This is a genomic window from Novosphingobium sp. ERN07 (assembly GCF_012641335.1).
In the GTDB taxonomy this organism is placed as follows: domain Bacteria; phylum Pseudomonadota; class Alphaproteobacteria; order Sphingomonadales; family Sphingomonadaceae; genus Novosphingobium.
Map to the genome: position 1 here is coordinate 1 of NZ_JABAID010000003.1, position 230,096 is coordinate 230,096.

The 230,096-nt window shown below is 62.9% G+C and carries 203 protein-coding genes and 4 pseudogenes (1 of these 207 running past the window's edge); 109 read left to right on the top strand and 98 right to left on the bottom strand.

All coding sequences use genetic code 11. The annotated features are described in order from the left end of the window. Window positions 1-114: 114 nt before the first annotated feature. From HGI47_RS05500 to HGI47_RS05510, 3 genes are all read left to right on the top strand, one after another. Entirely contained in the window at window positions 115-1,440 is a 1,326-nt protein-coding gene (locus HGI47_RS05500) for a hypothetical protein (protein WP_168851834.1), read from the top strand. Window positions 1,441-1,753: 313 nt separating this feature from the next. Continuing rightward, a complete protein-coding gene (locus HGI47_RS05505) occupies window positions 1,754-2,032 on the top strand; it encodes a type II toxin-antitoxin system ParD family antitoxin (protein WP_168851835.1) in 279 nt (92 codons plus the stop codon). Next, the gene (locus HGI47_RS05510; protein WP_168851836.1) at window positions 2,025-2,318 is read left to right on the top strand and encodes a type II toxin-antitoxin system RelE/ParE family toxin; all 294 of its coding nucleotides are present in this window, start codon (window positions 2,025-2,027) and stop codon (window positions 2,316-2,318) included. The genes HGI47_RS05505 and HGI47_RS05510 overlap by 8 nt, the downstream gene beginning before the upstream one ends. 62 nt (window positions 2,319-2,380) lie before the next feature. On the opposite strand, the gene HGI47_RS05515 is transcribed toward HGI47_RS05510, so the two are convergent. The 11 genes from HGI47_RS05515 to HGI47_RS05565 all read right to left on the bottom strand — a co-directional run bounded on the left by HGI47_RS05515 (window position 2,381) and on the right by HGI47_RS05565 (window position 13,118). After that, window positions 2,381-3,094, bottom strand: coding sequence for an SDR family NAD(P)-dependent oxidoreductase (locus HGI47_RS05515; RefSeq protein WP_370521641.1), 714 nt, complete (start codon window positions 3,092-3,094; stop codon window positions 2,381-2,383). Then, a complete protein-coding gene (locus HGI47_RS05520; protein ID WP_206066026.1) occupies window positions 3,087-3,494 on the bottom strand; it encodes a hypothetical protein in 408 nt (135 codons plus the stop codon). The genes HGI47_RS05515 and HGI47_RS05520 overlap by 8 nt, the downstream gene beginning before the upstream one ends. 200 nt (window positions 3,495-3,694) lie before the next feature. Next, window positions 3,695-4,846, bottom strand: a complete 1,152-nt coding sequence (locus tag HGI47_RS05525) for a class I SAM-dependent methyltransferase (protein ID WP_168851838.1) — start codon at window positions 4,844-4,846, stop codon at window positions 3,695-3,697. Next, window positions 4,843-5,169 carry a hypothetical protein gene (locus tag HGI47_RS05530; RefSeq protein WP_168851839.1) on the bottom strand — a complete coding sequence of 109 codons (327 nt, stop codon included), beginning with the start codon at window positions 5,167-5,169 and terminating at the stop codon, window positions 4,843-4,845. Before HGI47_RS05530 ends, HGI47_RS05525 begins: the two co-directional genes overlap by 4 nt. Next, window positions 5,169-5,639, bottom strand: coding sequence for a (2Fe-2S)-binding protein (locus tag HGI47_RS05535; protein ID WP_168851840.1), 471 nt, complete (start codon window positions 5,637-5,639; stop codon window positions 5,169-5,171). The genes HGI47_RS05530 and HGI47_RS05535 overlap by 1 nt, the downstream gene beginning before the upstream one ends. A 10-nt stretch (window positions 5,640-5,649) precedes the next feature. After that, entirely contained in the window at window positions 5,650-7,851 is a 2,202-nt protein-coding gene (locus HGI47_RS05540; protein ID WP_168851841.1) for a molybdopterin cofactor-binding domain-containing protein, read from the bottom strand. Then, complete coding sequence (locus HGI47_RS05545; RefSeq protein WP_168851842.1) at window positions 7,848-8,822, bottom strand: formylglycine-generating enzyme family protein; 975 nt, start codon at window positions 8,820-8,822, stop codon at window positions 7,848-7,850. The genes HGI47_RS05540 and HGI47_RS05545 overlap by 4 nt, the downstream gene beginning before the upstream one ends. After that, a complete protein-coding gene (locus tag HGI47_RS05550; protein ID WP_168851843.1) occupies window positions 8,819-9,112 on the bottom strand; it encodes a DUF1330 domain-containing protein in 294 nt (97 codons plus the stop codon). Before HGI47_RS05550 ends, HGI47_RS05545 begins: the two co-directional genes overlap by 4 nt. A 264-nt stretch (window positions 9,113-9,376) precedes the next feature. Then, window positions 9,377-10,123, bottom strand: coding sequence for an arylmalonate decarboxylase (locus tag HGI47_RS05555; protein WP_168851844.1), 747 nt, complete (start codon window positions 10,121-10,123; stop codon window positions 9,377-9,379). Window positions 10,124-10,230: 107 nt separating this feature from the next. Then, on the bottom strand, window positions 10,231-11,439 hold the full coding sequence (locus tag HGI47_RS05560) for an NAD(P)/FAD-dependent oxidoreductase (RefSeq protein ID WP_168851845.1): 1,209 nt from the start codon (window positions 11,437-11,439) through the stop codon (window positions 10,231-10,233). 173 nt (window positions 11,440-11,612) lie between these two features. Further along, complete coding sequence (locus tag HGI47_RS05565; protein ID WP_168851846.1) at window positions 11,613-13,118, bottom strand: aldehyde dehydrogenase family protein; 1,506 nt, start codon at window positions 13,116-13,118, stop codon at window positions 11,613-11,615. A 259-nt stretch (window positions 13,119-13,377) separates the two neighbouring features. Between HGI47_RS05565 and HGI47_RS05570 the strand changes: the two genes are divergently transcribed. From HGI47_RS05570 to HGI47_RS05590, 5 genes are all read left to right on the top strand, one after another. Beyond that, on the top strand, window positions 13,378-15,426 hold the full coding sequence (locus tag HGI47_RS05570; RefSeq protein WP_168851847.1) for a hydantoinase/oxoprolinase family protein: 2,049 nt from the start codon (window positions 13,378-13,380) through the stop codon (window positions 15,424-15,426). Between the two features lie 14 nt (window positions 15,427-15,440). Beyond that, on the top strand, window positions 15,441-17,300 hold the full coding sequence (locus tag HGI47_RS05575) for a hydantoinase B/oxoprolinase family protein (protein ID WP_168851848.1): 1,860 nt from the start codon (window positions 15,441-15,443) through the stop codon (window positions 17,298-17,300). 124 nt (window positions 17,301-17,424) lie between these two features. Further along, window positions 17,425-18,288 (top strand): isocitrate lyase/PEP mutase family protein, encoded by an 864-nt coding sequence (locus tag HGI47_RS05580; RefSeq protein WP_168851849.1) that lies wholly within the window; start codon window positions 17,425-17,427, stop codon window positions 18,286-18,288. Next, window positions 18,285-19,406, top strand: coding sequence for a zinc-binding dehydrogenase (locus HGI47_RS05585; RefSeq protein ID WP_168851850.1), 1,122 nt, complete (start codon window positions 18,285-18,287; stop codon window positions 19,404-19,406). Before HGI47_RS05580 ends, HGI47_RS05585 begins: the two co-directional genes overlap by 4 nt. Window positions 19,407-19,524: 118 nt before the next feature. Further along, complete coding sequence (locus HGI47_RS05590) at window positions 19,525-20,316, top strand: IclR family transcriptional regulator (protein ID WP_168851851.1); 792 nt, start codon at window positions 19,525-19,527, stop codon at window positions 20,314-20,316. 16 nt (window positions 20,317-20,332) lie between these two features. On the opposite strand, the gene HGI47_RS05595 is transcribed toward HGI47_RS05590, so the two are convergent. Genes HGI47_RS05595 through HGI47_RS05615 form a run of 5 tightly spaced genes read right to left on the bottom strand, consistent with a single transcriptional unit; the run spans window position 20,333 to window position 25,828 of the window. Then, a complete protein-coding gene (locus HGI47_RS05595; RefSeq protein WP_168851852.1) occupies window positions 20,333-20,674 on the bottom strand; it encodes a hypothetical protein in 342 nt (113 codons plus the stop codon). A gap of 49 nt (window positions 20,675-20,723) precedes the next feature. Beyond that, on the bottom strand, window positions 20,724-22,232 hold the full coding sequence (locus HGI47_RS05600; RefSeq protein WP_168851853.1) for an aldehyde dehydrogenase: 1,509 nt from the start codon (window positions 22,230-22,232) through the stop codon (window positions 20,724-20,726). Further along, entirely contained in the window at window positions 22,229-23,380 is a 1,152-nt protein-coding gene (locus tag HGI47_RS05605; RefSeq protein ID WP_168851854.1) for an FAD-dependent monooxygenase, read from the bottom strand. The genes HGI47_RS05600 and HGI47_RS05605 overlap by 4 nt, the downstream gene beginning before the upstream one ends. Continuing rightward, complete coding sequence (locus HGI47_RS05610) at window positions 23,377-24,303, bottom strand: polysaccharide deacetylase family protein (protein ID WP_168851855.1); 927 nt, start codon at window positions 24,301-24,303, stop codon at window positions 23,377-23,379. The genes HGI47_RS05605 and HGI47_RS05610 overlap by 4 nt, the downstream gene beginning before the upstream one ends. Window positions 24,304-24,343: 40 nt before the next feature. After that, complete coding sequence (locus tag HGI47_RS05615) at window positions 24,344-25,828, bottom strand: NAD(P)/FAD-dependent oxidoreductase (protein WP_168851856.1); 1,485 nt, start codon at window positions 25,826-25,828, stop codon at window positions 24,344-24,346. 197 nt (window positions 25,829-26,025) lie between these two features. On the opposite strand from HGI47_RS05615, the gene HGI47_RS05620 reads away from it, so the two are divergent. From HGI47_RS05620 to HGI47_RS05650, 7 genes are all read left to right on the top strand, one after another. Further along, window positions 26,026-27,039 (top strand): alpha/beta fold hydrolase, encoded by a 1,014-nt coding sequence (locus tag HGI47_RS05620; protein WP_240950011.1) that lies wholly within the window; start codon window positions 26,026-26,028, stop codon window positions 27,037-27,039. A 74-nt stretch (window positions 27,040-27,113) separates the two neighbouring features. After that, a complete protein-coding gene (gene leuC, locus HGI47_RS05625; RefSeq protein WP_168851857.1) occupies window positions 27,114-28,520 on the top strand; it encodes a 3-isopropylmalate dehydratase large subunit in 1,407 nt (468 codons plus the stop codon). Further along, window positions 28,520-29,146 carry a 3-isopropylmalate dehydratase small subunit gene (leuD, locus tag HGI47_RS05630; RefSeq protein ID WP_168851858.1) on the top strand — a complete coding sequence of 209 codons (627 nt, stop codon included), beginning with the start codon at window positions 28,520-28,522 and terminating at the stop codon, window positions 29,144-29,146. The genes leuC and leuD overlap by 1 nt, the downstream gene beginning before the upstream one ends. Then, the gene (locus HGI47_RS05635) at window positions 29,146-29,781 is read left to right on the top strand and encodes an isochorismatase family protein (protein WP_168851859.1); all 636 of its coding nucleotides are present in this window, start codon (window positions 29,146-29,148) and stop codon (window positions 29,779-29,781) included. Before leuD ends, HGI47_RS05635 begins: the two co-directional genes overlap by 1 nt. Window positions 29,782-29,787: 6 nt before the next feature. After that, window positions 29,788-30,549, top strand: coding sequence for an SDR family NAD(P)-dependent oxidoreductase (locus HGI47_RS05640; RefSeq protein ID WP_168851860.1), 762 nt, complete (start codon window positions 29,788-29,790; stop codon window positions 30,547-30,549). Between the two features lie 133 nt (window positions 30,550-30,682). After that, window positions 30,683-31,612, top strand: coding sequence for a DUF1838 family protein (locus tag HGI47_RS05645; RefSeq protein WP_168851861.1), 930 nt, complete (start codon window positions 30,683-30,685; stop codon window positions 31,610-31,612). A 128-nt stretch (window positions 31,613-31,740) separates the two neighbouring features. After that, on the top strand, window positions 31,741-34,233 hold the full coding sequence (locus HGI47_RS05650) for a TonB-dependent receptor (RefSeq protein ID WP_168851862.1): 2,493 nt from the start codon (window positions 31,741-31,743) through the stop codon (window positions 34,231-34,233). Window positions 34,234-34,329: 96 nt separating this feature from the next. Here HGI47_RS05650 and HGI47_RS05655 read toward each other — a convergent pair whose 3' ends face one another. The 3 genes from HGI47_RS05655 to HGI47_RS05665 are packed head-to-tail and all read right to left on the bottom strand — an operon-like array spanning window position 34,330 to window position 37,581. Beyond that, window positions 34,330-35,187 (bottom strand): formylglycine-generating enzyme family protein, encoded by an 858-nt coding sequence (locus tag HGI47_RS05655; protein ID WP_168851863.1) that lies wholly within the window; start codon window positions 35,185-35,187, stop codon window positions 34,330-34,332. Continuing rightward, complete coding sequence (locus HGI47_RS05660) at window positions 35,184-36,209, bottom strand: Gfo/Idh/MocA family protein (protein WP_168851864.1); 1,026 nt, start codon at window positions 36,207-36,209, stop codon at window positions 35,184-35,186. Before HGI47_RS05660 ends, HGI47_RS05655 begins: the two co-directional genes overlap by 4 nt. Further along, on the bottom strand, window positions 36,202-37,581 hold the full coding sequence (locus tag HGI47_RS05665) for an MFS transporter (protein WP_168851865.1): 1,380 nt from the start codon (window positions 37,579-37,581) through the stop codon (window positions 36,202-36,204). The genes HGI47_RS05660 and HGI47_RS05665 overlap by 8 nt, the downstream gene beginning before the upstream one ends. A 320-nt stretch (window positions 37,582-37,901) precedes the next feature. On the opposite strand from HGI47_RS05665, the gene HGI47_RS05670 reads away from it, so the two are divergent. After that, window positions 37,902-40,490 (top strand): TonB-dependent receptor, encoded by a 2,589-nt coding sequence (locus tag HGI47_RS05670; protein ID WP_168851866.1) that lies wholly within the window; start codon window positions 37,902-37,904, stop codon window positions 40,488-40,490. A 138-nt stretch (window positions 40,491-40,628) separates the two neighbouring features. Here HGI47_RS05670 and HGI47_RS05675 read toward each other — a convergent pair whose 3' ends face one another. Then, window positions 40,629-41,486, bottom strand: a complete 858-nt coding sequence (locus HGI47_RS05675) for a DUF1838 family protein (protein WP_168851867.1) — start codon at window positions 41,484-41,486, stop codon at window positions 40,629-40,631. A gap of 115 nt (window positions 41,487-41,601) precedes the next feature. Then, a complete protein-coding gene (locus HGI47_RS05680) occupies window positions 41,602-42,603 on the bottom strand; it encodes a DUF1838 family protein (protein ID WP_168851868.1) in 1,002 nt (333 codons plus the stop codon). A 207-nt stretch (window positions 42,604-42,810) separates the two neighbouring features. Between HGI47_RS05680 and HGI47_RS05685 the strand changes: the two genes are divergently transcribed. Further along, window positions 42,811-44,352: an FAD-binding oxidoreductase gene (locus tag HGI47_RS05685; protein ID WP_168851869.1), complete on the top strand. Its 1,542-nt coding sequence runs from the start codon at window positions 42,811-42,813 to the stop codon at window positions 44,350-44,352. On the opposite strand, the gene HGI47_RS05690 is transcribed toward HGI47_RS05685, so the two are convergent. From HGI47_RS05690 to HGI47_RS05725, 8 genes are read right to left on the bottom strand one after another with little or no spacing between them, the layout of a single operon-like run. Further along, window positions 44,347-45,066, bottom strand: coding sequence for an RES family NAD+ phosphorylase (locus HGI47_RS05690; protein WP_168851870.1), 720 nt, complete (start codon window positions 45,064-45,066; stop codon window positions 44,347-44,349). The two genes, HGI47_RS05685 and HGI47_RS05690, sit on opposite strands and share 6 nt — an antisense overlap. Continuing rightward, a complete protein-coding gene (locus HGI47_RS05695) occupies window positions 45,038-45,415 on the bottom strand; it encodes an antitoxin Xre/MbcA/ParS toxin-binding domain-containing protein (RefSeq protein ID WP_240950012.1) in 378 nt (125 codons plus the stop codon). The genes HGI47_RS05690 and HGI47_RS05695 overlap by 29 nt, the downstream gene beginning before the upstream one ends. A gap of 57 nt (window positions 45,416-45,472) precedes the next feature. Continuing rightward, window positions 45,473-46,648 (bottom strand): MFS transporter, encoded by a 1,176-nt coding sequence (locus HGI47_RS05700; protein WP_168851871.1) that lies wholly within the window; start codon window positions 46,646-46,648, stop codon window positions 45,473-45,475. Beyond that, a complete protein-coding gene (locus tag HGI47_RS05705) occupies window positions 46,645-47,541 on the bottom strand; it encodes an alpha/beta hydrolase (RefSeq protein WP_168851872.1) in 897 nt (298 codons plus the stop codon). Before HGI47_RS05705 ends, HGI47_RS05700 begins: the two co-directional genes overlap by 4 nt. Then, window positions 47,538-48,569, bottom strand: coding sequence for a DUF3089 domain-containing protein (locus HGI47_RS05710; RefSeq protein ID WP_168851873.1), 1,032 nt, complete (start codon window positions 48,567-48,569; stop codon window positions 47,538-47,540). The genes HGI47_RS05705 and HGI47_RS05710 overlap by 4 nt, the downstream gene beginning before the upstream one ends. Next, the gene (locus tag HGI47_RS05715; protein ID WP_168851874.1) at window positions 48,566-49,525 is read right to left on the bottom strand and encodes a VOC family protein; all 960 of its coding nucleotides are present in this window, start codon (window positions 49,523-49,525) and stop codon (window positions 48,566-48,568) included. The genes HGI47_RS05710 and HGI47_RS05715 overlap by 4 nt, the downstream gene beginning before the upstream one ends. Further along, the gene (locus HGI47_RS05720; RefSeq protein WP_168851875.1) at window positions 49,522-51,021 is read right to left on the bottom strand and encodes an FAD-dependent oxidoreductase; all 1,500 of its coding nucleotides are present in this window, start codon (window positions 51,019-51,021) and stop codon (window positions 49,522-49,524) included. The genes HGI47_RS05715 and HGI47_RS05720 overlap by 4 nt, the downstream gene beginning before the upstream one ends. Next, on the bottom strand, window positions 51,018-51,992 hold the full coding sequence (locus HGI47_RS05725; protein ID WP_168851876.1) for an alpha/beta hydrolase: 975 nt from the start codon (window positions 51,990-51,992) through the stop codon (window positions 51,018-51,020). Before HGI47_RS05725 ends, HGI47_RS05720 begins: the two co-directional genes overlap by 4 nt. Window positions 51,993-52,188: 196 nt before the next feature. On the opposite strand from HGI47_RS05725, the gene HGI47_RS05730 reads away from it, so the two are divergent. Continuing rightward, window positions 52,189-53,427 carry a serine hydrolase gene (locus HGI47_RS05730; protein WP_168851877.1) on the top strand — a complete coding sequence of 413 codons (1,239 nt, stop codon included), beginning with the start codon at window positions 52,189-52,191 and terminating at the stop codon, window positions 53,425-53,427. 3 nt (window positions 53,428-53,430) lie between these two features. Here HGI47_RS05730 and HGI47_RS05735 read toward each other — a convergent pair whose 3' ends face one another. From HGI47_RS05735 to HGI47_RS05770, 8 genes are all read right to left on the bottom strand, one after another. Further along, on the bottom strand, window positions 53,431-54,042 hold the full coding sequence (locus HGI47_RS05735) for a cytochrome b (protein WP_168851878.1): 612 nt from the start codon (window positions 54,040-54,042) through the stop codon (window positions 53,431-53,433). Further along, window positions 54,039-55,100 carry an LLM class flavin-dependent oxidoreductase gene (locus HGI47_RS05740; protein ID WP_168851879.1) on the bottom strand — a complete coding sequence of 354 codons (1,062 nt, stop codon included), beginning with the start codon at window positions 55,098-55,100 and terminating at the stop codon, window positions 54,039-54,041. Before HGI47_RS05740 ends, HGI47_RS05735 begins: the two co-directional genes overlap by 4 nt. Next, entirely contained in the window at window positions 55,087-56,493 is a 1,407-nt protein-coding gene (locus tag HGI47_RS05745) for an MFS transporter (protein WP_370521642.1), read from the bottom strand. Before HGI47_RS05745 ends, HGI47_RS05740 begins: the two co-directional genes overlap by 14 nt. A gap of 120 nt (window positions 56,494-56,613) precedes the next feature. Further along, complete coding sequence (locus HGI47_RS05750; RefSeq protein WP_168851881.1) at window positions 56,614-57,828, bottom strand: NAD(P)/FAD-dependent oxidoreductase; 1,215 nt, start codon at window positions 57,826-57,828, stop codon at window positions 56,614-56,616. 85 nt (window positions 57,829-57,913) lie between these two features. Beyond that, window positions 57,914-58,921 (bottom strand): alpha/beta fold hydrolase, encoded by a 1,008-nt coding sequence (locus tag HGI47_RS05755; RefSeq protein WP_168851882.1) that lies wholly within the window; start codon window positions 58,919-58,921, stop codon window positions 57,914-57,916. Then, the gene (locus tag HGI47_RS05760; RefSeq protein ID WP_168851883.1) at window positions 58,918-60,144 is read right to left on the bottom strand and encodes an LLM class flavin-dependent oxidoreductase; all 1,227 of its coding nucleotides are present in this window, start codon (window positions 60,142-60,144) and stop codon (window positions 58,918-58,920) included. The genes HGI47_RS05755 and HGI47_RS05760 overlap by 4 nt, the downstream gene beginning before the upstream one ends. Further along, window positions 60,141-61,010 carry an LLM class flavin-dependent oxidoreductase gene (locus HGI47_RS05765; protein WP_168851884.1) on the bottom strand — a complete coding sequence of 290 codons (870 nt, stop codon included), beginning with the start codon at window positions 61,008-61,010 and terminating at the stop codon, window positions 60,141-60,143. Before HGI47_RS05765 ends, HGI47_RS05760 begins: the two co-directional genes overlap by 4 nt. Beyond that, window positions 61,007-62,320 (bottom strand): Xaa-Pro peptidase family protein, encoded by a 1,314-nt coding sequence (locus HGI47_RS05770; RefSeq protein WP_240950013.1) that lies wholly within the window; start codon window positions 62,318-62,320, stop codon window positions 61,007-61,009. The genes HGI47_RS05765 and HGI47_RS05770 overlap by 4 nt, the downstream gene beginning before the upstream one ends. A gap of 107 nt (window positions 62,321-62,427) precedes the next feature. Here HGI47_RS05770 and HGI47_RS05775 point away from each other — a divergent pair, with 107 nt between their 5' ends. The 8 genes from HGI47_RS05775 to HGI47_RS05810 are packed head-to-tail and all read left to right on the top strand — an operon-like array spanning window position 62,428 to window position 70,325. Further along, a complete protein-coding gene (locus tag HGI47_RS05775) occupies window positions 62,428-63,291 on the top strand; it encodes an alpha/beta fold hydrolase (RefSeq protein WP_168851885.1) in 864 nt (287 codons plus the stop codon). Beyond that, window positions 63,288-64,670 (top strand): MFS transporter, encoded by a 1,383-nt coding sequence (locus HGI47_RS05780; protein ID WP_168851886.1) that lies wholly within the window; start codon window positions 63,288-63,290, stop codon window positions 64,668-64,670. Before HGI47_RS05775 ends, HGI47_RS05780 begins: the two co-directional genes overlap by 4 nt. 52 nt (window positions 64,671-64,722) lie before the next feature. Further along, window positions 64,723-65,589, top strand: coding sequence for an alpha/beta fold hydrolase (locus HGI47_RS05785; protein ID WP_240950014.1), 867 nt, complete (start codon window positions 64,723-64,725; stop codon window positions 65,587-65,589). Next, window positions 65,546-66,574: a phosphotransferase enzyme family protein gene (locus HGI47_RS05790; protein WP_168851887.1), complete on the top strand. Its 1,029-nt coding sequence runs from the start codon at window positions 65,546-65,548 to the stop codon at window positions 66,572-66,574. Before HGI47_RS05785 ends, HGI47_RS05790 begins: the two co-directional genes overlap by 44 nt. A 2-nt stretch (window positions 66,575-66,576) precedes the next feature. Then, window positions 66,577-67,953, top strand: coding sequence for an MFS transporter (locus HGI47_RS05795; protein ID WP_168851888.1), 1,377 nt, complete (start codon window positions 66,577-66,579; stop codon window positions 67,951-67,953). A 37-nt stretch (window positions 67,954-67,990) separates the two neighbouring features. After that, a complete protein-coding gene (locus HGI47_RS05800) occupies window positions 67,991-68,983 on the top strand; it encodes an alpha/beta fold hydrolase (RefSeq protein WP_168851889.1) in 993 nt (330 codons plus the stop codon). Then, window positions 68,935-69,366, top strand: a complete 432-nt coding sequence (locus HGI47_RS05805; protein ID WP_168851890.1) for a hypothetical protein — start codon at window positions 68,935-68,937, stop codon at window positions 69,364-69,366. Before HGI47_RS05800 ends, HGI47_RS05805 begins: the two co-directional genes overlap by 49 nt. Then, window positions 69,363-70,325: an alpha/beta fold hydrolase gene (locus HGI47_RS05810; protein ID WP_168851891.1), complete on the top strand. Its 963-nt coding sequence runs from the start codon at window positions 69,363-69,365 to the stop codon at window positions 70,323-70,325. Before HGI47_RS05805 ends, HGI47_RS05810 begins: the two co-directional genes overlap by 4 nt. 61 nt (window positions 70,326-70,386) lie before the next feature. Here HGI47_RS05810 and HGI47_RS05815 read toward each other — a convergent pair whose 3' ends face one another. Further along, window positions 70,387-71,454, bottom strand: a complete 1,068-nt coding sequence (locus HGI47_RS05815; protein ID WP_168851892.1) for an LLM class flavin-dependent oxidoreductase — start codon at window positions 71,452-71,454, stop codon at window positions 70,387-70,389. Between the two features lie 297 nt (window positions 71,455-71,751). Further along, entirely contained in the window at window positions 71,752-72,780 is a 1,029-nt protein-coding gene (locus HGI47_RS05820) for a DUF1838 family protein (protein ID WP_168851893.1), read from the bottom strand. Between the two features lie 238 nt (window positions 72,781-73,018). Between HGI47_RS05820 and HGI47_RS05825 the strand changes: the two genes are divergently transcribed. Both HGI47_RS05825 and HGI47_RS05830 read left to right on the top strand, forming a co-directional pair. Beyond that, on the top strand, window positions 73,019-74,248 hold the full coding sequence (locus tag HGI47_RS05825) for a class I SAM-dependent methyltransferase (RefSeq protein ID WP_168851894.1): 1,230 nt from the start codon (window positions 73,019-73,021) through the stop codon (window positions 74,246-74,248). A gap of 26 nt (window positions 74,249-74,274) precedes the next feature. Then, entirely contained in the window at window positions 74,275-74,637 is a 363-nt protein-coding gene (locus tag HGI47_RS05830; RefSeq protein WP_168851895.1) for a hypothetical protein, read from the top strand. A 520-nt stretch (window positions 74,638-75,157) separates the two neighbouring features. On the opposite strand, the gene HGI47_RS05835 is transcribed toward HGI47_RS05830, so the two are convergent. Continuing rightward, window positions 75,158-76,552 (bottom strand): MFS transporter, encoded by a 1,395-nt coding sequence (locus HGI47_RS05835; protein ID WP_240950015.1) that lies wholly within the window; start codon window positions 76,550-76,552, stop codon window positions 75,158-75,160. Between the two features lie 281 nt (window positions 76,553-76,833). On the opposite strand from HGI47_RS05835, the gene HGI47_RS05840 reads away from it, so the two are divergent. From HGI47_RS05840 to HGI47_RS05870, 7 genes are read left to right on the top strand one after another with little or no spacing between them, the layout of a single operon-like run. Beyond that, complete coding sequence (locus HGI47_RS05840; RefSeq protein WP_168851896.1) at window positions 76,834-77,229, top strand: Zn-ribbon domain-containing OB-fold protein; 396 nt, start codon at window positions 76,834-76,836, stop codon at window positions 77,227-77,229. After that, window positions 77,226-78,377 carry a thiolase family protein gene (locus tag HGI47_RS05845; RefSeq protein ID WP_168851897.1) on the top strand — a complete coding sequence of 384 codons (1,152 nt, stop codon included), beginning with the start codon at window positions 77,226-77,228 and terminating at the stop codon, window positions 78,375-78,377. Before HGI47_RS05840 ends, HGI47_RS05845 begins: the two co-directional genes overlap by 4 nt. A 9-nt stretch (window positions 78,378-78,386) precedes the next feature. Further along, a complete protein-coding gene (locus HGI47_RS05850) occupies window positions 78,387-79,601 on the top strand; it encodes an acyl-CoA dehydrogenase family protein (protein WP_168851898.1) in 1,215 nt (404 codons plus the stop codon). 12 nt (window positions 79,602-79,613) lie between these two features. Then, window positions 79,614-80,588 (top strand): thiamine pyrophosphate-dependent dehydrogenase E1 component subunit alpha, encoded by a 975-nt coding sequence (locus HGI47_RS05855; RefSeq protein ID WP_168851899.1) that lies wholly within the window; start codon window positions 79,614-79,616, stop codon window positions 80,586-80,588. 17 nt (window positions 80,589-80,605) lie between these two features. Further along, the gene (locus HGI47_RS05860; RefSeq protein ID WP_168851900.1) at window positions 80,606-81,619 is read left to right on the top strand and encodes an alpha-ketoacid dehydrogenase subunit beta; all 1,014 of its coding nucleotides are present in this window, start codon (window positions 80,606-80,608) and stop codon (window positions 81,617-81,619) included. A gap of 11 nt (window positions 81,620-81,630) precedes the next feature. Further along, window positions 81,631-83,070 carry a dihydrolipoamide acetyltransferase family protein gene (locus HGI47_RS05865; protein ID WP_168851901.1) on the top strand — a complete coding sequence of 480 codons (1,440 nt, stop codon included), beginning with the start codon at window positions 81,631-81,633 and terminating at the stop codon, window positions 83,068-83,070. Beyond that, window positions 83,067-83,597: a VOC family protein gene (locus HGI47_RS05870; RefSeq protein ID WP_168851902.1), complete on the top strand. Its 531-nt coding sequence runs from the start codon at window positions 83,067-83,069 to the stop codon at window positions 83,595-83,597. The genes HGI47_RS05865 and HGI47_RS05870 overlap by 4 nt, the downstream gene beginning before the upstream one ends. Window positions 83,598-83,618: 21 nt before the next feature. Here HGI47_RS05870 and galE read toward each other — a convergent pair whose 3' ends face one another. Next, on the bottom strand, window positions 83,619-84,632 hold the full coding sequence (gene galE, locus HGI47_RS05875) for a UDP-glucose 4-epimerase GalE (RefSeq protein WP_168851903.1): 1,014 nt from the start codon (window positions 84,630-84,632) through the stop codon (window positions 83,619-83,621). A gap of 165 nt (window positions 84,633-84,797) precedes the next feature. Between galE and HGI47_RS05880 the strand changes: the two genes are divergently transcribed. Continuing rightward, window positions 84,798-85,766, top strand: coding sequence for a hypothetical protein (locus tag HGI47_RS05880; protein ID WP_168851904.1), 969 nt, complete (start codon window positions 84,798-84,800; stop codon window positions 85,764-85,766). A gap of 699 nt (window positions 85,767-86,465) precedes the next feature. Here the strand turns inward: HGI47_RS05880 and HGI47_RS05885 are convergent. The 3 genes from HGI47_RS05885 to HGI47_RS05895 form a co-directional block, all read right to left on the bottom strand. Then, window positions 86,466-87,764 (bottom strand): replication initiator protein A, encoded by a 1,299-nt coding sequence (locus HGI47_RS05885; protein ID WP_168852139.1) that lies wholly within the window; start codon window positions 87,762-87,764, stop codon window positions 86,466-86,468. Between the two features lie 265 nt (window positions 87,765-88,029). Continuing rightward, a complete protein-coding gene (locus HGI47_RS05890) occupies window positions 88,030-89,118 on the bottom strand; it encodes a ParB/RepB/Spo0J family partition protein (RefSeq protein ID WP_168851905.1) in 1,089 nt (362 codons plus the stop codon). 65 nt (window positions 89,119-89,183) lie between these two features. Next, on the bottom strand, window positions 89,184-90,386 hold the full coding sequence (locus HGI47_RS05895; protein ID WP_168851906.1) for an AAA family ATPase: 1,203 nt from the start codon (window positions 90,384-90,386) through the stop codon (window positions 89,184-89,186). A 227-nt stretch (window positions 90,387-90,613) separates the two neighbouring features. Here HGI47_RS05895 and HGI47_RS05900 point away from each other — a divergent pair, with 227 nt between their 5' ends. Next, window positions 90,614-90,892 carry a type II toxin-antitoxin system Phd/YefM family antitoxin gene (locus HGI47_RS05900; RefSeq protein WP_168851907.1) on the top strand — a complete coding sequence of 93 codons (279 nt, stop codon included), beginning with the start codon at window positions 90,614-90,616 and terminating at the stop codon, window positions 90,890-90,892. After that, entirely contained in the window at window positions 90,855-91,226 is a 372-nt protein-coding gene (locus HGI47_RS05905; protein ID WP_240950016.1) for a type II toxin-antitoxin system RelE/ParE family toxin, read from the top strand. The genes HGI47_RS05900 and HGI47_RS05905 overlap by 38 nt, the downstream gene beginning before the upstream one ends. A gap of 4 nt (window positions 91,227-91,230) precedes the next feature. Here the strand turns inward: HGI47_RS05905 and HGI47_RS05910 are convergent, their stop codons facing one another. The 3 genes from HGI47_RS05910 to HGI47_RS05920 all read right to left on the bottom strand — a co-directional run bounded on the left by HGI47_RS05910 (window position 91,231) and on the right by HGI47_RS05920 (window position 96,413). Then, a complete protein-coding gene (locus HGI47_RS05910; RefSeq protein WP_168851908.1) occupies window positions 91,231-92,889 on the bottom strand; it encodes an alkaline phosphatase in 1,659 nt (552 codons plus the stop codon). Window positions 92,890-92,923: 34 nt separating this feature from the next. Continuing rightward, on the bottom strand, window positions 92,924-95,236 hold the full coding sequence (locus HGI47_RS05915) for a TonB-dependent receptor (protein WP_168851909.1): 2,313 nt from the start codon (window positions 95,234-95,236) through the stop codon (window positions 92,924-92,926). 103 nt (window positions 95,237-95,339) lie between these two features. After that, window positions 95,340-96,413, bottom strand: coding sequence for a LacI family DNA-binding transcriptional regulator (locus tag HGI47_RS05920; RefSeq protein WP_168851910.1), 1,074 nt, complete (start codon window positions 96,411-96,413; stop codon window positions 95,340-95,342). A gap of 136 nt (window positions 96,414-96,549) precedes the next feature. Here HGI47_RS05920 and HGI47_RS05925 point away from each other — a divergent pair, with 136 nt between their 5' ends. Beyond that, window positions 96,550-97,998, top strand: coding sequence for a sugar porter family MFS transporter (locus tag HGI47_RS05925; protein WP_168851911.1), 1,449 nt, complete (start codon window positions 96,550-96,552; stop codon window positions 97,996-97,998). A gap of 19 nt (window positions 97,999-98,017) precedes the next feature. On the opposite strand, the gene HGI47_RS05930 is transcribed toward HGI47_RS05925, so the two are convergent. From HGI47_RS05930 to xylB, 3 genes are all read right to left on the bottom strand, one after another. Then, the gene (locus HGI47_RS05930; protein WP_168851912.1) at window positions 98,018-99,091 is read right to left on the bottom strand and encodes an AI-2E family transporter; all 1,074 of its coding nucleotides are present in this window, start codon (window positions 99,089-99,091) and stop codon (window positions 98,018-98,020) included. Window positions 99,092-99,253: 162 nt separating this feature from the next. Next, a complete protein-coding gene (gene xylA / locus HGI47_RS05935; RefSeq protein ID WP_168851913.1) occupies window positions 99,254-100,561 on the bottom strand; it encodes a xylose isomerase in 1,308 nt (435 codons plus the stop codon). A 1-nt stretch (window position 100,562) separates the two neighbouring features. Then, window positions 100,563-102,017: a xylulokinase gene (gene xylB, locus HGI47_RS05940; protein WP_168851914.1), complete on the bottom strand. Its 1,455-nt coding sequence runs from the start codon at window positions 102,015-102,017 to the stop codon at window positions 100,563-100,565. A 211-nt stretch (window positions 102,018-102,228) separates the two neighbouring features. Between xylB and HGI47_RS05945 the strand changes: the two genes are divergently transcribed. After that, entirely contained in the window at window positions 102,229-104,202 is a 1,974-nt protein-coding gene (locus tag HGI47_RS05945) for a bifunctional diguanylate cyclase/phosphodiesterase (RefSeq protein WP_168851915.1), read from the top strand. A 3-nt stretch (window positions 104,203-104,205) separates the two neighbouring features. Here the strand turns inward: HGI47_RS05945 and HGI47_RS05950 are convergent, their stop codons facing one another. Next, window positions 104,206-105,120, bottom strand: a complete 915-nt coding sequence (locus HGI47_RS05950) for an SDR family NAD(P)-dependent oxidoreductase (protein ID WP_168851916.1) — start codon at window positions 105,118-105,120, stop codon at window positions 104,206-104,208. Between the two features lie 128 nt (window positions 105,121-105,248). Between HGI47_RS05950 and HGI47_RS05955 the strand changes: the two genes are divergently transcribed. Then, window positions 105,249-106,049 (top strand): class III extradiol ring-cleavage dioxygenase, encoded by an 801-nt coding sequence (locus tag HGI47_RS05955; protein ID WP_206066028.1) that lies wholly within the window; start codon window positions 105,249-105,251, stop codon window positions 106,047-106,049. Between the two features lie 2 nt (window positions 106,050-106,051). Here HGI47_RS05955 and chrA read toward each other — a convergent pair whose 3' ends face one another. Both chrA and HGI47_RS05965 read right to left on the bottom strand, forming a co-directional pair. Then, the gene (chrA, locus tag HGI47_RS05960) at window positions 106,052-107,368 is read right to left on the bottom strand and encodes a chromate efflux transporter (RefSeq protein ID WP_168851917.1); all 1,317 of its coding nucleotides are present in this window, start codon (window positions 107,366-107,368) and stop codon (window positions 106,052-106,054) included. A gap of 416 nt (window positions 107,369-107,784) precedes the next feature. Then, a complete protein-coding gene (locus HGI47_RS05965; protein WP_240950018.1) occupies window positions 107,785-108,342 on the bottom strand; it encodes a phytanoyl-CoA dioxygenase family protein in 558 nt (185 codons plus the stop codon). Between HGI47_RS05965 and HGI47_RS05970 the strand changes: the two genes are divergently transcribed. The 3 genes from HGI47_RS05970 (at window position 108,295) to HGI47_RS05980 (ending at window position 110,883) form a co-directional block, all read left to right on the top strand. Then, complete coding sequence (locus HGI47_RS05970; RefSeq protein ID WP_240950019.1) at window positions 108,295-109,653, top strand: efflux transporter outer membrane subunit; 1,359 nt, start codon at window positions 108,295-108,297, stop codon at window positions 109,651-109,653. The two genes, HGI47_RS05965 and HGI47_RS05970, sit on opposite strands and share 48 nt — an antisense overlap. A gap of 17 nt (window positions 109,654-109,670) precedes the next feature. Beyond that, window positions 109,671-110,204, top strand: coding sequence for a GNAT family N-acetyltransferase (locus HGI47_RS05975; RefSeq protein ID WP_168851920.1), 534 nt, complete (start codon window positions 109,671-109,673; stop codon window positions 110,202-110,204). A 130-nt stretch (window positions 110,205-110,334) separates the two neighbouring features. Continuing rightward, window positions 110,335-110,883: a nuclear transport factor 2 family protein gene (locus HGI47_RS05980; protein ID WP_168851921.1), complete on the top strand. Its 549-nt coding sequence runs from the start codon at window positions 110,335-110,337 to the stop codon at window positions 110,881-110,883. 55 nt (window positions 110,884-110,938) lie between these two features. Here the strand turns inward: HGI47_RS05980 and HGI47_RS05985 are convergent, their stop codons facing one another. From HGI47_RS05985 to HGI47_RS05995, 3 genes are read right to left on the bottom strand one after another with little or no spacing between them, the layout of a single operon-like run. Beyond that, window positions 110,939-111,835, bottom strand: a complete 897-nt coding sequence (locus HGI47_RS05985) for a dioxygenase (protein WP_168851922.1) — start codon at window positions 111,833-111,835, stop codon at window positions 110,939-110,941. Window positions 111,836-111,862: 27 nt separating this feature from the next. Beyond that, window positions 111,863-112,153, bottom strand: coding sequence for a muconolactone Delta-isomerase (catC, locus tag HGI47_RS05990; RefSeq protein ID WP_144903651.1), 291 nt, complete (start codon window positions 112,151-112,153; stop codon window positions 111,863-111,865). Between the two features lie 3 nt (window positions 112,154-112,156). Then, window positions 112,157-113,320 carry a muconate cycloisomerase family protein gene (locus HGI47_RS05995; protein ID WP_168851923.1) on the bottom strand — a complete coding sequence of 388 codons (1,164 nt, stop codon included), beginning with the start codon at window positions 113,318-113,320 and terminating at the stop codon, window positions 112,157-112,159. 74 nt (window positions 113,321-113,394) lie between these two features. Between HGI47_RS05995 and HGI47_RS06000 the strand changes: the two genes are divergently transcribed. Then, window positions 113,395-114,306 (top strand): LysR family transcriptional regulator, encoded by a 912-nt coding sequence (locus tag HGI47_RS06000; RefSeq protein ID WP_168851924.1) that lies wholly within the window; start codon window positions 113,395-113,397, stop codon window positions 114,304-114,306. Here HGI47_RS06000 and pcaD read toward each other — a convergent pair. The 9 genes from pcaD to HGI47_RS06045 all read right to left on the bottom strand — a co-directional run bounded on the left by pcaD (window position 114,275) and on the right by HGI47_RS06045 (window position 121,115). Beyond that, window positions 114,275-115,063: a 3-oxoadipate enol-lactonase gene (gene pcaD / locus HGI47_RS06005; protein ID WP_168851925.1), complete on the bottom strand. Its 789-nt coding sequence runs from the start codon at window positions 115,061-115,063 to the stop codon at window positions 114,275-114,277. The genes HGI47_RS06000 and pcaD overlap by 32 nt on opposite strands. Further along, complete coding sequence (gene pcaF, locus HGI47_RS06010) at window positions 115,063-116,265, bottom strand: 3-oxoadipyl-CoA thiolase (RefSeq protein WP_168851926.1); 1,203 nt, start codon at window positions 116,263-116,265, stop codon at window positions 115,063-115,065. Before pcaF ends, pcaD begins: the two co-directional genes overlap by 1 nt. Further along, window positions 116,265-116,903 (bottom strand): 3-oxoacid CoA-transferase subunit B, encoded by a 639-nt coding sequence (locus HGI47_RS06015; RefSeq protein ID WP_168851927.1) that lies wholly within the window; start codon window positions 116,901-116,903, stop codon window positions 116,265-116,267. Before HGI47_RS06015 ends, pcaF begins: the two co-directional genes overlap by 1 nt. Beyond that, the gene (locus HGI47_RS06020; protein WP_168851928.1) at window positions 116,900-117,616 is read right to left on the bottom strand and encodes a CoA transferase subunit A; all 717 of its coding nucleotides are present in this window, start codon (window positions 117,614-117,616) and stop codon (window positions 116,900-116,902) included. Before HGI47_RS06020 ends, HGI47_RS06015 begins: the two co-directional genes overlap by 4 nt. A gap of 112 nt (window positions 117,617-117,728) precedes the next feature. Then, window positions 117,729-118,202: a cytochrome c gene (locus tag HGI47_RS06025; RefSeq protein WP_240950020.1), complete on the bottom strand. Its 474-nt coding sequence runs from the start codon at window positions 118,200-118,202 to the stop codon at window positions 117,729-117,731. 8 nt (window positions 118,203-118,210) lie between these two features. Beyond that, window positions 118,211-118,732, bottom strand: coding sequence for a methylamine dehydrogenase light chain (locus HGI47_RS06030; protein WP_144903628.1), 522 nt, complete (start codon window positions 118,730-118,732; stop codon window positions 118,211-118,213). 36 nt (window positions 118,733-118,768) lie between these two features. Then, window positions 118,769-119,377, bottom strand: coding sequence for a methylamine dehydrogenase accessory protein MauD (gene mauD / locus HGI47_RS06035; protein WP_144903626.1), 609 nt, complete (start codon window positions 119,375-119,377; stop codon window positions 118,769-118,771). After that, window positions 119,374-119,916, bottom strand: a complete 543-nt coding sequence (locus HGI47_RS06040) for a MauE/DoxX family redox-associated membrane protein (RefSeq protein WP_168851929.1) — start codon at window positions 119,914-119,916, stop codon at window positions 119,374-119,376. Before HGI47_RS06040 ends, mauD begins: the two co-directional genes overlap by 4 nt. After that, on the bottom strand, window positions 119,913-121,115 hold the full coding sequence (locus HGI47_RS06045; protein ID WP_168851930.1) for an amine dehydrogenase large subunit: 1,203 nt from the start codon (window positions 121,113-121,115) through the stop codon (window positions 119,913-119,915). Before HGI47_RS06045 ends, HGI47_RS06040 begins: the two co-directional genes overlap by 4 nt. 390 nt (window positions 121,116-121,505) lie before the next feature. On the opposite strand from HGI47_RS06045, the gene HGI47_RS06050 reads away from it, so the two are divergent. From HGI47_RS06050 to HGI47_RS06060, 3 genes are read left to right on the top strand one after another with little or no spacing between them, the layout of a single operon-like run. Further along, window positions 121,506-122,690 carry an amidase gene (locus tag HGI47_RS06050; protein ID WP_168851931.1) on the top strand — a complete coding sequence of 395 codons (1,185 nt, stop codon included), beginning with the start codon at window positions 121,506-121,508 and terminating at the stop codon, window positions 122,688-122,690. Window position 122,691: 1 nt separating this feature from the next. Further along, on the top strand, window positions 122,692-123,972 hold the full coding sequence (locus HGI47_RS06055) for an aromatic ring-hydroxylating dioxygenase subunit alpha (RefSeq protein WP_168851932.1): 1,281 nt from the start codon (window positions 122,692-122,694) through the stop codon (window positions 123,970-123,972). After that, window positions 123,969-124,466 (top strand): aromatic-ring-hydroxylating dioxygenase subunit beta, encoded by a 498-nt coding sequence (locus HGI47_RS06060; protein WP_168851933.1) that lies wholly within the window; start codon window positions 123,969-123,971, stop codon window positions 124,464-124,466. Before HGI47_RS06055 ends, HGI47_RS06060 begins: the two co-directional genes overlap by 4 nt. 55 nt (window positions 124,467-124,521) lie before the next feature. On the opposite strand, the gene HGI47_RS23040 is transcribed toward HGI47_RS06060, so the two are convergent. Next, window positions 124,522-125,508, bottom strand: a complete 987-nt coding sequence (locus HGI47_RS23040; RefSeq protein WP_168851934.1) for an AraC family transcriptional regulator — start codon at window positions 125,506-125,508, stop codon at window positions 124,522-124,524. Window positions 125,509-125,759: 251 nt separating this feature from the next. On the opposite strand from HGI47_RS23040, the gene HGI47_RS06070 reads away from it, so the two are divergent. From HGI47_RS06070 to HGI47_RS06090, 5 genes are all read left to right on the top strand, one after another. Further along, window positions 125,760-127,268, top strand: a complete 1,509-nt coding sequence (locus HGI47_RS06070) for an aldehyde dehydrogenase (protein WP_168851935.1) — start codon at window positions 125,760-125,762, stop codon at window positions 127,266-127,268. Between the two features lie 86 nt (window positions 127,269-127,354). Beyond that, the gene (locus HGI47_RS06075; protein WP_168851936.1) at window positions 127,355-128,524 is read left to right on the top strand and encodes an acyl-CoA dehydrogenase family protein; all 1,170 of its coding nucleotides are present in this window, start codon (window positions 127,355-127,357) and stop codon (window positions 128,522-128,524) included. Between the two features lie 19 nt (window positions 128,525-128,543). After that, window positions 128,544-128,909, top strand: a complete 366-nt coding sequence (locus tag HGI47_RS06080; RefSeq protein ID WP_168851937.1) for a hypothetical protein — start codon at window positions 128,544-128,546, stop codon at window positions 128,907-128,909. 3 nt (window positions 128,910-128,912) lie between these two features. Beyond that, window positions 128,913-129,656, top strand: a complete 744-nt coding sequence (locus tag HGI47_RS06085) for an SDR family NAD(P)-dependent oxidoreductase (protein WP_168851938.1) — start codon at window positions 128,913-128,915, stop codon at window positions 129,654-129,656. Further along, window positions 129,628-130,143 (top strand): flavin reductase family protein, encoded by a 516-nt coding sequence (locus HGI47_RS06090; protein WP_206066029.1) that lies wholly within the window; start codon window positions 129,628-129,630, stop codon window positions 130,141-130,143. The genes HGI47_RS06085 and HGI47_RS06090 overlap by 29 nt, the downstream gene beginning before the upstream one ends. A gap of 75 nt (window positions 130,144-130,218) precedes the next feature. Here the strand turns inward: HGI47_RS06090 and HGI47_RS06095 are convergent, their stop codons facing one another. Then, the gene (locus tag HGI47_RS06095) at window positions 130,219-131,922 is read right to left on the bottom strand and encodes an amidohydrolase (protein WP_168851939.1); all 1,704 of its coding nucleotides are present in this window, start codon (window positions 131,920-131,922) and stop codon (window positions 130,219-130,221) included. Between the two features lie 67 nt (window positions 131,923-131,989). After that, on the bottom strand, window positions 131,990-134,131 hold the full coding sequence (locus HGI47_RS06100) for a TonB-dependent receptor (RefSeq protein ID WP_206066030.1): 2,142 nt from the start codon (window positions 134,129-134,131) through the stop codon (window positions 131,990-131,992). A 237-nt stretch (window positions 134,132-134,368) separates the two neighbouring features. On the opposite strand from HGI47_RS06100, the gene HGI47_RS06105 reads away from it, so the two are divergent. The 9 genes from HGI47_RS06105 (at window position 134,369) to HGI47_RS06145 (ending at window position 145,938) form a co-directional block, all read left to right on the top strand. Continuing rightward, window positions 134,369-135,502: a hypothetical protein gene (locus HGI47_RS06105; RefSeq protein WP_168851941.1), complete on the top strand. Its 1,134-nt coding sequence runs from the start codon at window positions 134,369-134,371 to the stop codon at window positions 135,500-135,502. A 176-nt stretch (window positions 135,503-135,678) separates the two neighbouring features. Continuing rightward, a complete protein-coding gene (locus tag HGI47_RS06110) occupies window positions 135,679-136,914 on the top strand; it encodes an acyl-CoA dehydrogenase family protein (RefSeq protein ID WP_168851942.1) in 1,236 nt (411 codons plus the stop codon). Window position 136,915: 1 nt separating this feature from the next. Then, window positions 136,916-138,370, top strand: coding sequence for an amidase family protein (locus HGI47_RS06115; RefSeq protein WP_168851943.1), 1,455 nt, complete (start codon window positions 136,916-136,918; stop codon window positions 138,368-138,370). A gap of 42 nt (window positions 138,371-138,412) precedes the next feature. Next, entirely contained in the window at window positions 138,413-139,651 is a 1,239-nt protein-coding gene (locus HGI47_RS06120) for an acyl-CoA dehydrogenase family protein (RefSeq protein WP_168851944.1), read from the top strand. Further along, complete coding sequence (locus HGI47_RS06125) at window positions 139,641-140,615, top strand: phosphotransferase (RefSeq protein ID WP_168851945.1); 975 nt, start codon at window positions 139,641-139,643, stop codon at window positions 140,613-140,615. Before HGI47_RS06120 ends, HGI47_RS06125 begins: the two co-directional genes overlap by 11 nt. Window positions 140,616-140,808: 193 nt before the next feature. Continuing rightward, window positions 140,809-143,313, top strand: coding sequence for a TonB-dependent receptor (locus tag HGI47_RS06130; protein ID WP_240950022.1), 2,505 nt, complete (start codon window positions 140,809-140,811; stop codon window positions 143,311-143,313). Window positions 143,314-143,336: 23 nt separating this feature from the next. Beyond that, window positions 143,337-144,581 (top strand): aspartate aminotransferase family protein, encoded by a 1,245-nt coding sequence (locus HGI47_RS06135; RefSeq protein ID WP_168851946.1) that lies wholly within the window; start codon window positions 143,337-143,339, stop codon window positions 144,579-144,581. Window positions 144,582-144,589: 8 nt separating this feature from the next. Then, window positions 144,590-145,186 (top strand): FMN-dependent NADH-azoreductase, encoded by a 597-nt coding sequence (locus HGI47_RS06140; RefSeq protein ID WP_168851947.1) that lies wholly within the window; start codon window positions 144,590-144,592, stop codon window positions 145,184-145,186. 146 nt (window positions 145,187-145,332) lie between these two features. Then, window positions 145,333-145,938, top strand: coding sequence for a TetR/AcrR family transcriptional regulator C-terminal domain-containing protein (locus tag HGI47_RS06145; RefSeq protein ID WP_168851948.1), 606 nt, complete (start codon window positions 145,333-145,335; stop codon window positions 145,936-145,938). 160 nt (window positions 145,939-146,098) lie between these two features. Here the strand turns inward: HGI47_RS06145 and HGI47_RS06150 are convergent, their stop codons facing one another. Next, window positions 146,099-148,525: a TonB-dependent receptor gene (locus HGI47_RS06150; protein ID WP_206066031.1), complete on the bottom strand. Its 2,427-nt coding sequence runs from the start codon at window positions 148,523-148,525 to the stop codon at window positions 146,099-146,101. A 364-nt stretch (window positions 148,526-148,889) separates the two neighbouring features. On the opposite strand from HGI47_RS06150, the gene HGI47_RS06155 reads away from it, so the two are divergent. Further along, entirely contained in the window at window positions 148,890-150,113 is a 1,224-nt protein-coding gene (locus tag HGI47_RS06155; protein ID WP_240950023.1) for an acyl-CoA dehydrogenase family protein, read from the top strand. 3 nt (window positions 150,114-150,116) lie between these two features. Here the strand turns inward: HGI47_RS06155 and HGI47_RS06160 are convergent, their stop codons facing one another. Beyond that, on the bottom strand, window positions 150,117-151,061 hold the full coding sequence (locus tag HGI47_RS06160) for a LysR family transcriptional regulator (RefSeq protein WP_240950024.1): 945 nt from the start codon (window positions 151,059-151,061) through the stop codon (window positions 150,117-150,119). A gap of 232 nt (window positions 151,062-151,293) precedes the next feature. Between HGI47_RS06160 and HGI47_RS06165 the strand changes: the two genes are divergently transcribed. Further along, on the top strand, window positions 151,294-152,673 hold the full coding sequence (locus tag HGI47_RS06165) for an aminotransferase (protein WP_206066032.1): 1,380 nt from the start codon (window positions 151,294-151,296) through the stop codon (window positions 152,671-152,673). Window positions 152,674-152,709: 36 nt separating this feature from the next. Then, on the top strand, window positions 152,710-153,891 hold the full coding sequence (locus tag HGI47_RS06170; RefSeq protein ID WP_168851949.1) for an MFS transporter: 1,182 nt from the start codon (window positions 152,710-152,712) through the stop codon (window positions 153,889-153,891). A gap of 79 nt (window positions 153,892-153,970) precedes the next feature. Here the strand turns inward: HGI47_RS06170 and HGI47_RS06175 are convergent, their stop codons facing one another. Next, a complete protein-coding gene (locus tag HGI47_RS06175; protein WP_168851950.1) occupies window positions 153,971-154,774 on the bottom strand; it encodes an SDR family NAD(P)-dependent oxidoreductase in 804 nt (267 codons plus the stop codon). A gap of 20 nt (window positions 154,775-154,794) precedes the next feature. Beyond that, window positions 154,795-155,457, bottom strand: a complete 663-nt coding sequence (locus HGI47_RS06180; protein WP_168851951.1) for a 2-keto-4-pentenoate hydratase — start codon at window positions 155,455-155,457, stop codon at window positions 154,795-154,797. Between the two features lie 338 nt (window positions 155,458-155,795). On the opposite strand from HGI47_RS06180, the gene HGI47_RS06185 reads away from it, so the two are divergent. From HGI47_RS06185 to HGI47_RS06240, 12 genes are all read left to right on the top strand, one after another. Then, a complete protein-coding gene (locus tag HGI47_RS06185) occupies window positions 155,796-157,319 on the top strand; it encodes an aldehyde dehydrogenase family protein (protein WP_168851952.1) in 1,524 nt (507 codons plus the stop codon). A 38-nt stretch (window positions 157,320-157,357) separates the two neighbouring features. Next, on the top strand, window positions 157,358-158,392 hold the full coding sequence (locus tag HGI47_RS06190; protein ID WP_144903559.1) for a glycosyl hydrolase: 1,035 nt from the start codon (window positions 157,358-157,360) through the stop codon (window positions 158,390-158,392). Next, window positions 158,379-158,843: a VOC family protein gene (locus HGI47_RS06195; protein WP_144903556.1), complete on the top strand. Its 465-nt coding sequence runs from the start codon at window positions 158,379-158,381 to the stop codon at window positions 158,841-158,843. Before HGI47_RS06190 ends, HGI47_RS06195 begins: the two co-directional genes overlap by 14 nt. A 65-nt stretch (window positions 158,844-158,908) precedes the next feature. Beyond that, window positions 158,909-159,514, top strand: coding sequence for an amino acid synthesis family protein (locus HGI47_RS06200; RefSeq protein ID WP_168851953.1), 606 nt, complete (start codon window positions 158,909-158,911; stop codon window positions 159,512-159,514). 10 nt (window positions 159,515-159,524) lie between these two features. Then, a complete protein-coding gene (locus tag HGI47_RS06205; RefSeq protein ID WP_168851954.1) occupies window positions 159,525-160,445 on the top strand; it encodes an alpha/beta fold hydrolase in 921 nt (306 codons plus the stop codon). Then, on the top strand, window positions 160,442-162,004 hold the full coding sequence (locus HGI47_RS06210; protein ID WP_168851955.1) for an acetolactate synthase large subunit: 1,563 nt from the start codon (window positions 160,442-160,444) through the stop codon (window positions 162,002-162,004). The genes HGI47_RS06205 and HGI47_RS06210 overlap by 4 nt, the downstream gene beginning before the upstream one ends. Further along, the gene (locus tag HGI47_RS06215) at window positions 162,001-162,777 is read left to right on the top strand and encodes an SDR family oxidoreductase (RefSeq protein ID WP_168851956.1); all 777 of its coding nucleotides are present in this window, start codon (window positions 162,001-162,003) and stop codon (window positions 162,775-162,777) included. The genes HGI47_RS06210 and HGI47_RS06215 overlap by 4 nt, the downstream gene beginning before the upstream one ends. A gap of 14 nt (window positions 162,778-162,791) precedes the next feature. Next, window positions 162,792-163,361, top strand: a complete 570-nt coding sequence (locus tag HGI47_RS06220) for a cytochrome b (protein WP_206066033.1) — start codon at window positions 162,792-162,794, stop codon at window positions 163,359-163,361. A gap of 31 nt (window positions 163,362-163,392) precedes the next feature. Beyond that, window positions 163,393-164,826 (top strand): NAD-dependent succinate-semialdehyde dehydrogenase, encoded by a 1,434-nt coding sequence (locus HGI47_RS06225; RefSeq protein ID WP_168851957.1) that lies wholly within the window; start codon window positions 163,393-163,395, stop codon window positions 164,824-164,826. 28 nt (window positions 164,827-164,854) lie between these two features. Continuing rightward, complete coding sequence (locus HGI47_RS06230) at window positions 164,855-165,286, top strand: carboxymuconolactone decarboxylase family protein (RefSeq protein ID WP_168851958.1); 432 nt, start codon at window positions 164,855-164,857, stop codon at window positions 165,284-165,286. Window positions 165,287-165,593: 307 nt separating this feature from the next. After that, a complete protein-coding gene (locus HGI47_RS06235) occupies window positions 165,594-166,874 on the top strand; it encodes a PepSY-associated TM helix domain-containing protein (RefSeq protein ID WP_168851959.1) in 1,281 nt (426 codons plus the stop codon). A gap of 21 nt (window positions 166,875-166,895) precedes the next feature. Beyond that, the gene (locus HGI47_RS06240; RefSeq protein ID WP_168851960.1) at window positions 166,896-169,178 is read left to right on the top strand and encodes a TonB-dependent receptor; all 2,283 of its coding nucleotides are present in this window, start codon (window positions 166,896-166,898) and stop codon (window positions 169,176-169,178) included. A 105-nt stretch (window positions 169,179-169,283) separates the two neighbouring features. On the opposite strand, the gene HGI47_RS06245 is transcribed toward HGI47_RS06240, so the two are convergent. From HGI47_RS06245 to HGI47_RS06255, 3 genes are all read right to left on the bottom strand, one after another. Continuing rightward, a complete protein-coding gene (locus tag HGI47_RS06245; protein ID WP_206066034.1) occupies window positions 169,284-169,898 on the bottom strand; it encodes a hypothetical protein in 615 nt (204 codons plus the stop codon). Then, window positions 169,895-170,503 carry a HupE/UreJ family protein gene (locus HGI47_RS06250; protein ID WP_370521644.1) on the bottom strand — a complete coding sequence of 203 codons (609 nt, stop codon included), beginning with the start codon at window positions 170,501-170,503 and terminating at the stop codon, window positions 169,895-169,897. Before HGI47_RS06250 ends, HGI47_RS06245 begins: the two co-directional genes overlap by 4 nt. Before the next feature lie 104 nt (window positions 170,504-170,607). After that, window positions 170,608-171,102 carry a hypothetical protein gene (locus HGI47_RS06255; RefSeq protein WP_168851961.1) on the bottom strand — a complete coding sequence of 165 codons (495 nt, stop codon included), beginning with the start codon at window positions 171,100-171,102 and terminating at the stop codon, window positions 170,608-170,610. A gap of 361 nt (window positions 171,103-171,463) precedes the next feature. Between HGI47_RS06255 and HGI47_RS06260 the strand changes: the two genes are divergently transcribed. From HGI47_RS06260 to HGI47_RS06270, 3 genes are all read left to right on the top strand, one after another. Then, window positions 171,464-173,476 carry a TonB-dependent receptor gene (locus HGI47_RS06260; protein WP_168851962.1) on the top strand — a complete coding sequence of 671 codons (2,013 nt, stop codon included), beginning with the start codon at window positions 171,464-171,466 and terminating at the stop codon, window positions 173,474-173,476. A gap of 149 nt (window positions 173,477-173,625) precedes the next feature. Further along, a complete protein-coding gene (locus HGI47_RS06265) occupies window positions 173,626-174,099 on the top strand; it encodes a DUF6644 family protein (protein ID WP_168851963.1) in 474 nt (157 codons plus the stop codon). Window positions 174,100-174,153: 54 nt separating this feature from the next. Beyond that, window positions 174,154-174,657, top strand: a complete 504-nt coding sequence (locus tag HGI47_RS06270; protein WP_168851964.1) for a DUF6644 family protein — start codon at window positions 174,154-174,156, stop codon at window positions 174,655-174,657. 3 nt (window positions 174,658-174,660) lie between these two features. Here the strand turns inward: HGI47_RS06270 and HGI47_RS06275 are convergent, their stop codons facing one another. Further along, window positions 174,661-175,737, bottom strand: coding sequence for an AraC family transcriptional regulator (locus HGI47_RS06275; protein WP_168851965.1), 1,077 nt, complete (start codon window positions 175,735-175,737; stop codon window positions 174,661-174,663). 229 nt (window positions 175,738-175,966) lie between these two features. Between HGI47_RS06275 and HGI47_RS06280 the strand changes: the two genes are divergently transcribed. Genes HGI47_RS06280 through HGI47_RS06295 form a run of 4 tightly spaced genes read left to right on the top strand, consistent with a single transcriptional unit; the run spans window position 175,967 to window position 179,780 of the window. Next, the gene (locus HGI47_RS06280) at window positions 175,967-177,136 is read left to right on the top strand and encodes a tyramine oxidase subunit B (protein ID WP_240950025.1); all 1,170 of its coding nucleotides are present in this window, start codon (window positions 175,967-175,969) and stop codon (window positions 177,134-177,136) included. 36 nt (window positions 177,137-177,172) lie between these two features. Next, window positions 177,173-177,595, top strand: a complete 423-nt coding sequence (locus tag HGI47_RS06285; protein ID WP_144903492.1) for a Rid family hydrolase — start codon at window positions 177,173-177,175, stop codon at window positions 177,593-177,595. Window positions 177,596-177,597: 2 nt separating this feature from the next. Continuing rightward, window positions 177,598-178,896, top strand: a complete 1,299-nt coding sequence (locus tag HGI47_RS06290; RefSeq protein WP_168851966.1) for an FAD-binding oxidoreductase — start codon at window positions 177,598-177,600, stop codon at window positions 178,894-178,896. Continuing rightward, window positions 178,896-179,780: a DMT family transporter gene (locus HGI47_RS06295; RefSeq protein WP_168851967.1), complete on the top strand. Its 885-nt coding sequence runs from the start codon at window positions 178,896-178,898 to the stop codon at window positions 179,778-179,780. Before HGI47_RS06290 ends, HGI47_RS06295 begins: the two co-directional genes overlap by 1 nt. A 4-nt stretch (window positions 179,781-179,784) precedes the next feature. Here the strand turns inward: HGI47_RS06295 and HGI47_RS06300 are convergent, their stop codons facing one another. The 13 genes from HGI47_RS06300 to HGI47_RS06360 all read right to left on the bottom strand — a co-directional run bounded on the left by HGI47_RS06300 (window position 179,785) and on the right by HGI47_RS06360 (window position 195,156). After that, the gene (locus tag HGI47_RS06300; protein WP_168851968.1) at window positions 179,785-181,293 is read right to left on the bottom strand and encodes an aldehyde dehydrogenase; all 1,509 of its coding nucleotides are present in this window, start codon (window positions 181,291-181,293) and stop codon (window positions 179,785-179,787) included. Between the two features lie 29 nt (window positions 181,294-181,322). Next, a complete protein-coding gene (locus HGI47_RS06305; protein ID WP_168851969.1) occupies window positions 181,323-182,786 on the bottom strand; it encodes an APC family permease in 1,464 nt (487 codons plus the stop codon). Between the two features lie 121 nt (window positions 182,787-182,907). Then, window positions 182,908-183,696 (bottom strand): cyclase family protein, encoded by a 789-nt coding sequence (locus HGI47_RS06310; RefSeq protein ID WP_168851970.1) that lies wholly within the window; start codon window positions 183,694-183,696, stop codon window positions 182,908-182,910. After that, window positions 183,693-184,901 (bottom strand): SDR family NAD(P)-dependent oxidoreductase, encoded by a 1,209-nt coding sequence (locus HGI47_RS06315; RefSeq protein WP_168851971.1) that lies wholly within the window; start codon window positions 184,899-184,901, stop codon window positions 183,693-183,695. The genes HGI47_RS06310 and HGI47_RS06315 overlap by 4 nt, the downstream gene beginning before the upstream one ends. Then, window positions 184,898-186,070: a thiolase family protein gene (locus tag HGI47_RS06320; RefSeq protein WP_168851972.1), complete on the bottom strand. Its 1,173-nt coding sequence runs from the start codon at window positions 186,068-186,070 to the stop codon at window positions 184,898-184,900. Before HGI47_RS06320 ends, HGI47_RS06315 begins: the two co-directional genes overlap by 4 nt. Beyond that, window positions 186,067-187,701, bottom strand: a complete 1,635-nt coding sequence (locus tag HGI47_RS06325; protein WP_370521645.1) for an AMP-binding protein — start codon at window positions 187,699-187,701, stop codon at window positions 186,067-186,069. Before HGI47_RS06325 ends, HGI47_RS06320 begins: the two co-directional genes overlap by 4 nt. 92 nt (window positions 187,702-187,793) lie before the next feature. Next, the gene (locus tag HGI47_RS06330; RefSeq protein WP_168851973.1) at window positions 187,794-188,249 is read right to left on the bottom strand and encodes a MarR family winged helix-turn-helix transcriptional regulator; all 456 of its coding nucleotides are present in this window, start codon (window positions 188,247-188,249) and stop codon (window positions 187,794-187,796) included. Beyond that, the gene (locus tag HGI47_RS06335; RefSeq protein ID WP_168851974.1) at window positions 188,239-188,700 is read right to left on the bottom strand and encodes a MarR family winged helix-turn-helix transcriptional regulator; all 462 of its coding nucleotides are present in this window, start codon (window positions 188,698-188,700) and stop codon (window positions 188,239-188,241) included. The genes HGI47_RS06330 and HGI47_RS06335 overlap by 11 nt, the downstream gene beginning before the upstream one ends. Before the next feature lie 83 nt (window positions 188,701-188,783). After that, window positions 188,784-190,349, bottom strand: a complete 1,566-nt coding sequence (locus tag HGI47_RS06340; RefSeq protein ID WP_206066035.1) for an indolepyruvate oxidoreductase subunit beta family protein — start codon at window positions 190,347-190,349, stop codon at window positions 188,784-188,786. Then, a complete protein-coding gene (locus HGI47_RS06345) occupies window positions 190,346-192,502 on the bottom strand; it encodes an indolepyruvate ferredoxin oxidoreductase subunit alpha (RefSeq protein ID WP_168851975.1) in 2,157 nt (718 codons plus the stop codon). The genes HGI47_RS06340 and HGI47_RS06345 overlap by 4 nt, the downstream gene beginning before the upstream one ends. Window positions 192,503-192,562: 60 nt before the next feature. After that, window positions 192,563-193,795 (bottom strand): hypothetical protein, encoded by a 1,233-nt coding sequence (locus tag HGI47_RS06350; protein WP_240950026.1) that lies wholly within the window; start codon window positions 193,793-193,795, stop codon window positions 192,563-192,565. Between the two features lie 70 nt (window positions 193,796-193,865). Beyond that, the gene (locus HGI47_RS06355; RefSeq protein ID WP_206066037.1) at window positions 193,866-194,666 is read right to left on the bottom strand and encodes a hypothetical protein; all 801 of its coding nucleotides are present in this window, start codon (window positions 194,664-194,666) and stop codon (window positions 193,866-193,868) included. Window positions 194,667-194,769: 103 nt separating this feature from the next. Then, entirely contained in the window at window positions 194,770-195,156 is a 387-nt protein-coding gene (locus tag HGI47_RS06360; RefSeq protein WP_144903465.1) for a DUF6152 family protein, read from the bottom strand. A gap of 288 nt (window positions 195,157-195,444) precedes the next feature. Here HGI47_RS06360 and HGI47_RS06365 point away from each other — a divergent pair, with 288 nt between their 5' ends. Together HGI47_RS06365 and HGI47_RS06370 are read left to right on the top strand one after the other, a co-directional pair. After that, window positions 195,445-196,809: a hypothetical protein gene (locus tag HGI47_RS06365; RefSeq protein ID WP_168851976.1), complete on the top strand. Its 1,365-nt coding sequence runs from the start codon at window positions 195,445-195,447 to the stop codon at window positions 196,807-196,809. 76 nt (window positions 196,810-196,885) lie between these two features. Next, window positions 196,886-198,268: a serine hydrolase gene (locus HGI47_RS06370; protein WP_168851977.1), complete on the top strand. Its 1,383-nt coding sequence runs from the start codon at window positions 196,886-196,888 to the stop codon at window positions 198,266-198,268. On the opposite strand, the gene HGI47_RS06375 is transcribed toward HGI47_RS06370, so the two are convergent. Both HGI47_RS06375 and HGI47_RS06380 read right to left on the bottom strand, forming a co-directional pair. Further along, entirely contained in the window at window positions 198,243-198,881 is a 639-nt protein-coding gene (locus tag HGI47_RS06375) for a flavin reductase family protein (RefSeq protein WP_168851978.1), read from the bottom strand. The genes HGI47_RS06370 and HGI47_RS06375 overlap by 26 nt on opposite strands. A 5-nt stretch (window positions 198,882-198,886) precedes the next feature. Further along, entirely contained in the window at window positions 198,887-199,825 is a 939-nt protein-coding gene (locus HGI47_RS06380) for a carbon-nitrogen hydrolase family protein (RefSeq protein WP_168851979.1), read from the bottom strand. Between the two features lie 134 nt (window positions 199,826-199,959). On the opposite strand from HGI47_RS06380, the gene HGI47_RS06385 reads away from it, so the two are divergent. After that, window positions 199,960-201,087 carry a cupin domain-containing protein gene (locus HGI47_RS06385; RefSeq protein WP_168851980.1) on the top strand — a complete coding sequence of 376 codons (1,128 nt, stop codon included), beginning with the start codon at window positions 199,960-199,962 and terminating at the stop codon, window positions 201,085-201,087. 20 nt (window positions 201,088-201,107) lie between these two features. After that, window positions 201,108-202,019: a fumarylacetoacetate hydrolase family protein gene (locus tag HGI47_RS06390; RefSeq protein ID WP_168851981.1), complete on the top strand. Its 912-nt coding sequence runs from the start codon at window positions 201,108-201,110 to the stop codon at window positions 202,017-202,019. Between the two features lie 108 nt (window positions 202,020-202,127). Here the strand turns inward: HGI47_RS06390 and HGI47_RS06395 are convergent, their stop codons facing one another. The 4 genes from HGI47_RS06395 to HGI47_RS06410 form a co-directional block, all read right to left on the bottom strand. Further along, window positions 202,128-202,550: a thioesterase family protein gene (locus HGI47_RS06395; protein ID WP_168851982.1), complete on the bottom strand. Its 423-nt coding sequence runs from the start codon at window positions 202,548-202,550 to the stop codon at window positions 202,128-202,130. Further along, entirely contained in the window at window positions 202,547-203,020 is a 474-nt protein-coding gene (locus HGI47_RS06400; RefSeq protein ID WP_168851983.1) for a MarR family winged helix-turn-helix transcriptional regulator, read from the bottom strand. Before HGI47_RS06400 ends, HGI47_RS06395 begins: the two co-directional genes overlap by 4 nt. 30 nt (window positions 203,021-203,050) lie before the next feature. Further along, window positions 203,051-205,348 (bottom strand): bifunctional salicylyl-CoA 5-hydroxylase/oxidoreductase, encoded by a 2,298-nt coding sequence (locus HGI47_RS06405; RefSeq protein WP_168851984.1) that lies wholly within the window; start codon window positions 205,346-205,348, stop codon window positions 203,051-203,053. An 87-nt stretch (window positions 205,349-205,435) separates the two neighbouring features. Then, window positions 205,436-206,689, bottom strand: coding sequence for a hypothetical protein (locus HGI47_RS06410; protein ID WP_168851985.1), 1,254 nt, complete (start codon window positions 206,687-206,689; stop codon window positions 205,436-205,438). A gap of 255 nt (window positions 206,690-206,944) precedes the next feature. Between HGI47_RS06410 and HGI47_RS06415 the strand changes: the two genes are divergently transcribed. Next, complete coding sequence (locus HGI47_RS06415; protein ID WP_168851986.1) at window positions 206,945-209,371, top strand: TonB-dependent receptor; 2,427 nt, start codon at window positions 206,945-206,947, stop codon at window positions 209,369-209,371. A 152-nt stretch (window positions 209,372-209,523) separates the two neighbouring features. Continuing rightward, window positions 209,524-210,786, top strand: a complete 1,263-nt coding sequence (locus tag HGI47_RS06420) for a PQQ-dependent sugar dehydrogenase (RefSeq protein WP_168851987.1) — start codon at window positions 209,524-209,526, stop codon at window positions 210,784-210,786. A gap of 42 nt (window positions 210,787-210,828) precedes the next feature. On the opposite strand, the gene HGI47_RS06425 is transcribed toward HGI47_RS06420, so the two are convergent. Further along, window positions 210,829-211,398: an SgcJ/EcaC family oxidoreductase gene (locus HGI47_RS06425; protein ID WP_168851988.1), complete on the bottom strand. Its 570-nt coding sequence runs from the start codon at window positions 211,396-211,398 to the stop codon at window positions 210,829-210,831. A 335-nt stretch (window positions 211,399-211,733) separates the two neighbouring features. On the opposite strand from HGI47_RS06425, the pseudogene HGI47_RS06430 reads away from it, so the two are divergent. From HGI47_RS06430 to ybaL, 8 genes and pseudogenes are all read left to right on the top strand, one after another. Further along, window positions 211,734-212,802 (top strand): annotated as a pseudogene (locus HGI47_RS06430) (transposase); the annotation flags it as partial. 387 nt (window positions 212,803-213,189) lie between these two features. Next, window positions 213,190-213,321: pseudogene (locus HGI47_RS06435) on the top strand (transposase); the annotation flags it as partial. Window positions 213,322-213,893: 572 nt separating this feature from the next. After that, window positions 213,894-214,469, top strand: a complete 576-nt coding sequence (locus tag HGI47_RS06440) for a hypothetical protein (RefSeq protein ID WP_240950027.1) — start codon at window positions 213,894-213,896, stop codon at window positions 214,467-214,469. A 36-nt stretch (window positions 214,470-214,505) separates the two neighbouring features. Beyond that, window positions 214,506-216,269, top strand: a complete 1,764-nt coding sequence (locus HGI47_RS06445) for an SLC13 family permease (protein ID WP_168851989.1) — start codon at window positions 214,506-214,508, stop codon at window positions 216,267-216,269. Window positions 216,270-216,425: 156 nt separating this feature from the next. Beyond that, a complete protein-coding gene (locus tag HGI47_RS06450; protein ID WP_168851990.1) occupies window positions 216,426-217,046 on the top strand; it encodes a twin-arginine translocation pathway signal protein in 621 nt (206 codons plus the stop codon). An 87-nt stretch (window positions 217,047-217,133) separates the two neighbouring features. Then, the gene (locus HGI47_RS06455; RefSeq protein ID WP_168851991.1) at window positions 217,134-217,496 is read left to right on the top strand and encodes a hypothetical protein; all 363 of its coding nucleotides are present in this window, start codon (window positions 217,134-217,136) and stop codon (window positions 217,494-217,496) included. A 55-nt stretch (window positions 217,497-217,551) separates the two neighbouring features. After that, window positions 217,552-217,854 (top strand): hypothetical protein, encoded by a 303-nt coding sequence (locus HGI47_RS06460; RefSeq protein WP_168851992.1) that lies wholly within the window; start codon window positions 217,552-217,554, stop codon window positions 217,852-217,854. 76 nt (window positions 217,855-217,930) lie between these two features. Further along, window positions 217,931-219,583 carry a YbaL family putative K(+) efflux transporter gene (gene ybaL / locus HGI47_RS06465; RefSeq protein ID WP_168851993.1) on the top strand — a complete coding sequence of 551 codons (1,653 nt, stop codon included), beginning with the start codon at window positions 217,931-217,933 and terminating at the stop codon, window positions 219,581-219,583. Here the strand turns inward: ybaL and HGI47_RS06470 are convergent. Continuing rightward, window positions 219,580-220,749 (bottom strand): aminotransferase, encoded by a 1,170-nt coding sequence (locus HGI47_RS06470; RefSeq protein WP_168851994.1) that lies wholly within the window; start codon window positions 220,747-220,749, stop codon window positions 219,580-219,582. The two genes, ybaL and HGI47_RS06470, sit on opposite strands and share 4 nt — an antisense overlap. A 37-nt stretch (window positions 220,750-220,786) precedes the next feature. On the opposite strand from HGI47_RS06470, the gene HGI47_RS06475 reads away from it, so the two are divergent. The 8 genes from HGI47_RS06475 (at window position 220,787) to HGI47_RS06510 (ending at window position 227,391) form a co-directional block, all read left to right on the top strand. Then, entirely contained in the window at window positions 220,787-221,773 is a 987-nt protein-coding gene (locus HGI47_RS06475) for a rhodanese-related sulfurtransferase (protein WP_240950028.1), read from the top strand. A gap of 188 nt (window positions 221,774-221,961) precedes the next feature. Then, window positions 221,962-222,480 (top strand): flavin reductase family protein, encoded by a 519-nt coding sequence (locus tag HGI47_RS06480; protein WP_168851995.1) that lies wholly within the window; start codon window positions 221,962-221,964, stop codon window positions 222,478-222,480. A 13-nt stretch (window positions 222,481-222,493) separates the two neighbouring features. Then, window positions 222,494-223,123, top strand: a complete 630-nt coding sequence (locus HGI47_RS06485) for a nuclear transport factor 2 family protein (RefSeq protein WP_168851996.1) — start codon at window positions 222,494-222,496, stop codon at window positions 223,121-223,123. 4 nt (window positions 223,124-223,127) lie between these two features. Beyond that, window positions 223,128-224,201: an alkene reductase gene (locus HGI47_RS06490; RefSeq protein ID WP_168851997.1), complete on the top strand. Its 1,074-nt coding sequence runs from the start codon at window positions 223,128-223,130 to the stop codon at window positions 224,199-224,201. A gap of 139 nt (window positions 224,202-224,340) precedes the next feature. After that, window positions 224,341-225,138, top strand: a complete 798-nt coding sequence (locus tag HGI47_RS06495) for an SDR family NAD(P)-dependent oxidoreductase (protein ID WP_240950029.1) — start codon at window positions 224,341-224,343, stop codon at window positions 225,136-225,138. A gap of 7 nt (window positions 225,139-225,145) precedes the next feature. After that, window positions 225,146-226,318 (top strand): acyl-CoA dehydrogenase family protein, encoded by a 1,173-nt coding sequence (locus tag HGI47_RS06500; protein ID WP_168852158.1) that lies wholly within the window; start codon window positions 225,146-225,148, stop codon window positions 226,316-226,318. Window positions 226,319-226,384: 66 nt separating this feature from the next. Beyond that, on the top strand, window positions 226,385-226,876 hold the full coding sequence (locus tag HGI47_RS06505; protein WP_168851998.1) for an Lrp/AsnC family transcriptional regulator: 492 nt from the start codon (window positions 226,385-226,387) through the stop codon (window positions 226,874-226,876). Window positions 226,877-226,890: 14 nt separating this feature from the next. Beyond that, window positions 226,891-227,391 (top strand): Lrp/AsnC family transcriptional regulator, encoded by a 501-nt coding sequence (locus HGI47_RS06510; protein ID WP_168851999.1) that lies wholly within the window; start codon window positions 226,891-226,893, stop codon window positions 227,389-227,391. Here the strand turns inward: HGI47_RS06510 and HGI47_RS06515 are convergent. Then, a pseudogene (locus tag HGI47_RS06515) lies at window positions 227,388-228,068 on the bottom strand (GntR family transcriptional regulator). The gene HGI47_RS06510 and the pseudogene HGI47_RS06515 overlap by 4 nt on opposite strands. Window positions 228,069-228,310: 242 nt before the next feature. Here HGI47_RS06515 and HGI47_RS06520 point away from each other — a divergent pair. From HGI47_RS06520 to HGI47_RS22585, 3 genes and pseudogenes are all read left to right on the top strand, one after another. Beyond that, window positions 228,311-228,643, top strand: a pseudogene (locus HGI47_RS06520) (TonB-dependent receptor domain-containing protein); the annotation flags it as partial. A gap of 414 nt (window positions 228,644-229,057) precedes the next feature. Further along, window positions 229,058-229,567, top strand: coding sequence for a hypothetical protein (locus HGI47_RS06525; protein ID WP_168852000.1), 510 nt, complete (start codon window positions 229,058-229,060; stop codon window positions 229,565-229,567). Window positions 229,568-229,695: 128 nt separating this feature from the next. Next, window positions 229,696-230,096: the 5' end (the start) of a CoA transferase gene (locus HGI47_RS22585; protein WP_168852001.1), read on the top strand. The gene runs 568 nt beyond the window's last position; the window shows 401 of its 969 coding nt (coding positions 1-401); it begins with the start codon at window positions 229,696-229,698; its stop codon lies beyond the right edge, outside the window.

The following is a 230,096-nucleotide window of genomic DNA, read 5'->3' on the forward strand; positions in this document are numbered from 1 at the left end:
GATCGCTACCCGCTACGATCAGCTTGCCAATAGCTTCCTCGGCATGGTCCATATCGCCACAGCCAGATACTGGCTCAAATTTGTCCACGCCGCCTAGTCGCTAGCGTTTTGAAGATGAAGAAGCTTAAGCGCAGCGGGGCGAGGATTCCTCTTTGGAGAGTTCTATGCTTGCTTTGCGCCGTGCTGTTGGGAGAAATTTTCGCAAAAGAACCTGTTAAGGCCGATAGTTGGGCTCTTCCATCCGTTTCCACCTACACATCGCCTGATGGCCATACGCGCGTCATCGTTACGCCTCGCGACTTGGACGACCAGCTTGCATACTTCCGGGACAAGGCGGAAGGAATTGAACCAGCCGGACAGAGAGAATCAGGATCCCGCGCGGCTAGTGCTAAGCTGGAACGAAAGATCAGCGGGCGCTGGGTTGAGATTTGGAATGCGGAACTTGCGAATGAAATCGCGCCGGTTGAAGGGATTGTTCGAAACGACGGAGCTTACTTCGTTACTTTCGATGACTGGCATGGAACTGGCTATGGCCCAAACGCTACGGTGATTTATGGCGCGAAGGGAGAGCGCGTAGCTCAGATATCACTTTCCACCATTGTTCCGAAGGATTACATTGAGGCCTTACCACATTCCGTCAGCTCGATCCGTTGGCGCGGCGAGGGGCGCTTTTCCAAAGACGGGAATTTCGCGGTGATTCCCGTGATTATTCCTTCAGCAGATCAATCTGCCACCGCCGTTCAGACAGTCGATTTCGCAGTCCGCCTCACTGATGGCACAGTATCACCGATAGATCCTCGAGCTTGGAAAAGAGCGGTTGAAGTCGCCAGTTCAGCGCGCGCTGACCAGCTTGCCGAGGCTCGCGCTGCCAAGGATGCATTTCTTGCCCCACTGGTTGGGCCGAGTGCTAATACCGAAAGGGCTTGGCACAATTATCTGCGGGAGGCAGTCGCGCGCATTTACGGTGATGGCGACACGCCATCTACGACCGTGCTACGATCCCCAAAACAGCTCGATTACGCGATTTCAGAAGATTGGGTTCGCGAAGTATTGACCGAGCCATTGGGGAACCAAGTCGCATTGGCGACACTTTCGGAGCCAAATCTGGTCAAGGTGTTGGCGAAAATCGTGCCGACTCTGGCAAATAACTCTCTATCAAGAACGACGGTCTTTGTGGCGGTTACTGATGACTATTGGCCAGATGTAGTCTCTGTAATGCGTCCTACAGGCGCAAATCTAGTTCAGCTTGATCCCAAAACCCCTCTGAAACAGCGAGAAGAGCGAATAAGACGCCGCTACGGCTCGGAAGCAGCAAGCCTTGGTCAACTTGAACAATCGGTCTTTCGCAGTGCCAAATCGTGGACTTCCATCGCAGTCTTTGTAGGCATCTGTTGCGGGTTGCTTTGGAGTGTCCGGCGTCGGGTCAGGCCACCTTCCTAATTTGGGGTCCGCAAACCCACCCTATTACTGCCATCGCCGCACTCTCAGCAAAACCCCGAAACCAGCCATTAATTCAGGTGGAATACGGGACAGACACGACACGCCTCTGTACGGCCATCTCCTCAAACAAAAACGCAACTCTTTCGTCGCCCCGGACTTTTTCTGGGTGCGAATCCACATCCGTGTCGAGCACGGGGCGACGGGCGGTTTGTTGGAGGAGTGGCAACATGCTGCCGTAACAGGCACACCCCGTTGAACAGCTTAGCGTTGTGAGATAATATGAAAAAGTCATACCGATGCGAAAGGCGAAACGATGGGTGCTTATGAACGGATGACCGTCGTGGTTCCCGATCAGATGGCCGCGAAAATCCATGCCGCAGTCGAGGCCGGGGAATACGCCTCGGCCAGCGAAGTCGTGCGCGATGCGATGCGGCTGTGGAGCGAACGGCGCGAGTTCCGCGAGGGCGAGCTGCTTGCGCTGCGTGAGGCGTGGGATCGTGGCAAGGCCAGCGGCGTCGCCGGTCCGCTCGATATGGAATCCATCATCATGCGCGCAAAGGGCAAAAAGGCGGCTGCATCCGGCAATGGCTAAAATCATCGTCTCGCAGCAGGCAGACGATGATTTTGAACGAATCTGGCTCAACATCGCGCTCGACAACGACGATGCGGCCGACCGCCTGTTGCGCGCCATCAACGTCAAGATCGAGCGTCTCCGTATTTTCCCGGAAATCGGGCGCGCGCGGGACGATCTCAGGCCGGCCGCACGCGGACTCGTCCACGGATCGTACTTGATCCTCTACGAATATGACGCGGCGCATGACGTGGTGACGATCATTACTGTCGTCGAGGGGATGCGCGATCTGGATCGCCTGTTCTGACGCTTACCGGGCGATGTCCGATTGGATGAAGCGGCTTGGGCAAGAGCAGCGTCCCCAAAACCCTACCAAGCCGTCGCGCCGCCATCCACCGCGATATCGGCCCCGGTAACATAGCGCGCCTCGTCGCTCGCCAGCCACGTCGCGCACCATGCGATGTCCTGCGGTTCGCCCAGTCGCTTGACCATGTTCTTGGCCAGCACCCGGTCTTGCAGATCGGGAACTTCGGCAAGGTGCCGCGCGGTGGCTTCGGTGCGGATGAAGCCCGGCGATATGGTGTTGGCGCGGATGCCGTGGGGTGCGCCTTCCATCGCCAGTTGGCGCGTCATTGCCAGAACGCCGCCTTTCCCGGCGCAATGCGCCAGCGCGGCTGACCCTTCGAGCGCGTGGCGCGCGTTGGCGCTGGCGAAGTTGATCACGCTGGCGCATCCACTCTGCTTCAGGCCGGGCCATGCCGCGCGGGTGGGCAGGAACACGGTGTCGAGTTCTCCCGCCAGCGTATGCCGCCACTGCGCCAGCGTCATCGCTTCGATCCATGCGAACACGGCAAGGGCGGCGGCGTTTACCAGCACATCGATCCGCCCATGTTCCGCGATGATTTGGGCAAAGGCGGCCTCGGTCGCCGCTTCATCGGTCAGGTCGGCGGCCAGATCCGCGCCGGAAAGGTCGATGCCGATCACGTGCGCGCCTTCGGCCCGGAACATCTGCGCGCAGCCCTTGCCGATACCTGCCGCCGCGCCGGTGACGACCGCGACTTTTCCGGCCAGCCGATCAGCCACGCGCCGCAACCCGCCCAGCAACCCTCTGCGCGACCAGCGCCACGATAAAGCCCGCCGCTGCCATCCAGCTCAGCATTTCAAAGCTTTTCATCAGTCCGCCCATCCGCAGCGAGAAGAACGTCACCGCCAGCGGGCTGAGCCATTGGCCCAGCGCAAAGGCCGATTGCCAGAAGCCCGTGCCCCGCCCGCGCACTTCGAAGGGCAGGATGCTCATCGACCAGACCAGCAATGTCGGCAGCAGCATCCCCGCACCAAGCTGGTTTACGAAGCACCCGGCGAGGAACCCCGCAACCGTTCCCGTGCGCCCCATCAGCATGAAGCCGATGGCCAGCAGGCCGAACTCGATCAGCAGCAGCGCTATGCCGGTCATCACGCCGGGTTGATCGATCCTGCTACCCATGTCGCGCCACTTTCCCAGCCTGTGTCGCGCCCGGTGACGGGCGTCTTTCAGAACAGGGTTAGACGCGCTGGCGGGCGTCCTGTACAATCGATAGCTGCGCGGGAAACCTATTCGTCAAATCGAATTGAGGCGGGCGGACAAGTGCATTTCCGAAGTGCACTTAGATGCACCTAGCTGCACCTAAGCGCCGCTGAACCGCATCAGACCACGCCCGAAGCGACAAACCATGACCGGAAAACGCCTTCACTTTCAGGCCCGAAGCGGAACGGCCCGCTGCGCGCTGCAGGGCTGGTCGCCTGATAGCCGATTTCCACATCCTTGAACCCGGATGCTTCGAACAGCGCGCGATAATCCGCCGTCAGCGCGCCGCGCCAGTTGGGTTCGTTGTTGAACTGCGCTTCCAGTTCGCCCGAAAGTTCCACCCAAGGATCGGAATTGTCGTGCAGCAATGGAACTTCCAGATGCACCGCCAGTCCGCCGGGGCGGAGCAGGCGGCGGCTTTCCTCGACGATGGCCATCGTGGCCGCTTGCGAGGTTTCGTGGAACATCACGCAGGAGAAAACGAGATCGAAGCTGGCGTCTTCGAAATCGGTCTTCTCGGCGCTTTGCTGAGAAAAATGTACTGCTGCGCCAAGGTGTTCGGCCCGTGCGTGGGCATAGCGCAGCATCGATGCGCCAACGTCGATCCCGTGGACCTCTGCATCGGGAAAGCACTGCGCAGCGGGCACGGTGCTGGTGCCGATACCGCAGCCCATGTCGAGAATGCGCTTCGGCGAAAAATCGGGGAAGCGGGTGAGGACGTGGGCCATCGCGGTCTGCCCGCGCAGATCGTTCAGCATCCCGCCGTTGCGGCCCAGCATATAGACCGCCCCGCCCCGATCCATCACCGCGCCTTGCAGCAAGGAGCCGTCATCGTGGGCATTGCCGCCCGGCATCAGGTGGATATCGCCCTGCGCGACGTAGGCGGGTTCGACGAAGCTGGGGTCGGTGCGGACCGAGCCTTTGGGATTTTCGATCCGGGCCAGCGCTTCCAGATCATCGGCCTGTCGTTCCACGCTACGGGCAACGCCGTGCCAAAGCTGGCGCTGGCTTTCACGCTTGAGCGCGAGCCATGAGCCGAAGCTTTCGTGGGTGGCCATCCGCGTGCGCAGCGCGGCGGTGCTGTTGGTTTCGGCCCCTTCAAGCGCCTTTGCCTCTTGCGCGGCGATCTGGCCCTGCACGGGTTCGATCTGCTGCATCACGTAAAGCTTCAGGTCGCGGACGAAAAGCTGTTCGGCCAGTTCATCGTGGCTGGGCACGGCGATCAGAGGATGGGCGAGCGCGGCGCGGTCTTCGGACAGTTGCACGGTCATGCGGCGTCTCCGGCAGAAGTGGTTGCGGCAAGTTCGGCCAGCGCGGCTTCGCGCATGGGGCGGAACACCTTGTCTATCGTGGCGCGGCGCGTGGCTTCGCGGGCGGCTTCGGCTGCGGCATCGGGTTCATAGCCATCGACAGCGCCTGGGGTGAGCGCGCCGGATGCTTCGAGCAGGCGTTCTGCCGCATCGAGCCGCGCGCGCAGGATGGTGACTTCGGAGGTGAGGCCGACGATCATCGCGAGAAGCTGTTCGTCCATAGGCCGCGCGCCATCAATGGCGTCGAGCCGGTTGGGTGTGCGGGGCAGCGGTTGGCGAGACATTATGAGGCTTTCCTGTTGGCGGCAGCGGCTTGGCGGACGGCTGCGACTATACGCGGATATGTGCCGCAGCGGCAGATATTGGTGATCTGTTCGCGGATCGTGGCTTCCGAAGGATCGGGATCGCGCGCCAGCAGCGCGGAAACGGCCATGATCATACCGGGCTGGCAATAGCCGCACTGTGGCACTTGCGCCTCGATCCATGCCTGCTGGACCGGGTGCAGGGCTTGCGCCTCTGCGGGGGAAAGCGCTTCGATGGTGGTGACTTTCCCCGCCCCGACATCCGACAGCGGCAACTGGCAACTGCGCACCGCTTCGCCATCCACATGCACGGTGCAGGCTCCGCACGCGCCCACGCCGCAGCCGAACTTGGTGCCGGTAAGGCCAAGCTCTTCGCGCAGCGCCCAAAGCAGCGGCGTATCGGGATCGGCAGGACAATCGCGCTGCTGGCCGTTGACGGTGATGACTGGCATGGCCGTTCCTTTAGATATCCAGCGTGCGCGCAATGGGCAGGGCGCGGATGCGTGGCCCCCCGGCATCGGCAATGGCGTTGCACAGCGCGGGCGCGAAGACGGGGGTGGAGGCTTCGCCCACCGGGCCGGGGCGCGTGCCGCCGGGGATCAGTGCCACGTCGATGGGCGGCACATCGGCCAGCAACGGCATCCGGTAATCACCGAAGTTCTCTGCCGTGGGGCGGCCATCGGCAAAGTGAACCTCGCCCCACAGCGCGGCTTGCAGGCCGAAAACGATGCCGCCCGAAATCTGCCCTTCGGTGCTGACCGGATCGATCGCCAGCCCGCAATCGAACGCGCTGGCGATGCGATCGATCTTGAGCGCTTTGCCCTTCACCGTAACTTCGCAGGCGATGGCGCAGAAGCTGTTTTCGGCATAGCTGAAGGCGATGCCGCGCCCCTTCCCCTTGCCGGTACCGGGTTTGCGGGCCTTCCATCCGATCATCGCGGCGGCCTTTTCCAGCACGGCGCGGATACGGGGCTGGCTTTCCAGCATGGCAAGACGGAAAGCGAGCTGATCCTGCCCAGCGGCAAAGGCCAGTTCATCGATGAAGGATTCTGCAAAGAAGGCATTCTGCGACATGGTGACCGAACGCCAGAAGCCGACCGGGACGGTCAGGTCGGTCTTGTGATATTCAATCAGCTTTTGCGGGACGGCATAAGCGCCATAGACAAGCTGCGCAGCCGCGTTGGCATCGGCCATGCCTTCGAAACCGGGGAACGGAGCCTTGTTGTGATAGGCGGAGATGGATTCACCCGCGATCCGGCTATGGATCGCAGTGGGACGGCCATCCTTATCGAGCGCGGCGACCGAGCGGACCGCAAAGGCGGGGCGGAACTGGTCCATCGCGAAATCCTGTTCGCGGGTCCACACTGTCTTGACCAAGCGCCCCGGCGCAGCCTGCGCCGCCTGAATGGCGATGGCCACAAAATCGGTGCCCCATTTGCGGCCAAAACCACCGCCAAGGAACGTGACTTCGACGCGCACCTTTTCCAGCGGCAGACCGGTGAGTTTTGCACCCAGTTCGCGGCTGAGCGACGGGTCTTGCAGCGGTCCACGGATCAGCAGGCCGGTGCCGTCCACCCGTGCGGCGCAACAGATGGGTTCCATCGTGGCGTGGGCCAGATGCGGGACTTCGTATGTCGCCTCAACCTTGCGCGGGGCCGTGGCGAGCGCTTCGAGCACTTTGGGCTTGGCCGCGCGATCAAGCTTCGGGGGAAAGACGCCAAGTTCGAGATTGGGAAACGGCGCAGGCTCCACCGTATCGAACGCAGCCTGCATCCCGGCGCGCAAGGTTTCGTCCGATAGGCCTGCGATGGGGCTGGCGGTGACATCAAGCGTGACGGTTTGCGCGGCCTTGTGCGCGCACCAGAAGCGGTCTGCCAGAATGGCAACGCCGCCTTTGACCGACGCAGTGGCGACAACACCGGGGAGTTTGCGCGCTTCGTGCAGCCCTGTGGCGGTGAACGTGGCTTCGGGGTGTGGAGCAAGGACGAGCGCGGCAATCAACATATCGGGTTCGGCAACGTCGATACCGAACGTGGCCGTGCCGGTGACTTTGGCGTGCAAATCCTTGCGCGGGGTCTTGCCGCCGATCACAGTGAACTTCGCCGGGTCTTTCAGCGATGGATTGGCCGGGACGGGCAGCCTGGCTGCGTCTGCCGCAACATCGGCAAAGGACAGCGGCTTTGGCCCGCCAGTGATCTGGCCTGCATTGACCGACAGGCTTTCAACCGCCACGCCAAGCCGCGTGGCGGCGACCTGCACCAGCATGGCGCGCGCGCCTGCGCCGAGTTTGCGCAAGGTGGTGTAATAGCCGGTCACGCTCATCGAATTGGCGGTAAGCTGGCGGCGTGCGGCGGGATTGGAAAAGGCAGGGTCTGCCCACGGCAACAGCACGGTCAACTTCGTGAAATCACAGTCCAGTTCTTCGGCCACGATGCGGGCCAGCGCCTCCTGCGTGCCCTGCCCCATTTCCGAGGATGGCACGACCAGCGTGATCGCGCCATCGGCGGCGATGGACAGCATCGGGCCGAAGCTGGCGGGATTATCGCCGGTCGCGGCCAACAGCGCCGAAGGGCCGCCCAGCAGCAGCCCGCCTGCGCTGATGCCGAGCGCAGCCAGAACGCCGCGACGGCTGAGGTTGACGAGCGAGGCCGTGCTTTCGGTCATTTGAGATCCCGCGCCACACGGAAGCCGAAGATCCACGTTACAAGGTCTTCGGGATCGCGACCGCGCCATGATGTGCGATTGCGGAACGGGGCGCTCATCCAGCTACCGCCGCGCACGGCGCGCCGAGGGCATTCGCCGCTGACTTCATAAGCCGTGCCATCGGTGGGGACGGCGGCGGGATAGGGCGCGAAATAGCAGTCCTGCGTCCATTCCCAGACATTGCCGGTCATATCGTAAAGCCCGAACGGATTGGGCTTGTAGCGCCCTACGGGCGCGACTTCGGCATGGCCATCACTGCACTGCGCATGAGGGACGGTCACCGCGCCTTCTGCAGTGGAGAACACCGGCACCGCGCCGCCTTTTGCGCCATCCTGATCATAGATATTGGCGTGCGTGCAGGCATCGTCGATGGAATTGCCCCAGTAGTATTCGCCGGGTTTTCCGGCACGCGCAGCATATTCCCATTCGGATTCGGTGGGCAGGCGATAGGCTTGGCCGGTCTTCTTCGAAAGCCACGTGGTGTACGCCTTGGCATCGCGCCATGATACGCAAACTACGGGGACATCCGCTGCGCCCTCACCCGCGCCGGTGCCGGGGTGCAGATAATCGGCGGCGGGGACGACTTCGACTTTGCCGCCCACCAACGAACGGCATCCCTTGGACGGGACATGGCCGGTTTCGGCAATGAAGCGCGAATACTGCGCGTTGGTCACTTCATAGACGCCCAGCGCAAAGGGGCGCTGGATGGTGACCTGATGCACCGGACCTTCGGGCCGGCCTTCCTCACCCGCATCGGCCCCCATCGTGAATGTGCCGGGCGCAAGCGCGATCATATCGGGGCAATCTTTGCCGCAATCGTTGAAGCGCGTGCCTACTGAGATGGGCTTGGCGGGGATGGGCTTGGGCGGTTCGGCAAGGGCTGGCGTGGCGGGAACTGCGAACGCCAGAGCGGCGAGAGCAAGCCGTTTCATGCGCCGACGAGCGTGACGTTGATGTCGGCCAGACCTTCGCGCAGGGCTTTGGCTTCGGTGTATTCCGGCGAGTTATAGAACCCCAGCGCCGCTTCCCGGCTCGGCCATTCCGAAACGACGACCGATGCGCCCTCGGCCCCTTCGCCTTCGAGGACGGTCGCGCCGGGTGCGCGGATGACATAGCGCCCGCCGTGCTGTTCAAGGATCTGCGCCGCCTTTTGTGAATAGCCGCAGGCCATGAAGGCGTCGCGGTCCTTGAGCGTTGCGGTCACGACAAGCCATGCGGCCATTGGGATTCTCCTGTTCGGGTTGCTTGGCCGCAGTCCACACCGAGGGCGGTGTGCCGAACAGGTCTGTGGTGGGGTTATCCGATGGGCGGATTGCCTGCCCGGATGGAGGCCGGGCAGGCGGTAAGGTGTTGCCGATCATGGCTTTTGCAGGTCGGGCAGGTTGGAACGCCCACCCCGCTGCGGCTAATTTCGCCTGCGCTCAATAAGTCTCGCTCCCCTCCCGCAAGCGGGAGGAGTTGGGGGTGGGTTTGCTGCCGGTGACGATCAGAACTCCGCCAGCAGGCGGCCCAGACCCTCGATCTTATCATCGATGCCAACTGCGCGCAGGGCGTGCCAATAGGTAGCCGTGTTGATGGCGATGACCGGTTTGGCCAGTTTCGCTTCGTATTCCGCCGCCAGATCGACCATCGACAGATTGGTGCCGACCTGCACGATCGCGTCCACATCATCGCCATCGAGTTCGGCAATGACTTCGCGCAGGCGATCTGGCGTGACCTTGGCGATGTCGGTCCAGCGCTTGCACTGCAATGGCACGTCGCGCTTTACGGTGAAGCCTGATTCTTCAAGAAAATTTCGCACTTCGGCGTTGGCGACCGGGTAGTATGGCGAGACGAAGCTGACGGTCTTGACGTTGCCGTATGCTTTCAATGCGGCGGCAACCGATTCCGCGCCGGTGGATGCGCCGACGCCTGCGCATTCTTCGACCTGCGCCTTCCATTTGCGGCTGCCTTCGACGCCGCCGTAGAAGGTGATGGCCGACATGCCGAGCACGAGGTAATCGGGCTTGCACGTCATTACCGAGCGCACGGCATCGAGCGTGTTTTCGGCAATCGCGGTGGTGCCCGCGATGAAATCCTCGTTCGACAGAGCGAGCGGGTCTTCGACATAGATGCGCGAGAAATGGTTGGTCACGCCAGTGGGGCGCATCCGTTCCATATCGGGCTGGACCACGGTGTTGGTGGACGGGGCAATGACACCCAGCAGCTTGCGCCAACCGAGAACGTCAACCATTGGTATTCTCCTGTTGCAAGAGAGGTTTATCTCCTTGCGGGTTGAACAGATTTCTCCCCGGCCTGTCTTGCTGACAGGCGCTTTTCTGGCTGTTCAGGTATTGCGCGTCAGGTAATCGCGGCGGCGTCCTCAAGGCTTTGATACATCGCCTGGCGCAGCATGTAGGCGCGGCGGCGGGTATCGTCCTGCTTGATTTCCAGCATGGCATCACGGCGGCGCTGGTGCGCGTCGTCCTGCCCGCCCTTGATGAGCGCCATGTTTTCCTTGGTCTGCGTCTGGGTGAAGCTGTGCGTCACCGTGCGGCGCTGACGATCATAGAGCGCAAGGCCTTCGTCGCTATTGGTCTGTCCCTTCAGGATCGGCAGGAGCTTTTCGAAGAGGTTGAAGGCATCGTGAATGCCGGAGTTCATGCCGAAGCCGCCGAGCGGATTGTTGAGGTGCGAGGCATCGCCTGCCAGCAACACGCGGCCTTCGCGGAACGATTTGGCGACGCGCTGATGCACGCGATAGAGCGTGCGGTGCTGCGTCACCACATCGGCGCCATTGCCGATGAGCCGGTCGAAGATGCCGTTCTTGGTGGCATCGGAACGCAGCACATCATCGCTTTGCGTGCCATCGGTGGGCACGAGGATGCGCCAGAGCGAAGGCACGCGGAGCAGCACCAGCCATTCCTGCGGATCGGACACATAGTTCACCAGCGCAAGGTTGGGCAGGTGATCGGCCAGTTCCAGTTCGGTCGACAGGCAAAGGAAGCGTTCGGGATAGGTGAAGCCATCAAACTCCACGCCCAGCCACTTGCGCACGATCGAATTGGCCCCGTCGGCACCGATCAGGTAATCGGCGCGTAGGCGTTCGATACCGGTCATGGTTTCGATGGCAATGTCCACGCCCGCGCCATCGTCGTTGAAGGTCAACAGGCGGCTGGAGAAGCGCACCTTGGCGTTGGGATATTGGGCCAGACCTTCAGCCAGCGCGCGCGACAGGTGGTACTGTTCGCACTGGATGCGGAAGGGATAACGGGTGACGTCAGCGATCTCGGCAAGGTCGAAATCGATCACTTCGCCTGATTGCCGGTCGCGCCAGTGATAGACCGGAGCCTTCAGGCCCTTTTCCAGAAGCATCGGGGTGATGCCGATCTGATCGAGCATTTCCAGCGTCGGCGGATGGAAGGTGGAGGCGCGCAGATCCTGCGCGCAGTCCTCGCCCGATTCGATCACAACCACGTCGACGCCCGCCTGGGCCAGAAGCGTCGCCAGAACCGTACCAACCGGCCCTGCCCCCGCGATCGCTACCTGACACCGTTCAACTGCTGTCATTCGAGCAGACTCCCAATGAAAATTCAGGAGTCGGTATGGACGGGCGATTTGAGGCGGGTGGCGATCAAGGCGGAACTATCCGACTTGCGGTGATTAGGCGGCGTTGACTGCACCAGCGCACGAAAAAGGGGAGCGTTTCCGCTCCCCTCTTGCTTCAATCAATTGCAGGGCAATCACACCACGGCGCAGACCGTCTTCCATTCGAGGTAATTGTCCAGCGCCTGCTTTCCGCTGTCGCGCCCCCAGCCCGATTGCTTTACGCCGCCGATGGCGAGCGAGGCGTCGTACATGGCATGGCAGTTGATCCAGACGGTGCCCGCCTTGATTGCGCTCGACATGCGGTGGGCGTTGCTGAAACCTTCGGTCCAGACGCTGGCGGCGAGGCCGTATTCGCTGTCGTTGGCGGCGGCGATGACTTCTTCGGCATCATCGAACGCCTGTGCGACGAGGACCGGGCCGAACACTTCTTCGCGCACGATTTCCATATCGGGCTTTACGTCAACCACCACAGTGGGCTGGATGAACGCGCCCGATGCGCCAAAGCGTTCGCCACCCGTCAGCATCGTTGCGCCATCGGCCTTGGCGCGGTTGAGGAAGCCTTCGACCCGTTCGGCGTGGCGGGCCGAGACGACCGGCCCCATCTGCGTATCGGGGCTAAGGCCGTGCCCCACTTTCAGGCCCTTGGCATAGGCGGCAACGCCTTCGACCACCTGATCGTGGATCGAGCGGTGAACGTAGAGCCGCGATCCGGCGATGCAGACCTGCCCGCCGTTGAAAAAGATGGCATTGGCCACGCCCGGAATCGCCAGCGACAAATCGGCATCGGGCATGACGATGGAGGGCGATTTTCCGCCGAGTTCGAGCGTCACGCGCTTGAAGTTGGTCTTTGCCGCATCCAGCACTGCGCGGCCCGTGGCAGTGGAGCCGGTGAAGGCGATCTTGTCCACGCCGGGATGGTTGGCTAGTGCAGCGCCGGTTTGCGCGCCAAGGCCGGTGATCAGGTTGATCACGCCATTGGGCACGCCCGCTTCAATCATCAGTTCGACAAGGCGCATCGCCGTGAGCGAGGTGTCTTCGGCAGGTTTCAGGACCACGGTGCAGCCCGCAGCCAGCGCCGGGGCCAGCTTCATCGCGGTGAGCACCAGCGGCGAGTTCCACGGCACAATGGCCGCGACAACGCCCACCGCTTCGCGCACGGTCCAGGTGCGCATCTGCTTGCCCTGCGGCTGATAGTTGATCGAGCTTTCGAGCGTGCTGCCCTCTATCGCCATCGCCTGGCCTGCAAAGAAGCGGAACTGGGCGGCAGCGCCGGGAATCTCGGCCCAACGCCCGACGAACAGCGGCTTGCCCTGATCGAGCGTTTCGAGTTCGGCCAGTTCATCGATATGGGCTTCGATCAGGTCCGCGATCTTCCACAGGATGCGCGCACGCTCTGCCGGAACGGTGGCGGCCCAGCCCTTTTGCGCGGCGCGGGCTGCGGCAACAGCGGCATCGACCTGCGTTGTATCGGCGGCGGGAATCTGGCCGATCTCAAGCCCGCTGCCCGGATCGATTGTGGCAAAGGTCTGCCCTGCTGCTGCTGCCAGCCATTGTCCGTCAACAAGCAGCCCGGTTCCGGTTGCCCGGCGGGACAGAAAGGCCTTTGTCTGCGGGCTGAGGTTATCAAGTTCGAATGACACAGCGGTACTCCCTTTGATGGCCTTAGTGACCCAAAACCGGGCGATGGGCCATCGGCAGGGGTGCAAAATTCGCAGGGCGGATAACTTCCACAGTCATGCGCACCGAATTGGGCTATGCAAGCTACCTCAAGGCAATTGCAGCTTGCCATATTGTTATACGAATATATCAATTGGCCAACCGCAATCGTTTCGCCTCCTAAGGGCGAAGCTGATTGCGGAATCGAATCTACGCCTTGTGCGCAACGCCATTGGGGAACTCATGACCTACCGATTGGGAGTCGACGTCGGCGGCACCTTCACCGACCTTCTGCTGTTCAACCAGGAAACCGGCGCGTTCTGGCGCAACAAGACGCCATCGACGCCGCACGACAGTTCGGAAGGCATCCTGAACGGCGTGACCGCGATCTGCGAAAAGGCCGGAATCAGCCCTGCCGATGTGGAATTCTTCCTGCACGGAACCACCGTGGCCACCAACGCCGTGCTGGAAGGCAAGGGCGCGCGCGTGGGCCTGATCACGTCCGACGGTTACCGCCAGGTCATGCAGATCGCCCGCAGCTTTGTGCCGGGCGGGCTTGCCGGGTGGATCGTGTGGCCCAAGCCGGTGCCGCTGGCCGCGCTGGAAGACACCATCGAGGTCAAGGGCCGCATGGACGCGCAAGGCAACGAGATTGCCCCGCTGGACGAAGCGCAAGTACGCGAAGCGCTCACCGCGCTGAAGGACAGCGGCGTTGAAGCGCTGACCATCAGCCTGATGAACGCCTACCTTAACGGCGCGCACGAAAAGCGCATTGGCGAGCTGGCAGCGGAAATCATGCCCGGCGTGCCGATGTCGCTGAGCCACGAGGTCCTGCCCGAAATGCAGGAATACGAACGCACGCTGACGACCGTTGCCAACGCCGCTGTGCGCCCGGTGATGCGCAAATATATCCACAACCTGCGCGATAGCCTGCGCGGTGCCGGCATGGCCGGTTCGCTTTCGCTGCTGCGGTCTGACGGCGGGTTGATGTCTTCCGAAAAGTCGGAAGAGCATCCGGTTTCGCTGCTCATGTCCGGCCCGGCGGGCGGCGTGACCGGCGCGATCTGGGTGGGCCGCAATGCGGGCATCAAGAACATCCTGACGCTCGACGTTGGCGGCACCAGCACCGACGTTGCCCTGATCGAAAACCTTGAAGCGCGCCGCCAGCGCACGACCGAAGTGGGCCACCTTTCGGTGCGCGCATCGGCGCTCGACGTGAAGACAGTGGGCGCGGGCGGCGGTTCCATCGCCTATGTGCCCGAATTGACCGGAGCCTTGCGCGTGGGGCCACAGTCGGCAGGCGCGGTTCCCGGCCCTGTGGCCTACAGCAAGGGCGGCACGCTGCCGACCGTGACCGACGCCAACGTCGTGCTGGGCTATCTGCCCGAAAACCTGCTGGGCGGCACGTTCAAGCTGGATCGCGAAGGCGCGAAGAAGGCTGTGCAGACCATTGCCGATGCGCTCGGCATCGGTGTGATGGAAGCGGCGCGCGGCATCATCGATATCGTGAACGAGAACATGTTCGGCGCGCTGCGCATGATCTCGGTCCAGCAGGGCTATGACCCGCGTGACTTTGCGGTGATGGGCTTTGGAGGTGCTGGTCCGCTTCATGTGAACGCCGTGGCCAAGCTGATGGGTTCGTGGCCCGCGGTATCGCCGGTTTCTCCGGGCGTGCTCTGCGCGCTGGGCGATGCAACAACGCGGATGCGCACCGAAACCGCGCGTTCGTTCAGCCGCCGCGTCGACGAGACCGACGAAGCCGAAGTGCTGGCGCTGCTCGATGAAATGGCTGCGCAGACCCGTTCGGAACTGACCGCCGAAGGCATCAGTGATGCCGATGTGACCAGCCAGTTCGAACTCGACATCCGTTACGAAGGGCAAGCCTTCGAAGTGCCGCTGTCCATCGACGCAGACGTGCTGCGCCGCGATGGGTTGAAGGGCGTGACCGACCGGTTCGATGCCGAACATAAGCGCCTGTTCACGTTCAACATGGATTCGGCGCACGAACTGGTGAATCTGCGCGCCGTGGCGATGGGGCCTGCGCTCGATCTGCCAGCCCCCGCGCTGGAGGTGGGCAATGGCGATCCGATTGCCGCCAAGGTTCGCGACCATGAACTGTGGGCCGATGGCGCGATGGTGCCTGCGGTGATCTATGACCGTTCGAAGCTGCGCGCCGGAGACATTATCCCCGGCCCGGCTATCGTGGTGGAAATGGATTCGACCACGCTGATCGAAGCCGGCTGCACCGGCACTGTCGACCATGTCGGCAACATCCTGATCAATCTCGCCTGAAGGAGCGCCGCACAATGCCCGCACAGATCATCCAGGCCAATGAAACGCCTTTCAACACCGTCTCCGTCGATCCGGTAACGCTCGACATCATCGAGAACGCGCTGCGCAATGCGCGCATCGAAATGGACGCCACGCTTGTCCGCACCGCGATGTCGCCCGGCATTCGCGAACAGGGGGACGCCTTCCCGCTGATCGCCGATCACACCGGCAAGATGATCGTCGGCCAGTTCGGTTCGTACATCGGTCCGTTCCTTGACGGCTACGAAGGCACCGTGGAAGACGGCGATCTGATTTTCCTGTCCGATCCCTATTCGGTGCAGGGTGCCATCAGCCACTCGAACGACTGGCTGGTGCTGCTGCCGGTGTTCAAGGATGGCCGCCTGATCGCCTATACATCGATGTTCGGCCACCAGTCCGACATTGGCGGCATGGTGCCGGGATCGATGCCGATCCACGCCACCAGCATCTTTCAGGAAGGCGTGCGCATTCCGCCGGTGAAGATCTGGAAGAAGGGCGAATACAACGAAGACCTGATCAAGCTGGTGATGCACCAGACCCGCACGCCGGACTGGTGCAAGGCCGACCTTAACGCGCTGATCGCATCATGCCGCGTGGCTGCGCGCCGCGTCTATGAAATGGCGGTGCGCTTTGGCGACGATGTGTTCACATCGGCCACCACCATGCTGCTCGAGCGCAATCACCGCGCGATGAAGCAGTTGATCCAGACTTCGATCAGCGAAGACAAGGTCAGCTTTGAAGACTACATCTGCGATGATGGCATGGGTTATGGCCCGTACAAGATCAAATGCACGATGTGGCGCGAAGATGGGCGCGTAGTGCTGGATTTTGCGGGCACTGATCCGCAGAGTCAGGCATCGATCAACATGCTGCTGAACGAGAACATGATGCGCATGTTCTTTGGCATTTACATGATCATGATCTTCGATCCGCAGATCCTGTTCAACGACGGCTATTACGATCTGATCGATGTGCGCATCCCCGAAGGATCGCTGCTGAAGCCCAAGTTCCCCGCCGCACTTTCCGGCCGCACCCACGTGCTGGGCCGTCTGTTCGATATTCTGGGCGGGCTGCTGGGCCAGAAGACGCCGGAGTTCCTGAACGCTGCGGGCTTCTCGTCCAGCCCCCACCTGTTCTATGCGGGCACGGACAAGAACGGAAAGTGGTTCCAGCTTTTCCAGATCGGATTTGGCGGCATTCCGGGCCGTCCGCTGGGCGATGGGCCTGACGGGCACTCGCTGTTCCCCGGCTTTACCAACGTGCCGAACGAGTTCCTTGAACGCTACTTCCCGCTGGTCATCGAACGCTATGAAACCGTGGCCGACAGCGGCGGTGCAGGTCTGCACCGTGGCGGCAACGGGATCGACATGGTCTACAAGTTCCTTGAACCCGGCACCATCGCCATCCACGATGACCGCTGGTTCGTGCCGCCTTGGGGCGTGAACGGTGGTGAACCCGGCGCCCGCGCGCGCAAGGTGCTGATCAAGTCCGATGGCACCGAGATCGTCGTCGGCAACAAGATCGAGGACTATCCGGTGGAGCCGGGCGACCGCCTGCACTTCATCACCTGGGGCGGCGGCGGCTGGGGTGATCCGCTGGAGCGCGACCCGGAATTGCTGGCCAAGGAACTGGCACAGGGTCTGGTCACCGAGAAGGGCGCGCTGCGCTATGGCGTGGTGCTGAAGGACGGCGCGGTGGATGCTGCGGCTACGGACGCTCTGCGGACAAAGATGCGTGCTGAGCGTGGTCACGTGGGCGTGTTCAACTTCGGTCCCGATCTGGAAACGCTGCGCGCCAATTGCCTTGCCGAAACCGGCCTGCCTGCGCCCAAGGCTCCGCGCTGGGCGAACGCATAAGCGCCAACGCTGCAAGCCCATCGCCAACCCCCTCCCGCTTGCGGGAGGGGAGCGAGACTTACGGAGCCGAAGGCGGAGTTAGTCGCAGCGGGGTGGGCATACACAACGTATAAGGACCAAACCAGTGGCCAATCCCATCCTCCGCGAGAAGCTGAACGCGGGCAAATTCTTCGTCATTCCCGGCATTCAGGACATGATCACCGCCGTGATCGCCAACAAGGTCGGGTTCGATATCGTCTATGGCACCGGATACTGGCTGACGGCGAGCGCCTATGGCCTGCCTGATGCCGGCATCGCGACTTACACCGAAATGCGCGACCGGATGGCCACGCTGGTGCGCACCAGCAACGCCGCCGTGATTGCCGATGGCGATACCGGCTATGGCGGGCTGCTCAACGTGCATCACACGGTCAAGGGCTATGAAGCGGCGGGCGTGACCGCGATCCAGATCGAGGATCAGGAATTCCCCAAGAAGTGCGGCCACACCCCGTTCAAGCGCCTGATCTCCACGGAAGACATGGTTGAGAAGATTCAGGTTGCGGTCGATTCACGCGAAAGCGATGATTTCGTGGTGATCGCCCGCACCGATGCGCGCGAAAGCGAAGGGCTTGACGGCGTGCTGCGCCGGATGGAAGCCTATTCAAAGGCGGGCGCCGACGTGCTGTTCCCCGAAGCGCTGCACAGCGAAGAAGAAATGCGCAAAGCCTGTTCGGTGCTGGACAAGCCGTGCATGGCCAACATGTCGAACCACGGGAAGACGCCGGTTCCGCCCGCCGAGGTGCTGTCCGAAATCGGCTATGGCTATGCGATCTACCCCTCGCTCACCAGCCTTGCCGCCTGCGCCGCAATGGAAAAGGTGCTGCGCGATCTGAAGGACAACGGAATTGGCCAGCCCGATGGCCTGTTCGATTTCAGCGAGTTCTGTTCGCTGATCGGGTTCGAAGATGTGTGGGCGTTTGAAAAGAAGTGGGGCAAGGTGCCTGCATGACCACACGCAGAATTGCCGCCGCTGTCCTTGCGCAAAGCGGCAACAACCCCGCGCCCTATGCGGAAAACAAGCCGCTTGAGGTGAAGACGCTCGAACTTGCCGATCCCAAACCGGGTGAAGTGCTGGTGCGGATCGATGCGGCGGGGCTTTGCCATTCGGACCTTTCGGTGATCAACGGTGACCGTCCACGCCCGATGCCGATGGCGCTGGGGCATGAGGCCGCCGCCACCGTGCTCGCGCTGGGGGATCAGGGCGATGGCTCGCTGGCCGTGGGTGACCGGGTAGTGCTGGTGTTCCTGCCATCGTGCGGACACTGCGTGGCCTGCGCCTCCGGCCAAGGCTATCTCTGCGCGAACGGTGCCGCTGCCAATGGCAAGGGCGAGTTGATGCAGGGCGGATCGCGGCTTTCCTGTGATGGCACTGCTGTTCACCATCACTTGGGCGTTTCGGCCTTTGCCACGCAGGCCGTGGTTGATCGCCGTTCCGTAGTGAAGATCGACAAGGACATTCCGCCCGAAACCGCCGCGCTGTTTGGCTGCGCGGTGCTGACAGGCGTGGGCGCAGTGATGAACACGGCGCAAGTGCGCCCCGGCGAATCCGTGCTGATCTATGGCCTTGGCGGCGTTGGCCTTGCCGCGCTGCTCGGTGCGCTCGCGGCAGGCGCACAGCCGGTAGTGGCGGTCGATCCCTCACCGGAGAAACGAGCGCTGGCGCTGGAACTGGGCGCTGCCGCTGCGGTCGCGCCCGGAGAGGACGAAGCGCTGTTCGGCACCGATGTGGTGATCGAAACCGTGGGGAAGGCCGCCGTTCTGGCGCAGGCCTACAAGGCGGCGAAGCGTGGTGGGCGGATCGTTACGGTCGGCCTGCCAAACCCTGCCGAAATGCTTGAAATCAATGCTCTTTCCTTGGTGGCAGAGGGCAAGACGCTGATGGGCAGCTATATGGGATCGTCCATCCCTTCGCGCGATATCCCGCGCTATATCGCGCTGTGGCGTGCAGGGCGGATGCCGGTGGAAAAGCTGCTCACCTCAGTCAGCCCTCTGGAAGAGATCAACGAACTGATGGACAAGCTGGCGCAGGGTAAAGCCGTGCGCCAGGTGATCGTGCCCGCGTGGTGAATGTTCCGTTTTTGAGACCTTTTTATCCGACAGGCGGATAATCGCTTGAACAATTCGGTCATATGACATTCTCTTGGCAGTCTGCGTGAAAGCACAGATGCCAAGGGGAGTCGTTGACATGGAAAAAGGTGTTCCGATCCGCTCGATCACGCGGTCTATCGCGGCGTTGAAAGCGATCAACCGCCACGGTTCGCTGTCGATGATGGAAATCGCCAAGTCGGCCGAAGTCCCCTACCCCACGGCCTGCCGCATCGTGCAGACGCTGCTTTACGAAGGCCTGATCGAACAGGAACCTTCGCGCAAACGCTATCGCGCCACCGCGCTGGTGCAAACGCTCGCGACCGGGTTCCAGCATGACGACGAACTGGTCCGCGTGGCCCGCCCGCATATCGTGGCGCTGACCGCGCGCGTGGGCTGGCCGGTATCCATCGCCATCCGCGTGGGCCGCGAAATGATGCTGCGTGACAGCACGCACGCCAACTCGTCGCTGACCTTCGAGCACTATTATCCCGGCTTCACCCTGCCCATTCTCGACAGCGCATCTGGCAAGGTGTCGATGGCCTTTGCCGACGATGAAGAACGCGAAATGATCCTGCGCTTTATGCGCGTTTCGCAGGATATCGACCTCAATTACCTCGCCACCGCCGAAGTTAGCCTTGATGTGGAACGCATCCGTGCCGAGGGCTATGCTATGCAGGGCCGCAACCACTTCAACCTGACGCCGGGCAAAACGTCGTCCATCGCCGTGCCGATCTTCAAGAACGGCCACTTCGAAGCGGCAATGACGATGGTGTTCTTCGTGGCCGCGATGAAACTTTCAGCCGCGCTCGAAATGTATCTCGAAGACCTGAAAGCCACCGCCGCCGCCATCAGCCACGATCTTTCGAACGCGCCGATGGGGAATGCGTAGGGCCGTCAGGTGATGATCACCGCTGCTTCTTGGCGATCGTAGCGGTGAAATCGGGGTCTTTGTTGGCCACCCAATCGACGAATTTGCGCACCGCCGGATTGTCGAGCAGCTTCTCAACATCCATGCCGATGCGCTGGAGTTCGGAATTGGTGAAGTTCACCGTCAACGTCTGCTGGCAGATGGCGTGCATCGGCACGGTATCGCGCCCGCCCCGGCTTTTGGGGATCGGGTGATGCCACACGATGGTGCTGCCGGTGGGCCGCCCGCATAGCCAGCACGGCACAGGCGGCGGGGCGACCTCTTCCTCGTCGGTGCCGAAGTCGTCATAGCGACCGTGTTTGGAATGCTTGCGGGCCATGTCTTGCGCCTTACAGCAACGTGGCCCGCACGCAATCAGAGACGTTTGATTACAGCCGGGCCGTTACCGCCTTGGTTTCCAGATAGGAGTCCAGCCCTTCCTGTCCGAATTCGCGGCCCCAGCCCGATTGTCCATAGCCGCCGAAGGGAATGTTGGTGCCCACCGCGCCGTGGCAGTTGATCGAAACGTGGCCAGCGCGGATGCGTTTGACGAGGCGGTGCGCGGTGGAAAGATCGCGCGTCCACACGCTACCCGACAGGCCATAGGGCGTATCGTTGGCAAGGGCGGCGATGGCGTCCAGATCGTCCGTCTCGATCTTCTGCACCGCCATGACCGGACCGAAAATTTCCTCGCGCATCAGCGGCATGGAGTTGTCGCAGCCGGTGAAGATCGTGGGCTGGATAAAGTTGCCGGGGCGGTCCAGCTTTTGCCCGCCCGCCACCAGCGTCAGTCCTTGGGCCTTCGCGCCATGGATATAGCCCATGACCTTGGCCGCATGGGCATCCGAAATCATCGGGCCTTGCATGGTAGCAGGATTCAGCCCGTGGCCCAACGTCATCTGCCCGGCAAAAGCGGCAAGGCCTTCCATCAGTTCGTCGTGAATGCTGGCGTGCGCAAAGATGCGCGTGCCGGCCATGCAGTTCTGCCCCTGCAGGAAGAACGTGGCCATCGCCACGCCGGGAACGGCCAGTGCCAGATCCGCATCGGGCATGACCACGACCGGGCTTTTGCCGCCCAGTTCAAGGCTGACTTTCTTGAGATTGCCCAGCGCCGCCATCACGATCTTGCGGCCCGTGGCGGTGGAGCCGGTGAACGAGATCTTGTCCACGCCGGGATGTTCGGCCAGTGCCTGCCCCGCCTGCGCGCCAAGGCCGTTGACGATGTTGACCACGCCCGCCGGAATGCCCGATTCAAGGATCATCCGCCCCAGCGCGAGCGCAGACAGCGGCGTTTCTTCCGAAGGTTTCATCACTACGGTGCAGCCTGCGGCGAGCGCCGGGGCAAGTTTGAGGATCGCGGTGGACAGCGGCACGTTCCACGGCACGATCTGGCCTGCAACGCCCACCGGTTCGCGCAGCGTATAAGTCAGCGCTTCGGTTTCTGCGGCGATATGGCGCGGTGGGGCGATGGTGGTGCCTTCGATCCGCATGACCGCGCCCGCATAGTAGTCGATCATTTCGACGCAATTGGCGGTGGTGAGGCCTGCGATGAAGCGCGGCATCCCGTTGTCGATCACATCGAGTTCGGTCAGCAGCGTGGCGTTGGCGTCCATCACGCGCGCCAGTTTGTGCAGCAGCGCGGTGCGTTCTGCTACAGTCATGCGGCCCCACGGCCCTTCGAACGCTGCGCGCGCGGCCTGAACCGCGCGGTCGATCTCTGCCGCGCCGCCGGTCTGGAATTTCGCCAAGACAAGGCCGGTGGCCGGATCGCGCGTTTCCAGTTCGCCCGAACCTTCGACCCATTCACCACCGATCAGCAAGCGGTGTGTTTGCCTGAGGAAACCTTCCGTCTCTGGCGCTATCTGGTTACCGTCAAACGGAATTGCCTGTGCGCTCATACGGCGACAGTCCTCGGATCGTAGGTGAACAGCCCAAGCGATTCCTCGTCCTTCATCTGGCCAAGACCGAACAGATCGGTGTCCTGCCCCTGCATCCGATCAGCGTTGGCGTTCGATTCCTGCTGGATGAACGTGGCGCGTTCGTGCCGCGCCTTTTCATAGCGGGCCAGCCCCTCGGCTGCCGAATCCGAAGCTGCCAGCGCACGCGCCAGCGCCACGGCGTCTTCGATCCCGCAAGCCGCGCCGTGGCCAAGGAACGGCGTCATCGCGTGGGCCGCATCGCCCAGCAGGGTGACGTTGCCGTCCAGAACCCACGTATCCATCGGTTTGCGCGCGTTGATCGCCCACTTGAACATGGGCTGGCTGCTTGCGGCCTTGAGCAGGCGCTGCGCATCGTCGCACCACGCACCGTAGATCTGCTGCAGCTCTTCGGGGTCAGCAGGCGTGGTCCAACCCTCTTCGTTCCAGCCTTCCTGCCGCGCGAAGAACACGAAGTTCATCACCTTCGACCCGCGCACGTTGTAGCGGTTCATCATCGCGCCGGGGCCGATGATGATGCCGGGGAAGTCTGACAAGTCCTGAATTTCTGGCGTAACCGGCACGAGGCAGCGCCACGCGACATGGCCCGTGAAGTGCGGAGCATCATCGCCAAAGCGCTGGCGGATAACACTTTTCACGCCATCGGCACCCACGAGAACGTCGGCGGAAAACTGGCGGCCATCGGCCAGCGTAACCGTTGTGCCTTCGCTGGAGACGACTTGCGCCCCGGCGATCATCTCAACGCCTGCGCGCTCTGCCGCGCGGGTCATCACACCATGCAGATCGGCGCGGTGGACAGTGATGTAGGGCGCGCCATACTTTTCGCGCTGGGTCGACCGGTCCATCGCCACCAGTGTGCGCCCATCCTGCCAGTGCTGGATGCGCTGGCGGGTGGGTTCGACCGCAACGGCTGCCGCTTCTTCGCAGATGCCGATGAAATCGAGGCCCTTCATCGCGTTGGGCGTCAGCGTCAGCCCCGCGCCGATTTCACCAAACTGGGGCGCGGATTCGAGCAGGGTGACCTTGAAGCCCTGTTGCGCCAGCGCGGCAGAGGCGGTCATCCCTGCCACGCCGCCGCCCACGATCAGGATGGTTTCGGGCTTGCTCACTGTGCGCCACCTTCAAGCTGGCCGGGAATGTGGCTTTCGTGGTTGGCGAGATACCACTCGGCGATCTCCTCGCGCGTGGCCCACCACACGCCCGGAAGCGACTTTGCATGTTCGATGAATTCGCGCAGCGCCCGCACGCGATGGGCGCGGCCCGAAACGTGGGGGTGCAGACCAAGGTTCATGATGCGGCCCGTCTTTGCACCTTCTGCGTAAAGAACGTCGAGTTCCTCGATCAGGGCATCGCGATATTCGTTGGTCGTGTAGTTCTTGCGGGTGATGAAGGTGAAGTCATTGATTTCGTTGCTGTAGGGCACCGAAACGATCGGCCCGTGCGGCGTGCGCAGCAGATAGGGCTGATCGTCGTTCATGATATCGCAGTAGAAGGTGCAGCCATATTCCGCGAGGATATCGGCGGTCTGCATCGTGCCGCGAAGCGAGGACGAGAGCCAGCCCTTGGACTTCCTGCCCGTGAACTTCTCGAACTGTTCAAGGCTGCGCAGGATGATGTCGCGCTCTTTCGCAGGTTCATGCGCGAAGCTCGAAAGCAGTTCGCCCTGTTCCCAGTTGTGCGTCAGCAGTTCCCAGCCGCGTTCGAGCACGGCATCGGTCATCGCCTTGCGCCGTTCGAACGTGACCGCGTTGGTGGTGCAGCTTGCCTTTACGCCCAGTTCGTCAAACAGATCGATCAGCCGCCACAGGCCCACGCGCTGGCCATATTCGCGCCAGGTGAAGTTGGGGAAATCGGGCGTGTTGCCGGGCAGCACATCGGGCAGGATGGCGGGGCCGCCGGCGTAATAGGGTTTGTCGGTGTCCTTGGTCAGATCCCACGTTTCAAGGTTGAACGTGAGGATCAGCGCCACGCGCGCTCCGTTCGGCCAGATCAGCGGCTTGCGGTGCGGCAGGGGGATGTAATCGTATTCCATTGACACTCTCGCTTTGAAATTCGCCGAGGCGGATATTTGATCAGGCGTCCAGCACTTCCAGCGCTGCGCGTTCGGCCGATTCCATCGCACCTTCAAGCCCGCGCGCGTTGGTGGCGGTATGTTCGCCGCAGAAGTGGATCGCGCCTGCGGGTTTGGCCATATCGTTGACGAGCCGCACCTGTCCCGGCGCGAGGAACGACACGTCGCCCCCGTTGAACCGTTCCTGCGCCCAAGAAAAGAACGAGTGCGCGCGGATCTTGCCCTTGGCGGCGGGGCGCAAAGCCTCGATCCGCGAAACGACCATCGCCTTGACCGTTTCCGGCGCCATCGCATCCCAATACTGCGCCAGATTGCCGCGCGCCTGTGCCAGCAGGCCGGTGATCTGCGCCGGATCATCGCCAAAGCGCTGGATCATCACGTTGCCGAGCAGGCCATCGGTCCACATCGCGGGCGAAAGGCCGTCCTGCTCCCAGAACGGGGTTTCGGCGGTGACGAAGACCATCGAGATCGACTGATAACCAAGCTGCGCCACCGCTTCGGCCTGAAGCCCGGAGAGGCCCGGTTCGATCGCGACATGGCGCAAGGCAGAGAACGGCAGGCTGCAGATCACCTTGCGCGCGGTGTGGGTGGTGCCATCGGCGCAATGAACGGTCACGCCGCTGCCGTTCTGCACGATCCCGCGCACTTCGGTGCCCAGCAGGATATCGCCCTTGATCTGCTTGGCCAGCGCCATCGGCAGCAGCAGGTTTCCGCCCTTTACCGCCAGCGATTCCGGCCCTGCAGCGGCCATCGTCTTCACGAAACCGTCGTTGTACTCCATCATCAGCGCCGACAGCCCATAGGCGTTGGTGCCGTAATAGGGCGCGATATCGTTGCACAAATGGATCGCCGCGTCGGATAGGCCCAGTTCGCGCAGCCGCGCGTGGAGCGAGATGTCGAGCGGCGCGGACGCGGGTGCGTTCCAGTCCGTCCAGTCGGCAAGGCGGTTGTTCTGCGCCACCAGCGCGCCCACCACTTCGCCCGGCATCAGGTTGCGATACTTTTCGGGGAACGGATTGCCGGGGAACCGCGCCCATTGCTCGCGCGTCAAGGGTTGGTTGCCAATATAGAGCAGCGGCGGCGGCCCCATGCGCCAGCGCGCGCCCACTTCCTGCAATTGCACGCCAGCACGATTGGCAGCGTCGATCCCGCGACCATAGGCCGCCGCCATCGAATTAAAGCCCATTTCGGGATAGCCGGGCTGATCGAGCAGAGTCATGATCCGCCCGCCCACGCGGTCCCGCGCTTCGAGAATGCGGACCTTCTGGCCTTGCTCTTCCAGCAGATGCGCAGCGTGAAGGCCGGATATCCCTGCACCGAGGATGATAACGTCAAGCTGGGTCGAGGTCGCAGCGGGCGCAGCCTTAGGAGCCTTCTTCTTGCGCGCGGCTGCATTGGCAGGAACGACACCGGCCAAACCTGCCACCGCGCCGATACCGGCAGCACCGATGATGCCACCTGTGAAGCTGCGCCTGTCCATGCCCATGAAGCCGTTCCGCCTTTTGATATGCCCTGTGCGTCAGCCTCTTTGATGACCGCCGATCATCGTGCAACCTATCCATTCAACCGCGCTCGCCACCAGTCGGATATTTGCGCGCGGGAATCGGAAAATCCAAGACGGGCAGATAGTCTTCAGCCAACAAGGATTTGCCACGATACGAAAGGCTGGCCAAGGCGATGCGGATGAATTCCTTTCTGAAAATGCGCCGCGCCGCGCTGGCAGCCTGTATGATGGTCGCCACGACGGCGGTGCCCCAGACGGCCACAGCGCAAGAACAGGCCGCGCCGTCTGCCGCGCCGGCCCACCCCTATCTTACCGTGGCCCAACTGCGGAAGCTCTATGAGGACAAGCAGAGCCGCTATGTGACCATCGGCGAACTGAAAATCCATTATAAGGACGAAGGCCCGCGCAATGCGCCGGTGCTGCTGATGGTCCACGGATCGGAAAGTTCGCTGCGCACGTGGGACGTGATCACGCAAAAGCTGAAAGGCCGCTATCGCGTGGTCCGGCTCGACCTGCCCAGCTATGGCCTGTCCGATGGGCCGACTGACGAAGCGCTGAAAGTGCTAGTGCCGACCGACATTCCCATCGGCTTGCTCGATCACCTGAAGGTGAAGAAGGTGACCTATGTCGGCGTTTCCAGCGGCGGCACGATGGGCATGTATCTGGCGGCGCGGCGGCCCGATATGGTCGAGCGGCTGATCCTTTCGAACACGCCGTCCGACCCGGTGGACACCAGCCATCTGAAGCTCTCGCAAGGGTTGGTCGATGCAATGGCGCGAGCCAAGGAAACGGGCTTTCGAGATCAGGATTTCTGGGTGCAGTTCCTGAACTTCTTTGCAGGCGATGCAAAGCGCATGTCGGCCAAGACCCATCGTGAATACTGGGACTTCTACCGCCGCGTGCCCGAAAAGAACCTGATAGGCCTGATCGCGCGCATTGGCGATGGCAAGCAAGCCACCATCGAAATGGCCAAAGTGCGCAAACCCGTTCTGCTGCTGTGGGGGACGGCAGATCCGCTTCTGCCGGAATCGGCGCTGAATGCCATCACGCGCTATCTTGCCAATGCGCAGATATCCAAAGTGGCGATGCCCGATGTCGGGCACTATCCGCCGCTGGAAGTGCCTGAACGCTTTGCGCAAATGATCGCAGCCTATATCGAAGGGGCCACGCCCATCCTGCCCGCCGAACAATAGGTCGACTGCTCGCCTTTCGGAGAAATGCGCGCGGGCCGGTTTTGCACCGCCCCCGCCAAGTCTAGGCCGCGCCCATGACAAACGCCCGCACGCTTTACGACAAACTCTGGGACAGCCACGCCGTTGCCGAATTGCCCGGTGGCGCGACGCTGCTCTATATCGACCGCCAGATCCTGCACGAGGTGAGCAGCCCGCAGGCTTTCGTCGCCATGCGCGATGCGGGCCGCCAGTTGCGCCGCCCGGAAACGCACATCGCCGTGGCCGACCATGCCGTGCCCACCCGCGTGCGCGGCGGAGAGATTGCCGATCCGCAGGCGCGTGCCCAAGTGGCTGAACTCGAAGCCAACGTGGCCGAATTTGCCGTGCCCTATGCCGATCTGGAAGGTGCCGAACAGGGCATCGTCCACGTCATCGGCCCTGAAACCGGCTTTACTCTGCCGGGCACAACCATCGTCTGCGGCGATAGCCACACCACCACCCACGGCGCATTCGGCGCGCTGGCCTTTGGCATCGGCGCGAGCGAGCAGGGCACGGTCATGGCAGCGCAGGTGCTGCCGCAGACCCGCGCCAGGACGATGAAAGTGGAACTGGTCGGCGCGCTGCCCCCCGGCGTGGATGCGAAGGACATTGCCCTCGCCCTGATCGCCCGCATCGGCGCGCACGGCGCGGTGGGGCACGCGGTGGAATATACAGGCGCGGCAGTGCAGGCCATGTCGATGGCGCAGCGCATGACGCTGTGCAACATGACCATCGAAGCAGGCAGCCGCATCGGCCTTGTCGCGCCCGACGAGACGACATTTGCGTTCCTGAAAGGTCGAAGGCTGGCCCCCAGAGGCGCGCTGTGGGACGCCGCGGTGGCATACTGGCGTGGCCTTGCCAGCGACGACGATGCAGTGTTCGACAAGGTGGTGACCATCGATCTTGTCGCAATCGAACCGCAGGTAAGCTGGGGCACCAGCCCCAACCAGACGCTGCCCATCGGTGGCACCGTGCCCGATCCCGCCACGATTGCCGACCCGACAGAGCGGCGTGAAACCGAGAAGGCCATTGCCTATATGGGCCTTGCGCCGGGGCAGGCCTTGCTGGACGTGGCAATCGATCACGTCTTCATCGGATCGTGCACCAATGGCCGGATCGAGGATCTGCGCGCCGCCGCCGCTATCGCACGGGGCCGCAAGGTCGCCGCTGGCGTAAAAGCCATCGTCGTGCCCGGCAGCGCGGCCACGCGCAAGCAGGCCGAAGCCGAAGGGCTGGACCGCGTGTTCACAGAAGCCGGGTTCGAATGGCGCTTTGCCGGATGTTCGATGTGCGTGGCGATGAACGATGATCGCCTTGCCCCCGGCCAGCGCTGCGCCAGCACATCGAACCGCAATTTCGAAGGACGACAGGGACCGGGCGGACGCACGCACCTTGTAAGCCCGGCGATGGCCGCTGCCGCCGCCGTTTCCGGCCACCTTGCCGATGTAAGGACATTTGCCTGATGCCCGCCCAGCCCTTCACCACCGTATCGGGCCGCGCCGCTGCCATGCGCGAGGATAATATCGATACCGATATCATCTTCCCCGCACGCTTCCTGCTGATCACGGCCCGCGCGGGCCTTGGCGAATATGCCTTTCATGACCGCCGCTTTGCCGCCGATGGCAGCGAGATTGCCGGATATGTGCTGAACGATAAGCGCTTTGCCGATGCGCCGGTGATCGTGGCAGGCGCCAACTTCGGTTCGGGATCGAGCCGCGAACAGGCCGTCTGGGCGCTGCTCGGCCTTGGCACACGCGCGGTGATTTCGGCCAGCTTTGGCGAGATTTTCCAGTCCAACTGTATGCGCAACGGCATTGTGCCCATCGTCCTGCCCGAAGCGCAGGTTGCCGCATTGATGGACCTTGCCGAGCAGGGCGCAGCCTTCACCGTGGATCTTGAAGCGCAGGAATTGCGGGTGGAGGGTTTGCCGCCCATCGCCTTCGCGATACCAGCGGAACGCCGCCTTGCCCTTTTGAACGGGTGGGACGAGACGGACCAGATCGTCAACCAGTACAGCACGGATATCGATGCGTTCGAAGTCCGCCAGCGCCAGACCCAACCGTGGCTCTATGCCGAGGAACCCGCGTGATGAGCACCGAAGAAGACCTGCTGGCCAACTACAAGAAGGCCTATGACAACCGCGTCGGCTTTGGTTCACGCCCCGCGCTGCTGCTGATCGATTTCTGTCAGGCTTATTTCGAACCGGGCAATGCGCTCTATTCGGAAGTAGACGACGCCATTGCATCCGCCCTGCGCGTGCGCGCTGCGGCGCGCGCGGCGGGCGTGCCGGTGGTGCTGACCAACGTGGTCTATCACCCCACGGGCTTTGACGGCGGGCGCTTCTTCGAAAAAGCCATGCCGCTGAAGAACTTCGTGAAAGGCAGCCCGATGGGCGCATGGGGTCCGGGGCTGGTGCCGTTTGACGACGAACTGGTCGTGTCCAAGCAATATCCCAGCGCGTTCTTCGGCACCTCGCTCGCTTCCACGCTGACCGCAGCGGGGATCGACAGCGTGATCCTGACGGGCCTCACCACATCGGGCTGCGTGCGCGCAAGCTGCGTCGATGCGATGAGCCACGGCTTCCGCACCGCCGTGGTTTCAGACGCCTGTGGTGATCGCCACGCCGGGCCGCATGAGGCGAACCTGTTCGACATGAACGCCAAGTACGCCGATGTGGTGACCGAGGCAGAAACCATCGCGTTCCTCGAAACGCTGAAGGCCTGAACCGCGATGCGGCTTGCAGGGCGCGTTGCGGTTATTACCGGTGCAGGCCTTGGGATCGGCAAGGCCACGGCCCTGCGCTTTGCCGACGAGGGGGCAAGGCTGGTTTTGGCAGAGCGGGATGCGGAACGCCTTGAGGATGTGGCGCAAGCCTGCCGTGCCCTTGGCGCAGATACTCTACCCTTCGCGTGCGACGTAACCGACGAAGCCGATGTGGCCCATTTGGCAGATGCAGCGCTGAATTTCGGCCCGGTTTCAATCCTCGTCAACAATGTCGGCGGCGGGCGCAGCGGGCGAATCACCGATCTTTCAGTAGCGGACTGGGATCACACGATGGCGCTGTCGCTGCGCTCGATGTTCCTGTGCACGCGAGCATTCGTGCCCGCGATGCAAGCTGCCAGGCAAGGCCGCATTGTCTGTCTTTCTTCCGGCGCGCGTAATGGCACCGTGTGGAACGCCTTTCATGTCGGCTCCAGCGCCTATTCTACCGCCAAGGCCGGCGTCACAGGCTTCGTGCGCGCACTGGCTATCGAGCTGGCAGATCACGGCATCACCATTAATGCCGTCGCCCCCGGACCGATCGACACCGAACTTGCCGGACCATTCTTACGGAAGATGCACGACGATGGGCTGGAATATTCTCCCATCCGCATGACCCCGCTGCACCGGCTGGGCACCCCACGCGAAGTGGCGGACGCAGTGCTGTTTCTGGCCTCGGATGAAGCCAGCTACATCACCGGCACCACGCTGGACGTCACCGGCGGACGCTGACTTCCGATTATTGCCAGCAGTTCAATCCGATAGGCGAACAGTGCCGCGCTGCGACCTTCGTTGTCATTAATTTGCAGCCATCATTGCAGGGTAAGCACAAAACTGCGGCGATGCCGTTCAGGGAGTTCATTTGATGACGGCTGACCTTACGCGCCGCTCTGTGATGTCGGTGTTGCCCCTCGCTGCCGGGCTTGCCGCGACACCTGTTCTTGCCGCAACCGGAAAATCATCTGCCGCGAAATCTCCGGCGATTTCCGATGCCGAAGCAATGGAGCGCCTGCGCGATCCTGCCACCCGCGCTCGCGTCCGCGCGCGCGTTGCCGGGTCGTGCGAAGCGGAAACCGTCAACATCTTCTACCGCCTAAACATCTATGGCTTCACAGGCGAAGGCAACCTCGTGCCGTTCTACACACTGAACCACCTCAGCGTGAACGAATGGACCCCGATGTCCGGCAACCGCTATCAGGCCAGGACGTTCGAATGCGGCGTCTACTGCGCCTTTGATACCGATGACGTGCTCGAAGAATGGAAGAACCCGCTGACCGGCGAAGTGCGCAAGCCGTTCCAGTTCCTTGGCGGTCCCTTCACCGTCACGCATGGCCCCGATGGCATGGTGGCAATGGGTGCTGAACTGACCCCCAAGCCCATGCGCATGGAGGCCTTCGGCGGCACGCTTTTTGTGGGCGCGATGGCCGATATGGCGCGGCCCAACCCGGTCGATCCGCAGAAATATCCCAAGTTCTCGTCCGGTCCGATAGCCTATTGGGATACTGTTTCGACGATTGGCGCGCCTGTTTCGCAGGCCTTTGACGACAGCATCAGTTCTGCCGATGCCTTCCATCATTTCCAGAACCTTGGTTCGTGGCATCCGTGGATGGCAATGGGTTCGCGTCCGGGCCGCACGCATGGCCGCGCTGCCGGCGTGAAGGTGCGCTCGCTCGATCAGATTCCTGCCAAGGCCTTGAAAGGGCTTCAGGATTATACGCCCGAGATCTTCGACCGCAAGGCTTGGACAAAGCCGCGCTTCGACATTCTTGAATACATGGCCGGAAACCCGGCCTGACGCCCCGGGGAGGATCAACCAGAACAATACGCAGGAAAACCGGCGAGATCGCGCAACGCGACGCGCCGCAGCAGGGACGAACAAGGGTTTGGCCAAGGCCGCCCGCTCCATTCTATCGAGGGTTTATAATGAGCACGAAGACTTTCACGAAGCGGTCTGCCGCTTCGCTTACCGTCATGGCATTTGTCGCCAGCCTGGGTGTGGCCGCTCCCGCCTTTGCGCAGGAAGCACCGCAGGCCGCTGAAGAAAACGAACCCGGCACGATTGTCGTGACGGCGCGCAAGCGTGAGGAAAATCTCCTCAAGGTTCCCGTGACGGTAACCGCGCTGACTTCGGAAACGCTGGAAAAGCGTGGCGTCGTCTCGATGCAGGATCTCGCTGCTTCCACGCCGGCTCTCAACATCAACAACAACTCGTCGGGCCATGCTGACCGCTCGTTCCAGCAGATCGTGCTGCGCGGGTTCACCCCGTCGACCACGCTGGCAACAACGACTTCGCTGTTCATCGATGGCGTCGCGGTTTCCTCGCCGTCTGCATTCACGGCAATCTCCGCGCCGGAACGCATCGAAATTCTCAAGGGTCCACAAAGCGCCTACTTTGGCCGCAACACCTTCGCCGGGGCGATCAACGTCGTCAACAAGACGCCATCGGGCGATTGGGGCGGCACGGTGACGGGTATGGTCGGCACGCGCGACAACTATCGTCTGCGTGGTGAAGTCGAAGGTTCGATCATCGGCGAGGCCCTTACCTTCCGTCTCACCGGCGAGCGCTTCTCGAAGAGCGGCTCGTGGACGAATGCGGCAGACGGCAGCACGCTGGGCGATCAGTCGACCAACAGCGCATCGCTGCTGCTCGTCGCCAAGCCGACTGAAAAGCTGACCATGAAGGTGTTCGGCCTGCTTTCGCAGGACAAGGACGGACCTTCGGCGCAAACCCGTCTTCTTGCCTACGACATCAAGGATGCTTCCGGTAACGTCATCTACAAGAGCCAGTCCAACTGCACCCTCACCGGCAACAGCGTTGGCGTCAGCGGCTTTGGCACGGCGATCAGCAATCCGTTCATCTGCGGAACGCTGCCAGGCCTGATCAATCCCGTGTCGATGAACACGATCAACGACAGCATCACCACCAACTTCCTGTCGATCCCCCAGCGCCGCATTGTGCCTTCCAAGGATGGTGTTGATGGATATGGCCTGCGGCGTGACTATCAGCACCTTCACACTGCCATCGATTACGAATTGACCGACATGCTCAGCGCGTCCGTCCTTGCGGGTTACAACCACGAGGAATGGACCACGATGATCGACCTCGATGGCAACGACACGAGCAAGATTGCTTCGGCCAGCAATCCCCGCGGATTCTTCGACTTCCCGTTCCTGATTGAACGCCGGACGCAGGACTACTCGGTGGAAGGCCGCCTTTCGCTCGACACCGGCCCGCTGCGTGCCGTGGTTGGCGTCAGCTATCTCAACGCATACATCATTCAGGGGCAGGGTGGCGGCACCGGCGCACTGACGCAATCCGTTCTCACGCCAGGCGGCAAGAACATCAGCAAGACTATCGGTGCATTCTACGGCCTGACGTATGACTTCACCGACACGGTGTCGCTCAGCCTCGAAGGCCGCTATCAGGTCGATACGCTCGAAGCCCACGCTTCGACCCTCGGCCAGACCGTAGCGAGCAGCGCTTATGTTCCGGCAGGCACCTATGCACCGGATCAACTTGTCGCAAAGAAGACGTTCAAGAACTTCCTCCCGCGCGTGATCGCGAACTGGCAGGCCACCCCCGATACGATGGTCTATGCCTCGTTCTCGAAGGGTGTGAACCCTTCGCAGTTCAACAGCAGCATCATCGCGCAAAGTGCCCGCGTTCAGCAGGCCGCGGTTGACGCCGGAATCACGCTTACGGTCGATCCTGAAAAGATCACCAACTACGAACTGGGCCTCAAGGGCCGCGCGCTCAACGGCAACCTGCGCTATACCGTCGCCGGGTACTTTGCCCAGTGGCGCAACCAGATCAACGCGATCCTGTTGACCATTCCTGACGCCGGCAGCGCCACGGGAACGAGCTTCGTCAACGGCTTCTCGAACTCGGGTACCGTGGATATCAAGGGCCTCGAAGTCGAAACCAGTCTGAAGGTCAGTGATCTCATCACGATCGACGCCGCTGGTGCGTTTACCGACACCAACATCAAGGACTTCCGCAGCACGCAGGTCAGCAAGTTGACGGGCATCTTCGACTACTCCGGCAAGGAAATGCCGAACACGTCGAAATGGTCCGCCAACGTCGGCGTGCAGTTCGGCGGCGATATTGCCTCGATCGACGACGGTCAGTGGTTCCTGCGTGGTGACTGGAACTTCAAGTCCGGTATGTGGTCGAATCAGGCAAACACCACGCGCACCGCGGACCTGCACCTGTTCAACCTGCGCACGGGAATCAGCAAGGGCAACGCCAGCCTGGAATTCTTCGTGAACAACGTGTTCAACAACAAGACCTACACCAGCATCGCCGACAACTATGTCATCGACCAGACGCTCTCGCGCCTCGGCAATTTCTCAGCGATCCTCGTCGGTCTGCCCGAACTGCGCACAGCGGGTATGCAGATCAAGGTATCGTTCTGATCTGAAGACCATTATCTGAAAAGGAAGGGGCCGGGCGCTGTTGCAGCGTCCGGCCCCTTCTTTTGTCCTACCGATCACGCTCTTCGTGTCGGCCGTCTAATCCTGCGGCAAATCCCGCGCCACGCGAAAGCCGAGATGATCGTTGCGCGCACCCGGCGGATCACCGATCCGCTGGGCCACGCGCACACTCCAGCCCGAAAGGCTCCACCCGCCGCCGCGCACGTTGCGCAATGTGCATGGGCCGCTCAACCATGCCGAGCCATCGGTCGGCGCCCCCACATAATCGTCGTGATGACAGTCCTGCACCCACTGCGCAACGTTGGCAGTCATGTCGTGCAAGCCAAAGCGGTTGGGTGCATAGGAGCCGACCGGCGTTGTGCGATCATGGTTGTTGCCATAATTGGCCTTCGTCGGATCAATCGCGTTGCCAAAGGGATACCATGTATCGGTCCCGGCCCGCCCAGCATATTCCCATTCGGATTCGGACAACAGACGATAGGCCTGACCGGTCCTGCGCGATAGCCACGCGACATAGCCTTGCACATCGGCGAAGTTCACGTTGATCACCGGCCTGCGCCCGCGCCCCCATCCCGCATCGGCGGGGCGATATCCGTTGCAGCCACCGTCTGCCACGCAGGCGTCCCATTCGTCGAACGTCACGGCATAACGCCCCACGGCATAGCGATAGCCGATGGTTACGCGGTGGCGCGGCTCTTCCATCTTGTCGAACATCGCCAGCACGCCCAGCGCCTTGCGCTCTTCCGCTGTCGATCCCATCACGAACGTGCCGGGCGGGATCACCACCATCTCCGGGCAATCGCGACAATCGCTGAAAGCCGCGCCTGCGACAACAGGCGGAAAACGCGGCGCAGGCGCGGTGACCTTGGGCGGAACATAGCCATTGGGCGGCGGCGTTTCCGCGGCCAGGGCCGCAACAAGAAGCAGCACCGTCATGCCGCAAACACTGGATCAATGGCATCGGCACTGGTCGCCCGCGCCGCCGCCTTCACGCGATCAATCAGGTCGATCAGCCGCGCGGCGTCGTGGCCGGTGGGGCAACGATGCGGCTTTCCGCGCACTGCAGCGGCAAATTCGCGCCATTGCTGCGCAAAGAAGTGCCCGAGCTTGCGCCCGCCCATCGCGCGCGGGTTCACCAGCACGCCTTCGGGCGGAGCGACCAGCACCTCGCCATTCCACTTCAGCACTTCGCCATCCTCGATTTCGGCCACGCCGCTGGCAAAGTGCAGCACCTTGCGATCGAACACGCTGCGCTGGTTGTAGGAGATATGCACGCTCGCCATCCGCCTTCCCGGATAGCCCAGCAGGATCATCGCCTCGTCCTCGCCCTGCCAGCCCGATTGCCAGCGCGCCGCTTCGGCCTGAACGCGCAGCGGATCGTCCGCGCCCATCACCAGTTGCACAAAGTCCAGCGAATGCGGCGCAAAGAGCGAAAGGATCAGCCCTTCCTCTGCCGTGCGCTCTGCCCACCACGGTGCCTGTGGCCCGTCCCAGAACACGCAGGACGAAACCTCCACCGCGCGCAATGGCCCCCACTGCGGCATCATGTCTACCAGCGTGGCAACGGCTGCGTTATGCCGATAAGTATGGCCTGCCGCCAGCACCAAGCCGCGTTGCCCCGCCTCATCTGCCAGCGCCCGCGCCTCGGCCCCGGTTTCGGCCAAAGGCTTTTCCACCAGCACATGCTTGCCCGCCGCCAGCGCCGCTGCCGCCTGCGCTGCATGAAGCCCGTTCGGGCTGGCAATCAGGATGGCATCCACCTGCGGCAAGGCCAGAGCAGCGCCAAGATCGTCAAACGCCAGCGCACCGAACGGCACCGCCGCCCGCTGCGCTGCCGCAAGATCGCTGTCCACCGTCGCAACCAGGCGGATGTCATCCTCCAGCCCCTGCAATGCAGCCAGATGCGCGCCCGATATGCGCCCGCACCCCACGAGCAGCAAACCCAATGGATCAGCCATGTGCCAATGCTCCTTCAAGCGGTTGCGGCTTTTCATGGACAAAGCGCCAGATGATCAGCGCGGCCACCAGCTTGGTCAGCCCCGGCACGACCGAGTAAGCCATGATCGTTCCCATCACCGCGTCCGCCGATTGCGCCACCCCGGCGCGCGCGGCCACGGCATCGAACCCCCATGCGGAAAGCAGCGCGCCCACCACCAGCGTGCCGCCGAGCGCGATTCCCGCCTTTTCGATCATCGACCATATTGCCGAATAGGTGCCTGCGCGGTTCTCGCCATGTTCGTCGCGCGCATGCGCGATGCAATCGGACAGCAGCGACAGCACGATCGTGCCCCACCCCGCATTGCAGGCCGCCATGATGGCCGCCAAAACCCACGCGACTTCGATCGGAACGTGCGCCATCTGGCCCCAAGCCAGCGTCACCAACCCATGCCCGCTGGCCGCGATCACATATGTCCGCTTCTTGCCGATGCGCTTGGATACCATGACCCACAATGGCGATCCCGCCATCACCGCCACCGCCATGATGGCCGACATCACGCCAATGTCGTGCAGTGGTTCGGGCCGGGCCATCGCGAACTTCACGAAGAACGGGAACCCCGCATAGGAAATGCCGGCCCCCACCGTCATGATCACGGCGGAAAGGCACAACACGGCGAACCGTCGATCCGCGAAGGCGCGCGGCAAGTCCTTCAGCGCAAAAGTTTTTCCCGATGCAATCGGCTCTGCAATACGCGCCGCAAACCGCCACGCCACCAGCAGGCAGGTCATCGAAATCATCCCCAGCGCGATCATCGTGATCAGATGCCCCTGCCGATCCATGCCCAGTGCATTGACCAGCATCGGTGCGAACGAAGATGACAGCAGCACGCCAAGACCGGTAAACCCGTGCTTCCACCCCATCAGTTCGGTACGCTCCACCGGGTCGGAAGACATTTCGGCAAACTGCGCCAGATAGGGCACCGAAAATGTCGAATAAACCGCCATATAGGCGCTGAACGTCACGAAGACCCACGCCACCTGAAATGCCGTCGCGGCTTCCGGCACGGCGAACGGGCCGATCATGGCAAAGGGCGCAGCAAGGCCTCCCACCAGCAGCCAGCGCCGACGCGGAAACCGCGCGGCCATCCGGTCCGACGCCAGCCCGATCCACAGATCGAAAATCACGCCGAACACCACTTTCGGCACAAAGATGGCTGCGCCTGCGATGGCAGGCGCAATGCCCATCACGTTGGTCAGATAAAACAGCAGAAGCAGTGACGGTGCATCGCGAAAGAGTTGCCCTGCCACTTGGCCCAAGCCAAATCCGGCCTTGGTCGACACCGCCAGCCCACTGCGCGAGCGGTGATCAAGTGCTTGATTCGCATAAGACATTCAGAACACCTCAGGAAAGGCAGGCGAGATCGATTTCGGGATGCAGCACAGATGCGCCTTGCCGTCAGGAAGGTCGCAAAGACATGCGCGGTTAAGCGTATCCGAAGACGGAATCTCCGATTGGCGGATACTTATTGCGCGATCCGTTGTTTCCCCACGCCATCGGATGAACTCTTCTGATCCGAAGGCAGAACCGCACAACAGGCGGATATTGGCTGACGGATTCGGTCATATACTGCTTCACCAGAGGGAACAACCGGAATTTTCCGGGCTAAATTCTTGCGGCCATTGAAATTCATGGCTCGTATAGGGGGGAAATCATGAAGCATTACTTCAAGTCGACTTCGATGACTGTGATTGCAACTATGTTGGCAGGCGCAGCCGTAATGCCGCAGACGGCCTTTGCCGCGGACGAACCGCAGGCAGCGGAAAGTGACACCAACTTCGGTGAAATCACCGTGACGGCCCGCAAGCGCGAGGAATCGCTGCTGAAGACGCCTATCGCGATCTCTGCTTTGACCAGCCAAGACATCGAAAAGCGCGGCATCAGCAGCGTTAACGACGTCGTGCTCAACACCCCAGGCATCAACGTTTCGAACACCAACTCCGGTCGTAACGATCGCTCCTTCCAGCAGATTTCGCTGCGCGGCATGACCCCGTCGACCACCACCTCGACGCTGACCGCTAGCTTCATTGACGGCGTGCCAGTCGCATCGGCAACCGCGCTCAACGCCGTGATCGATCCCGCCCGCATCGAAGTGCTCAAGGGCCCGCAGAATGCGTATTTCGGCCGCAACGCATTTGCGGGCGCCATCAACGTGGTGACCAAGACGCCCGGAGATACCTTTGCCGGTTCGTTCACCGCAATGGGCGGCACCCGTTCCAACTTCGAAGTCAGCGGTGCCCTTGATGTGCCGGTGATTGCCGATGTGCTCAGCTTCCGCCTGACCGGAAAGGCTTTCTCGAAGGACGGCTCCTACATCAACGCCGCCAATCCCGGCCAGACGCTGGGCGATCAGGAAACCCGTACCGGTACGCTGCAAATCTCGCTCAAGCCTTCTTCGTCGCTGACGATCAATGCGATGGGCATGTATTCCGAAGACGAGGACGGCCCATCGGCCCAAGGGATGCTGTCGGCCTACGAAATCCGTGCGAACAACGGTTCGGTGAACATTCCTTTCCTTAGCAAGAATACCAATGGCACGGTGATCGTGCCCAGCTTGTCGAACTGCAATATCTCCGGCTACACCTCCGGCATTCTTGCCACCGAAGCGAAGGTTTCGCGCCCGTTCATTTGCGGTGCCGCGCCGTCGCTTCCGGCAGGTTTCAGCCCGGCGCAGAACACCGTCGAAGACGCGCTGCTCTCACGCATCCTGTCCAATGGCACCAGCCGCGTCGCTTCGCCTGGCAAATCGGTCAAGGGCTATGGCCTTGTCCGCCAGTACTACCACCTTCACCTGAACGTGGATTATGAGCTGGGCGACACCGGCGTCACGCTGACCTCTCTCACCGGCTACAACAACGAATACTATTCGCAGTTGGCAGACCTCGATAACTACGACAGCTCGTTGCTGCGCAACGCCGGTGCCACCACCGCAAATGGCCTTCGCACCTTCTGGACCTTCCCGTTCCTGGTCGAACGCCACAACAAGGACTTTTCGCAGGAACTGCGCGCCACTTACGACAAGGGCGGTGCATTCAAGGCGATGTTGGGTGCCAGCTACCTCAAGACCGAAGTTGAAAGCGATCTCGTCAGCGTGGCGAACGAAGAGCAGTTCGGCGTCGCCCGCGCTGCCAGCTCGATCTCGCCTCCAGGCAAGGCCGAAACGGTGGGCGTGTTCGGCAGCTTCAGCTACAAGATCACCGAAGCGCTGACCATCAACGCCGAAGCGCGTTACCAGCGTGACAAGATCTTCGCATTCGTCGGTGGACGCCCGCTGACCATCAGCTCGGCCATTGCCACCCAGTATGGTCTCACGGCCGGAACCTATGCGCCAGAATCCAGCTTCTACAACCGGACGTACGAAAACTTCCTCCCGCGCGTGATCGTCAACTACGATGTGAACCCCGATCTGATGGTCTATGCCTCGTTCTCGCAAGCCGCGAACGTCAGCATCGGGTCGTTCAACACCGCTTTCCTGTCCGGTACGGCACGGGAAATCGCTGCTGCAGAGGCCATTGGCCTTCAGGTCGTGACCGAGCCCGAAAAGCTGAACAACTACGAAGTGGGCGTAAAGGGCAAGCTGCTCAACGGACGGCTGCTGTTTTCGGCATCGGCCTATATGGCGGACTGGAAGAACCAGTATAACAACCGCTCCAGCATCTTCATCGATCCGGCCACCAGCGTTGCAGCCATCGTCAGCGGCGTGGCGAACTCAGGCAAAACCCGGCTCAAGGGCTTTGAACTCGATCTCAATGCCGAACCGGTCGATGGCCTGGTGCTGAACGCTTCGGGCTCGATCAACGACAGCGACATCAAGTCGTTTGCCGATCCCTCGATCTCGAAGCTGACCGGCATCATCGGTGATGGCTTCAAGGGCAATCAGTTGCCATTGACGTCGAAGTATTCCGCCAACTTCGGCGCGCAGTACACCGGCAATCTGGCCGAAGACATGACCTGGTTCATGCGCGGCGATCTGTCCTACAAGTCGAAGCAGTTTGTCGATCCGGGCAATCTCACCTGGATCAAGGGCCGCGCGCAGGTCAACGCCCGCATCGGCTTTACGCGTGAAGGCTTCACGCTCGAAGGCTTCGTCACCAATCTGTTCAACGACAAGAACTATACCGCCGTTGCGCAGAACAACATTCTCGACCCCAGCTTCGCGCTGGCAGGTTCGGCGTTCGGCTATCTCAACGTGGCGCTTCCCGAACTGCGCACCTTCGGCATCAAGGCCGGCTATCGCTTCTGATCCACCCGGCCATCCGGCCGATTATACGGGGGCGGCGCTCACCAGCGCCGCCCCTTTTTTTGCAGCCTGTAAAGGCGCAAAAAAGAAGGCGCCGAAGGCGCCTTCTTTATAACAACGGCTCGGAAAGCCCGGCTGATGTCAGCCCTTGGCGTCCCACAGCGGCTGGAGGATCTCCGCAGGATTGGCCAGCACTTCGGGTCGCCGCGCCTTCGTCGCCTCGATCCAGGCTGGCGGCATGGAGGCCATCGTCGCGTTCTGCCGGCCGATGCCAGTGGCGGTGAGATGGCCTGGCCGATCACCCATCTCCATCCACGGCCGCCATGAACAGACGTTGGTAAAGCTCACCTCGCTGGTCACGCGCGTTGCGCCCGGCTTTTCCAGATCCGCGCGCTTGGCGTGGAACGTGTTGCTTTCGGAATAGCGGAACGGGCGGGGTGCCCCCGGAAAGCGCGCTGCGGTGCGGGACCGTTCGGTCACCCACACATCATCGCCGCGCACGTCGAACGGCAGAATGTCATGCTCCATTTCCAGCCCCGGCACCTCGCGGCCCAGATGGAACGATAGATCCTTTCCGAACCGGATTTTGGAAGGCGGCAATCCGCCCACCGGCACCTTGCAGTCCTTGCCGGTATAGGGATTATGCCACGTATCCAGCGCCTTGCCCGTTACGGGATCGGTGAACCAGGCCAGCTCGTAATTCACCGCCTCGAACCCGTCAGTCACCTGCCGATAACGCGAAAAGACGGCGGACACGACCGCGAACAGCGGGTCCATGCGATCCTCGACCACGCCATAATACCGCGCCGAAACCCAGCTCGCGATCAAGCCTTCATCCAGCGCGCCGCGCATCAGGATGAAAGTGCGCAGGCGGCCTTCCGGGCTGGTTACATCAAGCGGACCTTTTCCCTTGCGCGCAGCGCCCAGTGCAGGCGCCCCTATTGCAAGCGCGGCTCCTGCGACGGAAAGTCCAGCAAGGGCGCTTCGACGGTCTATCATATGGCATTCCGATCTTCGGCCAGAGTTCGTCGGCCAAGGTGTTATCGTGCCACGACGACGACCATCAGACCGCCGCATCTATCCGCAGCACGGACAGTTTGCAGGTGGAATCCGTTCAGGGCTTTTTGTAGCCAACCACTTCCGGCGGCACGTCACGCGCATACTTGCCGAACGTATCGACTACCCCGGCATCCGGCCCATCGGCCGGCTCGGTCAGCAGGTCGGGCCGGTCCTTCACCACGCGGTCCAGCACCACGCGCGGAATGTCATCGTGCGTGCCGGTGATCTTGTAGCTGTGCATCCGGCCCATCAGCACGCCATCCACGCCCGATTGCCCCATCTTCATCCACGGCCACCACGGCCCCTGCCGCATGAAACCGCCGTGATACCGGGCGGATTCCACCGAACGATCATCGATTTCGGCGCGCGGCGTATAAAGCACGAAGTGTTCCGATGGATTGACCATGCGCCCCGAAGACGCCTTCGGCCAGCCTTCGGGCGTCACCGGGTTCACATATTCGTGGGCATAGTCCCAGCCCAACAGGTACTGATCGCCCACAACCTGCCACGGCAGACGGAACGGTTCGGCATCGCTGCCGCCGCTGGCATCGTTGTTCACCGTCTTGCTGCCGTTCACCTCATAGACCTTGCGCGTCAGGCCCAGCGTGCCGCGGAACTTGTCGTTGAGGAACGGCCACGTCTCCACCCGCTCGCCAGTCCACGGATTGTCCCACGTATCCATGATCTTGCCACTGGCGATATCGACGAAATAGCCGCATTCCTTGCCCATCACCTTCACGCTGCCATCGGGTTGAATCGCATTGCGAATGTTGGCAAAGCCATAGAACCCGAACAGCGGCGTCGCCCGCTTCTTGCCCACCACGGCATATTGCACGCCCTGATAGGCGCTGATCACCGGCTTTGCTCCGATGGTGCCCCACATCTTGGCGAACCCGTAGAGATTCTCGCGCGGGTCCATCACGTCGAGAGGTCGCACCGCTGTGCCAGAGGCGGGCTGTGCACCCAACGCGGGCGTTGCGGCGAGCGCCATGCCGGCCCCCATTCCACCCAGAAGGCCGCGCCGCGTAACTGTGCCGGTCATGGTGTCGATCAACATCGGATTTGTGCCTCTCGTGCCGCGTTGCGTGCGCCTAGGTGCATCTAGGTGCAGTTCGGAAACGTGAGCGGAGAATGCTTCAACCGTCACGCACAACATGCTGCAAGGCACCGATGTCCGCTGGCCGGATACAACGCCGCGCCGGTTTCGTAAGGCGTTGCGTCGTGGCAAGAGAAGCCGAACGCATTCATTCAGGGCACACACGAAATGACCGATCTTCTCGACAATCTGCGGCAGGCGCTGGGCACGGCAGCGGTCGAGACTGGCGTGGATCGGCTGAGCTATTTCGCCAATGATGTTTATCGCACAGGTGGCTTGCCCTTGGCCGCCATACGCCCCGCCACGGTAGAGGCGCTGCAACACGCGGTGCGGATTTGCGCAGACGCGGGCGTGGCGATGGTGCCGCGCGGCGGCGGTGCGTCCTATACCGATGGCTATATCCGGCCTGAGGGCGGGCATGTGCTGATCGATGCCGGCGCGCTCGATGAAATCGTGATCGACGAAACCAACGCCGTCGTCACCGTTGGCGCGGGCGTGACATGGGCGGACCTTAAAACCGCGCTGGAAGCCAAAGGCCTGCGCACACCGTTCTGGGGGCCGTTTTCCGGCCTTGCCGCCACGGTGGGCGGATCGATGAGCCAGAACACGCTCAGCCACGGCAGCACCGCCCACGGCATTTCCGCGCAGTCCGTGATCGGCTTCGACGTGGTGCTGGCCAGCGGCGAACTCCTGACCACCAACGCCTGCGACGCCATGCGCTTTTACGGCCCGGATATGACCGGACTGTTCACCGGCGATTGCGGCGTCTTCGGCATCAAGGCGCGCATCCGCCTGCCGCTGTTGCCGGTTCTGAAGCACGCCGAGACCGTATCCTTCGCGTTCGACAGCTTCGCCGATTACCACGCCGGTGTGCGGCTGGCGCAGATCGCCAAGCTGGATGACAGCCACTTCGGCCTCGATCTGGCTTTGTCGCAAGGACAGATCGCGCGGCAGGAAGGGCTTGCCAACCGGCTGAAGATCGCGCTGCAGGTGATGCAGAAAGCGCCCGACAAGCTGAAAGGCCTTGCCACGCTGGTGCGCATGGGGCTGGCGGGCGAAAATCCGATGCGCGCAGGCGCCTATATGTGCCACTTCATTGTCGAAGGTTTCGACGCCGAAGATGCGCGCCACAAGGCAAAGCAACTGCGCCGCGTGGTAAGCGCACACGGGCGCGAAATCGCCAATACGGTGCCCACCTTCGTGCGGTCGGTCCCCTTCGCGCCGCTGTTCAACATCCTTGGCCCCGGCGGTGAACGCTGGGTGCCGATCCACGGCGTATTCGCGCATGACAAGGCTGTGGCCTTCAACGCTGCGTTCCACGCGCTGCTGGCAGAGCGTAAGGCCGACATGGACCGGCTGGGCGTGTGGACCGGCACGATGTTTTCACCCGTCGGGCCATCGGGCTTCCTCTATGAAATCGCGCTCTACTGGCCCGATGCGCGCACCAGCTATCACCTGACCACGCTTGATGCTGCCTATATCGCCGGATTGAAGGACTTTCCGGCCAACGCCGAAGCCAAGGCCTATGCCGACGAGGTGAAGGAAGCGATCGTTGCACTGTTGCAACAATTCGGCGCGGGCCACTTCCAAATCGGCCGCGCCTATCCCTATCAGTCGCGCCTTTCCGCACCGGCCAAGAGCCTGCTGGGCGCGATCAAGCGCGAACTGGACCCCAAGGGCCTGATGAACCCCGGCGTGCTTGGCCTATAAGCCGAACTGCGTTGCGGTGAAGGCAAACCGTTCCGTCGCCGGGAACGCCGCCAGCGCCATCAACCGCCCATCCTCCACGCGCAAATGCCAAGTGCGGCGGATGCGCGGTTCAGGGCTGGCAAAGGCTGTGGGCGAAAGCACCACCAGATTGCACCCCTGCCCCGGATCGCGGGCCGATGGCGTGCGGATCAGCGCAACGCCCGCCTCGCGCGCGCTGGCGGCCAGGTCCTGACACGTCGTATAATCCACTGGATCGGTCCAGTGCGCGTGATCGCTGGCAAAGGGCGCTTGCGTCAGGTCCAGCGCAGCACCCGTGGCGAGCTGGACGGTGAAGCTGGTGTGTTCACTGGTGGTCGTCGGCGGCACGAAGCCGGGTGAGCGGCTGAAAAAGCGCAACTGCCAATAGGCCGTTTCGGCAATCGCGGTCGCCTCCGCCTCTGCCGCATAGAAGATGCCCGGACGTTCATTGGCGCGGCGAAAGCGGCTGGCGCTGGCATGGCCATAGCGAAACGGTGAGGCGAGGAGATAATGCAGCCCCCGCGTTTCAGGGGGCAGCAGCGGCTTTACCGCATCGGCAAGCAGTTCGAGCTGCGCCTGTTCCTCGGCCGTCTGCGCCAGACGATTGGTGGAGATGCGATGCTGCGCCTCTACCACGCGCCAGCCTTCACCCCGCCAGTCCCGCCGTTCAGACGCGAGCGCGGTGGGCGTCCACATAATCGCACAAAGTGATGAGGCCGCGCATCGTATCGATCATGTCGATCGGGCGGGCATCGAAATCGACATTGCGCGTTTCCAGCCAGCGGCGCGCGGCGGCATCATCGCTGCCCAGCAGGGCATCGAGGCTGCGGAACAGGCGCAGCAGAAATTGCCCCGCCTCAAACGCCTTTGACGCAGGATCGAGCGTGCTCCGCCCCGATCTGAGGCGCGAAACGGTGGCAGGCGAAAGCCCCAGCACCGCACCCAGTTTGGCATTGCTGAAATCCCAGAAGGCCGCGATCCGCGCAAGGGCAGAGGTCAGCACATCGGCATCGCTGCGGCGGGTCTGGGCCAAGCTGGCCATCATGCGCGGCTCCTTTCAAATGAACGATATAGCACAAAATCGCTCAAATGCAAGAAGGCGTCAGGCGCGATATCGCCCCAGCGTGGCTATCAACAGAACCACGCCTGCCAGCACCACCGCCGATGACACCAGCGCAAGATCATATCCGCCCAAGGCATCGTAAACCTTGCCGAAGGCCATCGGCCCCAGCCCTGCACCGAGGCAAAACACGCCCAGCACGCCGCCATACGTCGCGCCGTAATTGGCCAGCGCAGCGTATCGGCCCGTGAAATAGGCGAGCATGTCAACCTCGGCACCGGCAGCAAGGCCGAGCATCAGCGCGGCAGGCACCACCGGGCCGCCGCTCCACAGCAGCAGCGCAGCAACGACGGGCGAGAGCAGGAACAGCGCTGCGACATAAGGCGCGTGAAACCGGTCGAACAGGTAGCCCACGACAATGCGGGCCACTAGCACCGCCACGCCCACACCCGCCGCAACTTGCGCGGCGGCAGGCGCGGGCATTCCGCGATCCACAAGCATCGGCACAAGATGCACGATCAGCCCGGCCACAATCAGGCCGAGCAGGAAGGCGATGACCAAGAGGATCAGCGTCTGGCGATTGACCTCGAACCGGCCTTTTGCCTTCGCCCCCGCAGCGGGGCGGTCTGCCGTGCCGACCAAGAGGCTGGCGGGAATGCCAATCGCCAGCGTGGCCGCCGCCATGATGATGACGGCGCTGCGCCAGCCGCTTTGCGCAAAGACCGGGCCGAGCAGCGCGGGCGCAAGGATGGCCGCCGTGCCTGTGCCCATCAGCATCAGGCCCAGCGCAAGCCCGCGCGCCGCATCGAAGCGCAGCGAAACGATCCGCGCCCAGATCGCCGGTGTGGTGCCTGCTCCTGCCAGCGACACCAGCAGCCATAGGGCGTCCCACATGACAACCGACGAACCTGTGCGCGACAAGGCAAACAGAGCCACCGGCGTGGCGATGAAGCTGAGGAGCGCAATGGGCCGTGCGCCCCAGCGGTCTGCCAGCCACCCGACCAGCGGCGCAGACAGGAAGATGCCGAACTGCTGGAACGTGGCCGCCCCCGAAACTTCGGCGCGGCTCCAGCCAAATTCGGCCTGCAAGGGCTGCACGAACAACCCCAGCGAATAGAAGCCGATGCCCATCGTGCCCACGCCGATGGCCAGCGCGGCGGCCAGAACGACAAGCCAGCCGGAGCGAAGTTCGGCGCGGGCCTGTGGGCTGGCGATCACTTGTGCAGCAACCGCACCGGAAGCGCGTCGCTAACCAGCCGGTCCAGCCGGGCGCGCGCCGCGCCATCACGGCGGCAATGCGCATCGATGAACAAGCCGGAAATCCGCGCCGCATCGGCCAGGCGATCCAACTGCTTCGGCCCCGGCAGATCGTAGCGGCAGATCGCCCCGCCGAAATAGTGGTCCACCCCTTCGAGCACGAGGCCATACCGGTTGTTGCCTGCAGCGGCGGCGTCATAAGGTACCAGATGCCCGCGCCAGCCTTCGACGTCGGTGGTCGTGATGCCGGGCACGATGTCCTTGGTGCCGGTCTGGATCAGCGCGGGCACGGCCAGTTTGCCATAGCCTTCTGCCGTGCAGAGCACCGGGATCGGCGCGGGCGGGCTGAAAGCCACGACCGCGCGGGCATTGGCATCGGCCAGCGGCCCGCTGATGCCCTCAGGCGCAACCGCCGCAGCGCCGCCCAGCGTCAGCGCCACAAGCCCGCCATAGGAATGCCCCGCCGCTATCCACGGGCGCTGGCCAACATGGGCGGAAAGCGCGCGCATATCCTCGATCCGCGCTTTCCAGCTCGCAAGGCCGGGGAAATCCTTGTTGCGCGGATGTTCGGTAGAATCGACATGCAGCGGCGCAAGGATGTGAAATCCTGCGGCCAGCCAAGGGCCGAACAGCGCCTCATAAAAGCGCGGTGACGACGCTGCACCGTGGCTGAACAGCACCAGCGCTTTCGCCTTGCCGCGCGGCTTCCATTCGCTGATCCTGATCTCGCGCCCATCGGGACCGGGCAGGGTGAACTGGCGTTCTGCCACCGGCCTCGCCCCCATTGCGCCAAGCCGTGACGTGGCAAGGGATGCGGAACCGGCGATCAGCAGATTGCGGCGGGTAAGGTTCATCGAGACGCCCTGTTCTTCTGGAGCCACGCCTTTGCGCGTTGCACTGCATTTGCTGAAATGTCAGCCCAGAACAGGCCGACATCGTGATAGTGCATCGATCCGCCCGGCAGCGGCTTTAGCCCAAGGCCCGGCGCTGGCCATGCGGTAAGCAACCCATCCCGGCATTCCGCAGCCACAGCGCCCGCGCGCAAAGCCTGCATCGGGCCAAAGCCGGGATCGCCGCTAACCGCGCCTTTCGCCTCAGCCGAAAGCGAGAGCGGGCGGGCCTTTGCAAACGTCACCGGGTTAACGCAGAGCGGCTGTCCGCCCGCCTTGCCGCCGTTCTGATCGGCAAAGGCCTTGGCATAGGCGGCCAGCGTCGGCCCGGTATCGCTGCCTGCCAGCACCGCATTCCATTGCACGAAGCATCCGGTCTGCGCGGGGCTGTTGCAGAAGGGGATGCCGCCAAGGCGCGGTGTCAGATCGCCTTCCATCAGATTGATGCCGATGACGTAGGCCGCAACCATCCTGCGCTGGAGCTTCGTGCCCCTGATCCGCTTTTCCAGCAGCGACGCGGTGTGCGCGCCGCCCTGGCTGTGCCCGGCGATGATGAACGGGCGGCCCTTGTTTTGATGCGCCAGATACCAGTCGAACGCGCGTTCCACATCGGCATAGGCAAGCGCGAACGCCTTGTCGCGGTTGGCCGGGTCCATCAGCGATTTGGTCGTCGCGGCGCGATAGCGGGGGGCGAATATCCGGCAACAGGCGCTGAAGGCGCTCGCCTGCCGCTGCACCGCGCTTTCCTCGGTCCACTTCAGCACCGCCGGATCGAGCGGATCGTGATTGAAATCGGTCTGCGAGCGGGTGGTCGTAGGGTGAATCCAGAAGACATCGACCGGAAGCTGCGCTTTGGCAGCCACCACCCCCTGCGGCAGGCCTTCAACCACGCTCCAATATTGGAGCTGGGCATAATCGGGCACGGCAGGTTCTGCCACAGCGGGCGTGGCCAGCGCCGCCAGCGCGGCTGCAAGAAGGGTGCGCAGCTTCACGCCTGCTCCTCGAAAAACACCAGTCGGGCGGCCCACGGCGTCATGATCCAGCCTGCTTTCACCGTGCGCCCATCAGCCCAGAGGACGGGCCGCGCAGCACCGATTTGTGCCCCGTGCGCTTCGGCCCGCGACAGCACGCCTGCCAGATCGCTGACCGGGAAGCACAGCGATGCGAGGCCTCGCCAGTCCGGCTTGTCGGCCCGGAAATCGAGCGGTTCGCACGGGTAATGGATCAGCTCGACCGAACCTTCCATCCGCCCATGCTCTTGCACGATCACCACGACCACATCCTTTTCGCGCGCGATGTCGAGCGGGAGGCCCATGACGTTGCGCCCATCCTTGTGCGTCAATGGCACATCGACGAGGATCTTCCAGCCCAGCACTTCGGTAAAGAAGCGCCGCCCGGCGTCCATATCGTCAACCACGATTACCGAGTTGAACGGATTGCTGGCCGGGCCGTGAATATGTTCCCACCCGGTCAGCGGTGGGGCGATGCGCTCTGCCATTGCGAAGCACAGCCCATCGGCATCTTGCACGGCGCCTTCGAACACTTCGACATCGCCCATCACGAACCGCGCAACCGGTGCGTGGGCGATGAAGCCGTTGCGGCAGAACGCCGCCATCAGATCGTCGATCGGGCCAAGCGAGCGGAGCGAAGTGTCAAAGAAGCCACCCACGTCCCACGGACGCGCGCCCATCCGGCGAACCCGCGGCACCGGGCCGGGGGCCTGCAACAGGCGCATCCGCCCACGCCCGGCCTGTGGCTGGATCACCGTAATCTCGCGCCAGCCATCGGCAGGCTCAATATCGTGCAGGGCAAGGAAGCTGGCATCGGGCAGCCCCCGCGATTCCTCCTCATAACCCAGCGCATCTTTCAGCCGCGCGGCGGTGGCCTCAGCGTCGGCCACGATGGTGATGACATCTTCGAACCCGTTGTCGAGCGCTGCCCTGCTCATGCCGTGCGCTCCAGAATTTCGATGGCCACGCGCTCACCGCTTTCCATTGCCGATTCCATGCCATAATCGTTGCGGCGGGTATGCTCGCCTGCAAAATGCATGACCTGCCAGGGCTTTGTCATATCGCGCGCAAAGGCATTGACCTGCCCCGGCGCAAGGCTGAACCCGCAGCCGCGCTGCAAAGGATCGCGCAGCCAGTCTTTCCACGTCGCCACGCGCACCGCACCCTTCGATGCGGGGCGCAGGCGGGCGAGTTCCGCCAGCAGCATCGCTTCGGCCTCTGCCCGGTCAAGCGCCGAAATGGCCTGCGCCGTCCGCCCGACCAGCACGAACATGCCGCGATGCGCGCCTTCGCCAGTGTGATTGTCTATAGCCCAGAACATGCCCATCGGCCCATCGGTGGTGATCGAGGGCGGCAGGCCATCGTCCTTCCAGAAGGGCCGTTCGACGGTGACGTACATCCGCGCGGTGTTGGCATAGGGCATGGTTGTGATTGCCTGCCGCATGACCGGATTGGCGGTGCCGGTAATCTCCACCTCGCGCAGCATCGAAAACGGGATGGCCGAAATCAGGAAACGCCCGTTGAACACGCTGCCATCGCTGCATGTCACGGTGCCGCCCTTGTCGCTGAGTGCGATGGTCATGGCGCGCTTGCCAAGGCGAATACGATCCCCCAGCTTCGCCGCCATCGCCTTGGGCAGGGCGCTGGTCCCACCGACGATGTTGTTGATCGCAGACAGGCCGTTCACTGAGCTGTGATCGTTCGCTTCGCCAAACGGATGATCGCGCTTCGGCCCCTGTTCGGTTTGCGATGCCGCTTCGACCATGCGCCGTTCAAAGCGGCCGCGCACTTCTTCCTGCCACATGCGCAGGACCGATGTTTCATCAATGCCGATGCCGGGCGCGGAATAAGCGGCCAGTTCGATGGCCTGCGCGCTATGCCCCTTGCGCTTCAGCAGTTCGCGCAAGGAAATGTCATATTCGGCAAAGCGCGGGTCGAGCCAGTCGTCCAGTTCCTGCAAAGGATTATACTTCGCGGCAAGCTGCTGCCCCATCAGGCTGGGCGCGATCTTGCGTTCGTCGCCGACGCACAGGTTGAGCGGATTTGCATCCCACGCCTTGTTGTCGATCCACTGGCCGGAAAAGTGCGTGCCGAACGCCAGCAGATCGCGGTCTTCGCTGATCAGCTTCAGCCCATAGCGCTGGCAGGCATCGATGACGCGGGCATAGCCACGGCCAACCTGGCTTGCGCCCACATCAATCATGCCTTCACTGGTCTGCACCGTCTGCACGCGCCCGCCGACACGGTTGTTGGCGTCGAGCACGATCACTTTCAGACCCTGCTCGGTCAGCAATTCGGCGCTGTGCAGGCCGGAAAGCCCGGCACCGATGATGACCACATCGGCACTTTCAGCGGCCAATGCCATGCGCGGAAGGCCCAGCGCGGTAATCGCAGCGACACCGGTTCCGACAAATTGGCGACGGTTCAAAGTCATTTGGAATTGATCTCCGTGGCGATCCAGCGGCCAAATTGTTCTAGCCAGAGATCAGATGTGGTGCCGCGCTGCGCCGCGCCGAACCCGTGGCTGCCGCGTTCGTAAAGGTGCATTTCGGGGCGATACCCTGCGCCAAACAGCTTGTCATAAAAGGCACGGAAGCCTTGCCCCACGGCCAGATCATCCTGCGCCATTGCCAGAAACATCGGCGGCAGGCGGCCCGGCGCGGGCTTTGGCTTGGGTTGAAGCCACGGCTCCTTGGGCGTACCTTCGGGAAACGGCAGGTTGGCTGGCGGAATCACCGGCTCTGGATTGCCGAAGGGCATGCCATAGATCAGCCCCGCAAAGTCCGGGCGATCTGCCGCATTGGCTGCAAACATCGTCATGCCCGCAACGTGTCCGCCAGCCGAAAAGCCGACGATTCCCACGCGATGCGGATCGACACCCCACTTTGCCGCATTGGCACGAACGATACGCAAAGCCTCTGTGCCGTCTTCCGTGCCGGGAATGCCGCCGCTGCCGCTGGCCATGCTTTGCACGCGCGTGCGCATGGCTTCGTTGGTTTCACCGGGAAACGATTGAATCAGCCGATATTTGAGGACGAAGGCCGCAATTCCACGCTCCGCCAGCCAGCGGGCAACGCGCGTGCCTTCATGATGGATCGCCAACAAACGGAAGCCGCCGCCCGGCGCAACGATGACCGCGGTGCCGGTCGCCTTGGCCGGATCAGGCAGAAACGGTTGCAGCGTGGGGACGGTGACATTCCACACCTGCTCACCATTTTCGCGCAGCTCCTCCTTTACGGGAACAGAGGCAAGGCCGGGCCAACCCTTCATCGAAGGCACACCCTTGGGCCACACTGGCAGCGGTGCCTGCTCGGTAACCGTGCTGTTCAAACCATCAGCGCCCTGGGCGCAGACAGGCGCAGCGCAGGCGAGGGCGAAAGCCAGTACGGCGGTACGATATCGCATTGAAGAGGTGGCTCCCGTCCGGGGTTGCCCGAACACAGTGCCAAGGCCGCATATTGCCGCGACTGTCGTGGGCCGCTCTATCCGCCCTGCGGTGATTGATGGGCAAAATGGGGGCGGGCGGCATAGTTCATCGCACAACCACATTTATACCAATGCCTTATAGTGTCAGGCTGGCAATCAGGAAGGGTGTAACTCGATGAATGCAACACGAAAGGCCGGCCTTCTGGTCGCCGCGCTTATGGCTGCAACCGTCCCCACTGCTGCAATCGCTCAAACAGCCCCTGCCCCAGAAACGCCAGACGCCGAAGCGACCTATCGCGCGCGTCTGGCCGTGTTCCTGAAAGATCCCGGCAACCTGCCATATGAACCGACCGAACCGCTGATCGGCGCGAAGAACTGGAAGCCACTGCCCAAGACCTCGATCACCAAAAGCGGCCTCTCGGCACAATCGCTGGAAAAGGCGCGCGCCTATGCCGCGATGATGAACAGCAGCGCCTTCATGGTCTGGCGCGATGGCAAGGTGGTGTCCGAATGGTACGCCCCCGGCGTTACCGAAAAGACGCCGATCACATCCAAATCGCTGTCCAAACCACTGACCGCGATTGCCGTGGGCCGCGCGCTTGCGCTCGGCAAGATCAGCTCCATCGACCAGTCGATTGCCGATTTCATCCCGCGCGCAAAAGGCACCGAAAAGGAAAAGATCACGATCCGCTACCTGCTCGACATGCGATCGGGAATGCTGGATCAGGGGTTCAGCACAGACCCCGATCATCCCTATAACCGCGTGCTGCTGCATCCCGATTTCGGTGAGAAGATCATTGATATCTACCCGATGCCGCACCCGGTGGGGAAACACTATTCCTATGGCAACGCGCCGAGCGACCTGATCGCGATGGTGATCGAAGGCGCGACGGGAATGCGCTATGGCGAATTCGTCACGCGCGAAGTGCTGCTGCCGCTGGGCGCGCAGGGCGGCACGATGTGGGTGGGCAAGCCCGGCGGCCTTGCCCATTCGGGCTGCTGCGCCACGATGCCTGCCGATACCTATCTGCGCTTTGCCGTGCTGCTGATCGACGATGGTATGTGGAAGGGCAAGCGTCTGCTGCCCAAGGGCTATGTCGCCGAAATGCGCAAGGGCACGGCAGAGAACCCCAACTTCGGTCTTGGCATCTGGATCGGTGAACCTTACCGCCAGCGCCGCCCGTTCGGCGCACCGGGAATGCTCGGTCCGCATGTGCTGCACAGCGAACCGTTCCTTGATCCAGACCTGTTCATGTTCGATGGCAATTCGAACCAGCAGGTGGCGATCAGCCCGCGCAACCGCCTGATCGTGCTGCGCGTCGGCGCAACGCCGCCGGCACCAAAGGACGGAAGCCCCGAATGGGACAATGCCTTTCTGCCCAATACGCTGATCCGGGGGTTGGGCGGGAAATAAAGGTTAATCCCGCCCCAGCATCCGCTTCAGCACGCCGTCGCGGTCGATGACGTGATGTTTCAAGGCACCGCCGATGTGCAGCACAAGCAGCACTCCTCCTGCCCAGACCATATAGACGTGCGCCTTGGCAAAAAGGCCGTAGCCTACGATGCCCGGCGCGTCCCACGGGCGCGGGGTGACGATATGCGGAATCAGCCCGCCCGGTCCGAAGCCATCATGCCCGAAAAACCACATCTGCGGTGCGGAATAGCCTGCGCCTGCGCCCAGCGCGGAAAGCGCAGCCCACCCTGTCAGCGGTAGCAACAGCAACAGTCCATAGAGCAGCGCCTGCACGCCCCGCGCCGCAAGCGCGCCACTGCGCGACGTCTGCGCTGGAAGTGCTGGTGCCGGGTGGCGCCATCGCCACCAGAGCCGCACGATGACCGAAGCCAGCAGAAGAAGACCCAGCGTGTGATGAACCTGGCTGGCGCGCAGATGCAATCCGGCCAGCGGCCCCCCGCGCACGCCATCGAGATAGGTCCAAGCCATTGCAAAGCCTGCCGGCACTTCGACCAGCACCGCCAGCGCCGTGCCCCAATGCAGCCACCGCGCCGTGCGTGTCCAACCTTCGATCATGCCGCCAGCCTCCGCAATTCCGGCCCGATCTCCGTGCCGATGCAATGCGTATCGGCCAGCCAGTCGAACCCGGTGATCAGGAAATTGTCGATCCCCACCGCGCGATAGCGCAGCAGGGCCTGCACCAGCGTGTCGGGCGATCCGACCAGACACATGACCTGCAAGCGCCCCTGCGTTGCCCGTGTCAGCCCGGTCCACAGACATGGATCGGCTGCGGCATCATCGGCCTGTGCGGCCTTTGCCGTAACCTCTTCGGCAGCCTTGCCCAGATCGCGGCCCAGCGCGCCATGCGCCGCCTGCCGCGCCACGATGCCGCGTAGCAGATCGTCCGCGCGCGCCCATGCCGCTTCATCGCTGTCTGCCACGACCAGCCGCATCGACATGGACGTGCGCGGGTTGCGCCCATGCTTTGCCGCCTCTGCACGCACTGTATCGACCTGCTGCGCGATCTGGCTTACGCTGCCGGGGCCGAAGGCATAGACATCGGCCAGTTCCGCGCCGAATTGCAGCGCCAGCGGCGATGTGCCCGCCCAGAACACCGGCACGCCGCTTGCCAAGGGGCGCACTTCAGACCCTGCGTTTTCAAAGCGATACCAATCGCCTTCATGGTCGCACGGCATTTCGCCCGCCCAGACCCGGCGCATGATCCGCACATATTCGTTGCTGCGGCGATAGCGTTCGTCCTTGGTCAGGTAATCGCCATCGCACCGCGTTTCGATATCCGAAAACGCCGTGATCACGTGGACCCCGGCCCGCCCGCCGGAGAACTGATCCAGCGTAGCAAAAGCGCGCGCGGCCATCGTCGGCGCGATAAAGCCGGGGCGGTGCGCCACCATCAGCTTCAGCCGCGTGGTTGCCGCCGCGACCCATGTTGCCGTTACCAGACTGTCAGCCGATTTGGCGTTCTGCCCCACCAGCACCCGGTCATAGCCCGCCGCTTCATAGGCGCGGGCAATCTCTGCCACAAAGGTCGGGTCATATGGCCCCGGCACCTCGCTCGCCTCGCTGGTGCGATACGGCGAAACAAGGCCGACGATCTCGATATCATGCCGTTGCATCGGTCGCCCCTGCCATGTTTTCTGCAGCCTCAACCGTCGCGGCATCGAGCCGGTAGAACGCCATAGCCGCCATAGCCGCCATCATCGACACGGCGGGAATCACCGATACGCACAACAGCACCGCCAGCCTTGCGTTTGGCCCCTGCTCCGCCGCCATGCCGCTGGCCGAAGGGACATAGCCCATTGCCGAAAGGAACACGCCCATCGCCGCCAAGGCGGCGGCAGACGAAAGCTTGTCGAACAGTGTGGTGAACCCGGCAAACGCGCCCTCGCGCCGCTCGCCACTGGTCACGTAGTCGTAGCGCACCGCATCGGACAGCAGCGAATAAGCGCACAGGATCATCCCCGCACCCGCCAGCCCGCTGATGGCACCGCGCACCGAAATCAGCAGCATGGATTCGCCCTGCACGGCCAGCAGCCAGCTTGCCTGCACCAGCGCATAGAGCGCCAGCGCGCCGATATAGCAGGTCTTCTTGCCCAGTCGGTTCGAAAGCCACACCCACCCGGTCATGCTGACCAGCATCGCCACCGTGGCGAGCATGAAGTAGGTGCCCAGCACATTGTCCTTCTGACCCAAGCCAATACGCGTAAAGAACGCCAGCGCCGCGGACCCGATGGCCGTGCCGAACAGCAGGAACACATGGGCGATGGCCAGAATGCGGAACGGCACGTTCTTCCACGCCAGCAGCACCTGCCGCCACAGCGCCACCATCGGATTCACCCGCGCGGCGGCTGCGCGTTCCGGCGGCGCGGTGCGCGGGGCGTTGGTCAGGAGCCGCACCGCCATCACCGTCGCCACAAACACCACCGCGCTTACGATCAGCGCGATCAGCAGATGCCCTTCGCGCGTCGGCCCGGTCTGGCTCAGCACCCACGTCGGCAGCGTGGACCCCAGCATCGTGCCGATGGCATTGCCATAGGACCGCCAGCCCATCAGCCGCGTGCGCTCGCGCGGGTCGGCAGAGCTTTCCACCAGCATGGCAAAGCCCGGAATCGTCAGCAGCGTGTATCCGGTGGCGTGGATCATCAGCGCGATGGTGACGAACAGTTGCGCCAGCAGGATCGATCCGAATGACGGCGCGCCGAACAGCAGCGCCAGCCCCAGCGGCATGGCGATCCCGCCTGCGAACAGGAAAGGCAACCGCCGCCCCCAGCGCGTCTTTGCCCGGTCGCTCCACGCGCCCACGGCGGGATCGGCAAACCCGTCATAGATTTTCACGAAGGCGAATATCGCGCCCGCCGCGCCTGCCGATATGGCCAGACTGTCGGTCATGAACCGCAGGCCCAGCACGGTGACAAGGTTCTGCCCCGCCGCATGGGCCAGCGGAATCAGCGCCGACCCCAGACGGATGGCCCACACGCTGGCCTGCGCCTTGTTCCCTGTATCCGACACGGCGTTCTCCCGGCGGCGCAAGGCCCCACGCCGATGCACCATCAATACCGAAGGTGCCCTAGCTGCCCGGCAGCGCCCGCCCGTTGTCGCCACTCTCCGCCACGCGGAGAGGGAGGGGCGTCAACGGATCAGCGCTGCTTCTTTCAGGCTCTGGAACATCGCCTGCCGCAGCAGATAGGCGCGGCGCTTTTCGTCGTTGTCGCGGATTTCGGTCAGTTCCTTGCGCCGTGCCGAATGGGCATCGTCGCGCGTGCCGCCGATCAGCGCCATGTTCGCCTTGGTCTGCGTCTGGGTGAAGCTGTGCGTCACTTCCCGGCGCTGGCGATCATAGAGCGCAAGGTTGGTGTCCAGATCGGCCTTGCCGTGGATCACCGGCAGCAGCTTTTCAAACAGGTTGAACGCATCGTGGATGCCCGAATTCATGCCGAAGCCGCCCAGCGGGTTGTTGAGGTGCGAAGCATCGCCAACCAGCGCAACGCGCCCCTGACGGAACGATTTGGCCACGCGCTGATGCACGCGGTACAGCGTGCGGTGGTGGGTTTTCACGTCCACGCCTTCGCCCAAAAGGCGCTGGAAAATGCCGTTCTTGTTGGCTTCGGACAGCAGATCAGCTTCGTCCACCGAACCGTTCACCGGCACCAGCACGCGCCATACCGAAGGCACGCGCAGCAGCACCAGCCATTCTTCCGGGTCGGAAACATAGTTCACCAGCGCCAGATTGGGCAGATAGTCCGCCAGTTCCACATCGGTGGAAAGCGTCAGGAACCGTTCGGGATAAGTGAACCCGTCAAATTCCGTGCCCAGCCATTTGCGCACGATGGAATTGGCCCCATCGGCCCCGATCAGGAAATCGGCGCGAATGCGTTCGATCCCGGTCATCGTCTCGACCGAAAGGTTTACGCCCGCATCGTCCTGCTCGAACGTCAGCAACCGGCTGTTGAAGCGCAGATCGGCGTTGGGATAGGTCTCCAGCCGTTCGGCTAGCGCGCGCGAAAGGTGGTATTGTTCGCACTGGATACGGAACGGGTATCGCGTCACGTCCGAAAGTTCGGCCATGTCAAAAGCAATGGCCTCGCCCGATTGCCGGTCGCGCCAATGATAGATGGGTGCCTTCAGCCCCTTGTCCAGCAGCATCTTGGTGATGCCGATTTCATCCAGCATTTCCAGCGTCGGCGGATGGAACGTGGATGCGCGCAGATCCTGTGCGCAATCGGCCCCGGCTTCCAGCAGGATCACCGAAACGCCCGCTTTGGCCAGCAAGGTGGCAATAGTGGTGCCAACCGGCCCCGCGCCTGCCACCACCACCTGGCAACGATCAACTCCTGTCTTGGTCAAGACGAAACTCCAATCAGATTGCCATTCTGCCTATGGATGGCGCGGGCAAGTCGCTGCGCCAGGGCGCACATTATCCGACAACCGGTCACTCTTTCTCGCCAGTCGGAACGCTTGCGGCCGGCGCGGTTGCCGTCCGGTCCAGCCAGGCACGCAGATCGCGCGTGAACTTTTCCGGCTTCTCCCACATCGGGAAGTGCCCAAGATCCGGGTATTCGATCAGATCGACCTTGGTGTTGGTGAACCGCTTGACCGATGCTTTCGCGCTTTGCGAAATTACATCGTCGTACGAGCACCACTGCAACAACACCGGCACGCGCACGCTTTCCGCCACGGCCCCGACATCGCTGGTCTTGAAGGCCTTGGCGTTGGCCTGAATATATTGTGCCTGCCGTTGCAGCGCGCCGGGCAGGTTGTTCATGTCGTAAATCTGGTCGACCATGCGGTCAGTCGGCTCAAAATCCGGCGGCGTGGTGTCTTCCAGCACCAGCCGCCAGAATTCGCGGTGCCGCCAATCGGGCAGGATCGCCTTGTGCGTCGCCAGCATCCAGCGCAGCCGCCAGTCCACTTCGCGCGTCTGGCTGGGGCGTTCCAGCGGCAGCATGGAAAATGCCATAGCCGTCACATGCCCCGGATAGGCGCGGTTGTATTCCAGCCCCACGTTCGCCCCGTTGGACGTTGCCACCAGCGCGAACTTGTCGTGCCCCAGCGCCTTCATCAGCCCGTCCATCAACTGCGCCGAACGCGGCGTGGAATAGACACCGCTGGGATCAGGCCCGGTCAGGCCATAGGGCGACCAGTCGAACCGCACGACGCGGTACTTGTCGGCCAGCAGCGGGGCCACACCATCCCATTCGTGCAGGTTCACGATGGACCCGTGCAGCAGGACGACCACCGGCCCATCCTTCGGCCCTTCCTCGCGCACGTGCATCCGCACGCCGTCCACGGTCACGAACCGCGAAGGCGCATCGGCCCAGCGCTTTTCCAGCTCCGCCCGGTCGGTTTCGCCCGCGCCCGCGCGCAGGGCGAGAACCGTGCCGCCCAGCCCCAGCGCCAGCGCACCGACAAGGCCCAGCGCAATGTGCCGCTTCTTCATGCCTCCACTTTCAGGCGGGCAGGCAAGCCCAGCGTTTCGCGCAAGGTGGTGCCGGGATATTCGGTGCGAAGCCGCCCGCGCTTTTGCAGCACCGGCACGACCTGCTCAGCAAAATCTTCAAGCCCGCCGGGCATATAGCTCGGCTGCAGCGTGAAGCCATCACACGCGCCGCTGTCGCGCCATTCGATCATCATTTCAGCCATCTGTTCGCCGGTGCCGATGAACACGTTGTGCCCGCGCGGGTGGCGCATGAAATTGGCGGCGAAATCGCCCAGCGGCGTGCCCTTTTCGGCAGCAGGCCTTACCGATTTGGCCACATCGGCAGGCGGCAGCAACGTCTTGGCAAGGATATCATCCACCGGGATCGCGGCATCGGGATCATAGGCCGTCAGATCGCAGCACAGCGATTCCGAAAGGTATTCGATCGCCAGCGGCACATCGCCCATGTCGAGGATCGCGGCATGGTTCGTCCGCGCTTCCTCTTCGGTGCCGCCCAACACGCACGAAAGCCCCGGCATCACCCGCACACCATCGGGATTGCCGCCCACGCCCGCGATGCGGTGGCGCATGTCGTTGCGGAAATCGATCCCGGCTTCGATATTCGCGGCGGGGCAGAAAATGGCCTCTGCCGTGCGGGCGGCAAAATCACGGCCTTCGGGCGATTGGCCCGCCTGCACCAGCACGGGCCGCCCCTGCGGCAGTGCCGGTCCGGCGCGGTCCATCGCGGCCCACAGCTCACACGCCTTGGCCACGACGTCCACGGCGTTGCGATAGCGCTGATCCTTGGGCGGCAGTTCGGCTTCGCCAAAGTTCGGCGCGGTATCGGGGTGCGCGGTGGTCACGATGTTCCACCCGGCACGACCGCCGCTGATCCTGTCCATCGCGGCAAAGCGTTCGGCCAGCATTTCGGGCGTGTTGTAAGTGGTGGAAACCGTGGCGACGAGGCCGACCCGTTCGGTCACCGCCGCCATCGCCATCAGCAGGCTGACCGGGTCGAGCGTTGGCATCGCCAGCCGTCCCGGCGTGCGCCCGCCCGCGCCGCGCGATTGCAACTGATCGCCAAACACGATGGCGTCAAAGCACGCATCCTCGGCCATCTTCGCCACGCGGGCATAGTATTCCATCGAAAACACGCCCTCTGGCCGCGCGCGCGGGTGCCGCCAGCCGGTGGGGAAAAAGCCGATGCCCTGAAGGAAGGCCCAGAGGTGGATCTGCTTGCTCATGCGACATACTCCGGCACGAACGCGCCCTTGGCCTGCGTCGATGCGGTTTGGGGAAGCGCAAGGCCAAGCCGTTCGCGCAGGGTTCCGGTGATGGCAGGGACGGTGCCGGGACGGTCGGCCAGCAGCGCGCCGATTGCTGCGATTGCTGCAGGCAATGCTGCAGCCGATTCCGTCAGCATAAAATGCACGCCGTCGATTTCGCCAGTGTCGAACGACGCCGCCAGCGCTGCTGAATCCACCTCCGCGCCGGGCGCGATCTTCAGCAAACGCCGCGCCGATTCCGCCGCAGCATCAGGCGCATCGACCAGCACCACATCGGCATCGTCGATCCCGATGGGTGCGGCTTCATCCAGCACCAGCACGGGCTGGCCCTGCAGTGGGCGCATCGCGTTGACCGGGCCTGCCGTATCGAAAAACGGCCCGCGATAGTTCGGGCGCACGACCTGATCGGGGTTCAGGTAGACGCCGCTCTCTTTGTCGATCACCAGCGTATCGGCGCCCCAGCCATCCCACAGCGCGCGGGCGGCGCGCACCATGTCAGCCGCTGCACCCGGTTCGGCATCTTCTGCGATCACCGACCAGCCGGTGCGGCCATCGGCCAGAAAGTCCACCGCAGAAAGCGCGCGCGCCACATGGAAAGGATGCGCGTTCGATGCGGGCACCGTCGCCACGATGGCCGTCCGCGATGTCAGCGGCGCGGCCCATGCGGCCAGCACTTGCGCATCGAACGGGCGCGCGCCAGCACGGCCCAGCATCAGCAGATCAAGGCCAGCCGCTTCTGCCGCTGCGATGACGGGCCGCGCCAGTTCGGGCACGGCAAGATCGGCGTCTGTGACACAGGCCGAAACGATAAAGGATCGGGTCATACGATTATCACCGGTTCATGTAAGGGATGGATCGGCTCAGCGCCGGATTGCGTAATCAGAACAAGGTCTTCGCAGTGCGCCGAACCGCCGATGCCGGTGTCCAGCGTCGGGCAGTCGACCGAAAGGATCATGCCCGGCTCCAGCACGAAATCGGGCTTGCGCCAGAACCCGCCGTGGACCTCGCCCGGCTCGTCGGTATGGGCCAGACCCACGCTGTGCGGGCCGAAGCCGATGACCGCCTGATATCCGGCGGCGCGCACCGCTGCGCTGCCCAGCGCCACGATTTCGGAAAAGCGCAGGCCGGGCCGCAGCTTTTCGCGCACGGCGGCCCATGCAAAAGCGCTCGCCTCTGCCGCCGCCCGCGCGGGCTTCGTCGGTTCGCCCACGAACACAGTCCGCGCAAAATCGCCGTGGTAGCCAAGGAAACTGCTGACCCCATCGAGCATCAGCGTCTGGCCATCGGCCACTTTGATGCGCGAAAGATCGGACGAGACGCGATCAACATTCAGAAAAACCGAAGTATTTCCGCGCGCTGCACATTCCTGCCGGTAGAGCACCTGCAATTCGTGATGCGTCGCGCCCGCCCGGATCGCATGGCCCACCGCGTTCAGCGCATCGACGTTGGCACGCGCCGCGCGCGCCATCAGCGCCTGTTCCAGCGGCGATTTGATCAGGCGGATTTCGCGCAGGATGTTTTCGGCCTGCACCATCTGGCCGGGGTGATCGTGATGGGTGGCAACCTGTTCGATGACCGGGTGGTCAAAGCCGATTCGCCCCTGCCACAAGCCCAGCCCGCGCATTGCCGCCACGATCGCGCCGCCTGCGTCCGCTGCCATGCGTGTGGCACCCGCCAAAGCCGCCGAAACATGCTCCCGGTGCGCTTCAGTGTCGGTTAGGTGCATCTTGGTGCACTTCGGAAGAACCGGCCCATCGGGCACGATTCCCAGCGTTTCGTCGCCGCAATCGCCAAGGTCGTTATAGAGCCAGACCGCCACATCGGCACGGTCACGCCCATCGGCCCAGCTATAGTGATGCAGGAATCGGCTGATAACGAGGCCCGGCATTTCGGGCCTCTCCCGCGCAATCAGCGCAAAGGTGCCCGGCGGCTGGCCGGGCCGCGTCCGCCCGATCTGCGGCCAGTGACCCAGCGCGTGATAGACGTTGATCGGATCGCCCAGCACCAGCCCGTGCAGCCCGTGCCGCTCCATCACTTCGAAGGCGCGCGCCATGTTCATCGGCCCGCCGCGTTCAAGCGCGGCCAGCAGATCATCGTCGGAGGGATTCAAACGCCAGTCCATGCCCGTCAGCATGATCGCGCGGCGCGGTTCCCGAAGACCGCTGCCAAGACCTCTCCGCCACGCGGTTAATGCGCAAGCGGCATCAGGCAGCGGCAGCGGCAGGGATAGGCTCGCTTTCCATGACCCAGATCCCCCTTTCCCAAATCGAGCGTGCCTTCGTCAAACTCGACGAAGGCCAGCTTCACTTGCGCCGCCTGCCCGCCGCCGATCCTTCTTCTGTGCCGCTGCTGCTGCTGCACGCATCGCCCGCATCGTCGTGGTTCATGCAGGATTTCATGGCGGCGCTGCGGAGCGCGGGCTGCATGGGAGAGATCATCGCGCCCGACACGTTGGGCAATGGAGATTCGGTGGCCCCGGCAGAAGCGGACCCCGAAATCGGATACTTTGCCGGATCGATGGACCGCCTCTGCGATGCGCTGGGGCTGGAAAAGATCGACGTTTACGGCACCCACACCGGCGCGCGCATCGCCTGCGAACTGGCCGCCGCCTATCCTGACCGGGTGCGCGCGGTGATCCTTGATGGCATTACCGAATATGATGACGAGTTGCGCGATGCAGTGATCGCCAACTATGCGCCATCGGTGGAGCCGGACGAATATGGCCGCCACCTGATCTGGGCGTTCAATTTCTGCCGCGATCAGGCGCTGTTCTTCCCGCACTTCATGAAAGTGCCCGACCGCCGCCTTGCGGTGCCGATGCCGCCGCCGCAGATTCTGCACCGCATCACGATTGACGTGCTGAAGGCGCTGGATACCTATCACAAGCCCTATATCGCCGCCTTCCGCTATCGCAGCTTTGAACGGATGGAACGGGTGAAGGCCCCTACCCTGCTGCTGAAGCCCGAAACCGAACTGGCGTTGCTGAACGCATCGGTCGCCACCGCGCTGGAACGGCTGGACAACGGCCACGCGCTGGCCACCCCCGGCGATCCGGCGACCAAGGCGGCTGCGATTATCGCCTTTATCAAGGAACACGCAGCATGACCGCCGCCACCGCTTCGGCCAAGGATACCCGCCTGTCCATTGGCGTTTGCTTAGGATTCAGCGTGGGCACGGTGGGCGTTTCGATCATGCTCAACACCGTGACCAGCTTCTACCCGGCGTTCATGTCCACCGTGCTGGGCCAATCCCCCGAAATCGCCGGCTATCTGCTGATGATTTCCAAGCTGGCGGACGCGGTGATCGACGTTGTGGTCGGTTCCATGTCCGACAACGCGCGCACCCGCTGGGGGCGGCGCAAGCCGTTCCTGCTGGCGGGCGGATTGCTGTCTGCCGTATCGTTCCTGATGCTGTTTGCGCCGCCGGTCCTCAGCCAAGGCGCGCTGATGGCGTGGATGATCGCGGCGCTGCTGATCTATTCCACCGCCTATTCGCTGTTCAACGTGCCCTATATGGCGCTGCCTTCGGAATTGACCGACGGCTTCCACGAACGCACCCGGCTGATCTCGTTCCGCACCGTGTTCGTGTCCATCGGGCAGGTGCTGGCGCTGGCGGGCACAGCGGCGCTGGTGCAAAGCGGCGGCGCGGGGCGCGGCGGCTATGCCACGATGGGTCTGGTCATGGCGCTGATCATCGGCGGCGCGATGACCGCCACGGCGCTGTCCATCCCGGTGCGCCATGCGCCCGAAGGGATGCAGCGCGCCACTTCGCACATGCCCAACATGGCGCAGTTGCGCGCCATCGTGCGCAACCGCCCGTTCATGATGCTGCTGGGGGCAAAGGTCTTTCAGTTCCTGTCGTTCGCCTCTGTCGCATCCACCATGCTGCTGTTCATGCTGAACGTGGTGGGCATCGGCTATGACGGGCAGATCGTTCTGGCGATGACGCAGAACCTTGTCACGGCGCTTGCCATGCCGCTGTGGGTGTGGACCGGAAAGCGCATTGGCAAGCGCCGCACATACCTGATCGGTGTGGTGCTGTTCTGTGCGGCTGCGCTAAGCTGGCTGGTGGCGGATCAATCGATCAGCACGGTGGGCATCGTGGCGCGCGGGATCGTCAGCGGCCTTGGTTCGGGCGCGCTGATCCTGATGTCTATTTCCATGCTGGGCGATACGCAGGCCTATGACCGTTTCCTGACCGGCGAGGCGCGCGAGGGCCTGCTGTCCAGCGCCATCGCCGTGGTCGAAAAGGTCAGCTTTGCGCTGGGCGTGGCGGTGTTGGGCGTGTTCCTGCGCTGGCTGAACTATGTGCCCACTACCGGGGGCCAGATCATCGAGCAGCCACCGAGCGCAATCCTTGCGCTGAAGCTGGGCTTTGCGGTGATCCCGGCGGTGATGTTCGCGATCAACGGGCTGTTCCTGTGGTTCTACGATCTGGACGAGGCCAAGATGGAAGCCGCGCGGCAACGCGCTATGACGGGCTGAACGTCCATCACCGCTTGGCGGATAATCGAGCCAATACAAGCACAACCACCCGATGCTGGATCATAGTGCCACCATGCCGACATTCCCTGCCATCACGCGCGCCTATACCCGCTGCCGTCACGGCCAGATGCACTATCGCGTGGCGGGGCCAACTGATTCCGGGAATGTGCCGGTGGTTCTGCTGCACCAGAACCCTTCGTCGGGCTTTGAATACGAAGCGCTGATCGATGCGCTGGCGGCAGACCGCCGCGTGTTTGCCTTCGATACGCCGGGCTATGGCATGTCGGACGCGCCGCCATCGCCGCCGAGCATGGCAGGCTATGCCGCCGCGTTTTCCGATGCGCTGGACGCGCTTGCGGCAGACGGGTTGCTGGCTGGCCCTATCGACATTTACGGCTTCCACACCGGCACTTTGCTTTGCAGCGAACTGGCGATTGCCCGGCCCGACCGGGTGCGGCGCGTGGCGCTTACCGGCATTCCAATGTACCCCGCCAACGTTGCCGCCAAAAAGCTGGACGAGGCGCTGACCTACCCGGCGCCCGAAGACAGTGGCGATTCCACGCTGACGCTGCTGCGCAACTTGTGGAACTATGTCGTCACCAGCCGCGATCCGGCGGTGCCGCTGCAAAAGGCGGTGTTCAATTTTGCCGACAAGGCACGCGTGCTGGACCGATTCACATGGGCCTATCAGGGCGTTTGGGCTTGGGATTATTCCCGCCTTGGCCTCATTGGCCAGCCCACCCTTTTGCTTCAGCCTGCCGAAGACCTGATGCGCGTGTCGCTCGAAGCGGCCACCCTAATCCCCCAATGTTCCATTGTCGAAATGCCCGATCTTGATCGCGACATTTTTGACGTAGCTCCTGAACGGATTGCCCATGAACTCCGCCGTTTCTTCGATCACGCCCGATCTGCCAAATGACCTGCCCGTCGCGCAAGTTTCGCATTCGGTCCTGCACCCCGCGTTCATCGCGCGCGAGGTTGCGCGCCGTTATCCCACCAAGGGCGAGATCACGTGCTTCCTGCTCTATCGTGGGATGAACGACGTTTATCTGGTGCAGGACGACACTACCAAATACGCGCTGCGCGTGTGGCGCAAGACCTACCGCGACGTTGATGATGTGGCCTATGAACTCGATTTCCTCGCCTATCTTCAGGCGCAGGGCTATCCCGCTTCGGTGGCCGTGCCGCAGCACGATGGGCGGCTCTATTTCAAGGTCGCCTCACCCGAAGGTGAACGTGCGCTGGCGATGTATGACTGGGCGCCGGGCGTGAAGTTCGGTGAGCGGCTTTCGAACGAAACCGCATTCCGCATCGGCGCGGCGATGGCGCAGATGCACCTGCACGGCTTCGCCTGGGCGGGCAAGGATCACGCCTTTTCGACCAAGACCGCCAAGGATTACAACATCTGCATGCCCGCACTCATCGCGTTCGTGAACGACCGGCCCGATGACTTGCGCGATTATCCGCTGATCGCCGCCGCGCTCGACAAGCGGCTGGATGAACTGGCCGCCAGCGGCGAAGTGCCGCTGGGCGTGTGCCACCGCGATTTCCACCCCAGCAACGTCCATGTGGACGAGGACGGGGCGATCACTTTCCTCGATTTCGATGCGGCGGGCGAAGACTTCCTGATGCAGGACGTGCAGAACTTCGTCTGGGGCAACCTGTTCTATGGCTTCGATCCCGCCATCGGGGAAGCGTTTGAGGCGGGGTACGATTCCGTGCGTCCGTTCACGCAGGCCGAAAAGGACAACCGCGAACTGTTCCTGATGGCCAAGGCGCTGCGCCTTGTGGCGGGCATGGCAGAAAGCTCCACCGCGGTGGGCCGGGGCACGCTGCGGTTCCGCAACCTTGACTGGCTGGGCGATTATATCAAGACCCGCGCCCGCGCCTGCGGGTTGCTCTAAACATGGCCAGCGCCGCGCAAGGCACGATGCCCTCGTCCCGCCCGCCCTTTGCGCGGCGGGCGTGGATGACGGTGGGCATCCTGTTCCTTGCGGGCATCCTTTCGGTGATAGACCGGTCTGCCATCAACCTGCTGGTCGATCCGCTGAAGGCTGATCTGGGCATTACCGACGAACAGATCGGCCTGCTGCAGGGGCTGGCCTTCGGGCTGTTCTATGCCTGCATGGGCGTGCCGATGGGCATGGCGGCAGACCGCTTTTCACGGCGCAACCTGATCGCCTTCGGGATCACTGTGTGGAGCCTCGCCACGATCTGGAGCGGCTTTGCCCATTCGTTTGGTGAACTGTTCACCGCGCGCCTGCTGGTGGGATTTGGCGAAGCAGCCTTAAGCCCCGCCGCCATTTCGCTGATCGCAGACCTGTTCGTGCCCGAACGGCGCGGGCGGCCCATCGCGGTGTTCATGACCGGGCAGGGGCTCGCCAACGGCATCGCCATTTCGGTCACCGGCGTGATCCTGACCGCTGCTGCGGCGGGTGCCTTTGTCGGCCTGCCGCTGATCGGCGGACTGGCGGCGTGGCGGCTGGCGTTTCTGCTTTTCGGGTCTGCCGGGCTGATCGTGGCGGCGATGCTGCTGGTGCTGGCGCGCGAGCCTGCGCGGAAGAACGTCGCCATTGGCCCGCGCCGTGCGCCGGGGGCCGAAGAGGCGCGCTATTTCTGGCGCAACCGGGCAGTGCTGCTGCCGCTCTATCTGGGTTTTGCGGTGTGCTTTACCGTGGCCTATGGCGCGGGGGCTTGGGCGCCCACGATGCTGATGCGCGGCTATGGCGTGAACCCGGCCTTCCTTGCAGCATGGCTTGGGCCAATGGCGATGGCCTTTTCCGCGATAGGCCCGCTGATCGGCGGCACCCTGCTCGACCGATCGATGCGCGCAGGCAAGCCGATGGCGCGGTTTGCGATCCTGACCATCGCCCCCCTGTTCGCCATTCCATCGGTGCTGGCGGTGATGGCCGGGGAGAAGCATCTGGCGGCACTGCTGGTAGCATCTTCGGCGGCAGTGTTTTCGGTCATGGGCACGGTGATGCTGGCCACACTGCAATCGGTGGTGCCGCCGCAGATGCGCGGCAGCGCGGTTTCGCTCACGCTGGTGCTAAACACGCTGTTGGGCGCCGCGCTGGGGCCGCTGCTGGTGGCCAGCCTGACGCAGCGCGTGCTGGGTGATGATGCGCTGGTGGGCTGGGCCATCGCGGCAGTGTGCCTGCCCTGTCTCTTGGCGGCGAGCGGGCTTTATGCCCTTGCTCGGCGGCGGATGCGCAGCGCGCTCGATCTTGATGAGGGCGAATGCGCCCGCCTGCTGGCCGCCGAAGCAAGGACTCGCGCCTGAACCAATTCGCTGAACCAATTCAAGGGGAGTTGTGGACATGAAGTTTGTGCGAATGTTCGGCTTCATGGCGGCTGTCGCCATCGGGCTGGCCGCGCTGATCCTGCTGACGATGCGGCTGGGCTGGTGGAACCCTTCGTATGACAGCGTGATGAAGGCACAGGCGACCGCGCCTTCCACGTTCGAGACATATGGCACCGCGCGCATCCATATGCGCGATGAAGGGCCGCGCGATGGGCCGGTGGTGGTCATGCTCCATTCGTCCATGACCAATCTGCGCGAATGGGATGTCTGGGCCGATGCGCTGAAGGACCGCTATCGCGTGATCCGGTTTGACTGGCCGCCCTATGGCCTGTCCACCGACAGCGCGCCGTCCACCGGCATGCCCGGCGTGGTGAAGCTGCTGGAGCAGATCGTCGAGGCGAAGAAGATCGACAAGTTCGCTATCGTCGGCACATCGAGCGGCGCGACCATTGCCACGCTCTATGCCTCGGCTCACCCGGAAAAGGTCACTGCGCTGGCGCTGTCCACGCTGCCGCTGAAGGCCCCGCCGCCCACCGACTTCAGCAAACTGATGTGGTCGATGGTGTGGGTCCATGAAAACGTGGTGCCGAACTACTACCCGCGCTTCTACTATCGCCGCTCGCTCGGCGAACTGTATGGAAAGCCCGAACGGCTGACCGACGAAACCGTGGAATGGTCCTACCAGACCAACAACATCCCCGGCGGGTTCGAGCGGGTGCGCGAATACTATCAGGCCAACCTGAAAGCGGTATGGTCAAAGGGCGCGGGCGATGATGCGGCCAAAGTGACCGCACCGATCCTTCTGCAATGGGGCGATGCCGATCCGGTCCTGCCCGCTTACCTTGCAGACGATGCGGTGAAGGAGTTTTCTGGCACGAAGGTGGACCTGATCCACTACCCCGATCTGGGCCACTATCCGATGCTGGAACTGCCTGAACAGACGGCCAAGGATCTGCGTGCGTGGTTCGATCGCACGCTGGCTCCGGCAGCCCCGGCGGCAGCACGATGAGCGCGCCCGATCTGGCAGGGGCGTGGGCCTTGCACGGCGCAACGCTGGGCGGCGATGGCGAAGTGCTCTATGAATGGGACGCAGACCTTTCGATCAGCCAGAGCCGCGAAAGCATTGCGGTGGCCATCGAAACCAGCGGCTTCAAATCATCGCGCTCGGTCAGCTTTGCCGAGAAGTTGACCGCGCTGCCTTCGGGCGAATGGCACTTGCGCTATGGTTATGAGGCTGATGGCGATCACGCCGGCACCAAGCCGGGGCAGTTCTTCGGCCTTTCACAACTGACCTTCGCCCCTGATCTGCAATCTGCGGAAGGATCGTCGTGCAATTACAATGGCCGCTATGTGGTAATCCGCCTTTCCGCCACGCGAAAGGCGGCGGCATGACCGTGCGCCGGCTTATTGCCGCACTGGCGCTGGGATTGGTAACACCCGCCGGCGCACAAACCCCCGATCCCGATTCCGTTATTCCCACCGATGCCGTGATGCGCCAGCGCCATGCACTGCCCAAATCGCAGTTCGTCACCATCGCGGGCGAAACGGTGCATTACATGGACGAAGGCAAAGGCCCCGCGCTGCTGCTGCTACACGGATCGTTCGCTAGCCTGCGCCAGTGGGACGACATGGCGCGCGTATTGGCAAAGCACTACCGCGTGATCCGCTATGACCAGTCGCCAGCGGGCTTGTCCGGCCCCAACCCGGCGCAGGACTATTCGCTCGATCATCGCATGGCGGTGATCGACGGGCTGATGGACAGGCTGAAGATCGACCGCTTCGTGATCGTCGGCACATCAAGCGCGGGCGTGCCGACCACCGCCTATGCCGCGACTCGGCCAAACCGGATCATGGGCATGGTGGCGATCAACATCGCCATCGCCCGCTTCCCGTTCGACATATCGACGATGCCCAAGGCACTGCAGGACGCCGCAGCCGAGGACCGCACACACCCCACATTCCACCGCCCTGAATACTGGCGGCAGATCCTGCTCGCCAATGTCGAGGACAAAGCGCGGGTGACGCCCGAACTGGTGCGGCAGTGGACCGACCTCAACAATCGCGCGCTGCGCGATCCGGCTATCGGCAAGGCCGCCTACGCGCAGATGACGCCGTTCTCGCGTTCTGCCGAAGACCTGCCGAAGATCACCGCGCCCACGCTGATCCTGTGGGGCCGCGAGGATCACGAAACACCGGTGGACGCACACGGCGTGCCCGCCTTTGCGGCATCGGGTGCCATCGACAAGACGCTGGAACTGGTGCCCAACTGCGGCCACATGGCCCCGCTGGATTGCCCGACGCGGTTGCTGGAACGCACGCTGCCGTTCTTGAAGCGGGTGACGGGGAAATAAGCCCACTCTTAGCCGTTCGTCATTCCCGCCTTCGCGGGAATGACGAAGGTTTGGGGCAGCCTTACCCCGCGTCGCGCCCTGCCACCGCAGCACGGACCAGCGGGATCAGATCACGGCCGATGCCGATCACGTCTTCCACCGGATCGAAACCACGCAGGATGAACTTGTTCACGCCCACGTCGTAATAGTCCATCAGCGCATCGGCCACTTGGGCAGGCGTGCCCACCAGCGCGCCGGAATTGCTCTGCCCGCCGCGCAACTGGTTGATGCCATTCCAGAAGCATTTTTCCAGCCGGTCACCGCGCGCGGCCAGTTCCGCCGTGCGTTTGAAGCCATCGGCCTTGGCGGCAACGGTATTGACGGCAAGCTTGCCCATGTTGGCGGCCACCGCATCGCGGATCGCATCGGCGCGTGCCCATGCAGCGTCTTCGGTTTCGCCAAGGATTACGCGCATCGAACACAGGAACGCCGGGTTGCGGCCAAACGGCGCAGCCGCTTCGCGCACTTTGCCCACGACCTCGGTCATGCCCGCAACCGTGTCTGAAAGCGTGGCGAACGTATCGCAATATTGTCCCGCTACTTCGAGCGCGGCAGGACTCATCCCGCCGAAATAGACCGGCACATCGCGGTTCGCAGGCTTCACTGCGGCAAAGCCTCCGGTGAAGCGGAACCATTTGCCCTCATGCGTGATCGGCGCTTCGCTGGTCCACATCGCGCGCAGGATTTCGATGTATTCCTTCGCTCGGTCATAGCGTTCGACCTTGGTCAGGTAATCGCCATCGGCCTGCGTTTCTTCATCGCTGGCGGCGGTGATGATGTGGACGCCGAGCCTTCCCGGCATCAGCCGGTCGAGCGTGGCCAGCATCCGCGCGGCCATCGTCGGCGGGATAAAGCCGGGGCGATGCGCCAGCATCACGCCAAGCCGCGCGGTGTGGGCGGCAATCGTGGCGGCGATGGTGAAGTTGTCGGGCATGACCGCCGCATTGGCGACCAGCACTTTGTCATAGCCCCAGGCATCGTGCAGCTTGGCCATGCGCACGATGCCTTCGGGATCGAACGTCTCGAACGGCAGCGGCGCAGTTTCGCTTGATATGTTGTGGTTTATCAGGCCGTTGATTTCGACAGGCATGGCGCTTTTCCCTCAAGCTCGGTTCAGTCTCTATGGTCTGAGACTATGCCTGCTGCACGATCGGCGAAGCAGCGCCGCGCCGCTCTCCGCCTGTCGGAACCGGAAGGGCTGCAGGCAAGCTTACCGCATCCATCGTTGCAACTAGAAGGCCTTCTACCTTACGTTTCCTCGTCACCCCGGCCTTCGCCGGGGTGACGAGGAGAGGAAGCATATTGCCAGTGGTATAATCACCACAGAAAAGGCCCGCCGGATCATCTCCGACGGGCCTTCTCCCTCATGGCTTGTTAGCCGCAGCGCTCACCGCCCCTTCGGCGCCGGTGGCGGCACGGGCGGGGTCCACCCAGCGGGCACCGGAGCCGGGGTCTGTTCGCGCGCATAGTTTTCAAGGCTCGAAAGCGACGGGCCGTAATCCTCGGTTGGCGCGTGCAGCCACTTTTCGTCCATCGCCCGGGCGGCGGCCACCAGATCGGCGGGCAGGCCCTTTTCGCCTTCGGGGATGGTCTGGAAGTGGGTGAAATAGCTGACGTGCCCTTCGGCCTGCCCCATCAGCATCCATGGCAGCCAAGGCGTGATGCGGCTCCACGCGCCGATGTGCGGAATATGGGTCAGCTTGGGGTTCTCCACGTCTTCGCGCTTCACCGTGTAGATGAAGTGTTCGGACACGCGGTTCATCACGCCAGAGCTTTCGCGCACCCACTTGTCGGGCTGCAGCGCGTTGGGATACTGCATGTCTATCCCGGTGTGCAGCAGCATGGTGCCATTGGGGCCGAATTCCCAATCCTGCAGGAAGGGCACCTTCTTCGGCTCTGCTTTCTGCAATCCGCCATAGGACGGCGCTTCGGGCTGGAACTGGCTGATGGTGAAGTTGAACGGATCGTTGGCGATCGGAACGACCTTCACCTTTTCACCGGTATAGGGATTGTCCCATTCTTTCATGATCTCGCCGGTTTCGAGATTGCGGTAGAACACGATCTCGCGCAGCATCCGGCGATAGGAACCGTCCTCCAGTCGCTTGGTCCGCACAAAGCTGAACCCTTCGACATCAAACAGCGGACGAACCTTTTCGTTCGGGCGCACGCCATAGGCCTTGCCCTTGATCCAGCCGCACTTTTCCTTGGTCGGATCGATATCGGCATCGAGGCGCACATAGGTATCGCGCGTCCATTCTGGATCCTTGAAGTCGATCTTGGTCTTGAACGCCGGGGTCTGCTTGCTTGGCCCCTTTGCAGCTTTGGCGGCATTCGCCACGCCGGGCGCAATTGCCAGCCCGGCGGCAAGGCCTGCCAGCCCAAGGCTGCCACGGCGGGTCATCTTCAAGTCATCCATCTTGTCTGCATCCATTGCTGGCGGTTGACGGTAATGTCTCTTTCAGGCCGGCCTTGCTGAATCGCACGCCTCCTGTCGATGCGCATGTTTCCGCCTTCCGTGATCAGACCGCAGTGCGCTACATTAGGGTGTTCGCTGTGCGGATAGGCAAGTCCGGCACGGTTTGACGCAAGGGGGAGGAAAAGCAAGAACCGCGCACGGTCAGCATGACCGATGCCCTATTCATCGGAGTCGCATGATGCTCAATACGTTCCAGCAGGCCGATCATCCGATCCTGCCAACAGCCACGGCGGACGAGGCATCGCGGCAGGAATTTGCCAAAAGCTTCAAGGGCTTCATCCAGTCCACCCTGCTGCCGGGACTGACCCCGATCTATCAGGGCCGCGTGGCCCGCTCCTTCGAAAAGTCCAATGGTCGCGCCCCTGCCGATCGCCGCGACATTCGCGCTGGCATGGTCGATGACATCTATTTCCAACACTACGCCTCCGCCAATCGCGTAGCCCAGGAACTGCTGTGGGAATCGGTTGTCTCATCCATCGATCGCCAGTTGCCCGAACTGAACGCCAAGGCGGCGCAGCTTTCGGGCGCGGCAAAGGCCGCTCTCGATATTCCGGCAGATTTCGTGCCCCCGCGCTATGTCACCGCGCTCGACATTCACTGTATGCCGGGCGGCTATTGCAGCGAAGTGTGCGAAGACGACATCTCGGTCGGCGCACTCTATGATCGCGGGGTCTATCTCTATTCGATGGGCTATACCGGCCCGAACAACGATGACATGGGCCGTTCGGTGGTGAACTACCTGAAGCGCCACATGCCCGATTTCCAGCCGCGCCGCATTCTCGACATGGGCTGCACCGTCGGCCATTCCACCCTGCCCTACAAGGAACTGTTCCCCGAAGCAGAAGTCTGGGGCATTGACGTGGGCGGGCCGTGCGTGCGCTATGCCCACGCCCGCGCTGCCGGAATGGGGCTAGACGTGAACTTCGCGCAGATGAACGCCGAGGAAACGTCGTTCCCCGATGGCCACTTCGATCTGGTCGTCAGCCACATCCTGCTGCACGAAACCAGCGGAAAGGCCATGCCGCGCGTCTTTGCGGAAGCGCATCGCGTGCTGGCCCCGGGCGGGCTGATGATCCACGCCGATCTTCCGCCGTTCGATCTGATGGACCCGTTCACCCAGTTCATTCTCGACAACGAGACATGGTACAACAACGAACCGTTCTGGGGCGCGATGCGCGACATGGACCAGATCGCCCTTGCCGAAAAGGCCGGGTTCGACCGTTCGCAGGTGCGCTTTGACACCGCGCCGATGGCCGTGATGGAATTTGCCGCCGCTGCCGAAGGGTATAGCCAGGAAGCGAGCGAGCATGTGGCCGAGCGCGAGTTCACCGCAGGCGAATTTGCCCCCGGCGGCGGTTGGGAAGTGCTGATCGCCCGCAAGGCCGATGCCGCCGCGCTTGCCGCCTGACCCTCTGATACGAAAAGACCTGCCTCATGACCGAAGCTGAAAACCGCCCGCACGTTATCCGTTATGCCAAGGGCAAGCGTCCGCAGTTCTACGAAACGCCGGGCATGGATGCGGCCATGTCGATGATCATGGTGCTGGCCAGCGAAGTATCCGTCCTGCGCGACCGGCTCGATTCAGCAGAGCGCGTGGCCAAGGCCGGCGGCCTTGATCTGGCCGCCGGGATCGAGAAGCTCGAACTGGATCAGGACGCGCTGGAGGCCCGCGAAGCAGCGCGGCAAGACTTCATGACCCGCCTGTTCCACGTGCAGTTGAAGGACGCCGACGAAGCCGCACAGGCTCAGACGGACGACGCTTTCAAGGCAACGATCCACGAGATCGCGCAGCAGTAAACCTGCTCTGCCTTCCCGGCACAAAAAGGGTGCACCGCGACCCCATGCGGCGCACCCTTTGTTGTTTGAGGATGATTGACCTTGCAAATCGCCTCAAATTCTCGTCACCCCGGCGCAGGCCGGGGTCCATTTCTCCTCCGCAAGAGCACTTTCCGACCAATCTGGCTCACCGTGACGGAGCCGATTTTGGCCGAGTGCAAGGATCGAGGAGCGAGCCATGCTCATGCATAGTGACCGACGAGAGACGCAGCAATCGGCCAAAAGGGGCCCGCCCCGAAGGGGTTGTCGCAGGAAGCCCCTCGGACAGCGTCGCCTTGCTTGGACGGGCAACCAGCCCGCCCTGCACAAGGCTCCTTGCCGAGAAGCTTCCTGCGCCAATCACGATGAGCCAGATTGGTCGGAAAGTGCTCAAGCTGCGGGTTCGGTCGCAAGATGGACCCCGGAACAAGTCCGGGGAGACGAATAAAGCAAGTCGCGAAGCTGCCTGTTCGCAAACGATGTAATCGCCCTTCGTTTACCCCTATCGATCCAGCCGATAGCGTGAGAAGATCAGCAGGCTGACCAACTGCGTTCCCACCGGGATCAGGCTGTAGAGCAGGACTATGCCGTGGATCGCCTGCGGCGTTTGCGCCACCGCGCCACCGGTTGACGATACGAAGCCGAACGCGCTCATCACCAGTCCCGCCAGCACGGGGCCAAGCGCGAAGGACAGTTTCTCGAACGCGGAGAACAGGCCTGCGAACACGCCTTCGTTGGCCACGCCCTTGTGGCGGCGCTGATAATCGATGGTGTCGGTCAGCATAGACAGCGACAGCATGACGAAAGCGGAATTGACCACGCCGATGATCCCGCCGCGCACCAGCACCAGCACATGCTGCGTGCCCAGCGCGCCAAGGCCGGGAAGCGTGACCAGCACGTCATCGGCGGGGTGGATGAAATACCACGTTGCCGTGACCGCCGCCCAGCCGAGCGAGGCGACGACATAGGCGCGCTCCTTGCCCCATGTGCGCGAAAGACGCAGCCACATCGGTTGGGCGACGATGCCGCAGATCGACATGATCAGGATGAACGCGGGCACGATCCACACCGCTTGCAGCGCGTAAAGGTAGATGAAGCCGATCACGGTATAGCCTGCCGCCTGCCCCACGTTCTGCACAAGGCAGGTGGTCAGCAGCACGAGATAGGGCCGGTTGCCCGCAATCGCGCCAAGCTGGCTGCGCAAGGTGCCGGGCGCGGTCTGGTCCACGATCATCGGCACGCGCATCAGGCCAAGTGCCGTCACCAGCATCGTGGCCATCGAGGCAAGCCCCAGCACCACCGCCATCACCGTCCAGCCGAAATCACCGCCGCCCAGCCCATAGACCAGCGGCTGCGCCACGCCCACGCCCACCAGCACGCCCAGCGTCGAAAAGACCATGCGGAACACCATGATCCGCGTCCGTTCGTGCGCATCGTGCGAAAGCGCGGCGGCAATGGCGAGATAGGGCACCGAGAACATTGAAAACGCGGTGGACGCCAGAAAGAACAGCGCGCAAGTGATCGCCGCTGACAGCAGCGGACTGCCACTTTTGGTCAAGGTGAACAGAGCCAAGAAGCCCAGCCCGGTCAACACCGCGCCCGCCACCAGAAACGGCGTGCGGCCAAACCGGCCCCGCGCCCGGTCAGACCATGCACCCACCAGCGGATCGCACACGATCAGCCACAGCTTGGGCACCAGCACCACCAGCCCCGCCAGCCATGCCTCGACGCCCAGCATCGTCGTCATGAACAGCGGCAACAGCACGGCAGGCGTATCGCGAAACACCTGCGCGCCCAGTTGGCCGATGCCATAGCGGGCAAGGACGGACGTGGCGATCCGGCCATCGTGCGCCGAAGTATCGGCCTGCGCGCCAACCGACATGGAATGTGCTGTCATCGCCTGAATTTCGCCCCGTCTGTGGCTGCTTCGTGCAGCTTGTCATTCTGCGCAAGGCCGCGCCCTGCCGCAAGCCAACCACAATGCCCGCTACCGCGCAACCGGCGCGGGTCGAGCGCCGAGTATCCGCCAGCCGGAAACGACCGGAGGGGCGCACGCTCCCGCCCCACCACAATTCTCCACACTGGCAAAAGGGACAACCCTAGCGTTTTGCAGAGTCGGCAAACCGCTTTCCCGCGCGTCTAGTGGCAAAAACCGGAATCGGACGGATCGGGAGAGAAATGCGCGTTATTGCCGAAGGGCTTGTTACCGAAGACACGCCGCCCAGCCTGATCGGCGGGCGTGAGCGCGAGAGCGGGCGCGTGGTATTCCCCTGCCCCCCCGGTGAACGGTACGAACCCGTTGCCCTTTCGCGCACTGGTACGCTGTGGTCCTACACAATTCAGCGCTATCGCCCCAAATCCCCGCCCTATGCCGGGCCGGAAGCGTTCCGTCCGTGGGCCGTCGCCTATGTCGAACTGCCCGGTGAAGTGATCGTGGAATCGCGGCTGACCGATGTGGCGTTCGAAGACATCCGCATCGGAATGCCGCTGGAACTGACGATGATCCCGCTTGATCCCGAAGCTGCCGATCCCGTGCTTATCCCCGCCTTCCGTCCGACTGGAGCAGCAGCATGAGCGGCGACGTTTGCATCGTTGGCGTGGGCATCCACCCCTTTGGCCGCACCGATGGGCTTTCCGGCCTTGAACAGGGCGTCTTCGCCGTGCGGCAGGCGCTGGCCGATGCCGGGATTGATTGGCCGGACGTGCAGTTCGCCTATGGATCGTCGGATTCCGCAGGGAATCCCGATACGATGGTGGACCGTCTGGGCCTTACCGGCGTGCAATTCATCAACGTGCGCAATGGCTGCGCGGCGGGCGGATCGGCCCTGTTTTCCGCGCAGATGGCGATCAAGAGCGGCGAGTTCGACATCGGCCTTGCCGTGGGCTTCGACAAGCATCCGCGCGGCGCGTTCAACGCTCTGCCGAGCGAATACAACCTGCCCGACTGGTATGGCGACGCAGGCTACATGATCACCACGCAATTCTTTGCGGCCAAGATCATGCGTTACATGCACGAACACGGTATCAGCCAGACCACGCTGGCGCGCGTGGCCAACAAGGCCTTCCGCAACGCCGTCCACGCCCCCCACGCATGGCGGCGCGAGCCGGTGGATATGGAAACCATCCTCGAAGCACCGCTGGTTTCGGACCCCTATACCAAATACATGTTTTGTTCGCCTGCCGAAGGCGGCGTGGCGCTGATCCTTGCCAGCGAGAAGAAGGCGCGCGAACTGGGCAAGCCGCTGGTCCGGCTGAAAGCCGCAACCATGCGCACGCGCCCGCCCAAGAGCTTCGAGGTTTTCGCCCCCTCGATCGACATCGGCGGCGGCACCGCCACGGCCACGCGCATTGCCAGCGCCGATGCTTTCCGCATGGCCGGGATCGGGCCGGAGGATATCGCGCTGGCGCAGTTGCAGGATACCGAATGCGGCGCTGAAATCATGCACATGGCCGAAAACGGTTTCTGCAAGGATGGCGATCAGGAAGCCTGGCTGGCGCAAGGCCGCACTGAACTCGGCGGCGCGTTGCCGGTCAACACCGATGGCGGCTGCCTTGCCTGCGGCGAACCCATCGGCGCATCGGGCCTGCGACAGGTCTATGAAAACGTCGTCCAGTTGCGCGGCGATGGCGGTGGCCGTCAGGTGCAGGGCAATCCCAAGACCGCCTACAGCCACGTCTATGGCGCACCGGGCGTCTCTGCCGTAACCATTCTCGAACGCTGACAAAGGCTTATGGATATTGATCTCTCTCCCGAAGAACTGGCCTTTCGCGATGAAGTGCGCGCTTTTCTGGCCGCGAACCTCCCGGCCGAGGTAAAGGACGGCGCGGCCTCTTCGCCCACCGTCTTTGTCGAGCCGGACATTGGCCAGCGCTGGAACGCGGTCCTCAACGAAAAAGGCTGGCTGGGATACCAGTGGCCCAAGGATGTGGGCGGCACGGGCTGGACGCCGACGCAGCGCTATATCTTTGAAAAGGAATGCGCGCTGGCAGGCGCGCCGAACCTTACCGTGCTGGGCCTCAAACTCGTGGCCCCGGTAATCTACACCTTCGGCACGCCCGAACAGAAGGCCAAGTATCTGCCCCGCATCCTTTCGGGTGAGGATTACTGGTGCCAGGGCTTTTCCGAACCCGGCAGCGGATCGGACCTTGCCAGCCTGCAATGCCGCGCGGTGCTCTCTGCCGATGGCACGCATTATGTGCTGAACGGATCGAAGATCTGGACCACGCACGCGCACTGGGCGAACAAGATGTTCGCGCTGGTCCGCACCAACCCCGAAGGGAAAAAGCAGGCCGGCATCTCGTTCCTGCTGGTCGACATGAACCAGCCCGGCGTCACCGTTTCGCCGCTGCTGACGCTGGCGGGCGATCACGAGGTCAATCAGGTCTTCCTTGAAGACGTGATCGTGCCGGTCGAAGATCGCATTGCCGAAGAGGGCGATGGCTGGAAGCTGGCCAAGTTCCTGCTGGAAAACGAACGCGGCGGATCGTGCCATTCGCCCAAGCTGGAATACGACCTGACCCAGATCGAAAGCGCCGCCGCCGACGAAGGCGATGGGCGCGGCGGCAAGCTGGCCGACGATACGGACTGGAAGCGCCGCGTCGCCAAGGTCCGCCTCGGCATCCAGAGCCTTGAGATGATCGAGCTGAAAATCCTGTCGGAAGTGGCCAAGGGCCGCCCGCCGGGTCCGCAGACTTCGCTATGCAAGCTGCTGGCATCGAACCTGCGGCAGGATGTCGATCTGCTGGCCGTCGATCTTTATGGTGCGGCGGGCCTGCAGCTTGATTTCGCGCGGCCATTCTATGGCAGCAATGCGCCGCAAGCCATTCATTCGAAGGCTGCGCAAGTCGCCTCGGCACGCTATCTCAACAGCCGTGCATGGACCATTTTCGGCGGAACCAACGAAGTGCAGTACGGCATCATCGCCCGCACTGTGCTCGGTCTATAAAGGGAAAGAAGGATGCAACTGAGCCGCGAGGCGCTACTGCGCGCCTATCGCCAGATGAAGGTGATCCGCGAATTCGAGGAACGCCTGCACGTCGATATCCAGACCGGTGAAATCGCCGGGTTCACGCATCTTTACTGCGGGCAGGAAGCCGTGGCGGTGGGCGTGTGCGAACATCTTTCGGTCGAAGACAAGATCGTCTCCACCCATCGCGGCCACGGCCACTGCCTTGCCAAGGGCTGCGATGTGAACGGCATGATGAAGGAAATCTGGGGCAGCCGCGAAGGCTTGTGCAAGGGCAAGGGCGGTTCGATGCACATTGCCGATGTGGACAAGGGCATGTTAGGCGCCAACGGCATCGTCGGCGCAGGCGCGCCGATTGCGGTGGGCGCGGGCATTTCGTGCAAGATCGATGGCAAGGGCCATGTGGCCATCACGTTTTCGGGCGACGGCGCGTGCAACCAGGGCACCACGTTCGAAGCGATGAACATGGCCGTGGTGACCAAGGCCGCCACGATTTTCGTGTTTGAAAACAACCACTATTCCGAACACACCGGGTTCGAATATGCGGTCGGCACCAACAAGGACATCGCCAGCCGCGCCGAAGCGTTTGGGATGAAAGTGTGGCGCGGGGACGGCACCGATTTCTTCAGCGTGTTCGAAACCATGCGCGAAGTGCTGGAATATGTCCGCGTGCCCGGCAACGGCCCGGCGGCGGTGGAATTTGATACAGAACGCTTTTTCGGCCACTTCGAAGGCGATCCGCAGCGCTATCGCGGCCCCGGCGAACTCGACCGTATCCGCGCGGAACGCGATTGCCTGAAGAAGTTCCGCGAAAGCGTGACCGCGGCGAAGCTGCTGGCGCACGAAGACCTTGATGCGCTGGATGCCGAAGTGCTCGAAGCCATCGAAGAATCGGTTCGTCAGGCCAAGGCTGCCGACCGTCCCACCGCCGAAGACGTCCTGACCGACGTTTATATTTCGTACTGAGACGGGGGAGCGAACCAATGGCAAAGATGATGTATCGCGATGCCGTCGTCTCGACGATCGCAGAAGAAATGGCCCGCGACGAAAACGTCGTATGCTTGGGCGAAGATATCGTGGGCGGCATGGGCACCCCCGGCGGGCCTGAGGCCATCGGCGGGATCTGGTCCACCTCCACCGGCCTGTTCGGCAAATTCGGCGCAGACCGCATGATCGACACGCCGATTTCGGAAAGCGCCATCATGGGCGCGGCAGCGGGCCTTGCGCTTTCGGGCAAGCGGCCGATTGCCGAACTGATGTTTGCCGATTTCATCGGCGTGTCGCTTGATCAGATATGGAACCAGTTGGCCAAGTTCCGCTACATGTTCGGCGGCAAGACCAAGTGCCCTGCGGTCATCCGCATGGCCTATGGCGCGGGCTATAACGCGGCGGCGCAGCACAGCCAGGCCGTCCACCAGATCCTCACCGGGATGCCCGGCCTCAAGGTGGTCATGCCCACCACGCCGGCTGACGTGAAGGGCCTGCTGCGCACCGCGATCCGTGATGATGATCCGGTGATCTTCCTTGAACACAAGGCGCTTTATGGCGTCAGCGGCGAAGTGCCCGATGACCCGGACTACATGATCCCCTTCGGCCACGCCCGCCTTTCGCGCGCAGGGCAAGACGTGACCATCGTGTCCACCGGCCTGCTGCTGGGCTTTTGTGAAGCCGTGGCCGACAAGCTGGCTGCCGAAGGCATCGGTTGCGACGTGATCGACCTTCGCACCACCAGCCCGCTGGACGAAGAAGCGATCCTCGATTCCGTGGAAGTGACGGGCCGCCTGATCGTGGTGGACGAAGCCCCGCCACGCTGCAGCCTTGGTGCCGATATCTGCGCGCTTGTGGCCGAAAAGGCCTTTGCCAGCCTCAAGGCGCCGCCGCTGTCGGTCAACCCGCCGCACACCCCCATCCCGTTCGCGCGTGAGCTGGAATCTGCCTACCTCCCCTCGGTCGACAAGATCGAAGCGGCGGTGCGCAAGGTTCTGAGCTACCGCTGAGGAGGCGCGAAATGGCCAATATCCGCCCGTTCTGTATGCCCAAGTGGGGCATCGAAATGACCGAGGGCACCATCGCTGAATGGATGGTCAACGAAGGCGATGCCTTCACCAAGGGGCAAGTGCTGTGCCTGATCGAAACCGCCAAGATCACCAACGAGGTCGAAGCGGAATACGATGCGGTCCTGAAGCGCCTGCTAACCCCTGCCAGCGATGAAGCCCATCCTGTGGGCGCGCTGCTGGGCGTCTTTGCCGATGCCGATACGACCGATGCCGAAGTCGATGAATTCATCGCAGGCTTCAAGCCCGCTGAAACATCGGTGGCGGCCAAGGGCGGCGGCGGTTCCGCCCCTGCCCCGGCTCCGGCAGCAGCGCCCGCCGCTGCGGCCCCTGCCCGCACGCCGACCAAGATCGTCACCAACCGCGCGATCAGCCCGGAAGCGCTGAAGCTGGCCGAGGCCGAAGGCGTAGACATCGAACCCATCGCAGGGTCGGGCCGCAACGGTCGCATTACCTATCAGGATGTGGTGCAGGCCCTGCGCCCCGAACGTGCGCAATCGTTCAAGGGCAGCGCGCAACTGGTGGAAGACACGGCGCAAGCCTTCGCCTCCCCCCTCGCCCGCCGGATCGCTGCGCAGCACGGCATCGCGCTGGGTGCGATCAAGGGCACCGGCGCGCGCGGTCGCATCTCGAAGGCCGACGTGCTGGCGCTGGTCAAGCCGACCACAGCCGCCACGCCCGTGTTCGGCGCACCGTTCGAACTGGTGGCCAACCAGCCCACGGTCCAGCCTTTCGACAAGGTGCGCAAGGTCGTGGCAAAGCGCCTGACCGAAGCAAAACAGACCATCCCGCACTTCTACTTGCGCGTTTCGGCGGCAGTCGATGACCTGATGGCCCTGCGCAAGACGGCAAACCTCGTGCTGGGCACCAAGGCTTCGATCAACGACTACATCGTGAAGGCCGTGGCGCTGACACTGGTGAAACATCCTGACGTCAACGTGCAGGTCCACGGCGATAGTGTCCACAGCTTCCCCCATGCCGACGTGGCGATTGCGGTGGCCAGCCCCAAGGGCCTTGTCACCCCCATCGTGCGGCAGGCAGACCGGATGCACATCGCCCAGATCGCCGCCACCACCCGCGCGCTGATCGACAAGGCGCAGGCTGGTAAGCTGGGGTATGAGGACATGGACGGCGGCACCTTCTCCGTTTCCAACCTCGGCATGTTCGGCATCGAGAACTTCGATGCGATCATCAACCCGCCGCAAGGCGCGATCCTTGCCGTGGGCGGCGTAAACCGCGTGGCCGTGGAAGCCGAGGGTGGCGACATCGCCTTCGAAAGCCGCATCCAGCTCACCATGTCGGTCGATCACCGCGCCATCGACGGCGCATTGGGCGCGCAGTTCCTGCAAACCCTCAAAGGCCTGCTCGAAGCGCCGGAGGGCCTGTTCGCATGACCCGCAGGATCACTGAACTCGGCCCCGTAGGCCAGCTTGCCTACCTGCCCTCAGATTTCGATGCCGCAGTCCGCTACTGGACCGAAACGATGGGCGTTGGCCCGTTCTACCTGATGGAGAACGTGGCCCTCGGCGATTGCAAATACAAAGGCGTGCCGACGGCTGCGGTCTTCTCCATCGCCATCGCCTACTGGGGCGACGTGCAGATCGAACTGATCCGCGCGGAAAACGCCGAACCATCGATCTACACCGGCGAATATGCGGTGAAAGACCGCCTGCACCACATCTGCATCTTCGTCGATTCCATCGCTGAGGCGCGTGCAGCCTGCGCCGAAGCAGGCGCGGAAATCCTTGTCGAAGGCACTGTGGGCGCGGACGGCGAAGTGATCTACGTCGATGCGGGCCAAGGCCCCGGTCACGTGATCGAACTGCTGCAGAACATGACCGGCGCCGATGCCATCTTCCAAATGATCAAGGACGCCGGAAAGGACTGGGACGGTTCGGAGCCGCTGCGCAAACTGGGATAGGGCGCCCCCGGCGCCCTCCCCTCACCCGTTGCGTATGGCCACCAGCTTCTCGAACGCCCAGGCCGAACTGCACATCTCGGCCAGATCGCGCTGCGCTTCCCAGCCCAGCTCCGCCCGCGCCAGCTCCGGCCCGGCATAGCACGATGCCACATCGCCCGGGCGACGCGGCGCGATCTTGTACGGCACTGCTACCCCGTTCACCGCCTCGAAGGTGCGCACCAGATCCAGCACCGAATGCCCATTGCCCGTGCCAAGGTTCCACACCGAAAGCGCCCGCTCGTCCGCCCCGATCCGGTCGAGCGCGGCCAGGTGCCCCTGCGCCAGATCGACCACATGGATATAATCGCGCACGCCTGTGCCATCGGCCGTTTCGTAATCATCACCAAACACCGAAAGCTGCGGCAACCGCCCCGAAGCCACCCGCGTCACAAAGGGCATCAGATTGTTGGGCAACCCGTTCGGGTCTTCCCCGATCAGACCGCTGGCATGGGCGCCCACCGGATTGAAATAGCGCAGGATCGCGATCCGCCAATCGGGATCAGACGCCGCCAGATCCTCCAGCATATGCTCGACGATCAGCTTGGTCCGGCCATAGGGATTTGTGGCAGAGCGCGGGTGCGCCTCGTCCAGCGGCAGGTATTGCGGCGCGCCATAAACGGTGGCGCTCGATGAAAACACCAGCTTGCGCACGCCCGCCTGCTTCATCGCCTGCAACAGGCACGCCGTGCCCCACACGTTGCTTTCGTAATAATCCAGCGGCAGCGCCACGGACTCGCCCACGGCCTTGAGGCCCGCAAAGTGGATCACCGCATCGATGGCATGATCGGCAAACACCCGGTCCAGCGCGGCACGGTCGCGAATGTCGCCTTCCACCATCACCGGCGCGGCCCCGGCGATCTGCTCCACCTGTACCGCCACATCGGGCTTGCTGTTGGCGAAGTTGTCGAAGCAGACCACACCATGCCCCGCCTCGATCAGCGCCACGGCGGCGTGGCTCCCGATATATCCCGCGCCGCCCGTCAGAAGAATGTTCATCGCTTGTGTCACCGCATTGCTTGCTTCATCCTCGCCATACCCGCTTGCACCACCACGCGCGAGTTGAAACGATTGCACAACCGATTAATTCACCCTCCGACCAACGCAACCTAACGGCGATTTAGGTTGACAATAGCATGGTAAGGCACTTGTTTTGCCACGCTTATGAATATCTCTCTGCCAAAGCCCCTGATCGAAGCCTACGCACAGGCACAGGCAGACTTTGCCCGCGCGGCAGAACGCCTTGCCCTCTTCCCCGAACCCGCCGTCCTGCTCGCCCATGTCCGCGCGGCCGAGCGTGAGGCGCTGGCGTGGCTTGAAGGCGAAGTGCTGATCCCCGATCAGCTCGCCGTGGACTATGGCTATTCCCCCCGCGCATGGCGGCGCTGGCCTTTCGCCTTCATCCGTGTGTTCGACCGCCCCCTCCCCTCGCCCACAGCCCTCACCGCCGCCGCCGTGGCGCGCTGGATCAATGCAGCGGACCTTGATGATCCGGTGGCCCAAATCTGGCGCACACGCTCTCTGGTGGCCAGCACAGAGCATCTTGGCGGGTGGGAGCGCCGCGCCCGGCAAACATCGCACCTGCCCCGCCTGATCGCAGCGGCAGACATCGCCGCAGATTTCACCCGCACTGCCCCCCTCACCCAAGGCAACGCCTCGATCGCCATGACGCTGGCCGAACGCCACGCGCTGAACAACGCCGCGTTATCTGCAGGTGGCATCACCGCCATCGGCCTCAAATCCCGCAATATGCCGTGGCGCGCGCTGGTGCGCGGCAATTCGGACGACGATTTCGATGAACTGACCGAAACGGCTCGCGATGCCCGCTGCCGGGCCGCATGGCTCGACGGGCTGGCTGCAGGCGCGCAAACCGTGGTCAAGCTGGACCGGGCCCTGCGGATTTGGCTCGAACGTCTTGATACAGCCTGCGCCGGGCGGCGGAGTTCATCGCACTTGCGCGCGCTATGCCTGCTGGCAGGCGCCGGCCCATCGCTCACCGCTGCCCGCGCCGCGCAATCGCTCCAGCTTTCGCGGCAGGCCACGACGAAGCTTCTTGCTCAAGCGTGCGAACTGCGGCTCCTGCGCGAGATTACCCATGGCAATGCCTTCCGCCGATACACCATCGATGTGTGATCAGCACCGCTTCCCCTTCTCCCCTTTTCCATAATCAGGCGAAGCTTCGCTGGCGGGTTAGAAAGCCTTTAAGGCTAGTTAGAAAAGTTAGACGTTCCGGCACTAAGCGCGACTCGCCATATTTCACTGAGTCGTAGAGCATGGCGCGTTCCCGGAATGTCGAACCTCCGTTCCTGAAAGTTCGACCATGCGTTCCCGAAGGGTCGGAGAAGCGTTCCTGATGGGTCGAAGCCCTACAAATGTGCGTTCCCGATGTATCGATGGACGGCGCTGGGTTCGCGGCGCCCTGTGGATATTGAATCACTTTCGTCATGCATGTTGGATTTGAGGTTCAAATTCTGTGGAGAAGCGCCAGCGACGAATTCGGCGCTGCACACTGCACTTTCCACGCCCGACACTTCGGGAACGGCAGGAGCGCGGGGGCACGACATTTTGCGAACGCGGAGCATCACAAGTCCACCCTCACCCGCCTGCTGGAGGGGAGCGAGACATACCAAGCGATAGCGAAGTTGGTCGCAGCGGGGTGGGCTTGTGAACTATCGTGCTGGAGGATGGCCGCGCTGCCGATGACAGATAGCCGTCACCCTGAAGCAGGTTCACGGTGACGGTGACATTATAGAGATGTTGAGAAAAATGAGCGCCGAGGTCAGCAGGGGGCGATATCCGTCTGCCTTCCAGGTTGCGACGCTCCCCCAACACTCAGCGGCGCAGGGTGTGCCCGTTCTTTTCGTGATGGCGCTTCACAAAGCCGATGAAGGCTTTCTGCCAGTTGGCGGGAAGGCGCGCAGGATCGGCGTTGACCCAGCGTTCGAATTCAGCGTGCAGCGCGTGCAAATCCCAGCCGGGGCAGGTTTCGCGCAAATGCTCAATCGTGTCATCCGCCATGAAACCGCGCGTGGCGCTGTCGCTTAAGCCGGCAACTGCGCGGCGGATCAGCGCACTGGCGTCGATCACTTCCGCTTGCGTGCCGAAGCCGCCCGATGGCCCGACTTCCCGAATAGTCGCGGCTCCCTCGGTTGCGGCCTTGAACTTCGCTTCGCTCCGTTTAACTTCGTTGAACTTTGCTTCGCTCCGTTTCCCCGGGGAAACATTCGTAGGTTGGGGGACAGCGCTTACTGCTGTCTCTACCCTGCCCCGCTCATCCTGAGCCAGTCGAACGATGCCTTCCGCTCCGTCCTTGCCGTCAATCCGGCGCATCCGCAGCATGGGTTCGCCGCCTTTGGCCACTTCCACCGACAGGCCATAGCCCGGCAGCGCGTCCTTTTCGGCAAGCTTCAGGATTTCGAACTTGAACCGGCGATATTCGCCTTCCGCGCCCGATTTCTCGAACAGGACGGGCATGGAGATGGCAAAGCCCCCTTCCCCTGCCCCGCCGGCGTGTTTGCGCGCGACCTTGTATAGCCAGCGTTCGCGCCCGCCGGTAATGTCAAAATAGGCGCGGTCGATGGACAGGACGCCGCCCTGCATCATCACGCCTTCCCAGAACCAGTTCGATAGTTCGATGGTCATCCCGCGCGAACGCTCGGTCTTTTCGTCGACCAGTTGGGTCCAGCCATCGAGCCACGAGAACGTTGCCTCGCGCCGGTTCTCCGCGCGGATATTGGTTTTGATTGTCGTAGCGACTAGGCGATCCAATGCCTGGCCAAGAAGTTCATAGGCGCGGCCTGTCGTGGGCCTGCCGATGGCGCGCAGCAGATCATAGGGCATCAGGTGCAGCTTGCGCGGCACGTCGTTTACGCCGCGTCTGCCCATATCGGCCAGTACGCTGGCGCAATAGATCAGGATATCCGCATCCCAGATCGTGGCCATGCCATAGTCCGGGCTGGCCGAGACGTGGACCCACAACTTGCCGTCAGGGCTGGTGTAGTCGATGGGTTTGACGCGCTTCGATTTGGCCAGACTGAAGAAGGGCCGCTCCATCATCTCGCGCTGATCGCGTAAGGGCATGTCCGCCACATAGGGCAGGAACATTTCGAACTGTTCGCCGCCGGATGCCATCGGCCGGGCAGAGGCGGGACGTGCAGATGGGGCAGGGCGGGGGCGGTTCATGCGATGTTTCCCCGGGGAAACGAGCCGAAGGCGAATTCAACGAAGTTAAACGAAGCGTAGCGGAGTTCAGTGCGGTTCGACGAGGAGGACAATGTTTCCCCGGGGAAACACGTGCCGGACCCTCCCGCGTCATAGGGTGGCTTCGCTGCGCGCCATCCGTGTTTCCCCGGGGAAACACCCTTCGCTCGAAACACAAATGCTGCGCTTTGATCCATCAGCGGTGCAGGCCCCGGCCTTCGATTTCCAGATCGACCAGCACGCAACGCGCTAGTTCAACTAGTTCCTCAAGGCTCATGCCCGATCCCGAATGCAGGCGAAGCGTCACACCCTGCCGGTTGACCGATTGCAGGGTGAGGGCAGGGCGATCAAAATCGCTGTTGTAGGTCACCGGACCGCTGCGCTCGGTGTCGGTTGTCCGCGCGGCAAGAAGGCGGGCGATGACTTCATTGGCCGGGATCGCCGCATCGCCCATGCGGCGGCGCTCGTCCTGAACTTTGGCCAGCGCTTTGGCTTCGCGAAGGATAGCGGGGGCGGCGCTGCGATCATCGAGCGCCTGCGCCAGCGGATAGGCGGGCTTCAACTGAACATCGGCCGGGCTGGCGAAAGCCGCCAGCACCTGATCGGGCAGGCTCGCCACTTTGAGCATCTTGGACAGCCAGCCCTTTGACAGCTTTAGCCGTTCGGCCATGCGCGTCAGGTGGCTGCCATAGTGATCGTGCAAGGCGGCGGCATAATTGCGCGCGCGTTCAAGGTCCGACACGTCCTTGCGTGCGCGGTTCTCCAGATCGGCAAGGCGGAACGCGGCCTCGTCGTCCAACTGGGCGACTTGGGCCACGAACTGCATTTGCGGATAGGAATTGGCGCGCAGCCACGACACCGACCAGTGCCGCCGGGTGCCGGCGATGACTTCATAGTCATGGTCAGGATCACCATCGATCCGGCGCACCACCGCAGGCACCTTTTGCCCGCCTTCGGCAATCAGGGAATCGATCAGTTCGCGGCAGGATTCTTCGGAAAGGTGTTCGTAGGACCGGGCATTGCCTTTCCACACCCGCACCCGCGCCGGATCGAGCAGAAGCTGCGTAACCTGCCGCACTTCGCCGCTCGCTACCCGTGCCAAAGCGCTTTCGCGACCCAGCAGAGTCGTGCCGCGCAGCCGTTCTGCGCGCGCCGGGGCGGGGGAGGGGGCTTCGATTTCGGCAGGCGATTCGGTTACGGGTTGCGCCAAAGTTTCTGCTTGTGTTTCAGTGGCTTCCTCGTCCGCCAACAGGGCGGCGAGATAGTCCGATTGCTTACGCGCCATAAGTCACCTCACTTGCATAGGCGCAGAACATAAAGTGAACATTGTGTTGTAGGAAAGAGGCGGGATCAGGCATGGATCACATCCTCCTCACGCGCCGGAGCAACGCGGCCCCAGCCTGCGCGCACGAGCTGTTCGATCTGGCCCATCGCTTCATCGAGGTTGGCGCGGCAGCGCTTGTGCGTGCGCGGGGTGCCGATAGCCTTTTCCAGTTCATAGACCGTCATCATGCGCAGCGCGGCATGGCTGATCTCTGCACTTTCGAGGATGGGGACGGGGAGCAGGGCAGGCCCGAATGTCTGCTCCATGATCGTGCGCACCATTTCGTGGCTGGGATCGCCGCCATCGAATTTGGAGCAGATCAGCCGGACGAAGGAATAATCCACCGCGATGCCCGCTTCGATCAATTGCGCGATCACCTGATCCATCATCGACAGGAACTGCACCGTGGAGCAGAAATCGGGCGTGGTGGCGGCCAGCGGCACCAGCAGCGCATTGGCGGCCTGCATCACCGCGAGCGAAATCGTGCCCAGTGCGGGCGGCGGATCGAGGATCACCACGTCATAATCGCGCGCCATGTCCATCAGCCCGGCCTTGAGCTTGCGGAAACGGGCGGCGAGGACCGATTGGCCATCGGCGCCCGATGCGGCCAGTTCGTACTCCACATCGAACAGTTCAAGGTTCGACGGGATGAGATCGACATTGGGCCAAGGCGTGCGCTTGACCGCATAGAGCAGATCGGTCTGCGTCGGGTCGATGGAGAGATAGGGGTAGAGCGTTTCATCGCGCGTGATGTTGAAATGCGGGTTGAAGCCGAACAGCGTGGTGGTTGTCGCCTGACTGTCGCAGTCCACCACCAGCACGCGATAGCCCTGCACCGCGAAATAGTGGGCGAGGTGGGTGGTGACGGTGGACTTGCCCACGCCGCCTTTGAAGTTCTGCACCGCGATGATCGCGGGCACGTCCATCGGCGCGCGGGCAGGGGAGGCGCCCAGCACTTCGCGCATGTGGAGCAGTTCTTCCATCGAATAGCCGAGCCGCCGCCCGTTTTCGCCCGATGGGGGAGGAGGCAGGCGGCCATCGTCTTCGGCCATGCGGATGCGGTTGGTGGAGCAGCCGAGCAGTTGCGCCGCTTCGGCAATGCCAATGCGGACATTGAGTCCCTTGCGACTGTCTGGCAGAAAGGCCTTGCGCCGAAGCCGCTCGATCATCTTCTCGCCCGCTGAGGCAAGATCGCCGATTTGGCTGACAATTGAATTCGGATCAGACATCGCGCGCCTTTTTGAAGGTATTCTGCAGAACAAATAGCGTATTTCCTTCAAACGCGCAATCGGGAGCGCGTTTGGGTGCGGGATGCTGCATATTGTGGCACTCAAGGTTCAGAAATCCACATATTGTGGTCAGTATGGTGCGATACCCGCCGAATCATCGCGAGGCACAGGCTTGGCGAGAGTGCGTATTCGGACTATATTCGGTCTGATTTTCGTTGGAGGACAAGGTGGGTCTTGAAAGCCGCATCAAGCCGATCAGCTACGTAAAGGCGAATAGCGCCGAAGTGATCCGCGAATTGAACGAAGGCGCGCCGCCGCTGATCATCACCCAGAACGGTGAAGCCAAGGCCGTGCTGCAAGATGCTGCGGACTATTACCAGACGCAGGAAACGCTGGCGCTGTTGAAACTGCTTGCGCTTGCCAAGGAAGATATGGCGGCGGGCAGGGTTTACCCGTCTGAGGGTATGCTTGACCGGATCACCGGCGAGCGGCCCACTGATGCCTAAGCTGAGGGTTGAGTATACTGAGCAGGCCCGCCTTGATCTCAGACAGATATTTGAACGGCGACTGGCGCAGCGCGGGCCGGAAGGCTGGGATGGTGCGCGCGCTCATCTTGCAGAAATACTTTCGACGATAGACGGCTTGGCCGACTTTCCTGAGCGCGGGCCAAGGCTTTCCGAAATGGCTGATTTCGGGAACGCAGGCCTGCGCCAACTGTCCCATCCACTATATCGGATAGTGTATTTTCTGGACGAAGAGGTCGCAACAGTAGCGATGGTGGCCGATGGGCGGCGCGATTTTGTAACGCTGTTACAACGCCGCCTTTTCGGCCGCACCTGAAAACTCAGCCCAAAGCCTTCAGCGCTGCGCCCTTGCGCGCTTCATACCGTGCTGCCACGCCGCGCGTGAATTGCGGCGCGTAAACGGTTGAGACGGTGACGAAATCGGCCACGGCGGCATCGGGCGTGATCGTGACCATCGTGTAGCCCTTGGCGTCCTGATCGCAGAAGGCGACTTCGGGGCTTTGCGCGGCAAGGATTTTGCCAAGGCCGGGCAGGAGCGAGCCGTAGGAGGGGCTGGTGATGGCGGTTGCGCCAAATTCGCTGCCGATGCGCGCGCCGCTATCATCGTGCAGGTCGTTGGCCCATGCGGCGTGGCTGTCTCCGGCAAAGGCGAGGGGGTTTGCGCCGATGCTGCGCAGCATGGCGTAAAGCCGTTCGCGGGCAGGGGGGTAACCGTCCCACGCATCGAGATTGAACGGCAGGCCCGCCTTGAACGCAGCCTGCGAAGCGGCGATGAGGCCGCGATAGGCTTCGGGCATTTTGCCGAGCAGGGCTTCGAACTTTTCATCGCCCAGCGCGGCGCGCAGATCCGGCCCCGGCACGCGCGCCATGACGACCTGATTGCCGAGCAACTGCCACGGCTTGCCCGCCTTGACCGAAGCAGCAAAGGTGCTTTCGAGCCACTGCATCTGTGCCGCGCCGAGCAGCTCGCGTGATGCGTCCTGCCGTGCGGCGAGCATGGCCTGCACTTGCGCGGTATCGGGGGCCGCGCCTTTGCTGGCGATCTGTTCGGAGCGGGCGAGGAGGCGGGTTTCGACCATTGCCAGCGTGGCCAAATCGCCAAATTCGAAGCTGCGATAGATGGCGGCGGGATCGTTGCCCTGCTTGGGGCTGCGGATCGGCATCCATTCGAAATAGGCCTGAAGCGCAGCGGCCTTGCGCGCGCGCCAATCGCCTTCCTTGGCGGGATCGTGGTTTTCCGCGCCGCCAATCCAGGCGTCGTTGGCGGTTTCGTGATCGTCCCACACGCAGATGAAAGCAGCGCGGGCATGGGCGGCCTGCATCTGCGGATCGGCCTTTACCTGCGCATGGCGGCGGCGGTAATCGTCCAGCGTGACGATTTCGTGCGCGGGATCGGGCAGGCGGCCGATTTTGCCGCCGACGTCAGCGCCATAGCCATCCGCGCCATATTCGTAGATATAGTCGCCCAGATGCAGCACGGCGTCGAGCCGGTCCTGCGTGGCCATATCTCCATAGGCGTTGAAGAAGCCGCCGGAGTAAAGCTGGCACGAGGCGAGCGCGATGACGATCCTGTCAACCTTGCCCACCGGTAGCGTGCGGAAGCGGCCCTTGGGGCTGGCGGTGCCATCGGTGGTGCTGAACCAGTACCAGTATTCGGTGGCGGGGGAGAGGCCGGAGACTTCGACCTTGGCGGTGTGATCGGCGGCTGCGGTGGCGACGATCTTGCCGGATTTTAAAGGCTTGGCACTTTCGCTGGCGGCGACATGCCATGTCAGCGGAACATCGCCGCTGGCACCTTCGGCCACAGAGGCGCGGGTCCAGATCACCGCGCCATCCGCTGCCGGGTCGCCACTGGCCACGCCGTGGCGGAAGCTGGCGGCGTTCAGGGAAGGGGCAGCGATGGCCGCAGGAGCCAGACCGATGCCTGCGCCCGAACCGAACGCGGCGAGCAGGTTGCGGCGATTGATCGAAAGGGTCATCGGTCTGGCATCCTTGGGTTTTCAGGACAGGCTATCAGAAGCGCGCGGTCAGCGCAGCGCCGAACATGCGCGGTTCGGCAGGGATGAAGGTGGGGATGCCGAACGCGCCGCCGGTGTTGCCGGCATCGAGCAGGTAGTCCTTGTCGGTCGCATTGCGCATGAAGGCCGAGATTTCATAGCGGCCATCGGCAAACGACACACCGCCGCGCACGTTGACGAGCGTGACCGGCCCCTGGCTCAGAAGATCGCGGTTGGGCAGTTCGAAGAAGATCTTGCTGCGATAGGTTACGCTGGGTGTGACGAAGAAGCGGACGCCATCGGTTACCGGAGCGTTGATCGTGAAACCGCCTGCAGCCTGCCATTCGGGCTGAAGGCGGAAGCGCGCACCGGAGAAGGCGGGGGCGAACGTGTTGTCCTTGTCAATTCCGCCGTCGATATAGCCCACGTTGCCAAAGACTTGCAGCCAGTCCGCAGCCTTGATCGCCACTTCGGCTTCCACGCCAAGGTTGCTGGCCGTGCCCGCGCTTTGCGTTACGGTGGTGCCATTGCTTTGCTGCACGCTGACCTGAAAGCCATCGTACTTCTGGTAATAGACGCCGATCGAGCCGGAGACGGGGCCTGCGGCACCCTTGAGGCCCACTTCATAGTTCCACACGGTTTCTTCCGGCACGTCCTGCCGGTTGGGCTGCGGAACGCCGGAAACGCGCGCGGCCGAAAGCTGGACCACGGGTGAGCGGCGGCCCTTGGAAATCGTGGCGAAGACGTTGGTGCGGTCCGACAGGCGGTAGAGCACGTTGAAGCGGGGCAGAAAGGCGTGGGACGTGCCGCTGGCGCGGAAGGTCTGGCCGTCGGTATCGACCTGTCCGGGGACGAGCGAGGTGGCGGTGGGGTTCAGGACCGGGCGCGGGACGCGGGCGAAATAGGTAGAAGTACGCTCTTCCCACACATAGCGCGCGCCTGCGGTCACTTCGAGCGCCGGGGACGGCATCCACGTGGCATCGGCGAAGACCGAATAGGCGGTGTTCTTGCCGCCGTTGATGAATTCCGACGAATAGGGGATCTGCGTGAAGCGGCCGCCGGTGGCCAGCGCGGTGGCCTGCGCGGCGGTGACGATGCCTGCCGTGTTGATGCAGCCGATGCCGGGGATCACATTGGCCGCGCATTGCAGGAAAATGCCTTCTTCGGAACTGAAAGGCACGGCCTGCGTGCTGTCTTCCTTGAACACGTTCCAGCCTGCCGAGGCGCGGATATTGCTGGACTGGAAGCTGAAGCGGCCTTCGTGGCTGGCCTGCCAGCCCTTGGCGTTTTCGGCAAATTCGAGATACCAGGCCGCGCTGCCATCGGCATCGAATACCTCGCGGCTATCGAAATCGCGATAGCCGTTGACGGTGGTGAAGGTGATCGCGTCGGATAGCTCTGCCGTGATGGTCAGGTTCGCGTCATAGACATCGCGATTGAGGCCGAGTTGCGAATTGCCGAGCGCCGTGGCCGAAAGCGGCGAGCCGCCAAGATTGGCATCCCCGAACGGGTTGGCGGGGCCGTTGGCAGTGGCATAGGTGCCCGAAACGAACGGCGTGCCGCCATTGCGCTGGCGATCATACGTGCCGATCAGGTCAACTGTTACGCGGTCCGAAGGCTTCCACCGCACGGAAAGGCGCAGGCCGAGCTGGTCCTGCGCGTAAAGCTCTTCGTCCTGCGACGCGGCCAGATTTTCAACATAGCCATCGCGGGTGCGCCATTCGAAAGCGATGCGCGCGGCGATCTTTTCGTCGCCCGAATTGAGGAAGCCGCCGAGCAAGGTCTGGTTGTAGTTGCCGATACCGCCGGTCACCATTGCCGAAACGCCGGGTTCGGGGCGCTTTGACACCATGCTGATTGCGCCGACGGCAGAGGCGGTGCCGAACAGCGTGGCCTGCGGCCCCTTGATCACCTCGACCCGTTCAAGATCGTAGATCGCCTGATACGACCCGCGCGAGCGCGAGATGTCCACGCCGTTGTAATAGAGCGTGACGCGGGGCCCCTGCTGGGCCGAGCCGGAATCCGACGTGATGCCACGGATTACCACGCCGGGGTTGTTGGCGCTCTGTTCCTGAATGTTCAGGCCGGGGACGTAGGCGGACAGTTCGTCAAGGTCGGACACGCCCAGTTCGCGGATGCGATCACCCGTAACGGCGGAAATGGTGATGGGAACATCCACCAGTTTCTGTTCGAACTTCTGCGCCGTAACGACAATAGTATCTACGTTCTGTTCTTCTGCTGCGGCAGGTATTGCTTCCTGCGCGAAAGCATTGGCTGAGAAGATCAGCGAGGTTGTTAGCGCGGAACCGAAGAGAAAGGTCTTTTTCATTTCACCCACCTGTTGTGATGGGTGGCGGATAGGTTGCCAATGTTTCGGCTACGTGACGGAGATCACATCCTTTTTGGGTGGGTTGTGTGTTTGAAATTTGCCTTCAGCGAAGTTTAGAACAGGGCGCTGCGTCGGATTCACGCTGGACCAGCGTGTAATCCAGTGTGACGTGGGCGGGGCGGGGGCCAAAGGCGGGGGCGCTGCCATTGCGCACGTTGCGGATGCCTTGCACCAGTTGATCGAGCGCCACTTCGGCCATCTGGCGAATGGGCTGGCGGATCGTGGTCAATTCGGGCCAGATGGTGGATGCGAGCGCCGTATCGTCAAAACCACAGACGGTCAGATCGCGCGGCACATCGATCCCGCAGCGGTGCGCGGCGGCGACGCAGCCTGCGGCCATATCGTCGTTCGCGGCGAAGATGGCGGTAGGCGGCTGGGGCAGGGCCAGCATCTGCGCGGCGGCATCAAGGCCGGAGCGGTAGGTGAACTGGCCTTGCACGATCAGCGCTTCGTCCACCGCAAGGCCCGCTTGCGCCATCGCATCGCGGAAACCGGCAAGGCGCAGGGCGCTGGCCGATTGGGCCGGGTTGCCGATGATGAAGCCCACGCGCCGATGGCCCAGCGCGATGAGATGGCGGGTCATGTCCTGCGCTGCGCGGGTATCGTCGATCATCACCGCCGCTTGGCCGGGCAGGGCCTTGCCGGGGCCGATCAGCATGGCGGGAAGGCGCGCTTCGGCAATGCGGGCGAGCAGGGCGGCATCTTCGCACAGGGGTGGGGGGAGCAGGAAACCATCGATGGCGCTGGCGGCAAGGCGCGCGATCACTTTGGCGACATCGCCTGCTGGTTCGCAGCGTTCGACCACCAGATGCGCATCAAGCCTGCTGGCCGCATCCATACAGCCGATCAGCAATTCGCTGAGATAGGCGGCAGACGGGTTGGCATAGAGCAGGGCGATGCGAAGCCCAACCGCGCCGGCAAGGCTGCGCGCGGCGCGGTTGGGCGCGTAATCGAGCTGGCGGATGGCGGCTTCGACCGCGAGGCGCGTTTCTTCACGCACCGTTTCACCGCCATTGATCACGCGGCTGACGGTCATCGGGGAACAACCGGCGAGCCGGGCCACATCGTTGACCGTGGGACGGCCAGACTGCCGCCGCCGGGATCGGGTTTCGTTCATGGCAAGGCCTTTGATCAAAGGGGACCGGATTGGCAAGTTCTGGCGCGTGTGCGGATCATGGTAGCGATATCGCGCAAACAGGAAATAGCTATACACAAGGGTGCAAAGTGATCGACGGCGCGCCGTGGCTGCGGCTATGCATGACGGGCAAAAAAATCGGGAGAGGCATATGGCAGGCACCCAGCAGGACCGGGTGAACATGGCGCTGGTGGGCGCAATCGTGGCGGTGGCGACGATTGGCGGCCTGCTGTTCGGGTATGACAGCGGCGCGGTGAACGGCACGCAGGCTGGGCTGAAGGCCGCATTCGCGCTGGATGACAACGGGCTGGGCTTTACGGTTGGCTCGCTCTTGGCGGGCTGTGCGGCTGGCGCCTTCCTTGCCGGAAGGCTGGCAGACCGGTTCGGGCGCAAGCGGATCATGATGCTGGCGGCACTGCTGTTTCTGGTGGGAGCGCTGGTGCAGGGGCTGACCGGCAATCACACGCTGTTCGTGGTGTTCCGCTTTCTGGGCGGGATAGCCGTAGGCGCGGCAAGCGTGCTTTCGCCTGCCTATATCTCGGAAGTGGCACCTGCGGCCATTCGCGGGCGATTGACCAGCGTGCAGCAGGTGATGATCATCACCGGGCTGACGCTGGCTTTCGTCGTCAACTATGTGCTGGCGCAGCAGGCGGGGGATTCGCTGGGCACGATTGCCGGGTTCCCGGCGTGGCGCTGGATGTATCTGGCACAGGCGGTGCCTGCGGTGGTGTTCCTTGTGGCTTTGCAGTTCATTCCTGAAAGCCCGCGTTATCTTGTCAGTAGTGGGCGTGAGGATGAAGCGCAGGCTGTGCTGACGCGGCTGTTCGGTGAAGCTGAGGCCGCGCGCAAGGTGGCCGAAATCCGCGCGTCCTTTGCCACCGATCACCGCCCGCGTCTGGCCGATGTGCTGGCACCGGGCACGGTGCTGCGCCCGATTGTGTGGGCCGGGCTGATTATCGCGTTGTTCCAGCAGTTCGTGGGGATCAACGTGATCTTCTATTACGGCGAAACGTTGTGGAAGCTGGCGGGCGTTTCAGAAAAGGCGGCGCTTGAGCGCAATATCATTTCCGGGCTGGTGTCCATCGCGGCGTGCTTTGTCACGATGGCGCTGGTGGACAAGGTGGGCCGCAAGCCGCTGCTGCTGATCGGGTCTGCGGGGATGACGCTGGCGTTGGGGGCGATGAGCTGGGCCTTTTCCCAAGGGACGCTGGATGCAGCGGGCGCGCTGCAGATGGATCAGCAGCTTGGCTTTATCGCGGTGATCGCGGCCAATATCTATGTGATCTTCTTCAACATGAGCTGGGGCCCGGTGATGTGGGTCATGCTGGGCGAGATGTTCCCCAACCAGTTACGCGGATCGGCGCTGGCGGTGTGCGGGCTGGCGCAGTGGGGCGCGAACTATGCCGTGGTGCAAAGCTTCCCCGCGATGGCCAGCGGTCTGGGGCTGGCGGAAACGTATGTACTCTATACCGGCAGCGCGTTCATCAGCTTCTGGCTGGTCAAGGCGTTCCTGCCCGAAACGCGCGGCAAGGAACTGGAGCAGATGGAGGGCTGGGGCGGGCATTGATCTAAGCCGCCCCTTTTGGTCACCCCGCGTCGGGCGCGTTTGGCACCAGTCGCTGTTCGGTCAGGATCTGCCACGCGGTGATGAACAGCGCGCCGACCACCGGGCCGACCACGATGCCGCTGAGGCCAAGCAGTTCGATCCCGCCCAGCGTGGTGACCAGCACCAGCCAATCGGGAATGCCCGTATCGCGGCCCACAAGAGCCGGGCGCAGAATGTTGTCGGCAAGGCCGATCACCACAACGCCCGATCCCACCACTACGGCGCCCTGCCAGATCGCGCCGGTGGCAAAGAGGTAGATGGCCACCGGTCCCCAGACAATGGCGGGGCCGATGGCCGGGAGCAGCGCGGCAATCGCCATGATCGCGCCCCACAGCAATGCTGCGGGCAGGCCGACGATGGCAAAGGTGATCGCGCCGAGCATGCCTTGCACCAGCGCGACGACGACCGAGCCTTTCAAAGTGGCGCGCACGGCGGCGACGAACCGGTCCACCATGCGGGTCGCCACGCTGTGTTCCAGCGGCAGCGCGCGGACGATGGTGGGGCCAAGGACGTGGCCGTCCTTAAGCAGGAAGAACGTGACATAAAGCCCGACGCCGAAAGCCAGCACGAAAGCGGCGGCATTCGCGCCGATGGTCAGCGCGCGCTGCGTGATTATGCTGGCGCTGCTGCTGAGCGATTCTGCAATGCGGTTCTGCGCCAGTTCGAACGTGCCGAACCCCGCATTGCCGAGCATGTCCTGCACGCGGGAAGGCAGGGCATCGTGGACCTGCTGGAAATAGAGCGCGAAGTTGATCTGGCCTGACTGGATCTGGGTAAACACGCCCGCGGCCTGTTCCACCACCATCGTGCCGATCAGCATGGCAGGCAGGATCACCGCAAAGGTGATGATCAGCAGCGTCATGCCAGCGGCAAGGCTGCGCCGTCCGGGCCAGCGCTCCAGCAGGCGCTGGTTCAGCCAATCGAACATCAGCGCGGCCAGCGCCGCCCAGAGCAGCGCGGTGAGGAAGTTGGCGACGACGAGGACCAGCGCTACCGTCACCAGCACGAGCATGAGGATAAAGCCCCCGCGCTCGACCTTGCTTCGCTCTATCATCATTCCCCCTTCGCAAGACGCGCATCACAGATGGCGGTTCGCGCCCCTGCTTGCAAGCGAGGGGTGGGGCGACCTGTGATGCGTTGATGCCAAACGCTTGCCGGGGGGTGTGGTTTCCGGCGGGTGCAGGGGAGGGGGCGGGGAGGACCGCCCCCAACGAGATCAGAAGCGGTTCATCATGTTTTCCAGCCATTCCTGACGGCCCGAAACCGGGGCAGGGCGCAGGTCTTGCGCCACGGCGAGGTCTGCGATTTCGGCAAGGCTGGACTTGGCGATGGTCTGGCCCAGTTCGCCCTGCCACCCGGCATAGCGTTCGGCGCGGAAGGCATCGATGCGGCCATCGTTGATGATGGCTTCGGCGCGGAGCAGCGCCTTGGCGATCACGTCAACGCCGCCGATGTGGCCGTGGAACAGGTCTGCTGCGTCAACCGACTGGCGGCGCACCTTGGCATCGAAGTTGAAGCCGCCGTCGGTAAAGCCGCCCGCGCGTTCGATCTCGATGCAGGCCAGCGTCAGTTCCTCGACCGAGTTGGGGAACTGGTCGGTGTCCCAGCCATTCTGCGGATCGCCACGATTGGCGTCGATTGATCCGAAGATGCCCAGCGCGCGCGCCATTGCGATTTCGTGTTCGAAAGTGTGGCCCGAAAGCGTGGCGTGGTTGGCTTCGATATTGACCTTGACCTCGTTCTCAAGGCCGAAGCGCTTGAGGAAGCCGAAGACGGTCTGCGTATCGAAATCGTACTGGTGCTTGGTCGGCTCGTGCGGCTTGGGTTCGATCAGGATCGTGCCCGCAAAGCCGATCTTGTGCTTGTGTTCGACGACGAGCGACAGGAAGCGGCCGAAGTTTTCCTGCTCAACCGCCAGATCGGTGTTGAGGATCGTGTCATAGCCTTCACGGCCGCCCCACAGCACATAGTTCGCGCCGCCAAGACGGTGGGTTGCTTCGAGCGCATCGCGCACCTGCGACGCGCCCCATGCGTAGACTTCGGGGCGGGGGGAGGTGGCAGCGCCAGCCAGATAGCGCGGGTGGCCGAAGAGGTTGGCCGTGCCCCACAGCAGCTTGCGGCCATGTGCGGCTTGCAGTTCTTCAAGATGATCGACCGCACGGGCGAAACTGGCGCGGAAATCGCCGATGGATTCAGCAGGCGCCATCACATCGACATCGTGGAAGCAGTAAAACGGCAGGTCGAGCTTTTCGGCGAAGGCGAGGGCGGCTTCGCGCTTGGCACGGGCGGCGTTTTCGTCCTGCGGGCCGTTCAGCCAGGGGCGATCAAACGTGCCAGCGCCGAACACGTCGCTGCCGGGCCAGCAGAAGGTGTGCCACATGCACACGGCAAAACGCAGGTAATCCTCCATGCGCTTGCCAAAGACCATGCGGTCCTTGTCGTAATAGTGATAGGCAAGATCGCTGGTGCTTTCAGGCCCTTCGTACCGGACGGTATCGAATGCGTCGAAATAGGATGCGGACATTTCAGGCTACTCCTTGGATGGCGGCAAGCGCGGCATAGGCGGCGCGGAAACGGGTGCGTTTGGGGCTGAGGATATCGGCAAGGGCGGCGTCGGGTTCGATCACGGCGCGGATCGGCGGGCGGGTGCAGACTTGCGCCGCGCTGGCCCCGGTCACGCCGATCTGCGCAAGGCGCGCCGCGCCAAGGGCAGGGCCGACTTCGCCGCCATCAAGATAGACAAGCCGTACGCCCAGCGCAGCGGCAAGGATGCGGCCCCAGTGGACCGACCGTGATCCGCCGCCGATGACGCAGAGTTCATCGATCTGCGTGCCCGCAGTGCGCAGCGCGTCAATGCCGTCGGCATGGGCGAAAGCCACGCCTTCCAGCACCGCGGCGGCCATCGCACCGGTAGCGCTTTCGTTGCCAAGGCCGAGGAAGGCGGCGCGGATGTGCGGATCGTTGTGCGGGGTGCGTTCGCCCGAAAGATAGGGGAGGAACAGTTCGCTTCCGGCCTGCACACCGTGCGCTTCGGCCAGCGCGAAAAATTCCGCCGGGCCGGGGACGTTGCAGGCCTTTGCCGCCCAATCGATGCACGATGCGGCAGAAAGGTGCACGCTCATCTGGTGCCACACGCCGGGCAGGGCGTGGCAAAAGGCGTGGACGGCCTGCGCCGGGTTGGGGCGGAACTGGTCGTTACCGACAAAGATCACGCCCGATGTGCCGAGCGAGAGCATTCCCTGCCCTTCGCCAGTCACGCCAACGCCCAGCGCGCCGGCGGCATTGTCACCCGCGCCTGCCACCACGGGCACGGCGCCCATGCCCCATACGCTCGCCACATCGGCGCGGAGCTGGCCGGTGACTTCCGGTCCTTCATAAAGGCGGGGCATGTGGCTTTCATCAAGGCCGGTGGCGGCGAGCATTTCGTCCGACCATGAGCGGCGCGCCACATCAAGCCATAGCGTTCCGGCGCTGTCGGACATGTCGCTGGCCTTTTCGCCGGTCAGGGCAAGGCGCACATAGTCCTTGGGCAGCAGCACGGTGCGCAACTGTGCGAAAACATCCGGTTCGTGGGCGCGCACCCATTCCAGCTTGGGCGCGGTGAAGCCGGGCATCATGATATTGCCGGTAATTTCGCGGCTGCGCGGTTCGCGCGATTCCAGCGCCGCACATTCGGCAAAGCTGCGCCCGTCGTTCCACAGGATCGCGGGGCGCAAAGGGGCATCGTCTGCGCCCAGCAGCGTGGCGCCGTGCATCTGCCCGGCAAGGCCAACGCCTTGGACTGCGGCGCGAAGCGCCGGGTCGATGGCCAGCACGGCGTGATGCGTGGCGGCAACCCAGTCTGCCGGGGCTTGCTGCGACCACAGGGCTTGCGGGCGCGACACGGCAAGATCGGCGGTGGCTTGGGCCAGCACGTCGCCACTTTCGGAAAGGACGACAGCTTTTACCCCGCTTGTGCCGATATCCAGCCCCAGGAACATTGTGATTCATCCTCTCTGCCCCTCCGCTTGGCGCGGCGGTTGAGATGGCATGATAGCGCTACCTTTTGTTCTTGGCAATCGTCTGTTGGCGCGGGCGGCGCGCGGTGAATAGGGGCCGTTACGTAAGGCGCGGTCCGCGCGATCTTCAGGAAATTGCGAGAAACGGGCAGCTTAACCAATCCTCAAGGGGTGGCGGGCGAAAAGCGGCAAGATGCGGGCACTGCTGAATTTTTTCAGGCTGGACACAAGCGATGCCGAACTCGCGCGCGCCCAATTCCGCTCGCTTTCCGCGCATTTGCCGCTCCTTTACGTTATTCTGCTCGGCAATGCGCTGGCAATCGCGGTGGTCTTTTTTGACCCCGACAAGCTGATCAAGACACTGATCTCACCGGCATTGATCTGCGGTGTCGCCATGTCGCGCGGCGTGTGGTGGTGGCGCAGCGCAGATCCAGAGGGTCTTTCCGACGACGAGATCCGCAGTCACCTGCACCGAACCGGCGCGCTGAGCGTGGTCATGACGTTGGCTTTCGAGCTGTGGTGCATCTGGGTCTACAACGACGGCGATGCCTATGGGCGGGGAAGCCTGACCTTCTTCCTCGGATTGACGGAAGTCAGCACGGTGTTCTGCCTTATGACGCTGGGCCCGGTGGCGATGCGCGTGGCGGTGGTCAGCACGCTTTCGTTCCTGTTCTACTTTTCCTGGGCCGACAACGGCCAGATGCTGGCGCAAACCATAGTGTTGTGCCTGGTCAGTGCGGGCATGGTCGTGGTGGTGCACCGGCACACGCATTCTTTTTCCGAACTGATCCGGTCACGGCGCAATCTGCGGATGCGCCAGCATGAAACCGAAAAGCTGAGCGAGGAGAACCGGCGCATCGCCTTTACCGATCCGCTGAGCGGATTGCCCAACAGGCGCGAACTGCTGGCGCGGCTTGATCGGCTGGAAGCCCGCGCCGATCTGCCACGCAACAGCCTTGCCGTGATTTTCATCGATCTTGATGGGTTCAAGGCTGTAAACGACGAACACGGCCATCAGGCGGGTGACGCGCTTATCCGCAGCGTGTGTCTGCGCCTGCGCCAGCATTGCCCGCCGCACGCTATGTTGGCGCGGGTGGGCGGAGACGAATTTGCCGTCCTGCTCGAAGCGCGCGATGCGCAAAGCGCTGCGTTGCAACTCGCGCACACGATGCTGGAAGAAATTGCCCTGCCGGTGCTGGTGGATCGGCACGTGCTGCAAGTGGGCGGGTCCATCGGCGTTGCGGCCAATGTCGATGCCGCTGGCAGTCCGCGTGAACTGCTGCGGCGCGCTGACATTGCGATGTATCACGTAAAGACGCAGGGCAAGGGCCAGGTCGCGATCTACGATGCCGGGTTTGACGAAGGCCGCCTGCGCCGTCTGGACATAGAAGCGCAGATCGGGTTGGGCCTTGCCCGTGGTGAGTTCGACGTGTTCTATCAGCCCATCGTCGATGCCTATAGCGGGGCCATCGTTTCGGTAGAGGCGCTGCTGCGCTGGCCGCGCCGCCCGGAAGGAGCGCTGCCGCCCGACGAGTTTATCGAGATTGCCGAAGCGACCGGGCAGATTCACCCGCTTGGCCTGTTCGTGCTGGAACGCGCAGCACGCGAGATCGGGCCGCTGGGCACACTGCATCTCAGCGTTAACGTTTCGCCCGCACAGTTCCGCGATCCGGCTTTCGAACGGCAGGTTGCGCACGTGCTGGAACAGACGCGCTTTTCGCCGGAACGGCTGCAGTTCGAGATTACCGAAGGCTATCTGCTGGCCAACCCGGAACGCGTGGTGAGCGCGGTGGAAACGTTCAAGGCGCGCGGCATGTCGATTGCGCTGGATGATTTCGGCACTGGTTTTACCAGCATCCATTACTTGCGGTCCTATGGCTTCAGCCATATCAAGCTGGACAAATCGCTGCTGGCGGGGCTGTCGCCCGGCGCAAAGGCGACGATGCTGGTGACCGGCGCTATCAACCTGGCGCGCGGGCTGGACATGGCGGTGATTGCCGAAGGCGTGGAAACCGAAGCGCAGGCCGAAATTCTGCGTGCCGCCGGATGCCACGAATTGCAGGGCTATCTTTTCGGCAAACCTCTGCCGCTTGCCGAGTTTATCGAAGCCTGCCGTCGGTCCGGGCGCCCGCTTGGCGCAGAGCGGTGGCTCCGCGCCGCGGGGTAAGCTCTACTCGGCGTTCTGCTTTTCCATGAACACCTTGGCCCTGTCTGCTGCCCAGTTCTGCAACGCTTCGGTGCGCAAACGCGCGCCTTCGGGGTCGGCCTCAAGCGGCAGAACCGATTCCACGATGGCATCGAAGTGGGTGCGCAGGCCGTCCTTCGCTTCGGGGTAAGGGATAATGTAAAGCTGGTTGGCTTCGATCCCGGCTTTCACGTGGTTCGCCAGTTCCAATGGGTCCATACCGTGCTGGTGGATCGAATGCAGCGAGGCGATGGAATCTTCGTTCTCCACATAACCGCTCTTGCCAAACTGTGCCGGGCGCAACCGGCTGGCTTCGGCAATGTTCGATTTGATGTTGGCCGGGCACAGAACCGAAACGCCGATCTGGTGCTTGTCCAGACCCAGCCGATAGCTTTCCATCAGGTTGATCACCGCCGCCTTTGCGGCGGAGTAGGGCGCGGCCAGCGCGCTGCCCATCAGCCCGCCCAGCGATGATGTGGTGACGATGTGCCCCGGCTTTCCGCTGGCGATCATGCGCGGAACAAAGGTGACCATGCCATTGATCACGCCGCCAAGGTTTACACCGACGATCCAGTCGAAATCATCATAGCTGGTGTTCTCCACCGGGCCGAAGCTGTTGACGCCGGCGGTGTTGAACAGCAGCGTAGGCGCAGCGCCGAACACGGCCTCAACCTCGTCTGCCGCGCGGGCATAGGCGGCGCGGTCCATGATATCGAGCGTGATGCCGTGGGCGGTGATCCCTTCGGCCTGAAGGTTGGTCACGGCCTTTGCAACGGCATCGGCGCGAATATCAGCCACCACGATCCTTGCCCCCGCGCGCCCAAAGACCTGCGCCTGCCCGAACCCCGCGCCCGATGCGCCGCCGGTGATGAAGGCGATCTGGTTTTCGAATGACTGCATGGCGTTCGGCTCCTCTTCCAATTTTGTTAGTGTTACTTACAATATCGACCAAAGGAGGGCAAGCGCGGCCTTGCAGGCGGTTCTGCCCATGACCATGTGCGGACCTGTCCCGATGGAGTTCTGCAACGATGACTCGACTGCCCACCTATTTCCTCAACCACGGCGGCGGACCCTGGCCGTGGATGGAAGGGCCGATGCGGGAGGCCTATGGGAAGCTGGAGGCATCGTTGGCGGGCGTGATGGATGAACTGCCCGAACGCCCCAGCGCCATTCTGGTTGTCTCTGCGCACTGGGAAGCGCCTGTGCCGCATGTATCGTCGCACCCCGCGCCGCCGATGCTTTATGACTATTACAACTTCCCCGAACACACCTACCACATTCGCTATACAGCGCCGGGAAGCCCCGAATTGGCGGGCCGCGTGCGCGATCTGCTGCGGGCAGGGGGGATGGATTGCGAAGACGATGCCGAGCGCGGCTTCGATCACGGCACGTTCTCGATGATGCAGCCTGTGCGCCCGCAGGCGGATATCCCCATCGTGCAGCTATCGGTGCTGGATCACTTCGATCCCGCCGCGCACATCGCGATGGGCCGTCTGCTGCAACCCTTGCGCGATGAAGGCGTGCTGATTTTGGGGTCCGGCCTGTCCTACCACAACCTGCGCGCATGGGGACCGGCGGGGGCAGAAGCCGCCGCGCAGTTCGACCAGTGGCTGCGCGAAAGCCTTGACGGAAAGCCTGAAGCGACCCGCGACGCGGCGCTGCTGCGCTGGGCCGAAGCCCCCGCCGCCCCCGCCGCGCACCCCCGGCCCGAACACCTGCTGCCGCTGATGGTGGCCGCAGGGGCAGGCGGGGCTGACGCTTGCGCCGTGCATTTCCATCAAAGCGATTTCATGGGCAGCATGGCGGTAACGGGGTTCCGGTTCGGGTAGGCTCAACCCACGCCGAGGCCGAGGATCAAGCCGCCCACGGCAGCGGCGGCAAGCACGCGCATGATGTTCCATTTTAGCCTGAACAGTAGCACGGCGGCCATCGCTGCCAGCACTGCTGCGCGCCAGTCGAACGTGGATAAGACCGGAATGTTCAGGTGCAATGGCCCCACTTCGGCCTTGACCACGGCTGAAAACAGCACGTGGATAAAGAACCAAGCGGTAAGGTTGGCGATCACGCCCACCACGGCGGCGGTGAGGGCGGCCAGCCCGCCTTTGAGGCGAGGGGAGTTCTCCATCCGCTCGATCCACGGCGCGAAGGTGAAAATCCACAGGAAGCAGGGCGCAAAAGTGACCCACGTGGTCAGCGCTGCGCCCAGCAATCCGGCCACAAACGGCGAAAACGGCGCAGGTGCGCGGAAGGCGGCAAGATAGCCGACGAACTGCGTGACCATGATCAGCGGTCCCGGCGTCGTTTCGGCAAGGCCAAGGCCATCGGCCATTTCGCCCGCGCTCAACCAGCCATAGTTCTGCACCGATTCCTGCGCCATATAGGCCAGCACCGCATAGGCCCCGCCAAACGTCACCACGGCCAGTTGCGAAAAGAAGCTGCCGATGTCCCACAGCACATGGTTGCGGCCCAGCGTAGCCAGCACCAGCCCCATAGGAGCAGCCCAGATCGCGCCCCAGATCAGCACGGTGCGGATCGAATGGCCCCACGGACGCGGCGTTGCGATGGCTGCGCCGCTGCCCGCCTTCAGCGCCAGCCAATCCGGGCGCAGGGCGGCAACGACCATGCCAATCGCGCCCGCGCCCAGCACGACCAGCGGGAAGGGCGCATCAAACGCGAACAATGCGATGAACGCGACCACGGAAAGGCCACGCTTGAACCCGGTGTTGAGCGCGCGCCCGGCGATGCGCAGCAGGGCCTGCACCACGATGGCCAGCACTGCGGCCTTGATGCCCAGAAACAGCGCGGCAAACCATTCAAGGTTGGCCGCCACAGCGTAAAGCATTGTCAGCCCAAAAATGATCAGCGCGCCGGGCAGCACGAACAGCAGCCCGGCCACCAGCCCACCACGCAGCCCGTGCAGCTTCCAGCCGATCCACGTGGCAAGTTGCTGCGCTTCGGGTCCGGGCAGAAGGTGGCAGAAGTTCAGCGCGTGGAGATACTGCTCTTCATCCACCCATTGCCGTTCGTCCACCAGTTCGCGGTGCATCAGCGCGATCTGCCCGGCTGGCCCGCCAAAGCTCAGAAATCCGATCCGTGCGAAGACACGAACCATTTCGCGGAAATCAGGATGTGTAGTTGAAATTGCCATTCGCCCCATGCCTTACCATCCGCGAAGACGCGGACCAACAAGGCAACACTTGGGCGGTAAGGCCTGACCGGGAGGTTGCTGCTGCCCCGGTGTGGCCTCCATAATTGCCGAGTTTGCAAACTACGACAACCTGAAAATCAACCTGAAGGCGACCCAAACCCTACAGTACAAAACTGGGCCAGTTATCGTGATCCATTTCCAAATCTATCAATTCAAGAGTTGCAGTTCCCGGGACGCAGGGGCGATTTGCAATGTTGAAAGCCCGCTTAATCAACGCATGTTCGTAATGCGGCGCCAATGGTTCCACTGACGACCATGTACCAGCGCGCCGTGCGCACAAGCTATTCAGGTAGCCGCCAGCGACCCCTTGGCCAAAAAGATTCAAGGGAGATTTGGGCCCCGTCGGAACACTTCGCTTAGGCCGTCAGCGCGGCGAGATGTGTCTCCCAAGCGATTGTGTCGTTGTGTGAATGCGTGAAGCCGATCGACCGTTCGAAATCCACGCAGGCTTTCGAGCGGAAGGCAGCGATATATGTTCGGCGCCAGCGGTCCGGCGAGGTATTTCCTCCTGACCCATGAACGATCAGTTCATCATGCACAGTGATGTCGCCGCGCTTCAGGGGCAATTCGACGACGATATCGGCATCAGTAAGTTCGACGCTGAGGATGTGAGAGTCGCTGCGGTCGTCGCCCATGAGAGGGCGGTGCGGACGCAGGCCCTGCTTTTGCGAACCCGGCACGACCTTGAGGCAACCATTTTCCGGATCGGCATCGTCAAGCGCGAGACTGCACGTAGCGGTAAGCGGCTCAGGTGTTCCAGTGGGCCAGTATCCCAGGTCCTGATGCATGGTAAAAACGGCATCGGGCTTCGCAGGGCGCTTCGCGAGGAACTGGTCATAATCCAGAGTTGCAGTCTCTCCGATCAGTTGTCGCGAGATCAAGGCTGCCCGCCGTTCGTAGAGGTTATCGCGCAAACGCGGATCGTAGTGGCGCGGCAGGGTGGTGGGTCAGATTTCAAACTGACCCACTACCTCGGCGATGCTCGGCTGCAGCGGCTAATCTCGCTTTCGATGCGCGAAAACCGTGACCTGCGCATTGTGGCCCTGAATGCAGAGGCCGCCCTTGCGCAAACGCGCATCCAGCGCGCCCAGGGGCGGCCGAACGTGAACGTGGATATGTCCTATACCCGCCAGCGTCAGCCAGCAGGCGTCGCCGGTGCAGGTGTCGGCCTTGGCGAGGGTGAGGCGACTGGCTTTTCATTTGACCAGTTCAGCGCGCAATCTGCGTTGACCGCCTTTGAAATTGACCTGTTCGGCCGCATCAAGGCGCAGAACGATGCGGCGAACGAGCGCTATTTCGCCTCGCGCGAAGGACAGCGCGCCGTGCGGTTGACCGTGATCGGGGCGGTTGTCGAAGCCTATCTGGCCGAACGGCTGGCTGCGGAACAGGTTGCCTTGATCGAGGCGACACTGGCTGATTGGCAGGCGTCGTTGGCCCTTACCCAGCGGCTGCATGCGGCCGGGCAGGCCAGCGGCATTGACCTGGCGCAGATCGAAGGCCTGATGCGGCAGGCGCAGGCCGATCTTGCGCAGCGCGAGCGGGAGCGGATGCAGGCAACCAATGCCCTCGTCCTCGCAGTGGGCACGCCCTTGCCCGATGATCTGCCCGATCCGGTCGAGCTGCTGCAGCAACCCATCCGAACGTCGCTGGCGCCGGGTACGCCTTCGGACCTGTTGCTCCGACGCCCGGATATCGCACAGGCTGAGCACGAATTGCGCGCGGCCAATGCGGATATCGGCGCAGCCCGCGCTGCATTTCTCCCGCGGCTGTCGCTGACGGCAGCATTCGGCTTTGCCAGCCTTGCCCTTGAAAAACTGTTCCAGCCGGGCAACAGGAGCTGGTCATATTCGCCTTCATTGACGGCCCCGATCTTCAGGGGCGGGGAACTGCGCGGCTCGCTCGATTTGGCGCGGGTCAGGAAAGCGGCGGCGGTGGCAACCTACGAACGCACGATCCAGACGGCGTTTCGCGAGGTGGCCGATGGACTAGACGCGCGGGCCACTTTCACTTCGCAGACGAAGGCGCAGCAAGATGTTGTCGACCAGGCCGAAAATCGGGCAAGGCTGGTCAAGCTAGCCTATCAATCCGGCTTGAGCGCCCGCCTTGAACTGCTGGATGCGCAGCGAACAGCCTATGCCGCAAGGCAGGCCCTGCTGGTCGTGCGGCGGGATGAACTGTCCAGTGCATCGGCCCTCTATCGTGCCCTTGGTGGTGCAGTTGACTGATGATGAAGGAATGCAAGATGCCTGTTCAAGACGTAACGCTTGTCCCTGTCGCGCCAGACGAGATCGCCGCTTTCAAGCGTGATCTGCAGGCCGCCTTCGCACTTGCGGTGATCGATGAACTTGGGGAACAGCCCGAGGGGCCGATTCCGGACGATGCGGACATCGACAAGTCGATCAACGGGCCAAATGCGCGCATCCTTCATGTCCTGGCCGATGGGGTGTCGATTGGTGGTGCGGTCGTGGTGATCGATGCCGAGAACAGGATGAACCGTCTCGACCTGTTCTTCGTGAAGGTCGGCCATCACGGGCAAGGTCTTGGCAGGCGCGCGTGGTTCGCCATTGAGGTCTTGTTTGCGGAAACTGAAGCATGGGAAACTGCCACCCCCTATTTCGAGAAGCGCAACATCCATTTCTACGTCAATGTCTGCGGCTTCCACATTGTCGAGTTCTGGAACGATCATCATCGTGATCCCAATATGTCTGCGTCTGCCGACATGCCGGGAGGGAACGACATGTTCCGTTTCATCAAGCGGATGAAACCTGCCCAGTGATTCTGTCCGGCGTTTTGCGCAATCCATGCGCGCGATGCGCACGAAACTTCCGGGCGGTGCGATCCGCGTTTGGACAGGAAGGGCTGCGGCAGATACCGGCAGTATCAGGCAAGACAGGGGAGAATGACGCGTGGACGAACTTGCTGAGTTGCGGCATCGCGTAGCCTTGCTGGAAGCCGAGGCAGCCGTGCGGCGCCTGCTCGCGCGCTATCTCTATCTGTGCGACGTGCCCTTGCCGGAACCGGGCCTGACCGATGACGAACGCGCCGAGGCAATCGGCAGCCTCTTTGCCGACGATGGCATCTGGCAGGGAGTGGGCGGTGCACACGGTGCGCAGTTCGGCGAACACCGCGGACCCGCCGGGGTTGCCGCCCACATGCGCCGCTTCTTTGCCGAAGCCAGGCCGCGGCAGGTCTTCAACACCCATTACCTGACATCGGAACAGATATACGATGTGGGCGAGGATCATGCCGAGGGCACCTGGGTTCAGTTTCAGCCCTGGGTGCATGACGATGGCTCAACCCTAATCCGGTCTAGCCGCCTGCGCGTAACGTTCCGTCGCACCGACGCTGGCTGGAAAATTGCGCGCTATCGCACCGAGAACCTTTTCATCGGCGACCTTCCGAGCGGCTGGACACAGACACTGATCGGCAATTCGGTGCTGATGTCCGTTGAATGACAGAAAGGGGAGCGACGGCTTCCGCCGCTCCCCTTCGTGGCGCGGATGTGCGCGATCAGCCCTGTGCGCGGGCTCGACGTGAGAAGCTCTGGTCCTCGTCGGCCCTGGCGCGCTGCAGCTGGAAATCGAACGCGATGTGCGCGGTGTCGCCCTGGCGGCTCGGCACCGGCAGCAGCCCTTCGCGCGTGCCGAAGGCAAAGTCGTCGGCGGCGAAGGGATCATCGCCGAAGTTGATCTGGGTGGTCAGCGTGCGATAGCCCGGCGCTTCGACAAAGAAGTGAACGTGGGCGGGGCGATTTCCATGACGGCCCAGCGCCTGCATCAGCACGTCGGTTGCGCCGCCCGGCGGCACCGAATAGCCGTGCGGCATCTTCGAACGGAAGGCGTAGCGACCATCGGCGCCCAGCTTGATGCGGCGGCGGTTGTTGAACGGGGTCTGTTCACCGGTCGGATCGAAGTGCGAATACCAGCCCTGGCTGTTGGCATGCCAGACGTGGAGAATGGCGTCCTTCACGGGTTCGCCATCGGGGCCGGTAACAATGCCCGTCATGTGCAGGGTATCGGTATCGTCGGGGTCTGAGGTCAGATCGACTTCAGAGGTGCCATCCACCAGCGGGGCACCGGCGACGTAGAGCGGGCCTTCGATGGTGCGCGGGGTGCCGCCGGAAAGGCCTGCTTCAGCGTCCTTGGCGTCCATGTAGAGATCGAGGAAATGTTCAAGGCCGATGCCGGGAAGGATCAGGCCGATCTCGCCCGCGCCATCGGCAAGGTACTTGGCCGCCTGCCAGAATTCGCTTTCGCTGATGTTGTGCTTGACGATTATGTTGGCGGTCGCCTGCAGCAGGTCACGCATGATCGCCTTGAGGCGGGGGTTACCGCCGTCGATATCAAGCCCGCTGGCGCGGTCTAGCAGTTTCTGGACGGCTTCGGTGCTGGCAAAGTTCGCAGGCATCTCGTTACTCCCGGGTGTCTTGTGGTTTCAGCGATCGTCGTCGCGAATGGAAGAGGGGTGCCGGCACAGCGGCGTGACCTTGATGGTCATGAACGGATAGAGCGGCAGGCCCATCAGGATCTCGTGCAGGCGCTCGTTGCTGGCGACATCGAAGATCGAGACGTTGGCGTAGAGCCCCGCCACGCGCCAGATGTGCCGCCATTCGCCGCTGGCTTGCAGGTTCTGGCTATAGGCCTTTTCCACCGCCTTGATCCGATCGGCCTCGGCCTTATCGAAATCGAGCGGGATGTTGACGGTCATCTCCACCTGGAACAGCATCGGTCAGGCTCCTTGCAGGGCGAATTGGCTGGTGGTGCGATCGCGGCGGAAACGCGCGACGCGATCTTCGTCGAGCGCGATGCCAAGGCCTGGGCCAGTGGGCACGGCCAGGGCAAAATCGCGATAGGCGAGCGGCTCTTCGAGGATTTCCTCGGTCAGCAGCAGCGGGCCGAACAGTTCCGTGCCCCATTCGAGCGCCGGGAACGTTGCAAAGGCGTGGGCCGAGGCAATGGTCCCGATCGCGCCTTCGAGCATCGTGCCGCCATAGAGCGCGATGCCCGCGGCATGGCCGATCTGGGCAACGGCGCGCGCGGCATCGAGGCCGCCGGATTGTTCGATCTTCACCGCAAAGACATCGGCTGCGGCGCTGCGGGCAAAATCCATCGCGCTGGCAGGACCCGTGAGGCTTTCATCGGCCATGACCGCAATCAGGCCCAGCGCAGTGAGGCGGGCCATGCCATCGCGGTTGTGGCGGATGATCGGCTGTTCCACCAGGTCGCAGCCGACATCGGCCAGCATGGCAAGGCCGCGCCGTGCGGTGGCCTCGTCCCACGCCATGTTCACATCGACCCGCACCGAGGCGCGCGAACCCATGGCCGCCTTGATCGCGCCAACGTGCGCCACGTCCTGTTCAAGCGGACGCTTGCCGATCTTCAGCTTGAACGCGTTGTGGCGGGCCATGCCCAGCATCTGTTCGGCTTCGGCAATGTCGCGCGCGGTATCGCCGCTTGCCAGTGTCCAGAGAACGGGCAGGGCAGCGACCCGCCGCCCGCCGACAAGTTCGCTTACCGGCAGGCCCAGCCGCTTGCCCTGCGCGTCGAGCAGCGCTGTCTCGATTGCGCACTTGGCGAAGTTGTTGCCGACGACATGGCGCGCCAGCAGCGCCATCGCCATCGCGGGGCGAGTGGCATCGAGTCCTTCGAGCAGCGGCGCGAAGTAGCTGTCGATCGCGACCTTGATCGTTTCGGGGCTTTCGGGCCCATAGGCTAGACCGCCGATGGTGGTGGCCTCCCCGATCCCGATGATACCGTCAGAGCAGGTTATGCGGACGAGGCAGATCGTCTGCGAATGCATGGTGGCCATTGCCAGCACGTGCGGGCGGATTGTCGGAAGATCGAGAATGATCGTCTCGATCCCGAGAATCGTGGGATTTTCGCGTAAGCTCATGCGTTCTTTGACTAGGCGTTGCGCGAGCTATCGGGAAAGACTAGTTCCGGGGGGGATCATACCCGGGAGGTATCGTGGAAGTCCGGCACTTGCGCTATTTTCTGGCCGTGGTGGAGCAGCGGGGCTTTACGCGCGCGGCCGAGCATCTCGGCGTATCGCAGCCTCCCCTCAGCCGCCAGATCCGTGATCTCGAGATCGAACTGGGCGTGGAGCTGTTTGAACGCGGCACCCGGCCCGTGCAGCTGACAGAGGCGGGACGCCTGCTGTTCGAACAGGCAGCCCCGGTCGTCGCCGCGCTCGACCAGATCAAGCCGATGATGAAGCGCTGGAAGCAGGCGCGCCGTCCGCGCTTTGCGGTGGGGGTGGTCGGCTCGATCCTGCATGGCGACATGCCTGCCATGATCCGCCGGTTCCGCGCGATGATGCCCGAGGTGGAGGTGGAACTGGTCGAGATGATCACGCTCGAACAGGTGGCCGCGCTCAAGACCGGACGGATCGATGCCGGGCTGGGCCGCGTGGCGATCGACGATCCGGCCATCGTGCGCGAAGTGCTGCTGGAAGAGCCGCTGATGGTGGCGATGCCTGCGGATTCCCCCTTGGCTGAGAATGGCGGCGCGGTGCCGATCGCGATGCTGGAAGGGGAGCGGCTGATCCTTTACCCCAGCCAGCCGCGGCCGACCTATGCCGATCAGGTGCTGGCTATGCTCACGCGCAATGCCGTCGTGCCTTCGTCCACGCGCGAGGTGCGCGAGGTGCAGACGGCGCTGGGCCTTGTCGCCATTGGCGAGGGTATGGCGATCGTGCCCGAAGCCTTGAGCCAGACGCGCCACGGCAGCATCGTCTATCGTCCGCTGGCGGGCATCGGCGCGATTTCGCCCGTCATCCTCAGCCAGCGTGCGACAGACAGCAGCGCGACAGCGCGCGCGTTTCGGAACGCAGGGCGGGAAACCTGGCCTAACCTAGGTGATCGATCACCGCCAGCGTGAACAGCGCGGGGCATTCGACATTCGAAAGATGGGCGGTCGGAAGCGTTACTAGGCGGGCGTCGGCGGCCGCATCCACTAGGAACTGCGCATCGGCAACGGATGTCGCCGGATCGGCATTGCCCGCGATGACCAGTGTGGGCACGGTGTTCAGCGATGCCGTGCGACGCTGGTCCATGTCACGGATGGCGGCGCAGCAGGCGGCATAACCCTGTGGATCGTTGGCGAGCAGCATCTGCCTGATCCAATCGGCCCTGTCCGGTTCGGCGGCAAGGAACGCGGGCGTGAACCAGCGTTGCAGCGAAGCTTCCGCAAGGGGCCCCATGCCATCGGCAAGCACGCCTTCCAGCCGCGATTGCCAGGCCGAAGGCGGGGCCATCCAGGCCGAGGTATTGGCCAGCACCAGCCGCAACAGCCGTTCGGGCGCGCGCGCCGCCAGCCATTGGCCAATCATGCCGCCCATCGAAAGACCGCAGAAATGCGCACGCTCCACGCCCAGCGCGTCCAGCACGGCGAGCGCATCGCGCCCGAGCCTGTCCATCGAGGCCGCGCCTGCCGGGCAGGCCGACTGGCCCTGACCGCGTCCGTCATAGCGGACAAGGCGATAACGCTGCGACAGCGCTTCGACCTGCGGGTCCCACATGGCCATCGTGGTGCCAAGCGAATTGGAAAGGAGCAGCACTGGCGCCCCTTCAGACCCGCGGACTTCCACGGCAAGGCGAACGCGGTCATCCGTCGTCACGATCATGGCATCGGCCATCACACACGCTCCACTATCATTGCGATGCCTTGGCCCACGCCAACGCACATCATGGCAAGGGCATAGCGGCCACCGGACACGTGCAATTCCTCGACCGCCGTCTGCACCAGCCGCGCGCCCGACATGCCAAGCGGATGGCCCAGCGCAATCGCGCCGCCATTGGGATTGACGCGCGGGTCGAAGGGATCGGTGTCCAGTTCGCGCAGGACGGGGATGGCCTGCGCGGCAAAGGCCTCGTTCAGTTCAATCACGTCCATCTGCGCCATGCTCAGGCCGGTGCGGGCCAGCAGGCGGCGGGCAGCGTCGACCGGGCCGATACCCATGACGCGCGGGGCAACGCCTGCCGAAGCCATGCCGACCACGCGGGCGCGGGGCGTCAGGCCATGCTTGGATGCAGCCACTTCGCTCGCCACGATCATCGCCGCTGCGCCATCGTTGAGGCCCGAGGCATTGCCTGCGGTCACGGTGCCATCCGCGCGGACCACCGGGCGCAGTGCGGAAAGCGCGTTCAGCGCCGAAAGGCGGGGGTGTTCGTCCTTTTCGAACAGCCGCGTCTCGCCCTTGCCGGCGGGGACAGTCACGCCTACGATCTCGCGCGCCAGCCTGCCGCTGGCCTGTGCGGCTGCGGTCTTCTGCTGGCTGGCAAGCGCAAAGCGGTCCTGCTCCTCGCGGCTGACCTGCCATTGCGCGGCGACGTTCTCCGCCGTCTGTGGCATGGTATCGACGCCGTAAGCGGCCTTCATCGCCGGATTGATGAAGCGCCAGCCCAGCGTCGTATCCTCGATCTTCTGGTCGCGCCCGAACGCGCTGCCGGCCTTGCCCAGAACATAGGGCGCGCGCGTCATGCTCTCGGCACCACCGGCAATGAGGAACTGCGCGTCGCCACTGCGGATCGCCTGCGCGGCACTGCCCACTGCATTCATGCCCGAACCGCACAGCCGGTTGATCGTGGCGCCCGGCACCGCTTCGGGCAGGCCCGCCAGCAGCGCCGCCATGCGCGCCAGATTGCGGTTGTCCTCACCCGCCTGATTGGCGCAACCGAGCAGAACGTCATCGAGCGCGGCCCAGTCGACACCCGGATTGCGCTCGATCAGGGCGCGCAAGGGCAGGGCGGCAAGATCGTCGGCCCGGACCGAGGACAGGCTGCCGTTCAGCCGCCCGATCGGCGTGCGCACGGCATCGCAGACAAAAGCCCCGGCCATCATGCCGCAACCTTCAGCGGCGCGCCGGTGCGGGCGACGATCTCGTCAGCGCTCACACCGGGGGCGCACTCCACCAGACGCAGGCCCTGTCCCTTGTCTACCGCGATCACGCCAAGATCGGTGACGATCAGGTCCACCACGCCGCGCCCGGTGAGGGGCAGGGTGCAGCGTTCGAGGATCTTGGGGTTGCCATCCTTGGCGCAGTGGTCCATGACCACGACGATGCGCCTGACCCCTGCGACAAGGTCCATCGCGCCGCCCATGCCCTTCACCATCTTGCCGGGGATCGTCCAGTTGGCCAGATCGCCGTTGGCCGCAACTTCCATCGCACCCAGCACGGCCATGTCGATATGGCCGCCACGAATCATGGCAAAGCTGTCGGCGCTGGAGAAGAAGCTGCTGTCGGGCAGGGCGGTGACGGTCTGCTTGCCGGCGTTGATCAGGTCGGGGTCAGCCTCGCCTTCATAAGGGAAGGGGCCGATGCCCAGCATTCCGTTCTCCGATTGCAGCGTGACATTGATGCCGGCGGGCACGTGGTTGGCCACCAGCGTGGGAATGCCGATGCCAAGGTTCACGTAATAGCCATCGCGCAGTTCCTGCGCAGCGCGGGCGGCCATCTCGTCGCGGGACCAACTCATTGGACATTCTCCGAGCGCGGACGCGTGGTCAGCTTTTCGATGCGCTTTTCGTTGATGGTGGAAAGCACGATACGGTCGACATAGATTCCCGGGGTATGGATGCAGTCGGGATCGAACGTGCCTGCGGGCACGATCTCTTCCACCTCGACCACAGTGACCTTGGCGGCCGTGGCCATGACCGGATTGAAGTTGCGCGCGGTGCGGCGGAACATGAGGTTGCCCGAAGGATCGGCGCGCCAGGCCTTGATGATGGCAAGATCAGCGCGCAGCCACGTTTCGCGCACGTATTCCTCGCCTTCGAACACCTCGGTCGGCTTGCCTTCGGCCACCACGGTGCCAACGCCAGTGCGGGTGTAGAACGCGGGAATGCCCGCGCCGCCTGCGCGGATACGCTCGGCCAGCGTGCCTTGCGGGTTCAGCTCAAGGTCCAGCTCGCCCGAAAGGTACTGTTCCTCGAACAGCTTGTTGTCACCCACATAGGATGCGATCATCCGGCGGATCTGGCGCGTTTTCAGCAGCATCCACAGGCCGAAGCCATCGGCGCCTGCGTTGTTCGAGATCACGGTCAGTCCGGTCACGCCGGAATCGCGGATTTCGGGGATCAGGCTTTCGGGATTGCCCGAAAGGCCGAAGCCTCCGGACATCACGGTCATCCCGTCAAACAGCAGGCCTTCGAGCGCTGCAGTGGGGCTGGAGTAGATCTTGGACGACATGGGCTCGGATCGATTCCTGTATGACGGATACTTTTACTGCCTAACCGGAATGATCGCCGCCAATAACGAGTCATTATCGCAAGTCCGATACCTGTTGGGTATCGAAGCAGGCTCAAGCCGGGCAGGCAGGCAGGGATGAACGCTTGCGCGGTTCGGTTGCTGCCGGGATCTGCTGCATCAGCGCATCGCGAACCGGCCGCGCCTTGCGCAACCAGTTGCGGCGCAGGCCTTGCACTTCTTCGGTGGTGAAGGGCGCAGGGCGGCAGGTCTGTGGGGAGCCCATCTGCGCCACCAGCCAGTTCAGCAGGCGGGCCGTGCCTTCGTCGTCAAGGCGTGACGTGGCAACCCCCGGCACCTGCACCAGATAGGCGCGGCCCCCCGGCACTTCGAGGAAACGCCCCAGCGATCCGCGCAAGTCCGGCACCTTGCCCGCCATGCCGCGCCCGTCGGGCAGGTGGCAGCCCTGGCAATGCAGCGCATAATCCACCTGAACCCGCGGCTTTGCGGCCATGTCCGCGGGCTGGATCGCCTGGCTCGCGCTTGCCGCGCCAGCCAGCAACAGCGCCGAAAGGGCAAGGCGGCGCATCGGCAACATCAGTCCGCCGGGCCGGTGACGACCGAAAGCGAACAGTGATAGGCCACGCCAACCTGCGTGCCGAGGCACCAGTCGAGGTCATTGGCGGTGGTCGGCTGATAGACCGGGGATGCGCCTTCATCGCGGCTGCAATTGCAGCGGCCGCAGGCGGCCTTGCCGCAGCAGTCGTTGTAGCTGATCACGTAGTTGCGGCCGTCTGCCGGATTGCGGCAGGTGCCAAGCCACGTGATCGGCGAAGGTTCTGTACCCGGCGGGCATGATGATGCCGATCCGCCGCAGCACGAGCAGAGGAACCCGTCGACTGCGCAATAGCGCCAGTAATCGCACGAATTGGGATCACCCTCTTCCTGCACCTGGATCGGCACGGCGGCCTTTTCAGCCCGCACGCGCGACACCGGGAGAAGCGTGGCCGCCCCCGTTGCCGTCACCAGCGCACCCAGCCTGCCGATGAAGCCCCGGCGCGAGGTGCTGCGCGCGGCAGAGCGGGCAAGATATTCGGCCGCACGGTCAAATCTGCGCATGTTCGATTTCCCTGTGAATGGTCTTCCTGATCGCGATCATGCGGCCACTTCCTGAAGGCCGCGAGCCGCCAGTTCCTGCAAGGAGCCAACGCCCATGCGATGGGCTTCGAACAGGCTTTCAAGATGTTCGCGATTGTTGATCAGCCCCTTGGCGACGATCTTGCCTTCGGCATCGATCAGCACCGCGTGGGGCAGCTTGGAAACCTGATAGGCAAGGCCAAGCGGGGTGGACAGCACCAGCGGATAGGCTTCCAGCCTTTCGCGCTTCACCATGGCCAGCTGGGCGGGCAGGTCCCCGTCGCTGGCAAGCACGACCTGCAGGGCTCCGCGCCGTTCCCGCTCGATCGACCGGATCAGCGGCAGCATCGATTTGCAGACCGGGCAATTGGGTGAAAGGAAGAACAGCAGCGTCAGTGGATGCGGGCTCTGCCCACCAAGGCGCACGGCACGCCCGTCAACAGCGGTCAGATCGAAATTCGGCGCGGCATCGCCCACCGATGGCCCACCGGGCATGACCAGCGCACCCACCGGCCCCAGGCGTTCGTGCAGCATCCCGACCTGGCGCAGCAGGGCAACGACGACGAGGCACAGGCCTATGACCAGCACCCACAGCGCGATCAGCGCGGCAATCACGGCGTTGCTCATGCCGCAGACTCCTTGGTTGGAAGGTTCAAAGCAATTTCGCCCCCGGCATGGATCAGGGCCAGCACGGCAAGGCCGCCAACGAGGGTCAGCGCATCGAGCCAGACCAGCCCGCGCGATGCAGGCGGCGGCAGGGCGGGCATGGCAAGCGCTGCCAGCGCCACATTGCGCACGATCATCCCGCGCCGAAGCCCGGGTCCCCGCGCACCGAAGCCGAAGCAGCCGCAATCGATGGCGGTGTTTCCACGCGCGATGTTGATGGCGATGGCCCCGGCATAAAGCAGGAGGATCGCGGCACAGGCGATCATGCCTGTGCGCCCCGGCGATTGCGCCAGTAGCGTGATCAGGGCACAAAGCCCCGCGCCCAGTTCGGCAAAGGCGATGACAGGTGCCAGCGCCGGGGTCATCCCGCGCGGGACAAGGTCATACCCTGCGATGGACCCGGCAAAGTGCCGCAGATCGCGCAGCTTGTGCACCGCAGAGGCGACGAAAAGTGCGCCAAGGCCGATCGCGCCCAGCCAGAGGATCACCGGATCGTTCACTTGGCAGGTCCTGCGGCAGGGACCACCGGCGGGGCCTGCAGCACGGAAATGTCATTGCCCAGCCCTTCGATCTTGCGCAGGACCGAAGCATCGGCAGGCTTGCGCACCACGACCGTGCCCGAACCGAACAGCGCGGTGTAAAGCAGCGGGTCTGCGTCCTTGCTGATCTCGATCGCGGTGGATGGTGTTTCGATGGGCAGGCGCGCCACGCGCTGCTTGCTGGCCACGCTGAACACCCAGATTTCGGTGCCGGGATGCTTGTGCGTGCCGGGGCCGCCTTGGTGCATCAGCACATAGAGCAGGCCGCTGGGCGCGTGGAAGGTGTAGGGCTGAAGGCCGCCGGGGCGCCACGCATCCTCGCCAGGGCCGGTCAGCTTCCAGCGCGCGCCCGGCGTCGGTGTGCCGCTGGCATTGTCCACTTCGGCCACCGCCCCGGCGAAAGTGATGAACAGCCAGCGCGAGGCTGAAATGCGCACCGGCTTGTCGCTTGCCGGGTCCTCGCGTTCGAACAGGGGCTGAGTGGTTGCGCCCAGCGTGATCTTGCCGCTTTCGTCCAGCGCCCCCGATTGCAGGCTGCCATCGGCACATTGCATCATGAAGCTGCGTGGCCCGGTCATGTGGGCAAGCGCACATCCGGGCGTTTCGAATTCACCGACGACCGACTTTGCCTCCGCATCGACCACGGTCATGCTCTGCTCGGGCGTGAAGTTGTAGATCAGCACGAAGCGCCCATCGTCGGTCAGGGGAATCGACGACAGCAGCGGCAGTGACTGGATGCGCTTGGGCGGGATCACCACCTCTTCGCCGGGCATCAGGTCCTTGAGCGCGAACCAGGTAATTACGTCGGTCCGTTCACCCCGGCTGCCCCGCGCGAAGAACGTTCCGGGCATCAGCAGGTGCGAACCATCGGGCGTGAATTGCACGCCCACATGCGAATGCCCGCCGGGCACCATGCCGAGGTATTCACCCTTGTCCCCATCGACGATGTAGGCGCGGCCATCCAGCAGGTGAGTGAAGACCACGTCGTTCACCACCAGCCAGTGCGGGGGAATGCGGTCCTTCAGCTCAACCGTGGTCACGTCTTCCACAGCGAGCACGGGGACCTTTGGCGCGGGAGGAGCCTTCCTGGGGGCAGCGCAGGCCGTGGTCGTGGCGAGTGCCATGACCCCGAAACCGCCAGCCAGCATCTTGGCCAGCATTTTGAATCGCCGTGAACGCATTGTCGGTCTTGCTCCCCTGCGACCCGTGCATCGTCGGCACAGTCGCGCAATCGTCTGGCGCAGGCAATGCCCGCGCCGTGGTATTTGCTTCACCATCGAATTTGAAGGAATCGTCGGCCAATTCAATCCAATTGGCTTGCCGAAACCGGATATCGATTGCGTGGCGGAACTAGCGCAAAATGCGATTGCCGGATTTCTGCCGATTCCCGCAGCTTGCCCTTTGGTACACGCTGATCCGGCCTGGCGGCGAAGTCGCGATTCCGGCGTGAAATGTACACCGCCTTGCGCGTTACGGATAGCGGCAAAGCTTGCGATGCTGTCCCACAAGGGCAGGACTTGCCTCACACGCCGGGAACAGCGGACACCACCATGAATCAGCAGCCCCACAAGCAACATGACCGCTTTGGCGCGTTGAGCGAGGCGTGCGACCTTGGCGATGGTCCTTCCCGCGTCGTCGTGAAAGATTGCATCGATGTTGCAGGCATGCAGACGGTGCAGGGCAGTGCCGTGCTGCGCGATGCTGCACCCGCCCCGCGCAACGCTGCAACGGTGGCAGGTATATTGAGCGATCCGCGCTGGCGCATCATCGGCAAGGCGCGGATGCATGAATTCGCGTTCGGAGTCACCGGCATCAATCCGGCCTGCGGCACCCCGGTCAATCCCGGCTGGCCAACCCGCATTCCCGGCGGATCATCGAGCGGCAGTGCCGTGGCCGTTGCGGGAGGGCTGGCAGACGTTGCCATAGGCACAGACACCGGGGGATCGGTGCGGATGCCTGCTGCGTGTTGCGGCGTGATCGGGTTCAAGCCCACTTACGGGCTGGTGGACCGGACGGGGGCATCGCCCGCGGTATCCTCGCTTGATTGCATCGGCGTGTTCGCACGCGATGTGGCGATGGTCGAGGCGATGATGCAGGCGATTGCGCCGGGCTTCGTGCCGCAGGCCGAGCCTTCGATCCAGCTGGGCATCTTGCAGGTTCAGGCTGAAGAGGCCGTGGCGGCGCCGGTACGCAAAGCGCTCGATACGCTTGGCGGCGGGGTGCAGATCACGCTGCCGTCGCTGCAGGACGCCTTCGTTGCCGGCATGACGATCATCGGCCGCGAGAGCTGGAATGCCCTGAAGGCTCATGTCGATCACCCCGCTATGGGCGAGGATGTTCGGCTGCGGGTACGCGCCGGCGGTGCGGTGACCGACGCGCAGCTTGCCGAGGCGGAGGCCGTGCGGCTGCGCTTCGCCGCCGAGGTCGATGCGGCACTGGATCGGTGCGATGTGCTGGCGCTGCCGACCTTGCCGGTCGTGCCGCCGCTGCTGGCCGATGCGGGTGACGCCCCGGCGCTGGTGCCGCTGACCCGGCTGGTCCGTCCCTTTAACCTTTCCGGCCATCCGGCGATCAGCCTGCCCTTGCGCGCAGGCCACGGGTTGCCGGTTTCGCTCCAGCTTGTCGGGCGGCGCGGGGAAGACGCACAGCTCTGCGCCGCAGCGCGCAACGTGGTTCAACGCCTTGAGGCTGCGGGACTGTTCGCAGTGGCCTCCGGGCTCGATCGGGAGAATTGAGATGCACAGCGAGGATGCCGTAGCAGAGCGGCCCTGGGGCGCGCTGTTCGAGGGTGATCGTGCCGATGGCGCGATCTATCGTGACCCCGCCCTGTTCGATGCGGAAATGGACCGCATCTTCAAGCAGACCTGGGTCTGGGTAGCGCACGAAAGCGAACTGCCCGGCCCGAACACGTTCAAGACCGGCAATGTCGGCACCAGCCCGGTCCTGATCACGCGCGACAAGAAGGGCGAGGTCCACGTCCTGCTGAACCGCTGCCGCCACCGCGCGGCCAGCGTGTGCGAGAAGAAGAAGGGCAAGCAGTCCGTATTCGTCTGCCCCTATCACGGCTGGTCCTATGATCCCGATGGTTCGCTGCGCAAGGTGCCCCACCGCTGGGGCTATGACGAGAACTTCGATCCGGCCGACTATCCACTGTTCTCGCTGCGGGTGGAACAGTACGCGGGCATGATCTTTGCCACGTTCAATGCCGATGCCCCGCCACTGGAAGAGCATCTGGGGGCGGCACGCAAGTGGATGGACCTGTTCATGAAACAGGGCGGCGGGTTCGGCGTGAAGGTGCTCGGCCAGCACAGTTTCCGCTTTCCCGGCAACTGGAAGATCCAGCTAGAAAACACCACCGACGCCTATCACTTCCCCATCGTTCACAAGACCTTCCTCGATAGTCTGGACGAGGAAACCGAGAACGTTTTCGACGTTCTGGGGCAGGGTGGCTGGGTCGAGGATCTTGGCAATGGCCATTCGGTGATGGTGATGATCCCGTCGCTGATCGATCTCGAAGCCGATCTCGAAGCGCCGATCCCCGATCGCTTTGCCGATCTGGCGGCAGAACTTGCCGCCGAAGGTCATGATGACATGACCGTGCGTCGCCTCGTCCGTGCCGTGGGCGGGACAGGGTTCAACCTGAACCTGTTCCCCAATGTCGCCTGTTCGATGGCGTTCTTCCGCGTGCTGCGCCCCATCGACGTGGAAACGACCGAGATCACGCACGTTGCCATCGGCATGAGCGGCGGTGAAAACGTCGGCCCTGCCAACCGCGCCCGTATCCGCCTGCACGAACACTTCCAGGGCCCGATGGGCTTCGGCACGCCCGACGATGCCGAAGGGTGGGAGCGCGTCCAGCGCGGCGTCCGCGCGGGCGAGGGGATGCCGATCCTCGTCAACCGGGGCGTGCCCGCGCCCGAAGGAACCGCTGAGCCTGGCCACGATGCCGGCGATGTCAGCAGCGAGGTCGGCATGCGCGCGGCCTATCGCATGTGGAAGAGGATGATGGAGGAATGAGCGCTGTGACTCTTGAACGCCCCGCCGTGACGCTCGCCGATCTCACCGCCTTCGTCTGGGCCGAGGCCGACCTGCTCGATCGCCTTGCCTACAAGGACTGGCTGAAGCTGTGGTCCGCCGACGGGCTTTACATCGTGCCCGTGGAACGCGGCGTGACCGACCATGCCAACGCGGTCAACGTTCTGTATGACGATGCGGAAATGCGCGAAATGCGCGTCAAGCGCCTGCTCAGCGGGTTCTCGATGAGCAGCGCCCCGCCCGCGCGCACGGTGCGCACGGTATCGCGCTTTGTCGAAACAGCGCGGAGCGAGACCAGCGTCGATCTGCGCGCGGCGCAGGTGATCGTCGAATACAAGTACGAGCGCCATCGCGTGCTTGCCGCCGATGTCGATTATCGCATCGCGATTTCCGCCGATGGCCTGAAGCTCGCCCGCAAGGTCGTCACGCTAATCAACTGTGACGATCCGCTGCACGGCATCGGCTACCTGCTGTAACAGCAAAGGGCCGGGCTTACCGCCCGGCCCACTCGCCCAATCCCGAGAAGCGCGCTCAGACGCGGCGGCGCAGGGTTTCCGATGGCAGGCAGCCGTATTGCTGGCGGTAATACTGGGCATAGCGGCCGAAGTTCACGATGCCGCATTCCAGCATCAGTTCGGTCACGCTAGTCTCACCGCAGGCGTTCATCAGCGCCGAATGGAGCCGTTCAAGCCGGTGACGGCGGACATATTCGAGCGGCGTCAGCCCAAGGAAATCGCGGAAGCCGTTCTGCAGGGACCGCACCGAAACGCCCACTTGCGCGGCCAGCGCATTGATCGAGATGTTGTCGTCGAGCGACTGGTGGATGATCTCGCGCGCGCGGCGGACGTGGCGCGGCGAAATGTCGTTGCCGTGCAGCGCGATCTGCTCGGAATAACTGTTGCAGTAATTGCCCAGCAGCACTTCGGCCAGCACCATCTCGTACTGCCGCTTCAGGCGGCGGCTGGCCATGATGCTGGGGCCAAGCCGCATCTGTTCGCTCAAGTGCTGCACCATGCCGCGCCACACAAGCGGCAGTTCGCGCGTGCCGGATTGGCCGGTGTAGAATTCGAGCGGGCGATTGACCGGGATGTGCAGTTCGCGCGCAAGATATTCGGTGCAGGTCGCCACCGGCAGGCGCACGGCCAGATGCCGGCACTGCGGCGTCATCTGCACGCGCAGCGGCGTTCCAGGTGAGGATACCAGCATTTCGTCGCGCCGCAGCACGACCTTGCCGTGATTCGCCCACATCGTCGTCTCGCCATCGAGGGCGAGGTGAACCAGCACGTGGCTGTCGCCCAACTCGGCAGAGACAGAGACGTCCGCACCATATTGCAGGTCGACGATCTGGATGGAGCCGATCTCGGCGCTGTAGACTTTGGCGTCAAGCCGCACGCTCGGGCTGCAATCGAAGCTGTGGCGAGAAAGCTGCCGGGTGAGGGCGTTGTGCACCACTTCGGCGTCGTTCGAACAAAGGCTCGATACGCCGGGCACATTGGCTTGGGCAAGGGATGCAAGCACGGCCACGCTCCAAAATGTTTGTCCCGCGTAGCCATGCTCTCTCCCAGGCCCGCAGGTTTCAGATTTGCAATCCGACGACACACTTGTTGCGGCGGGGAGTCAAGCGCCTTGCCGGAATGTCGCCATGTAAGAATGCAGCCCCATTCCGTTTCGGCACACCCCTTGCGCAATACGGATAGCGGGGCCTGCCCGTTGCGCCCTAGCCCGAAAAGCCAAGGGCCTCGTCAGGCCAGAAGCGGGAGTCCGGCGTTATGGCCAGTGCAGTTCTTGAAGCAACCGATGCGAAAGCGGTTGCACAGGCATTTATCGCTTCCGCGCCCGGCCTGTGGATCGGCGGGCAGGATGTCCAGGCCGTTGCCGGCGCACGCCGCGATGTGATCGAACCGGCAACGGGCAACGTCATCTGCATGGTGGCCGAAGGCACCGCCCACGATGTCGATCGCGCGGTAAGCGCCGCCCGCGCGGCTTTTGAATCGCCGGAATGGCGGCGGATGAAGCCACTGGCGCGCGAACGCCTGCTGCACCGCCTGGCTGACCTGATCGAGCGTGACGCCGATATCCTTGCCCGGATCGAGGCGACCGATACAGGCAAGATCCTTCCTGCCGCGCGCCATGGCGACGTGGTGATCGCGATGGATTCGCTGCGCTACACCGCGGGCTGGACCACCAAGATCGAAGGCACCACCATCAACCCTTCGTTCTCCTACATTCCCGATGTCACGTTTTCGTCGCGCACGGTGCGTGAACCCGTCGGTGTCGTCGGCCAGATCATTCCGTGGAATTTCCCACTGGTCATGGCGATCTGGAAGATCGCCCCTGCGCTGGCGGCTGGCTGCACCGTTGTGCTCAAGCCTGCCGAGGACACGCCGCTCAGCGCGCTCTACCTTGCGCGCCTCGCGGCAGAGGCAGGCATTCCGGCAGGCGTGCTGAACATCGTCACCGGCGGGCGCGAAGTGGGCGTGGCGCTGGTCGAACACGCCGATGTCGACAAGATCGCCTTTACCGGATCGACCGCAGCCGGGCAGGATATCCAGCGCCGCGCCGCCGGCACGATGAAGCGCCTCAGCCTGGAACTGGGCGGCAAGAGCCCGGTCGTTGTCCTGCCCGATTGCCCGGTGCCGATGGCAGTGGAAGGCGCAGCGGGTGCGATCTTCTTCAACCACGGGCAGGTCTGCACGGCCGGATCGCGCCTGCTGATCCATCGCAGCATCTTTGCGCAAGTGGTCGAAGGCCTTGCCGCAGCAGCCAACGGCATGACGCTGGGGGCGCCTGCCGATGCGCAGGCGCAGATGGGGCCGCTGATTTCGGCCCGCCAGCGTGATCGGGTGAACGGCTATGTCGAAGGCGCGCTGGCCCAGGGCGCACGCCTTGCCGCTGGCGGCTTCGCGCCGGAGGGCGATGGCTTCTTCTATCGCCCGACCGTCATCGCCGATGCAACGCCCGAGATGACGATCTTCCGCGAGGAAGTGTTCGGTCCGGTGGTGATCGCGCTGCCGTTCGATACCGAGGAAGAGGCGCTGCGCCTTGCCAACGACACCTGCTTCGGCCTTGGCGCCAGCGTTTGGACGGGCGATCTTCACGCCGCAAACCGCTTTGCCGCCGGGCTGAAGGCCGGGAATGTCTGGGTCAACGCGCACAACATCCTTGATCCGGCGGTGCCGTTCGGCGGTTGGAAGATGTCCGGCTATGGCCACGAACTGGGGCACAGCGCCATCGACCTCTATACCGAGGTCAAGTCGGTCACGATGCCTGTCCTGTAGTTTGGGCACTCGCGGTTGCTGCGCGATCTGCATAGCGCCTGCGCGGCTTCCGGGGTCAGATGGGCTACAAGATGAGGGAGGACCCGATGGCTACTGCACCCCTTGAGCAGACCCGCCCGATAACCGATGAAGCCGCCGCCGATCCGATGGCGCGGCTGCTTGCCGCCTGCCGCGCCCGCCGCGACGAATTCGGCGAGAAGCAGCAGATCAGCCAGGACGTCGTCCTGCTGATGAAGCAGGCGGGCGTCTATCGCGCCTGCGTTGCAAGATCGCTTGGCGGGGACGAGGTTTCCCCCGCCACGTTCCTGCGCATGATCGAGCGCATCGCACAGGCCGATGGCTCGGCAGGCTGGGTGGCGAGCTTTGGCGTTTCGGCTACCTATCTCGGCTCGCTGCCCATGGCCTCGCTGCAGGAAATGTATGCGAACGGGCCAGATGTCGTCTTCTCCGGCATGATCTTTCCGCCGCAACCGGCAACGCCGGTTGGCGATGCGCTGGAGGTCAGCGGGCGGTGGTCGTGGGGCAGCGGCAGCACGGGTGCGGACTACATCGGCGTCGGCATCAAGGTTGAAGGCGATGCCTCGACCGGCGGGTTGCCGCTCGTCGCCGTGATGCCCGCGCACAAGGCGCAGATCGTGCGCAACTGGAACGTGATCGGCCTCAAGGGCACGGGCAGCCACGATGTCGTGGTCGACAAGGTCATGGTCCCGCGCGAATGGACCTTCGTTCGTGGCAGCAAATCCAACCTTGAAGGCGCGCTGTTCCGCTATCCGGCAATGGCCCTGGCCGCGCAGGTGCTGGCGGTGGTCGCGCTGGGCGTCGGCCGTGCCGCGATCGAGGAATTGATGGACTATGCCATCGGCCGCACTTCGATCACCGGCGCGCCGACACTGGCCAACCGGCCCAACGTGCAGATGGACCTCGCCCGTGCCGAAGCCACGCTGCGTTCGGCCCGTGCCTTCTTCTACGAAACGACCGAGGAAGCCTTCGACGTCCTGCAGCGCGGCGACGATCTGACGCCGAAGCAGATCGCATTGCTGCGCCTTGGGGCCAGCCACGCGGCGCGCGCGGGATCGGATGTTGCCAGCGCGGTCTATCGGATGAGCGGGACAACCGGCATCTTCGAAGGCCATCCCGTGGCGCATTACATGCACGATGCGATGATCGTGCCGCAGCACGCGTTCCTTGCCGATGGCACGTTCGAAAGCGCGGGCAAGGTGTTCTTCGGGCTGACCCCGCCCCCCGGTTTCCCCTGATCAGCAAAAGAGAGCTGCCATGACCGATACCCCCCGCCGCCCCTTGCGCGTCCTGCTGTGCGGAGCCGTGCTGCAGAACTTCTTCGACCTGCCTTCGACCGAGATCGGCAAGGTCTGGCAGGCGACTGGCCAGTTGCTGCGGGGCATCCGCGATCTGCCGGGCGTGTCCATCCTTGGCACGATCGACGATGACGAGACCATGGTCGGCACATCGCCCACCGGCTGGCCCTGGACGTTCTACATCCTGGCCGACATGCCCGATCGCGATACGGTGGTTGCCGCGTGCAACCTGCTACGCACGATCGAGATCGATGGCTATCGCCTGTGGCGCTACATGCGCTTCGAAGCGCGGATCGGCCGCGAGCTCGTGATTCCGGAGCTTTGAGCGATGGCCGCTGACAGCGTCCTGATCACTGGCGGCGCGCGGGGACTGGGCGAGGCACTGGTGCGCGCCTTCCACGCTGCGGGTTGGCGCGTAGCCGTGTCCGACATCGACGGCGAGGCTGCACAGGCCCTTGCGCAAGACCTTGATCCATCGGGTGAAACTGCGCTCGGCCTCGCGCTCGACGTGCGTCAGGCTGCCCAGTTCGAAGCCGCGCGTGATGCCGTGCTTGCGCGCTGGGGCAGTGTCGAGGCGCTGGTCAACAACGCCGTCGTCACCAGGGCGCGGCCCGTGCTCGAGATCGATCCTGACGAGTTCTCCGCCGTGGTCGAGGTGAACCTGCGCGGTACCTTCATCGGTTGTCAGGTGTTCGGGCGGCTGTTCAAGGCGTCGGGCTATGGCCGCATCGTCAATATCGCCTCGCTCGCGGGGCAGAACGGCGGCACTGCCACCGGCGCGCACTATGCCGCGTCCAAGGGGGGCATCATCACGCTGACCAAGGTCTTTGCGCGCGATCTCGGCCCTGCGGGCGTCGCAGTTACGGCGATCGCGCCGGGTCCGCTTGATTCCCCTGCGGTGCACGAACTGGTGCCGCCGGCCCAGCTTGCCGCGCTCGTCGAAACGATCCCCGTGCGCCAGCTCGGGGATACCGCATTCATCGCCCGTACCGCCGTGCACCTTGCCGGCAGGGACGCGGCCTTTGCCAATGGAGCTGTCTGGGATGCAAACGGTGGCCTCTTCATGCGCTGAACCGACGCCACCGTCGCCCAGCTTCCGCGATGCCATGGCATCGCTGGGTGCGGCGGTCAGCGTCATTACCACCGATGGGCCGGCAGGACGTCACGGGATGACCGCCACGGCGGTCTGTTCGCTGTCGGACAGCCCGGCCTCGCTGCTCGTTTGCATCAACCGGAATTCGCGGATGCACGATGTTCTCGCGCAGAACGGGGTTTTCGCGGTGAACGTGCTGGCGGCGGGTCAGGAAGACCTGTCGCGCCTGTTTTCCAACGCGGACCTGCCGATGGCCCAGCGTTTCGCCTCTGCGGGGGATCTTGTGCGTACCGCGGTCGATGTACCCGGCCTTGGCGCTGCACAACTGACGCTGGCCTGCGCCGTCACCATGACGATCGAGGCATCGACCCACAGCGTCGTGCTGGGCGAAGTGCGCGAGATACTGAAGGGCACGGGTGAGGGCGGCCTCGTCTATTTTGGCCGCCGTTACCACGCGCTCGTCTGAGTTCATTCCAGCCCTGGAAATGTCTGAGGCGCCGGGATCACCCCCGGCGCCTCCTTTTTTGCACCCGTTCCGCGATCATTGTGCCGAGTAGACGTCCTTGCCGCCCACCACCGTGCGCAGCACGCGGGTCTGGTGGATCTGTGTCGGAGCCACGGCGAAGATGTCGCGGTCGATCACGATGAAGTCTGCCTGCTTGCCCGGTTCGATCGATCCCGTGATGTGCCCGATGCCAAGCTGCCTGGCCGCATTCGTTGTCAGCATCGTCACCGCATCGGCCACAGAAACGCGCTGGCTGGGCGAAAGCACTTCGGCCGATCCGCCCGGCGCCTGGCGTGTCACCAGCGTTTCGATGGCGACCCATGGCGACATGGACGGGATAACCGGCCAGTCCGATCCCATCACGACACGCGCGCCTGCATCCTGCGCATCGCGCACCGGCGTGAAGCGCTCCATGCGTTTTGGCCCCACGGTGGTGACAACGTCGCGCACGGGCGGGCTCGGAAACCAGAGGTAGGGTGAGAATTCGTAAGTCGCGCCCAGTTGCGCGGCCCGCGCCACGTCCTCGGGCGCAATGAAGTTCGCGTGGGCGATTTCGTGGTGCGGGCCATAGCCGCCATTTGCCTTGCGCGCCGCAGCAATGCCATCGAGTGCGGCCCGGACCGAAGCATCGCCTGCAGCATGGAGCTTCACGGTGAGGCCCACCGCGTCATACCGGGTGATCTTGGCGATGATCGAGGGCGCATCGATGATCAGCGAGCCCTTCTGCCGTTCGGGCCCCAGCGCGTGATCGGCATCCGCATAGGGTTCAAGCATAGCGGCGGTGTGCGCATCGGTCGGCACGCCATCGAGGATCATCTTCACGCAGCCGAGGTCGAGCCTGGGGCGGGCATAGATCTGGCGCTGCGCGATCAGGTCCTGATCGTTGTCCCACATGCAGGTGCGCACGTACTGCACCAGCCGGCCGCGGTCGGCCAGCGCGGCATAGATCTTCGCATTGGCCGAAGCCATCAGCGCTTCTTCATAGGCAGTGATGCCCTGAGCCAGCATTGCGTGCGTGGCGCGGTCCAGCGCGGCGATGCGCTCTTCCTCGCTGGGAGCGGGCACCTTGTTGAGCAGGGCGATGGCAGCGGTTTCGCGCAGCACGCCGGTCGGATTGCCCTTGGCGTCGCGCTCGATCACGCCGCCTGCCGGGTTTGGCGTATCGCGGGTGATCCCCGCTTGCTTGAGCGCGGCGGAATTGACCCACACGCTGTGCAGGCTGATATCGTGCAGCACCACTGGGTTTGCCGGAGCAACCGCGTCGAGCAGTTTTGCCGTCGGCTTTGCCTTGCCCAGTGATGATCCATCCCACTGCCCGCCTTCGATCCATGCTCCGGGCCTGGCCTTGGCCGCGCAGGCCTTGACCGTGGCAATGGCAGTTGCCATCGCGGCGCCTTGCGGGAAGATGCAGTTGTTGGCCTGAAGCCCTGCATCCACGGCGTGAACATGCATGTCGATCAGGCCGGGGAGGACCGTGCGTCCTTCAAGGTCGATCACCTTTGTCGTAGCCGTGCGGTGCTTCGCCAGATCCGCCTTGCTACCGGTCCCCACGATCGTGCTGCCCGAAACCGCGATCGCCTCTTGCCACCCGGCGGGGGTAGAGACATGGCCGTGGACATAAATCACGTCTGCCGGAACCGGTGGTTGATTGCCTACCGCATCCTTGAACTGGGCAGTGGACGGTGCGGCAATCGTCAGCAGCGACGTGGCCAAAAGCGTGAGGCGAAGCGGTTTGCGCATGATCTGGGATCTCGTGTCTTGCAAAAAGGGTCCGGCCACCCCCGTTATGAGGAGTGGCCCGACGGGATCAGAAGCGGGTGCTCAATTCCACGCCATAGGTGCGCGGTACGGCCCAGCGGTCCATCCGTTGGTCGAAGGGGGCAAGGTAGAACGAGAAGTCGCGATAGCGCTTGTCGAACAGGTTGCGGCCGAACACCGCCACGGTCACCTTGTCGTCAGCAAAAGTATAGCCGATCCGCCCATTGACCAGCACATACCCCGGCAGGCGACCGTCAGGCGCATTGCTGGCTTCGTAGTACACGCTGCTGCGATAGGACAGGTCGGACCGGAGTGAGAGCGAGCCATCGCCCACCGGCAAGGTCAGCTGTCCGCCTGCGCTCAGTGACAGCTCGGGTACGAATGGCAGCCGGTTGCCGGCGCAGTTGATGCCCGGGCCGCAGCCGGGGAAGTCGTCATACGTCGCGTCGGTATAGCCAGCGCCGAAGTTCAGCTCCAGTTCGCGCACCGGCTTGGCGGTCACTTCAAGTTCGAAGCCCTTGATCTTGGCAGCGGCGGCATTGCGGATCTGGAAGGCCGCGCCCACCAGCGCGGAAACCTGCAGGTCCTTGTAGTCGGTATAGAACGCCGCCGCATTTACGCGCAGCTTGCGGTCCAGCAGGTCTGCCTTGAACCCCGCTTCGTAACTCCAGGCGTTTTCCGGGCCGAAGCTGATCTGCGTATCGCCGACGATATCGGGATTGTAACCGCCGCTCTTGAAGCCGCGCGCCACGCTGGCATAGACGCGCGCATTTTCTGCAAACTGCCAGGTCACGCTGGCATTGCCCGAAAGGTTTTCATCCTTGCGATGCAACTGGGCGGTCAGGTTCGGCAGCGGCACGAACGACGTGTTGGTCTGCACGAAGTCAAGATCGCGGGTTTCGATGTTGTAGCGTAGACCGCCGCTGATCGTCACGCTGTCGGTCGGTCGCAGGTTGCCGTTGACGAACACGGCATAGGCGTTGGTCCTGAGTGCCGAGGTGCTGGAAATGGACCCGAAGAACGCGCCGGGGCCGGGAGGGCCAAGCGCCACGGTCGAGCGATCTGCATCGGCGTCCTGATAAAGGTAGTAGAGGCCGACGAGGTAATCGAACGAGCCGCCTGCGGGCGAGGCAAGGCGCAGCTCCTGCGTGAACTGGCGCGCGCCATCCTTGAAATCCGATGTCGAAAGCGGGATCGGCCGCGCATCGTTGTCCACGATCAGGCGCGACGTATTGTCGCCATAGGCGCTGATCGAGGTCAGCGTGTAATCGCCCAGGCGCACATCGATGTTGAGGTTGGCCGTCCAGATCTCGCGATCCTGCTGGTTCTGACCGTCCTGCGCCACGGTATAGGGATCGGCGAAAAAGCCCGGCAGGCCGGCAAGTCCGCCCACCGTGTTGTCGGCAATCTGGCCCAGCAGGAGCCGGTCGGACTGCTTGAGCCAGCTGCCGCCCAGCGCCACGTCAACATCGTCGGTCGGCTTGAACAGAAGCCCACCGCGCAGCGACTTGCGATCAAGGTTGTTGAGCTTCTCGTCCGAAAGCAGATTGCGGATATAGCCATCGCGGGTGGCGATGGAACCGGCGATCTTGAACCCCAGCTTGCCCGGCGCCAGCGGCCCTGTCAGGTAGATGCTGCCCTCGGCCTGATCGAGATTGCCATAGGCCGCGCGGCCTTCAATGTGGAAAGCCTCGAGATCGGGCTTGCGGGTGGTGATGTTGATCGCGCCGGCAGTGGTATTGCGGCCGAACAGTGTGCCCTGCGGCCCGCGCAGCACTTCCAGCGTGGCGATATCGGGCAGTTCCTGGTCGAACGAATTGGGACGCACGCCCAGAACGCCATCGACATAGACGCCAAGGCCGCTGTCGAAACCGATGTTGCGCGTCTGCGAGACGATGCCGCGGATGCCGATCGCGCCGATCACCGATCCGCCGCCGTCCTGCGAAAGGTTGGGGACCGAGCTGACCAGATCGCTGACGCGGGCGATGCCGCGCTCCTGCAGGGTCTCGCCGGTCAGCGCAGTGATCGAGATGGGAACCGTCTGCACGTTCTCGGCGCGCTTTCGCGCCACGACAGTGATCGTTTCAAGACCGCTATCGTCCTGCGTCTCTTGAGCCTGCGCAGGCGCGGCGACGACGGCAACAGCACACCCGGCGCACATCAATGCGCTTCGAAAGCCTGATTTCCTCACGGTGATTTCCCCCGGTTTCATTATGATCGGGGCACGATGCATGGCCCTTACACGGCGCGCATCCCCCATTTGCGGGATAGGCGGGCCAAGGCGGTGTACGAAATTCGCGCTGCATTGTCCGGAATCGGAATAAAAGCGGCGCCGGGTACATTTGGCGTATTGGTGCTATCGATGATAACAATCCAGTCTGGCTGAATTGAACGACTCCATGTTGGGTAACTGTCGGGGGATGGCGTTATGGTGCGAGCCGAACTGCTGGCCGATTTTTATGGGGCCGCGATTGATCGCAGCCGGTTGACTGCCGCCCTTGACAGTGTGCGCCTGCGGACCAACGCGATGTCCGCCACGTTCCACCTGTTCGAACGCACGCCAGAGCGTCTGCGCCATCGCTGGCAGTCTTCCTGCTCAAACACGCCGCAAGCTGCCAACCAGATGGCGCTTCTCGATGAGCTCAATCCCCGCACCGTCGCGCACTGCAATCCCGAGATGTCCGGCCCCAGCGTGCTGGAAGATCATTATCTGCCGGACAGCTTCCAGCCCGAAGTGCGCCGATGGCAGGAACAGCTGCGTTCGTTCGGCATGGGGCAGTTCCTTGCCGCCAGGATCACGCTCGATGGCCGGCACGAGGTTGGCGTGGCACTGCATGGCCGCATCGAAGGTGGCCCGCTCGATCCCGAAAGCCGGGACTTCCTGATAGATCTCATGCCCCATGTGCGCGAAGCGGTTGGCCACGTGGTGCGGATGCAGGAACTACGGCAGGGGCAGGGCCACCTGCTGGGTGCGCTGGATCATCTGCGCCAAGCCATCCTGACATGCGATGCCACCGGCCGCATCATCTCGATCAATTCCAGCGCGGTCAGGTTGCTGGGCAAGGCCTGCGAAAGCTACCAGGCGTCGCTCTGCCGTCCGGGGGCGGCCTTGCCGCGATCGCTGATGGCGCGCGTGGTTTCGGGAGAGCGGGTCCTGCGCTGGCAGGGCGGCGCGCGGGAATTGCAGGTCTGCGCAATGCCGTTGGGCATGGCGCAGGCAGGCGATGCGCTGCTCCTCTCGCTTGACTGCGCAAAGGCGCCGGTTGGAACGACGGGCAGCCCCGGCTGGGTGCTTGCCCTTGCCGATCCGGAGGATCCGCCTGCGGTCCACGCCGAAGACCTGGCCCGCAGCTTTGGCATCAGCCATGCCGAGGCGCTGCTGCTGCGCCATCTGGCCCTGGGCGGGGATCTGGGCGAATTTGCCGCCCTGCGCGATGTTTCGATCCACACCGCGCGCTCGCAACTGAAGGCGCTGATGGCAAAGACCGGCGCCTCGCGGCAGGCGGAACTGGTGCGGATGGCGCTCGGCACGCCGGGAGCCGGCATGAGCGACCAGACCTGACCTTAGCTGACCCGGCCTGATCGGCGTCCCTTCTCCTTCCGCCTTTGCCCGGTCCTTGCGCGCACCCTCGCGGCGCCTCGAGATCATGGCTTGACCGCGCGGCGTTATCACTGATAACAACCGATTCGTTACCAGTGATAACGTGCCGTCAGGGCACGCTGGCGGGAGAAAGATCGATGGCATCCGCTGCCCTTTCCGCAGATCATCAGCCTGTGCCTGCGAAGGCCGAACTTGCTGCAATCACGCCGCATGCACTGCTGGAGCGCGCGCGCGCCTTCCGACCGCGCCTGCGCGCGATGGAGGCAGAAGCCGAGCGTCAGGGCCGCCTGCCGCAGGATCTGATGGAGGAACTGGACGGGGCAGGTTTCTTCCGCATTGTCCAGCCGCGCAGCTTCGGCGGGCTCGAATGCGATGTGCCAACCTTCTACAAGGTGATGATGGAACTGGCCCGCGGCAGCACCGATGTCGGCTGGGTCATGGCGCTCGTATCCGGTCAGCCCATGGTTCTCGCACGGTTTCCCGAACAGGCTCAGGCAGAAGCTTATGGCACCACAGGCGAATTCCGAGCCTCGGGCTCGTTCGCCCCTCCCGGAAAGGCCGTGCCCGTCGATGGCGGCTACCGCGTGACCGCCGCCTGGCAGAATGGATCGGGCTGCGATATCTCCACCCACTTCATGCCGCTGGTGATGATCGAGGCACCGGATGGCCCGCAGCCAGCGCAGATCCTGATCGATCGCAAGGATTTTCAGATTGTCGATGACTGGAATGTGATCGGCATGCGCGGAACCGGATCGAAGCGCGTCGTCGTCAACGATCTCTTCGTGCCGGAACATCGCGTGATGCGCTGCCACGGCATGATGCGTGGGGCCGAGCCGCTCGATCTTGCCTGCACCACCAGCGACAACCCGATGTATTCGGCTTCGATCTCTCCCTTCCTCATCAGCCAGACGGCCTGTGTGGCCGTTGGCACGGCAAGGGCCGCACTCGATCACTACGAAGAGATCCTGCGCACGAAGAAGTCGGCCTATCCGCCCTATCATGAAAAGGGCACCGATCCGATCCACCAGCGCAATTATGGCACGGCGTTCCGGCTCGTCTCCACCGCTGAAGCGGCGCTGGTGCAGGCCGGGCACGAATTCATGGATTATGCGCAGGAATGGCAGGCAAGCGGGGTCCCGTTCGATCAGATGCGCGCTTTGCGCCTGCGCTCCATCGCGGTGCAATCGGTCCAGCTGGGCTGGGAAGCATTCCAGCTGATCTTCCACGCGGGCGGAACATCCACGGCCGCGCGTGAAGGCCATCCGTTGACGCGGATCCTGCGCAATTTCAACGTCCTGCGCACGCATGCCGTGCTCCAGCTGGAAGATGCGGCGCACGCTGTCGGCCGCACGACTTTCGCGGTGGCGTCCTGATATGGCCGAGGTTCTGGACAGCGATCTGGCAATGGCGCGGGCGACAGACCTCGTTGCCATGCTCCGTGGGCGAACGATCGGCGCCGAGGAGCTTCTCGATCAGCACCTCGCCCGTGTGGAGCGGTTCAATCCCGCGATAAATGCGGTTGTCACGCTCGATATCGACCGCGCCCGAACCGCTGCGCGCCGTTTCGATGCGCGCGGCGCAGGGGAGGAAAATGGCCTGCTCGGCGGGTTGCCGATGACGGTCAAGGAAACCTGGGGCATGGCGGGCATGCGCACCACGGTGGGCCTGCCGTTCCTTGCAGACAACGTCTCGGCCGAGGATTCCCGGCCCGTTGCCCGCCTGCGCGGCGAAGGCGCGGTAATCTTCGGCAAGACCAACGTGCCGATCGGCGGGGCCGACCATCAGACCGCCAATCCGATCTATGGCCTCACCCGCAACCCCTGGGATCTCTCTCGAACGGTCGGCGGATCGTCGGGCGGGGCCGCTGCAGCGCTTGCCACCGGTCTCACTCCGCTGGAACTTGGCAGCGACATCGGCGGCTCAATCCGCATCCCTGCGCACATGTGCGGCCTGTTCGGCCACAAGGGCAGCTTCGGGCTGATCCCCACGCTTGGCCATGTCCCGCCCATGCCCGAAGTGAAAGTGGAGCCGGAACTCTCGGTGGCTGGGCCGATGGCGCGCAACGCAGCCGATCTGGAACTTGGCCTAGATGCGCTGACCCGCGTCGGCCCCCACGCGCCGCCAAGCCGGCATGAACGCCTAGCCGATTTCCGCATCGCCCTGTGGACCGGGGATCTGCCCTATGCGGCAAGTGCCGAGACGAGCGCGGCAATTGATGATCTGGCGCAGGCGCTCTCAGCCCGGGGGGCGAAGGTATCGACCACGGCTCGCCCGCCATTCGATGCGACGTCGTCGCTTGAAACCTATGTCCGGAGCCTGTTCTCCATCGTGCTGGGCGGCCAGCCCTTCCGCATCGACGAAGCAGAGCGGGCAGAACTGGGCCACGATGCGTTGTGGTACGCCGATGTGCTGGAACAATGCGCCAATGGCAGTGGTCCATCATGGCAGGCGCTGCGCGATGCGCGTGCGGCGCTCAAGGCGGCATGGGCCACATTCTTCCAATCGTGGGACGCAATCGTCTGTCCGGTATTCCCAACCACGGCATTCGAACATGATCTGTCGGGCGAAGGCATCGCTGCGCAAATGCATCGGCGCAGGCTGGTAGATGGTGAAAGCCATGTCTATCTTTCGCAACTGTCGTGGCCAAGCCTTGCGACGGTTGCCGATCTGCCGGCAACTGTCGTGCCTGTGCCGCGAAAGGCCGGAGAGCTTCCTCTGGGGCTGCAGCTGATCGGTCCGTTCATGGAAGATCGCACGACCGTGCGCCTTGCCGCGCTGCTCGAAGCGGAGCTTGACTGCTGCTTCCGTGCTCCGCCGCCGCTCGTCTGAGCTGCGGTAAACACCTGAAATATTTCACGAAGGACAGTTTCCATGGCCAGTCTTGCATCCGAAGCCAGTGCGCGGATGAAGCCCCTTCCACAGCCCGAGCCAGGCCTGACACCTGAGCGTCTGCTGGATCGTGCCCGTGGCTTGCGCCCCTTGCTGCGCGCATCGCAGGCCGAATGCGAGGATGGCGGCCGCGTGCCTCGGAGGGTTGCGGATGCGCTGATCGAAGGCGGCTTCTTCCGCATTGTGCAGCCGCGCCATTTTGGCGGCTATGAATTCGATATCGCAACGTTCTATCGCGTGATCATGGAGATTGCGCGCGGTTGCAGCGAAACCGGGTGGGTCACCTCACTGGTCGGCGGTCACCCCCTGCTGCTGTCACGCTATCCGGCCGAAACACAGGCGGAAATCTATGGTGCGCTGGGCGATTTACGCTGTCCCGGCGCGCTCACCCCGCTGGGCACTGCCGCGCGCGAACCCGGGGGCTACCGTATCACCCACAGCTGGGTTTCGGCTTCGGGCTGTGATCTTGGCACGCACTTCATGGGGCTTGCCCGGGTGGATGGCGACGAGGGCGGAACCTTGGTGCAACTCCTTGTCGATATTGTAGATTGTTCGATCGAGGACGATTGGTTCGTGATGGGAATGCGTGGCACGGGATCGAAGCGTGTGACCGTGACCGACCTGTTCGTGCCGGATCATCGTGCACTGGCCGTGGGCGGCATGGCGCGCGGAGCCGAACCGCTCGATGCCCACGTGCCAATGCACGAAAACCCGATGTATTCAGGGCTCATCGGCCCATTTCTGATTGGCGAGACGGCAGCCGTAGCTGTGGGGGCAGCGCGGGGCGCGCTGGACATTTACGAAGAGCTGCTGCTGACCAAGAAGTCCCTGGCTCCGCCGTTCCTTGAACGCTGCCACGATCCCGTAGCCCAGCAATATTATGGCGAGGCGCTGTCACTGGTGCTGACGGCCGAAGCCGCGATGGTGAAATCGGGCGAGGATTATATGGCCTTTGCCGAAGCAGCCCGCAATAAAGGCACGTCGTTCGACACCGCAAAAGGGCTGCAGTTGACGATGGTTGCCCAGCGCTGCGTCGAACTTTCGTGGCAGGCGATCGATCTGATCTATCGCACGGCGGGCACGACGGCGTCGGCCAAACACGGCATGCCGATAGGCCGCTTCCTGCGCAACATTGCGGTCCTGCGCACGCACCCGGTGCTCCAGCGCGAAAACACGGCAATCCAGATGGCCAAGCTGCGGCTTGTCGATCGTGTCGGCTGAAGCCGTGATCTTTGGAACCGAAGGTGCTGCCCGGATTCTCGGGCAGCATTTCGGCCTGTCCGGCAAGATCACGCCACTGACCGCAGAGCGTGACGAGAATTTCCGTGTCCAGTCGGCACAAGGCCAGTTCGTGCTGAAGGTGTTTGGGCCCGGAACGCCAGAGGATGAGGCGGACATGCTCTGCGCAGTCCTGCGCCATCTTCAGGATCGTGCGCCCAGCCTGCCGGTTCCGCGTCTGGTAGCGGCATCGCCTGCCACGCCGTTCGTCAGGCTGGACGGCGGACGGTTGGCGGTGCTTTACACCTTCCTGCCGGGCACCCCGTTGATGGAGGTACGGCGGAGCATTGCGCAGGCGCAGGCCTGTGGGGCGCTGGCGGCACAGCTTGGTCACGCTTTGCGCGATTTTTCCCATCCCGCCATGCATCGGCGGCTGATCTGGGACCTGCGCCGCCTCCCGGATCTTGCGGCAATCGCAGCGGATCTGCGCCGCGTGCCCTTTGCCGAATTCGTGCTGCCGTTCATCGATCGCTTCGCCAGCGACGTGGCGCCAGCCCTTGATGCGCTGCCGCGCCAGTTCGTGCACAACGATCTCAATGCCCGGAATGTTATCGTTGCTATCCAAAATCACGATCGAATCGCAGGAATCATCGATTTTGGCGACTCGGTTCACACGGCGCGGGTGTGCGATATCGCCGTCGGCATGATCGGCCAGATGGCTGATCGAGATAGTGCCGGGGCGATGATCGAAGCCTTCCTTTCCGGCTACGAATGCATTGCTCCACTTGCTGCAGGCGAGCGCGAGATCCTGCCCCAGCTCGTTGCTGCACGGGTGGTCCAGAACGTCGTCATGACAGCTTTCTATCAGCAGGAAACCGGGGAATCCGGGCACTTTTCCGGCTTTGACGAGACCTATTTCGGGTGGCGCGTGGCCTTCGTGCAGGATCTGATCCGCCGTCACACCTGATAGCGCTGCAGGGCGCAAGGCAAGGGCTGCGTGCCCTGCCCTGTCAGGCAAATCCGCGCATCGTGAAATTTGTTCTTTGCACGAAACAATCGTAATGATACCACTGCTAACAAGCTTCTGATCGTAACAATCAAAAATGATGGATCGGAAGGCGCAGGAACGAGAACGGCTTCTTGGAAAAGAGGGGGGAAACATGTCAGCACAGCATCAAGTGTCACGCCGCAATGCCATGTCTGCGCACCTTGGCGCATCGGCTCTGGCCATGGCCGCAACGTTCGCATCTTCAGCTGCTCTTGCGCAGGACGCCGATCCGGCTGCCGCACAGCAAGGTGCCAAGAGCGCAGAGATCGTCGTCACCGCAACCCTGCGCAACGAACGCCTGCAGGACACGCCGATCGCCATCACGGCCGTCACCGGTGACATGCTGCAGGCACGCAACCAGACCAGCGTCTATGAAATCGCCCGCCAGGCGCCCAGCGTCACGCTCGCCCCGCAAGGGCAGGCCTTCGGGTCGACCATGCTGGCGTTCATCCGCGGCGTCGGCCAGTCCGATTTCATCCCCGCGCTGGAACCGGGTGTCGGCATTTATGTCGATGACGTGTACTATTCGACGCTCACCGGATCGCTCGTCGAACTGCTCGATCTCGATCGCGTCGAAGTGCTGCGCGGTCCGCAGGGCACACTGGCCGGGCGCAATTCCATCGGCGGCGCGGTGAAGATGTTCTCCAAGGCCCCATCGGGCGACAATTCAGGCATGGTGTCCGTTACCGGTGGGGCCTTCAAGCGCTTCGATGCGCGGGCCATGGCCGATTTCACGATCGCGCCGGACAAGCTCTTTGCCCGCGTCTCGGCTGTTTCGCGCAGCCGGGAAGGCTTCGTGAAGCGGATGGACTATGCCTGCACCCATCCCGGATCGGGTGTTTCTGCCGCCCCCAACCTTGGCGATGGTTGCCAGCTTGGTACGCTGGGCGGGCAGTCGCTGGCCGCGGGGCGCATCTATCTGCGCTGGCTGCCGGCAAGCAACCTCGATGTCAGCCTGATCGGTGATCTCACGCGTGATCGTTCGGAGGCGGGCGCCGATGTCCTGCGCTTTGCCAACAATCCGCGCCTGACGATCGATGATGGCAACCCGGCAACGCCGCCGGTGCCGTTCGATTGCCGCTTCGTGCCATATGGGCCAAATTCGTGCGATACGGCGGGGCGCAACCGCTACTGGACCTATTCGACATTCACCGACACGCGCGCACCCACGGGGCAGGACCCCTATACCCCGTTCAGCATCCCCATCGTGTCGCACCTGGACAGTTATGGCATCTCGGGCAACGTGAAATGGGACGTGTCGGACAACCTGCAGGTCCGCTCGATCACCGCATACCGCGATTACACGGCCACCTTTGCCGAAGACGCCGATGGCAGCCCGGTAATGAACCAGCTGGCGCTGCAGAAGCTGAAGAACTGGCAGTTCAGCCAGGAACTGCGCGCCAATGCCCGGCTGATGGACGGCAAGCTGAACCTGACGGCAGGCGCCTTCCACTTCCGCGGCACGGCAACCTTTGCCGCGCGGCTTGCCCTCACGTACGTTGGCCTGAACTTCAACCAGGGGCCAGAGGATAGCACCAGCAAATCGACCGCGCTGTTCCTCAATGGCGATTACCAGCTGACCGATGCCCTGCGCCTGTCCGGCGGCATCCGCCATACCTGGGACCGCAAGACGCAGGAATACTTCCGCTCCAACCCGGATGGCACGATCCCCGCCACGCCCTGTCTTCCAGGCCGCGCGCCCTTCGATCCGGCCAATGCGCCCAACTGCGCGCTGCTTGGCCTGAATGGCCTGACGGACGGTTACGAAGGCAAGCGCTTCGATTGGCGCGTGGCGCTGGACTATCGCTTCTCCGACGAAGTGCTGGTCTATGGCCAGGTGTCGACCGGATATCGCGCCGGTGGCGTCAACCCGCGCCCGTTCTTTGCACCGGGCACGATCCTGCCGGTCGCCAACGGGCAGATCGATCCGTTCAATGGCGTGCCCTTCGATGTGGGTCAGCTCAAGTCGTTCAAGCCAGAGACCATCACTTCCTATGAAATCGGGTTCAAGACCGATCTGTTCGATCGCCGCGTGCGCTTCAACGTTGCGGGTTTCGTCAATGATTACAAGGACATCATCCTTAATGTCCTGGCCTGCCCGATTGCCCCGTGCTTCCAGCCCAACAACGCCGGTACTGCCAAGGTAAAGGGCGTGGAGGTGGAGATTTCCGCCTATCCGACTGATCGCCTGTCGCTCGATCTTTCGGGTAGCTACCTTGATTTCAAGTACCGGCGGACCGATCCAGCCACGTTCATCGCGCTCAACATGGTCACCCCGTTCACTCCGAAATGGAAGGGCGCTGCCGGTATCCAGTACGATATTCTCGATGGCGATGCCGGGTTGCTCAGCCTGCGCGCGGACGGATCGTACCAGAGCCATGTCTTTACCGAAGCGCTCAACGGGCCCACAAACCGGATCGAAGGGTACTTTCTTGCCACGGCCCGCCTTTCCTGGAAGTCGAAAGACCGGAACTGGGGGCTGGCACTGGAAGTTACCAACCTCGGAAACCGCTATTACGAAAACACGCGTTTCGATCAGGCGCAGCAGTCGGGGCTCACTTCGGTATCGCCCGGCGCACCACGACAGTGGGCAGTGACGCTGACGCGCAACTTCTGATCGATAGAAGGCCCGGCAAGTCGATGAATCGTGATACATCCAATCTTCTTGCCCGGCGCGAACGTGTGCTTTCGCCCAGCTACCGGCTGTTCTACGAGCAGCCGGTTCATGCGGTGCGCGCGCAAGGGTGCTGGATCGAAGACGCGGATGGCCAGCACTACCTCGATGCCTACAACAACGTACCCGTGGCTGGGCACTGCCACCCGCGGATCGTCACGGCGATGGCGCGGCAGGGCGATGTGCTGAACACGCACACCCGCTACCTGACCGAACACCCGATCCTTCTGGCAGAGCGGCTCCTGGCCACACTTCCCGATGCCCTGGGCAAGGTGATCCTCACCAATTCTGGCAGCGAAGCCAATGATCTGGCGATCCGGATCAGCCGCATGGTGACAGGCAGGCGCGGCGTGATCGTCACCGATTGCGCCTATCATGGTACGTCCGATCTCTTGCAGGGCATGTCGCCGGTCACCGGGTTGCCTCTAGGGCCGGATGTTCATTCGATCACCATGCCACTTGCGCCGGAGGGGCCTGAGCAGTTCGCAGCACTTGTTGGCGAGGCGATTGCGCGGATGGAAGCCGATGGCATTCGCCCGGCAGCGCTGCTCGTCGATACGATCTTTGGCAGTGATGGCGCGATTGCGGATCCGCCGGGCTTCCTGGCGGGCGGGGTGGATGCCATTCGGAAGGCAGGCGGCATGTTCATCGCCGATGAGGTCCAGCCGGGCTTTGGCCGCACTGGCGCAGGCATGTGGGGCTTTGCGCGGCATGGCATCGTGCCGGACATGGTCACCACCGGCAAGCCGATGGGCAACGGACAGCCTGTGGCGGCGTTGGTGATGCGCGATGTGCTGGCGCTGGAATTCGCCAAAATGCAGCGGTATTTCAATACCTTTGGCGGAAGCTCCGTTTCATGCGCGGCTGCACTTGCCACGCTTGCCGTGATCGAGGACGAAGGGCTGATCGCCAATGCCGCGCGGATCGGGCAGCACCTGATGGCCGGGCTTGCTCCCATGATCGAAGCGTCACCGGCGCTGACGGGGCTGCGCGGCGCGGGGCTGTTCATCGGGGTCCAGACCGTTTCTGGCGATATTGCGGCCGCAATCGTCAATGCCATGCGGCGTGGCGGCGTGTTGATCGGAGCAGCGGGCCGCAGCAATGCCGTGCTGAAGATACGGCCGCCGCTTCCGATCAATGTGGCCGAGGCCGATCATCTGCTCGAAGCCTTCGCGCGGGCACTGGCCGAAGTTGAAGTTTCCAACCTGTGAGGACCAAAATGAAAATCCTGCATATCGACAGTTCAACCACCGGCCCGGATTCGGTCAGCCGCGAACTTACCGCGGCAATCGTGGCGCATCTGGCCGCTAAGACACCTGGCGCAGAAGTGGAACGCCTTGATCTGGTGGCAAATCCCGTTGCCCATCTCGACGAGGTGACGACGGGTGCACTACGCCTGCCGCCCGATGCGCAAAGCGATGCGATGAAGGCGGCGGCTCCGGCCGAACTGGCCTATCTGCAGCAGTTCATGGGCGCAGACGTGGCCGTGATCGGTGCGCCGATGTACAACTTCACCGTGCCATCGCAGCTCAAGGCATGGATTGACCGGCTGGGCGTGCCCGGCGTTTCGTTCACCTATTCCGAAGCCGGACCGAAGGGCCTTGCCGGCAACACCCGCGTGATCATCGCTTCCACGCAGGGCGGCATGTACGAAGCGGGCGATGTAGCAGAGCATCAGGAAAGCCTGCTTCGCGTGTTCTTCGGCTTCATTGGCGTGACGGACCTGACGATCGTGCGGGCAGACAAGATCGGCTTTGGCCCTGAAATGCGGGCTGCATCGGTTGCCGCAGCGAAGGCGGAAATCGCGGCACTTTGATCATTGCGGGGAAGGGTGGTGGCCATCCTTCCCCGTTCTGCCCTGCCGATATAGGCAGAATACCGGGTTACTTGCGATGTTTCTGGTGCTAACCCGCGCCCCGCTGGTGGCCGCTTTCTTTACGGCCATGGCGTAACGAGGCGTTGATGGACCGCAAGAGCAAGGAACTGGACCGGAAGGCAACCCTGACGCGAGAGACGATCGTCGAAGCGGGGCTGGGGTTGCTGAACGAGATCGGCCTCGACAAGCTGACCACGCGGCGGCTGGGCGATCACCTTGGCGTGGAAGGGCCTGCGCTCTATCGTCATTTTCCCAGCAAGTCCGTGCTGCTAGACCATATGGCCGCGGCGATCCTGCTGCCTGTCCTGCGCGCGCCGCACCCGGGAGAGCCGTGGGACGAATGGCTGCGCGCGGTGGCGACCAGAAGCTACGAGGTCGTGCTCGATTACCGCGACGGTGCCAGGCTTGTGGCGGCTTCGCTACCGACCGAACCGCGTGATCTGCTCTCAAAGCCGTTGCGCGAAGCGGGATTTTCGGAAGAACACGCGATCTACGGCTCGAAGCTGATCACGCGCTTCATGGTCGGCTGGCAACTGCACGAGGATAGCGAACGGCAGCGCGCCGATCGGCCCACGGAAAGCTATGACCACGATCAGGCGTTCCGGTTTGCGCTGGATGCGCTGATCAACGGCCTGCGGCTGGCACTGGCGCGGACAATGGCCCGGAAGATCGAGACCATCGGCGACGTCTGATCCGCCTGCATCCCTGTGGGGACGCTGGAACGCCAAGAACAAAAATGGAGTGTTTCCCCGGGGAAACACTCCAAATAGGTTATCTGATCTGAGCTGATCAGATATGGGCGATCAGGGTGCCGACGCAATGCGCAACCGGCACCCCTTTCTCATCCGGGCCTCAGCGGCTTGCGCCGAAGGGAATGCGCAAGGTGGCGCCATAGGTTGCCGGCGGAGCGTAGATCGAGGTCACGCCAAGGATGCCAAGGTTGAGCGCGTAGGCGCGATAGGCCTTGTTGAACACGTTGCGGCCCCAGGCGGTAAGCGAGATGCCGGTGTCCTCGTGGCGATAGGTCAACGATGCGTTGGTGACGTTGTAGGCCTTCTGCAGCGAACCAAGACCGTTCGTCACTTCAAGGAACTGGTCATCGTACCAGACGCCATCGACCTGCACGGCAACATTGCCGCCCGCGACATCGCGATTGTAGCGCAGCAGGTAGTTGAAGCTGAAGCGCGGGGCGTTGGGCAGTTCGGCCTTGGTGATGTTCGCCTGCGGGAAATCGCAACGGAACACGCCGCCCAGATTGGTGCAGTACTGCGTATCAGGTGCGCCGGGGAAGAATTCCGGACCGAACTGAACGCCAGTGGCGGGGATGCTGTCCACCGACGAGGTTTCGTAGGTTGCACCGAACACCGCATCGAAGTTGCGTGAGGGCGAAAGGAACGCTTCGAGTTCCGCGCCCGTTGCGTGCGCATCGCTGTTGTAGACCTTCGGCACACCACCGGCGAGCGAGAAGGCCTGATAATCGTCGTAGATATAGTGATAGACAGTGCCGTTGAGGCGCATCTTGCCGCCCATCAGCGTGGTCTTGAAGCCGCCTTCGAAGCTGTTGAGCGTTTCGGGGCGATGGCGGAAGTCCTGCGGAGCAATGTTCGATGACAGCGACCAGTTGCCGCCCTTTATGCCGCGGTTCCACGATACGAACAGTAGCGTGTCCGGGTTTGCCTGGTAATTCAGCGAAACGCGTGCCGCCCAATCACCATAGTGATCTTCGTCAGCACCCGGAACCACTGCGGCCAAGTCCTTGCCAGTGAACAGCAGCTTCGGGTTGGGCTGCGGGGCGTAGGTCGGATCGATCAGGATGTTCTTGTAATCGATCTTTTTATTGTCCTTCGAGTAGCGCCCGCCCACGGTCAGCGTCAGCTGATCGGTGAAGCGGAAGTCGCCCTGCGCGAAGATCGACCAGTTCTTCGAATCCAGCACGTACTGCTGATCGACCTTGGGCAGCGAGAAGCCACCATTGCCGGCAACGGCAAGATCGAGGATCGGCGCGCCGGTGACGGCGTGCGAGCCATCGTACTTCATGTCGAGGTAATAGCCGCCGACCTGCCACTTGAGCATGCCGGTTTCGCCCGAGAGGCGCAGTTCCTGCGAGAACTGGTCAAAGTTCACACGGGAATCGACGTTCACGATGGTGAAGGGCAAGGCATCGCCATCCTCGGCGTAGGTCTTGTCCATCTTCAGGTAGTTGGTGATCGAGGTGAGTTCCACGCCGCCCAGATCCCAGTCGAGCTGGGCCTGGTAGCTGTTCATCACGCGATCGAGGCGGCCGGGGCGTTCGCCGAAGTGCTCCCACGGGCTGGCCTTTTCAGCGGTCACGCCATTGATGACGCCGTTCTGGCTGTCGCTGAGGCCGGCAGCGTTTGTGTCACAATAGCCGTTGCTGAGGTATTCGCAGTTCTCGAACACGTAGCCGCCGGTGGCGACGTTGTTGTCTTCCGAATGCTTGTACCACAGGCTGAGCGTGGCCGAAGGCGCAAGGTCGAACTGCAGGTTGGCGCGCGCCGCCCAGCCGTTCTTGCCGCCAAGGTCCTGCCCGCTGCCCGGCGCAATGAGCGCGCCGTTGGAATCGAGCGTGTCGCGCGACTTGATGTAGCCATCAGCCTTTTCGACACGGCCGGCAACACGAAGGCGCACGCCCTGTGCAAGCGCACCGCCAGCAGCGGCTTCCAGCGACCACGAATTGAAGCGGCCATATTCGCCCTGGGCGTAGCCGTTGAAATCGTCCTTGCTGGCATCTTCGCTGAGGTAGTGGATCAGGCCGCCGGTGGCGTTGCGGCCAAACAGCGTCCCCTGCGGTCCGCGCAGAACCTCGACGCGCTTGATGTCAAACAGCTGGCCGGCAACCGCGTTCATCGAGGCGATATAGGCGTTGTCCTGATAGACCGCGACCGGCGCTTCGAGGTTATCGGTGAAGTTGTTCTGCGAGATGCCGCGCAGGCTGAAGATGGTGAGGTTCGGCGACCAGGCATTCACGCGCAGCGACGGAATCTGCTGGGTGATCTGGGTTGTCTCGGTGATGCCGAGACGATCGATCTGCTCACCCGAGAAGGCGCTGACCGAGATCGCAACCTTCTGCAGGCTTTCGTTGCGCTTGTTGGCGGTGACCACGATCGCATCGGCAAGGCCGCCGCTCTCACCCGATTCGGCCTGGGCATTCTGGTCTTGCGGCTGGGCCTCTTGCGCGAAGGCGGCAGACGCTGCGGCGAGGGCCGCGGTGGATAGCATAAGCGCGGCAATTCGCGCGGATTTCTGAGTACGTTTCATCGTGACTTTCTCCCCGATTGCACGACGGCGTCTCCCTCTCACGCGCTTGGTGTCGTGCCCGATTGTTCATGTTGCTGAACGGCTCATGTTATTACACGGTTTACAGTTACTGGCAATCAGGCATTATTGTTACGTAAGAGAAACGACGAAATGAGCTGATTCGATCAGCCGGAAGCCCCTGCAAACCGGGTGATTTGAGTGGAATAGGTTCAACCAGAGGTGTCAAACGACGAGCCGGAGTGAGTTGCGCGAAACGGACAGGGTGGCAGCACGGCGGGCTTTTGCCTTCGCAAACCGTACAGCCACTGCCGAAGTCGGATTCGCGGATTCGGAGCGTCAACGAAAAGAGGGATTGGGAAAGATCATGGCAACTGCAGCAACAGGCCCCGTCGCACATGTGGCAAACGCCAGCGACGCCACGATGCCGAGCGGAACGGAACTTATCGCGCGGGCCCGTGCCATGGTGCCGGTGCTGCGCGATCGGGAAAGCGCGGCCATTGCCGCCCGCCAGGTGCCGGCGCAGACAATTCGCGATTTCATCGACGCCGGGTTTTTCAAGGTGCTGCAGCCAAAGCGCTATGGCGGCTACGAGATGTCGCCCGCGGTCTATTGCGAGATCGCCCGCACCCTGGCCGAAGGCTGCATGAGCAGTGCCTGGGTCTATGGCGTGGTGGCGGTCCACAACTGGCAGCTTGCGCTGTTCGATCCGCAGGCGGCCGAGGATGTGTGGCGCGATGATGGCGAAGTACTGATCAGTTCGTCCTACATGCCGATGGGCAAGGTGACGAAGGCAGAAGGTGGCTATCGCATCAGCGGGCGCTGGGCCTTTTCCAGCGGATCGGAGCATTGCGACTGGGTACTGCTGGGTGCGAACATGGTGGCAGAGGAGGGTGGTGCGCCCGAGCCGTTCAATTTCCTGATCCCGCGTTCGGATTACCAGATCATCGATACCTGGCACACAATGGGCCTGTGCGCGACCGGCAGCAACGACATCGTGGTGGAAGATGCCTTTGTGCCCGCACACCGTGTGATGCGCGAAAAGGACATGTTCAACATCGATGTCCCCGGCAAGCATGCCAATCCGGGCGCGCTCTATCGCATTCCGTTTGCGCAGATTTTCAACCGCACGGTTTCAACCACGTCTCTGGGTTCGCTGCGCCGCGCGCTGGAAACGTTCGTGCAGGCAACGCGTGAAAAGCGTGCGACCTATACCGGCGCGCGTCTTGCTGCGGATACAACCATCCAGGAAGCCGTGGCCGAGGTGAAGGTGATCCTCAACGACATGGAACTGCGCCTGAAGAGCGACCTTGCCGAACTGGATGCCCGCGCCGAAGCCAACGACTGGCCGATCGAGCGCCGGGCAGAACTTGGCCATCACACCACTTCGATGGTCAACAACTGCGTGAAGGCGATCGACCTGCTGATGCTGTTTTCCGGCGGCAAGGCGATTTACCTTGGCAACCAGATCCAGCGTGCGTTCCTGGATATCCACTGTGCCCGTGCGCACGTGGCGAACAACCCGTACCCTTACGCGCGCAACGTGGGCGCGATGGCGTTCGGGTACGAGAACGACTGCATGGACCTGTAAGGTTCAGATAGCCGATGCCAGCGCGAGGACGTTGCCCGAAGCGGGCGCGTCCTCGTCGCGCATTTCCTCGCGCACGAAATCGACGAAGGCGCGGACCTTCGACAGGGCATAGTTGCCGCGCGGGAAGATGATGTGCAGCGGAATACGCTCTGTCACCAGATCGGGCAGCAGCGGTTCGAGGCGGCCTGCGGCGATGTCGTCCTCAACCAGGAAGCGTGGCAGGTAGCTGATGCCGAGGCCTTCGAGCGTGGCTTCACGGGCCATGCGCACCGAGTTGCTGGTAAGCGGACCGCGATTGATCGGCACGGTCACGTCCTCCGACAGGCGCCATTCGCCGACCTTGGAGATGTGCGTTTCGACGATGCAGGTGTGGTCCTTGAGATCGTTTGCCGCGTTGAGACGGCCCGAACGGTCAAGGTAGGGCCGCGAGGCGACGAGGACCATCGGGTAGTGGCGCAGGCGTACGGAATCGAGCGAACTGTCGAACGTGTCCCCCATCCAGAAGGCAACGTCGAACCGGCCCTTGATCAGATCGACCTTGCTGTCTGAAAGGTTCACGAACAGGCGGACTTCGGGATAGGTCTGCAGGAAACGCGGCATGATCGAGGTAAGATCGAACAGCGAGGCGACGACCGGCGCGTTGACCTTCAGTTCACCGCGCGGCTTGGACACCATGCCGCTGATGATCTGGTTGGCCTCGCTCACTTCCTCGACGATGCGGGCGCAGCGGGCATACATTTCACGCCCGGCGGGGGTGAGCGTGACCGAGCGGGTCGTGCGATCGAGCAAGCGCACGCCGATGCTCTGTTCCAGCTTGGCGATCTGGCGGCTGACCGCGGCTTTTGAATATCCCAGCATGTCCGCCGCGCTGGAAAAGCCGCCTGTGCTGACGACTGCGGCGAATGACATCATCGCCATGACGTTACCAAGATCGGGTTTCTCGTCCATGCTTCCTACTCATTCAGGCTTGGCTGCAAGTCAATGGCGACTGCGCTCAGGACGGGTATTGTTACGCCGGGATTTCCAATCCGACGGGCTGTTGATTGTTGACCAAACGGGAAAACGAACATCATTCAACTATCACTGTTGCGTAATCGGATCAAATGCGCGAAGGGTGCGTGGTCATAGATGTGCTGCCGTGATTCGATTGGCGATGCCGGGCGGCAAGGGGAGAAACCACATGGCGACCCAGATTTCAGAGGGCCAGCTTTCAGAGGCCGCGCTGCGCGACCAGCGCAGCCAGTTCCATCCGTTCACCTCCATCACCGATCTGATGGCCGATGGCCCGACCGTCATGGCCAGTGGCTCTGGCGTCCGCGTCACCGATGTTGACGGCAAGGAATACCTCGACGGCATGGCGGGCCTGTGGTGCGTCAACCTGGGCTATGGCCGCAAGGAGATCACCCAAGCCATCGCCAGGCAGAGCGAGCGGCTCTCGTTCTTCCATACGTTCAACGGCATGTCGACCGACGTGGTTGCCGAGTGTGCCGAGGAACTGCTGAAGCGCGCTCCGGTGCCGATGTCGCGCGTGTTCTTCGGCGCTTCGGGCAGCGATGCCAACGAAACCCAGCTCAAGCTGATCTGGTATTACAACAACCTGCGCGGCAAGCCGGAAAAGAAGAAGATCATTGCCCGCTGGAACGCCTATCACGGTTCGGGCGTGGCCACAGCCAGCCTGACCGGCCTGCCGGGCATGCACACCCTGTTCGATCTGCCCAAGGGCCCGATCATCCACGTCAGCGCGCCCTACTATTACCGCAATGCCCCCGAAGGCATGAGCGAGCGGGAATTCTCGAAGCAGCTGGCCAAGGAACTGGAAGACACGATCGAGCGCGAAGGCGCCGATACGATCGCGGCGTTCTTTGCCGAAGCAGTGATGGGCGCAGGCGGCCTGATCCCGCCGCCCGAAGGCTATTTCGAGGAAATCGGCCCGATCCTGAAGAAGCATGACATCCTGCTGGTGGCCGACGAAGTCGTGTCCGGTTTCGGTCGCCTTGGCACCTACTGGGGCAGCCAGACTTATGGCTACGAGCCTGATCTGATCACGTCGGCCAAGGGCGTGACTTCGGGTTACTTCCCGATGTCTGTCTGCTTCATCTCGCCCAAGGTGTGGGACGTGATCGAAGGTGCGGCTGCCACGGCCGGGCTGTTCGGCCACGGCTATACCTATTCCGCACATCCGGTGGGTGCGGCGGCAGCGCTGGCCGCGCTGAAGCTGATCGATGACCTCAAGGTCGTGGACAACGTGGCCGATGTCGGGCCCTACATGCTCCAGCAGTTGAAGGACCGCCTGGGCCAGCATGCCCATGTCGGCGACATTCGCGGCAAGGGCCTGATGATCGGCATCGAACTGATGAAGGATCGCGGGGCCAAGGAAACCTTCCCGATGGCCAACCGCACCGGACGCCAGATCCTCAAGGCTTCGGCGGCAAGGGGCCTGATCACGCGTGCGCTGGGCGATACACTGGTCTTCGCGCCGCCTCTGGTGATCAACCGCGCCGAGGTGGACGAGCTGGTCGACAAGTTTGCACTGGCTGTCCAGGACGTGCTGCCCGCCTGATAATCAGAACGTGAAGCGCGGGGAGTGGGTGGAACGATGGAACAGGCAGTGATGATGGAGCAGGTTGCACCACCGGAGATGCCGGTGGCACGCCTGACGCCCGCCGGCCTTGCAAGCGCCGTCGCGGTGGGCATCATCGGTGCTCTGGTGATCTTCGTGACACCCGGCTTCCTCGCGCTTGTCGCGCAGCAGACCGGGTTCGACAACGACCAGCTGGGCTATCTCGTCGCGTGGGACATCAACGCGATGGGGGTGACGATCGGCCTCAGCACCTTCGCGCTCTCACGTGTTTCGTGGCGTGTTGCCGTGGCCTTGGGGCTGGTGCTGATCGCGGCTGGCAATCTGCTGACGGGGCTGACGACAAGCTTCTTCGCCATGGCGGCGGCGCGAGTTGTGGCAGGGGCGGGCGCGGGGATCGCGGTCGGCTTTGCATTCGCGGCGCTTGGCCGGGCGCGTAACCCTGACCGTGCCTTTTCCATCTACCTGGTGGCTGGCGCGCTGTTCAGCACGATGTTCCTTTATGCCTTGCCGGAGATACAGTCAGCCTTCAGCCCGAGCACCGTTTTCGCGACGATCGCAGGGGCTAGCCTGCTGGTCATCCTTTCGCTGAAGGCGTTGCCGGATGGTTCGAAAGACGAGGCTGATATCTTTGCGGGGGGCGGCGCGCTCGACTGGCGGATCGCGTTCGGTTCACTGGTCGGCGTGTTCCTGCTGTTCTTTGCGATGGGCGCCGGGTGGAGTTATTCCGAACGCATCGGCATTGAAAGCGCGGTGCCGACCGGGACCATCGCAAGCGGCCTTTCCATCGGGACGATGGCGGGTGTGGTTGCTGCCGGCCTTGCCGGTTTCCTGCCGCAGCGTTGGGGCCGGGCGGGGCCATTGATCGTAAGCGCGATTGCCGGGGTCGTCGGCTTCCTGATGTTCCGCGGGCAGGTGACGAACAGCGCCTTCGTGATCGCCTGCGTGCTGATGATGTTCAGCTGGAACTTTGCGCAGCCTCTGCTTTCCGGAATCTGTTCGGAGGCGTGCAAGCGCGGGCGGGTGGTTTGCGCGATGGGTTCAATCCAGACGTTCGGGACTGGGCTTGGCCCTGCGGCAGCAGCGGCAACGCTTGCCACGGGCAGCTTCGACCTGATGCTCTATTCCTGCTGCGTGGTGCTGGTGCTGAGCGTGGTGGCGACGATCTGGGCCACGTCTGGCACGAAAAAGGCGGCCTGAGCCGCCAATATCCAATATTCAGTTTGCTCCGGTCGGGAGGGGAAGGGGCGCCGGTCTTGCGATCTGCGCCCCTTTCGCGTCAGAGGAATACCGCGCGCGACAGGCCTCCGTCGACGGCGATGGATTCACCGGTAATGCCGCTGCCCAGCTGCGAACAGAGGAACACGATCGGGTCAGCCACTTCCTCGACTTCGAGCATGCGCTTAAGCGCGGCGGGATCGCCAGCCTCGCGCTTGACGATCGCGTCGACGGTGGTGCCTTCCTCAGCTGCCATCTCGGCGAACCATTCCTCAATGTGTTCGGTGCGGGTCACGCCGGGGTGTACGATGTTCACGGTGATACCGTCCTTGCCGACTTCGTCGGACAGGGTTTTGGTGAAGTGGACGAGCGCGGTGTTGCGCATGCCCGAAAGCGCCTCGGTGCAACGCGCTGTCAGGCCACCGACATTGACGATACGGCCCCAGCCTGCCTTGCGCATGTGCGGCACGCAGGCCTTGGCCGTGCGGAAATAGCCGAACAGCTTGGTGTTGAGATCAAGCATCAGCGCGTCTTCGTCAGCCAGTTCGATGGCGTTGCGCACCAAGCCACCAGGGGCTGCGGCGCAGTTGACGAGGATGTGGACGGCGCCGAACTTCTCGACCGCGGCTGCGACGAGGGCTTCGACCGATGCCTTGGAAGTCGTGTCGGTCGGCACGGCGATGATCTCTCCGCCAGTGCTTGCACGCAGTTCTTCCGCTGCCGCTTCCAGCTTGGAGGCGGTGCGGGCAGCGATGACGACCTTGGCCCCGGCCAACGCGAGCTTGCGCGCGGTTTCCTTGCCGATGCCGACGCCGCCGCCAGTGATGACGGCAACCTTGCCGTCCAATCCCAAATCAAGGTTCATGTTCAGATCTCCAGATATGTTCACGATACAAGAGTGACGCGCGCGGCGTCGATGCCGCCGAAGGCAGCGGTGACTGTTTCTCCGGCTTTCACCGGTGTGGCGCCGGTACAGCTGCCGGAGGTGACGAGCTGTTCACGGCGCAGACCGCCTTCACCGTTTTCGCAAAGCCAGTTGGCAAGCCACACCAGCGCATCGAGCGGGTTGCCCATGACACGGGTGGTGCTGCCGTGCTCCTGCACCTCGCCATCGACCAAAATGTCCACGGCCATGTCTGCAAAGCGGTCTTCCCAGGAATGGGAAAGGCGCTTTCCGAGGACGAGAGCATAGCCCATCGCATTGTCGGCGACGAAGAGGCCAAGCGGCAGGTCCGAAGTGTCATAGCGCGGCGCGGCCAGTTCGATGCCCCCATGGATCGCCTTGATCGCCGGCAGGACTGTCTCGCGCGTGTAGGGCGTGCCTGAAGACGGAAGGTCTGCGCCGAGTTCGAAGACGATCTCGGCTTCGGCAAAGGTTTCCGGCCAGACCTGCCGCGCTTCGGTTCCCGTGTTGAGAATCGCGCTGGCCGCCAGACGCCCGACAGCGGGTTCGCTCGCCCCGAACGCTTCGCGCGCAGGAGGTGATGTGAGCCCGATCTTCCATACCATGACCGGCAGGTTGGTCGCGCTCATTAGCGCGCGTTGCACGGCGTATGCCTCTGATAAAGATGGTGAAACCGCCGGAAGCGGCAAGGTTGCGCTACGCGCGCGAGCATCCAGCAGGAGGCCTTCTAAGGTTGCCCCGGTATCTGTCATGCCGCGTTCTCCCCATTGCGCACGCGGCCCACGGCAAATCGGCAGCGCGCTTCTGTATTGTCGACCATATGAAACAACCAAACTTAAAAATCCAGTATTGTTTACTTCGCGAAGGTGCGTTATCAGGTGATTCGAAGTTGACGGGGCATGGCCTGCGCGCATCGATTTCTCGCAGCGCAGGCTTTGGCCGATCCCGGTTATCCCGCCGGTGTTAATTATGAGGAGGGGCAATGTCTGCACTCGCACAAGCCAGCGCATCCGATGCGTATTCCATTGCAGAACGGCTTGAAGCCGGGCTGAAGGGCGCTCCGCGCGGCCTGATCATCGATGGCAAGTCGGTCCAGTCGGTCACGGGCAAGACCTTTGCCACGCACAATCCCGCCACGGGCAAGGAAATCTGCCAGGTGGCCGAGGGCGGGGTTGAAGATGTCGACCTCGCCGTGCGGGCGGCGCGCCGTGCGCTGGAAAATCCGGCATGGCGCGATATGAGCGCGGTCGATCGTTCGCTCCTGCTCAATCGCCTTGCCGATCTGATCGAGCGCGATGCGCAGGATCTGGCGGTGCTGGAATGCATCGACAACGGCAAGCCTGCCACGCTGACCAAGGCAGTCGAGATCGAAGGGTCGATCAAGACCTTCCGCTATTTCGCCGGCTGGCCGACCAAGTTCGGCGGCGAGACGCTGCCGGTATCGCCGCGCAGTGGCGCGAAGATCCTGAACTACACCGTGCGCGAGCCGGTGGGCGTGTGCGGGCTGATCGTGCCGTGGAACTATCCGATGTCGATGGCGGCGTGGAAGGTCGCTCCGGCCCTGGCCGCCGGATGCACCGTGGTGCTCAAGCCCGCCGAGCAGACGCCGCTGACGGCACTGCGACTGGCCGAACTGGCGCTGGAAGCAGGCATTCCCGCGGGCGTGTTCAACGTGATCACGGGCTTCGGCGAGGCGGGTGCTGCGCTGGTCGATCATCCCGGCGTGGACAAGGTGGCCTTCACCGGTTCCACCGAAGTGGGCAAGGCGATCGTGCGCGGCAGCACCGGCAACCTCAAGAAGGTCAGCCTTGAACTTGGCGGCAAGTCTCCACAGATCGTGCTGCCCGATGCAGACCTCGATGCGGCGGCGGCTTCGATCGCGGCCGGCATCTTCTTCAACCAGGGCCAGACCTGCACGGCAGGATCGCGCCTTTATGCCCATTCCGACATTCACGACGACCTGCTGGCCCGGATTGCCGATCATGCAGCGAAGCTGACCATCGGCAACGGGCTTGATCCTGCGGTGAACTTCGGCCCGCTGGTTTCGGAAGAGCAGTGGGATCGGGTCAGCTCCTATGTCGAGATCGGGCAGCGTGAAGGTGCCGAACTGGTCTGTGGCGGATCGCGTCCGCAGGGCCTGAACGAAGGCTTCTTCTTCCAGCCGACGATCATGGCGAATGCCGCCAGCAACATGCGCATCGTACGCGAAGAGATCTTCGGCCCGGTGCTGAGCGCGCTGAGGTGGTCCGATCCGGAAGACTTGGTGGCCCAGGCCAACGATTCCGACTTCGGTCTTTCGGCAGGGATCTGGACCAACAACCTCAAGCAGGCGCATCGCATGGCTGCTGCGGTGAAGGCGGGGACCGTGTGGGTCAACTGCTTCAACCTGGTCGACAATGCGACGCCGTTCGGCGGATTCAAGCAATCGGGCTGGGGCCGTGAACACGGCCGACAGGCGATGGAACTCTACAGCGAAGTGAAGAGCGTCTGGGTCAACCTCAGCTGATCCACCAGAAGCGCCAAGGCAGCAGGAACACGAAAACCATGAGCAAGACACTCATAGTCGCAACCGACGGACAGGCCGTCATGCGCAGCCACGACGATGGCAAGAGCTGGTATCGCATCAATATCCGGCAGGATCTTGAATACGATGATCGCGTGCGCTGCCTGCTGGTTGATCCCGCCAACCCGGAAGCGGTGTTTGCAGGTGCTGAAAAGGGCCTGTTCTATTCCGAAGACTGTGGCGTCCATTGGCGCCGGATCGATTGCGCGCTGAACGGCTATGCCGTGTGGAAACTGGCGGTGAGCGAAAGCGATCCGCGCGTGATGTATGCCGGAACCGGCGCACCTTCGCGTTCGGCGCTGTTCCGTTCGATCGACGGTGGACAGACCTGGGAAAAGACCACGCTGGAAATGCCCGAGTTCTGCGAAGGCGTGAACCGCCCGCGTATGCTGGCGGTGGTTGTTGATCCGCATGATCCGAAGGATGTCTGGGCGGGCGTCGAGGAAGGTGGCCTGTGGCGCAGCCGCGATGGCGGCGATACCTGGGACCGCATTGACACGACGTGGTCGGAGTTCGGTGGCAATTCGGACCTGCACGACATCATGATCCTGCCGCAGGACGATGGCAGCACGGTGCATCTGGCACTGACCGTCATTGCCCTTTATCGTTCGACCGATGATGGCAAGACTTGGGACCGCACGCCTGCTAAGGCCGCTTGGGGTCTGCGCTATTCGCGCGTGATGCTGCGCAAGCCGGGCAGCGCAACGCAGATTGCTGTAGGCATCGGCGATGGCACGCCGGGCACGACCGCAGCGATCCTGACATCGGACGATGCGGGCCTGACCTGGACCCATGCCGCGCTCGACAAGCCATCGAACTCGTGCATGTGGGCGTTCGGTTCAAACCCTGCCGATCCGGATTTCCTGCTTGCCGCAAGCAAGTTCGGCTATCTTTACCGCAGCACCGACGGTGGTCGGAACTGGACCAAGGAATGGCGCGAATTCAACGAGATCACCGATCTCGCCTGGGTTGAAGGTGTGCCGCAGGATCTGGGGTTGCCGCATGTCACCAATTAATGTCGATCGCATCGCGCATATCGTCCTGTTCGTGCGCGATCCCGAGGCCTCGGCGCAGTGGTACTGCGACGTGCTGAACATGAAGATCACCGCGCGCGCGGGAGATGGCCCCTACAAGGGCGGCGTGTTCATGAGCTTCGGCGAGAGCGACCACGACATTGCCCTGTTCAAGGCCGAGGAAGGCGCGACCAAGGGCAAGGAGTTCGAGCATGTCGGCCTGATGCTGAAGAGCACCAGCATGGAAGACCTGCGCGCCAACTATGCCTTCTTCAACGAGCGCGGGGTCGAGATCGCCGAGATCCTCGATCATGGTGTGTCGGTGGGGATCTATTTCTACGATCCCGACGGCCACATGCTCGAGGTGTTCTGCCAGCGCGTGCCGCAGGCAGGGGGATTGTCGCAGGCCGAATTGAACCGGAATCAGGGGCAGGCCGATCCGACGAGCCTGTGATGGCAAGATTGACGTCGTGAGCCGCTGCAAAGGTGGCCACGACCGGAATTGACTGGGGAGTTATCATGACGACTTATGCCGCCAACTTTGGCGCCTTTCACATTCGCCGCTGGTATGCGCAGATTCAGGAAATCTGGGCGGGCGAAACCGGAGCTGCCGCCGATGGCGCGCCCGTGTTCAAGTACATGATCGGTGCCTGCATCAAGAACCCTTACGCCGGCCAGTTCGTCGAGGACCTTTCCGCGTGGATCGAAGCATCGCCGGAACTCGGCGTCGAAATCGGCCGCCGGCTCAACGCGCTTTCGGGCAATGCCAAGATCGAAAGCTATGGCAAGGCGATCCTGGTTGGCATCGATGGCGAATACGAGCATGGCAATGCCTTGCTGACCAATCCCGCTGCCAATCCCATCCGTGACGCGGTTGGCGGTGGCGCTTCCTGGGTGCCGAGCACCGGCAAGCGCGGCGTGCCGGGCACGATCCTCGACATTCCGCTGGGTCACAAGGACGCGCTCTATGTGCGTTCGCACTATGACACGATGAGCGTTTCGTTCGACGATGGTCCGAACCGCGACGAAGTGATCGTGTGCTGGGCCTTTGCCACGCGCGGCCGTCTCAACGCCCGTCTTGGCGGCCTTCGCGCTGAAGACGCCGAAGGCAATGGCCTGACCTGAGGGGCTGGCGATGACTGCACAGGTTCTCGATTCTCCGCCGCAGCCGGTTGCCCTGCTGGATGGTGAGCGCACGCGCACGGTCTCCAACGGGGCGGTGAACATCCATGTCCGCGAGTGGGGCGATCCGGCAAGACCGGCGCTTGTCCTGCTGCATGGTCTGCGCGGCTATTCGGGAACCTGGCGCAATCTGGCGCGGGCCCTGTCCGACCGCTTCCACATGATCGCCTTCGATGCGCGCGGACGTGGGGAGAGCGACTGGGACCAAGGCCGGAATTACTATACCGACGCGTATGTCTCTGATCTGGAAGCGGTGGTGGCAGCATTCGGGCTCGATCGTTTCACGTTGATCGGGCATTCGATGGGCGGGACGACATCCTACGTCTATGCCAGCCAGAACCGTGAACGGCTGAACGCGCTGGTGGTGGAGGACATCACCGCCGGCTCGTCCGTTTCGGGTGCCGGGTTCGAACGGATCGTGGCCGAGATGAAGGCGCTGCCCACGCGCTTTGCCGATTGGGGCGAGGCGCGGGCCTATTGGCGCAAGCTGCGGCCCAACGTGGGCGATGCAGCGATCGAGGAGCGCCTGTGGGAAAGCATGCGCGGCCAGAGCGATGGATCGGTGATCTGGCGTTATGACGCAGAAGGCATTGCTGAAACTCGGGTTTCGCCGGATCCGGCGCGGGTGGTGGACCTTTGGCCGGTAATCGCAGGCATTGCGGTGCCGACGCTGGTCGTTCGCGGCAGCAGATCGGATTTCTGCAATCTCGAATCCGTGCGCCAGTTGGAAGGGCGGAATGCCTTGCTGCGCCATGCGACCGTTGAAGGCGCATCGCATTATGTACACGACGATGCACCGCAGGATTTCCTGAGACTGGTCGAAGGCTTCCTTGCGGGAGTTGGCGCTGCATCTGCAGAAGGTAACAAGGCATGAGCAAGCGTACCGGCGCCGATGTGATGTTCGACGCGCTTTATCAGGGCGGGGCGGAGATCTGCTTTGCCAATCCCGGCACGACCGAAATGACCATGGTCAGCGCGCTTGCCCGCAACGGCAAGATCCGATCGGTGCTGAGCCTGTTCGAAGGCGTGTGCACCGGAGCGGCAGACGGATACAACCGCGTTTCGGGCAAGGTGCCGGTGACGCTGCTGCATCTTGGCCCCGGCTTTGCCAACGGCATTGCCAACCTGCACAATGCGCGCCGTGCGGGTTCGCGGATCATCAACGTGATCGGCGATCACGCGACCTGGCATCTGGAATACGATGCACCGCTGACATCGGACATTGAATCGCTTGCCTCGCCCGTTTCGCGGCAGGTCATCCGCATGGCCTCCACTGCAGCCATCGCACAGGACGTTGACGCGGCCTTTGCGGCGACTTGCGAGGCGGAAGGTGGCGCGACCACCCTGATCGTGCCGACCGACGTGATCGACGCAGAAGCTTCGGGCGACGTGCAGCAGCTTGTTGCACGGGCGTGGTCCGGCCAGCCTGTGGGGGCAGAGAAGATTGCGCAGGCAAGGGCAGCTCTGGCAGCGGCGGACGATGTCATCGTGCTGCTGGGCGGCAATGCCCTGACCGAAGCAGGCGTGCGCGCTGGCGCGGCGCTGGCCGCGCACCTTAGCGGGCGGCTGCTGATGGAGCCCTATCCCGCCATCGTCACGCTGGGCGGCGATTTGCCCGCGGTGGAACGCCAGGCCTATTTCCCGGACGACGTGATCGCGCAGATGGGCAACGCCACGGTCGTGCTGGCCGGATCGCGGATGCCGATCAGCTACTTCGGCTATGAAGGCTGGCCAAGCCAGCTGGTTGCAGAGGAACGCCTGGTCCGCCTGGCCGGGCCGGAGCACGACGCTGTCGGGGCCTTGCTCGATCTTGGCGAGGCATTGGGCGCGACAACGCTTGCCGTGCAGCCTGCGCCCGATCCTGCGGCTCCGGCAGCCGATCGCGATGCGGCGTTGAACCCGGCGCTGGTGGTAGAGGAATTGCTGGCACAGCTGCCGCATGATGCGATCATTTCGCTGGAAGGTTCGACGCTTGGCGGACCGTGGCTGCGCAACGCGCACCGTGCGCGGCGGCACCGTGTGATGACCAACACCGGTGGCGCCATCGGGCAGGGGTTGCCCTGCGCAGTCGGCGCGGCACTGGCTGAGCCCGAGGCGCGCGTCGTTTCGCTCCAGTCCGATGGCAGTGCGCAGTACACTCTGCAGGCGCTGTGGACGATGGCGCGCGAGAACCTTGCCGTGACTGTCATCATGGCAGCGAACCACCGCTATGCGATCCTGCAGACCGAGTTGACCCGCGCCGATGCGCCGCTGGACGACGCTGTGATCGCGGGGCTGACCCGGCTCGACAATCCACGCGTTGACTGGACCGCATTGGCTGCGGGCTATGGCGTGAAGGCGGTTCGCGTGACGACTTCTGGCGAACTGGAAGCAGCACTGCGCGATGGCCTTGCGCACGATGGTCCAATGCTGATTCAGGCGGAGCTGCCATGAGCACCGATCCCGTGGCCATCGTGACCGGTGGGAGCGGCGGGATCGCTCCCGGCATCGTGCGGGCACTGTGCGATGCGGGGTTTGTCGTCGTGATCACCGCGCGTGGGCTTGAGCGGCTGACGGCTGCGGCCGAGGAGCTGGGCAAGCATGGAACTGTGCTGGCGCTTGGCTCGGACGCTACCGATACGGTGAGCATCCGGCACATGGTCGACAGCGTGCTTTCGCGCATCGGCCGGATCGACGTGCTGGTGAACGCTGCGGCAAGTTCGAACCCGATCGGCGGAGCGATCGAACAGGTCGATATCGACATGTTGATGACCGATGTGGACATCAAGGTTGGCGGATACTTGCGCTATATTCAGGGCATCGTCCCGGTGATGAAGGCGCAAGGGGAAGGTCACGTGATCAACATCGGCGGGCTGACCGGTCGATCGAGCGACACGTTGAGCGGATTGCGCAACGTGGGTGTGGTGCACCTGACCAAGGTCCTGTCCGATCAGCTCGGGCCCTTCGGCATCAGCGTGAACGCGGTGCATCCCGGTATCGTTCGCACGCCGCACCTGGTCGAACTGTTCGACGAGATGGCCCATGAACGGGGTGTCGATGCCCAAGTGATCGAGGCCGAATTCACAGCAGACATTCCGACCGGCGCCATTCTCGATGTCGATGCCGTGGGGCGGATGGTGGCGTTCCTGGCAGGTGCGCCCGACTGTTCGATTACTGGCCAGTCACTGACAGTCGATGGTGGATATTCCCGCGGCATCTATCTTTGAAGGGGACAAGGACAATGGCAGGCGAAATGGCTCAGGCAACGAAGTACCCGCTTTCAATGCGCGTTCTGCATTGGCTGCGCGCTGTCATCATCCTCGGCCTGATCTGGTCGGGCTGGTACATGACCAGCCTTCCAGAAGACACGCCGATGGCCACCTTCGATCTGTTCTACCCCAACCACAAGCAGTTCGGCGTGCTGGTATGGCTGCTGGCGCTGGTGCATCTGGCGATCCGCTGGAGCAACCGTGCAACCCTGCCGCATGAACCCGAAGCGCTGAAGCCTTGGGAAAAGACCCTTTCGCACGCCGTGCACCGGCTGATCATGCTGTTGACCGTGCTGATCCCGCTGCTCGGCTATTCGATGTCGGCCAGCTTCACGCAGAGCGATGGCGTGCCGTTCTTTTTCTTTGGGGAACTGCCGGAAATCCTGCCGAAGAACGACAATGCGTTCGAGATCTTCCAGGCACTCCACAAGTACAGTGCCTATGCGCTGCTCACGCTCGTCGCGCTCCACGCTGCCGGCGCCATCAGGCATCGCATTCTCGACAAGGGCGGCGAAACCGACGCCCTGCCGCGGATGCTCTGACCCCGACAATCATACTATCAAGGCGAATGACATGACGGCAGATTCTGCCCTTGGACTGCTGCGTCCGGAAACCCTGGATGCAAACGAAGGTCTGCGGGTGCTCAATCCCGCCAATGGCGCGCTGGTGGCCATGGTCCGCCGCTATGACGTGGACGAGACCGCCGCGATGATCGATGCCGCCGATGTGGCGCGCCGCGAATGGGGCGCGCGCACCGCCAAGCAGCGCAGCGACGTGCTGCGCGCGTGGTACGACCTGATGGTTGCGCACGGCGAGGACCTTGCGCTGCTGATGACGCTTGAAAGCGGCAAGCCGCTGGGCGAGGCGCGGGGCGAGGTGAAGTACGGCGCTTCGTTCATCGAATGGTTTTCAGAAGAAGCGCGGCGCGCCTATGGCGAGGTCATCCCGACATTTGCGACAGACAAGCGCGTGCTGACGCTGCGGCAGCCGGTTGGCACCTGTGCCGCGATCACGCCGTGGAATTTCCCGCTGGCGATGATCACCCGAAAGGTGGCTCCGGCGCTGGCGGCGGGGTGTTCGATCGTGGTCAAGCCGGCCGAAGCCACGCCGCTTTCGGCACTGGCGCTGGAAACGCTGGCGCACCGGGCAGGCGTGCCCGAAGACCTGTTCCGCGTGGCTCCCGCGCGCAAGTCTTCTGCGATAGGTGACCTGTTCTGCACCCATCCGCTGGTACGCAAGATCAGCTTCACGGGATCGACCGAGGTGGGCAAGGTCATCATGGCCAAGGCTGCCGGGCAGGTTAAGCGGCTGAGCCTTGAGCTGGGCGGGAATGCGCCGTTCATCGTGTTCGACGATGCCAACATCGATCGCGCCGTTGCCGGTGCAATGGCTTCGCGTTTCCGTAACGCAGGCCAGACCTGCGTATGTGCCAACCGCTTTCTGGTTCAGGCCGGGGTGCATGATGCCTTTGTCGAGAAGCTGGCGAGTGCCGTGGCGGCATTGAAGGTGGATGACGGCGTTGCGTCTCCCGCCGCGATGGGCCCGTTGATCGACGAGCGTGCGGTTGAACGCGTTGCGGCACTGGTCGAACAGGCGATAGGCGAGGGAGCGGAGCGGATTGGCAGCGATCATCGGGTGCCCGCTGGCGGAGCGTTCCATTCGCCGGTCGTGCTTGCTGGCGTTACCGAGAACATGGCGATCGCGGGGGAGGAGATATTCGGCCCTGTCGCGCCGGTCCTGCGGTTCGATACCGAGGCCGAAGCTCTGCGCATTGCCAACGATACGCCCTACGGCCTTGCCGCCTATGTCTTCACAGCCGATGCCGCACGCCAGTGGCGGATGATGGAAGGGCTGGAATATGGCATGGTCGGGGTCAACGACGGACTGATCTCGACCGAGGTCGCCCCGTTCGGTGGCATCAAGGAATCCGGTTTTGGCCGCGAAGGATCGAGCCACGGTCTGGCCGATTACATGAACGTGAAGTATTGCCTGGTCGGCGGGGTCTGACCTGTCATTAACACGAAAGGGCATAGGCGTGGGCAAGGTCGGTGATGAAGATCGGTTCGAGCGTGGCCTTGCCCTGCGCAAGGACGTGCTCGGCGCGTCCTATGTCGAAAATGCAATGGCGCAGGCCGATGATTTCACCCGACCGATGCAGGAGCTTTCGACCAGTTACTGCTGGGGTGAGATCTGGTCCCGTCCCGGCCTTTCGAGGCGGGAGCGCAGCCTGCTGAACCTTGGCATGATCAGCGCGCTCAACCGCCCGCACGAGCTGCGCCTTCACGTGAAGGCCGCGCGCCGCAATGGCCTGACGAACGAGGAAATCCGGGAGGCCCTGCTGCAGTTGGCCGTTTACTGCGGAATTCCCGCCGGAATAGACTCCACGCGCATCGCCGCCGAAGCTCTTGCTGAATACGAGGCCGAACTTGCCAGCGCCGGTCCATCGGTGGGCGAGCGGCCGGAATAGCTGGAAACAAAGGCGCTCGAAGCCATCAAAAGCGACCACCCTTGTTGCCTCTGGCCGAAAATACAATCTATCGGACCGCCGCCGCAATACCGCCAGCGCGGGGTCATGACAAACTCGAGACAAGGCTGATGGCTTAACGCCAGGCGCCTGATGACGACAGTTTTGGCACTCCGGACCGCGTACGCGGGATCGGGCAACCGGGGCGCGCCCATGCGCGATTTCCCGGCTGCAGGCTGCTGCGCGTCATGATCTTGAACCGGGGGTTTTTAGGGCAGTGGCAAAGGCAGGTCAGATCCGGGAGTTGACGGTGACGCTTCACCGTTACCTCGGGCTGTTGCTTGCGCTTTTCCTGATCATCATTGCTGCGACGGGCAGCGTGATTGCCTTCTACGACGATCTCGAGCGCGTCCTGAATTCACGGATGCGAGTGGTCGCTCCGCAGGCAAGGCAGGTCACGCTCGTCGATGCGCTGAAAATCCGTGCGCGGCTCGAGGAAGAAGACCCGCGCGCGCACGTCTTCTCGCTGCAGTTCCCGCAAAGGCCGGATGAGCCGCTGTTCTCGCGCGTGATGCCCGCCATCGACCCGGTTTCGGGCGCAGTCTCAGTGATCGATTATGACGAGGTCTTCGCCAATCCCTATACCGGCGAAAGGTTGGGGCAGAGGATCATCGGCAAGCCGACGCTGCGCCCGCAGGGTGTGCCATCGTTCCTCTATTACCTGCACTACGCTCTGATATTCCCGCTGGGCATCGGCATCCTGCTGATCGGGGTACTGGGACTGGTCTGGGCGGTGGCGAGCCTGACGGGATTGTACCTGACGCTGCCCGCGAAAGTGAAGCGGGGGAAGGCCGGCAACAAGCCCCGGCCATTCCACAAGCGCTGGGCGACATCGTGGAAAATCAGCCAAGGGGCGAACGGCAACCGCCTGCTGCTGGATTGGCACCGCGCGAGCGGACTGTGGCTATGGCCATTGCTGATGATGTTCGCGGTGACCGGCTTTGCCCTGAACCTTGGTGGCTATTACGGCAGCTTCCTTAAGCTTTTCGCACCGTACGAGCACTTTCAGGAACTGCCGCCGCGCGCGCCGCTGCCGGTGCCCCTGATCGATCCGCCGATTGACTGGTTCGAGGCGGCGGAACTGGGCCAGCGCTATTTCGCCGAAGCGGCAAAGGCGGAAGGCTTCACGCTCGGCAAAGCAGCCGCCATCGAATACCGGCGCGATCTGGGCGTCTATTTCTTCCTGATGCACACATCGCGTGACCTGCTGGACGCGCAGGGCAATCCGACGGAGACGGATTCCCCCGCGACCGCGGCAACGCTGGCCATTGATGCAAGCACCGGTCGCATGCTGGGGCTGCAACTGCCGACCGGACAGCGCGCAGGCAACACGGTGACCAGCTGGATCATTGCGCTGCACGTGGCGGCCATCGGCGGACGTGCCTGGCAGATCGCCGTTTCGATATTCGGGCTGATCGTCGTCGGCATCTCGATGACCGGCGTGCTGCTGTGGTGGCGCAGGCGGAGCCAGCGGCCCGCCAGACCAAGGGTTTCGCCGATGGCGAGTACTCCAATTCCAAAACCAGAATAAAGACGTGAAGGGGAAAACGTAATGAGTGGCAAGTTCAAGCAAGCACTGAAGGGCACGACCGTGCCGTTGTCTGGCGTGATCGCGCTGGCCCTGCTGGCAACGCCGGCGGAGGCGCAAACGGCGACCGAGGACACCGGCAGTGCCAATGAAATCATCGTGACGGCTCAGAAGCGCGAGGAGCGGCTGCGCGATGTGCCGGTGCCGGTAACCGCCGTAGGCAGTGCCGACCTGATCGCCCAGAACCAGACCAAGGCGCAGGACTTCTTCGCCAGTGTGCCGGGCGTCAATCTGCAGTTCCAGAACAACCGTGCCCAGCTTTCCATTCGCGGCATTTCGACCGGCCCCGTCAGCGGCAACCCGGTGGTTGGCTACACCATCGACGATGCACCGTTCGGCGCTTCGACCGGGCAAGGCGGCCTGTTCGGATCGGCACCGGATCTCGATCCTTCGGACCTTGCCCGCGTGGAAGTTCTGCGTGGTCCGCAAGGTACGCTCTATGGGGCAAGCTCGATGGGCGGCCTAGTCAAGTACGTGACGGTCGATCCGGACACCAAGGCCCTGAGCGGTTCGGTTGCCGCCGGTGCAAACCTGATCAAGGAAGGTGGCGAGGCAGGCTACAACCTGCGCGGTGCGCTGAACGTCCCGGTCGGTGAAACCCTGGCCGTTCGCGGCAGCGCCTTCGTGCGCAAGGAAGCGGGCTATATCGACAACGTCCGCACCGGCGTGAAGGATGCGAACAACTCGAAGGTCTGGGGCGGGCGCGTTTCGGCGCTGTGGAAGCCTTCGGATGCATTCTCGCTGAAGCTGAGCGGGCTTTACCAGGTTCGCGATATCTATGGCTCGTCCAACGTCGATATCACGACCGGTTCGCTCTACCAGCAGACCGACCAGATCGGTTCGGGCCGCAGCCGCTCTGAAACGCAGATGTACACCGCTGAAATCAAGGCCGAACTGGGCGCGGTGGATGTCACCTCGATCACGTCGTGGTCACGCGCGCAGAACTATGACTTTCTCGATTTCACCGCATCCCCGCTGGTGGAATTCGCGCCGGTCTTCCCGATCCTGTTCCCCGGCGTTAGCCCCATCGGCGACATCTTCCGCCAGGGCTACAATGTCGACAAGATCTCGCACGAGACGCGCTTTTCCGGTTCGATCGGCGACAATGTCGACTGGATCGTAGGTGGCTTCTACACTGATGAAGACGCGAACTACGATCTCGACAACTACGCGATCGACCCAGCAACCGGAGCGACGCTGGGCGTTCCGATCAACGATGGCACCGGCCCGCAGCGCGGCACTATCATCGTGTGGCGCGATACGATCAAGTTCCGGGAATACGCCGGTTTCGGCAACCTGACCGTGCGTCTTTCCGACAAGTTCGACGTACAGTTCGGCGGCCGTTACAGCCACAACGATCAGGACATGTTCCATCACGAGTGGTTCCAGTTCGATCCCTATCCCGCGCTGCCGCTGGAAGGGATCAACCGTCCCGAGGCCCGTGGCAACGCATTCACCTATCAGATCTCGCCACGGTTCAAGCCTTCGCCCGATCACATGATCTATGGCCGCCTCGCTTCCGGCTATCGTCCCGGCGGCACCAATGCGGTTTGCGGCCCTCTGGCGCTGCCGGCCAACGTTCCGTGCCAGTTCAAGCCCGACAAGACGGTCAACTACGAATTGGGCGCCAAGGGCCAGGTCGCCAATGGCCTGTTCACGTACGACCTTTCGGTGTTCAACATCACCTGGAAGGACATCCAGATCGTCCAGGTGCTCGATGTATTCACCTATAACGGCAATGCCGGCCGCGCCCGCAGCCGTGGCTTCGAAGCCTCGTTCTCTGTGCGCCCGGCCGATGGCCTGACGCTGAGCGCGTGGTACTCCTACGTTGATGCCAAGCTCCGCGAGGAATTCGTCGATGCGAACTTCTTTGCGCAAGCGGGCGATCGCCTGCCATTCTCCAGCCAGCATTCGGGCCGCTTCTCGTTCGGTTACAAGACGATGGTCGATGAAGAGGCCGAGCTTTCGTTCGGCGGTGCGGCGACGTACGTGGGCGAGCGCAAGGGTGAGTTCGTGCCGTTCGAGGCAGCGGCTCCGCTGCGGGCGACCTATCCGGGCTATGTCCAGTTTGATCTCAATGCCTCGCTCGAGATCCGCAACCTGACGCTTAGCGCCTATGTGCAGAACCTGACCAACAAGCGCGGCGTGATCGGCGGCGGCTTCTGGAACCAGACGAGCTACAACACGAACTGGTTCAACTATTCCCAGCCGCGCACGGTGGGGATCAACGCAGAAGTGAAGTTCTGACGGCTCTCTCTCTGCCAGCCTTGCCGAAAGACATGGCTGGCAGATACCTTGAAGGCCGCAGCGGTGCGCGACTGCTGCGGCCTTTCCTTTGGCCGCAATCCGGGATCAGCTTGCTGGCGGTGTCAGCGCGCGATCCTGCTCGCCGTGTGGGCCGAACAGCTTTGAGCCGCTGATCCTGCCCGAAGTGTCGAGCGTGATGCGCACGGTCGAAAGCGTGCGGTTCTGCCAATGCCAGCCATGGATGCCGGAAAAGGCGGCGACATAGCGCCCGGCCTGCTGGTCGGCGCGGGTAACGGCGTAACTCTCGGTCAAGGCTTCGCCGCCTTCGAACGGGTGGGCGTGCATATCGTAGTTCAGTGGGCCATCGGCCTTCCAGCTGAAGGTGATGGGTGCGCCCTTGTCGAGCACGTATTTGAGCTCGATCTCCTCGTAAGGTGCAAGCTCGTAAGTGAAGCGGTCCTTCGGACCCGGTTCTGCTGCTTGCATGCCATTGCCGGGCGTGAAGGCGTTCGGGTGCTGCTGCCCGCGATTCAGGGCTTCGTCGGCCTGCGGATTGGCCATCGACGAGAGCCCGCTGCTTTTCCCGAAGCCTGTCGGGTCGATGCCGGTCTCGGCGGGGAGGACGAACAGCACCACTGCTGCGGCACCTGCCGCCAGAGCGATGGCTGTCCCCCAGAAGAGCGCGCGGCGTGATGGCCGGTCAGCCGGTTCGCTGGTCATGAGGCTATGTACTCCGATGTTTGCTGGAACATGATGATGAGCCCGCAGGCGACGAGCAGTGCGCTGGTCAGCCGAGCGGCGCTGGTGAACGACGCCGCGCTGCGCACCAGGCCAAGCAGGGCGACAAGGGGCAGTAGAACAAGGATCTGCCCGGTTTCGACGCCAAGGTTGAAGGCAACAAGATTGGTCAGAAGACCATTCGCAGGCATCGCCAGGTCGATCAGCTTCGTGGCAAGCCCGAGGCCATGGAACAGGCCGAAGACAAGGATGACGAGGCGCTGATCAGGGTGCAGACCGAGACGGGCAAAGCCGCCGAGGTTGTCGACACCCTTGTAGACCACCGACAATCCAATGATCGCATCGACAATGTGGGCATTCGCGCCGATGCCGGTCAGCACGCCCAGAAGCAGTGTGGTCGAATGGCCGATGGTGAACATCGAGACATACAGCACCACATCGCGGAAGGCACGCAGGAGCAGGATCACGCCAAGCAGGAACAGGATGTGGTCGTACCCCGTCACCATGTGCTTGGCGCCGAGATAGAAGAACGGAAAGAATGCCGGCCCGCTTACCGTCTGGACGAAAGCCCGGTCGCTGCGCGCCACGTCATGCGCAAAGGCGCTGTCGGGCGCGAGGACGATTGTCAGCGCGAGCAGGGCCAGAGCCGGAAGGACCGGAACGATTTTCGACCTGCCTCCCGGCATCCCGATCACTGCGCGGGCGCTTCCACGGCAGCAGCCCCCGCCACGGCAGGACTGCCACCACCGGTCGACGGCATGTAGACCTCGTGGCAGGCGCTGCACACGTTGTAGATCGATCCACCGACTTGAAAGACCTTGTCGGGATTGCGCTCTTTCGCGGCCTGTTCGGCCTGCGTCGCAATGTCGATCAGGCCCTGGGCGTAATCCGCCCAGTCGGTGCCGCGCCCGGCCGAGACAGCGGGGCTTTTCATCTTCTCGCCATATTCCCGCAGCTTGGCGGCGGCTTCCTGCGTCCGTGCCCAATCGGCATCGGTCTTTGGCTCGATCTTGCGGGACCCGGCTGCGTCGGAAATGTACTGCACCGCATTCCAGTACGTCTCGGCTGTCGGCTGTACCTGCGTGGCCATCAGCGACTTTACATCAAAGGCCGTCGGCGTCGGTTGATTGTTGCAACCTGCCGAAGCCAGGGCAAGCAGAAGTGGAGCAGCGGATTTCAGTTTCACTTGGGTCCCTCCCGGAACGCACATCCTTCGGCGTTGTCGCAATTGTGCCCGGATTGACCGGATCGCCGTAGATTTTTCCGGTAACCGGGCAGTTACACCCTCGTTACACTATTCTATACCACTGAAATTAAATGGTTTACCTAAAAGCACCTTTTGCAGGACTGCACGATGGAGGTGCATAGTCCGGCAGGCCATGGCCGTTGCAAACCGTTCGTAACTTGTCTGCGTGATCGCCGCGGACAACCCCGTGGGCACCGGCTGAGTGTCAGCCTTGGGGAGAATTCACATGCAAGATGCCACAAGAGCGTCATCCAGTGCGTCGCGCCTGCTCCGGGGGTCGTGCCTGCTGGCCCTGGTTCTTATGCCAGCCGCTGTCCGGGCTGAAGAGAGCGAAGCTGATGACGGCGCCAGAGGGCAGATCGTCGTCACCGCCTCGAAGCTCGACATGATAGGCGTGGCCGCAACTGCCAGCGAAGGATCGATTACCCGGCAGGAGATAGAGCAGCGCCCGGCCTATCGCGTCGGTCAGTATCTGGAATCGATACCCGGCCTGTCGGTCACATCGCACAGTGGCGAGGGCAAGGCGAACCAGTACCTGTTGCGCGGGTTCAACCTGGATCACGGAACCGATTTTGCCACCTGGATTGACGGAATGCCCGTCAACCAGCGCACCCACGCCCATGGCCAGGGCTACACCGACGTCAACTTCCTCCTGCCGGAAATGATCGGCGGGATCGACTATACAAAGGGTGCCTACTTTGCATCCGAAGGAGACTTTGCGGCGGTCGGCAGCGCGCATCTCCGGTTGCGTGACACGATGCCTCTGACGCTCGGTCTGGGGGCGGGAACCGTGGGCGACCGGCGCGTCTTTGCGGGCGGATCAACCGACTTGACCGGCGGCAGCAGGCTGCTGGCCGCAGCAGAGCACTTTCGACTGAACGGGCCATGGGACAATCCTGACCGCCTGCGCCGGTTCAACGCCGTGTTGCGCTGGTCAACCGGCACTCAGGCCAGCGGCGCATCGATAACGGCGATGGCCTACGACGGCAGTTGGAACGCAACGACAGACCAGCCATTGCGCGCAGTGCAAGCGGGTCTGATCGGACGGTTCGGCTCATTGGACCCCAGCGACGGAGGAAAGGCCTCGCGCTATTCGCTGTCGTTCAGGCTGGCTCGGAAACTGGGTGAATGCGACCTTGAGATGTCCGCCTATGGCGTGCGCCAGCACATGACGCTGTGGAGCAACTTCACCCATTATCTCGACAACCCGGTACGTGGCGACCAACGCGCGCAGAACGATGCCAGGTGGATCGGCGGCGGAGGCGCAACGCTGCGGGTGCCCTTTACGGCGTTTGGCGCAAGCCACACCCTTACGTTTGGAACGCAAGTGCGTGCCGATGTGATCGACGTCGATCTTGCATCGACCGAACAGCGGGTGCCCTTTTCGGTCGACCGCGACAATCGCGTCGATGAGCTGAGCGTTTCGGCCTACATGGAACATCGCGCCCAGTGGACGCCGTGGCTGCGCACGGTGATCGGTTTGCGCGGGGATCACTTCCGGATCACCGACCGGGACAGGCTGCTCGACATGGTGGGTCGTGAAGATGCCACTCTTGCCCAGCCCAAGGCCAGCGTCGTGCTGGCTCCGTGGCAGCACACCGAATTCTATCTTTCAGCCGGGCGCGGCTTCCATTCCAACGATGCGAGGGCGGGGCTGATCGAGGATGAGCAGGGGCAGGCCAGCTATGTCCGGCCGCCCTTGCTGGTCCGTTCCAGCAGCTATGAAGTGGGAGTGCGCAGCAATGTGATCCCGCGCCTGACGCTTACCGCAACGGCCTTCCGCATGGATTTCGATTCAGAGCTGACCTATTCAGCCGATGCGGGGCAGACCGAGGCAGGTCGGCCAAGCAGACGCAGGGGCGTGGAATTCACTGCCCAGTATCGTCCGGCACCCTGGCTTGAAATCAACGGCAACCTCGCCTTCAGCCACGCGCGTTACACCGACGGGCCGCTGGCAACCCGCTTTATCGAGGATGCGCCGGGCTTCATCGGATCTGCAGGAATCCTGGTCGATGGTTTCGGCCCCTGGTCGGGCAGTCTGGTCTGGCGGAAGCTGGGTGCGCATCCGCTGGTCGAAGACAACTCGGTACGCTCCCCCGGCTATTCGCAGGTCAATCTGGCGCTTGCCCGTCAACTTGGTTCGCACCTGACGCTGCGGGCGGAGGTGTTCAACCTGCTTGGCAGCAAGGATAACGCGGCCGACTACTATTACCGTAGCAGGCTGAATGGCGAGGGCGCCCAAGGCGCGGAAGATCTGCACTTCCACCCGCTCGAGCCGCGTTCGCTGCGTGTCACACTTTCTGCAGCGTTTTGAACACCATGGCACACCGTTTCGCCAGCGCGTGTCGCGGTATCGTACCGTTTCAATCTGTGTTTGCCACCGTGGGTTCTGCATGGATCGTGGGCACGCAGGCGCCCGGTACGGCGCAATGGCGACACATCAGTTTTTCGGGAGAATGAGGCATGTTCATCCAGTCCTTCGGGGAATGGCTTTACGATACGCCAATATCGACGACCTTTCGTGATATCACGTGGGTCATACCTGCGGTGCAGAGCATCCACATCCTTGCCATTGCGGTCGTCATCGGATCGGCACTGGTTTCCGAACTGCGGCTGGCAGGCCTGATCGCCACGGATGAGGCACCCGGCAATGTCGTGCGGCGCTATCTGCCGTGGATCTGGCGAGCCCTGATCGTCCTGCTGGCAAGCGGCACGCTGCTGATCGTGGCAGAGCCGGCGCGTACGCTGGGCAACACGATTTTCTGGGTCAAGATGGCGCTGGTGCTTGGTGCCTTCGTTCTGACGATGGCTTTCCGGCGACCTCTGCTGGCTGCGCAGGCAGGTGATTCTGCGACACCGGCAAAGCCGATCGCCCTTCTGCTGCTGGCGGTCTGGGTAGTCGTGATCTTCTGCGGCCGTTTCATCGCCTACACCTGAGCCTTTCGCCAAGCGCCCAAGCATACACCAGTTTTCAGGGGGAGATACCCGCCCATGTCACTCGAAACCACGCTCCAGCAGATCTATGATCTGCCGATTTCCGCTTCGATCCGCGAGAACGTCAACGCTTTTCCGCTAATCGAATCCCTGCATGTTCTGGCAATCACGCTCGTCTTCGGGACGATCCTGATCGTCGATCTGCGCCTTGTCGGCGTTGCCGCCCATCGCCGCAGCGCGGACCGGCTGATCCGCGAGCTTCTGCCCTATACCTGGGTTGCCTTTGCCCTTGCCGTGATTTCCGGCGTATTGATGTTCGTGTCCAACGCGCCTGCCTATGCCGCCAACCTTGAATTCCAGCTCAAGCTTGTGGCCATTGCATTGGCCGGGGTAAACATGGCCATCTTCCATTCAACCGCCCATCGCCGCATTGCGGATTGGGATACGGACCTGCCGCCCCCGGCCGCCTCCCGCGTTTCCGGCTTCCTGTCGCTGGCGCTGTGGACGGTTGTCATCGTGCTGGGCCGCTGGATTGGCTTCACGCTCGACGTTCTGTTCTGAAGCCTATTCCGGCGGATCATCCTGCCGAAGGAAGCGGCCGGGGGAAACCCCGGTCCATTCCTTGAACGCTCTCGAGAAGGCGGCGGTGTCGGAATAGCCGAGCTGTTCGGCCGCCACGGCAAGCGAAATTCCCGACTTCGAAAGCATCGTCTTGGCGCGTTCCTGCCGGGCTTCCTGCAGGAGTTCGCGGAACGAGGTGCCCTCCTCGGTCAGGCGTCGGCGCAGCGAGCGCTCGGACAGCTTCAGTTCCGCCGCGACCGATGCGCAGTCCACATGGGTTCGGCCCAGCCAGCGCGCGATGACATCGCGCGTGAGATCGACGAAGCTGTCGCTTGGCGTGGCCTCGGGCCCCATCAGATCGAGCAGGTGCCATTCGAGGATGGTGCGCAGCTTGCGATCCTCGGAAGGGATCGCGCTGGCAAAGGGCATGTCGAGATCGGCATTGCGCAGAACCAGCCCGTTGGCGATCTGATTGCCATGGACCGGGCAGCGAAAATGCTGCGCCAGCTGATCCTGCCGCCCGGCGATGGAGTGTTCGAAATGAACTTCCACCGGGTTCCACTTCGACGAGGTCAGCTGCTTGGCCAGATTGACGTAGCCCGAAATCGCAAACTCTGCGTCCTGCACGCGTGGCCAGATCTTGGCATCCTGAATCCGGTAGCTGTAGGTCGTGGTTTCGTCGTCGATCGTGCTTTCGAAAAGTGTCTGGCTCTGCAGCCGGGACTGGAATAGCGCGAGATAATCGAGTGCGCCGCGCAAGGTGCCTGAGGCCCGCAGCAAGGCATAGAAAGGGCCGAGCTCGGTCAGCCCGAACGAGGACCCCATGGCAAGGCCAAGATAAGGGCGGTCAAACTTGGCAGCGGCGCTTTCCAGCAAGGCGACATAGCGGTGCAACGGCACGCGTTCGTATGGCGTTTCCTGCTGCGAATGGAACATGCCGTGATCCCGCAACAGCGGGTCGATGCGGCGGCCAACATCCTCGAGCGCGGTGAACAGCGCGCTGAGAAACAGCAGGCGGATTGTGGCCTGACTGCCCTTGGCAGGCGCTTCGACGGTATTGTCCCGAACATCGTCCGTCATTGTTTCTTCTCCCCGAGTTGGCCGATTCTGCAAAGGGGCCATCCCGACCTGCAATTTACTCTGCCTGTACGAAATCCGAAAACCGCCAAAGTTTGGAAATCCGGCGATCAATACCGGAAAATCACCGGAATGCGCGGAAAGTGAGGCGTGAGTGTCTGATCAGATAATCGTCAATGAAGTCTCCGGATCGGATGCCTCTGTCAACACCTTATCCGAAGGGAAGAGTGCTTTGGCCGACTTGGCAAGTTCTGCAGATCGTGCCGCGACGCTGCCCGCCATCGATTTCATCTACCTGTCCGAACCAGACATGATCCGTGCTGGCGTGACCGACATGCCAGCCTGCGTCGATGCGATGGAAGAGATGTTCGGCCTGCTGCACCGCGGCGATTATCGCATGGCAGGCGGCAACAACAACCAGCACGGCGCGATCATCGTCTTCCCCGACGATTCCCCGTTTCCCGACATGCCCAAGCCGACGACGGACCGCCGGTTCATGGCGATGCCGGCCTACCTTGGCGGGAGCTTCCGCACCGCCGGGATGAAGTGGTACGGATCGAACATCGAGAACCGCGACAAGGGCTTGCCGCGCTCGATCCTCACGTTCGTGCTGAACGATGCCGATACCGGGGCACCGCTGGCCTACATGTCGGCCAACCTGCTCTCGGCCTACCGCACCGGGGCCGTGCCAGGCGTCGGGGCGCGGCATCTGGCGCGCAAGGATTCGCGCGTGGTGGGCATTGTCGGCCCCGGCGTGATGGCTCGCACCTCGCTTGAAGCGTTCATGGCGACGTGTCCGAACATCGATACGGTCAAGATCAAGGGGCGCGGGCAGGCGAACCTAGAGGCGTTCTGCTCGTGGGTGGCGCAGAAGTTCCCGCAGATCACCACGGTGCGCGTGGTCGGCACCGAGGAGGAAGCCGTGCGCGATTCCGATATCGCCACGTTCTGCGCCTCGGTCGCCACGGGCGATCCATCAATCTACCCGACTGTCCGCCGCGAATGGGTGCGGCCCGGCACATTTCTTTCGATGCCGGCCCCCTGCAACATCGATCACGGCATGGAGGCACCTGAGATCCGCAAGGTGCTTGATTTCACGGGGCTTTACGAAGCCTACGAAGAGGAAATGCCCGCACCGGTCCACCGCTTCATTCCCGCCGTCGGCGTGCGTTGGTTCGACCTTGCCGGAGAAGGCCGTATCGCGCGTGACAGTCTCGAAGACCTCGGCCGGATCGTTTCGGGCGATGCGCCGGGCCGGCAGAATGACGACGAGATCATCATGCTCTCGGTTGGCGGCATGGCGGTGGAAGACGTGGCCTGGGGCACGCACGTTTACCGGCGGGCCATTGCCGAAGGGATCGGCACACGACTCAACCTCTGGACCGAACCCGCGCTCAAGTGAGCTGTGGCGTCCCAATTCAATTGAACGGAAAATACAATGACTGAAGTCATCAAGGTCAAGACCGGCAACAAGTTCGAGGAACACGGCAGCTATTCGCGCCTCGTGGCGGTCGACAATCTTATCTTCGTATCGAACACCGCCGGCCGCAATCCGCGCACCAGGGAAATCCCGACCGATCTTGCCGAGCAGACCAACCAGGTGCTCGATAATATCTCGGCGGCGCTGGCCTCGGTCGATGCCGTGCTGGAAGATGTGGTTTCGGCACGTGTCTTCGTGCAGTTCCCGGATGATGTGATGGCGGTGATGACGGCCTATGGCGAACGCATGCGCGGCATCAATCCCACGCTGACGATGACCTGCCCGCCGCTGGGATCGACCGAATACAAGGTCGAGATCGACGTGGTTGCCTATCGCGGTGCGTCGAAGGCGAACGTGCGCGAAATCCAGATCACGCTGTGAGCATGGGGCCGCAGATCGACCCGGTCGAAACGTCCGTCGTCATGCCGCCGCGCACCACGGTGGTGGTGATCGGCGGGGGCATCGTCGGCCTTTCGACGGCTCTGACCCTGGCAGAACGCGGCGTGCCCGTGGTCGTGCTGGAGAAGGGGCGGATCGCGGCCGAACAATCCTCACGCAACCTCGGTTGGGTGCGCAAGGTGATGCGTTCGATCCCCGACCTGCCGATGGCGATCGAGGCGGAGCGGATGTGGGAGGAAATGCCGGCCCGCGTCGGCAGCGATTGCGGCTTTCGCCATTCGGGCATCACCTATGTCTCGCGCACGCAGGAGGAAATGGCCAAGCACGAGGGCTGGCTGGAAACGGTGAAGGGCGCGGGGCTCGATTCCCGCATGCTGACCCGCAAGGAAATCGCCGAGATGGTGCCGGGCGGCACGGTCGACTGGGTGGGTGGGATCACCACGCCATCGGACGGGCGCGCCGAGCCGCAGCTGGCATCAAGCGCCATTGCCCGCGCGGCTATGGCCAAGGGCGCGGTGATCATCGAGAATTGCGCCGTCCGTACGCTTGTCCAGACTGGCGGTGTGGTCACGGGCGTGGTGACCGAACATGGCGAGATTGCCTGCGATCATGTGGTGCTGGCAGGTGGCGTGTGGTCACGCCGCTTTCTGGCCAATCATGGCGTTGAACTGCTGACGTTGCCGCTGGTTGCAGCGGTGCTGAGGACCGAGCCGTTCGAAGGCCCTGCCGATTGCGCGGTTGGAGCTTCCAACTTCTCGTTCCGCAAGCGGCTGGACGGCGGCTACACGATTACCCAGCGGGGCGCGCTGTTTGCGCCGCTGACTCTCGATCACCTGATGATCGGGATGAATTATCTTCCGGTACTCAAGGCCGAATGGAAGAACCTCCGCGTCTCGTTTGGCAAGGAGTTCTTTGCCGACCTTGGCCTGCCGCGTCGGTGGAAGGCCGATGCCACATCGCCGTTCGAGAAGGTGCGCACCATGTCTCCGGCGATCAACCATGCGCTGAACGAAGAGGCCATGCGCAATCTCATCGAAGCATGGCCCGTATTCGCCAAGGCGAAGATCGCGCAGGAATGGGGCGGCATGATCGATGTCACGCCGGATTCGCTCCCGGTGATCGGTGGCGTGAAGAAGTTGCCGAACCTTACGCTGGCCACCGGCTTTTCGGGGCACGGCTTTGGCACGGGGCCAGCAGCCGGGCATCTGGTGGCCGATCTGGTGATGGGCGATAAGCCGCTGATCGATCCCACGCCGTACCGGCTCGAACGCTTCAGGGCCTGATGAGCCTGCGCGGCGCTTATGGCTTTCCCATTGCCGCAGTGCTGCTTTGGGGCGGGAATGCGGTTGTCACCAAGGCTTCGGCAGGGGTTATCGGCGCGGCCGAGATTGCCTTCTGGCGCTGGCTGATTGCAGCGCTGGTGCTCCTGCCCTTCGCTCTGCCAACCCTGAAGGCGCAGTGGGCTGAGGTGCGGGAAAGCGTTGGTCGGCAAGCCGTGCTTGGGTTGTTGGGCTCTGCGCTATTCCCGACGCTGATGTATCTGGCCGCCGCCCATACAAGCGCGATCAACATGGGGGTGATCCAGGCGTTGATGCCGGTCATGGCGCTTGGCCTGGCCATGGTGCTGTTCCGGCAGACGTTCTCGCCCGTGGTATGGATCGGTGCCCTGGTTTCCTTGCTGGGCGTGGCGGTCGTGGTGACGCAGGGCAACCCCGCAAGGCTGATCGCGCAAGGGATCAACCCCGGCGATGCGATCATGCTGGCGGCCACCGCCTGCTTTGCCCTTTACAGCACGCTGGTCCGCAAATGGCGCAACGCCTTGCCGCAGGTAACCTGTCTGTTCCTTCAGGCCACAAGCGCTTCAATCGTGCTCGCCGCGCCTTTCGCGCTTTCACATCGGACGGGCGTGAATGTAGCCAATCTGCCGATCGTGCTTTATGCAGCCGTGCTTGCCTCGATTGCGGCGCCGCTGCTGTGGATGGGCGGAATCGTGCGCATCGGGCCAGCGCGCGCGGCCAATTTCTTCAACTGCCTGCCGGTTGTTGCCGCCGCGCTTGCGGTTGTCTTTCTTGGAGAGCGGGTAACGCCTGCCATGTTGCCGGGGGCCCTGCTGGTCATCGGCGGGGTCATGCTGGCAGAACGCTACGCCGCTCGCGCGGTAGTCTGATCGTTCAGAAGCCCGCCGATGGCAGATCAAACCGCATGCAGACCGCCTTGGGTTCGGTGAAGGCCTGCATTGCCTCGCTGCCGAATTCCCTGCCAACGCCGGAAAGCTTGTTCCCGCCGAAAGGCATGGCAAGATCGAGAACGTTGTGCGTGTTCAGCCAGACCGTGCCTGCATCGATCCTGTCTGCCAGAAGGTGCGCACGATCAAGGTCACGCGTCCAGATGCTGGCGGCAAGGCCGAAGGGCGTGTCATTGGCGATGCGGATGGCATCGGCCACGTCGTCATAGCAGATCGCGCAGACCACCGGCCCGAAGATTTCCTCGCGCATCACGGTCATGTCCCGCTCCACGCCGCCAAGTACGGTTGGCGTGTAGTACCAGCCATTGCCATCCGGAACGCGTGCGCCGGCAAGCGCGGTTGCGCCTTCGTCAAGCCCCATGGCCACGAGTCCGGCGACCCGGTCGCGCTGGCGGGCGGAAATCAGCGGGCCCATCTGCGTTGCATCATCGAACGGGGAACCGATGCGAATGTCCGAAGCGATGCGGCACACGCCTTCCATCACGCGGTCATAGATCGAGGAATGAACCAGCAGGCGCGAACCTGCCGTGCAGATCTGGCCCGAGTTGGCAAAGATTGCCCCGGCAACGCCCGGAATGGCGCGGTCGAGATCCGCATCGGGCAGGACGATTGACGGCGATTTGCCACCCAGTTCCAGTGTTACGCGCTTCATCGATCGGGCGGCCGATTCCATGATGCGCTGGCCAGTGGCGGTTGAACCCGTGAAGGCGATCTTGCGCACGCCGGGATGATCCACCAGCGCCGCGCCCACTTCCGCGCCATAGCCGGTGACGATGTTGACTGCGCCCGCCGGGAAGCCTGCCTCGACGATCAGTTCGCCTAGGCGCAGCGTGGTGAGCGAGGTTTCCTCGGACGGCTTGAGCACGACCGTGCAACCAAACGCGATGGCAGGCGCAATCTTCTGGATTGCCTGGCCGATGGGGAAGTTCCACGGCGTGATTCCGGCCACCACGCCAACAGGGCGGCGCTGGGTATAGGCGCGATAGATCGCCGGTTCGGGCATGACCGGCGAATGCGAAACATATTCGCCCGCGATCTTTGAGGCCCAGCCGGCAAAGTAACGCAGGCCATCGATGGTGAACTGAAGATCGACTGCGTTGGTGACGAACAGCAGTTTTCCGCTATCCAGCGATTCAAGCGCGGCCAGCTCTTCGCGGTCACGTTCGACCAGCAGGGCAAGCTTTTCCAGAAGGCGGCCGCGGTCGATCGGGCGCATGTTCTGCCAGGCATCGCTTTCGAAGCAACGCTGGGCTGCCTGCACCGCGCGATCGGCATCCTCCGGCCCGCAGGCGTGGAACTGCATGATCGGCTTGCCCGTGGCGGGGTCGATCGAGGTTATCATCCGGTCCGGACGGATGGGCTCGACCAGTTTGCCGTCGAGCAGGATCAGGCCGCTTGGCAGGGTCTGGGGACGGGCGTTCAAAGCGGTGGCCATGGAAAGCTCCTGAAGGGATTGATCGTTGGTCAGGCAGCAACGGGGGCGACATCGCCCTCGACTTGCGTGGTGCCGACGCGGGCATAAGTGTCCGGAGCCTTGCGGCGGAGGTATCCGCCATGGATCACTCCGGACATGGCCGTGACAAGGAACAGCAGCGGCAGGCTGTTGACGATCAACAGTGTCGTTCCGGTAAGCGCCTGATAGTTGGCCAGCGACAGGATCGTGGCAATGCCGATGAACACGCCGCTGAGCAGCGGGGCTAGAGTCTTGCCGAGGGAATATTCCCCACGCCGCGCGAAGAACACCGGGATGGACAGCGAGGTGACCGTCAGCAGGATTTCCAGGCCGACCGCGCCCATTGAGGACAGGCTGGTCGAAAGGTTCAGCAGCGGATCGAGCCCCGCGATGGCGAACAGCGCGATGATCGTGATCAGCACCGCTGTAAGCAGCTTGCAGGCATTGAACGGCGAGCCGTGCACGGGATGAACCTCACCCAGCGCCTGCGGGATCAACCCATCGCGCGATAGGGCAAAGAAATACCGCGCGATGTTGTTGAAGAAGCCCAGAGCCGCCGCGAACAGGCTGGTCACTGTCAGAAGGTTCAAAGCCTCACGCCCGAAGCTGCCGAGATAACGCAAGGCAATGCCGGTCACCAGTCGTCCGGGGTCAGCGGCAGCGACCTGCTGGATGCGGGCTGGGGATTCCGCAAGGACAAGACACCAGGCAGAGAGCACGTAGAACGTGCCAAGCACCAGTACCGCGCCATACGTTGCGCGCGGGATCGTGCGCTCGCGGTCGCGCGCTTCTTCCTGATAGATCGCGGTTGCCTCAAACCCGATGCAGCCGTTGATTGCGTAGATCACCGCGATGCCAAGGCCCGGAGCGAAGACCGATGAGGGGGCAAAGCTGCTGAAATCGAGCCCCGCCCAGCCACGATCATAAAGGATCATCACGTCGACAAGCAGGATCAGGCCAACCTCAAGGAGCAGGGCCACAGCCAGCACCTTGGCGGCCATTGTGATCTTGCGATAGCCGAGCCAGGAGATCACTGCGATGGCCAAGATGGCCCAGAGGAGCCAGGGCGTATCGATATCGAAGGCAGTCTTGACGAAATCCGATGCGAAAAATGCCATCGCGCCCAGAACCGACGCCGCGGCACAGATATAGGCCACCACCGCAGTATAGGCGGCGGCAATGCCCGCTTCCTTGTTCAGGCTGACTGCGATGTAGGCATAGAAGGCACCGGCGTTACGCACGTGGGGGATCATCCGCACGTAGCCCACGGCAAAAAGCACCATGACAGCGCTGATCATCAACTGCGTGCCAGGCATCCCTGCACCGTTGCCGAACGCCAGCGCCAGCGGGATGATTCCCGCCAGCACGCCCATCGGCGCGGCACAGGCAAGGATCATGAAGATGATGTCGCCCGTTCCCAGCATGCCGGGAAGCAGGTCGCCTTTTGCGGAAACGTCTTGATCAGTGCTGGACATCGATGCTCGTTTGCTGGGTTGAGCGTATTGTCGCTTGCAGGAAGAGTGCCACACTTGGCGGACGAGGCTTATAGCGCTTCAACCGGATTGGATTGTAAATCCGGCCAGCCGCGCTTTTGCGCTACGCAGGAATCATCGCTGCGACGCGCAAGGGGCTGCCCGAACCGCCCTTGATCTTCAGCGGCATCGCCACGATCATCGCCCCGAACGTGGGCAGGCGATCCAGGCCCGTCAGGCATTGCAGGCCGAAGCGGCCATTACCATGAAGAATGGAATGGGCGGGCAGCGGCTCGTCAAAGTGCGAGGCCTGTCCCGCATCGGTGCCAACCGTTTCCACGCCCAGCCCCACGCAATCGCGTTCATGCACCAGGAAGCGCATGGCATCGGCATCGGGGCCCGGTGAATGGGCGCCATCATCGCGCAGGTTGAGATAGGATAGCGTGCCGACCCGCTTCGACCAGTCGCTGCGCAGCAGCACCCAGTGGCGAGGCGGGATTGGGCCGTTGGCCTGTTCCCAGGCTTCGAGGAACGGGCGGGTAACGATGAAGTCTTCGTCCGCAGCAGCTTCGGCAGAGATGTCCACGACCACGGCGGGGGCAAAGAAGTCCTGCGGCGAAACGGCATCGACCGTGCCGTTGGGCACGTCCTTGCCGGTGATCCAGTGCGCCGGGGCATCGAAATGCGTGCCTGTGTGTTCGTTCATCGAGATGTTGTTCCAGTACCACGCCGGGCCATTGCCATCGTAGCGGGAAACGGTTTCCATACGGAACGGTTCGCACTGGCCGAATTCTGATGGCAGCACGATCACCGGGAAATCGGGAGAGAGCAGGTTGGTCAGGTCGACAATCTCGATCCCGCCGCCGGCAATGGCGCTGGCAAGATCGGCAATCAGCGTGCGGGCGTCGGTCACAGGTTCTTCTCCCGGGCAAGAAGGGCAGGGTCGGTCAGCCAGCGTTCCATCGTGTCTTGGGCGACATCGCCCACGCAGGTCTGTTCACGCCCGTTCAAAAGCGCTTCGGCGACGCTGGCGGCAATGCGCGCAGGCGCAACCTTCGGCGGCGGTACGGCCTGATGATCAGCATCGTCGACCGGGCCGGTGAACACCGACATGACGCGAACGCCAGCGCCGCGCATCTCATGGCGGAGCGATTGCAGCAGGGAATGGCGCGCAGCCTCGGCCGCAGCGAAACCGGCCTGCGCAGCATCTCCGACCAGTGCTGCCGAAGACAGCACATCGACAAAGGCGCCGTTCGGCCTGCCTGCCAGCATCGGAGCGAAGGTGCTGGCGAGGCGCGACAGGCCCATGGCCGAAACTTCGAACGCCCTTCGCTGTTCGACGAAACCGGGATTGGCGCTGACGCCCCCGGCGCGGACATGGCGTGCGGTGTTCACCACGATATCGAGCGGACCGCCGATCCGGCTGGCCGCTTCGGCAACGGATGTCGCATCGGTAACGTCAAGCGCGATGGCCTGCACCCCGTCGAGCGTAAGCACGGCATCGGTAGCATCCGATGCCAGCGCAGGGCCGGGCAGACCTGCCACGACCAGTTCGGCACCCTTCGCGTGCAGTTCCTTCACCATGGCTCTGCCGACGGCATTGCGTGCATCGCTGACCAGCACGATGCGGCCTTCGATCGGCACGATGAATTCGCGCCACTGCGGATCGCTCATCAGATCGGTGTCTCCTGCGGGTACGGCGAAAAGCGCGGCGTTGCCGCCCCGGTCGATCATCATGCGCACGTCTGCGCGGTCGTCGGGATGCAAGGCAGCATGAAGGTGGACCAGGGCGACAGGCCCGGCATCAAGCAGGACCTTGCCCATGCGCCAGGGCATGTGTTCGCGAAAATAGAGGTCGGTCGAAACGCGGATGGTCGTCTCGCACAGCACCTTCGCGCCACTGGGCTGGTCTGTCCAGGCGAGTTCCCCCCAGCACAGCGGGCAGGCATTGCGCGGCGGGTGGGTTGCGGTCCCGCATTCGGTGCAGGCCTGCAACGCAAAGCGTCCCTGGGCCGCACGGGCAGACAGCGCATGCATCGCGCGGCTCCGCAGCCCCGATGGCACATGCCGCAGCTTCTTGCGGGCAAGCGGATCGCGTCTCTCGCGAGCGGCGGTCATGGCAGAGCCTCCAGCAATGCCGCGGCCGTGCAGACACCGCGATCGTAATTCACGAGGCCAAAGCCGGATATCGCCGCGATGCTGGCGGCGGGTACCTGATCGCCCAGCGGCATGTGCAGGATCTGGCGCAAGCCTTCGGTCACGTTTTGGAACCCGCCGGCTGCGCCCGCCTGGCCGGCGGAAAGCTGGCCGCCATTGGTGTTGAGCGGCAGGTCGCGATCGATCGTGAATTCATTGGCGCGGATGAACTCACCCACCTTGCCCTTGTTGCAGAAGCCAAGGTCCTCGATCTGCATGGCCACGATCACCGGGTAATCGTCGTAGACCTGCAGGGTATCGACTTCTGCTGGCGTTATCCGGGCGGTCTGCCAAAAGCCCTCGATGTCCATGGCCCAACCGCCGCGAAGCTGGACCGGATCTTCCGGGAAGGCATTGTGCCGTTCGATCGTGGCGAGGATCTGCGCCATCTTCAGGCCCAAGGCTTCGGCACGTTCGGGCGTGGTGACGATGAATGCCTCCGCCCCGGCACAGGGCATCACGCAATCGAACAGGTGGACCGGATCGGCAATCGGACGGGCCGCCATGTAGGCATCGAGCGTCAACGGCTTGCGCTGCAGGGCGAGCGGGTTCGATCCGGCATTGGCGCGCTGGGCAACGCACAGCTTGCCGAAGTCTTCGCGCGTCACTCCATATTCGCGCATGTAGGCGTCGGTTATCAGGGCAAAGGTGGCGTTCGGGCCACCGAAGCCATAAGGGTAGACCGCGTCCTGCGAAAAGCGGGAGAACCCGGCCAGGCTGTGCCGGAAGCTGTCGATCTGGTTCGTGTCCGCTGCCAGGCAGACGACCAGTTCGGCATCGCCGCATTGCACGGCACGGGCGGCACGGCGCAGGGCCATCACGCCGCTGGCGCCCCCGGTCGGGATATGGTCGAGCCAGCGCGGAGTCAGTCCCAGATGCTGGGTCATGCCCACGGCAGTATCGGGGCCGCAGGAGAAGCTTGAAAAGCAGAACCCATCGATGTCTGTTGGGCGCAGGCCCGCCGTCTGTCGCAGCAACCGCAAGGCACGGCCCGCCCACCAGTGTGCAGGCTCAGCCGAAAATCGCTTATACGGCACCGTAATCGGAGCGCAGACGGCGACGCCGGTGTAGGGGGCCTGGGCCCTGCTCATGGCTGCCGCTTCTTGAGCGCGCGGGTATCGTGCAACTCGCCCCGCTCCATTTTCTCGGCGACGACCGTTTTCAGCGCGGCGCGCAGGATCTTCTCGGTGGGCGTGCGCGGCAGTTCGCTGACGAAGCCAAGCCAGCCGGGCGCCTTGTAATAGGCCATCTGGCCCAGCGCCCAGCGCACGATGTCGCTTGCCGTTTCGGCGGGGTTTTCAGCATCGTTGCTCACGACGAGTGCGGCAACCTCATCGCCCCGAACGGGATCGGGCGTAGCGGCGACGGCAACTTCGCGGATGCCGGGGTGACGGGCGAGGATGGCTTCGACCTCGACCGCGGCGATGTTCTCGCCCGAGCGACGGATGACGTTCTTTTTCCGGTCGACGAAGTGAAGGTCGCCTTCGGGATCGCGCAGGACGATGTCACCGGTGTGGAACCAGCCGCCGTCCCACGCTTCGGCAGTGGCTTCGGGATTCTTGAGATATTCGGTGAAGAAGCCATAGCGGGCGTTGTCACCGGCGCGGCGAACAAGAAGCTCGCCCGGCGCATCATGGCCGACGTCGTTGCCTGCATCATCGACGATGCGGATTTCGAGCTGAGGGCCGGGGCGACCGAAGCAGCTCGTGCCGACCTTGCGCGGTTCGTTGTGGGCGCTGATCACGCCACCGCTGCCGGTTTCGGTCATCGCCCATGCCTCGATCAGCGGAAAGCCGAAACGCGCCTCGAAAGGTGCGTGCAGGTCGCGCGGTGAGCCAGCGCCAAAGCCGAAGCGCACCGAGTGCTTGCGATCGTCGTCGCTTGCCGGGGTGCTCATCAGCATCGCGGGCATAACGCCAAGGTAGTGGAGGCTGGTTGCGCCGCTGTCGCGCACAGATTGCCACCACGTGCGGGGGTGGAAGCGATCAAGGATGGTAAGGCATCCGCCCACGGTGATCATCGCCATGACCGAAACCGAAAGCGCGTTCATGTGGAAGACGGGCAGGGGCGTAAGCATCCTCTCCTCGCCTTCGACCAGCGTTATCAGTCCGCCCGTATCGCGATACCAGTCACCCGAATGCAGGAAGTACTCGTTCGAAAGCACGCAGCCCTTCGGGCTTCCCGTGGTGCCTGACGTGTAAAGCAGCGCAGCTTCCGATGCTGGGCCGAGACCCGCATTGGCCATGGCAGCTCCATGCAGTGCCGGAACCGCTTCGTCTGGCGTGATGCAGTGGATCGGGCACCCGCCGGCATTCGCTGCGGCCGATAGTTCGGCGCGCCGAGCGGGCGTCACGAAGGCAAGCGCCATTTCGGAATGGGAGACAAGATATTCCAGTTCCGCAGCGCGCAGATCGGGATTGATCGGAACGATCGAGGCACCGAGGCTGTTGGCGGCGAGGAAAATCTCGAGAAAGACTGGGCGGTTTTCGAGCAGCAGGCCGATGCGTGTGCCCTTGCCGACATTGGCCGCGGCAAGCGCCGAGCGACGCAGCGCGGCAGCTTCGTACATTGCGGCATAAGTGATCTCGCCCGCCGCGATGCCATAGATCGCAGCTGTTTCGGGCAGGACGTTCAGAAACGGCTGGGCGGGATAGCGCGCTGCAGTGGCAGCAAAGCGCGAGAATACGGTTTCGCCCGGTCCATTCCGGTCTTGCAGACTCACGCCTCACTCTCCCGATAAATATCTATATGCATAAATTGAGCTATAAAGTAAATTTCGTCAAGTGATCCCGTCATGCGCTTCGGAGGCTTTTGTCAGGGGCGCAGGTTTGCTGTCATGGCCATCAGCACGCGCCGGGTCGTGGCCAGATCCTCTTCGCAAATCCCTTTGCAGACAAGGGCATTGAACAGTTCCATCTCGGGCCAGCAATCCAGCAGCAGCTTGCGCCCGGCTTGCGTCAGCACCACTTCGCGGCGGCGGAGATCATTGTCCGGGGTGTGGCGTTCGACCAGTCCGGCCACGACCATCGAATCAATCGTGCGGCTGGCCTTGGACTGCTCGCTGAACGTGCGTTCCGCGATTTCGTTGATCGTCAGCCCGCCTTCGATGTGCAGGACAGACAGCGTCCGCAGCACGATCAGCGATGCACCGGATTGCTTCAGCATCGCACCCAACCGTGACTGGCCGTGGCTGGCGAGGCGATTGATCAGGTACGAAAGCTGCGCTTCCAGCGCTTCAATGGTAGCGGGAGGGGCCGCGTCACTTGCCATTGGCCTTGCCTTTCCTGCCAAGCGCGGTTCGCAGCATTTCCAGCGAGGCGAGCGTCGTTTCAAGGCTTCCTTCCGGCACGCTCTCGCCCAGCCAATCGTCCACCAGACTGTCATGGTACGCCCGTGCCGCTTCGAAGGCTTCGGAGCCCTTCTGCGTGATCCGGGCGATAAACGATCGGCGGTCTGTCGGCGAGGCTTCCCTGGTGACGAGGCCATCGGCAACAAGGCGCTTGCCAAGCCCGGTTACATTGCCACCTGTAACCTTGAGCTTGCGCGTCAGCTCCCCGAGCGTGAGGCCATCGTCGAGCCCGTATATCTGCGCAAGAAAGTCATACTTGGCCAAGGTCAGCCCGCATTCGCCCATCAGAGCGCGATTGAGGCGAACATAGAGCTCGGACTGAAACGACAGCGCAGCGACCCAGACGCGGACTTCCAAACTGCGATCGTGCATAATCGGGACTGTCTGCCTTTGCGGAATGCCTTTTGGGGGCTTTTGCAGCGTTGCCCCTTGCGAGGCAAGCGCGCCAGCGCAGATCAGGTGAACGAGCGGATGGTCCTGATCAGTCCGTCGAGATCGCCGCCTTCGCCTTCACGGATAGCCGTTTCCCGAAGCCGCCGAGCCCATTGCGCGGCATCATTGCGGCCTTGCAACTGCTGGATCGTGGCAACGACTTTCGAGAACTTCGACTGGCTGCGCTCGTGCGTGTCGGAATAGCCCTTGATCAGGCGGCGACACTTCATGATCTCGACGCCCAGTTCATAATCCTGCTGGGCTGCGTGAAGGGCCTGCTGAAGCCATTCCGCGATATGCGCCATTTCGGTGGCATGGCGCAAAGATCTGCGCCGCCAACTTCTGAGCCCGCCCACGATGTAAAGCAAGATGAACCAGCCTGCGGAATATGTGCGCACCCGGCGGCCCTTGTCGATCCTGCGATCAAGCCAGTTGTACAGGCCGGACCTGTGTTTCAGCCATCGGGCCAGACCGACAGGCAGGATGCCTGCCAGTTCTTCCAACCGCGGATGCATGTATTCGGTGGTATGAAGGATCTGGTCGGGCTTTGCGCCGATCTCGTCAACGATCCGCTGACGGCGTGCGGCACGTGTCTTCAGGTCTGCCACGCGCACGATATCGTCATAGGTCATGGCATTGGCGAGGTACTTTGCGGCCTGGAAGGTCAGATCGTAATCCTGGCTTGCGCCATCCAGCGCTCGGTCCGTCCTGTAGATGGCTTCAAGACGATCAAGATACTCGGTGCCGTAGGCAAGGTCCTGAAAGTCCGCCACTTTTGCAAGGCCGTGCAGCGCCATTTCTGCAACCCGCACCGGCAGGCCAAGTGCTTCGATCCTTTGGCCGAGGGCGGCCATGCGCCGATCTTCGAAGCGGGGCAAAGTGGCAGGCGGGGGTGTGGCGACAACGGCATCGGCGGGCTTTGCGGGAGCGCAGGCGCGATCGAAGGCCGCGTCGAACGTGCGTTTGCTTGCCGCAGCGCCCTTGCCGCCCGAACCGATGACGGCGTGATACGCCTCGCGCGGGAAGGGCAAGGCGCCCGATCCCGCAAGCGCACCGAATATCGCGGCCGAGATCACGCTGCCGTTCTCGGTGGCCAGCGCGTTCATGTCGAACACAATTTCCTGACGCGCCACCACGCCTACCGCTTCGGTCACAGCGTCACTGTCCGCAATGCCAAGCCCGGGCGCGCTCTTTTCCGAAATGGCGAGCGAGCGATGATCCGAGGCAATCAGGGTCGTTTTGTCCGGCGTGACTATGCCGCGCAGGATGGAACGGCCCGCTTCCATGAACTCGGACGCCAGCACCACGTCGACATCGCCGGGGGTGGGCATCTGGGCGAGAACAGGTTTCCGCCCGTTCTGCGCCTTCATCATCTCGACGTAATAGATCGTTGCGCCCGTGCGCTGGGCCACGCCGGGAACCGAGGTGGACTGGGCAACCCAGCCCGCATCCTCGGCGAGCTTGACCACCCAGCCGGTCAGGACCCCGCCACCCTGGCCGCCCATGGCCACGATAGCCAGGGAAATCGGGCGTTCTGTGGCATCGCCGGCAGGGGCGAGGGGCAGGCGAACCGTGTCATCGCGCATCATGCGAACTGAACTCCAACTCTACGGCGCGAACGGCGAACTTGCAGGTAACTCACGAGGGCCAACGACCAACTCGCCTTGAACTTGTCCCACCGCGTGGGATTGTGGATCACGTCAGCGCGATAGAACGAGGGGCACAGCACCACCGCTTCCGAGACTTCGCCGCAGTTGCCGCAGCCGACGCAGGAATTGTCGATCGCCGCCACCGGATCGTCGCGCAGTGGATCGTCAAGCTGCTTGACCGAGAGCGAGGGGCAGCCCGAGAGGCGGATGCAGGCGTGGTCGCCGGTGCAGACGTCCTCGTCCACGCCGAAGCGTTCCTTGACCACGCGCTTGCCGTCCTTGATCGCCTTGGCGGCCAGCGGCTTTACCCGGCGCTGCTTGTTGAGCATGCATTCGGACGAGGCGATGATGATCTTCGGCCCTTCCTCCTGCGTGGTCAGCGCCTCGGTCAGCACCTTTCTCATCTGGCCGACATCATATGTCCGGTCGACTTCGCGCACCCAGGTGGCGCCGACGCCCTCTACTGCTTTGATGATCGGATTGTTTGTCTTGCGGCTGCGGTTGCTCGCGCGCGAGGAGAGGATGTCCTGCCCGCCGGTGGCCGAGGAATAGTAGTTGTCGACGATCAGGAACACCCCGTCGTGCTTGTTGAACACGGCGTTGCCGATGCCGCTGGTCAGGCCATTGTGCCAGAACCCGCCATCGCCCATCACCGCAATCGAGCGCTTGCTGCCCTTCTGGCCGAACGCCGCTGCCGACGCCGCACCGAGGCCGAAGCCCATGGTGGTATTGCCAAGGTTGAACGGCGGCAGGATCGAGAAGAGGTGGCAGCCGATGTCGGCCGATACGTGGTGTTCGCCAAGGTCCTGATTGACCAGCTTCATTGCGGCGAAGATCGGGCGTTCGGGGCAACCGGTGCACAGGCCCGGCGGGCGGCTGGGTACGACAGTCCTGAGATTTTCGACCTCGGGCAATGTCAGCACGTCGCGCGCATCAGGCAAGGGCGGGCGGTTGCCGAGCAGGTGGGGGTGGTTGTCCTCAAGGAATGCACCGATACCGCTGAGCAGGGCCTGCACCGAATAGTCACCACCCATCGGCAGCACGTCCTTGCCCTGAATGCGGGTGGCAATTCCCTTGCGCTTGAGGATCGTGTTGACGGCCTGTTCAAGGTATTCGGGCTGGCCTTCCTCGACCATCAGGATTGAATCCTTGCCGGTGGCGAATTCAACGATCTCGGTGTCGATGACCGGGTAGGTCACGTTCATCACGTAGAGCGGGACCTGGGTGTTGCCATAGGCATCGGACAGACCGAGGTACTGCAGCGCGCGGATCACGTTGTTGTACATGCCGCCCTGAAGGACGAGGCCGACCTTGCCCTGCTCCGGGCCGAACCATTCGTTCAACCTGTTATCGCGCACGAAATCGATGGCGGCAGGCAGGCGATGGAGGATCTTTTCCTGTTCGTGCTGATAGGCGGCAGGCGGAAGCACGATGCGATCGAGATCGCGCGAGGGATTGTTGAGGGCATCCTGCAGAGTGAAGGCCGGGCGGACGTTGTCCTTGGCCACGAAGCTGCCGTGCATGTGGCAGGTGCGCACGCGCACTTCGAGCATGACCGGCGTGTTCGACGCCTCCGAAAGCTGGAAGCCCTTTTCGATCAGATCGACGATGCAGGCGTGATCGGGCCGGGGATCGAGCAGCCACATCTGCGACTTCATCGCGAAGGCATGCGTGCGCTCCTGCATGATCGAGGAGCCTTCGCCGTAGTCTTCGCCGATGATTACCATCGCGCCGCCCTTCACGCCGCCCGAAGCGAGGTTGGCAAGGGCATCCGACGCGACGTTGGTGCCGACCGTGGATTTCCACGCGACTGCACCGCGCAAGGGGTACATGACCGACGCCGACAGCATTGCTGCGGCGGTGGCCTCGTTGGCTGAACTCTGGAAGTTCACGCCCAGTTCGTCGAGGATGTCCTTTGCATCCGACAGCACGTCCATCAGGTGCGAGATCGGCGAACCCTGATAGCCGCCGACGTAGGACACGCCAGCCTGCAACAGCCCCTTGGTGATTGCGAGGATCGCTTCACCCTTGAACGTCTCACCCTCGCCAAGGCGGAGGTGTTCGACCTCCTTTGCAAAAGAGCGTTCGGCCATGGCAATCCTTCTCCGAGTCTCAATTAATATGCAAATGCATAAATTGAGATATAAAGAAGGTCAAGCCAATGTCAGGTCGATCCTTTGCATGTTCATGCTGAAGCCGGGCATGAAGCGCCTGACAACGCCAGTTTCGATCACGGTGCGCTCTTCAGCGGTGTTCGCCTTTGACAGAGCTGCTTCAAGCTCCCCTTCGCCATTGGCGCCGAATTCACGGATGCCCCTGAGATCGGGCCACACCAGCCAGAACGACTTGCCGTCAGGTGCGATCCAGCCCGGCGCGATCTGCGGGGCATAGGCGCGCGACAGCGGATCACCGCCGGGAGTCCATGCAGTGTCTTCGTGAATCTGCCGCCACGGGCCGGTGGGATGCTGTGAAACCCAAAGTCCGAAGTAGCTGGCCTTGCCGAACTCGGTGCCATCTGATGCAACACCGATGCCTGCGCTGGACATCATGTAAAGGCCAAGTGGAGCGTTGTAGACCACGCTCGGCAGCCATGACTCAACGACCAGATCGCCGGGGAACAGGTTCACACTGTTGACCCAGCCCAGCGGAAAGGTGTGCACGGGCCTGCGCTCAAGGATATCAGCGCTCCAGCGCGGCCGGCCGGTGCGGTCATGGCCGGCAAAGAACTGGTAACCGGCTCTTCTGGCAAGGTCCTGCGGTTTGGCGCGGAACAGGACCAGTTCGTTCATCTTGCCATCGACGCTGCCGTTAAGGCCATAGACATGAACATAGCCGTCAGGGCCAGCCTTACCTGCGCCATATTGCAGGATCGAAAGCAGGGAAAAGCAGCCGTCGGGCTCGAAGAAGGCCATGCTGGCGCGGGACTGGTCCTTCCAATCTTCCCAAACCACTGGCGTTGAGCCATCCTGATTGCGCCAGATGGCGCCGTTGTCGGAAGACCAGATAAGCTTGGCCCCGGTCCAGCGGCGCGGCCGGTCCTCGGCATGATCGAGCGTTCCAAGGAATTGGTAGATAGTGTTCCCGACCTGCACCAGCCCGTGGCCGTAGTAATGCGGTGCCTCGGGCGGGCGTTCCGATCGATTGAGGATTGGGTAGCCTGCAAGATCAGCGAAATTGACCGCTCCGGGCCCGCCGACCATCTGCCATGTCCGGGCTGTGTAAAAGGCCTTGGGCGGATCTGCCCAGCCCGGTCCATCGTTGACCGCGATGAGGTGCGACCGATCGGGTCGCACCGTCATCTTGTAGCCATCGCCCAGCCCGCCAAGATTGCGGATCGTGTCATCGCGCCTTGTCGCGGAGACGACACGAACCGATCTGCGTGCCATTGCCGGCGAGGCAAGGGCGACGGATGCAACAAGCCCTTGGACAAGCAGTTCGCGGCGGGATGTCATGACGTTACTTGATCTCGTCCGCTGTCTTCATCTCCACGGTTCCGTCTTCCTTGACCTTGAACAGCGGATCTTCGCGATCGCAGTAGTATTCCATGATCTGGTATTCGGGATTGCGCTTGTATCCGTAGGTGAAGCGGTAAGGTTCGAGCAGGACCTTGGGATCATCGATCGTGATCTCGTTCTCGATCAGGCCGGGGCCGGTCACCTTGATCCGTTCGGTGATGGTCATTTCGTAGCTGTGCGGAATTTCGAAGAAGCGGGATTCTTCCTTCACGCCAATGGTCTTCACGACCAGCGTATCGCCTTCCCACTTGCCGACGGACATGCCGTAATAAGAGGGCGTCAGCTCTTCGAGCGCAGGCATCTTCTTGTTGAGGTAGATGCGGCGGGTCTGCGTGATGAATTCCGCTAGAACGGTGACTTGGCCGGGTGTCTGCAGGAATTCGAGAGGAAAGATCGCTCCCATGACCGAAGGCATGCCTTCAGGCGTGCACTGCGTGCTGGGATCGACCAGCGGCGTACCGGCCTTCAGCTTTGCATCGCGGTTGGCGCGCAGCGTTTTCCACTCGGTCGCGTAGGGCTCGCGTAGTTTCGGTCCGTCTCCGGGGACGGGAAGCTCGAGGAAGGTGTTCTCTTCACCTGCGAAGGGATCCGGGTAGATTTCCCAGATGCCGTTGATGTCAGGTTCGGCCTTGTTCGCCTGAACGGCTGGCTGCGCAGCGGCAGGCGCCGTTGCAGCTAGAGCCGAATTGGCAAGTCCAAGCGCAGCGACGCCAGCCAGAGCTTTGATGGCGATAAGACGCATGCAAGATTCTCCCGTGCGATCCGGCCCGATCCTTCGCCGCCCGCATCTGCTTGTTGCTTGAAGAAGGGGCGACTGCATCCGTCGCCCCCGGTAACTGATCGGCTTACCAGCCGCTGAGCGTGCGGCCGTCCGCAACCTTGATGGTCTTGAGCATGCCGCCCGGCTTGCCGTTGCGCAGCGGGAAGAAGGTGACATCCACCGTGTCACCCGCCTTGAGCGTGTTGTGCTTCCAGCCAGCGCGGCTCATCATGTTCACGCTGCTGCATTCGAAAGCATAGCGGGTGACGCCTGCCCCTTCCTTCACGTTCACGACCACGAACGAGTGCGGGTTGGTAAAACGGAATTCGGAAACGGTGGCGCGCACCTTGGTGGTGATCTTGGTCTGATCGAACATCGCGAAGGAATGGTGGGCGATGGCTGGCGACACGACGCCTGCAGCAAGCGCTGCTGCACCAATGAAGGCAGCGGTGGTCTTGCGGATGCGGATCATATGTACTCCTCTCGAACGATGACGTGCGCCGTAACAATGCCGATTTGCCTGCCAGATGAGTCGGCTGGCGAAGGGTATCTTGTCATCTGGCGGCGACCTGCAACCAATGGTGAGCGGAGTCTGCGAAGGAGCGAAGCCGATTACAGTTGTGAAACCGTTACAGTAGCGCTGAAAATCGTTGGTTTCAGGGCTGGAAAGGTTCGTGTAACGTCTGTCACAGGGCTTTGGCGTAAGTTGAAATTTTTCAACGGTCCTTGCCCTTTCAAAGTGATTGTTGATATTTGATCAATGGCTGACTTGAGGCAGGATGGCGACGAAGCGGCGCTTGACGAGGCAAGGTTCCTCGCTGCGGCCGCATGCGTGCGCCCTGGACTGGAAGGCAATCGATCGGACAAGTTGCTTCGCCTGTTCGACTTCCTCCTCAAGCGCAGTCTGGAAGGGCATCCGCCCACGGAGCAGCAGATCGCGGACGAGGTTTTTTCCACCGGACGCACCAACACGCCCCGTGGGGACGCCAATGTCAGGGTCTATGCTCATCGCCTGCGCAAGGTGCTGAAGGAACTTCCCCCAAGCGCTGATGGCGACCGGCTGGTTCTGCCGGTTGGAAGCTATCTCCTGCGGCTGGTGACTGATGCTCCGGAAAAGGATTCGGATGCCGGCGAAATTGCTGCGGCGGTTCCGGCTGCCCCGCGTTCCATGCTCACCCGTCCCATCTTCCGGTGGAGCGCCGTTCTGGTGTTGCTGTCAATGGCAGGGCTGGCGGCGTGGTTCGCGCTGAAGCCGACCGATGAGACGCGCTTGGTCGATTCCATGCCCTGGGCGGCCATCAGCGGATCAAGCCGTCCGATCACGGTGGTGATGGGCGACTACTATTTCTACGAAAGCCTGCCCGATGCTGCGGGCGAGAACCGGCGCAGGCCGGATACGCAAAAGCTTGTGTGGGATCGCCAGGTGCCGACCCCCGAGGACCTGATCATCTTCCAGATGCTCAACCCGGAAAAGGCCGATCGTGTGCTCGACACGAACCAGCACTATGTTTCATCAGGGACGATTGCCGGTGCGTTTGCTGTTCGGGCAGCGCTGCGGCGCGACGCCGTGTTCCGTCAGCGCGAGGTACGGCTGATCTCCGCATCGCAGCTTTCGCCAGACCTGCTGAAATCGACCGACGTGATCTACATCGGCCAGCTCAGCGGGGTCAGCGCGATCCTGCGCGATCCACTGGTGCAGGCGTCACCACTTCGGCTGGATGACGATCTGGTCAGCGTGACAGACATGGCCACTGGCAGGAAGTATCGATCGGACGGGGTCGAACTGCGCGACGAACAGATATCGCGACGCGATTATGGCTATGTCGCGCGAATTCCCGGGCCTGCGGGGAATACCCTGATCGTCATCGCGGCCCTGCGCGATCCCGGCCTAAGGGAAATGGCGGAACTTGTGGTCGATCCCTCACGCCTTGCACCGCTTCGGACCCAGGCCGTGCTGACTGCGCACGGGTTCGAGGCGCTTTATCAGGTCCGCACCCTGGGGAGCGTCAATCTCGGGGCGACGCCCGTGTTTCAGCGGGCGATCCGGACACAGGGCATCTGGGATCGTTCTGCCACGACGCCCGAATATCGCCCGATCGCTGCACCGAGCGCCACGCCGCGATGAAGGCATGGCCGGGTGTGAAAAGGAAACGTCCGGTTCGGCAATACGGCTCTGGCATCGGACAGGGCAGGATGGCAGCATGAAGATCCACCTGCACAGCGCAATCGCGTTCCTGAGCCTTGCCGCAATCCCTTCAATGGCTAAGGCCGATCCCGTCGACGATCTGGTCACTGCAGAAATGAAGCGGGGGCAAGTGCCGGGCATTGCGGTGGGCGTGATCGAACATGGCGTCTTGCGCAAGGTGCAGGGCTATGGCCTTGCCAATATCGAACTGCAAGCGCCGGTCCATCCCGACACGCTGTTCAAGGCCGGTGCGACCGGGATGCAGTTCACCGCGGCGGGCATCCTCCTGCTGGCGCAGGACGGCAAGATCGACCTGGACGATCCGGTCAGCAAATACCTGCCGGCTTTGCCAAGGACCTGGGCGCGGGTAACGATCCGGCAGCTGCTCAACCACACGTCCGGCGTTCCAGCCACGCCCAGCGGGGATTTCCAGAAGGAATATACCGAAGCCGAACTGCTGGCCATCATCGGCGGGCAGGAGACCAATTTCAAACCGGGAGAGCGCTGGCGGTTCAGCTATGCAGGCTATGTGGTGATGGGCTTCGTCATCCGGAAAGTGACCGGCGAAGACTTTGCCACTTATCTGCAGAAGCGTCTGTTCGCACCGGCAGGCATGGGCCGGGTGCGCGGGATCGATGAACTGGCGATCATTCCGGACCGCGCATCGGGCTATGAAGTGCGCGATGGCAAGCTGCGCAATGCCGAGAAGATCTCGGCTACGGCCAACTCGACAGCGGACGGGTCGCTCTATCTCTCGGTGCTCGATTATGCAGCATGGGCGCAGGTGATGGCGCGCAAGGGCATCCTGTCCCCAGCATCGTGGGAGAAGATGGCGCAGTCTGCGCAGCTGCGGGACGGCAGCCGCTGCGGCTACGGTCTTGGCTGGTATCAGGACGGCGGTGTCTGGTCGCATGCGGGATCGTGGCAGGGCTTCCAGACATTTGCGCTGCGCAATCCTGTGCAAGACGTGACAGTGGTTGTCCTTGCCAATGGCGAAGCGGCCGACGCGCCCACGCTTGGGCGCAGGATCGCCGGGCTGTGGCAGGCAGGATCGAACGGAGCGGGGCCGGTTGCCGCAACCGATCCGCACCAGATTGCGCGCGTCGAGGCCCTGCTCGATGAGCTTGCCGCCAACCGGGTAACCCCGGCAAAGTACGCCGACTATGCCAAGGTCGATCTGATGGAGATGGTGGCGCAATACGCGGGCACGATCGCGCCGCTGGGCGCCCGCCGCGAGGTTGCGGTGTTCGCCACGGAAAAAGGCTGCGGTGGCGTGGTCTCGCGCTTGCGTGCGCGCTATGACGGTGGTGTTCTGGACCTGCGGCTGATCGAGACTGCCGACGGGCACATCAGCAGCCTCGATATCGTACCGGTCAGCGCCTGGGATGTTCCGTTGTAGCCAGATCGGCAAAGGTCGGGCGTTGCAGCTGTAACAGGTCGGTGCTGCGGGTGTACCAGCCGGCGCCATGCATGCGCGCGACCAGATTCATCGCCAGCGTATCGACATGAAGGCGCTGTGGATCGACCAGCCCATCGGCAATATGGAATTGAATGACCTCACCCAGCACGACGGTGCTGGAGCCCTTCTCAAAGGTATCGAGCAGGCGGCATTCCATCGAGACTGGCGCGCTGGAGATGCGGGGCGCGGCAACTTCGAGCGAAGGTTCGACCGCAAGGCCGGCAAAGTCCACCTCGTCGAATCCGGGCGGCGCATCGATGCAGGTCATGTTCATGGCTTCAGCATCGTGTTCGCCCACAAGATTAACGACGAATTCGCGCGTATCGAGCACGTTGCGGGCGCTGTCCTTGTGTGTGCCATCGGCCCGCCGCATCATGCCGATGGCGACCAGAGGTGGTTCCGAACCCATCATGTTGAAGAAGGAATAGGGCGCGGCATTGCGAACACCGTCTGCGGAGACCGTCGTAAGCCAGGCGATCGGTCGCGGGGTGATTGCCGAGGCCATCAGCTTGTAGCGTTCGGCAGCGGTCAAGGTGCTGAAATCGAAATGCATCCGTTTCACTCCGCCCCTTCGCGCCGGACCGCGCGCTGCGGCGAGACGTTGACCGACAGCGAGAACACGTCCGGGCGGGCGTAGTGTCCAGTCACATCGAAATCGTACTTGGCACGGACCACATCGTCAGGATCAATATCGGCATAGAGAATGGTTTCGCCCGAATAATCCGGTCCGGCGAGGACCTGGCCGAGCGGCCCGACGATCATCGAGCCACCACGCAGCAGGAGCGTTTCGGGATCGTCACCCATCGCGCAATCGAAGTCTGCCGGATAGGCGGCACGGGTGATGTGCTGGCAGGCCGAAAGGACATGGCAGCGCCCTTCCAACGCGACATGGCGCATTGAGGCGGCCCAGGTGTCGCGATCGTCCGCCGTCGGCGCGCAATAGAGCGTGACGCCTTGGTCATACATCGCCATGCGCATCATCGGCATGTAGTTTTCCCAGCAGATGACAGCGCCGATGCGGCCAAGCGACGTATCGATGACCGGCATGGTCGATCCATCGCCGAAGCCCCAGATCAGACGTTCGGCACCCGTGGGCATCAGCTTGCGGTGCTTGGAAACGAGGCCCTTTTCGCCATCGAAGAACAGCGCCGTGCAATAGACTGTTCCGCCATCGCGTTCGATCACGCCCATGACCACAAAGGCGCCGGTTGCGCTGGTCGCTTCCTCGATCGTGCGCACTTCCGGCCCATTCAGATCTATCGCGGCGGCATGATAACGGCGGAAGTCTTCGCGGCCCTCTGGCTTGCGCATGCCGACCGGCGTGCCGAACGAAGCACCTTTTGGATAGCCTCCCAGAAAGGCTTCGGGAAACACGATGATCCGAGCGCCGTTCGCTGCAGCATCGTGAATCAGACCCGCAGCCTTCTGCGCGGAAGCAAGCGCATCATCGGGGAGGGACGCGGCCTGCACCGTGGCGGCCCTGAACGTTTGGGACATTGCGAACTCTTCTCTTTCAGGCCGCAGGGCAGCCAATTTCGGACAGGGGCACAGGATACTTGCCATATGGTCGGACGCAAGATATTTTAAGCCTATAATAAATTCGGTCCGGGGAGTGGAACAAGGAATGAGTCGTGCAAGAAGCCAGCTTTGACCAGTACCGCGAAGATGTGATCGGCCGTGCGAACGTGCCGGATACCCCCGAACTTGTTGCCTATTACCGCAGGCTCAAGGAGCTGGGTACCGGGGCGCTGTGGACGGTTGCGAACAAGATCGAGCCGTGGGAGCCCGCGTCGACATCGGTGCCGATGATCTGGCGCTACCGCGATCTGCGGGAGGATGTCTTGCGTGCGCTCGATCTCGTGACGCCGGAGCAGGCGGGGCGGCGGGTCGTCTACCTTGAGAACAAGGGGCGCAGCGATGTGGTTGCGGCTGTGGGCTGGCTCTATTCCGGGCTTCAGGTGATGAAGCCGGGCGAATGTGCATCGTCCCATCGGCACAGCGCATCGGCCCTGCGCTTCATCATGGAAGGCAGCGGCGCCTTCACCAATGTCGACGGGCAGAAGCTGACGCTGGGCGCGAACGATTTCGTCCTGACGCCCAACGGCACCTGGCACGAACACGGCGTGGCCGAAGATGGCGAAATCTGCATCTGGCAGGACGGCCTCGACATCCCGATGATGAACGCCCTGGAAGCCAATTTCTACGAGGTCCACCCCGATCTTAACCAGGCGGTCAGCCATCCCGTCGATGCTTCGGTGGCAACCTGGGCCAATGCGGGCCTGCGCCCCTGGGGAGACACTTGGCACAAGCGCTATTCGCCCCTGCTCAAGTACGAATGGGCACCGACTTACGAGGCCCTGCAAAGCTATGCCCGCGTCACTGATGGTTCGCCCTATGATGGCGTCTTGATGGAATATGTGAACCCGGCAACTGGTGGCCCCGTGATGTCAACCATCGGCGCGCACATGCAGATGCTGCGGCCCGGCGAACGCACCAAGGCGCATCGCCAGACCGGCAGCTTTGTCTACCAGTGCTGCAAGGGCAAGGGCTGGTCGATTATTAATGGCCAGCGCTTCGACTGGCAGGAGCGCGACATCTTTGTCGTCCCGGCTTGGATGTATCACGAACATGCCAATGCTTCGGAAAGCGAGGACGCCTGCCTGTTTGCCTTCCACGACCTGCCCGTGATGCGGGCGTTGGGCCTATATCGCGAGGAAGCACTGGCCGAGAACGGCGGCCACCAGCCGGTTCTCGTCTGAATTCACAAGAAGGATCTGCAATGAAGCTTGTTACCTACAGGGCCAATGTCGAGGCCGAAGCGAGGCTTGGGGCGCTGGTTGACGGACTCGTCGTTGATCTTGCCAGCTACGGCGAGGCCAACGGCGTTGAACTGCCATCGTCGATGCTCGAACTCATCGATCTTGGACCGCAGGCCGTGGCGCAGGTCAGCGCCATGCTTGCGAAGGCGGGCAGTCTCTTCCCGTTGGGAACTGCTGTGCCGCTGGCAAATGTTAAGTTGCTCGCCCCGATTCCGCGGCCGCGCAAGAATGTGTTCGGCATCGGCCTCAATTACACCGAACACGTCGCCGAAAGCGCCAAGTCGCTGGACACTTCAGCCGATCTGCCACGCCAGCCGGTGATCTTCTCAAAGCCGCCGACGAGCGTGATCGGACCTGACGAACCGATCGTGCATGATGCGAAGATCACGCAGCAGCTCGACTGGGAAGTGGAACTGGCGACCATCATCGGCACCCGGGCCAAGCGCGTTTCGCGCGAGGATGCCCTGAACTACGTCTTCGGCTACACTGTCTGCATCGACATGAGCGCGCGCGATTGCCGCCGCGCCGGACAGTGGATCTATTCCAAGGGGCAGGATACTTATTGCCCGATGGGGCCGGTCGTCGTCACGGCAGACGAAATTCCTGATCCGCAGACGCTGGACCTTTGGCTTACCGTCAACGGCGTGGAAAAGCAGCGCAGCAATACCGCCTATATGCTGTTCAAGGTTGACGAGCTGGTGTCCGACATCAGCCAGGGCATCACGCTGGAGCCGGGCGACATCATTGCGACCGGCACGCCTGCCGGAGTGGGCGCTGGCCGTGATCCGCAGGAATGGGTCTGGCCGGGCGACGTTATCGTGGCGACCGTCGAAGGCATCGGCACGCTGCGCCATCCGGTTGTGGCAGCCTGATCGCTTCCTCTCTCCCTTGATAAGGCTTTCGCTGGCCGCGCCGTGATGAACGGCGCGGCCTTTGCGTTCTGGACGCACTCGGGCGGAATGCAGGCAGCCGAAATAAAGTCAGGCCGCTTCTGCCAAGCCATCGGCGATGCGCGGACGCAGATCGTCCGGCCAAGGCGTCGATCGATGCGTGCCGAGATCCATGCAGACCAACGTGACCTGAGCGCGCAGGCGCTCTTCGCCATGGCAGGCGAAACGTATATCGAGATCGCAGCTGCTCCGCCCGAGCTTTACCGGCAGGATGGAAATCGTGAGGTTGTCGCCCAGACGGCTCGGAGCGGTAAATTCCACCTGCAGCTTCACAGTGGGCACGCCGATCTTGCGGACGACATGGAGCATGTGAAAGCTGGCACCCAAGGCCCTGTCACACCAATCCTCCACCGCTCCGTTGAGCATTTCCAGATAGCGTGGGTAGAATACGATCCCGGCTGCGTCGACATGCGCAAACCGCACGAGCGCCGTGGTTTCGAAGGCGGTACTCAAGTCTTGTCCCCTAACAGTCTTCGTACTTCGCCCAGTCCGTCGACCAGCTGGTCGATGCGGGCTGGCGGCACATCCCGGAATATGTCTGCAATCCAGCGGTGGTGAGCCTCGGCCAACTGCTTGAACTGGCGTTCGCCCTCTTCCGTGAGAGACACGATGGCTGAGCGACCGTCCTGCGGGTCCGGTTGCGACAGGACCAGCCCCTGGGTGTGCAACTGGCGAACGATCGATGTGACGTTGCCATTGGATACGAGCAACGCCTTGGACAGGCGACCCATGCTCATGCCATCAGGTTCGCGGTGGAGGGCTGCCATCACGTCAAAGCGTGGCAGGGTCGTATCGAACTGGTCCTCGAAGTTACGGCGCAACTGCTTTTCGCCAATCTTGGCGCAGCGCAGCAAGCGCACCCACAGGCGCAGCTCCGGTGAGCCTGCGCCTGCAGGTTCCTCTCGCGCGGACCGTTCTTCCATCTCCATCCCCAATGTCATCCGAACAACGGTTCAGGCTTTGCCTGATCGCGTCGCTGCCGACAACCGGATCGCCTGAGCGTGGCCAAGGATGTAGGGGGGCGGCACGAACTGGCCCTTGTCGTCACACGCTGCTGCTGCGCGCATGGTCCAGACGGGATCGGCCAGGTGAGGCCGACCGAGAGCCACGAGATCGGCCCGGCCCGCGGTAACGATGCTGTTGACCTGATCAGAATCGACGATGTTCCCAACGGCAATCACGGGCACTTGCGCGGCGTTGCGGATATGATCGGCCATCGGCGTCTGGAACATGCGTCCATAGACTGGCCTTGCAGTTGACGACGTTTCACCAGCGGAAACATCGATCAGGTCTGCTCCAGCCGATTTCAGCATGCGGGCAATCAGCACAGCTTCGTCAGGCGTGACGCCTTCGTCGCCGACCCAGTCGTTGGCGGATATGCGCACGGCAAGCGGCCTGCTTCCAGGCCAGACCGTTCGCGCCCCCGCCACGACCGCAAGGGGGAGGCGCATGCGGTTTTCAAGGCAGCCGCCATAGTCATCGGTGCGGTGATTGAGGATCGGGGTTATGAAGCTGGACAGCAACGATCCGTGCCCGGCATGAATCTCGATCATGTCGAATCCAGCCTCGTCCGCCCTTCTGGCCGCAGCAACGAACTGTTGAACGATATGCTCTATCTCCGAAGCAGCGAGTGCTCGCGGCATGATGCCGCCTGACTTCCACGGGATCGGTGAGGCCGCAATGATCGGCCATGGCGCGTCCATCGGCTCGTCGTAAGTGGTGCCAAAAGGTATTTTGCAAGAGGCTCGTGGTCCGGCATGGCCAATCTGGGCGCATGTGCGGGCCTTGCTGTGATCGCGCGCGAACCGGACAATCTCGCGCCAGCTATCGACGTGGCGGTCATTGTACAGACCGGGGCAGGCAGGCGTTGCGCGCCCCTCGGGTGAAACTGCCAACGTTTCGGTCATGATCAGGCCCGCGCCACCAAGTGCGCGCGCGCCATAGTGAACGTGGTGGAAGGGCGTGACGGAGCCGTCTTGCGCTGCACTGTATGTCAGCATGGGGGGGACGACGACCCGGTTTGCAAGCTGCATATCACGAAGCGCGAATGGTGCGAACATCGGCTGGCACGGCTGGTTGGCGTCAGCCGCTTCGGCAAACCACCTTTCGACGCCATCGAGCCAGGCCGGATCGCGCAGGCGCAGGTTCTCATGGCTGACGCGCTGGCTGCGTGTCATCAGGGAATACGTGAACTGCATCGGATCGAAGCTGATGTAACGATCGAGCGTTTCGAACCATTCAGTGGAATTGCGCGCGCTGTTCTGGATCTTCAGCACTTCGACTTGGCGTTCGTCTTGGTACTCCTCAAGCGCGCGAGCCATCGATGCGCGGTCCTGAACTTCGGCGCGACTGATGACGTCGGCAAGCTTTATCGCGTCTTCAAGCGCGAGCTTCGTGCCGGATCCGATCGAGAAGTGTGCCGTGTGGGCCGCGTCGCCCAGAAGCACGACATTGTCGAACGACCAGCGGTTGCAAATGATGCGCCGGAAGTTGATCCATGCGGCAGATCCTCGCAGGTGGCTGGCATTGGTCAGCAGGGCATGACCATCGAGATGGCGGGCGAAGATCCGCTCGCACAGGGCGATCGAATCTTCAGGCTCCATCTTGTCGAGGCCAAGGCCTTCCCAGGTTTCGGGCGAGCATTCGATGATGAAGGTCGAGTGGGTTTCATCAAAGCGATAGGCATGTGCCCAGATCCAACCCGCGTCGGTCTTCTCGAATAGAAACGCGAATGCATCGAACATGCGGGTGGTGCCCAACCAGCAGAAGCGATTGCGACGGACGTCGATATCAACGCCGAAGCGATCAGAATACTTCGTGCGAATCTGGCTGTTGATGCCGTCCGAGGCGATGATCAGGTCATAATCGGCATAAGCGGCAAGATCAGTGCTGAATTCTGTTTCGAAATAAAGGTTCACGCCCAATTGCTGGGCACGATCCGTCAGAATGCGTAGCAGGTTCCGGCGACCGATGCCAATGAACCCGTGCCCCCCGGAACTTACCGATCGGCCGGAAACGCTGACTTCGATTTCGTCCCAGTGAGCAAAGCTGTCACGAATGGTCGACGCGCTGACCGGATCATTGACGAGGAGATTTTCCATCGTCTGGTCCGAAAAGACGACGCCCCAGCCAAAGGTTTCGCCTTTGCGATGACGTTCGAAAACATCGATCTCAAGCTGCGGGTCACGCAGCTTTGCCGATATGGCGAAATAGAGACCGGCAGGGCCGCCCCCGAGACAGGCAATGCGCATTGGACACCTCATTTTGCTTTAGGCCTAAAGCAAAATGAGGTCTTGGCCAAGGGCCGATATGAGGTTCGGATTGCGCGGATTGATTCGTCAGTCGAGCGGGTGAAGGGCTATGAGTCGGCGAACGGTCTGGATTCCGTCGACCGAGCGCACCTGAAACATTGCTTCGTAATAGCGCCCATTCTGCGCTCGAGATTCGAGTTGCCCCAGCGCTACCGGGTCAGTCACAAGGCGTACCATGTCTGCGATGGCAAGATCGCCCAAGCTGGAGATGAAGATCAACCTGCGGCCATCAGGCGCGCGCAGGCTGGCAATGGTGCCGATATCGGTCGACCCGACGGCATCCTGCTGACCCGCTTCGAACGTTGATGCGCTCACGACCTTGCCGGTGGCAATATCGCGGATGGCGTTTTCGCCTTCGGGCACGAATTTGGACATCGCCCGGTATGTGTCACGCAATGCCCCCAGATCATCCAGTCGGCCGACATAAAGCATCGTCCGCGCTCGCAAGGTTGAGCCGTCAGCCTCGGACAATGACGAAACAGAGAGTTTTCTGGCCTTGCCCGAGCGGGTCGGCGGGACGGCAGCCTGCAATTCCCAAAGGGCTTGGACGGTGCTTGTCGGAGCATAGTGCAAGTCCAGATCGTAAAGCCGGTAAAATGCTTCGGGATGGGATTTCAGATGCTGTCCGAGATGTTCCCGCGATTGAATGGCGCCATCCCGTATGATGCGATCGACCTTGTTCTGGTCGCGCGTTTCGGCAAGCATGAATGAGTCACCTGCCAGCAGGGCGACAGGGGCGGTATCATCCATGCCGCTCCAGAAACGCGTGGAGGCAAGCTTGCGCGCATCATCGTCGGCAGTGCCGCCAGCCGGGAGAAAAAGTGCACTCGCAATGACGAGGCATAGAACCGCAACCAGCGCAAACCAGTGCCACCGCGTCGGCCGTGCCAAGGCTGCCAATGTGCGCTCGATCAGGCCTTGCTGCTGCTCCACCGCTGCCGGGCGCTGCAACGTCAGCCGGTACTCGCCTTTGGGAATGATCAGGCGCGCGCCATGTTTACCGGCGTAAAACTCGTCAATGCGCTTGCGTAGCCGGTGCACATAAACCCTGACGCCGGAATCCGTCGCTCCATCGGGCAGGCTGCCTTCGCCGCCGAAGACGGCAATCGCGATCTCGATTTCCTTGGGTGCACGGGAATCGGCCGAACGTTCGGCAAGAAAATCGAACAATTTTAGCTGGGCAGCAGACCGACTTGCCGAAAGCGCTGCGCGAAAGCGCGCAACTTCACGCTCCATGTCCGGGGGGAAGGGTGTGGATGAACCCTCGTTCGTCGATTCCAACCTCAAATCTCCCCGTCAGGGTCCCATCGGTCCCGTCACACCTGACAGCAATGCGCCTTAATGGAATCCGGTCGCAACATACAGTTGCATTTATTTTAGGTCTAAAATAAATCGACGTCCAGATACGAGTCGTCAGTCTAAGGGGAAGACTGTTTCGGCTGGCCGGACCGCAGATCGGGCGGACGGAGCAGGTATCGCGCATCGAGCTTCACGAGCGAGAGCTTCATGGAGCGGCACGACAAGGGAGACAAGAAAATGGCACGCTCACAGTCCCGCCACACCAATGGCACAACACGCAAGGCATTGCTGGGCGGCAGTGCGCTGGCCCTGCTGCTCGCCTCCCAGAACGCACTGGCGCAGGCTGCGGCACAGGCCGATGGCCAGAAAGCGGCACAGGCCGATGCTGGGCTGGGTGTAGGCGAGATCATCGTCACCGCCACGCGCAAGGCGCAATCCCTCAGCCGTGTGCCGGCCAGCATCGTCGCCAAGGGCCAGGAGGAGCTTGATGTCCAGGGCGTGCGGTCGGTCGGCGATATCGCACAGATCACGCCCGGCATCAGCTTTGGCCAGAGTGCCACGCTTTACGGCACCGGCCAGACCACTATTGCCATCCGCGGCGTGGATTCATCTTCGGGGATTCCGACGACGGGGATCTACGTCGACGATACCCCCGTACAGACCCGCGTTGGTGTCAGCCCTTCGCTGAGCAATCCGTATCCCCAGGTATTCGATCTTGATCGCATCGAAGTGCTGCGCGGTCCGCAAGGCACGCTGTTCGGCAGCGGTTCGGTGGGTGGCGCGCTTCGCTTCATCATGCCCAAGCCGAACTACGATGCCTTTTCGATCTATGGCCGGACCGAGCTTGCGACAACGAAGCATGGTGCGGAAAGCTATGAGGGCGGTCTTGCCGTCGGTGCGCCAATCGTGACGGACAAGATCGGCCTGCGTGCCAGCGCCTGGTATCGGCGCGATGGTGGCTATATCGACCGGCTGGATCGGGTCTCGAAGCAGGTGGTGCAGAAGGACATCAACAGCTCCGATTCCTTTACCGCGCGCATCGCGGTTGGGCTCAAGGCAACCGCGGAGCTGACCATCACGCCTTCGATGTACTACCAGCACCAGACCATCCGCGATGGTTCACGTTTCGAGGTGGCAGAAAGCGACCTGGGCAGTGGCAACCAGCGCCTGAGCCTCAATCGCGAGCCCGAGAATCATAAGGACGACTTCTACCTGCCTGCGCTGAAGATCGAGCTTGAACTGGGGGGGGCCACGCTGGTTTCGGACACATCCTACTTCTATCGCACGACAACGACGAAAAGCGATGATTCCACCCTGAGCATCGCTTTGCTGGGCCAGACATCGGGTGCGTTTCCGGCAGGCTTTGTCGATTATGTGCCAACCACCAGCAGCCGGACGAAGCAGACTGCATTCACGCAGGAATTGCGCCTGCAGAACGACAATTCCAACGAACCCTTCAACTGGATCGTCGGCGCGTTTTACCAGAAGTCCTACGTGCGCGATCAGTATGCGGGCAGGGATCTGCGGCTTCTGGATGTTCTGAACCTTGGTCAGGACAATCTGGGTGAGCCGCGCCTTGACAGCATTTCCGATGCTTTTGGCGTCGAACCGTATCAAGGCGAGTTCAGCCTTTTTCAGCGCAACATCCATCGCGATGAACAGATTGCCGCCTATGCGCAGGCCGATTACGAAATCCTGCCACGGCTGAAGGTGACGCTGGGCGGCCGATACACGATCGCCAAGTACCGCTTCGAAGGCTTTACGGCAGGTCCGTTCTACACGACCGACGGCCAGACCGAGAACCTGCGCGTGACCAGCAAGGACTTCACGCCGCGCATTGGGCTTTCCTTCCAGGCCGACCGGAACAACCTGTTCTATGCCAGTGCGGCCAAGGGCGTCCGTGGCCCCGGCGTTTCGCCTCCGGTGGGCGCGACCTGCGCCGATGATGCGGCAGCCGTGGGCTTCGACCCGCTGACCTCGGTCAACGTCAAGCCGGACTCGATCTGGAGCTACGAGGTGGGTTCGAAGAACCGCCTGTTCGACGGCAAGCTGGCCATCGATGCTTCGGCGTTCCATATTGACTGGAAGAACGTCCAGACCCTGCTGCCGCTGCCAGTCTGCACGATCTACACCACGCTGAACCTTGGCAATGCCAAGATCGACGGGTTCGACTTTTCACTGGCCGTGAAGCCGATAGCACAGCTGCAGCTCGGTGCTTCGGTCGCCTACACCAACGCCCGGTATACGACCGCCATTCCGGGACCGAATGCCACGACCATCCGCCGTGCCGGTGAACCTTTCCCGACGGCCCCCTGGGCCATCCAGCTTAATGGACAGTGGACCCAGCCAGTTGGAGACGGTGAAGTCTATGGCCGTGCCGATTTCTCCTATACTTCGAAGAACAACAAGCCGATCGACGTGAATTCCCCGCTGGTCGATCCGGCGCTGCCGCGTCCGCCTGCAACCTCGCAGCTCGACCTGCGCTTTGGCGGCCGCTTCAAGGTCGGGGGAAGTGCAGAGGCAGACCTCAGCCTGTTCATCAACAACGTGACGAACGAACAGCCGCTGTTGGCTCTGTATCATGACAACCCGGACTCCGTCTGGTTCCGTGCTGGCAGCTTCCGCCCGCGCACGATCGGTGTCACCTTGTCGCTGCGGGATTGAAAACCGAGCCAGCCAAGCAACGCTGGCCCGTAATGACAAGACGATGACCGCCCGCGCCATCACCTCGAATGGCGCGGGCGGCTTAACATGGGGCATCGGGCAACGGACAGGGCACAGATCACTGCCCTGTACGGAAAGGTATGGAGCGGGATATGGAGTTGGCGACAATCAGGCGCTCTGCCAGTGTGAGCATCGGCATCATGTTACTTGCCAGTGCAGGTGTGGCAGGGGCCGCCGAAGTAGAAGAGGTCGGCCTCAACCCCGTTGCCGTCGAGGATCGGGAATACCGCTTTGACAGCGCCGAACAGCATGGTGTGAGCGCGCGGGCCATCGCCCGTGGCCTGTCGCATATCTACAGCTTGGCGTTCCTGCCCAATGGCGATGCCTTGGTAGTGGAGCGCGGCACACGCCTTCGGCTGTTGCGTGGCGCCACGTCGGAAAAGCCTGCGCTTGTTGTTGAGAGCGTCGCTGGCGTGCCCGATTACAGCAAGCAGGATCACGTTCACCCGGATGACGTGCTGGGCATTCAGGACATCGCGCTCCACCCCGGTTTTGCCACCAACGGGCTGATCTACTTCACCTACAACAGGCCGATTGCCTTCGATGCCAAGGCAGGGCGGCTGACGGTGTCATCAATACTCGCCCGTGGCCGGCTTGATGGCATGCGGTTGTTGGAAACGAAGGACCTGACGACGGGCGAACCTGTGATCGGCGCAGGTGGATCGCGTATCCAGTTTGGCAAGGATGGCCTGCTTTACGTCTCGGTCGGTGCATTGAGCACGGGAGACATCATGTCGGCCCAGCGTGTGGACAATATCTACGGTAAGGTCCTGCGGCTGAAGGATGACGGCACTCCTGCGGCGGGGAACCCATTTGCCAAGCGCAAGGGAGCGCGGCCAGAGATCCTGACATACGGCCATCGCGATCCCCTTGGCATGGCGATTGACCCGCAAACAGGGGCGCTTGTGGCTTCCGAACATGGGCCGCAGGGCGGGGACGAGCTGAACCAGATCCTGCCGGGGCGCAATTACGGCTGGCCCGTATCGACTTACGGCAACGAGTATGGCGGATCGCCGTTGCCCCATGCGCCGGTAAAGCCCGGAACCCAGGGGCCGGCGATGGTGTGGCTGCCGGCAATTGCTCCCTCTGGCATTGCTTTCTATTCGGGTGACAGGTTCGCGCACTGGAAGAACAACCTGTTCATCACCAGCGCGCGCCGCGGCCAGATCAATGGCACCGGTGCGCTGATCCGTGTGGTCTTCAACGAGAAACTACAGGAAATGCGCCAGGAAGTGCTGCTCGATGGGCTGCACCAGCGCCTCAAGGACGTGCGGCAGGGGCCTGACGGCTTGATCTATGCCGCAACCGACGAAGACGATGCCATCATTATCAGGCTGTCTCCCGCTTCTGATTGAGAAAGGCGCACAGGGCCTTGCGGCCCCGTGCTCCCTTCGGGTTCACTTCGATGCGGATCGCGATGCGTCGTCGATAATGTATCGCCAGCCGCCGTCGGCCTCTTTCTGCATGACCTCGATGCCGCCACCTGTGGCCACCTGCTCCTTGCCGTCGGGGCCGGTGAATGTCATGCGCCAGTGGTTCGTGGTCAGCGCCACATCGCGCCACAGCAGGTGCTTGCGATCACCCAGAACGATCTGCGGCTTGAGGGCAAGAAGTGATATGAAATCCTCACGCACGGCAGCCTTGCCATAAAGCAGTTTGCCGTCAGGATTCACATAGGTCACATCTTCAAGATAAAGGTCAACCAGACCTTCGAGATCGCCCGCATTCATGCGGTCCTGCCAAGCATCGTAGAGCTTGTCGATGTCGGTGACGGGCGGCACCCGGCCATTGCCCATCTTGGTGCTGGCGCATGCGGAACTGCCGAAACCGACCGTAAGCGCACTGCCAGCCATCAGCTTGAGGAAGCTGGACCGCGAGATTTCGCCGCCTGCTGGATTGATCGCTTCGCCGGAGCTGTCCTTGGAACTGTTACTGTCGCGCAAGGCTCGCAGAATTGAACCTATCATGGAAACACTCCTTTTTGCTCTATGCGGCGAGCGCGGAAATCGCTCAGCTTGGATCACTTCTCTGTGAATCAGGAGAGCATCGAGAAGGCTATTTCAAGTTCGGACGCAAAGATTGTGGTTTCGGCCTCCACCCAGGTTGGTGAGTGGCGAAAACGCGGGTTTGCACGGTCCTCGCGCCAGACCAACGGGTGCGATCCAGCCAGGACAGTGTTCCAAGTTCGCGGCGTCCCGGAAAGCGGTGCGCCGGTTCACTGGCACTAGCTGGACACCCGCAAAAACCGATGGAGTTTCTGCGTCGTTGGTGATTCATTGAACGAGAGCGATCATGGAGAGCCGTGGTGGATCCGAAGTCCCTGTTCAGTTTGAGCGATCATGTTGAAGCCTTGAGCAAGGACGGCGATCCGCTTGAGGTTCTGCAACAGACGGTGGACTATGAATATTTCCGGGCCTGCTTGGTTGAAGGGCTCGGCTACGGCGATGGGGCCAAGGGCGGGCGATTGCCGTTCGATCCGGTTATGATGTTCAAGGCGCTGGTCCTTCAGGCTCAGCACAACCTCTCGGATGCACGGAAGGAGTTCATGATCCGGGATCGGCTGAGTTGGTTGCGCTTCCTTGGGCTGTCGCTCGGGGACCGGACCCCGGACGAGAACACGATCCGGCATTTCCGCAACCGCCTGACCGAGACCGGAACGCTCAAGAGGGTGATGAAGGCCTTTGACTGGCAACTGCAGAAGAAGGGCTACATCCCGATGTCCGGACAGATTGTTGATGCCTCGCTGGTGCCTGCGCCCAAGCAGCGAAACACCGAAGGTGAACGCGAGGCGATCAAGTCTGGCATGAGCGCGAAGGATATCTGGCCCGATGAACCGAACAAGGCCGCGCAAAAGGACATCGATGCACGCTGGACGCTCAAGATCGGCGGCAAGGTGCGTCATCGCGCGGATGGCACACCGTTGCCCATGATTGCCCTGCCGGTCTTCGGCTACAAATCACATATCAGCATAGACCGGCGCTTCGGCTTCATCCGGGAGATGGCGGTGACGTCGGGCTCGACCGCCGATGGGAGGCTGCTTCGTCATGTCGTGAGCGCCGACAACACCGGCTCCGATGTCTGGGCAGACAGTGCCTATCGCTCAAAGCGCAACGAGAAGTGGTTGTCTGATCGGATGCTCACGTCCCGAATTCACCGGCGCAAACTCAAGGGTAAGCCCATGCCAAAGGCAATCGCCCGAGCCAATGCCGCAAAGTCTTCGATCCGGGCCCATGTCGAGCATGTCTTCGCGCATCAGAAGAACCGCTTCGGACTGTTCATCCGCACCATCGGCCTGGGCCCGTGCCGAAGCGAAGCTCACCCTTTGTAATCTGGCTTACAACTTCAACAGGCTGATCTTCCACGAGCGCCGGGAAAGCATGGGATCACTCTGCCTGAAATCCCGAAGAACCGGGGCAAACTGCCCGAATTACCGACCGAAACAGACCAGCGGCGGGTCGGTATAGCCGAAAAGCACAGGGAGCAGCCCTCCTCGGACCAACCCGCCTCGAACTACACGGTTTTTGCAGGTGTCCAGCTATTTGAGCTGCGATCTGCTCGGTCATGACCTCAGTGGAAGTTCGGAATCCGAGGCACTTGCGCGGTGTGTTGTTCCACCTCTGGCCAATGGCCGCCAGATCAGAATCAGGCAGAGAGGTAGTATCAGTATCAATCGGGAAAAATCGCCGAATACGGCTGACCTGCCATGGGTAATTTCCTCCAGTTGCGATTAGAGTCCGGCCATCACGAGGACGGACGAGGTGAAGCGCAAGAGGTTTACGGAAGAGCAGATCATCGGGGTATTGAAGGACGCGGAGTCCGGGGTGAAGACCGCTGACCTGGCTCGACGGCATGGCATCTCCGAGGCGACGATCTACAACTTGAAGGCCAAGTAAGGTGGCATGGAGGTGGATCCGCGTTCGGACGCTGTCCCTCACGAACGGCGACACGAACGAGAGATCAATCTTCTCACTCATTTCTATTTCCTCAAAAATCATGATCTGTAAATTTGCCCTCAAGACACTCCCCGAATGGCTTAATGAGCCAGCTAGGTATCCTCGCTGGGCTGCGGAACGGAGCAGCTCCGCGTTCACGACCATCGTGACCAAGCACGATCCGGTCGCCATAGATTGGGGCTTTGGCGCGCAATCATGCGCCAGCGGGCTGAGAGGGGTGGGACGCGCGCCGACGGGTCAACGCTCTGTTTTAGAACGAAACATTTCTTCCGTTTGGGCGTGAATCGCTCACGATCTCACTTCTAGATTGTGTGAATCTCAATCTCAGGTTGTGCCAGTGCTAGATGCACCTACGCGGCATCTGGGCGCACTTCGGGCAGGGCAAAGGACCGTTCGTGACACTTTACCTGCGGGCAAAGTGTCACAGAGGACAAATGTTGGATTTCGTGGGGTGGGGGGCACGGAAGGGATTCACAGGAATCCCGATATGTGCTTTCTTGAATCACGAAATGTTCCATTCCGTGAACCTTCCCGGCCCATCAGAGATGTCGCTCCTGCTTGATCGGCTTGCGCAAGTCAGCAGCAGGCCGCGCTACGCTTTCATGGTGCTCAGCCTGATTGCTGAAGTGACGGATGCGAATGGTGAGGCTGGGCCATTTGTGCGGCGCGGTGCCAAGCAGTTCACATTGCGCGATTTCCTGTGCGATAGCCTTGCGCCGATGGGCGGGCGCGATCCCCGGCGGATTGCGCTGGCAGAGCGGGTGAAATCCGACCTGATCCTTGAAGATCGGATGCCGCAAGATCCCGCCGCCGCTGCCGCGTTGGTGGAAGATGAAGTGCGCGAAAGAGTGCGGGCTTCGGGCAAGACCAATCTAAGCAGGGCCGTGTCCGAACTGGTTGGTGCAGGGCTTTTGCGGCGATATTACAAAGGTTTCGCCGTCGATCACGAAAATCGCGGCGGGCAGCGCCACGCGGTTTATGTGCCGCAGGGGCTGGCGTGCTGCCTCCTGCCCCAACGCCAGCCTGCGCCGCCGCCAAGACCGGTTCGCAAGGTGCCAGTGCAGGGGGAACTTCGCTTCGGCTGATGGGAACCTGAACAGCGGTTAAGCATTGTCGATGTGATGACGCAGCCCCAATGGCTTTCGCTGGCCACTCTCGGCGGGATGATGGCCCTGTTTCTGTGGGGCCGGTTTCGGTATGATGTAACCGCCGTGATCGCGCTGTTGGTCGCCGTTGCCATTGGCGTGGTTTCGCCAAAGGCCGCGTTTACCGGCTTTTCCGACGATATCGTGGTGATCGTGGGGTCGGCTCTGGTGCTGTCTGCCGCCGTGCAGCGATCTGGCGTGATCGAACGGTTGCTGCAATCCTTGGCCCAGCGCATCAAGCGGCCGCAGGGGCAGATGCTGGTGCTGTCCGCCGCTGTTGGCGTGGCGTCCGGCTTTATCAAGAACGTCGGCGCGCTGGCGATGCTTATGCCGGGCGCGGTGCAGATGGCGCGGAAAAATCAGGCTTCGCCATCGCTCTATCTGATGCCGATGGCGTTCGCATCGCTGCTGGGCGGGCTGACCACTTTGATCGGCACTTCGCCCAATATCATCGTGTCCCGCGTGCGCGAGGAGATGACCGGCGAGCCATTTCGCATGTTCGACTACCTGCCGACCGGCCTTGCGCTGCTGGCAGTAGGGCTGGTGTTCCTGAGCTTTGGCTGGCGTCTGCTGCCGACCAACCGCAATGCCGCGCAAGGCATGGACGAGGCGATCAACATATCGTCCTATGTGATCGAGGCGACCGTCAGCGAAGGATCGCCGGTGGCCGGGCTGACCGTGGACGCGTTTCGCGAGCGGCATGAGGGCGAGATTGAAGTGACCGGGCTGGTGCGTGGTGACATGCGCGGCGCGGTAGATCACGCCACGCACATTCATGAGGGCGACGTGCTGATCCTGAGCGGCGAGCCGAACACCCTTGAGCGGGTTGTGGGCGCTGAGCGACTGGTACTTGGCGGTGATGACGATCAGTCGGTAAATGTTGACAGCCTTGGCGTGATCGAGGCGGTGATCCATGCCGATTCTGCGCTGATCGGTCGCACTGCACGGCGGCTGCAGATGCGCGACCGGCTTGGCATAAATCTGATCGCCATCTCGCGCGAGGGTGAGACGATTGCCAGCAAACCGGGCAATACGGTACTTCAGGCCGGTGACGTGATCGTGCTGCAAGGCCCGCTGGAAACGATGCCCGCCCGCCTTTCCGAGATGGGCGCGTTGCCGCTGGCGCAGCGCAAGATCGGCCTTGGTTCGCGCAAATCGCGCTGGTTGCCGCTGATCATCCTCGCCGCAGCGATGGTCGCCGCAGGCAGCGGCTTCATGCCGGCAGCACTGGCGTTCTTCGCAGCGGCAGGTTTGACCGTGATCACCGGGGCCTTGCCCGTTGACGAGGCCTATAAGGCAATCGAATGGCCAATCCTGATCATGCTGGCGGCGCTGATCCCGGTCAGCGAATCCTTGCAGACCACCGGCGCTTCGGACGTGATCGCAAAGCTGCTGGCCGATCTTGCCGTGCAACTTCCTGCATGGGGCGCTGTGGCGCTGATCCTTGTGGCGGCGATGGCGGTGACGCCGTTCCTGAACAATGCTGCCACGGTACTGGTCATGGCACCGATTGCGGCAGTCTTTGCCGAACAACTCCACTACCGCCCCGAAGCTTTCCTTATTGCGACAGCGGTGGGTGCAGGGTGTGATTTCCTCACGCCTATCGGCCACCAGTGCAACACGCTTGTGCTGGGGCCGGGCGGCTATCGCTTTGGCGATTACGCAAGGCTGGGCGCGCCGCTTTCAGTGCTGGTGGTGACAATTGGCACGCCGCTGATCCTGTGGGCTTGGCCGCTTTGACGGCGTTATGCGTCGAGTTACTGGGTTTGTGCATGTGCTATTCATAGCACTGCGTCTGCTTCGTGCACGGCAGCAGTGGCCCGGTGCCGAATGACGTATTGTCAAAGCGCCTGCATCACACCTTAGCTTGTCATCGATTTCGATGGAGCAGATAGCATGGGTTTTATCGGCAGGGCCGCAGGTTTTGCGTTGTTGATGGCGGTGTGCGCGGCAAATCCGGCTGCTGCACAGAGCGATCCGCCTGCAGCGACAGCGCAAGCTCCATTATCCTTCGTGCCTGCGGATTTTGCGGTTCCGACGCTGATCGAGGGACCGGGATTCCGGCTGGTGCCGCTTGGCCCCGCCTTGGTGAAAGTCGATTTCGACGCCTATATGTCATCGATAGAGCATTTGCAGCAGACCTTTACGCGCAGCGCCGCATGGCCGCACGCGGGCCTTTCTGACGCTGATGCGATGCAGGATATGAATATGGAACAGGCGCGGTTTCAGGGCCGCAAGTCCTTTGCCTATGCCGTGCTGACGCCCGATGGCTCGCGCGAACGAGGCAGCGTCTATGTCTCGCCCAGCCCGGTGCCGGGATATGATGCGGTGGTGCGGCTGTGGGTCACCAAGGCTGAATACGACGCAGGGTTTGACGCGCAGCTTTATGCGTGGGTGCAAATCTGGGTAGCCAAGGACTGGCCCTTTGCCAAAGTGGCCTATCCGGGCCGGGCAATCGCGTGGGATGAGTGGGACGCTGCTGTTGCGGGGCTGAGGGCCAAAGCGCCCGGCGGATAGAAACTGCGGCGGGTGGGAACCAAATCGGGCTTTGTGCGTGTAGGGTAAAGACCCACGCCGGGTTCCCCCCCCCAATCTGGAGTGCAAGTGCCGCCAAGCCGCCCGCGCCTTTTTCTGCCCCGCCTTGTTGTGCTTCGTCTGCTGACGCTGTTGCTGCTGGCAATGATTGGCGTGCAGGCAAGCGAACCGGTGCGCCCGTTGCAGCACAAGGCAGGTTCGGCATTCAGCGCGGCGACCGCGGACGTTGCCATTGTGGGTTCGCGGCGGGCGGTGGCGGATAAATTCGCGCCCGTGCCCATGCCGTCCGTGCTGCACAGCGCGCCTGCCGTTGCGGCTTTGGTGATGCTGGCTATTCTGCTGGTGCCGAACCGGCCATATTCCACTGGCCCACCGCGCCTTGCACGGCGAACATTTCGCCCAGCGCCAGCAAGAGCGCCTCCTTTTTCCTGAATCGCCGCTGGTGCGCGCCATCGCGCGCCCGTTTCCCCGATTCAGGAGCAATGTTATGACCACTGTTGCCAAGGGCGAGCCCGCCGCGCCAGTCCGCCGTGCCCATATCGAAGCGGCACTTGCGCGCTATCCGCATATCGCACCCGATACGCTGGCCGATCTGCTGCACTGGTTCCGCAAGGAGGCCAGTGCCACTGATTTGCGCATCGTGGCCGCCGATCCAAGATTGGAGGCACGCTATCAGGCGTTCAAGGCCGATCATCTCGACAGATTGCACGGCGCCAACCTGTTCTGGATTGCCGCCGCTGCGCTTTCGGCAGGAATGCTGGCGCTGTGGACGTTCTGGGACGTGATCTGATGCTGCAGCGCTCCATCACGAATACCGCCCACGGCCCCGATGCCGTTGCGCAAACCATTTTCGTTCAAGGAAAACCATGCCCCACCACACTCCGCTGATCGGTACGATTGTCGCCGGTCTTGTCGTCGCTTTCATCATGGGGGCGCTGGCGCATCGGCTGCGGATATCGCCGCTGGTCGGTTATCTCTTCGCCGGTGTGCTGATCGGCCCTTTCACGCCGGGCTTCGTTGCTGATTCCGGGCTTGCCAACGAGCTTGCCGAACTTGGCGTGATCCTGCTGATGTTCGGTGTGGGCCTGCACTTTTCGTTGCGTGATCTGCTGGCGGTCAAGAATATCGCGGTGCCGGGGGCGGTGGTGCAGATTGCTGCCGCTACCGCGCTGGGCGTGGCGCTTTCGTGGGGCCTGGGCTGGTCGCTGGTAACCGGGCTGGTCTTCGGCCTTTCGCTTTCAGTGGCGAGCACGGTGGTGCTGCTGCGCGCGTTGCAGGGGCACAAGCTGGTCGAAACGGAGCAGGGCCGTATCGCGGTGGGGTGGCTGATCGTTGAGGATCTGGTCATGGTCATTGCCATCGTGCTGTTGCCAGTGCTGGCCGATATCGGCCGCAGCGGCGAAGTGACGGGCAGCGCCATCGCCTATACGCTGGGCGAAGCGGGGCTGAAGGTCGTGGGCTTTGTGCTGGTCATGCTGGTGGCGGGCAAGCGGATCATTCCGGCCGTGCTGCACTGGGCCGCGCATTCGGGATCGCGTGAGCTGTTCCGTCTGGCCGTACTGGCCATCGCGCTGGGCGTGGCCTTTGGCGCGGCTTTCATGTTCGACGTGTCATTCGCGCTGGGCGCGTTCTTTGCAGGCATGATTCTGGGCGAAACGCCGCTAAGCCGTCGCGCTGCTGAAGAGACATTGCCGCTGCGCGATGCCTTTGCGGTTTTGTTCTTCGTGTCGGTGGGAATGCTGTTCGATCCTGCGGTGGTGGTGGAACAGCCGCTGCCATTGCTGGGCACGGTGCTGATCATCCTGTTCGGCAAATCGCTGGCGGCCTATCTTATCGTCAAGGCGTTTGGCCATCCGCACCGCACCGCGATGGTGGTTTCGGCCAGCCTTGCGCAGATTGGCGAATTTTCGTTCATCCTGGCCGGGCTTGGGACCGGCCTTGGCCTGATCCCGCCCGAAGCGCGCGATCTGGTGCTGGGCGGGGCAATCATCTCCATCCTTGCCAATCCCATCATCTTTTCGTTCGCTGCCGGGTCGATGGCCAAAGCCGGGAAGGTCGCTGCCCAGCGCGCGGCAGCAGTGGAGGAGCGGCGCGAGGCAGAGCGCCGCGAACACCTGATCCTTGTCGGCTATGGCCGGGTGGGCAAACTGGTGGCAGCAGGCACGCGCGAAGCCGGCCGTGCTATCGTCATCATTGAGGATCAGGAAGACATCGCGCGCCTTGCCCGAACCGATGGTTTTCCGGTGGTTTCGGGTAACGCCGCCAGCATGGATACTCTGCGCGAGGCAGGCATTCTGGACGCCAGCAAACTGGTCATCGCGATTCCCGAAGGGTTCGAAGCGGGCGGCGTGGTAGAAAACGCACGCAGGCTCAACGCTGCCGTTTCGGTGATCGCGCGCGCGCATTCCGATGCGGAAGTGCGGCACTTGCAGGAACACGGCGCGCACAATGTTGTGATGGGCGAACGCGAGATCGCGGGCCGAATGCTGGCGCTGCTGGCCGATATGCGGAAGGGTTAGGCGGTACGATCTCGCCACCGTGCCAGCCGATCCACAGCCTCGGCCAGCATGGCTTCGGGTTTGCAGTGGCACAGGCGGGCGATGTGGGTGGGGGCGTTTGCGCCTTCCCACAGGGCGGAGAGGGGGATGGCGGCGACGCCTGCCTCGTTGACGGCGCGCTGGGCGAAAGTCCGGTCGTCCAGCGCGATGCCGGACGCGGGTAGGTCAACGCAGGTAAACCATGTGGCGGCGCTTCGCAGCAGGGCAAAGCCTTCGCGCGTCAGCTGTTCGAGCAGATGCTCGCGCGTTTCGGCCCATCGGGCGGTGCAGCTTTGCGCGATGTCCGGGCGATCCATCGCTTCGGCCACCGCCCATTGCAGCATCGGCGGGGTGGTGAACGTCAGGAACTGGTGTGCGCGGCCAACCACGGCGGCAACCTGCGGCGCGGCGACGATCCAGCCGACTTTCCAGCCGGTCGCGCCGAAGATCTTGCCTGCTGAGCCGATTTTCAGGGCGTGGCTCTCCATGCCGGGTTGGGCGAGGAGTGAGGCGTGGGCGTGGCCATCGAAGCGGACGTTTTCCCACACTTCGTCGCAGATCGCGAAGAGATCATGCGCCACGCAGAGTTCGGCCAGCATGGCGAGGTCTGCTGCGCTGGCGACGGTGCCGGTGGGGTTCAGCGGATCGTTGAGCACCAGCGCGCGGGTGCGCGGCGTTATCGCGGCTTCTATCGCGGCGCGATCATAGTGCCACAGCGGCGGGCGCAGCGCGACGAACACCGGCACGCCGCCCGCGCGGCGGACAAGGGGTGCGTAGGCATCGTAGGCAGGCGAAAAGAGCAGTACTTCATCGCCCGGTTGCACCACGGCAAGGATGGCCGAGGCCACGGCCTCTGTCGCGCCGGAAGTGACGATGACGCTGGTAGGTGGCAGATCCAGCCCTTGCGTGCGGGCATAGAACGCAGCCACGGCGCGGCGCAGTTCGGGCAGACCTGCCATTGGCGGATACTGGTGCGATTGTTCCGCGCAGGCGCGGGCCAGTGCATCGAGCAGCGCGGGCGGCGGCGGGCCATCGGGGAAGCCTTGACCTAGATTTATCGCGCCGGTCTGGCGCGCAAGGCCCGACATTTCTTCGAAGATCGTCACCGGCATTTCGGCGTAGATCGGGTGGAGGCGGGGTGCTGTCATCGTGGAAGAACCTAGCCGGGGGGCAGGGGCGGTTGCAATGCGTCTGGCGATTTTCGCCCGCTTCGCTAAAGGCAGGGCCATGCAGACCAATCAGCCGATAACCGTTGCCGCGCTCTATCGCTTTGCGGTGATTGCCGATCCTGCGGCGCTGCGCGATGCCCTTGATGCTTTGTGCAAGGCCCAAGGCATCAAGGGCACGCTGTTAGTGGCGCGCGAGGGGATCAACGGCACTATAGCCGGAAGCGCGCAAGGCATTGCCCGCGTTGTGGATTTTATCCGCGCACAACCCGATTGTGCAGATGTTGACGTCAAGTATTCCGGCACGGCGGAAATGCCGTTCTACCGCATGAAAGTGCGGATCAAGCGCGAGATCGTGACGATGGGCGAACCTGACATCGATCCGCGCGCCAGCGTTGGCACCTATGTTTCGCCGCAGGACTGGAATGCGCTGATAGCCGATCCCGAAACCATCGTGATCGATACGCGCAACGATTACGAGGTTGAGGTCGGCACGTTTGAGCGAGCGATCGATCCGCACACGCGCACCTTCCGCGACTTTCCGGCATGGTTCCGGGCCGAGCGCGAGCGGTTGCTGGGTGAGGGGAAGGCTCCCAAGGTGGCCATGTTTTGCACCGGCGGCATCCGTTGCGAGAAATCGACCGCTTTCCTGAAAGCCGAAGGGGTGGAAGAGGTCTTTCACCTTAAAGGCGGCATCCTGAAGTATCTGGAAGAAGTGCCGCCATCACAAAGCCTGTGGCACGGCGAATGCTTCGTCTTCGACGAGCGCGTGGCCGTGGGGCATGGACTGGTGCAGGGCAGCCATGTGCTGTGCCGCGCCTGCCGCCGCCCGGTGAGCGAAGAGGGGCGCAAGTCTCATCTCTATGAGGACGGCGTTTCCTGCGCGGCCTGCCATCACGAACGCACCGACGAACAGCGCGCTTCGGCGCGTGAGCGTGACCGGCAGGAGAAGCTGGCGCGCGCGCGCGGCGTGGCGCACATCGGCGCGGTGCAGAACGCGGGCTGACGGGCTGAATTTCTACGCTCGTTCGAAAATATACCTGCGGCGCGGGCGTGAGCTTTTGCGCCTCGGCTGTGCCAAATTTACGCGAATATCTTTTCATTTGCGTAGAAATATGATTATTAAATAGCGCATATATCCAAATATACCAAGATTCGCCCAGCACTCGCGGATCGAGGTGGAGGGGAGCGAGATTGAACCAGACCACACCCGCGCCAGGCGAAAGGCTCAAGCGCGTGCTGCGTTTCATGCCTGCGCCGGTTGGCATCGTGACCAGTTTCGATCCCGATAACGGACAGCCGGTTGGCCTTGCCATGTCGGCATTCATGCCTGTTACGCTTGATCCGCCGGCAATGGCGATCTGCGTCAACCGTTCGGGTTCGGCACATGATGCTATGATCCGTGCGGGCCGGTTCTGCATCAACCTGCTGCGCACCGGACAGGACGGCCACGTTACGCCCTTTGCAGATCCCGCCGCACGCGACGCCCGCTTTTCGCAAGACGATTGGCGGCAGCATGTCCACCATGCGCACAACGGGGTCTGGTACATCGAAGGCGCACCGGCGGCGATCTTCTGCACAATCAGGGAGCGCGTGAGCTTTGGCACGCATGACCTGCTGGTGGGCGAGGTGGATGATCTGATCACGTCGGGCAGCGACGATATCCTTGGCTGGGCCAACGGCGCGCTGTGCCGTCCTGCGCCCCTTTCCTGAAAGCGTTCCTCACATGACCGACGCAGCTTTGCTGGCCCGTATCGACCGTCTGGAATCGCTGGACGCGATCCGCCAGCTTCCCGCCAAGTATTCGCTCGCGTTAGACATGCGCGATGGCGATGCCTGGGTGAATCTGTTCCCCGAAGATGTGCGCGTTGGCGGTGGCAAGACCGGGCGCAAGGCGCTGCGCGACTGGTTCGACGAAACGCATTCGATGCAGTTCGATGGCACCAGTCATCACATCGGCGGCCATGTGATCGATTTTGACGATCCCGACCATGCGCAGGGCGTGGTCTATTCCAAGAACGAGCATGAGTGCGGCCCAGAATGGGTGATCATGCAAATGATGTATTTCGACCAGTACGAACGCATCGAAGGCCGCTGGTACTTCCGCCGCCGCCTGCCGCTTTACTGGTACGCCACCGATCTGAACAAGCCGCCGGTGGGCGACAGAAAGATGCGCTGGCCCGGCGTGCCGCCCTATCACGGCAGCTTCCATGATCTGTTTCCCAGTTGGCAGACCTATTGGGCGCGCAATGGCGAGCCGCACGATGGGCCGGTGGAACCGCCCGCACCGCTGGAAAAGTTCATCGAAACGATGCGTCGTGGTGCGCCGCTTCCCAAACCCCGCGTGCGGAGTTGATCCGATGGCAGACCTGTTTTCCCCCGTCCGCCTTGGCGCGCTGGATCTGGCCAACCGCGTGGTCATGGCCCCGATGACGCGCGACCGCGCCGGGCCGGATGACGAACCGACCGAACTTATGGTGGAATACTATCGCCAGCGCGCCTCTGCGGGGCTGATCGTCACCGAAGGCACCCAGCCATCGCCCCACGGCAAGGGATATTGGCGCACGCCCGGCATCCATTCACCCGCGCAGGTGGAGGGCTGGCGCAAGGTGGCCGATGCCGTCCACAACGCAGGCGGGCGTATCGTGGTGCAACTGATGCACGTTGGTCGTGCCGCCGTGCGTGCCAACAAGGCTGCGGATGCGCAAACAGTGGCCCCTAGCGCGATTGGCTGCCCCGATCCGATTGCGGGGCCGGATGGCGTGCCCGTTCCCACGGAAATGCCCCGCGCGCTTGCCGCACACGAAATTCCCGGCGTGATCGCGGAATATGTCGCCGCCGCGCGCAATGCCCGTGTTGCCGGGATCGATGGCGTGGAACTGCATTGCGCCAGCGGATATCTGCCGATGCAGTTCCTGTCCTCGAACTCCAACCAGCGCACCGATGCCTATGGCGGGGCGGCAGAAAACCGCGTCCGCTTTGTGGTGGAAACGCTTGCCGCGCTGGGCGCAGCCATTGGGCCTGATCGGGTGGGCTTTCGCATCTGCCCCGGTGTGACGTTCAACGGCATGGCCGACGCCGATCCGGCAGAGACTTATGCCACACTGCTGCGTGCGGTGGATGGCATGGGTTTGGCTTATTGCCACCTTATCCACGTCCCGAACCCCGGGTTCGATGCGCTTGATCTGGTTCGCGCCAACTGGTCTGGCCCGGTGATCGAAAATTGCGGCCTGACGGCGGAAAGTGCGGCCAAGGTCATTGCCGAAGGAAGGGCCGACGCCGTGTCGTTCGGCTATGCCTTTATTGGCAATCCCGATCTGGTGGACCGCCTGCGCGCCGGCGCCCCGCTGGCCAAGGCTGATCGCGCCACGTTCTACACCGGCCAGGGCGACGATGCGCGCGGCTATACCGATTATCCGACGGTATCGGGCTGAATGCGAATATAGGCCAATATGAACGGCCACCGCGCACCAATGCGGATAATATTAACATCATAATTACGCATTACCTTGACATTATGGGGTGGTCAGGCGCATTCGCGTTGAAATCACAGGAATCGGGAGAAGCGTTGCGATGTCTCAGATCGGCCATCAGGACATGACCGGAAAGGTCGCCATCGTCACCGGGGGAAGCGATGGCATCGGTCTTGCCACGGCGCGCCTTCTGGCACGGCGTGGGGCAACCGTCGTTATCTGCGCGCGGCGTGAGGACAAGCTCGAAGCGGCGCGGACCGATATCGCAGCGATTGGTACGGTCGAAGCGCACAAGCTCGACGTGGCAGACGAAACCGCTTTCACTGCGCTGGTGGAAGATGTGGCGGCGCGTCACGGGCGGCTCGATATGCTGGTGAACAATGCCATGTCGGTTCACTATGCGCCCATCGCCCATCTGCGGCTCGATCACTGGCGCAAGGACTTTGCGGTCAACGCCGATGCGGTGTTCGTGGGCACGAAGGCCGCAATGAAGGTTATGGCCGCGCAGGAGCAGCAGGGCCGACAGCGCGGCGCCATCGTCAACATCGCGTCCACCTGCGGCATCCGCGCTGCGCCCAACATGGCCAGCTATTCCGCCTCCAAGGCAGCGATGGTTCACTTCACCGCTGCGGCTGCGATGGAAGGCGCACCTCTGGGCATTCGCGTTAACGCCATCGTGCCGGGGCAGGTGATGACCGCCGCAACGCAGGACTACACCGAACGCGCGCCCGATGTTGCCGCGCGCACCACCGACGTGATCCCGATGCAGCGCGGGGGGCAGCCTGAGGAACTGGCCGAAGCCGTCGTCTTCATGCTGTCCGAGGCGGCCAGCTATGTCACCGGCACGGCGCTTCCGGTCGATGGCGGCAAGGCTGCGCAACTCTATTTGCCGGGCTGATCGCGCGATGAAGCTGGGATTTTCTGCCGCTGACGAGGCATTTCGCGCCGAATGCGCCGACTGGTTGCAGGGCCAGATGGCGGGCGAATTTCGCGATATTCGCGGCGTTACGCAGCTTACCGCCATGCCCGAACGGCGCAAGGAGTGGGAGCAGCAGCTTGGTGCGCATCGCTGGGGCTGCATCGGTTGGCCGGAGGTTTGGGGCGGGCGCGGGGCCAGCCTTGCGCAGCAGGTGATCTTTGCCGAGGAATATGCCCGCGCGGGCGTGCCGGGGCGCATCAACCACATCGGCGTGGAACTGGCCGGGCCGACCATCCTGACCTTCGGCACCGATGAACAGAAGTGCCGTTTCCTGCCCGATATCGCGGCGGGGCGGACGATCTTCTGCCAGGGCTTTTCCGAACCCAATGCGGGGTCCGATCTTGCCAGCGTGCGCACCAAGGGCCGTATCGAAGACGGCGAATGGGTGGTCAACGGCCAGAAGATCTGGACCAGCCTTGCCCACATTTCCGACTGGATATTCGTCGTCACCCGGACCGAAGAAGGTTCCACCGGACCAAAGGGCCTGTCGTTCCTGATGATGCCGATGGACCAACCCGGCATTGATGTGCGGCCCATCCGCCAGATCAATGGTGACGCCGAATTCAACGAGACGTTCTTTACCGATGCACGCTGCCCGCAAGACAGCCTGATCGGCGCGCCGGGCGATGGCTGGAAAATAGCGATGGGCCTGCTGGCGTTCGAACGCGGGGTTTCCACGCTGGGGCAGCAGATGGGCTTTCGCAACGAACTGGACGAGATCATTGCCGCCGCCAAAGCCAATGGCAAGGCCAGCGATCCGGTCATCCGCCAGCGCATCGCCGCTGCGCAGATCGGCTTGCAGCTCATGCGCTATGGCGCGTTACGGATGCTGTCTAATACTGACCATTCGCGCATCGATGGGGCGGCGCTGACCTATAAGATCCAGTGGGCTTCGTGGCGGCGCAGCCTTGGCGAACTGGCGATGGACGTGCTGGGGCAGGCGGGCGAAATCGCGTCTGGCGAAGACTACGAATGGGATGTTCTGCCCAACCTGTTCCTGTTCAGCCGGGCCGATACGATCTATGGCGGGACCAATCAGATTCAGCGCAACCTGATTGCCGAACGCGGTCTTGGGCTGCCCCGCGAACCGCGCGGATAACGCCTCTCATGCTCTTGCGGCACCCGCTTGCGTAATCTACTCCCCGTTTTGAGAAGGGGACCGGATTTGAGCGACGACAAACCGCAACGCCGCCCGCGCGGCTCCGGCTTCGACGATATCGACCGCCGTATCATCGAAGTGCTTGGGCGCGACGGCCGCGCGCAGAGCACCACCATTGGCGAGGAACTTGGCCTTTCGGGCAACCTTGTGGCCAACCGCATCCGCGCGATGGATGCAGGCGGCCTGATGCGCGTTGTCGCGGTTTCGGACTTCCGCATCCACGGTTATCGTATGGTTGCGCGCATCCGGCTGATGATCAGCGGTCGCCCGCCGATCGATGTGGCGCGCGAACTGGCCGCGCGTGAAGATGTGTTGTCGGTCCACATCACGTCGGGCCGTTATCCGGTGTCGTGCCTCTATGCCTTCCGCAACGCGCGCGAGATGATCGAGGCAGTGCGACAGGCGACGGCTGACCTCGCCGGAGTTGAGGATGTGGACGTGGAACTGATCAACAACGTCTATCGCTATGTCCCCGCCGTCGGGCCGCTGGGCGTTTAAAGGGGCATATCGCGATGGCATTCGAACCACCCGAATTTCCCGCCACTGACCAGCTTGACCGCGACATTGCGCGGATGCTGGCCGATGACGCGCGCCTTTCGTTCCGCAAGATCGCGGCAGACCTGGATGTGACCGAAGGCACCGTACGCGGGCGGGTGAAGCGGTTGCAGAACGCGGGCCTGCTGAAACTCGTGCCAATCCTCGACATTGATCGCGCGCATGAAAGCGCGGGCGAAGATCATGGCCAGCATATGCTATTCATCACCGTGAAGTGCGCCAGCGGCAAGCTCGATCAGGTGCGGCGTGGCCTGCTCGCCCTGCCGCAGGTCAGCGCGCTTTACGATGCCAATGCCGCCCCGCGCCTTGTTGCGGTGTGCATCCTTGGCACCTTGCGCGAAGCGGCGGACCTGACCGACAAGGTGATTGCGCTGGATGGCATACGCGAGGTTGAAACCGAACTCGTGCTGCAAACCGTGAAGTACAACGCGGCAATTGCCCCTATCGCTACCGTTTAGCTGTAAAACTCGTCCTCGATCCGGGCGAGCGTTTCGAAGCCATCGCCAATGTGTTTGCGCATCGCGCGCTCTGCGCCATCGGCATCGCCTGCAACGATCAGCGCCAGCAGCGCGCGGTGATCGGCGTTGGCGGTGTTAAGGCGTTCATCTTCATAGAAGCTTTCGAACAGCAGGCGATGGATCGGCACGTTCAACCGCTGAAGGTGTTACGCGATCACCTTGTTGCCAGATCCTTCGACGATCAGTCGGTGCCATTCGTTGTTCAATCGTCCAAAGCGGTCGGGCGCGCGTTCGCGCACGCAGGCGTCAAGCTGATCCTGCAAGTCCTGCAACCGCGCGATGGCGGCAGGATCGGCATTGGCGGTGAAATCGTGCATCGCCATGCCTTCCAACGCCATGCGCGCGCGATAGATCTGGCGCACTTCGTCCAGCGTGGATGATCGCACCGAGGCCCCGCGAAATTCCTCGATTTCAACCAGCCCTTCGCCTTCAAGGCGTTTCAGTGCTTCGCGCACTTTGGAGCGGCTCGCCCCGGTCTGGCGAATGATATCGACTTCGACCAGCCGCTGCCCCGGCACGAACCGCCCGGTGCGGATGCGCTGGCGCACCCAATCAGCAACTTCAGGGCCGGTGGGCGGTCGTTGCGGCAGAGGCCTATCCCGATGTCGGGCGCACATCCGCCTATGTGCCGGTGCGCGATGGCACGCGGCTTGCCGTCAATGTCTATCACCCGGCACGTGATGGTGTGGCAGAGGCTTCGCGCCTGCCGGTGATCTTCCTTCACCCCCTATCGCGCGCGCTTTACCGAAAAGGACGGCAAGGTCGTCGAACTCGCGCTGGGTGACAGGCTCGCCCTGCGCAGCCTGATCCGCGCGGGCTATGCTACCAGAACCCGGCAGGCGGTGCCCCGCTTCAGGGTTATGCGCTGTCAGGTCCGAACCTTGATCTGAAGCCGGAAACGGCAACGTCATGGTCGGTCGGCGTCGATATCGATCCGGCACCGGGCCTGCACTTCGCGCTCACCTGTTGGGATGTGAACTACAAGAATCAGGTTCTGGCCAACCTGTCGAACCTCGCCATCCTTGGCACCGAAGCGCAATATGCCGGGACCGGTATCGTCCTGCGCGGTACCGATGCGGCCACCCGCGTGCAGCACTTGCTGGCGCAGGGCGTGACGCTCGCTGGCGGTTCGTTCCCCGGCGGCAACATCACGCTGTTCGTCGATGGGCGCAGTCAGAACCTTGGCGTGTAGGTAACGCGCGGCATCGATTTTGTGGGAAGCTGGCGGACCGAACTGGGCGCAGAAGATGCGCTTTCGTTCATCCTTTTGGCCACGTATCTGACCAAATATCGCGTGGCGCTGACACCCACCGCCCCGCTGATCGACCGGTTGAACTTCATCTTTAACCCGCTGAAATTCCGCACACGCGGCAGCGTGACATGGGATCACGGTCCGATGAGCGCGCGGGTGATGGCAAACCCATGTCGGCAGCTATACGCCCATCGAACTCAACCTGACCTATCGCATTGGCGACCAAGGCGGTTCGGGCTTCTTCGACAAGGGCATGACGCTCAGCCTTGAAGTGCGTAACCTGTTCGATATCGATCCGTCTTACGTGAACCTTACGCCCAGCGGGAACGGTAGCGGCGGCGGCTCTATTACTAGTTGTGCGAGCTGCGCTGCGCCGGATCGATCAAGGGACCAGAGCCGCTTATGCTCGATGTCGCCAAGATCGCGCGCTACAGCAGTGTGGCCCGCACCGAAGCCGCGTTGCGCAAGCTGGGTGAAAGGCTGGGCGTGGGCGCGGAAGCGCTGGCACGGGCCATCGCAAAGGGCAACGCGGCGCGGCGGCAGACAGCTCTGGTCGATGACGCTACCCAACCGGTCTGCCTGATCGCGGGAAATCCTCTGCCGGATGACCTCTTGTACCGCGTTGCCGCACAAAGCGGATGGCACGCAGTTGGCCACACGCTGGCCGATCAATGGACTGATCGCGGGCCGCTGGTCAATGAAGATGGCGACCCCTTCGTCGCGCTCGCCCGTCAGATCAACGCGCGCCAGATCGATACGCGCGGCTTTTTTGATCGTGCCGGTTCACTGGTGCAGCAGGCCCGCGTAGTGGGCGCAAAAGCCGCCGTGCTTTGGCTGATCGAGGAAGACGATACCACCGTCTAGCACTTGCCCGCGATGCGCGATGCGCTGGAGGGTGCAGGGGTGCCGGTGCTTGTCGCCACCCGCCGCGATTGGTCCTGCCGCGATGGGATCGCTGCCGAAATTGCCGCATTTCTCGAAGGAATTTCCGCATGAAGCCGCTGTCCGGCCATCGCGTTGCCATGCTCGGCCAGATGGAAGGCCGCGCGCTGGCACGCTTTCTGGCCTCGCTCGGCGCAGACCTTGGCGGGCCGGTGGAAGGCGCGTCGTTCGTAATCGATGACCTCGGCCTCGAAGCGCTGGGAGGTGTCGCTATCCCCGAAAGCGCTATCCACGTTTCGGTTACGCCCTTCGGTTCGGGTGGCCCGCGCAGCACATGGCAGGGTGGCGAACTTGTCGCCTCGGCAATGGGCGGGGCCTTGCGCGTGACCGGCGAACACGGTCTGCCCCCGGTGAAGGAAGCGGGCGATGCTTGCACTTTTCACGCAGGCATGGTGGCCGCATCGGGCGCGCTGGCCGCGCACTATGCGCGCGGTTCGCACGGAAAGGGGCA

What these genes read in the sequence shown, in the direction of transcription:
- HGI47_RS05500 (WP_168851834.1), top strand. Translation starts at nt 115, where the DNA reads ATGAAGAAGCTTAAGCGCAGCGGGGCGAGGATTCCTCTTTGGAGAGTT.
- HGI47_RS05505 (WP_168851835.1), top strand. Translation starts at nt 1,754, where the DNA reads ATGGGTGCTTATGAACGGATGACCGTCGTGGTTCCCGATCAGATGGCC.
- HGI47_RS05510 (WP_168851836.1), top strand. Translation starts at nt 2,025, where the DNA reads ATGGCTAAAATCATCGTCTCGCAGCAGGCAGACGATGATTTTGAACGA.
- HGI47_RS05520 (WP_206066026.1), bottom strand. Translation starts at nt 3,494, where the DNA reads ATGGGTAGCAGGATCGATCAACCCGGCGTGATGACCGGCATAGCGCTG.
- HGI47_RS05525 (WP_168851838.1), bottom strand. Translation starts at nt 4,846, where the DNA reads ATGACCGTGCAACTGTCCGAAGACCGCGCCGCGCTCGCCCATCCTCTG.
- HGI47_RS05530 (WP_168851839.1), bottom strand. Translation starts at nt 5,169, where the DNA reads ATGTCTCGCCAACCGCTGCCCCGCACACCCAACCGGCTCGACGCCATT.
- HGI47_RS05535 (WP_168851840.1), bottom strand. Translation starts at nt 5,639, where the DNA reads ATGCCAGTCATCACCGTCAACGGCCAGCAGCGCGATTGTCCTGCCGAT.
- HGI47_RS05540 (WP_168851841.1), bottom strand. Translation starts at nt 7,851, where the DNA reads ATGACCGAAAGCACGGCCTCGCTCGTCAACCTCAGCCGTCGCGGCGTT.
- HGI47_RS05545 (WP_168851842.1), bottom strand. Translation starts at nt 8,822, where the DNA reads ATGAAACGGCTTGCTCTCGCCGCTCTGGCGTTCGCAGTTCCCGCCACG.
- HGI47_RS05550 (WP_168851843.1), bottom strand. Translation starts at nt 9,112, where the DNA reads ATGGCCGCATGGCTTGTCGTGACCGCAACGCTCAAGGACCGCGACGCC.
- HGI47_RS05555 (WP_168851844.1), bottom strand. Translation starts at nt 10,123, where the DNA reads ATGGTTGACGTTCTCGGTTGGCGCAAGCTGCTGGGTGTCATTGCCCCG.
- HGI47_RS05560 (WP_168851845.1), bottom strand. Translation starts at nt 11,439, where the DNA reads ATGACAGCAGTTGAACGGTGTCAGGTAGCGATCGCGGGGGCAGGGCCG.
- HGI47_RS05570 (WP_168851847.1), top strand. Translation starts at nt 13,378, where the DNA reads ATGACCTACCGATTGGGAGTCGACGTCGGCGGCACCTTCACCGACCTT.
- HGI47_RS05575 (WP_168851848.1), top strand. Translation starts at nt 15,441, where the DNA reads ATGCCCGCACAGATCATCCAGGCCAATGAAACGCCTTTCAACACCGTC.
- HGI47_RS05585 (WP_168851850.1), top strand. Translation starts at nt 18,285, where the DNA reads ATGACCACACGCAGAATTGCCGCCGCTGTCCTTGCGCAAAGCGGCAAC.
- HGI47_RS05590 (WP_168851851.1), top strand. Translation starts at nt 19,525, where the DNA reads ATGGAAAAAGGTGTTCCGATCCGCTCGATCACGCGGTCTATCGCGGCG.
- HGI47_RS05595 (WP_168851852.1), bottom strand. Translation starts at nt 20,674, where the DNA reads ATGGCCCGCAAGCATTCCAAACACGGTCGCTATGACGACTTCGGCACC.
- HGI47_RS05600 (WP_168851853.1), bottom strand. Translation starts at nt 22,232, where the DNA reads ATGAGCGCACAGGCAATTCCGTTTGACGGTAACCAGATAGCGCCAGAG.
- HGI47_RS05610 (WP_168851855.1), bottom strand. Translation starts at nt 24,303, where the DNA reads ATGGAATACGATTACATCCCCCTGCCGCACCGCAAGCCGCTGATCTGG.
- HGI47_RS05615 (WP_168851856.1), bottom strand. Translation starts at nt 25,828, where the DNA reads ATGGGCATGGACAGGCGCAGCTTCACAGGTGGCATCATCGGTGCTGCC.
- HGI47_RS05620 (WP_240950011.1), top strand. Translation starts at nt 26,026, where the DNA reads ATGAATTCCTTTCTGAAAATGCGCCGCGCCGCGCTGGCAGCCTGTATG.
- leuC (WP_168851857.1), top strand. Translation starts at nt 27,114, where the DNA reads ATGACAAACGCCCGCACGCTTTACGACAAACTCTGGGACAGCCACGCC.
- leuD (WP_168851858.1), top strand. Translation starts at nt 28,520, where the DNA reads ATGCCCGCCCAGCCCTTCACCACCGTATCGGGCCGCGCCGCTGCCATG.
- HGI47_RS05635 (WP_168851859.1), top strand. Translation starts at nt 29,146, where the DNA reads ATGAGCACCGAAGAAGACCTGCTGGCCAACTACAAGAAGGCCTATGAC.
- HGI47_RS05640 (WP_168851860.1), top strand. Translation starts at nt 29,788, where the DNA reads ATGCGGCTTGCAGGGCGCGTTGCGGTTATTACCGGTGCAGGCCTTGGG.
- HGI47_RS05645 (WP_168851861.1), top strand. Translation starts at nt 30,683, where the DNA reads ATGACGGCTGACCTTACGCGCCGCTCTGTGATGTCGGTGTTGCCCCTC.
- HGI47_RS05650 (WP_168851862.1), top strand. Translation starts at nt 31,741, where the DNA reads ATGAGCACGAAGACTTTCACGAAGCGGTCTGCCGCTTCGCTTACCGTC.
- HGI47_RS05655 (WP_168851863.1), bottom strand. Translation starts at nt 35,187, where the DNA reads ATGACGGTGCTGCTTCTTGTTGCGGCCCTGGCCGCGGAAACGCCGCCG.
- HGI47_RS05660 (WP_168851864.1), bottom strand. Translation starts at nt 36,209, where the DNA reads ATGGCTGATCCATTGGGTTTGCTGCTCGTGGGGTGCGGGCGCATATCG.
- HGI47_RS05665 (WP_168851865.1), bottom strand. Translation starts at nt 37,581, where the DNA reads ATGTCTTATGCGAATCAAGCACTTGATCACCGCTCGCGCAGTGGGCTG.
- HGI47_RS05670 (WP_168851866.1), top strand. Translation starts at nt 37,902, where the DNA reads ATGAAGCATTACTTCAAGTCGACTTCGATGACTGTGATTGCAACTATG.
- HGI47_RS05675 (WP_168851867.1), bottom strand. Translation starts at nt 41,486, where the DNA reads ATGATAGACCGTCGAAGCGCCCTTGCTGGACTTTCCGTCGCAGGAGCC.
- HGI47_RS05680 (WP_168851868.1), bottom strand. Translation starts at nt 42,603, where the DNA reads ATGTTGATCGACACCATGACCGGCACAGTTACGCGGCGCGGCCTTCTG.
- HGI47_RS05685 (WP_168851869.1), top strand. Translation starts at nt 42,811, where the DNA reads ATGACCGATCTTCTCGACAATCTGCGGCAGGCGCTGGGCACGGCAGCG.
- HGI47_RS05690 (WP_168851870.1), bottom strand. Translation starts at nt 45,066, where the DNA reads ATGTGGACGCCCACCGCGCTCGCGTCTGAACGGCGGGACTGGCGGGGT.
- HGI47_RS05695 (WP_240950012.1), bottom strand. Translation starts at nt 45,415, where the DNA reads ATGATGGCCAGCTTGGCCCAGACCCGCCGCAGCGATGCCGATGTGCTG.
- HGI47_RS05705 (WP_168851872.1), bottom strand. Translation starts at nt 47,541, where the DNA reads ATGAACCTTACCCGCCGCAATCTGCTGATCGCCGGTTCCGCATCCCTT.
- HGI47_RS05715 (WP_168851874.1), bottom strand. Translation starts at nt 49,525, where the DNA reads ATGAGCAGGGCAGCGCTCGACAACGGGTTCGAAGATGTCATCACCATC.
- HGI47_RS05720 (WP_168851875.1), bottom strand. Translation starts at nt 51,021, where the DNA reads ATGACTTTGAACCGTCGCCAATTTGTCGGAACCGGTGTCGCTGCGATT.
- HGI47_RS05725 (WP_168851876.1), bottom strand. Translation starts at nt 51,992, where the DNA reads ATGCGATATCGTACCGCCGTACTGGCTTTCGCCCTCGCCTGCGCTGCG.
- HGI47_RS05730 (WP_168851877.1), top strand. Translation starts at nt 52,189, where the DNA reads ATGAATGCAACACGAAAGGCCGGCCTTCTGGTCGCCGCGCTTATGGCT.
- HGI47_RS05735 (WP_168851878.1), bottom strand. Translation starts at nt 54,042, where the DNA reads ATGATCGAAGGTTGGACACGCACGGCGCGGTGGCTGCATTGGGGCACG.
- HGI47_RS05740 (WP_168851879.1), bottom strand. Translation starts at nt 55,100, where the DNA reads ATGCAACGGCATGATATCGAGATCGTCGGCCTTGTTTCGCCGTATCGC.
- HGI47_RS05755 (WP_168851882.1), bottom strand. Translation starts at nt 58,921, where the DNA reads ATGAAGAAGCGGCACATTGCGCTGGGCCTTGTCGGTGCGCTGGCGCTG.
- HGI47_RS05760 (WP_168851883.1), bottom strand. Translation starts at nt 60,144, where the DNA reads ATGAGCAAGCAGATCCACCTCTGGGCCTTCCTTCAGGGCATCGGCTTT.
- HGI47_RS05765 (WP_168851884.1), bottom strand. Translation starts at nt 61,010, where the DNA reads ATGACCCGATCCTTTATCGTTTCGGCCTGTGTCACAGACGCCGATCTT.
- HGI47_RS05770 (WP_240950013.1), bottom strand. Translation starts at nt 62,320, where the DNA reads ATGCTGACGGGCATGGACTGGCGTTTGAATCCCTCCGACGATGATCTG.
- HGI47_RS05775 (WP_168851885.1), top strand. Translation starts at nt 62,428, where the DNA reads ATGACCCAGATCCCCCTTTCCCAAATCGAGCGTGCCTTCGTCAAACTC.
- HGI47_RS05780 (WP_168851886.1), top strand. Translation starts at nt 63,288, where the DNA reads ATGACCGCCGCCACCGCTTCGGCCAAGGATACCCGCCTGTCCATTGGC.
- HGI47_RS05785 (WP_240950014.1), top strand. Translation starts at nt 64,723, where the DNA reads ATGCTGGATCATAGTGCCACCATGCCGACATTCCCTGCCATCACGCGC.
- HGI47_RS05790 (WP_168851887.1), top strand. Translation starts at nt 65,546, where the DNA reads ATGAACTCCGCCGTTTCTTCGATCACGCCCGATCTGCCAAATGACCTG.
- HGI47_RS05795 (WP_168851888.1), top strand. Translation starts at nt 66,577, where the DNA reads ATGGCCAGCGCCGCGCAAGGCACGATGCCCTCGTCCCGCCCGCCCTTT.
- HGI47_RS05800 (WP_168851889.1), top strand. Translation starts at nt 67,991, where the DNA reads ATGAAGTTTGTGCGAATGTTCGGCTTCATGGCGGCTGTCGCCATCGGG.
- HGI47_RS05810 (WP_168851891.1), top strand. Translation starts at nt 69,363, where the DNA reads ATGACCGTGCGCCGGCTTATTGCCGCACTGGCGCTGGGATTGGTAACA.
- HGI47_RS05815 (WP_168851892.1), bottom strand. Translation starts at nt 71,454, where the DNA reads ATGCCTGTCGAAATCAACGGCCTGATAAACCACAACATATCAAGCGAA.
- HGI47_RS05820 (WP_168851893.1), bottom strand. Translation starts at nt 72,780, where the DNA reads ATGGATGACTTGAAGATGACCCGCCGTGGCAGCCTTGGGCTGGCAGGC.
- HGI47_RS05825 (WP_168851894.1), top strand. Translation starts at nt 73,019, where the DNA reads ATGCTCAATACGTTCCAGCAGGCCGATCATCCGATCCTGCCAACAGCC.
- HGI47_RS05830 (WP_168851895.1), top strand. Translation starts at nt 74,275, where the DNA reads ATGACCGAAGCTGAAAACCGCCCGCACGTTATCCGTTATGCCAAGGGC.
- HGI47_RS05835 (WP_240950015.1), bottom strand. Translation starts at nt 76,552, where the DNA reads ATGACAGCACATTCCATGTCGGTTGGCGCGCAGGCCGATACTTCGGCG.
- HGI47_RS05840 (WP_168851896.1), top strand. Translation starts at nt 76,834, where the DNA reads ATGCGCGTTATTGCCGAAGGGCTTGTTACCGAAGACACGCCGCCCAGC.
- HGI47_RS05845 (WP_168851897.1), top strand. Translation starts at nt 77,226, where the DNA reads ATGAGCGGCGACGTTTGCATCGTTGGCGTGGGCATCCACCCCTTTGGC.
- HGI47_RS05850 (WP_168851898.1), top strand. Translation starts at nt 78,387, where the DNA reads ATGGATATTGATCTCTCTCCCGAAGAACTGGCCTTTCGCGATGAAGTG.
- HGI47_RS05855 (WP_168851899.1), top strand. Translation starts at nt 79,614, where the DNA reads ATGCAACTGAGCCGCGAGGCGCTACTGCGCGCCTATCGCCAGATGAAG.
- HGI47_RS05860 (WP_168851900.1), top strand. Translation starts at nt 80,606, where the DNA reads ATGGCAAAGATGATGTATCGCGATGCCGTCGTCTCGACGATCGCAGAA.
- HGI47_RS05865 (WP_168851901.1), top strand. Translation starts at nt 81,631, where the DNA reads ATGGCCAATATCCGCCCGTTCTGTATGCCCAAGTGGGGCATCGAAATG.
- HGI47_RS05870 (WP_168851902.1), top strand. Translation starts at nt 83,067, where the DNA reads ATGACCCGCAGGATCACTGAACTCGGCCCCGTAGGCCAGCTTGCCTAC.
- galE (WP_168851903.1), bottom strand. Translation starts at nt 84,632, where the DNA reads ATGAACATTCTTCTGACGGGCGGCGCGGGATATATCGGGAGCCACGCC.
- HGI47_RS05880 (WP_168851904.1), top strand. Translation starts at nt 84,798, where the DNA reads ATGAATATCTCTCTGCCAAAGCCCCTGATCGAAGCCTACGCACAGGCA.
- HGI47_RS05885 (WP_168852139.1), bottom strand. Translation starts at nt 87,764, where the DNA reads ATGGCATCCGGCGGCGAACAGTTCGAAATGTTCCTGCCCTATGTGGCG.
- HGI47_RS05890 (WP_168851905.1), bottom strand. Translation starts at nt 89,118, where the DNA reads ATGGCGCGTAAGCAATCGGACTATCTCGCCGCCCTGTTGGCGGACGAG.
- HGI47_RS05895 (WP_168851906.1), bottom strand. Translation starts at nt 90,386, where the DNA reads ATGTCTGATCCGAATTCAATTGTCAGCCAAATCGGCGATCTTGCCTCA.
- HGI47_RS05910 (WP_168851908.1), bottom strand. Translation starts at nt 92,889, where the DNA reads ATGACCCTTTCGATCAATCGCCGCAACCTGCTCGCCGCGTTCGGTTCG.
- HGI47_RS05915 (WP_168851909.1), bottom strand. Translation starts at nt 95,236, where the DNA reads ATGAAAAAGACCTTTCTCTTCGGTTCCGCGCTAACAACCTCGCTGATC.
- HGI47_RS05920 (WP_168851910.1), bottom strand. Translation starts at nt 96,413, where the DNA reads ATGAACGAAACCCGATCCCGGCGGCGGCAGTCTGGCCGTCCCACGGTC.
- HGI47_RS05925 (WP_168851911.1), top strand. Translation starts at nt 96,550, where the DNA reads ATGCATGACGGGCAAAAAAATCGGGAGAGGCATATGGCAGGCACCCAG.
- HGI47_RS05930 (WP_168851912.1), bottom strand. Translation starts at nt 99,091, where the DNA reads ATGATAGAGCGAAGCAAGGTCGAGCGCGGGGGCTTTATCCTCATGCTC.
- xylA (WP_168851913.1), bottom strand. Translation starts at nt 100,561, where the DNA reads ATGTCCGCATCCTATTTCGACGCATTCGATACCGTCCGGTACGAAGGG.
- xylB (WP_168851914.1), bottom strand. Translation starts at nt 102,017, where the DNA reads ATGTTCCTGGGGCTGGATATCGGCACAAGCGGGGTAAAAGCTGTCGTC.
- HGI47_RS05945 (WP_168851915.1), top strand. Translation starts at nt 102,229, where the DNA reads ATGCGGGCACTGCTGAATTTTTTCAGGCTGGACACAAGCGATGCCGAA.
- HGI47_RS05950 (WP_168851916.1), bottom strand. Translation starts at nt 105,120, where the DNA reads ATGCAGTCATTCGAAAACCAGATCGCCTTCATCACCGGCGGCGCATCG.
- HGI47_RS05955 (WP_206066028.1), top strand. Translation starts at nt 105,249, where the DNA reads ATGACTCGACTGCCCACCTATTTCCTCAACCACGGCGGCGGACCCTGG.
- chrA (WP_168851917.1), bottom strand. Translation starts at nt 107,368, where the DNA reads ATGGCAATTTCAACTACACATCCTGATTTCCGCGAAATGGTTCGTGTC.
- HGI47_RS05975 (WP_168851920.1), top strand. Translation starts at nt 109,671, where the DNA reads ATGCCTGTTCAAGACGTAACGCTTGTCCCTGTCGCGCCAGACGAGATC.
- HGI47_RS05985 (WP_168851922.1), bottom strand. Translation starts at nt 111,835, where the DNA reads ATGCCTGCGAACTTTGCCAGCACCGAAGCCGTCCAGAAACTGCTAGAC.
- catC (WP_144903651.1), bottom strand. Translation starts at nt 112,153, where the DNA reads ATGCTGTTCCAGGTGGAGATGACCGTCAACATCCCGCTCGATTTCGAT.
- HGI47_RS05995 (WP_168851923.1), bottom strand. Translation starts at nt 113,320, where the DNA reads ATGAGCTTACGCGAAAATCCCACGATTCTCGGGATCGAGACGATCATT.
- pcaD (WP_168851925.1), bottom strand. Translation starts at nt 115,063, where the DNA reads ATGGCCGATGCCATGATCGTGACGACGGATGACCGCGTTCGCCTTGCC.
- pcaF (WP_168851926.1), bottom strand. Translation starts at nt 116,265, where the DNA reads ATGGCCGGGGCTTTTGTCTGCGATGCCGTGCGCACGCCGATCGGGCGG.
- HGI47_RS06015 (WP_168851927.1), bottom strand. Translation starts at nt 116,903, where the DNA reads ATGAGTTGGTCCCGCGACGAGATGGCCGCCCGCGCTGCGCAGGAACTG.
- HGI47_RS06020 (WP_168851928.1), bottom strand. Translation starts at nt 117,616, where the DNA reads ATGTCGTCCAAGATCTACTCCAGCCCCACTGCAGCGCTCGAAGGCCTG.
- HGI47_RS06025 (WP_240950020.1), bottom strand. Translation starts at nt 118,202, where the DNA reads ATGCGCCGCCTTGCCCTTTCGGCGCTGTTGCTGGCTGGCGCGGCAAGC.
- HGI47_RS06030 (WP_144903628.1), bottom strand. Translation starts at nt 118,732, where the DNA reads ATGCGCAGATTTGACCGTGCGGCCGAATATCTTGCCCGCTCTGCCGCG.
- mauD (WP_144903626.1), bottom strand. Translation starts at nt 119,377, where the DNA reads ATGAGCAACGCCGTGATTGCCGCGCTGATCGCGCTGTGGGTGCTGGTC.
- HGI47_RS06045 (WP_168851930.1), bottom strand. Translation starts at nt 121,115, where the DNA reads ATGCTGGCCAAGATGCTGGCTGGCGGTTTCGGGGTCATGGCACTCGCC.
- HGI47_RS06050 (WP_168851931.1), top strand. Translation starts at nt 121,506, where the DNA reads ATGAATCAGCAGCCCCACAAGCAACATGACCGCTTTGGCGCGTTGAGC.
- HGI47_RS06055 (WP_168851932.1), top strand. Translation starts at nt 122,692, where the DNA reads ATGCACAGCGAGGATGCCGTAGCAGAGCGGCCCTGGGGCGCGCTGTTC.
- HGI47_RS06060 (WP_168851933.1), top strand. Translation starts at nt 123,969, where the DNA reads ATGAGCGCTGTGACTCTTGAACGCCCCGCCGTGACGCTCGCCGATCTC.
- HGI47_RS06070 (WP_168851935.1), top strand. Translation starts at nt 125,760, where the DNA reads ATGGCCAGTGCAGTTCTTGAAGCAACCGATGCGAAAGCGGTTGCACAG.
- HGI47_RS06075 (WP_168851936.1), top strand. Translation starts at nt 127,355, where the DNA reads ATGGCTACTGCACCCCTTGAGCAGACCCGCCCGATAACCGATGAAGCC.
- HGI47_RS06080 (WP_168851937.1), top strand. Translation starts at nt 128,544, where the DNA reads ATGACCGATACCCCCCGCCGCCCCTTGCGCGTCCTGCTGTGCGGAGCC.
- HGI47_RS06085 (WP_168851938.1), top strand. Translation starts at nt 128,913, where the DNA reads ATGGCCGCTGACAGCGTCCTGATCACTGGCGGCGCGCGGGGACTGGGC.
- HGI47_RS06090 (WP_206066029.1), top strand. Translation starts at nt 129,628, where the DNA reads ATGCAAACGGTGGCCTCTTCATGCGCTGAACCGACGCCACCGTCGCCC.
- HGI47_RS06095 (WP_168851939.1), bottom strand. Translation starts at nt 131,922, where the DNA reads ATGCGCAAACCGCTTCGCCTCACGCTTTTGGCCACGTCGCTGCTGACG.
- HGI47_RS06105 (WP_168851941.1), top strand. Translation starts at nt 134,369, where the DNA reads ATGGTGCGAGCCGAACTGCTGGCCGATTTTTATGGGGCCGCGATTGAT.
- HGI47_RS06110 (WP_168851942.1), top strand. Translation starts at nt 135,679, where the DNA reads ATGGCATCCGCTGCCCTTTCCGCAGATCATCAGCCTGTGCCTGCGAAG.
- HGI47_RS06115 (WP_168851943.1), top strand. Translation starts at nt 136,916, where the DNA reads ATGGCCGAGGTTCTGGACAGCGATCTGGCAATGGCGCGGGCGACAGAC.
- HGI47_RS06120 (WP_168851944.1), top strand. Translation starts at nt 138,413, where the DNA reads ATGGCCAGTCTTGCATCCGAAGCCAGTGCGCGGATGAAGCCCCTTCCA.
- HGI47_RS06130 (WP_240950022.1), top strand. Translation starts at nt 140,809, where the DNA reads ATGTCAGCACAGCATCAAGTGTCACGCCGCAATGCCATGTCTGCGCAC.
- HGI47_RS06135 (WP_168851946.1), top strand. Translation starts at nt 143,337, where the DNA reads ATGAATCGTGATACATCCAATCTTCTTGCCCGGCGCGAACGTGTGCTT.
- HGI47_RS06140 (WP_168851947.1), top strand. Translation starts at nt 144,590, where the DNA reads ATGAAAATCCTGCATATCGACAGTTCAACCACCGGCCCGGATTCGGTC.
- HGI47_RS06145 (WP_168851948.1), top strand. Translation starts at nt 145,333, where the DNA reads ATGGACCGCAAGAGCAAGGAACTGGACCGGAAGGCAACCCTGACGCGA.
- HGI47_RS06150 (WP_206066031.1), bottom strand. Translation starts at nt 148,525, where the DNA reads ATGAAACGTACTCAGAAATCCGCGCGAATTGCCGCGCTTATGCTATCC.
- HGI47_RS06155 (WP_240950023.1), top strand. Translation starts at nt 148,890, where the DNA reads ATGGCAACTGCAGCAACAGGCCCCGTCGCACATGTGGCAAACGCCAGC.
- HGI47_RS06160 (WP_240950024.1), bottom strand. Translation starts at nt 151,061, where the DNA reads ATGGACGAGAAACCCGATCTTGGTAACGTCATGGCGATGATGTCATTC.
- HGI47_RS06165 (WP_206066032.1), top strand. Translation starts at nt 151,294, where the DNA reads ATGGCGACCCAGATTTCAGAGGGCCAGCTTTCAGAGGCCGCGCTGCGC.
- HGI47_RS06170 (WP_168851949.1), top strand. Translation starts at nt 152,710, where the DNA reads ATGGAACAGGCAGTGATGATGGAGCAGGTTGCACCACCGGAGATGCCG.
- HGI47_RS06175 (WP_168851950.1), bottom strand. Translation starts at nt 154,774, where the DNA reads ATGAACCTTGATTTGGGATTGGACGGCAAGGTTGCCGTCATCACTGGC.
- HGI47_RS06185 (WP_168851952.1), top strand. Translation starts at nt 155,796, where the DNA reads ATGTCTGCACTCGCACAAGCCAGCGCATCCGATGCGTATTCCATTGCA.
- HGI47_RS06190 (WP_144903559.1), top strand. Translation starts at nt 157,358, where the DNA reads ATGAGCAAGACACTCATAGTCGCAACCGACGGACAGGCCGTCATGCGC.
- HGI47_RS06195 (WP_144903556.1), top strand. Translation starts at nt 158,379, where the DNA reads ATGTCACCAATTAATGTCGATCGCATCGCGCATATCGTCCTGTTCGTG.
- HGI47_RS06200 (WP_168851953.1), top strand. Translation starts at nt 158,909, where the DNA reads ATGACGACTTATGCCGCCAACTTTGGCGCCTTTCACATTCGCCGCTGG.
- HGI47_RS06205 (WP_168851954.1), top strand. Translation starts at nt 159,525, where the DNA reads ATGACTGCACAGGTTCTCGATTCTCCGCCGCAGCCGGTTGCCCTGCTG.
- HGI47_RS06210 (WP_168851955.1), top strand. Translation starts at nt 160,442, where the DNA reads ATGAGCAAGCGTACCGGCGCCGATGTGATGTTCGACGCGCTTTATCAG.
- HGI47_RS06215 (WP_168851956.1), top strand. Translation starts at nt 162,001, where the DNA reads ATGAGCACCGATCCCGTGGCCATCGTGACCGGTGGGAGCGGCGGGATC.
- HGI47_RS06220 (WP_206066033.1), top strand. Translation starts at nt 162,792, where the DNA reads ATGGCAGGCGAAATGGCTCAGGCAACGAAGTACCCGCTTTCAATGCGC.
- HGI47_RS06225 (WP_168851957.1), top strand. Translation starts at nt 163,393, where the DNA reads ATGACGGCAGATTCTGCCCTTGGACTGCTGCGTCCGGAAACCCTGGAT.
- HGI47_RS06240 (WP_168851960.1), top strand. Translation starts at nt 166,896, where the DNA reads ATGAGTGGCAAGTTCAAGCAAGCACTGAAGGGCACGACCGTGCCGTTG.
- HGI47_RS06245 (WP_206066034.1), bottom strand. Translation starts at nt 169,898, where the DNA reads ATGACCAGCGAACCGGCTGACCGGCCATCACGCCGCGCGCTCTTCTGG.
- HGI47_RS06260 (WP_168851962.1), top strand. Translation starts at nt 171,464, where the DNA reads ATGCCAGCCGCTGTCCGGGCTGAAGAGAGCGAAGCTGATGACGGCGCC.
- HGI47_RS06265 (WP_168851963.1), top strand. Translation starts at nt 173,626, where the DNA reads ATGTTCATCCAGTCCTTCGGGGAATGGCTTTACGATACGCCAATATCG.
- HGI47_RS06270 (WP_168851964.1), top strand. Translation starts at nt 174,154, where the DNA reads ATGTCACTCGAAACCACGCTCCAGCAGATCTATGATCTGCCGATTTCC.
- HGI47_RS06275 (WP_168851965.1), bottom strand. Translation starts at nt 175,737, where the DNA reads ATGACGGACGATGTTCGGGACAATACCGTCGAAGCGCCTGCCAAGGGC.
- HGI47_RS06285 (WP_144903492.1), top strand. Translation starts at nt 177,173, where the DNA reads ATGACTGAAGTCATCAAGGTCAAGACCGGCAACAAGTTCGAGGAACAC.
- HGI47_RS06290 (WP_168851966.1), top strand. Translation starts at nt 177,598, where the DNA reads ATGGGGCCGCAGATCGACCCGGTCGAAACGTCCGTCGTCATGCCGCCG.
- HGI47_RS06295 (WP_168851967.1), top strand. Translation starts at nt 178,896, where the DNA reads ATGAGCCTGCGCGGCGCTTATGGCTTTCCCATTGCCGCAGTGCTGCTT.
- HGI47_RS06300 (WP_168851968.1), bottom strand. Translation starts at nt 181,293, where the DNA reads ATGGCCACCGCTTTGAACGCCCGTCCCCAGACCCTGCCAAGCGGCCTG.
- HGI47_RS06305 (WP_168851969.1), bottom strand. Translation starts at nt 182,786, where the DNA reads ATGTCCAGCACTGATCAAGACGTTTCCGCAAAAGGCGACCTGCTTCCC.
- HGI47_RS06315 (WP_168851971.1), bottom strand. Translation starts at nt 184,901, where the DNA reads ATGACCGCCGCTCGCGAGAGACGCGATCCGCTTGCCCGCAAGAAGCTG.
- HGI47_RS06320 (WP_168851972.1), bottom strand. Translation starts at nt 186,070, where the DNA reads ATGAGCAGGGCCCAGGCCCCCTACACCGGCGTCGCCGTCTGCGCTCCG.
- HGI47_RS06330 (WP_168851973.1), bottom strand. Translation starts at nt 188,249, where the DNA reads ATGGCAAGTGACGCGGCCCCTCCCGCTACCATTGAAGCGCTGGAAGCG.
- HGI47_RS06335 (WP_168851974.1), bottom strand. Translation starts at nt 188,700, where the DNA reads ATGCACGATCGCAGTTTGGAAGTCCGCGTCTGGGTCGCTGCGCTGTCG.
- HGI47_RS06340 (WP_206066035.1), bottom strand. Translation starts at nt 190,349, where the DNA reads ATGATGCGCGATGACACGGTTCGCCTGCCCCTCGCCCCTGCCGGCGAT.
- HGI47_RS06345 (WP_168851975.1), bottom strand. Translation starts at nt 192,502, where the DNA reads ATGGCCGAACGCTCTTTTGCAAAGGAGGTCGAACACCTCCGCCTTGGC.
- HGI47_RS06350 (WP_240950026.1), bottom strand. Translation starts at nt 193,795, where the DNA reads ATGGCACGCAGATCGGTTCGTGTCGTCTCCGCGACAAGGCGCGATGAC.
- HGI47_RS06355 (WP_206066037.1), bottom strand. Translation starts at nt 194,666, where the DNA reads ATGCGTCTTATCGCCATCAAAGCTCTGGCTGGCGTCGCTGCGCTTGGA.
- HGI47_RS06360 (WP_144903465.1), bottom strand. Translation starts at nt 195,156, where the DNA reads ATGATCCGCATCCGCAAGACCACCGCTGCCTTCATTGGTGCAGCAGCG.
- HGI47_RS06365 (WP_168851976.1), top strand. Translation starts at nt 195,445, where the DNA reads ATGGCTGACTTGAGGCAGGATGGCGACGAAGCGGCGCTTGACGAGGCA.
- HGI47_RS06370 (WP_168851977.1), top strand. Translation starts at nt 196,886, where the DNA reads ATGAAGATCCACCTGCACAGCGCAATCGCGTTCCTGAGCCTTGCCGCA.
- HGI47_RS06375 (WP_168851978.1), bottom strand. Translation starts at nt 198,881, where the DNA reads ATGCATTTCGATTTCAGCACCTTGACCGCTGCCGAACGCTACAAGCTG.
- HGI47_RS06380 (WP_168851979.1), bottom strand. Translation starts at nt 199,825, where the DNA reads ATGTCCCAAACGTTCAGGGCCGCCACGGTGCAGGCCGCGTCCCTCCCC.
- HGI47_RS06390 (WP_168851981.1), top strand. Translation starts at nt 201,108, where the DNA reads ATGAAGCTTGTTACCTACAGGGCCAATGTCGAGGCCGAAGCGAGGCTT.
- HGI47_RS06400 (WP_168851983.1), bottom strand. Translation starts at nt 203,020, where the DNA reads ATGGAAGAACGGTCCGCGCGAGAGGAACCTGCAGGCGCAGGCTCACCG.
- HGI47_RS06405 (WP_168851984.1), bottom strand. Translation starts at nt 205,348, where the DNA reads ATGCGCATTGCCTGTCTCGGGGGCGGCCCTGCCGGTCTCTATTTCGCC.
- HGI47_RS06415 (WP_168851986.1), top strand. Translation starts at nt 206,945, where the DNA reads ATGGCACGCTCACAGTCCCGCCACACCAATGGCACAACACGCAAGGCA.
- HGI47_RS06420 (WP_168851987.1), top strand. Translation starts at nt 209,524, where the DNA reads ATGGAGTTGGCGACAATCAGGCGCTCTGCCAGTGTGAGCATCGGCATC.
- HGI47_RS06425 (WP_168851988.1), bottom strand. Translation starts at nt 211,398, where the DNA reads ATGATAGGTTCAATTCTGCGAGCCTTGCGCGACAGTAACAGTTCCAAG.
- HGI47_RS06440 (WP_240950027.1), top strand. Translation starts at nt 213,894, where the DNA reads ATGTTCCATTCCGTGAACCTTCCCGGCCCATCAGAGATGTCGCTCCTG.
- HGI47_RS06445 (WP_168851989.1), top strand. Translation starts at nt 214,506, where the DNA reads ATGACGCAGCCCCAATGGCTTTCGCTGGCCACTCTCGGCGGGATGATG.
- HGI47_RS06450 (WP_168851990.1), top strand. Translation starts at nt 216,426, where the DNA reads ATGGGTTTTATCGGCAGGGCCGCAGGTTTTGCGTTGTTGATGGCGGTG.
- HGI47_RS06460 (WP_168851992.1), top strand. Translation starts at nt 217,552, where the DNA reads ATGACCACTGTTGCCAAGGGCGAGCCCGCCGCGCCAGTCCGCCGTGCC.
- ybaL (WP_168851993.1), top strand. Translation starts at nt 217,931, where the DNA reads ATGCCCCACCACACTCCGCTGATCGGTACGATTGTCGCCGGTCTTGTC.
- HGI47_RS06470 (WP_168851994.1), bottom strand. Translation starts at nt 220,749, where the DNA reads ATGACAGCACCCCGCCTCCACCCGATCTACGCCGAAATGCCGGTGACG.
- HGI47_RS06475 (WP_240950028.1), top strand. Translation starts at nt 220,787, where the DNA reads ATGCGTCTGGCGATTTTCGCCCGCTTCGCTAAAGGCAGGGCCATGCAG.
- HGI47_RS06485 (WP_168851996.1), top strand. Translation starts at nt 222,494, where the DNA reads ATGACCGACGCAGCTTTGCTGGCCCGTATCGACCGTCTGGAATCGCTG.
- HGI47_RS06490 (WP_168851997.1), top strand. Translation starts at nt 223,128, where the DNA reads ATGGCAGACCTGTTTTCCCCCGTCCGCCTTGGCGCGCTGGATCTGGCC.
- HGI47_RS06495 (WP_240950029.1), top strand. Translation starts at nt 224,341, where the DNA reads ATGTCTCAGATCGGCCATCAGGACATGACCGGAAAGGTCGCCATCGTC.
- HGI47_RS06500 (WP_168852158.1), top strand. Translation starts at nt 225,146, where the DNA reads ATGAAGCTGGGATTTTCTGCCGCTGACGAGGCATTTCGCGCCGAATGC.
- HGI47_RS06510 (WP_168851999.1), top strand. Translation starts at nt 226,891, where the DNA reads ATGGCATTCGAACCACCCGAATTTCCCGCCACTGACCAGCTTGACCGC.